This is a genomic window from Paenibacillus sonchi (assembly GCF_016772475.1).
Classification (GTDB): Bacteria; Bacillota; Bacilli; order Paenibacillales; family Paenibacillaceae; genus Paenibacillus_AQ; species Paenibacillus_AQ sonchi.
Genome location: NZ_CP068595.1, coordinates 4726760 through 4957445, shown reverse-complemented (window position 1 = coordinate 4957445; position 230686 = coordinate 4726760). Strand labels below are relative to the sequence as shown.

The following is a 230686-nucleotide window of genomic DNA, read 5'->3' as shown; positions in this document are numbered from 1 at the left end:
CCCTTGTCAATAAAAAATAACCGCAAAATGCACGTTGTAATCAAAAATTTCAAGCATTTGTAACAATATATTGTGTCAGTCAGCTTTTCAACTATACCACATATTGTGTGGAAGGTCTTTTTCGAAAATAGGAGCATCTCGCCGAAATATCGGCAAAAGATGGCACTTTTACTCCCTCTTGCTCGCTATTTTACAACATCCGGCCGAAAATAGCAGGTTATGAATTCTCTCTTTAAGAGCATACTACTGCTACGCGTTCGATATGAACCAAGCACCGGAGGAGGCTGCAACATGACGCAATTATTCCGCAATTCCCTGCCCGAAGAGGCGGGTACCCCGGCCCCCCTGCTTCCTGTTCCCCTGTCTTTTGAACGAAACTGGCTGAATGATTTAGAGTCAAGGCTGGACAAGGGCGGACCTTGGGGAGACTGGAGATTATCCAGACTGGCCGTCGAGGGCGAGAAGTCCGGGCTTGTCACCAGCTTTGATGAGCTGCAGTGCATGAAGCATCTGTCCGGGCTGTCCCCGCTCCCCCACCAGCTTGATACCGCCCATAAGGTACTGTTCCAAATGTCAGGACGCGCCATTCTCGCCGACGAGGTCGGGCTTGGCAAGACGATTGAAGCCGGGCTTGTGCTGAAGGAATATCTGGTGCGGGGACTTGTGGCCAGGGTGCTCATTCTTGTTCCCGCTTCACTGGTGCTGCAATGGGTGCGCGAGCTGAATACCAAATTCGGGATTTCCGCTGTAGCCCAGAAGAAATCCTACTCCTGGGGCAATGACATTGTGGTCGCCTCTATGGATACCGCCAAGCGGGACCCGCACAAGGAAATGCTGCTGAACAATGAATACGACATGCTGATTATCGATGAAGCCCATAAACTCAAAAACAAAAAATCCTCCAACTACCTGTTCGTTCAGCAGCTCCGCAAAAAATACTGCCTGCTGCTCACCGCGACTCCGGTTCAAAACGATCTCGGGGAGCTGTTCAATCTGATTACGCTGCTGAAGCCGGGCCAGCTTGGAAACCAGGGGGATTTTGCCAGTAATTTCGTAGTGGACAAGCGCCAGCCGAAGAATGAAGTTCAGCTCCGGGATGAACTCTCCAAAGTCATGATCCGCAACCGCCGCGGCGAAGGTCCGGTCACCTTCACGAAGCGCAAAGTGCGCAATATACCGCTCACGCTCTCACCGGAGGAAAAAGTATTATATGACGGTGTCACCGCTTTTGTCAAAGACCAATATCAGGAGGCTGGCGGCAATCTCAGCAGCATGCTCTCCCTGGTCACGCTTCAGCGGGAGGTGTGCAGCAGCCGGGACGCCGTATTCATCACTCTCGTCAATCTGATCAAAAAGCTTCCGGCCGAGTCTCCCAAACGCGACCGGATGATGGAGCTGCTTCAGACCATCCGCACGGTCAAAACCAACACGAAAGCGGAAAAGACCATGGAGCTGATCCGGGAAATGAACGAAAAGGTAATTGTGTTCACCGAATACCGGGCCACCCAGGAGTATCTCCTGCAGTATTTCCGCGATCACGGACTCCAGTGCGTCACCTACTCCGGCGGCATGAACCGGGGCAAAAAGGACTGGATGATGGATCTCTTCCGCGGCCGCGCCCAGGTGATGATTGCCACGGAAGCCGGGGGCGAGGGCATCAACCTGCAGTTCTGCCACCATATGATCAATTTCGATCTGCCCTGGAACCCGATGCGGGTCGAGCAGCGTATCGGCCGGGTGCACCGGCTGGGCCAGGAGAATGATGTGGTCATCTACAATCTATCCACCGAAGGCACCATTGAGGAACATATTCTCCATCTGCTGCATGAGAAGATCAACATGTTCGAGATGGTGATCGGCGGGCTGGACGTGATTCTGGAGCGCTTTGAGAAGAAGGAATCGCTGGAAAAAAGCCTCTATAAGATCATGCTCGAAGCCCGCAGTGACGAGGAGCTGCGCAGCGGCGTGGATCACATTGGCGATTCGCTGAGCGAGCTGACCCACGGGGTGCGGGACGAACAGGGGGCTGAAGCATGACACTCACCGCTCAGGAAATACGCAGGCAAGTGATGGATTACCTGGAGGCGACGGAATGCTCGATTATCGAAGCGTCGCCGCTGCATGTAACGGTGAAGCTCTCACCGCGCGCGGACCGGATGCTTACGGACCGGCCTTATTATTGGGGGTTTGTCGAGCGGACGGGCGTGGACCCGGAGACGCTGTCGTTCACCTTCGTCTTCGAGCCGGAGAAGTACGACAATCTGGCCGCTGCGGCGCAGGCGGCCCCTCCTTCCCGGCCGCTGCGCCCGGGGAATCCCGCAAGCGCTACGGGTCTTCCGGCCGGAGCCGGAGCGGCCGGGATGGAAGCCGCCGCAGACACCGGCGGCATCACTGCCGGCGGCCCGCCAATGGGGCCGCCCGGGGTTCCGGCTGATCCGCAGGACAGCATTCTCGCCCGTTTTTTCGGGGTCGTTCCGGCGCTGCCCCGGATCGGTCCCGGCATGATCAGGCGCGAGGACATCATCTACGGCAGCAAGCGGCTGCGGCAGATCTGGGCAGCCGCCAGAGATGAAGGCAAATGCCTGCAGCTCTTTGAGGACCCGGGAAGCAGACAACGGATGACCTTATTCTCGGCTGCCTATGAGCCATGGCTCGCTGTCTGCTACAAGGTGGAGATGAGCTGCGATCTGAAGCGCGAGGAGCTGCATTTCATCGGCGTCTCCCTCACCTCCGGGCGGATCATCCCGGACTTTGAAGCGAAACTGGCCTCCCGTGAGCTGACTCCGCGCCTGCCCGAGAATATTCATATTCAGCCCTTCGAGCTGACTGTTGCTGACGGGGCCGGCCGGCTCGAAGGCTATTTGACCTCCAAGCTGGCCCTCATGGACTACAATTGGGCCGAGGAGGCACGCGAACGGCTGCGGCTGGAGCTGGACATTGTGGACATATACTACCAGGAACTGCTCAAAGAACAGGATGAGGAAAAAAGGCTGGCCACCCTTGAACAATACAACCGCCGCCGCAAGGAAACGGCTTGGCAGTACGAACCGCAGATTGCAGTTTCTGCCGTAACCTATGGCCTCTTCCACCTGCGGAGCACATAAGATGCGACCCTGCTCGCTAAAAGCAGGCAAAAAAACAGCGGAATTCCCGCACGGCCGCGCGACAGCAAGCAACAGTCTTTTTGGAGCTTGTCCCCTACAATAGAAGCAGGATGAATCGTGTGAAAATTTTTATTTTTTAGGAAAGGTGAACGACAAATGAAGATAAAAGCAAGGCAGACGGACAGGTTCGGACGGGGTGTACGCCTCCTCCTCTGTCTGTGTCTGGGACTTACCCTGTACTCGGCGGGTTCCGCATTTCCTGCCGAGCTGTCCGCCACAGGTACCCGGGTAACCGTTACGCAGGCGGTCTCCCAACCCTCTTTGCCTTTACTTGAAATGAAATGGATGGCTTCACCGGAATCCGTGCAGGATTTCGCCCGTCTGACCATTAGCAAGCTGTCTGCCGATCCGCCCTTCACCTCCTGGAAAAATGCCGGCACCGAATATTATCCCTTGGGACCGGGAACCCACAGCTGGCTCGTCAATGTTATGGATGGAGAGCAGCGAATCGGCTATTTAATTATTACCGCTAAGGACCAAGGCGGTTATATGCTCAGTGAATACGGAGCCGGAAGCTACGGCCTCCCCTACAGCTTGCAGGATCTGCGCCAGTTTCTGGCGCAGCAGGAACTTATCCCGTCCAACTTATCCGGACAATTGGAACTTACGGCACTCTACGCTCCACTGCTGCCGTTATGGAAGTTAACGATAGACAACAAAACACTGTATATTAACGCCTCCGTACTGCAGGTTCTGCCATGGAGCATTAGCAAGGCAGAGGATATGCTTCATGTGAAATCTGCCGCTGCCGGCGCAATATCCAGCCTGGAACCCGGCCTCGCTCCCCTTCCCGCCTACCAGACGGGGGGGCAGGATGATCCCTATGCCGATTTGCTGTGGCTGACAGCCCCGCCGCTGACTCCCCTGAGCGGTGACCAATTCGCGCTTGCTCTCGCTTCCGGCGGCAGCCTTGCCTTTCAGTCCCCGGGCCGCAATGAGGCGTTTGGAGCTCCGTTTATGATTACCGGCTGCCAGAGCTGGGACTTATCCGCCCCCGGACCTGCCACGGCAAGCGGCAGGTCGGCCATTCTATACGCTGCTTCCGGTCCGGAAGGCAAGCGGTATCTCCCTCTGGCGGCGCTGCAGGACAGCGGTACCCTGCACACGCTGGCTTCGGAACGGAGCAGCACCACGCTCGGTTCTGCGCCAGGAGCGGTTTCACCCCGCAAATGATACTATTATTGCAATAGGCGCAAACCAAAAAGCCTTCGCATGCCGTCCGAACCGGCATGCGAAGGCTTTTGTTGTAATTTCCGCTATATGAGTTGAACTGAAAGAACTTGAAAGTTTGGGATAAGCAATGTGGCTCATAATGAACCAGAGCGAAGTGGAAAAAGTAAAACTAATTTGCTGAAATCCTGGCTTCAGCAGGTTTTAGTTGGATTTTGTACACCTAATTCGTGCATCTTCATCCCATATAGCCGCTTTCACCCGAATTAGTGGTACTTTTTCCCACTAAGAATGACTAGCCCAGTTTTTTAATTCAACCGATATGGCAGCTTACTACGTTCCGAGTTTCTCCATGTCTTTATTTTTATCTGGCGCAGCCGCCCGGGTCCTGTCCGATTTGCCGCCGCGGGTCCACTTGCTGCGCCATATAGACCAGCCAAGCGGAAGCATCCCGAACCATTTTTCCGCCCACGGCTGCTTTCCAGCCTTTCTGCGTTCCCGGCTGGCCCGCGGGTCTTCCATATAGACGACTACCTTCTCCGTAATAAACTTCACCAGATCATCTCCGCCGGAAGCCATCTTGGCACCTCCTGTTTCCTTTGATCGGGTATTCCCCTGTGTCAGCTATAAGCTTCATGTATCTAGTCTGCTCCAATCTGCCTTTCCCTAAACCATTGCCCTGTATTTCGTATAGGTTCGCCTGCGGCGGCGCACTCTAACATAGTATCCATCCCAAAAGATCAATATCCTGGACAAGGAGGTTATTCACTTGAAAACACAAACCCCAGCGGGCTCCCCGGCAGTGCAGACCCGGCGTTTGTGGCTGCTTCTGACAGCAGCAGGACTGCTGCTGTCGCTCATGTCAGGAACGGGAGCGGGGGCACAGGCGCTACCCGCAGCTTCCAGGACTTCCGGGGCTTCCGGGACGGAAGCAAGTCCGGAACGCCAGCAGATGCTGGGCCATGATCAACGGATCATTCTGATTGATGCAGGCCATGGAGGCATCGATGGAGGCACCTCGCACGGCTCCATTCTGGAAAAAGACATTACACTGGAGATTTCCCGCCGTCTGTTCCTGCTGCTGCGCAGCGATGGCTTTGATGCCATCCTGAACCGGACCGGCGACTATGCGCCCAGTGACGAGAACCGCTGGCTCCGCAGCTCCTCGCGGCATATGAAGGATCTGGCCCAGCGCAAAGAGCTGGCGGAGACACTGCCGGCGAACTTGGTGGTCAGTATTCATATCAATTGGGCGCCATCCCCGGCGAAACAGGGGCCTTTGGTTTTATACCGCCAAGAAGGACGCAGCTTCCTGCTGGCAAAGTCAATTCAGGACCAGTTGAACCAGCTCTATAGCGTAAAAACAGCACCCACGGCGGGCAAACCCTTTTATCTGCTCAACAAAATAACCGCCACAACGGTTATCGTTGAGGCGGGATTCATTAGCAGTCCGAGTGACCGGAGCAGGCTGTGCAGCCCGAAAGGCCAGGAGGAAATTGCCGAAGCCATTGCGGGCGGCATTGCTGCCTATCTTATGGAAGTGTAACCGCAGAATTCCATTTCCACTGGCCTTTGACCAGCTCGGAGATTCCGACAAATTCAACACTGTCCTTCAATACGGCAATGCCGCTGCGGATACCTGCGGCGGTTTCTTTTCCGTGGATGCCGACATGTCCGATGGTTATACAATAGTTTTGATTCAGCGCCTTTTCCTGCGCCAGCCGCATTTGCTTCGCGACGTGGGCTGAGGTATGAACATCGTCCAGAAAGATGTGATTCTCCACCGGAGGCAGTCCGATCTCCCGCGCCATTCTTCCTGTAACGGAGCGGTAATTGGTATGGCTGTCGACAAAAAACAATCCGCGTTCCTTGCAGACCGCCAGCACAATCCCCATGACCCGCTCATCCCCGGTCACCTTGGAGCCCATGTGATTGTTGATCCCAATGGCAAACGGAACATTATCCAGTGCAGCCTCGACCGATTTCCGGACCTCCACATCGCTCATCCGGGTCAGGACGGCTCCGGGACCCAGCCATTCCGGTTTGCCCTGGCGCGGCTCCATGGGCAGATGCACCAGCACATCAAGCCCCATCTCATGAGCCCTGGTGGCATCTTTCACCGAGGTCGGCAGGAATGGCATTACCGCTACGGTGAATTTGACCGGGAGCGCAAACATCTCGTCAGTCCCCTTCATGCCGTTGCCGAGATCATCGATGATGATGGCTACACGGCTCCGTCTTGCGCTGTCCTCCGCAGACTGCACCCTGGAGCTGCGGCCGCCGTTTGGCGCAGCGGGCTCAGCCAGCAGGACAGCTGCTGCTTTGTTCCCCCCGCTGTGATGGGCAGTCTGCGAAAGACCGGCCCCAAATGCGGGCGGAATTGCAGCGCAGAGGGCTAATATAAAAACTGCGGCAGGGTAAAAATCCATCTTGATGCGCTTAACCATACGTTTGCCCTTCTTCATAGGGAATGCCTCCTTCGAGTTCTACAACCCTTGCTCTCATTGTTTGGAACACGAAGGATAAATATGTACCGTCCGGCTGCGCAATTATTAACAATCGTCAGGAAGCCTGCTGTCCCTGCCGGTCTGCCGCAAGCATAGCATCCAGCACCTGCTGCGGCGAAACGGCAAACGGCATGTTCCCCATCGGGTTGTCCGCTGCGCAGCTCGCTTCAGCGGCAATCATCAGCCTATCTGTCTTTGCAGCGCTCAGGCCCAGTTCGCCCAGGGTTACGGGCAAGCCTGCCATCCGGCAAAAAGCAGTGGCCTCTGCGAGCTCTTCTGCCGGTGCCTGCTCCAGCATCAGCTGTGCCAATGTGGCGAATGCAACCTTCTCTCCATGCAGCATGTGGCGGCATTCCTCCAGCAGCGTAAGACCATTATGAATCGCATGGGCCGCGGCCAGTCCTCCGCTCTCAAAGCCAATGCCGCTGAGATAAATATTGGCCTCGACGATCCGCCCAACCGCTTCTGACCCGATCCCTTCCCGGCAATCCCGCAGTGCCTCCGCTCCATATGCAATCAGGGTGTCATGACAAGCCTTGGCCAGGGCTAAGGCGGCGATGGAGCTGCTGCCCCCGGCCTGGGTGGCCGCACCTGCGCTACGGCAGGCCCGGGCTTCATAGTAAGTAGACAGCGCATCCCCCATACCCGCAGCCAGCAGTCTGGGCGGCGCTTTGGCGATAATATCCACATCGGCAATCACCATATCCGGGTTGCGCCGCAAGGGGAGGTATAGGTCCAGTTGTCCATCCTCTGTGTACAGCACCGACAGTGCGCTGCATGGCGCATCCGTAGAAGCCACCGTTGGAACGAGAACCACAGGAAGACCCGCAAAGTGGCTGACGGCTTTGGCCGTATCCAAGGTTTTGCCGCCGCCAATCCCTACAATGACATTGCTGTTAACCGCTGCCTGCGCTGCGGAGACAATACGCTCCACCTGCTCAATCGAACATTCTCCCCTGAATTCCTCCTGAACGAGCGCAACGGAATACTGCTCAAAACTACGGGTAATCTCTTCTCCATACAGGGAGCGAACAAACGGATCAACTACAGCATAAACCCCTTTCGCTCCAAGCTGTGAGCAGTACAGTCCGAGCCTGGAAACCTCGCCGCTGCCCTGAATATATTTGAACGGAGCACCAATGATCTGCGTCATATGCAATTCCCCCTAAAAAGTTTGGCGTGCCTGCGCTTCCTGAGTATCTTCTTAATAGCACTGCTTCGGAAGCCTATGGTTGCCAATTCCTTTCATTTTAAGCAGGCTGCGCGAAATCGTGCAATGAAAAAAGCCCCACCCCTAAAGGCTAGAGCTTCCGAGTTTTATCTGATTGTCCGCCGCACCGGCATCTTTTTCTGGCCTCCGGTCAGCTCGCATTCCTGTGGTCCGAGGGTGTTCTGGTCAATTTTACTGTCGATCAGGTCTACAATCTGCTGCAGCGAGGCGATCTGATCCAGGATTTTCTGCTTATGATTCAGGATCATTTCATGCAGCTCGGGGTATTCGGACAGGTTCGAGTCCAGTGACAGATCCAGATATGGACGCATGTCGTCCAGCGACATTCCTGTTTTTTTGAGGCAGGTAATCAGCTTCATGGTCTCAATATCGTTGTCGCTGTAGATACGGTGGCTGTTTCCCTTGCGCTGCGCCCGGGGGAGCAATCCGATCTTCTCGTAATACCGGATGGTATCCTCCGTAATTCCAGTCAGCTCAGCGGTTTGTTTAATGGAATAGCCCTGCACTATATGCAGGCTGGTGCCCGCTCCAGCTTCACTCATAGGATCACCTCTTGCGGATTATTTTAGACGATGTACATTCATTGTATAACTTGGAGCTGACTCCAAGTCAACTTTATTTTTATGTCTGGCTTTTGCCGGGAAAAATCCGCTCCTTAGTATAACTTATAAAACTTATCTAAATATTTAATAACACGCCGGGCTGGGGGGGCGATGGGAAATGCCCTGAGGAAGTAAAACTTCATGCGGATGTGGTCGCCTTAGCCCATGATGATGAAGGATTAAGGAAATGTATTGAGCGTTTCGTTTTGTCAGCCTGATCGATTTGGGCATAAACTGGCTGTATTTTAAACAATCCAAAATTCTCCTCTTGACTTGGAGTCAGCTCCAAGTTATACACTGAGCGCAATCACGGCAGGCCAGAGTTGTTAATTTCGCCAGCCCAGACTCAATCCAAAAGGAGAAATGACAAATGACTATAGGACAACAACACCGCGGTACTGCGCTTATTACAGGAGCAAACAACGGAATTGGACTGGAATTGACCCGTAAAATGCTGGCAGAAGGCTGGCAGATTATCGCCTTGATCCGTTCCAGCTTTCCCGGTGACGATTCATTGGTCAGCGGGGCTGTCAAAAGCAAACAGCTGCGGATCTACAAAGCCGACCTCAGTGATTTCACCGCACTAAGACGCGCCTTGAATGAGATCAGGCTGCAGGAGCAGCAGGTCGATCTGCTGTTCAACAATGCGGGCGGCAGCTTTCCTGAGCTGCTCTACTCCAAACAGGGACGGGAATTGCATTTCGAACTGCAGACCGTAGTGCCGTATATCATCACCATGGAGCTTCAAGAGCTTCTCCAAAAGGGACAGCTGAAAACTGTCGTCAATACTTCCTCCAATGCCGCTATGACTGTGAGGCAGTTCGACCCGGAGACACTGGAGCATCCCACCAAGTTTAAAAAGCTGCTCGGCCCATATGCCGCCTCCAAGCTGGCCCTCTCCCTCTGGACCCGGGAGCTTGCGCCACAGCTGGCCGCAGCAGGAATTATGATCCGGAGCGCAGACCCGGGAGCCAATAACACGCTGCGCAGCGGCAAGGACTCGGGATTGCCATTCTGGCTGAAGCCGGTTATGAAGCTGTTCTTCCCGCATCCTAGCCATGGTGCCGGACTGCTGTACAATGCGGCCCTAGGCCGGCACAGCAAACTGCCCGGCGTCTTTCTGATCAAGGATCAGGTAACTGAGCTGAAGTTCGCAGAATACAGCTCCAGGGTCCTGTCCAAGGTGCAAGCCATATATGAACAGGAATTTGCCGCAGCCGGTAGGTTGGATTGAGCAAAAACCGGAGCTTTTGCCCCTGAAATAAACGATTTGAAGCATATACGAAGCTAATCTGCATTCAATTGTACTTTTTACAATAGAAACCCCCAAATCTAGCGGGAATATGGAATCCGTTGCACTCTGTACAGCAGAATCGTACGAAAATGGCGCTTTTGACTCAAAATCAAGAAATCTACTGCACGAAATACAATAGAATGAGGTTCAGCGCAGAATAATAAGCATTCTGTTGCATAAAGTGCAATCAGCAAATTCATCTTATCGACAATGAAGATTACGGAGTTCAAGTTAATAGGGTCCGGAGGTAACGGCATAATCGTATCTCCCCTTCGCCTGCTGATTCAAACTGCCCGGTTGAGTTAAATATATCCGATAAGCATATTATAGGATAAGCAGAGGAGGGCATTATGAAGAAAAGCGCCGCCGGAAGAGCATTTTCTTTTTTCAGACAGCTGTACCAAAAGATGAAACTGGATGATGTGCAGGGGATCAGCGCGCAGCTTACTTACTACTTGATCCTGTCCTTATTCCCTTTTCTGATTTTTATCATGACCCTGATTGGCTATGCCCATATTTCAGTAGAGGACAAAATTCGTGATTTGGAGCAGATCATGCCTGCAGAGGCTATCTCCATTATCGAGGAAATTCTGAAGGATGTGGCGGAGGGCCGCAGCCAGGCCTTGCTGTCCTTCGGGATGCTGGCTACGTTATGGGCGGCTTCCAAAGGAATCAATGCTATTATCAAAGGCCTTAACCGTGCCTATGATATCGAAGAGAGCCGGGTGTTCTGGAAAATACGTGCCATTGCCTTTCTGGCTACCCTGTTCATCGGATTGGTGGTGCTGCTCAGCATTCTGCTGCTGGTGCTCGGCACCTGGCTGAAAACACAGGTTTTTCTGCTCATCGATTTGCCCTACGGCTTCCAAAAAATATGGGACCTGCTGCAATATGCCGTCCCGTTGTTTGTCATGTTTCTGGTATTCACCCTGCTCTACTGGATTGCCCCCAGCCGCAGGCTCACGCTGAAAGAGGTTATGCCCGGCGCGATGTTTGCCACCCTCGGCTGGATCATAACCTCTATCCTGTTCTCCGTCTATGTCAACCAGTTCAGTAATTTCACCGAAACCTACGGCAGTCTCGGCGGGGTGATGATCCTGCTGATCTGGCTGTATATCAGCTCCATCATCATCCTGGCCGGCGGGGAGATCAATGCCATCCTGATGAAGCGTTCACTCAAGCGGTAATTCAGGAAAAGATTCCGCTGCTGCCGTTTCAGCTTCCGTATCCGGCAGATACGCGCCCTCCTCCCGCAAACGTCTGCGGAGCGCAGCGATGTCTACTGCGTGGACGTCAGGCGCTGGCTGTGCGGAGGCCATGGCAGCTGCGATTCCGGCAGCTTCACCCATGGCCAGACAGACCGGCATCACTCTGACACTGCCCTGCACCTCGCGTACACAAGAAATGGAGCGTCCGGCGACCAATACATTTTTCAGAGATCGGGGTGTCAGGCAGCGGTAAGGGATACCGTGCGATTCCCCCGGACCATAACGTTTAATGACTTCCGGTTTGCCTCCGGCCAGCTTTTCTTCCTTCTCCGTTCCATGAATATCTATGAAGTAGCTGTTGCGGCAGATTTCATCCGCAAAGCTGCGGCGGGCCACATAATCTTCAACACTAAGCACATAATCTCCGGTAATTCTCCGTGTCTCCCGCACACCCATCAAAGATCCCGTATTGGCTACATATGAGCTTCCAAAAGAAGCCGGTATAAATTCGGCTAGCGCGTCCCTGTAGGCTGCAGCCAGCTTGCGGCCCTGCATCAGGGCCTCCGATATGGACCCGGCATCCGTATTATCCACTTCCCATAAATGTCCGGCGTTGAACCCCACCGTTCTGGGGGCGATAATGTTGTTGCAGATATGCGCATCGGGAATCAGGGATAGCGGCCCGATTTGAGGATGTCATAGATCGGACTGGTTTTGTTGTTGCTGTGCAGCAGCGGACCATTGAGATAAGCATACTCATCCACATTGCCCAGGGTGAAGCAGTGTGTGGCAGGCATCAGCTCGCCGGTCTGCGTATCTCCCTTGAGATATTCCGCTCCCGCCCAAGCGGCAACATCCGCATCACCCGTACAATCAATATACACTTTGGCCTGGAGTGCCTGGAGTCCATTCTTGCTGGCGGTAATCAGCGCCGTCACCTTGCCGTTGTCATCTGTATCCACCGCCCCAAGCTGTGTCATGAACTGAACGACTGCTCCCGGCTCCCGGACCAGGTCGTCATAGATAACCTTCAGCTTCTCCGGGTCAATCGGTACCCAGTCCATAGCATCCTTGCGGACATGCGGCATCTGCGCCTTGAGGGACTCGAACACCTTCACAGCCAGCCCCCGGTAAATGATCTGCTCCAGATCAGAGAATGGGCACCACGCCGGGACAAGTCCCGAGGTCCCCATTCCGCCCAGGCTGCCTGTGGCTTCAACCAGCAGGGTTCTGGCCCCCTCCCGCGCCGCCGCGGCAGCGGCGGTGCATCCGGCCGGACCTCCCCCCACAACAATAACATCCCATGAATCCTGAAGCGGTATTTCGCTGTTCATTCTGTAACTGCCCATGCGCTTCCCTCCCGCTATTTCTTCACCGAAGCATACCATTCATTGACTTCCTTGCTGCTGGCTTCTCCGCCGGCGGCGTTGTATTTCTCGATGAACGCCGCCACGGCGTCGGTAGATTCCTCGCCCACAATCACTTTGACGGCAAAATCATTGATCATCTGATTCAGCGACGCGTTGTTCTTCGAATATTCCGGTAAGGACGGCGCCAGCGCCAGCGGATCGGAGATCCGGTATTCTGCCGGAACTTCGCTGTTCAGGAAGGTGAAGCCTGCGAACAAACGCGGGTCTTTCTGGACACGGGCCTGCCAGTAGACGGGATACAGCTTTTCATCGATCCCGGTCAAATAGTTGCTCGCGAGCCCGCGCTCATCCGTGAACAGGGGCAGAATCGGGCTGTATACACCGTCTTTGTAGGTGAAGTGCTTGCCCTCTTCGCCAATGGCGATCAGCTTGAAGGTATCTTTATCCAGCTTGGCGTTGATCCACTTTATCGCATCCTCCGGGTGCTTCGAGGATTTCGGAATAAACGTCAGCCGGTCGAAGCCGCCGCTCATCCCTAGGCCTGCCTGCCCGTCCTTGCCCTTCAGGGCGGGAACATATGCATATTTGGCATCCGGGAAGTTCTTGGTCAAGGCATCGGCAATGCCCGGGATGTCATACCACGGAAGCGGAATCACACCAACCCGGCCGCTGGTGAATTTTTCCTTCAGCGTTGCGTCCTTGTTCACGGCAAATTCCTTATCCAGCAATCCCTGTTTATACAAGTCTGCCGCATAGCTGAGATATTCCTTGAACCCCGGCTGCAGCGGAGCCGCGACCAGTTTACCGTCCACCTCGCTCCAGCCCGTGGCAATGCCGAAAGCTCCGGTTACATTAACCATCGTAGCCAGTGCACCGTCAATGGAAAGCGGAGCGCCTTTATCCCCGTTGCCGCCAGGGTCTTTTTCTTTAAAGGCTTTCAGGACTGCGGTCAATTCCTCCAGTGTTGCGGGCATCTTCAGGCCGAGCTTATCCAGCCAATCCGTACGGATCATCAGACTGCTGCCAACGAACTCGGAGGTCCGGTTCGGAATGGCGTAAATTTTGCCGTCCACCTTCATGGCCTCGAAGGATTCTGGAGAGATGGAAGCTTTGATATTCTCTCCATACTTATCAATCAGCGGCGTCAGATCGACGAGTGCGCCCATTTTGGCATAGTCGGTATAGGCGGCCTTTTCCCCTGTGATGGTAATGACATCGTATGGCTCGGCGGAGGAAATCAGCAGATTCAGCTTATCCATCGCCTTGTCGGCAGGCAGCATTTCGTATTTAACCTTATAGCCCGTTTGTTCCTCCACCACCTTAGCCAGCGTATACGTGTTATAATCATCCTTTGACCATATATTAAGCGTTTTCAGCTCCGGTTTGGAGCCGCCCTCTTTTTGCGCACCGGCTGTTTGCTCCGCAGTACCTCCTGCCGCCCCTTCCTTGTTCGTATTGCCGGATGAACCGCAGCCGGCCATCGATGCCGCAAGCCCCGCACACAGCACAAGTGACAACCATTTTCTGTTTATCATTATCATATGAATTAAACCTCCCCATAAGTTCTAAAATCCGCAGGTCAACCCTTCACCGAGCCAATCAGCACCCCTTTGATAAAATACTTCTGCATAAACGGATATACGAGCAGGATCGGCACCGTGGATGCAACGACTGTGGCTGCGCGGATGCCTTCAGGCGACATATTCATAAGATCATCTATGCTTTTATTCGTGAGATTCGCGTTGTTTGCGTCCATCACCACATCCTGCAGGTAGAGCTGCAGCGTCTTAAGCGCGGTGTCATTAATGTAAATCATCGGGCCGAAATAATCGTTCCAGTAGCCCACGGCATAGAACAGTGCAATAGTGGCGATCACGGGCATACTGAGCGGAAGAATGATCCGGAACAAAATGGTATAGGTCTTCGCCCCGTCGATCCGTGCCGATTCCTCCAGTGCTTCAGGCAGGCTTTCATAATAGCTTTTGATCACCAGCATGTTGAACACGCTGATCATTCCCGGCAGAATCAGCACCCAGAGATTGTCTACGAGGTGCAGCTGGCGCATCAGCAGATAATTGGGAATCAATCCCCCGCTGAACAGCATCGTGAAGATGAACAGCACCATACAGAAGGAAATGCCGGGAAGATTGCGTTTGGACAGCGGATAGGCTGTAAGCGCCGTCATCAGAATAGAAATTAGGGTCCCAACGGCGGTAACACCGACGGATATACAGAAGGCCCTGATGAACACGGATGAGGAAATGACTTGCATCAGGGTATCGAGCTGGAACCCTACGGGCAGAATGCCCACTTTGCCGGAGGTGATCGCCCACTCTTCGCTGACGGCTTTGGAGAAGACACTCGCCAAGGGCAGCAGCATGATCAGTCCCAGGGCAATCAGAAACGCATATACCCCGATATCCAGCAAAAGATCGCCTTTGGTCCGTTTTGTCATTGTTGTCCTGCTCCTTTCTTTTCTCACCAGATCCCGCGCTTCAGCAGTTTGCGGCTGATATAGTTGCCGGAGACAATGAGAATAAAACCTACGACCGAGTTGAATAATCCGACTGCCGTGCTGAAGCTATAGTCCATTTTGCCAAGGCCGATCCGGTATACAAAGGTTCCGATGACATCAGCCGTCTCGTAGACTACCGGATTGTACATGGTAAGAATCTGCTCGGTCCCGGCATCGAGAACGGAGCCCAGGCGAAGAATGAACATCAGCACCACAGTAGGCAGAATCCCCGGCAGCGAGATATACAGCATCCGGCGGATCCGGCCTGCCCCGTCAATGGAAGCGGCTTCATATTGCTCCTGGTCAATCCCGGCGATAGCGGCAATGAAGACAATGGCATTCCAGCCCACCTCCTTCCACCCGGCAGTGAAGACCACCAGACTGCGGAAATACTGGTTGCTGACAAAAAAACTGACCGGCTCACCGCCGAACCACTGGATGATGTTGTTGACGAGCCCCCCTGAGGTCGAGAGAATCGTCACGAACAATCCTGAAATAATAACCCAGGACAGAAAATGCGGAAGATAGATAATCGTCTGGATCGTTCGTTTGAAAAACATCAGCCGCACCTCGTTCAGTACCAGTGCGATGACTATCGGAACGGGAAACAGCAGCACGATCTTATACACGCTGATCAGCAGCGTATTCATGAATACCTGTCCGAACTCTTCGGACTGGACCAGCTTGTGAAACTGCTCCAGCCCCACCCATTCACTGCCTCTGATGCCGTCAAAAATATTAAAATCCTGAAAGGCGATCAGTACTCCATACAAAGGCGTATATTTGAACAGCAGCAAAAACAAAAGACCGGGTATCAGCAGCATATAATAGTCCCTGTTCCTCCAGGCGATTCTCCACTTGCTTGCGGACCTGCTTCTGGCTGCGGCTGCTCTGCTCTTCCGGTTCAACTCCGTGGCACCTGCGCCCAAGTCACTCACCCCCCATATGCTTGTGAGTTGATTATACCGGGGAACGGGAAACGGCTTGTAGAGGGTAATCTGATTATTTCTGGTCTCTGGCGACTGTAAATCCGAAAGCGCTTAACAGGCAGGAGTCAGATACGATGATCAAAGGTTTCGGAGGAATATTTTGGAGAACCAAAAATCTTGAAGCTATAAAAAAATGGTACAGTGAAGTGTTGCAGGTTGAAATAGAAGATTGGAATGGGACAGTTATTTTCCAACAGAACAACAAGAGATGTTAAATTTCCAAGTATATAATCTAGACAAGACGATTAAACATCTTGAACGTATCGGTGTACCCCTTGCAAAGAAAAAAGAGAGCAGTGAAATTGGACAGTTTATTTGGATTGAAGATCCTGAAGGCCGGCTGATCGAGCTTTGGGAAAACTAGCGGGATACTTTATTTTTTTATAACAGCTTTCACGCTAACCCTTACCACTGTGCCCGCGCCCGGTTCCGTTTCAATGGACAGGCCATAGCGGTTTCCGGCAAAATAACGGATTCTTTCATGCACATTGTATAATCCGAACGAACCGTCCATCCCATCCGCCTGTTGTCCGGCGGCAGGTTCAAGCAGCAGGCGGTTCGCCTGCTTCGGGTCCATCCCGATGCCGTCATCCGCCACAGTCAGCACAACATCGCCGTTCTCCAGACGCACCGAGATTTCAATCGTCCCCTGTTTGGATCTCGTCTTGCGTATGCCATGCAGCAATGCGTTTTCTACCAGCGGCTGCAGCGTCAGCTTGGGGATGATATAAGACTCCAGGCCAGGCTCAGCCTGGATAGAAAACGTGAAGGTAGAAGGAAAACGGTTCTGCTGAATCTCCAGGAACACCCGCGCCAGCTCCAGTTCATCCTCAATGCTGACATTATCGCGGCCTTTGTTCAGACTTAGCCGGAAATACTGGGCCAGCGCCTCGATCATTTCGCTGGTATCCTCGGCATTATGGGAAATCGCTGACCAATTAATCATATCCAGGGCGTTGTAGAGAAAATGGGGATTGATCTGGGCCTGCAGCGTCCTCAGCTGGGCTTCACGCTCCTGTATCTTTGCCTGATAGGATTCCTCCACCAGGTTGTTGACCTTATGTATCAGATGATCAACACTGCGTTCCAGCAGGCGGAAATCCCCGTCCGGCATCGACCGGCGCTCCTCCAGCCACCCGATCCCCTCCTTGCGGATCATGCGCAGGATCATCTGCACCCGGCGCTGTACGCCCTGGATCATGAACATCAGCAGCACAAACACCAGCACAAGGAACATGACCGTAATCCCCGCCAGGGTTGCAATACTGGTGAACTGGCCAAGCGCCGTGGCGCGGTGCGAGATTTCCGCTTCCGATACCTGTGCCACCAGCTTCCAGCCTGTCGTGCCAACAGTGGTGTATACCACATTTACGTTGTCGCGGCCAATGGTTCTTTTTACAACTCCTTCTTCAGAATGGCTGATGGCGCTAAGCACGTCTTCGGGAAGCTGGTTCATCTCTTGCTCGGAGCCTGCTTCTGCACCGGGTTCCTCACCGTCAGGTCCAGCTGTTCCATAGATCAGCCTGCCGCGCCCGTCAAGCAGATACGGTGCATACTTCTCCGAGAATTGCAGCTCCGACACAATCTCCTGCACCAGCGTTTCAGAAACATCCATCACCAAAACGCCGACAATCTCCTCATAGTCCCGGGGGTTGCGCAGCAGCCGGGCGGCAGAGAAAATCTTCTTTTCCCCATAATCGTTATAGATTTCCGGATATACTCCCGTCCAGACAATGCCCCCGCCAGCCTCCTTCACAGCTTCGTACCAAGGGTATTGGTCCATATCTGCCAGCGGATACAGGTTAATCCGGTCACCGCCGTACATCCGGGAAGCCTCAACAAAAAACCGCAGCCGGAAAATATCCTCATTCTCCTGGGCGGTTTCGGCAAGATTCCGCAGCTCCCTGATCTGGCCCAGCTGATCGGTAATCTTGTCCTTTTGCAGCAGATTGTCGTACAGGATCTGGTTCATGAAGACGGAGTTGCTGCTGTCGCGGATATGGTTCAGCTTATAGGTCAGGTTCATTCCCGCTTGCTTCAGGGTGAGCTGCATCGTGCGGGTCACTTCCTTCTCCAATACATCATTGGAGCGCTGATAAAAGGTGCCCAGCATAATCGACACAGGCAGCAGAATGAGCAGGGCATAGGCAAGCAGCCAATTTTTCGCAGAGAGAATCCCCTGACTGAGTCCAATCAGATAAGCCCAGGCTTTTTTCATAAGGCAAACACCCCGTTCTGCCCGGCTTGTTCCCGCAGGAGTTCAGGCGGCCTCATTTCAGCTGCTCCCTGTATGCGCTTGGTGTACATCCCGTTATTTTTTTGAACAGCTTGCTGAAGTGGCTGGGATCGGTATAACCCACCGCATAACAGACCTCATACAATTTATTCTGCGGATCTTTCAGCAGGTTTTTGGCCTGCTCTATCCGGACCTTGGTCAGATATTCAAATAAGGTTTCTCCGGTTTCCTGCTTGAACAGCAGTCTGACGTAGGTAGGGCTGAGATATACGCCTTCAGCGATGTCCGCTGCGCTTAAATTCTCGGAATATCTCTGCCCGATCAGCAAGCGTACCCGTTCAATAACCTCGCTGGCTTTTCCACTACGCTTCAAACGGGAGTAATCGCAAACCTCTTGCAGATATGCCGCAGTATACTGCAGCAAATCATGTATCGTTTCCTGGCGCATTACCTGCTTCCAGGCTTCCATCTCCTTCTGCTCCCAGTCCTCTGACATCCCGTTCAGCTCAAGCATAACCTGCCCGGATTGCAGGATCAGATGCAGGCTGACATTCTGGGCATAACGGGAGCCCTGCCCGCGGTTCTGCTCCAGCCGTGCAAAAATCTGCTCCAGCTCGCTCAAGGTTCGCTCCCGGTCTCCTGACCTTAATGCCGTGAGCACCCGTTCACTCCACTCCGCTTCATAGCGGTACCGCAGATGCTCAGCGGATTCCAGCTTGTCCATCGAAAGGATGCGGTTTTTGCCCAGATACCATTTCTGGTCTGCCGCACCTCTCGCCTGCTTATAGGACAACGGCAATTCCGGCAAGCTGCTGACGCCCTCGCCCACCCCGATGGTCACACTGAGCTTCAGCCATTGCCGCAGATTGTCACGGATGGATTCCGCCAGCAGGAGAAGCTCCTGCTCGGGAGACTGAACCTCCTCAGCCTCTTCCGCATCTCCGTCATCCAGCTGCCGGGTCAGCAGAATTCCCACATACTCTCCGGGCTGCTTCTCAAAGGTAATGCCCCGCATCTGCTTGTCGATTAACTCCTGTATAATATTCAGCACCGTGTAGGAAAGCAGCTGCTTATCCTGCTCGCTGCGGGTATCCAGTACCTGCGGCACATCATCAATCATAATGACGATGACGATGTAATCGCTTGCAGATAACAACGTCAAATCCAGAAACTCCAGCTTCTCCCGGATATGCGCCGGATTAATGCGGTCACTGATTACAGACAGGAGAAACCGTTCACGCAGCAGCGGCAGGCTCTGGGCCAGCTTGGCCTGCATCTCTTTCACACGGCTGCGTTCCCTTGCTTCCGCATCAAGCGCTCCCGTCACCTTGCCCATGACAGAGGCCAGCTCTTTGCGGCGGATGGGCTTCAGGAGGTAATCCACCGCGTGGATCTGCAGCGCAGACCGCAAATAATCGGCATCGTTATGCCCGCTGATGAACACGATTTTGGTGAAAGGCAGCACCGCACGCACTTCCGCCGCCATCCGGATGCCGTCCATCGCCGGCATCTGCACATCGGTCAGCACGATATCCGGCTTCAGCGCCTTGATCATCTCAAGTCCCGCATCTCCGTCATCCGCCGTGCCAATCAGCTCGATCCCCTGCCCCGCCCAGTCCACATAGCTCCGCAATCCGTTCAGCACCGAAGGCTCATCGTCAACAATGACCAGTGTTTTCATTGGAATGTCCCTTTCTGTAACTGTTATATTGGCGCTACAAAAATTTCTACAAACAAAGGCATTCTCCTTCCTCAAGTGTAAATTCTGATGTCAAAAAACGCCCGGTTTCCCAGGCGCTTTATCATTACTTCTATTTAGCTGTCAGATCATATGTGAAGCAGGCAGCAGCCTCCACCTGCTTAAAGCCCTCTGCGATATACAGTGCCTGGGCACGCTCATTTTCAGCATTTACACATAATACAGTTTGCGTGTATGACTGCTCCTTGGCGAACTGCAGTGCCGCTCTGAGCAGAATTCTTCCAAGCCCCTTCCCTTGATATTCCGGCAGTACAGCCAAAGGGCCAATGTTCATGATGGGTGAGCCTTCGTAGTCATCATCGGCTCCACGGACAATTCCGACCGCCCGGCTGTTATGGTAGAGGATTAATAAGCCGTTGGCAATGTAGTCATTGCCGGAGATCATCTTAGTTACCATCTCCGGGGTGGCCGGCGTTTCACTTCCTTTAAGTTTGGCAAAGCCGGCATTTCTCACCTCACACCAGACAGACTCATCGGCTCCAGGCCGTAAGGGCTTAATTTCGTACCCGCTGGGCAAGCTGAAATCGGGAATGCTCTCTTCATCTCTGACGAGTAAATAGGAGTAGCGCTCCACGACAAATCCGGCAGCCAGCATATTGTTCGTCTCTCTTGTATTCACCGTCGGCACAAATATATCCAGCCTATCCAGACCTGCCGTATGCGGTAGAATGGCTTGCAGCAGCTCCCGGTAAAGCGCCTGATCAGCTGTATCCGCCTGAAAAATCCGAAAACGGCCTTTCCGCCCTCTGCGGTTGTAATCGTTCAAAATCAGCGAAGCTGCTGCAACCAGCGTTCCCTCTGCATTTATCGCAACATATGTGGGGTTCTCTTCAGACAGCTCAAACTCAGCAAGGTCCTCTTCATATAAAAAGGATTCATCAACCTCCGCCCGGTATTTCCGGCAAAAATTCAAAAATTCGTCTCTTCTGTCCTGACTTAACGCTTCAATTTTCATTAGCTTGTCATCCTTCCAGCCTGTATTATTGCTTCTTCAAGATAGCAGAAGTGAATTCAACCGGAAAGGGAAAAAACAATTATGGACTATTCTATCCTTGATGCCATCGCCAAAAGCCCGCTAAGAGGCTCACTATACCATTTCACCAGAGCCGGGAATTATACTTTCTGATCCCGAGCGGGTACCTGCGGCTTGGAGCATTATCTGTGAGCCGCTGGTATTGCCTGCCTCTCAGCGGCCTTAACAATTTTTGAGATCACCGAATTTATCTGGACGCAAACTCCTCTTCCGTCAGCTCCATGTTGATCGCCATAGCGGCCTTACTGCCCTGGGCAGCAGCATAGATTAATTGCGAGGGCATCACATAGGAGGCATCTCCGGCAGCGTATACTCCGGGTACTGAGCTTTTCCCCATCTCATTCGTGGCAATTCCGCCCGTCTCTGTCACTTCATAACCCAGCTGTGCCTGAAAAGCCGCCTTCGGCTGCAGCCGCGGAGCAATAAATCCCCCGGTCCGCCCAAGCCGCGTTCCATCTGCAAATTCCACCTGCTGCAGCTTACCTTCACTGCCTATAAATACTGTGACAGGCTGCTCAATGATCCTAATATTTCTGGACGCAAGAAGCTCCCGCTGCTCTTTTGTCAGCACATCTGCCCCGCCTGTGGCAACAATCAAGTCTTTGCTCCAGTTATACAGAATTTTGGCCATATGAAACACTCCCGGCTGGTCAGACAGCACAATAAGCGGTTGATCCCGAAGCTCCCAGCCATCACAGTAGGGACAATTGAACAAACTTCTTCCATAATGCTCACTCAACCCGGGAATATCGGGAAAATCTCACGCAGCCCCGTGGCGATCAGCAGCTTGCGTGCCGTGAAGGATAGCCCGTCTTCCGTGACGATTGAAAATTCATTACCGGTTCGGCGAACATCAGTGACTTGGCTGGAATGGTGAGCAACCGACGGATACCGCAGCACCTCTTCATAAGCTATACGCCGGAATTCGGCCGGTGTGACACCATCTCTGGTAATAAAACCGTGAGAGGCATGAGTTACAGCGTTTCTGGGCCGGTTGTTATCGAGCAAAATCACCTTCCGCCTCGCTCTGCCGAGCACCAAAGCCGCATTTAATCCCGCCGGCCCTCCACCGATAATGGCACAGTCATATCTCATTCAGCTTCTCCTGTAACCAGGGTACGCAGAGTCCTGGCCGGAAGAATCCCCGTTTCCTTATATTTTAATGTGCTATTCTGAAAAATAAGTGTAGAGGGGATACTCATAATGCTATATTGGGCAGACGTAACCGGATTTTCATCCACATTGACTTTAATGACACTAACCTTCCCTTCTGCCTCATTTGCAAAAGCCTCCAAAATAGGAGCATACATTCTGCACGGCCCGCACCAGGAAGCCCAAAAGTTCACTACCGTTACTCCGTTTCCCTGAACCAGCTGATTGAAATTCTGATCTGTTGCATGTTGAATTGCCAATTCTATCGTCCTCCTATTATAACTTTTATAGACTCTTTATATCCTTTATTCATACAAAAAAACTTAAATAAAGGATTTAATATATCTATAATAGACTGGATAGTCCTGAAAGAGCATAACTGCGGCGGATTCGTTTTCACTATCTTCAGCACAGTTGTGCCAGATTGGGTGTTAGCCTAAAACTCAAAAATATGTAAAAAGCTCCTGAACCGTCACAAAGACAAATTCAAGAGCTCATTCATTGTTAAATTGATGCGGTCGAGAGGACTCGAACCTCCACGGTATTGCTACCACACGGACCTGAACCGTGCGCGTCTGCCAATTCCGCCACGACCGCATATCATTGGACTCGCTTTCGCGGCCACAAGATAGATCATACCACGCAGGATTCATTGAGTCAATATTTTTTCGCAATTATTTTTATTGGCATAAATTTCTGTATAAATATTGCTTTTATTTGCTTGTTAGGAGTATAATGAGAACAAAGGTTCGCATACTATAAATGAGGTGATTTATATGGCGACTACCAAGAGAAGTACACTAAATACACCATTGATCCCAGAAGATATAACCAAAGATGAAAAGTCACTTGTCCGAAGCTATTTGCTGCTGACGTTCATTCATAAAGTATTTGAACGCGATTGCCGGGTCATCGGCAAGAGCGGATTGTTCAAGACACCGCAGTTGTATATGGAGCTGGTGTCTGGTGCAACGAAGAAGACTTCTCTTATGCTGCAGGAGGTCACCCGTGAGCTCACCGCGCATAATCTGAAGATCACAACCGTCCGCCAGGACCAGCGTGGCGTAGAGGCCAAGTATTCCTGCCGCGGCTATGCCGGAGAGATGAATATTCCATGGCCCGGCTTCCGTAATGAAATGATGCTGCGGATGCGTGCCTATCTCGGTCTGAATCCTGAGCTTAATGTGCTTCCCAGGGAAGAAGCGGTGGAGCAGATGGCCTTATCGATTTAAGACCTGCCAGCAGCACTAACAGCCCCGTCCTATAATCGGACGGGGCTGTTAGTGCTGCTGTATATTATATACTCTCCGGCTCTTGTCGGGGTTCGGCGAAGGGCTGGTAGATATAGTTGCGGTCCAGCTTCACAACCCGCTTATTGGGCCGGCGGATCATCACTTGAGACTCGTCCCAAGCCAGCACAATCCCTTTTACATCATTGCTCTCCAATCCGTCGCGTACAACCCGTATCTTCTCACCGGAAATCCGGTACGCATCCAGCTGTTCATCACTGATCATAAGCCTGAAGTCACCTTTCCTTTCCAACACGTCCATTCCCTAATCCAGCCGTGAAAAAGACCCAAATGAGTACTCATCCGGGTCTAGTTGCTTGCAGATCAATCCTTATATCTTATGAAGTTCTATATCAGCGCTTCATTCTTCTCAAACCAGAAGTCAAGAACTTTAGCGGACATCACACGTTGCTCCAAATACTCCACCTGATGATCACTGAATTTCTGTCTCCAGTTGAAGGACAGCTCTTCACACAGACTCGTGATGGTCAGAAGCTCAGACCAAGCGACGTAACGTTTGTACCAGAAAAACTGAGGATGTTCGATCATATAGGGATACAGGTCGTCGAATTCCGTATGTTTGCAATCCAGCGCACGTTCGAAGTGATCCTTGGCCTCGGTTAGTTTATCAATAAAAAATTGCTCTGTCACCGGTTCTTTCCCCATCGTGACGCCTCCTCTCTCATGTCTAATGTTTATTATAAAGGAAAAGTTATAGAGTGGAAAGCAGATGTTTTAAAAATAGGCTAACTTCCTCTAATTGTCACCCTTTATTCGTCAAAGACAATTTTCCCGTCACTCAATGACATAATGCGGACAAGCGACTCCAGCCGGATCCCCTGTTCCCGAATGGTTCTGGCCCCTGCCTGGAAGCTTTTTTCTACAACTACACCGAGTCCGACCAGTTCGGCACCGGAACGGTGGATGATTTTGATCAGACCACGCGCAGCATCGCCGTTAGCAATGATATCATCGATAAACAGCACCTTGTCATCCGGGGAGATAAACTGCCGGGAGAGCATGATGTCTGTAACGATGCCTTTGGTGAACGAAGGAACTCTTTCACAGAGCGCATCCGGATCAGCGAGCAGCGTTTTTTTGCGGCGGGCAAAAACCAGCGGCACCTTCATTTCATAAGCGGTGGCAAATGCCACGGCAATACCCGAGGATTCCACGGTAACCACACGGGTAACTCCAGCATCAGCAAATCTCCCGGCAAACTCCCGTCCCATTTCCATCGTCAGCATAGGATCAACCTGGTGGTTGAGCAGAGCATCCAGCTTCAGCACCTGATCGGAAAGGACGACCCCTTCCTCCAAAATCCGTTGTTTCAATAATTCCATGTTATGAACCTCCATTACCCTTTATAATTCCAGACATTCCGCTGTAACCACTTCATATAAGTATTAGGCGGAAGTCATGTCCTTCTGCTCAACATCATAACCTGTACTATATGGACTGCACAAGGCTATCCTTTGGTATAGCTATTTTTATCTTGGCAGCACTTTTAAGGAGGGAGCCATGAAATCCCATGTCCGCACACTGCAAATCGCTTTCACCTATATTGGTACTATCGTAGGCGCCGGTTTTGCTACCGGCCAGGAAATCCTCCGTTTCTTCACACGTTATGGACACTGGGCGGTGCTGACCATCCTGTTTTCCACCGTCCTGTTTATCTGGCTCGGGACCAAAATGATGATCATCGCCCGGCGCGTTCAAGCAGAGTCTTATGAGGATTTCAACCGCCATCTTTTCGGTGAACGTGCCGGGAGAAGCATCAGCCTGTTCACCATGATTATCCTGATTGGCGTGAACAGCATTATGCTGGCCGGGGCCGGGGCTATTTTTGAGGAGCATCTCGGAATGCCCTATCAGGCAGGTCTGCTGTTGACCCTTCTGGGTTCCTACCTGCTGCTGAAGCGCGGAATTTCAGGTATCCTGCAGATCAACAGCCTGGTGGTGCCGCTAATGCTTACTCTGTCGCTAATTATTATTTTTAATACACTGGGCGTGCCTGGTGCGGAACGCTTTTTGTTCCTTCCGACGGATCACAGCTTCTTTGGCGCCTGGATGTCCCCCCTGCTCTATACCGCGTTCAATCTCGGAATGGCTCAAGCCGTACTGGTGCCGCTGGCCCGGCATACCAATGATGAACAAGCTCTGCTGCGGGGCGGCATTCTCGGAGGAATAGGCATCGGCTTCCTGCTGCTCGCGGCACATTTTGCCATGAGCTCGCAAATGCCGGGCACCCTTCAATATGAGATCCCGATGGGCACCATCGCCATCCGCCTTGGCCCCGCCGTACAGAGTATCTATCTGCTGCTGATTTTCATGGAGATCTTCAGCACTTTTGTAGCCGACATCTACGGTGTCAGTGTACAGCTTCAGCAGCGCCTGCCGGTCGCCCCCGTCCTTGTGACTCCACTCCTGATGCTGATCTGCTACGTGTTCAGCCAGTTTGGCTTCAGCTCACTGCTGTCTATATTTTATCCCATCTTCGGCGCGGTGTCGCTAGTATGGGTCATAATGCTGCTGCGTGCCCCGATGTCCCCGCCCCCGCGCCCGGCAGATCCCCCCGGCACGGACGGTAAGGGGATCACTATCGTCGCCGTTAAACCCGTAATCCGGATTACCCGGAAATAACGGCTGCTGCGGGATGTGAACGCGCACCGTACAGATACTGGGATATGATAGGGATCAAATCCGGGAACCGTATCGTCGGAATCAAAGGTATTTTTACCTTTGATTGCAGCGATTCCTGCGGGCGGGGACGACTCAAAGGTATTTTTACCTTTGATTGGGGCGATTCCCGCGGGCGGGGACGACTCAAAGGTATTTTTACCTTTGATTGCGACGATTCCTAGTGTCAAGAAGGTTGTGTATAGAGAATAAGTATCTTCCCGACACTTCGTTTACTGGTTAGGTGGAAAAAGTATCACTAATTTGTCTGAGCATCAAGCAACCCGGGCAGCTAAGTGGAAAAAGGTACACTAATTTAGCCCACTTCGCTCCAAATAAGGGAATATCACCGAATTAAGTTCCCTTTTTCCACTTAATCCTCACGATTGTTTATTTCTGAGGAAATTAAGCTCCTTTTTTCCACTTGGCCATCCGCAGTGCCGAAATCAAAGGTATTTTTACCTTTGATTCTGATGATTCCTGCGGGCGGGGACGATTCCTGCGGATGAGGGGCCAAGAGCATTTTTACCTTTCTTTCCATGTGACTCGAAATATGAGTTTTCTAAGGCGCTTTTTTATCGCACGATGGTGAGGTAAGCATGGCTAGACGGGAATAACCGACGCTGCGGGAATGATCCTGGCTGCCGCATCAACCACATGCCGGTGGCAGGTCATCATGATAATCTGCCGGGTTGCGGACAGCTCGCCGAGCAGGGCGAGTGCCGCATGCAGCCGCCGTTCATCGAAATTAACAAACAGGTCGTCGAACAGCAGCGGGAGATTCGCCTGCCGTGACATCGTCTCCGCAAGCGCCAGCCGGATAGCCAGGTACAGCTGCTCCGCCGTTCCCCGGCTGAGCAGGCCGCTGTCCAGCAGCCCCAGGTTTCTGTGCTCCGCTTTTAGCTCCTTGTTGCCGGGTGTCATTACTACCCGCCGGTACTCCCCTTCCGTCAGTTTGGCAAAATACTCGGAAGCCAGCAGCAGCACCTGCGGCTGCTTCTCCTGCTCATAGATACGGCGCGTTCTGCCCATAAGCTCAGCCGCCAATGCTGTTACTGCATATTGGCCTGCAATTACCCGCAGCGCCGCCCGCTGCTCCTCCAGCTGCTGGAGGACTGAATCCTCCATCCCGCGCTCCAGCAAATATTCACGCTCCTGCAGCAGCTTGCCCCGATGCTGCAGCATAGCATTGCGCTCATCCTCAATACTAACCGCAGTCTCCTCCGCAGCATTCCGTTCCTGTTCCAGAGTGTATGCGTCATGAGTCTCCAGCAGTGCCATCAGCTCCGCAGCAGCTTGATTCTCCCAGCCCCCGAACATGGCCAGCTCCCATTGGCGGATCGATTTCGTCAACTCGGCGCGCTGCTGCACAGCCGCTGACCGCCGCAGAAATTCCTCACCGTCAGCAGCCCCGCCTTCGTGCAGCAACTCACTGGAACGGCGTGAGAGTTCCTCCAATTCCCTGCTGCTCACTGCCAGCTCTTCCTGCAGTTCCAGCAGCCGGGCGTTCATTCCTTCCCGGCGCAGCAGTTCCACCTGTAGAAGATCCCACTCCCGCTTTCTCAATTCCAGCCAGCTGAGAAGAGATAAACCCGCAGCTTCAAATTGCTGTTGAAGCGGAGAAGCTGAGACAGCGGTAGTCTTAGAATCCCAAAATGGAGGTTCAAGACCGGCTGCCGCAGCGGCATTGGGCGCATCTGACCGGTCGGGAGCAGCAACACCGTCCGAGCTTCGAAAAGCTTGAACAGCTCCGGCAGAATGGTCCAATCCATTCACCGGATCATCTGTAGACAAGTTATGGTGGCCTGCTTCAGCCGGTGTATCCAAGTCCATTCCAGCCCATTCCATCTGCCCGGCTCCAACACCAGCTTCATTCATTAATGCTGATACTTCCCGCTCAAAGGAACAGCACGCGGATTTCAAAGCACTCAGACGCACAGCAAGCTTATGCTCCTGACGCAGCAGTTCATTGCCTTGCTCCACCAATGAGAAGATATCCGGGAGGCTCTCAGGCGAGAGGCCTTCAGGCAGCTTGCATTCATGCAGCCATTCCTCATAACGTTCCGCCAGCGCTGTGAAATCAGCCTCAGCCTGCTCCAGTTCTGCGGCAAGTGCATGCTCCTGTCCCGAAAGCGAGTCCAGCTCCACCCGGCAGGCCTCCCGTTCGGCAGCCAGCCTGTCCATGCGCTGCCGCCATGCGTTCCAGGCGTCCATGAGCCTGCGAAGCTCCTTCATCCCGGCCTCCAGCCCGCTGGCATCAGGGCTTGCGCCTCCCGCCGGCCGCTGCCGCTGCCCCGGCCGGCCAAGCCCGCTCTCCGGCTCCGCGCCGGAGAGCAGCAGCCCCGCAGCCGCCGCATCTCCGCTGCGGCGGCATCGCCCTCCCCGCCGTGCCCCGGCGGGGCCGCGTCCGCCCTGCGCTCCGCGCGCAGGGCGGCCCACAGGGCCAGGTCCGCTGCGGCCAGCAGGCCGAGCGCGGCCCAGGCGCTGACCGGCGGTGCGCCGGTCAGCCACAGCGCTGGCGGCAGCAGCAGCGTAAGCGCTGCGCCCGCCAGCAGCATGCGCCGGTAGCGCTGCGCCCGGCGCCCGGCACTGCCGGTGCCGCTGCCTGCGGCGCCGCGGCCGCGCAGCGGCTCACCGCCGAGCTGCGCTTCGCGCCAGCGCTCGGCAGCCAGCTGCAGCTCGTCCCAGAGCTGCAGCAGCTCGCGCGGGCTGCGCTTGGCTAAGCCCGCGAAATCGGCGGCACCGGCGGCGTGCTCGCGCGCCAGGGCCCGGTCTGCCGCCTGCAGCGAAGCGGCGGCAGCAGCCAGGCGGGAGCGCAGCGTCTGCCGCTCCGCTTCACGGGCTTCCATGCGGCGGTCATACGCGCTGAAGCCTGCCGCAAAACGCCGTGCAGCTTCACGGTCTGCCGCCGTAGCGGAGAAGCCCGCCAGCTCGGCCTTGCCCCAGCCTGCCCCGATTCCGCGCAGAATGCGTTCCAGATGCTCTTGCAGCGCATCAAGTTCAGCCGCAAGGCGCTCCGCTTCGGCTTTCTTGTCTTCATAGCTGCTGCGCCGGCGGTCCAGAGCTTCGAGCTGCGGTCCCTGAGCTTGAAGGCGTTCATCCGGCGGCTGCTTCGCCAGTTCAGCGGCAAGATCGCGGTGCTGCCTCTGCAGACGGAATACCACCCCTTCGACATTCTGCACTTCTGACTCCAGGGTCCGCCAGCGGGCGGCCCCATCCTCAGGAAAAGCAGCGATAACCGGAAGCTCAGCCAGCTCCAGCTTCGCTTCGCTCCATTTCAGCCACAGTTCACGGATCTCCTGGGCTTTGCGCAAGTGAACAAGCCTGCCGGCAGCGATCCGCCGGCGGTCTTCCAGCTGAGCCAACTGCAGCTCTACGGCTTCCAAAGCCGCAATATTCTGGTTATATCGCAACAGATAGGAGCGGCTTTCGGCCGCCTCCCGCTCCAGCTTCTCTATCGACTGCAGGATTTTGGCTGCTTCCTGCACCTTTCCGCGCGGCTTGTAGAGCTTCTCCGCATCCTGCTGCAGCCGCCGCTCGGCCCGCATAATCTCACCGCCGCCCCCCATACCGGCATGGAACAGATAGCTGCTCATTTCCTCGGACTGCAGCGCGCCAAGCTCCTGCAGCTCATCCAGCGACACAGCAAACAGCTGGCGGAACATACTGCGGGAAATGCCGCCAAGCAAACGCCGCTCCATCTCCGTTTGGCCTGCTTCCTCGGTTCTTCCATCGGGATGACTAACCGTAATGTGCAGCTTTTCACTTCTGCCCGGTGTCTCTCCGCCTGTCATATACCGGCGGATTCTCCACTGTCCGCCTTCGCTGTCACGCGCTGCAAGCATTCCGCCATGCTGCCCCCCTTGCGCAGGCTCATAGCGCTCCTGGGGATTCACTCTGCCCGGAATGCCGAAGAGCATAGCGCGTATGAACTGCAAGGTAGTGCTTTTACCGGCTTCATTGCGGCCATAGAGCAGGCTTACCCCGCTGTCCAGCTTCATTTCACGGTTATGCAGGCGGCCATAACCGCCAATCTGCAGTTCCTCTATTTTCATCCGGCATCCCCCCGTTCCTCCCGGATAGGCTTCACCGCCTGAGTCCGTGCCGTTTCATCTGTACCTTCCTGTGAGACAAGAGACACATCTGGCCGGTCTGGCAGTATTCCAGCATCTGTCTGGAGCTGTTCTTGACGTTTGTTGTCTTCCATTTGATTTCCGCCCCCGGCCAGCATGGCTCCGGTATGCTCATCCATCCCTGCAAGCAGGGTAATTCCAAGCTCGGCTGCATTTCTCAGCCAGCCCAGCTTCTCCTCCGGTGAGACAGAAGCAAGCATTCTGCGCAGCTCACGGCTCTCCATCAACGGCTTGAGCGCACTGTCCATCAGCTCCTCCAGCCCGGCAGAAGATTGTTCACTCCGCCCGGCCAGCCGCAGCATTTCACCAAGAAAGCTGTCCTCCTGAACGAGTCGCCCGCGGTCAACAGCCAGTCCTGTCTCCAGTGCGAAGCCTTCTGTCCAGACCAGACCTGCGTACGCTTTGCGTTCTGCGCGTATAGCCTCCCGCCGCTGCAATTCAGCGAGCAGATCCTCTGCCGCGCCCTTCTCAGCCAGCGCTTTGTGTACAGCGCCTCGTCCTGTCAGCCGGAAGCGGACCACCGACATCAGCTCCGGAAACGCGTCCCTGACCTCCTCCACAGCCTGTTCCACGGCTCCGGCCCACTGCGCTTCATCCGCCAGGCCGTCAATGGAGAGTTCACGGACATGCCAGCGGACAGCATCCAATTCATGAAACTTGAGGGTTGCCTGACCTGCTTCATTCACATCCACAACATAACAGCCTTTTGGACCGGTCTCTTTGACACTGCGACCCTGGATGTTCCCCGGGTATACAACCGGCGGCTGCTCATGCAGAATCCTGCGTTTATGTATATGCCCGAGCGCCCAGTAGTCGTAACCGCGCCCGATCAGATCTTTGCGGCTGCAGGGGGAATAAGTCTCATGCTGGGGATCTCCATCGACGTTCCCGTGCAAAAGAGCAATATGGTACAAATCGCTTCCCGGCCTGCGTTTAAACTGCAAGGCCGTGTTCTCTGTCACCTTGGCGGTAGGATAGGAAATCCCGCTGACTACAGCAACCTCCCGGCCATCACTGCGGCGCCGTGCAACAGCTTGTCCCGGTTCACTGCCGCCGAATACGGTCACATGCCCCGGAGGCTCAGTGCTGAGGCGGGGGCCGTCCAGCGGATCATGATTGCCATGAATCAGGAACACTGCTATGCCGTGTTTCCCCAGCTCCTGAAGCGCCTCCTGAAAGCGCAGCTGTCCCTGCAGTGAAGCGTCCGATATATCGTAGACATCCCCGCTGATGACCACAAAATCGGTTTTTTCCTGAACCGCTACGCTAACAAGCCGCCCGAGGGCGGCAAAGGTGGACTCTCTTAAATAGGAGCGTATAGCCTGCGGAAGCTGCGCCAGTCCGGCAAAACGGCTGTCCAGATGCAGATCTGCGGCATGCAGAAAACGAAAAGGAATCATCTCCTCACCCTTTCGTTCCCGGCTGATACTGCAGATAGGTTTTTTTGAGCTCATTGGCTACTCGTGTTAATGAATATAAGCTCTTTGCTTTATCCCAGGCCGAACGGGACAGCTCGTAGCGGTACCCGGGATCGCTGATCACTTTTTCCAGGGCATCCGCCAGGGCCACCTCATCATCCGGATCAACCAGCAGGCCGTTCACCCCGTCTTCAATCTGTTCCGGAATTCCGCCTACATTAGTGCCTACCAGCGCCAGACAGCTGAGCGCCGCCTCCGCAAACACCGACCCAAAGGCTTCCGCGCGGGACGGCAGCACAAAAATATCAAAGAACGGCATAAATTCTTCCGGATGCAGCGTATAGCCGTAAAATATAGTTTCATTATAAATGCCCAGGCTCTGCGCCAGCTGCTCCAGCTCTGCACGGGAAGGACCGTCACCGATAATATGCAGGACATATTCATGATTGCGTTTTTTCAGCTCGGCGCAGGCTTTGAACAAGGTGTCTATTCCCTTGGCCGGTACCAGACGTGTTACGGTTACCAGCTGCGGGATGTCGTTGTCATGCGGCACCGGCTTGAATCTTTTCTCATCAAAACCGTTCGGAATCACTCCGATCCTGTCAGGCCGGTCAATGTATGGGGCCAGGTAGTCGGCAAAAGAGCGTGACACCGTCATGAGCCGGTCGCTGACATGCTCCAGTTCGCGGTAAATCGAGACAAGAAATTGATGCTCCGGCCCGCCCTCAAGAATAACGCCGTTCAGAATCAACTCGCGTTCATAGCTGGAATGCAAAGTTTGAATCAGCGGGACCCCGGGATAGATTCTTTTCATCGCCAGTCCCGCAATCGGATGATGGGCATGGATCAGATCATAGTTTTTGCTCATACGCAGCTTGGTCCACCATATATAATCCTTGTAGGTCTGAATATATTTTTGCACCACAGGACTTTCGCCATAGAGGGTCCAGTCAAAGGTTTCAAAACTGACCTCTTCACGCCCCTTTCCGCGGATACGCTTGGGCAGCCAGAACAAATCCATATCCCAGCGGCTTGAACGGAAGCGTTCCTGCAGATACGGGATCATGGAAGATACACCACCGGGTTGCTCCGGCGGGAAGAATAGCGCTTGCAGCAAGTTCATAAGGCATTCCCCTTTACAATTGCCCCTTTACGATGAGACCCGGCAATTATGATATAGTTGTATATATGTACATTTACAGGTACGCTTAGTTCCCATACCTTGATTTTATCGGTATCCACCTGAAACAGCAACTAAGAAGAACCTGAAATCTATCTTTGATTTTTGACATAAGGAGAAATGATATATGAATGAAGAACGGCTCCCCGCCGCTTATACTGCCGGCATTAGAGAGATGCTGGGGCAGGAGGCGGACGCTTTTCTGGAGAGCTACACTGAGCGGCGGACCCAGGGTCTGCGGTTCAACACGCTCAAAAGCAACTCGCTTTCAGGCCGCGCAGCGGCTGAACACACAGCTGTCCGGTTTGACCTGACGCCAGTACCCTGGTGTCCTTCGGGATATTATTATGAGGAACCCGCCCGGCCGGGACGGCATGCTTATCATACCGCCGGATTATATTATATTCAGGAACCCTCCGCAATGTCCGCAGCCGAACTGCTGGCCCCCCGCCCCGGTGAGACGGTGCTTGATCTTGCGGCAGCTCCAGGCGGCAAAACTACCCATATCGCTGCTCTGATGCAGGGCCAGGGGCTGCTCGTTTCCAATGAGATTCATCCGGAACGGGCAAAAATTCTGGCGGAGAATGTTGAACGTCTTGGCATCTCCCACGCCGTTGTAACCAGCGCAGCTCCGGGAGAGCTGTCCCGCCGTTTTCCGGAGGTTTTTGACCGGATTATGCTGGATGCACCCTGTTCGGGCGAAGGAATGTTCCGCAAAGACCCCGCCGCCATCGGCGAATGGTCCCCGGAGCATGTAGAGATGTGTGCGGCAAGACAATGGGATATTCTCCAGGATGCCTATATTATGCTGAAACCGGGGGCAGCCTGGCCTACTCTACCTGTACTTTCAACCGCAAAGAAAATGAGGAGACGATATCACGGTTTCTGGACCATTACCCTGATATGGAGCGGATTGCTGAGAAGCGCTTATGGCCTCATCTGGAAAAAGGCGAAGGCCATTTCGTCGCGTTGCTCCGCAAGGCGGCCTCTGAAGAGGACGCACCAGGCCGCAATAAACGCGGCAGCGGTCGGGGCAAAACCAGCCACAAGCTGCCTTCCACCGCCCGCGATGCCTTCCAGCAATTTATGAGCTGGGCAGCGGACGAGCTGCCGGGATTTGCCGGACAGGGCGTGCCTCTGTTATTCGGAGAATCCCTGTACCTGCTCCCGGAAGCATTCAGCGCCGGCTTGCATACAGGCCTCTTGGAAGGGCTGAAGGTACCCGTGCGGGGCTGCACATTGCTCATCTGAAAAAAAACCGCATTGAACCGGCACACGCCCTGGCGATGGCTCTCCAGCCGGAACAAGCGGCACGCAGTTACAATCTGGCGGCTGACAGTCAGGACATTCAGGCTTGGCTGCGCGGTGAGAGCCTTCCCGTTCCCCCTGAACTGCACGGCTGGACCCTGGTAACTGTGGACGGACTGCCAGTCAGTTGGGGCAAAGCCAGCTCCGGGCAGCTAAAAAACCATCTGCCAAAAGGGCTGCGGATTCTCAAAGCCCAAACTGACGGGCAATAGGCAGCTGAACAGCCAAAGGGACCTCCCTGCGCAGATACGGTTACGGCTGATGCGGACAGGAGATCCCTTATTGGAGCGGATTAGATTATCTCTCCAGGCCACGCGGACTGAGATGCCGCTAATTGTCCAATTTCCGCTCATATTAGGCTGTAATGAACAAAATAAGGACTTCTGTGTCCGAAACAACCGGAAAAGGTCTGTTTTTCGTAAAATAACGTCTTCTCTGTCCGTTTCAAATATTCACACAAAAATCCGGCAGGAGCCATTCCCACCGGATTTATCCGCTTCATATCATATTTTAAGAGGCCTTGACTAGAAGAGTACCATGAAAGGATTATCCATCAAGACAAGCAGTACTTCACCAATGCGTCGCGCACGCCATGATCATTGTTGCTGCCCGTGACCGCATCCGCTGCCGCCTTGACCTCCAGGGGGGAGTTGTCCATGGCAATGCCAAGACCGGCGTAGGTCAGCATGGATATATCATTATAATAATTCCCAATGGCCAGAACCTCTTCTTGCGCAATCCCCAGCTGGGAAGCCAGATTCTTCAGCGCGTTGCCTTTGGAAGCTTCAGGATGCATGAAATCAACGAAAAATTCCCCGCTGCGCACAATATTATATTGCTGCGTCCAGGTGCTCCATTCGCGCTGGGCTTCGTCCAGAATATCCGCTTTAGTAAATACCGTAAATTTGACAACCGGTTCGCGGAAATCCTCCCAGGCCGGGAGCGATGCAGGCGTAATCCGGAAATGCTCATACATATACGTCGCTTCCTGGGTCAGGTTGGCCACATTGTCCACATACATGTCAAAAGCAGTATTCACATCATAATGAATATCACGCGCACGGCAATAATCAATATAAGGGTCCAGTCCGCGGGCGTCCAGCCCGTAGATATGCAGCACCTCGCGGTCCTCTACCCGAACTGTAGCCGCTCCATTGTGTCCCAGCACATATCCGGCCAGCCCCATCTCCTCCATGAAAGGAATCGAATTCTGCGGGCTGCGTCCTGTACACAAGACGATTAGCCCGCCCTGCCGGGTCACCTCAGCAATAGCCTCCCTGTTTTCCGGGCTTAGCTTGTGGTCGTCATTCAGGAGCGTCCCATCCACATCCAGTGCAATCAGTTTGTATTTCATACCCCACCATCCATCCTTGTCAGTCTTTAGCTGTATATTTTATGGTATCTAAAATCTGTTAACCGGAGCCGCTGCTTTAATTCAACCTGATATAAAAGTCCGGCTGTTGGTCCCCTTAAGCTTCAGCTTCCCCCCCGCCAAGCACCCTTAGCTCTTCGGCCGTCAGTTCCCGGCAGGCCCCGGGAGCCAGACGCTCATCCAGCTTCAGCGCGCCCATGGAGACTCTTTTCAGGAAGACTACTTTTTTGCCTACCGCCAAAAACATCCGCTTTACCTGATGGAATTTTCCTTCGGTAATGGTCAGTGAAATCTGCGACAGGGTCTTGCTTCCGCGTTCCCTGCCCAAGATGGTGAGCTGTGCAGGCAATGTCACATACCCATCCTCCAGCTCAACCCCGGCGGCAAAAGCGGCCACATCTGCAGCATCCACCTCGCCCTCAACCGTAGCCTCATACGTTTTCGGTACATGCTTGCGGGGCGAGAGCAGCTCATGGGCCAGCTGTCCGTCATTGGTCAGCAGCAGTAAACCCACCGTATCCTTATCCAGCCTTCCGACCGGAAACGGCCCGAACTGCGCGTATTCCGGCTTGAGCAGGTCCAACACCGTACGGTCCCGCTTGTCTTCTGTAGCAGACAGTACGCCCGGCGGCTTATTCATCATCAGGTAGATATATTCACGATAGACCACCGGCTCGCCGCTAACCTCGATTGTGTCGGCATAGGGATCAACGTGGAAGCCGCTGTCTTTGATTACGGTGCCGTTCACCCTAATCAGCCCTTGCTTGGCCTGTTTGCGGATATCGCTGCGCGAGCCTATCCCCATGTGGGACAGCACTTTATCGATCCGTTGTTTTTTGGAAGAATTTCCGGTTGCACTCATTCGCTATGTCCACCTCCAGCCTGCGGGATATTCATTCTTCAGCATGCCGTCCTGCCATTTGCCCCAGCCTGCGCTGTAACCGTCGATACAGACCAGCACATAACCCTTCGGAGAGCTGCCGGAACGTACCGATAAGCGTTCCGCAGGGATCGAGAGTGTCTCGCCCTTCAGATAGGAGACAGCTTCACCGCTGTTGCCCGGCAATGAAAGGCTGCGGATACTTTCTGCAGAATGCAGCGCGGTAGCGAGCGGATGTCCGGGAATGAACCGGCCGCTGCGGACATGCCCGGTATACCAGCCGGGACGAATTGTCTTCAACCCGTCCAGCGCAGCCTTCGGCAGCGGCGAGAGATACAGATGGTCACCAAACAGCACCGGATATCCGGCAGGCTGCCAGCCCAGCTGTTCTTCGGCGAATACGGAATATGCTGCTAATGCGGCCTCTTCTCCCAGTTCCTGAGACTGGCGTCCGGGAGCAGCGCCGCCGGATTTGCCGGCGGCGCGCTTTCCTTTGCCGCTGCGTCCGCCGTCCGCCCTCGCAGCCGCGGCCTTGGCGGAGGCTTGCGCCTTACCCTCTTTGTTCCGCGGGGATACCGGCAATGCCTTGTCCCTCTCGTTCTGCTTCAGACCAGCATCGGCCTCTTCCGGGGAGGCACTGCTTCCGTCATGGCGCAATACGGCCATAAAATGCCCCTCGCCCTTAACTATATGCGGCCACAGCCGGGCTGCTCCCGGCAGCCCGCCGAGGCCCGGCGCAAACGATCCGGTTCCGCCAACAGGAATAAGCGAAAACTCCGGATGGCTGACTAAAAACTCCCCGATGATGCCTTCATTCTCTTCTACGGCAAAGGTGCACGTGGAGTAGACGAGCGTTCCTCCCGGCTTCAGTGCTGCTGCCGCTGAAGCCAGAATTTCACGCTGCATGGCCGCATATTTCAGCGGCGTTTCCGGCTCCCACTGCTTGACCATATCTTCATCCTTGCGGAACATACCCTCTCCGGAGCAAGGCGCATCGATCAGGATGCGGTCAAAAAATCCGGGAAAAGCCGCAGCAATCCGCCCGGGACTTTCATTCAGCACAATGCCGTTGCGGACACCGTACAGCTCCAGATTTTTCGCCAGGGCCTTGGTCCGGTCCGGATGCAGGTCATTGCTGACCAGCAGCCCCTCGCCCTGGAGCTTGGCGGCAATCTGTGTGGATTTGCCGCCCGGAGCCGCACATAAGTCAAGCACCCGGTCGCCGGGCTGCACCCCAAGCAGTTCCACCGGAGCCATTGCGCTGGGCTCCTGAATATAGTACAGTCCGGCATGGTAATACGGATGTTTGCCGGGTCTTGCCCCGGCTTCCGTATAGAACCCGGACGGGCACCAAGGAATAGGTGCAAGTGTAAAAGGGGAGAGCACAAGCAGCTCCTCCACCGGAATTTTTAAGGTGTTGGCACGGATGCCCCCGTAAGGAGTCTCTTGGTACGACTCCGCAAATTGCTCATAGTCCGATCCCAGCATGTCCTCCATGCGCTGCATAAAAGTGCCGGGCAGCTCAACTGCCATGATGCCTTCCTCCAATAATCAAGGAACACCCCTGGGGGTGCTCCTGTGTTAGCCTTGCTATTCATTATGCCTTATTTGCGGCGGGATGAATCCGGCCGCTGCGGCCCCCGGCGCTGCGGGTGGATGGGAACGATGTCCCGGCCCGCAGCAGCCACTTCCTCGGCAAGCTCGGGGTCCAGCAGCTCAATCGTCAGATCATAATACCCGAACGGCCGCTCCGCGTAGGTTTCGAGCTTTCGCGCGTAATCGCCAGCCTCGCGGGCCAGCTTGGCAAGATTGATGCCAAGGGCATCCGCAGGATACCGCTGCAGCACCTCATGCGCCCGGCTCAGCATAATCAAGCCGCCGCGCACGTTGTTATTGCGGAAATGGTACAGTCCTACCGCTGTCTGCAGCAGCGCCTTATAGAGCGGGTCCTTGTCCCGGGCCAGCCACAGCTCTTCAAGCACCTCATGGCATTCAAAATAATCCCGGTCCCGGTTGAAATAGACCAGGTATGCCAGGTACAACCGTTCATAGGCCATCCGGCAGACTGTCCTTTTTGGCATTCGACAGCAGCCCGCGCACATGTTCCAGCAATTCCTTCATTGCGTCCATATCCTGCGCCTGCCAGATTTGATTGAAGCGCTCCTGGCTCTCAATCGCTTCATTGACCAGATGGTAGAAGTACAACTGGTGAATCGCCTTTAGCAGTTGCGTTGTCGTATTTGAATTATCCTCAAAGGTTTTCTGGGCCTCCAGGATTTCATCGCGGATGCTGGACATTTCGCTGTCCAGAATAGAGGCGGCTTCCGCAGCGGTCTTCAGACGCAGCCGCATTTCGTCGGGCAGGCTTTCCCTGTATTTGTAGTTCAGGGAATGCTCGATGGTGGCCCAGAAGTTCATGGCGAGCGTGCGGATCTGAATCTCGGCGAGCACGATCTTTTGCCCCAGGGCCGTCTGCACCGGATATTTAATAATCATATGGAAGCTGCGGTAGCCGCTTTCCTTATAGTTGGTAATGTAATCCTTCTCGTAGAGGACCTCCAGATCCTTGCGGGCACGGATATATTCCGCCACTCTGCGGATATCCTCGACGAACTGGCACATGATGCGAATGCCGGCAATATCCTCGATTCCCGTCTCCAGATCCTCCATTTTTACATTTAAGCGCTGGGCCTTCTCCAATATGCTTGACAGCCGCTTGACGCGTCCGGTCACGAACTCGATTGGTGTGTATTCTTCTCTTTTTTAAGCTCCGAGCGCATCGTTTTGAATTTAACCTTCAATTCCTCCACAGTTTGTTCATATGGAAGCAAAAATGTTCCCCAGTCCCTGACGTCCATCGCCTTCGTCCTCCTGTCCATTCATCCTTCAGTGATGATCAGCGCCCACCGCTTCTAGGATATGAGAGAATCCGTCCCGCCGCAGCAGCTTCCGTAATCCGGCATGCACTTTGCGGTTAACCTCTGGTCCTTCATAGATGAGAGCTGTATAGATTTCGACCAGACTCGCGCCTGCCCGGATCTTGTCATATGCGTCCTGGCCGGTAAAAATACCGCCTGAACCGATAATCGGCAGCTTGCCGCCCGTCTGGCGGTAGATTCTGCTGATGATTTCCGTCGAACGGTCGCGCAGCGGTTTGCCGCTGAGGCCGCCCGTCTCTCCTGCCTTGTCACTCCGCAGCCCTTCACGGCTGAGTGTGGTGTTGGTCGCGATCACACCATCCATTCCGGCCTCAGCGATCGTATGTACCATGTATTCCAGTTCACCGTCGCTGACGTCAGGCGCGATTTTGACCAGCAGGCTTTTGGCAGCGCCGCTCTGTTGATGCTGAAGCTCCATTTCCTCCTTGACCTGCGCCAGAAGGTTCGACAGCTCGCTGCCGTGCTGAAGACTGCGCAGATCCGGCGTATTCGGCGAGCTGATATTGACCACAAAAAAATCACCGTACGGATAAAGCGTACGGATACACTGGCGGTAATCCTCATGTGCAGATTCATTAGGCGTCGTTTTGTTGCGGCCGATGTTCACAGCCACCGGAATTCTGCGTTTCTTAATGGCCTTCAGCCGCTCCGCCATTGCTTCGGCGCCTTTATTATTGAAGCCCATCCGGTTGATCAGCGCTTCGTCCGGCAGCAGCCGGAACAACCGCGGGCTGTCATTGCCCGGCTGGCCCTTCGGCGTCACAGTGCCCACTTCCATAAATCCAAAGCCGATGGAAGAGAACCCGCCCACCGCTTCAGCGTTCTTATCGAGTCCTGCCGCAAGTCCCACCGGAGTCGGGAAATGCAGGCCGAACAGATCCACCGCAAGGTCGGCTGTTTCGGGAACGCCGTACATCAGCCGCATCGCCGCACTCCCGCCAGGCAACAGATCTGATTTGTTCAGTCCGCCTATGACGAGATGGTGCGCTTTCTCCGGATCCATTTTAAAGAAAATAGGTTTGCCTAAATGTCTATACAGCACCGTTCTCGCTCCTTCAAAGGGAATCCTCAAGTGATGTCAGATGAATCCCCGATTCTGTAGGTTTCTTCTTAATTTTAGCCGTTTCCGGGGAAAAGAAAAGTTTTTTACCGGGCGGTGCTTCCCGGTGAAACCCGGAGTATAGTATTTTTCTTGTAAACGCATTACAATGTAAGGGTAATCAACGATAAATAGAGAAAGAAGGATGGCCAATATGTCTACAAAGCGCAAACCCCCGACACTGCAGCAGAAGAAAGAAGAAGTCAACCGCAAAGCAATCCTATGGATCAGTGTCAGTCTGGTGCTTCTGATTCTTCTAATTATTGTGTTGTTTATTGTTGCCGGAAATTAATTGAGCCAATGGTAGACTTTGTTGGGGTTGGTCTGATCCAGCGGTGTGCCGGACGGGTAACGCTCATCGGGCAGCAGCAGTTCGTCAGGCAGAACCCCTTTACTAATTTGGACCTTCGTCCCCATCGGCACCATTGCGAACAGCTCCTCCACATCCTCGCGTTTCATCCGGATACAGCCCAGTGATTCATCCTTGCCGATGCTGTCCGGCTCATTCGTGCCATGTATGGCATAATTGGTGTCCGAGAGCTGCATGCCGCGGCTGCCGAACTCCCCGTTGTCATGCCCGTTCGGATGGACCACCTTGTCAGAGATCACAAACTCCCCTTCCGGCGTCTTCTCGCCCCCAAGGCCAACCGCATAGTTCCTTAGAATGATATTTCCGCTGGTGACTGCCAGGCGGTGATTTTGTTTATCCACAATAATGGCAAGCGGGCTGCTAAAAAAGGGCGGCTGCCCCTTGCTCCGGTTGGCCGTATCTTCCACATTTCCATTGCCTGCAGCTTTGCCCTCAGTTGTCACAGCCGGGGAAGGCTGCGGCGAAGCCTGGAGCGGCTGTAGTGCCGAAGCTGCGCGTAAAGCGGCGAACTCCTGCTTCATGAGCGGGGTCGTTTCCCCCATAATATTCCCCGGAAAAGGCCGGGTCAGCTCCTTCAGCGATTCAGGCGGCTTTCCCTTGCTGCTGTTGTAGGAACGTATAGCACTCCATAGAGCTGCCAGCTCTTCCTGCCTCTCCTGCCATATCTGCGCCTGCTTCTTCAGCCCGCCGGCTTCCGGAGGTTCGCAGGCGCAGGCAGCCGGATCGTAAGACTGGTAGACAACCTTCCCATTAGCGCTCTTCTCGATTACAGCCGCAAGCGGCAGGTTCTTCTTCCAGATCAGCCAGCGCCCTGACTTTTTCATGGCCAGCACAGCGGTTTTGGAAGGCGCCTCCCGGTTCTTCAGGGTTGCGGCCAATGCCTGGCCCGCTGAAGCTGCATCTTCACCAGCCGCCGTAAACGCCAAGACAGCCGGGACCGGAGATGCCTCTTCCTCAGCGGGTTTAGCTGCCACCGGCTCTTCTGGATCCCCGGCTGCAGCTTCCGGGACTGACACCCCGGCTTCGTCTAAATTCACGCCAGGGGCTACTGCCGACGGGATCAGCATCAGCAGCAGGAGGAGCAGCACCAGCAATCCCCGGCGCAGCCTCAGCCTGGATTCATGACGCTGCCGGTTTTCCCTGATCAGCCCTTCCTCATATTCCCGGAGCATTTCCGCCGGGACCTTGCTGTGCTCAAAAGCTTCATACACTTCGCCTGCCTGGTTGAAGCAGTAATTTGCCTTTCCATGCTGTCCGTTCTTATAATATTCCTTACCAAGCAAGTACCATGCCATCTTGTTATCGGGATGCATTTGAACATAGGCTTTGAGATGCTGCGAGTTTTTCATCGGGGCCTCCGCGGATTGTGGAATACTCAATCTTTATATTTTATATCGGCACACTCATTAAAAAAGACATCCCCAGCCGCATTTATCGCAGCAAAAGGAATGTCTTTATGGAAATATAAGGATTAGAAATAAGGTTTGCCTCATTCCTAATCCTTATATTTTTGCGCAGATACGAATAACCCGGGGGTTTAGCCTTCTTTGTTAAAAGGTGCGTCTGCAATCTTGATGGAGTCCGTAGGACATCCGTCGGCAGAGTCCTGCAGATCATCGAACAAGTCGTCGGGAATCGCGGTTACCCCGTGGTTGCCGTCGTTTTCGTAGATCACTTCCGCCAAACCTTCATCATCATAATCAAAAATATCAGGGGCCGTTGCGCCACAAGCACCGCATGCGATGCAGGTATCTTTTTCGACCCAAGTGTATTTAGCCATTTCTTCTCTGCCTCCCGTTGAACAATACAGACCTGTTGCAGCAGCCTGTTATTTTGTCATATTAATATAAATAGAAAACAATTTCAATGGATTTTCAGTTCGTTTCCAATTTTGACGCATATTGCGGACTGGCAATCAGCCTGCGGGATAGGACTTGAATCACTCCTCCGCCGGGTCCACTTTGTGAAGATTATCCTTTTGGAGGGAAGTCCCCCGCTCCTTGTGGTTGCGCAGGCGCGCCGAATGGCTGTCGCTCAGCATCCCGGCCGTAAGGACCGCGTTCTCGCCAAACTTATTGCGCAGCATGTCCATCGTTTTGTTAAGCGACTCTTTTTGGGCTGGCGTTCATAATTGAAGAGATCCAGTTGGATGGCGGAGTCCTCTTTGGCGGTCAGCCCCTGCAGCGTGACCCCCAGCAGCCGCACCGGTTTGTCACCCTTCCAGTGCCGGGCGAACTGGTCACAAGCCGTCTTGTAAATATCCTCGGCGCTCTCCGTAGGCGTCTCCAGCTGGCGCGAGCGTGTGATCGTCTTCATATCGGGCGTACGGATGGTGAGCTGTACCCCGGACGCCACCAACCCCTGCTTCCGCAGCCGCCGGGCCACCTGATCGCTCAGATTCAGCAGAACCGGCCTTGCTTCCGCCAATCCGACAACATCGCTCGGAAGCGTCGTGGTATGCCCGATAGACTTGCTCTGCTCCCTTTCGGGATTCACAACGCCATGATCTATGCCGTTCCCCGCCCGCTTCAGCCAGGAACCCATCACCCCAAAATGCTCCACGAGCATCCGTTCATCCGCTGCCGCCAGCTGTCCGATGCTGTAGATGCCGAGCTTCCTGAGCTTCTCCGCGGTTTTGCCTCCGATGCCGAACATCTCGTTGCAGGGCTTGTCCCACAGAATATCCGGAACGTCGCGCAACCTCAGGATCGAGATGCCGTTCGGCTTCTTCAGATCGGAAGCGATCTTCGCCAGCAGCTTATTGGGGGCGATGCCGATGGAGCAGGGCAGCCCAAGCTCCTCCATAATGCGCCGCTGAATACCTTCGGCAATTTCCAGCGGGGTCCCGAATTGGCGTGAACCAGTGATATCCAGATAACATTCATCTATCGAGACAGCTTCCAGCAGCGGAGTATAACTGTAGGCTATCTGCATAAAAGCATTAGAGTACTTGCGGTAGAGATGAAAATCCGGCTTGATCAACAGAAGCGAGGGACAAATGCGCAGTGCTTTCTGCACCTGCATCCCTGTTGAAATCCCGAGTCTGCGCGCTGCATAGGAGCAGGTAACAATAATTCCCTTGCGGAGCTCCACGCTGCCGGCAACGGCCGTTGCTTTTCCTTTATATTGATCCGGGTCTTCCGCCTCATGCACAGAACAATAAAAAGCATTCATATCCACATGCAGAATCACCCTGCCGCTTGCCGGATAATATTGATCCACATTCTGCACAATATCTACCTTCTTATCTTAGGGTTTCCATTGTTGGTTTCAGCATACCTCTTCTCCCGGCGCAAGGTCAACCAGGTGTGCATCTCCTCTAAAGTTCTTTGTTACATTCCCGCGTAAAAATGCTATAATATAAAAATTCAAAAACTTTTAGGAGGACTCTCATGTCTAAGTCCATTTCCATCTTCGATACGACGTTGCGTGACGGCACCCAAGGTGAAGGCATCAGTCTGTCGGCAGATGACAAGCTGAAGATTGCCAAGAAACTCGATGATCTGGGTGTGCATTATATTGAAGGTGGCATCCCGGGGAGCAACAACAAGGACATTGAGTTTTTCAAAAGAGTCAAGGAATTGCATCTGCATGCCAAAATCACCGCATTCGGCAGCACCCGGCGCAAGAATTCCACCACCGAGCATGACGAGAACCTGCAGCGGATGATTGATGCCGGTGTTCCGGCGGCCACTCTGGTCGGGAAGTCATGGGACTTCCATGTTCACACCGCACTGCAGACTACCCTTGAAGAGAACCTTGCGATGATCGGTGAGTCCATTGCCTATCTGAAGCGCAAAGGCCTTGAGGTCATCTTTGATGCAGAGCACTTTTTCGACGGTTATAAGAACAATCCCGAATATGCTGCTGCCGTCCTGGGAGCGGCCCGTGAAGCCGGCGCGGATTGGCTGGTCATGTGCGATACGAACGGCGGAACTCTTCCGAATGAAATTCAGGAGATTGTATCCGGCTTAGCTCTTCAGCTGCCTGGAGCCCCGCTCGGCATTCATACCCACAACGACTGCGAGCTCGCGGTCGCGAATACACTCAGTGCCATCAGCGCAGGTGCGCGGCAGGTACAGGGCACGATCAACGGCTACGGTGAACGCTGCGGAAATGCCAACCTGTGCTCCATTATCCCTACCCTGCAGCTCAAAATGGGGTATCACTGCATTCCCGGCGATTCTTTGCCTCAGCTAACCAATACCGCCCACTATATCAGCGAAGTGGCCAACGTGAACCTGCCGGTCAATCAGCCTTATGTAGGCAATGCCGCCTTTGCGCATAAAGGCGGCATCCACGTGTCGGCCATTTTGCGTGATTCCCGTACCTATGAGCATATCGCTCCCGAGCTTGTGGGCAACAAGCAGCGGGTGCTGGTCTCCGAGCTGGCGGGCCAGAGCAATGTCCTGTCCAAAGCACAGGATATGGGCTTAAGCCTCGACCCAAGCAGCGAGCAGGCCCGCAAGGTGATCGACAAAATCAAAAATCTGGAGCATCAGGGCTATCAGTTCGAAGGTGCGGATGCCTCTTTGGAACTGCTCCTGCGCGAAGCCACCGGCGAGATGAATGAGCTGTTCACCTTTGAATCGTTCAAGATGCTTGTGGAAAAGACCGCCGGCAGCCCCGTTGTCTCCGAAGCCTTTGTCAAACTGAAAGTCGGCGGAGATAATCTCTATACCGCTGCCGAAGGCAACGGGCCGGTCAATGCGCTGGATAATGCGCTCCGCAAAGCGCTGCTGACTTACTTCCCGCAATTGAAAGACATGCATCTCTCCGACTACAAGGTGCGGGTGCTTGACGAGAAGGATCAGACCGCCGCGAAGGTTCGCGTATTGATCGAATCCAAGGACTACAGCGACACCTGGAACACAGTCGGGGTATCCAGCAATGTGATTGAAGCAAGCTGGGAGGCACTGGTGGACAGTATGCGCTATGCCCTTCTCGGTCAGATTTCGCTGGAGAATGACACGGAAGTAAGCAGCGGGCCCAGAGGACTCGTGAATCACTAATTCAGAGGAAACAGTCTATATTCAAGACAAAGCCCCTCGCACCTGGGAAGATCCCGAGGGTGCAGAGGGGCTTTGCTGACTTGCCGCATCCCTGTTGATCAGGAACCGGTCAGGGCAATGATCTTCTTTTCAAGCTCTTCCGGGGACAGGAGCCCGAGAATTACCTCGGCGATGACGCCGTTTTTGTCCACTAGCACATTGGTGGGGAATACAGCGCCTTTATATTTGTCAAAAATCTCACCTTTAAGATCATACATAACGGGAAACGCCAGCATATACTTCCTGACAAACCGTTCCGCGTTAGGCTTGTAATCCTGGCTTGTTACGTTGATCCCATAAACGTCGAGCACATCTTTGTACTTCAAAGCCAGCGCATTCAGCGCAGGCGCCTCCTCTTGGCAGGGCTCACACCAGGAAGCCCAGAAATTCACCAGCACCGCTTTTTCTCTGGCCCCTTCAACGGAGTAGTTTTCTCCATTTACTCCCTGCAAGGTGAACGCGGGCGCCGGCTGGCCCTTACCTGCTCCGCTTTCAAGTTTGGAGCTTCCCTGCTGCTCCATGGCTGGGACCGCTTCCGGCTCTGACCGGGTTGTACGCTCTATCGCCAGAAAAGCCAGGAAAACAATGACCGCTATAACCGTTATATTACGTTTATTCACAGCTTTCATAGTGGTTTGTCCTTTGCAAGTGGGATGTTTTTCTCCTATTGTACCCCCAATTGCGGCAGTTTCAAACCAATACAAAAAGAGGATTTCGCCAAAGGACGAAACCCTATGAAGAGAGAGGGTGAACAAATGACAGCATTCCAGGGAAACCTCCAGCCGATTAAGCTGAACGCCTCCGTGCAGCAGGCGCTGGGGAAGCACATGCTGACCTGTTATCCGCATGAAGCATGCGGAGTCCTGCTGGGCGCTGCCGCAGCGGGCGGCATGCACATCGACAGGTATCTGCCGATGCGCAACGTAGCGCCTGACCCGCTGCACGCTTTTGTCCCTGACCCGCAGGAATGGGTTGCCGCTCTTTATCTAAAGCCTGCGCCAGTTGGAATATTCCATTCCCATCCGCATACAGCCCCTTGGCCTTCCAGCGCGGATATCCGGGGCTTGTCTTCGCTCGGCGCCGAATTCCAGGTCTATCTGATCGGTTCTCCAGGGCTCAGCAGCAGCGCCCCCGATTGAACGGTTTCCTGATCGGCCGTCAGCCTGACGCCACAGGCAAGCCGAGCTATAGACTGCTGCATTCAGCCCTTACGCTCTGCTGAGATAAGCGTACAGGTCACCCAGGGTATCCACCTGCTTTTTCTTGGAAATCTCCCGCAGATAATGCACCCATAACTGTGCCGTCATCCTGGCATCCTCCAGCGCATTGTGCCTGCCTTGAATCGGGATTCCATGTACGGCCAGCAGCTCATCAAGTGTGTAATTGCTCCGGTGCGGCTCGAGCCAGCGGGCCAGCATCATGGTATCGAGCACCCGGTGGGTGAGCTGAACCTTGGAGGTCTTCCACAGGGCGGCATTCAGAAAGGATTTATCATGATTGCTTCCATGCGCCACCAGTACCTGCTGTCCCACAAATGACATGAAATTATGCAGGCAGTCGATCAGCGAAGGTGCCGCCGACGTCATTTCTTCTGATATCCCCGTTAGCTTCGTAATGTCCTCCGGAATTGAGGTTTGACAGTTTACAAGGGTATAAAAGTATTCCTCTTCCTTAATTTCTTCTCCGACGACCTTGACAGCGCCAAAAGACAGAATCTCGTCGCCGTGCTGATGGGAAAAGCCCGTCGTTTCCAAATCAAAGATAACCGTCTCCAGCTCCGAGAGCGGAGTATGCAGTACTTCAGGGCGCCGCTTCTCGCGCATTAGCGACCGGATAAAGGCCATCTGCTGCGCCGTTTGCTGTGCCGTTTCCCCGCCCCGGATGGACGCGATGGCGGACGGCATTCCGCCCTGCCTCAGATTGTTCCAGAATCCCCCGCCTTTGTTCGGCTCCTTCATGACTGCCTCCTTTCCGCTGACCGGAGCTGACGCTGCAGGGCTTTGTGCAAACGCCTGACAAGCAGCAGACTATCCCGCAGCTCCGATAGAAGCTGCTTGTTCTTCAGGTCGCTTTCAGCAATATAGTCACTGCTGGACAATAAGCCGTCCTGAACGGCATAGGGTGTATTGACACGCATACGCAACGCCGTTAAAAAAGCACGCCTGATATCATCCAGATGCTCATACTTTCCGAGCTTAGCCAGCTGCTCCAGCCTCTTCAGCGTTGAGCTGTCCCGTACACCGTGCAGCAGCGCCAAATGTCTGACGATATTAACCAAAGGAATATAGACACCGTATTTAACGTCAAAGCCTCCCGCATAATCGCCAAAACGCTCCGTAAGCACCTGGCCGAGCAGATTAAGCGTGGCTTTGTGGCGGACCGTATTGCGGAGTACCGCTGTAGACAGCTTCTCATTATTTACGAAGCCCGCATGCAAAGCTTCCCTCCACTCCGCAGACAACGCTGTTTTTCCTGCAACATGGCGCATATCGGAGGCAATAATGAGATAGCGGATCGGTTCCCATTCCAACTGGCTCATCCAGCCTTCGAGCTGCCGCTTCCATTCGGGCAGCGTTTTGCGCCATAAGGGTTCAGAGCACATCACTTTACCGTCGCATTTCTCATAGCCTGCTTGTTCAAGCACATTGGACAGCATCACACCAAAGGCTTCAAAATAAACTTTTTTAACACCATCCGGTTCCCCTTCAACAATTAGGCCGTTATCCTGATCACTCCATAGGGTGGCTTCCTGTCTGCCGGCACTGCCGAACACAATAAAGGAATAGGCGCAGGGAGGCGGGCCGTAGCCCGCCTCTTTCATCTGCGCCTCACATATGCTGACCGCCGCCCCGGCAATCCGGTCATGCATCGCATTGACCCGGGACAGCCATTCCTCAACCGGAATAACGTTTAACTGCTCCAGCAGTACTGTTTGACAAGCGATACGCTTTGCCTTAAGCTCCTGCGGCGAACCGGCCGTTGCGATGGACAAATATCTATTATCTTCATTCCAATCTGCCCTCTCCATCGAAGCCACTCGGTCCGCCTCCCAACAAGTGAAGTTATTAGTGTTTAAGGGTCTTGGATTCCGATTCTGCAATCAGTTTCATTTGTTCCGGATAGCCGTAAGTCCCATGCTCACTGATGTCCAGACCCATCAATTCTTCTTCCTCTGTAACCCGGAGACCGATAACCAGCTTCATGACATAGAGGATGATGAAGGACATTACAGCTACGAATACGAAGGTACCTGCGACCCCGAGAATCTGAACACCCAATTGGTGGAATCCTCCGCCGTAGAACAATCCGGCATCTCCGACAAGTGCACCTTTAGAGATCAGATCAGGTGCTGCGAACAAACCTGTGGAAACCGCACCCCACATCCCTGCAATACCATGTACGGAGAAAGCATAAATCGGATCGTCAAGTCCTGCACGTTCCAGCCACTGCGAAGTCATGAATGTGAATGCGCCGGCGACAAAGCCAATCAGAATAGCAGCCCAAGGCTCTACATATGCGCAAGCCCCAGTGATGGCAACCAATGCAGCCAGCACGCCGTTCAGCATAGCCGGAATATCCGACTTGCCAAAGTACAGCCAGGAAGCGATGAGCGCAGCCAGACCGCCTGCTGCTGCAGCAATATTAGTTGTCAACGCCACATGGCCGAAGAATCCGCCCATAGGGGACAATGCGCTGCCGGGGTTGAATCCGAACCAGCCAAACCACAGAATGATTACCCCGAGAACAGTGAACACTTGGTTATGGCCTGGAATGATAACAGGTTTGCCTTCTTTATTGAATTTACCAAGACGGGGCTTAAGCAAGATAGTTGCAACAACCGCCGCCGTAGCACCTGTAAGATGGACAACGGTGGAACCTGCATAGTCCTGCATGCCCAGCTCTGCCAGCCAGCCGCCGCCCCATACCCAGTGAGCAACAACCGGATAAATCACGACCGAGAACAAAATACCGAATACGATATATACGCTTAGTTTAGCACGTTCTGCCATACCACCGGATACGATGGCCAGGGAAACTGCTGCAAATGCCATCTGGAAGAGGAATTTAACATTTAGAGTGACATCGGAGAATGCCAGGGAATCGAACGAAGCAGCTTGAGTATCTCCGCCGTACAGGAAGCCTGTAGTTCCGAAGAATCCATTGCCGTTGCCGAATCCGAGCCCGAAGCCGATAGCCCAGAAGCATAAGCTCGCGATTGCCAGCGTCAGTACAGTCTTACCTGCAACGTGGCCTGCGTTCTTCATCCGTACCGAACCGGCTTCAAGCATTGCAAATCCCGCTTGCATAAAGAATACCAGAATGAAGGCCAGGAACGTAAACGCCGTATCCAATCCGATTTGCAAATCCGGTGCTGTCGGGCCGTCAGCGGCAAATGCGCTAACCGGATAGACCATCAATGTGATCATAGCCAGAAACATCATTATCATCTTTTTTTCATTCTTTACCCCACTCCCCAGTGTTATATTTTCTAACAAAGCATGAAACTCTTAATGTCATTATAATCAGAAGTCAGGTAAATTGACAAGACTATTTTTTTGGATGTCTTAATTTATTTATGGAAGCTCATGTTTTCTGCGAAAATGGACATCCCCTTCATTTGCTACAATGTTAATAAGTGATTTCATAATATAAGTTAACATGATATGTAATATATTTCGCCGGCGCTTTTAAACCCTTCCAAGTGAATTGCATACGCTGAATATAAGGGCAGCCATACAGGCATCTTATGCTATTCCCATCATATACTTAAAGTAAGTATGACGTTTGACTGTACGGTTTGTGATTTGCTATCATTAAGTATGCTCTATTATTATAGAAAGAAAATATATCCTTCCGATCCAACGAATTCATTCAACGAGGTGAGAGACCATGGGGATATGACCCTTTACCGGATTGGCGAACTGGCCAAAGCCGCCCATACCAGCGAACGGACCATTGATTATTATACGAAGCTGGGATTGATTGCACCGGAATCAAGAAGTGTTAAAAATTACCGGTTGTACAGCCATGAAACCCTTGTCGCTTTGGAGCGTATTAATCAACTAAAGCAAGAGAAATATACATTGGATGAGATCAAATCCATGATGAGCAAGTGGAATGCAGCCACCTCCGAAAATGACGTTTCGGACAGATTAGCGGAGCTAGAGCTGCAAATGCAGCGGTTGGAGCGTGAGGTGAAGGCGCTTGAACCTGTCATCAGCGGTTTGAAGCCCGTTCAGGCCAGACGTGCACTGGCCGCGCTTCTTCCACAAGGAGTTGCCTGCATGGAAGCAATCAAGCTCCTGCTCACGCAAGGTCCGCCAATGTAATCAGCTTATTAACTATAGTGGAGGAATGACATATGATGCCATTGATGTACCTGTTGGTAATAATCGCTTTTCTATTTTCATTGTGGGCACAATTTCGGGTGAAGGGCAATTTCAATAAATGGGCCAAGGTAGCCAATACCAGCGGAATGACCGGCTATGATGCGGCGCGGCGGATGCTCGACGCCAACGGTCTGGGGGATGTGCCGATTGAGCCCGTCCGCGGCGCTCTTTCCGACCACTACGACCCTATTCACCGGGTCGTGCGTTTGTCAGAGCCGGTATATTACGAACGTTCCATCGCAGCCATCTCTGTAGCGTGCCATGAGGTTGGCCACGCGATCCAGCACAAAGTTCATTATCCGATGCTTACGCTGCGCCACCGGATGTTCCCGGTAGTCAATATCGCTTCGGGTGTCGCACCTTTTATGCTGCTGGCAGGTTTCCTATTCAGCTCTTTTAACCTGATCGGCCTCGGCATCATCTTCTTTTCAGCTGCCGTTGCCTTCCAGCTCGTAACGCTCCCCGTAGAATTCAACGCCAGCAACCGGGCGCGTCAGGTCATGGTTGAGCAAGGGTATATCCGCAACGAAGAAGAACGCGGTGTGGCGAAGGTGCTGAATGCGGCAGCCCTGACTTACGTAGCCGCAGCTCTGGTCTCCTTGCTTGAGCTGCTGCGTCTGATCACCATGTTCCTCGGAAACCGCGACTAAGCTGGATAACGGCACACTCGACACCACAATAACATGAACCAGATAACAAATACCCCGGAGGCTAGGAGCCTACCGGGGTATTGTTATTTCTGTCTCTGAAATAGGTCAGCAGAAAGGTCCGGAAGGACCGGGCCACCAAGGGCAGCTTGCCATCAGCCCGGTGGATGAGCCCGACCGTCCTGGTTACAGGGGGCTCTACGACCCGTACCTGCGCAGGCTGCATCGGATTGGTCTGATACAGAGCCATCTCCGGGAGCAGGCTCACCCCCATGCCCGCAGCGACCAAACCGCGTATGGTGTCCGTTTCTCCGCCTTCAAAGGCTATCTGGGGTTTGAAGCCCGCCTGGAGGCAGGCCTGCCACACGATCGGCCTTAGTGAATATCCCTGGCTGAACAGAACAAACTTCTCTTCCCGCAGCTGCTCCAGCCGGATGACCTTCTCCCCGGCCAGCGGATGATTCTGCGGAAGGATGGCAAACAGTTCCTCGGTCATCACAATATCCCCGGCCACATGCTCATCGTTCTCCGGAAAAGGGGAGACAAAGGCCAAGTCCACCTCTCCAGAAATTACATCCTTAATGAGGGAAGGGTATGACCCTTGCTTGAAGCGGAATTTCACATGCGGATAGTATTTCCGGAATTCCGCCACGATCGAAGGGATCAAATGCGTTCCCAGACTGTGGGGAAATCCGATACGGATCTCACCGCGTTCCGGGTCCAGAAATTCATGGACCTCCGCCACAGAACGCTCCAGTTCCTTGAGCACGGATTCCACCCTTTTGCAAAAGAGCTGCCCCACTGGTGTCAGCTGCAGGTTACGCCCCTTCTGCATGAACAAGTCGACACCAAGCTCCTGCTCCAGCTGATGAATCTGGCGGCTTACTGCGGATTGCGCGACATGCAATTCCTCCGCAGCTCTTGTTACATGCTCCTTCTGAGCAACCTTTAAAAAATATTGCAGCTGTCTGAGTTCCACTTGAGAACCTCTCCTATCGTCGGCTTCTTTTGAAAATACGAATAATCAGTCCATACAGGAAAAAACCGGCGGCCAGGCCGCTGAGATGCGCCATCCAATTGACGTATGGATTAGCAAAGGACATAATGCTCCCAATCACCAGTAGGCCGTAAAGTGTCTTACGCGAGTTCTCGTCCATCATTCCTCTCTGCAGGAGGGCAATATAGAGAAACGCGCCGTAGACGGCATAAATTGCACCTGACGCGCCTACAGAGACTGTAGCCACATCCTCAACCGAACGGCTGCTGAAGACCACGGACAGATAATTGGCAATGTAGCCGCCGGCCATGTAGAGCAGCGCATAACGCCACCAGCCCATCAGCCGCTCAAGCGGCGGAGCAAACACCAGAAGCGCAAAGCAGTTAAAAAATAAATGGGCAAATCCGTTATGCAAAAAGGTCGCCGTCACATAACGCCACATCTCGTCCATTTCCGGACCGGCATTCAGCGTAGCCCCGTATTTCAATAATGTTTCCAGATTGGTCGAGCCGCCGTTGGCGGTAAGCACAATGAACATCAGCACATTCAGCAGAATCAGGATACAAGTCACCGGATAATAGCGGATGTATCCTTTCCATTTCTCATACCTTATAAAGATCATAGCACCATCCCTTATGTATCATAATGTGTCCCCGTTGGACATTAAGCTTCTAAAAAGATTATAATTTATTGTGGCAGTAAGAATCCAATCATACCATTCAAGGAGGAAACAAGGATATGACGCAAGAAAGAACAGGTGCAGCCACTTTCAAGGGCAACCCCATTACTCTCGTAGGGCCAGAGCTGAAAGCCGGCGATACCGCGCCCGGTTTTGTGGTAAGCAAGAATCTTTTGGAAGACGCGTCCCTCAGCGATTATGCCGGTAAAATCAAGCTGATCAGCGTTGTGCCTTCTCTGGATACCGGTGTATGCGATGCGCAGACCCGCCGCTTCAATACAGAAGCTGCAGAACTTGGTGACGATGTGGTCATACTCACCATCAGTATGGACCTCCCTTTCGCCCAAGCCCGCTGGTGCGGCGCTGCCGGCATTGACCGGGTCATTACCCTGTCTGACCATAAAGACGCTTCTTTTGGACTGGCCTATGGGGTCCTGATCAAGGAATTCCGCCTCGATATGCGTTCCATCTTCGTTATCGACAAAAATGATACCGTTGCCTATGTAGAATATCTGGCTGAGATGGCTGAGCACCCGAACTATGAAGCTGCTGTAGCAGCTGTAAAAGAACTGCTGTAACACAGCAGTTAGACAAATATTTCAGCGAATACACTCGAATCTGTGTAAAAAAGCGGCAGAAGGTCATCCTTCTCCCGCTTTTTGTTTATTAGGCGATACCAAAGATTGTTCGAAGAACACCCGAAACCGCATACAATCCAAGAACAATAGAATGCTGTGTTCCTCAGTCCACTTTATATTTGCCGAGCTTCTTATCCAGTGACTGATATAAGCGTTGAATAACACGGTAATTGGCTCCCAGGTCTCCGAGCGATCCTCTGGATGCGGAATAGATATCAACCGCACAGCGAACCGGCGAAGTGTTCAACACGGACACGGTAATGTCCAGCGTCCGGCCGAAGCCTGTTCTTTTTTCCAAGGTGATTTCCCCTACGGACTCCACTTCATGCAGGACTTTGTAACCAGGAATCTTCTTCAGCGTCGAGGATACTTCATCCCACGCTTTGTCTCTGGAAAGATTGTAGTAACGCGTCTTTAATGCAGGGTCTTTTGCACGGTCGCTTGTACCGTCATGACTGCGAAATAAACCGACCAAGGTTCTTTTCAACGACAAAATACTTCCCCCTCTTCAAATCCCAAGTTCAATAGTCTAAGTGTAACATTCTTATCCCCGGAACAAAAGGGCATTGCTCACTTTCAATAATTGATACTATACACAAAAAGGCACCCCGTATCCGCAGCCAAGCGGGAAAACAGGGTACCTTGTCAATAACAGTAGAAAAACCCGCCTATGCCGTCCGGCTACAGTGTCTTCTGAACCTGCTAGAGCAGGTGGGTGACCGCAGAAGTCGTTTTTGAATTCCCCAGGTCGTATAGACAGGGCTGTTCAGCTGCGCTTCATGTAGATCTCCCAAGACATTATCATTGGTTCAAAACAACGAGCAACCGTAACGAACATCGCAGGAATTACACATATTATATTGCGTTTTGACGAAAAAGTAAACCTGTATGCGCTTTAATTAACACCGGAATCAAAATCCAATCTCTAATCACAGCTTCTGTCTCGCCATCTTAGATGCGCTTGAGATCTTTATCGCTCTCATCTTCTGACTGATCATCGTCATCATCGGCTTCTTTCTCCGCAGCCTCCAAGGCAGCCAGTTCTTCCTCTTGTTTCTTCTTCTCCACCTGCTCTTGAAGCTTGTTGTATGTGGCATAGAAATTAAAGAAGGCCAGCATCGAAACCAGTGTCGGAATACAGATCGCATAAAGCACCGGATACCGCAGACCTATATAGACGAGAACCGCTGCACCAATAAGTGTCGAGAACACTCGAATCGGCCGTGCGATGGTCAGCAGAATCGAATTGGTCACCACTTCCTTGAAGGTCATTTGATAATGAACCACAATCGAGAAGAAATTAAACATAGAGACGAACAAAATAATCATCAGCACCAGCATTAGAATGCCCACAATTTTAAAATTGGCCATCTGCGTCATATATACGGTTACATCCACGTACATAATGACAGTCAGCAGGGTATAGATACCGCCTCCAAGCATGCTCTTCAAATAGTTCTCTTTGTACCCCTGAAAAAAAGTGCGGAATGTGCTGACATCCGTATTGCCCATCACCCATTTGCGCACAACGGTAAACAACGCTGCCGTTGCCGGAAAAACAGTGAAAGGTGCCAAAATGCCAAGTACCCAGTTGAGTGTGATCTGTTCATTGGGTCCCCCTGCTCCCGAACCCAGCATGATCATTTTTGTCACTGCGATAAACAGAAACGGAATCGAACATAGCGCCCACAAAATATTGCTGAAGGCAATACGTGATATCCACTCCGTGATGCGGTATAAACCGCCCATTGCTCCCTTAAACTCCAATTCCCTTCCTCCTGTCTGTCTCGCGCATACTGCGTATCTTAACTATACCCTATTTGACCCGGACTTTTCCAGCGCCCAAGTTTACGATTCTGGGTCAATGTCTAAGCAGTCTTGGAGATGAGTCCATATATTAGAATCGTAACCACAAAATTACCATTTCTGAAGGAGGTTGACCTCATGTCTTCACCTTGTTGTAATCCGTTTACTTCGACAGGCACGATTCTTGTCCTCTTCATTCTGCTTGTCATCATCACTCGCACTTTCGTCTAAATCAAGCAAGCAAAAAGAAGACGAGGGCGCCTTGCGGCCGCTCGTCTTCTTGTGTCAGCTGTGCTGCTGATTAGATATCGTAATCATCGCGCTTAGCCGGACGTGTGCTTGTGCTGCTTGGACGTGTGTAGGGTTTGCGGTCCCCGCTGCGTCCAGCACCGCCATCACGGCCTGCACCGGAATCACGGTTGCCTTTGTAGCCGCCGCCATATCCGCCGCTGCCGCTGCCGTATCCACTGCTGTAACCGCCACGGCTGCCGCCGCTCGCATTATCACGGTTGCCACGGTATCCGCCGCCGCTTCCGGAACCTGTGCGGTTGCCGCCATATCCGCCGTTCGGCTTGCGTCCGCTGCGGATGTCATTCTTGCCGCCACGGCGTTTGACACGGATCGGATCTTCCGGTGTCAATTCAACCTGGGCATCCTTGGTGTCGCCGGTAAGCAGCTTCATAGCCGCTGTCAGCAGTTGAACTGAATCATATTGCTCCAGAAGCTGAATGGCGATGCCTTTGTATTCGTTCAGCTCGCCGCCGCCTTCAACCATTGCCAGCAAACGTTCAGCAGTAATGCGCTGCTTGCCTTCGATAGCCTCAGCCATTGTCGGCAGCGGTTTGCGGGTAATACGGTGACGCGTAACACGTTCAATCAGATGCAGGTGATCCATCTCGCGCGGGGTCACGAAAGACCAGGCAGTCCCTTCCTTGCCGGCACGGCCTGTACGGCCGATACGGTGTACATAGCTCTCAGGATCCTGCGGCAGGTCAAAGTTGATAACATGAGTTACACCGGAAACGTCGAGTCCGCGGGCTGCAACGTCTGTAGCAACAAGCACATCTATGCTGCCGTCACGGAATTTGCGCATTACGGCATCCCGCTGATTCTGGGACAAGTCGCCATGCAGCCCGTCTGCGGAATAACCGCGTTTTTGCAATCCTTCAGCCAGCTCGTCAACCCGGCGTTTGGTGCGGCCGAATACGATCGCCAAATCAGGGGATTCCATGTCAATCAGGCGGCTCAGAGCTTCGAACTTCTGGCGCTCAGGAACCTCAATATAAGCCTGGTCAATCAGAGGTGCGCTGATTTGTTTCGGGATTACGGAAACATGCTGCGGATTCTTCAGGAACTGCTGGGCAAGACGTTGAATGTTAGGAGGCATTGTAGCTGAGAACAGCATGGTCTGGCGTTCTTCCGGTACAAGCTTGAGAATCGTCTGGATGTCTTCCATGAAGCCCATATCCAGCATTTCGTCAGCTTCGTCCAGCACAATGGTCTGGACATCATCGAGGCGGATGGTTTTGCGGTTAATGTGGTCCAGAAGCCGTCCAGGTGTACCGATGATGATCTGCGGTCTCTTCTTCAGGCCGCGGATCTGGCGGCCGATATCCTGCCCGCCGTAAATGGCCAGGGAGCGGAGTCCTTTGAAGCGGGTCAATTTGCCGATTTCCTCAGCTACCTGAATCGCAAGCTCACGTGTCGGCGTCATGACAAGTGCAAGGATTTTCTCTTCTTCCCGGGCGATTTTGGAGATGAGGGGAATCCCGAAAGCAGCGGTTTTACCTGTACCGGTCTGCGCCTGGCCGATAAGATCCGATCCGGTCAACGCAATCGGAATCGCCTGCTCCTGAATGGGTGTTGCTTCCTCAAATCCAAGCTCTGTGATTGCTTGAAGCACTTTTGGCTCCAGGCCGAATTCTGCGAATGTTTTCAAATTATTCATGCTCCTTCTATACAGTGGACATTCCACATGCTTGTCTGTATTCTTAAGTAGCGGTAAACACATTTATAGGCTGTCCAATCATGCCGGATTCTCTGCATGGTTTAGCTCGCATTGGGACCAAAAGATGTCCTAAGATCAGGCCACTTGAATGCGCCTGAACAATTGTACATTGCATTCCTAATCAATGCAAAAATACCATTGTAACGTTCTACTCAAGAATATCCTATACATTATATCACAAACCCGATCAGGAATACCAGTGTATTCCTTTCTTTCATTACTTACATTACGTGTCAGAGGTGAATTGGCTTGTTAAAACTAAAACAAATCGGCAATTACCTTGCGGTTATCTTCGGTTCAGCGATGATTGCATGCGGCTTCAATCTGTTTTTGATCCCTCACAGGCTGCTGAGCGGAGGAGTCTCAGGGCTCGCCATGCTTGTTGGTTACTTTACTCCGTTTAACATTAGTTTGCTCTACCTGCTGTTCAATGTGCCTTTGCTGGTTGCTGGCTGGTTTCAGCTGGGCCGGAGATTTATCGTTATGAGCATTCTGTCGGTAGGTGCAACTACCTGGCTGATGGCCCTCATTCCAACAACAACCGTAGCTTCGGACATGCTGCTGGCCTCGGTTTTTGGCGGAGTGCTTGTGGGTGTGGGCGCCGGTGTCTCTTTCCGGGTTGGCGGCTCTTCCGGAGGATTTGATATCCTGGGGTCCATCATCACACGATACCGCGATTTTCCAATAGGCAACGTCCTTGTGGGAATGAATGCCCTCGTCATCCTTGCCGCAGCCTATTTTGACAACAACTGGAATTTAGCTCTGGCTTCTATGGTTTCCATTTACGTCTCCGGCAGAGTAGTGGATCTCATTCACATCAGCCATATCAAAGTTACCGTATATATTGTAACAACCCGGACGGATGAACTGCTGAAACAGCTGCTGGTGCTTCAGCGCGGCGTTACAAAAATTAAAACCGAAGGCGCTTATTCTCATATCGAACGGGACATGCTAATGACAGTAACGACACGTTATGAGCTTGCTGAGCTCAAGCGGATTATCAAGAACAGTGATCCCCAGGCTTTTGTGAACATTGTAGAGACGGTCGGGGTTATGGGCTCCTTCCGCAAAAGATAGGCTCCCGAAAAAATGCGCCTGCCTCAAAATTGTGATATATTAGAGTCACGCAGGACCTTACAAATTTCATGAAGATTGTGATTTACCCTCTTTTTTCCTGGCACTTCGTTTTCCGATGAACCTGAATTTCAATTCAGCACTATTCGAAAAAGGAAAGGGTGATTGTTGTGGAAATGGAAACGGTAAAACTGTCAGCAATCGTCATGAGATGGTATCCGGATATGATACCTTTTCTGAAGCAGGATGAATTGAATTCCGTAATTGTTCTGCGTGACGGTCTAAGTATTCTTGAACCGGAGGATGCTATGGATATTATCCATTACAGCATTTGCGAGCATCAGAATTCTGCGTATCTTCAATAAGCAAGCCGCTTGGAAATCAGTTTTGGATAGCTGCCGCTTTGGATTCGGCCACGTGCCGGACCCGGGCGGCATTTACTTTTTAAGTACAGCGTTTAGAATCGGTGCATCCCGTTTATAAACAACAAGAGCGGTTATTATACGACCAAAATTACGGGGATTGTTACAAGTCTGTTCTTTTTGGCCGCCGCCGTTCCTTTATACTTTAAGGGAATGTACATAAAGGGAGAGAATAAACAAATGAACATCACCTGGGCTCTACTGATGATGGCTCTGGGAGGCGTCGGCGTTCAGCATCCTGCACATGAAGCCGATGTGGCCGCAGCACTGCAGTCTGCCATGAATCCAACCATCACCGCACAGCACTCCGCAAATCCTGGCGCATCACAGAACACTGCGGGCGGCAATGCCGCAACACCTTCTCCAGGCGCATCGCCTGGGACAGAGGCTTCACCGGGCACGACTGCCGGAGCAGCAGACACTGCTATTCATACAGATCCCCAGCCGGATGCCCCCAAGATTAAGGGTGTTTACGTAACAGCTTACAGTGCCGGCGGTTCCCGGATGACGACTCTGCTGGACCTGCTCGACAAAACCGAGCTGAACTCAATGGTTATTGACATTAAGGACGATGCCGGATACATCACATATAAAACGGATAACCCCGAACTTCAGAAGCTGGGCCATCCGCAGCCGTTCATCGGGGACATCAACCAATTAATGGCCCGCTTGAAAAAACATGACGTATATCCGATTGCGCGGATTGTTGTGTTCAAAGATTCTGTGCTTGCCAAGAAAAAACCGGAGCTTTCCTTTGTAAATGCCAATGGCTCTGTCTGGACGAACAAAGGCGGGGACAGCTTCGTTAATCCTTATAACCAGGATGTCTGGAAATACAATGTGGACATTGCCAAAGAGGCTGTGAAGCTGGGCTTCAAAGAAATCCAGTTCGATTATGTGCGCTTCCCCGAAGGCTTCGAAAAACGTGCGGAAACGCTCAAATATACCAAAAGCGAGCGGCCGCGTGTCGAGATTATTTCCGATTTTGTCAAATACGCCAGATCAGAGCTCGGGCCGCTCGGTGTCCGCGTGTCGGTGGATATTTTCGGGTATGCCGCCTCGGTGCCTGCTGCTGAAGGAATCGGCCAGGACTTTGTAAAAATATCGAAGAACGTGGATGTCATCAGCCCTATGGTCTATCCAAGCCATTACTCCACCGGATGGTTTGATGTAAAAGATCCCGATAAGAACCCGTATGCCACCATCAAAGGCTCTATGGTTGATACTCATAAGAAGCTCGATCCCCTGGGCAGCTACAAGCCGATCATCCGGCCCTGGATTCAAGACTTCACCGCAAGCTGGCTTGGAAGCGGACATTATGTCAAATACGGCAAGCAGCAGGTCGAAGACCAAATCCGTGCCCTCAAAGAAAAGAACGTCGACGAATTCCTGCTCTGGAATGCCAACAACCGCTACACGGCTGGCGTGGATTACGGTAAGTAAGCAATTAAGCTTCCTGCAATCATCAGATTCCTATTTTAATATACGCAGCATTGAAGACCCCACTTTGTGGGGTCCTTTTACTGGAGAACTAACCCTGGATCTACAATAAGAATTAAGAACAATGAGGCTTAAATATAATGATACCTACTACTTCAATGAAACAAAAAGCAAGACAATTCCTGTATATTTTATTTCCCATCCTCATTACACAAATTGCCCTGTCAGCTATAACTTTCTTCGACACGAATATGTCCGGCAAATTCGGTACGGACGATCTGGCCGGAGTAGCCATTGGAACCAGCCTGTGGATTCCGATTCAAACCGGACTCAGCGGGATATTGATGGGGATCACCCCCTTAGTGTCACATTTGATGGGAAGTAGAAAGGAAAGCGACGTAGCATACCAGGTCACTCAAGGCATATGGCTGTCTCTGCTTGTGTCGCTGCTTGTTCTGGCAGCTGGAACTTTCGCGCTCTCACCGGTGCTTCATTTCATGAATCTGGAGCCGCAGGTTCACGATATCGCCTTTCGTTTCCTGTGTGCGATCTCAGTCGGGATCATTCCGCTCTTTGGCTATACGGTTATCCGCAGTTGTATTGACGCTCTCGGTCAAACACGGATTTCGATGTTCATTACACTGATAGCCCTGCCAGTCAATGTAGGGCTCAACTATCTGCTGATCTTTGGTAAATTCGGCTTCCCCCGCCTTGGCGGTGTTGGTGCGGGAGTGGCATCAGCGATTACGTATTGGGTGATCTTCGGCATCTCTCTGATGTTTGTCTACCGCTCCGAGCCTTTCCGGAGCCTCCGGCTGTTCCGCAGCTTTCACTTTATGTCTCTGCGCAGCTTCAAGGAACTGCTAAAAATCGGCGTACCGATCGGCTTCTCCATCTTCTTTGAAACGGCGGTTTTTTCAGCCGTGACACTTCTCATGAGCCGGTTCGATACAATAACCATTGCAGCCCATCAAGCGGCCATTAATTTCGCTTCTACCCTGTATATGATTCCGCTAAGCATTTGTATGAGCCTGACGATTCTGGTCGGCTTCGAGAACGGGGCCGGCCGGCTGAAGGATGCGCGGCAATATGGGATCATGGGCATTGGAACAGCGGCTGTCCTCTCACTCGCTACAGCTCTTGTACTGCTGTTCGCAGGCAGCCATGTTGCCGGCCTCTACTCCAATGAGCCTGAGGTCATTTCACTTATCCGGCACTTTCTGATCTACGCTATATTCTTTCAGATTTCCGATGCCATCGCCACCCCCACACAGGGCGTCCTGCGGGGCTACAAGGATGTAAATCCGGCATTCATCATCTGTTTTCTCGCCTACTGGATAATCGGCCTTCCCACCGGATATGTGCTGGCTACTTACACCAGTCTAGCGGCATATGGCTACTGGGTCGGCCTCATCACAGGTCTGGCCATCGGGGCTATTCTGCTGCTGTCCCGCCTGGTCAAAGTGCAGCGGCGATATGCGCACAACAAACCGGATACTGCCTAGAATACCGGCAGCTTAAGCCTCCAGAAGCCTCAGCAGGCATCCGCATGATCCCTGCTCCAGAGTGAAAGGAACTGCGCTCAGGTTGCGCCAAGAAAAACAAAAGGGCGTTCCAAAAGCCATTTCATGGCTTGGAACGCCCTTTTATTACATCGTTATTAGGTTAGCATGAGGTTCACTTAAGGTGTGATAGTGTAAGGCAACTGAAAGGTCCACAGGCTCGTGCCATTCTCCGCTGAATCGCTGCCTACACCAAAATCGTTGTCATTAATAATGGCGATGGTGTTGCCGTCCACCAAGGTCAGGCCTTCAATCTTTTCATAAGGAAACTGGAAGGCCACGGCATCCAGCACCGTCCGCTTGGAAGGAGGCATAATAGCCGCTGCCTTCAGATTGGAGATGCTCATCTCCTCCAGCGTCTTGCCGCCGGCTGAAGCCTGGTCATACTTGCCCAGAATATTGGTAGCGCCGGATAAATCAATCTGGAAAATCCGCTTCAGCTCGGCCTTATCTCCTGCGTTCTTATCCCGCTCATCAACAAGGAGTGTATGGTCATTGACGGCGTACAAATCGGAGATAACGATATCCGACTGCTTGAGGTCCTTGAACTGGGCGGCATCCTCTGTGATATAGACGTATTCTGCTGTTGGAGCAAGCGTGGCCAGGTCAATCTTGATAATGCGCAGCTGACGGGAGTTATCTGTACTCTTGTCAGGATTGCGCAACGGGCTTTGCATCGCCATGAACATCGTGCTGCCGTCAGGTGTAATGCCTACCGCTTCTGCACCGCGGTTCTGGCGGAGCTTGTTGTAAACCTCCGGCAGCACCTCGCGGGCAGGCACCAGCGGCGTGCTTATTTTGTTATTTCCCCAGCCCTTGGGTACGATGCGCTCAATCAGGGTGCCATCCCGCTTGACATGAACGATGGACGGGCCGTATTCGTCAGAAATCCAGAAGGTATCATCCTTGGGATTATACGCCAATCCTTCAATATCAAGACCGTAAGGATCATATTTGAGCTCCTTTTCGCCCTTAGCATCATACGGTGCCTCGTCCCGGCCCTTGATGTTTCCTACCCCCGTTATGTTGGCGGTACCGCTGACCGGATCAATGCCGTTCACCTTCAGCGGAATTTTGTCCAGAATCTTGATTTCTCCTGCGGAGGCCTCAATCTTGTAAATGGTAGGCGTATAGTCAGACAGCGGGAAGGTCCGCCGCGTAGCGTCATTTACTTTCAGCTCGCCGTTCGGTCCACGGTCTGCCGTAGAATAGAAGATATTGGCCGGGTCGCCGGGCAGATGGGTCAAGGAGGAGCCTACTCCCATCTTAATTCCCGGGGCCAAATCCGCTGCCTTCAGGTTATATTTACCGGTTAACTTGGGTTTGTCTGTAAAAGAAACGCTTGTGCGGAACTGATCCCAATCCACGTACTTGTCCATCAGATTAGCCATGTCGCGTACCGGCACAAACAGGCTTCCGTCCGCTGCTCTCATTTCTGCCGCCGGTGCTTCCAGAGCCTGTCCGTTATTGCTGTACTTGACCTTGCTTTTGCCTGCGGCTTGTTGCGGATCCGCTATGGCATTTCCGCTGCCGACAGCTAATGCAAGCACCGCTGTAGCCATGACGGCATATGATTTACTCCTCATCTGAATAACACCCCTTAATGTCATTTATTAGTGATTTTTTAAATATATCATCCCTTTGTTTTCTGTATATTTTCCCAATTCCATGATTAGGTTAAGGCTTTGTGAAGCTTGTGCCTCCGGGCACGCGCACAACAAAAAAATGACGTAAAACGGTTGCCCGCTTATACGTCATTTTTTTATGGTCAGGAGGCGCTAAAGACGCTCTTTCGTCGTCTAGCGGCTCTTCACGAGCAGCTCCACCGCGTCTTTTATGACTTGGTTCGGAGAATTCCCTTGTTCAAGTTCCTCCTGTATACAATGCTCCAGATTAGCTCCGATAACGGCCCCTGCCGTACGGTCTACTGCCGTTCTTATGGCGGTCAGCTGGATAACGATTTCCCGGCAGTCCTGCCCTTCCTCCAGCATGCTTAACACTCCCCGCACCTGTCCTTCAATGCGTTTTAGTCTGTTTTTGATCCCTTTATCGTACTCCATTGCTATCCACATCCTTTAGATGAACAGATTGACGCCTGAATCCTCAGCAGCACCCAAATAACTGGCTACACCGCCGAATTCAACGCCTGCTATTAGCTCCTCCTGCTTGATGCCCATGATATCCATGCTCATCGTGCAGGCCATCAGCTTCACTCCTGCATGGATTGCACCCTGCATCAGCTCTTCCAGAGAGTCCACATTTTTGCGTTTCATGGTGTGGCGGATGAATTTGGCCCCTAGACCGCCCATGTTCATTCTCGACAATGGCAGCTTTCGGGTTCCTTGCGGCATCATCAGACTAAACAGCTTATCCAGCGCCTTCTTTTCAACCCGGGGCCCCTGCTCACGCCGCAGCAGGTTCAATCCCCAGAAGGTAAAGAACATCGTTACCTGCTTGCCCATGGCAGCCGCACCCGAGGCGATAATGAAAGAGGCAATCGTCTTGTCCAGGTCACCGCTGAAGACAACCATTGTCGTCCCGTCCTTCACATTCCTCGCTTCTGACATTGGCAAGGTGAATGAGGCTTCCGCTGGTGATTGAATCCCTTTACGTACCAGAGCCTCAACCTTGCCACCTGAGACCTCTACAGACTCCAGCGTATTCTGCGTCTTGAGGCACCACTGCCGGATATCTGCAGCAAAACCGAAATCAGTTGCAGTAATTTCAACCTGCTGCCCGTCTTTCATGGACTGCACGGTCTCATATACCTTGAGTATAGGGCCAGGACACTGCAAACCGCAAGCATCCAGCACCAGCCGCTGTTCAGCAGGTTCTGGAGCCTTTTGAGCCGCCGCTGCCAGTAAAGAGATTCCCGCTTCAGCGGGCTGTCCCTCTTCATGTGAAGCAGTCCCTGTGCCTCTGTTCATCACAGCATAGGTTTTATATCCCCCGTCAACATTTTTCACGTGGTAACCGTGCTGTTTAAGCATTCTTGCCGCGATGTACCCTCTGAGGCCGACTTGGCAGGATACCGCAATCTCTTGGCCAACGGGGATTTCTGCCAGGCGGTTCCTCAATTCGGAAAGTGGAATATTGATGGACCCGGGAATAGATCCGGCGAGACGCTCTACCTCATCCCGTACATCGATAATGAGCCCGCCATTCCGGGAAAACTCATCCACCTCATGCCACTGAAGATTCTGCACCATACCTTCCATCACATTAGAAGCCGCATAGCCGGCCATATTTACAGGGTCTTTGGCAGAAGAATATGGAGGCGCGTAGGCCAGCTCGATATCCGCGAGTTCATCTGCCTTGAGCCTCCCGCGGATCGCGGTGGCAATGACATCAATCCGTTTGTCGGCACCTTCACTCCCCACTGCCTGTGCTCCGTAAATCTCTCCCGTGTGGGGGTTGAACAGCAATTTAATAGCAATGGGCGCTGCGCCAGGATAGTAGCCCGCATGTGAATTCGGGTGAATATGGATGGCCTCGTAAGGAACCCCGAGTGATTTCAGCGTTTTTTCGTTATTCCCGGTGAGGGCGGAAGTGAGGGCAAAGGTTTTGATGATAGCAGTGCCCAAAGCTCCATCATAGGAAATTGGCCGGCCATTGATATGATCAGCGGCAAGACGGCCCTGACGGTTGGCTCCCCAGGCGAGCGACACCATCGTTTCATAACCTTGAACCCGGTCTTTGACCTCAATGACGTCACCAACTGCATATATCGCAGGATCACTGGTCTGCAGCGAGGCATTCACTTTCACAGCCCCCCGGACCCCCAGTTCAAGTCCGCTGTTTCTGGCCAGCTCATTCTCCGGTGTTACTCCGACCGCCAGAATAATCATATCCGTAGCAACCCTTGCGCCGGAAGCAAGCTGAAGCAGCCTGCCTTCCTGCAAGACGGCCTCTACGCCTTCGTTTAGCCTGAACTCGACTCCGTGCAGCCGCATATGCTCTTCAACAGGTCCTGCCATTTCCGGGTCAAGCGGGTTCAATATTTGTGCCCCCCGGTCAATAACCGTCACTTTAACACCACGTTCCCTTAGATTCTCCGCCATCTCCAGTCCAATAAAACCCGCTCCAATCACCGTGGCATGCTTAGGATGCTGATGATCGACAAAAGCCTTGATTCTGTCTGTGTCCGGGATATTCCGCAGTGTGAACAGGTTATGGGCACCGGTGATACCCGGAATCTGCGGTACAATGGGCTTCGCCCCGGGAGAAAGGATCACAATATCATATGGAAACTGCAGGACCTCACCAGTGGCTGTACTCCGGGCAATCACATGCTTGCTGGCACGGTCAATAGACGTAACCTCCGTCAGAGTCCTTACATCAATATTAAACCGTTGCCGTATCCCCTCGGGCGTCTGCAGGAACAGCTTCTCTCTGGAGCCGATCGTTTCTCCAATATAATAAGGAAGGCCGCAATTGGCAAAAGAGACATGCTCCCCCCGCTCCAGCAGAATAATTTCATCTTGTTCATTTAATCTCCGCAGGCGTGCAGCCGCTGAAGCCCCACCCGCTACTCCGCCGACGATTATAATCTTCTTACCCATCTGTATCCCCCTTTTCAGTATACCCTATGGGGTATATAATATACCGGTAGGGGTATACAGTCAAGTCAAAAAAAGACCGCCTGATTAAGACGGTCCGGATGAAGTCTATTATGTTATTGGGAAAGACGGGATGCCAGCTCGTACAGCTCAGTATCGAAGTCTTTTTTGGTATTCACTACAAGATCAATATCGGTAAGTGTCAGCTCGCCTTTGATAATGCCGCAGGCTTTATCCGAATGGCCTTCAATCAGGGAACGGACAGCAAAGTCGCCGAGACGGCTGGCCAGGTTGCGGTCCCCAGGCGTCGGCGTACCACCGCGCTGAATATGTCCCAGCACAGTAACGCGTGCATCCAGAGAGGAATGACGGTCTTTTAATGCTTGAGCCACATCCTCGCCCTTGCCTACACCCTCAGCGACAATCACGATACTGTGGCGTTTGCCTCTGGCAAAGTTGTCGCGCATACGGTCGGCTACTTCATTCAGATCATAAGGCATTTCGGGTACCAGAATCGTTTCGGCGCCGGAAGCAAGACCCGCATGCAGCGCGATATCCCCGCAGTGGCGGCCCATAACTTCAACGATGGATGAACGCTCATGCGAGGACATCGTATCACGAAGCTTATTGATGGCATCAACTACAACACCTACCGCAGTATCAAAGCCAATGGTATAGTCTGTGAACGAAATGTCATTATCGATGGTACCCGGCAAAGCCATGGTGTTAATGCCCAGCTTGCTGAGCTTGTTGGCTCCTTTGTAAGAACCGTCACCGCCGCAAACCACCAGACCGTCGATACCCATCTCGTTCAGAATATCCGCACCCTTTTGCTGGCCTTCAGGGGTCAGAAATTCAAGACAGCGGGCAGATTGCAGAATTGTGCCTCCGCGCTGGATAATATCACCTACACTGCGCAGATCCATTGGAAAAATGTCGCGGTTGAGCAGCCCCTGGTAACCGCGCTGGATTCCGAACACTTCAATGCCGAAGTAGATTGCACTGCGCACCACTGCGCGGACTGCCGCATTCATGCCCTGCGAATCTCCTCCACTGGTTAATACTGCGATTTTTTTTACGTTTGCCATCCTGTTTGTTCCTCCTTAAAATTGTGCGGAGCCCGTTCTTTATCAGATCATGCCCCACAGCCTTTAATACATACGCCTGCGAATCCAGCGGCTGTTCACGAAGAAGAACAATCTTGTCAGTGGACTTCTTCTCATTAGACGTCTGGATACAGAGCGAACCTCCCGCTGTTCGCTGACTTTCGGATCGGATAAATATAGTGCCAGCAAGCCCTCGATGACCATGCGATGCATTGAGGTCTCGGGCAGATTCCGGACATCCCTGCGGGCCCACTCCACAATGGAGGCGATCCGATTCAGCATGGTATCGCTATTGTCATAATAATTGCAGAAATTGAGATCACCGCCGGCCCGGTCTTCATCCTGATCAATCAGGTAGTCCAGCATAATGTGCAATCCGCATAAATGCGGAAAGTATGCCGCCCGGATGGAAGCCGCTGCCGATGTGCTCAGCTTCGGATCGCAAGAGGCCAGAAAAAGCATAAAAACGCCGAGGGTAGAGCCCGTTGCTGCCGCAAACTCATTCCACTGCAGATGCGGGGCAACCTTGCCCTCCACTTCCCACCATTCCTTCAGGGCAGCCTCCCTGAGTTCTGGGCGGATGTGTTTGTAAACCTGCAAATCCGTATAGAGTACGGCCAGACCGCGAACCTCTTCAACCGCCGCGGCATAGCCGGGCAACAGCGCAGTCATCTCCTGGCATTTGCGGACAAGCCTGTGCAAATATCCGCCATCGTTCTGCTCACTGCGGAGCGCGTAATAATTAACAGGCTCAGCCTTGGGATTGATAGCGTCCAGCATGGATTGATGCAGCAGTCTGAAATCGGCAGGATCAAGAGAAGTGCTGCGGTCACATAGGTTGTCCAGGTAATCACTGATCGTTTGATAAGCAACAATAAGCGGAATCAGTATATGCCGCATCGACAAATTGCCGGCGGCATATATTCCGCCGCCCTGGCAGTGAAACTCTTTGGTCTCAATGCTGGCAAGCGCTTGCTTCCGCAGCTCGGGATCGGGAATCCCTTCCGCATCCTGGCGCCAGAAATGGAGACATTCCCGCACTTCCGGCAGCACGTACTTGTAGACCCTGCTCATCAGCCCAATCGGGCCGCGAGGGCTAAGGTAACGGCCTTGCTCAAATTCATTCAATGACAGTGCCTCCACATTGTTGTCTCCTTATCCAAATCATCATTATTATAATATGCAGAGCGTATTTGTACAAACAACAAAATCACTTTCGCAAAACCTTGAAAGATTCAGAAACAATAAATTCCCGGACATCTGGAGCATGCTTTATGCTATACTAGAACGCGTTAATCACTAAAGTATATGGATACTAAGCCGTATTTCATATTCAGAGGAGTGCAGGCATCATGTCACCAGGACGGAGCAGCGGCCAGTACAGCGATCAAAACTGGCTGCGATCCTTTATGTTCACGCTTTTCGGCACCAGTGTGCTTGTCGTCTCTTATTTTCCTTTATTCTATACCCATCTCGGCTTCACCAGCCCGCAGATCGGAATCCTGTATTCCATCGGACCCCTGATCTCCATTTTGTCCAACCTGTTCTGGAGCATGGTCAGCGACCGGCTGGGCACCATCAAAAAAATCATGGCCATTCTTCTGGCCGGCCAGCTGGTTACTGCACTTATACTGGCAAGAGCCACAGATTTTGGGGTGGTTATGCTTATTTTGTCCCTTTTCTATTTCTTCTATTACCCGCTTTTCCCGCTTGCAGATACGATGGCGATCAAAATTGCCCAGCGCCACGGGCGCAACTTCATTACCATCCGGGTTTTTGGCTCGCTTGGCTACTCCTTTTTCGCGCTGACGATCGGATATGTGCTGAGAGCGTTGGGACCGGCCTCCAGCATAGCCGTCTGTATTGTAATCGTAATCATTGCGCTTCTAATTACCGTTGGCCTGAAAGATGTCAGGCGGACCGGAGAGAATATGCAGCATGCTGCCGTTCCTGCAGCCGAGCCGGCCAAGGCGGGAGGACTGAAACAGATTTTGCTGCAAAAAGAAGTACTATGGTTTTTCGGCAGTGTTTTCGTGCTTGCCATTGGCTACAGAATGAATGAAGCGTTCCTTACACTCAGCCTGAAAGCCATGAATGCAGGCGATGAGATCGTTGGCTGGTCGCTGCTGGCCTCAGCCTTGAGCGAGATTCCGGTCTTTTTCGCCCTGAGCAGATACGGTGACAGATTCAAGGAGCTGCCTCTGCTCGCTTTTGCCAGTCTGATGTTCGCCGCACGTTTCCTGTTCATGGCGCTGGCGGATGAGCCTGTTGCTGTTGTTGCGATCCAGGCCATGCACAGCGTCTCATTCGGCATATACTACGTGACGGCCGTCCGGTACATTACACGGATTATCCCGGATCATCTCCGTGCCACCGGTATGGCGATCTTTACTGTCGTCTGGTCCAGTGCAGCCGGTCTGCTCAGCGGCACCTTTGGCGGACTTATCTATGAAGATGCCGGACGGACGGTTTTCTATGTGGTGGCCATGAGCTTCTCGCTGCTGGCCTTTGTTGGTTTTTTCGCCAAACACCTGGCGGATACGGGATTCGGTTTCGGACGTTATTTGCGCAGAAAAGATTATTAGGGTCTTGCTCTCTGCAAGCGATAGCTGGAGAATTTCCCCGAAAAATAAAAAAGAACTTGATCAAAATGATCTGTCCTTTATTATGAACTCATCTACTGACCCAACGAATCCTGCGGCAACCCTTTAAGTGGAAAAAGGTTAACTAATTTGCCGGAATACCCATCCTCGGGCAGATCTAAGTGGAAAAAGGGACACTAATTCAGCTCATTTCACCATTATTCAGGAAAAGTGGGCCAATTAGGGTTACTTTTTCCACTTAAATCTTAGGATTTTTTAATTTCCGGAAAAATAAGTTCCCTTTTTCCAACTAGCACCTGTGAAGAAACCGGTAAGTAATTACTAGTTGGAATTAGGATATTTAGACCGACTCCCCCCTCAGAACTCGGCCTTCGCAGCCACAGCAACGGCATTTCTGCTGTTGCTCGTTACACATTCGTCAAAAGTATTTATTCTACAACTTCAAGCATAATTTTATCCACTTGCGGAGGTTTCCTATACAAATAAAGCTTCGCTTTCCCCAAAACATATAAAATTCTTATCTTTCAAGTGGAAACGTGCGGACAGGAAAGCCGTTATTGAAACAGGCTCCATCGAATGATATAACGGCCCCTGAGTCCGTATCCGCTGAAAAAACAAAATTTTAGGCAAAATAAGGGCTCCTCTGTCCGCTTCAGTCTGCGGATGGAACCCAACCCTACTGCATCGCTTATATCCTCTGAGGCTTTCAAGATATCCGCGTTTTTGACAATGTATAATTTCCTATTCAACAAAAAAACACAGTTCCCGTAAGAACTGTGTGCTTTGAATTTCTGGTTACCACTCTTGCAAGTGCTGCCATTACAAAACTATATGTTGTGACTGACAGACATGCTGTCCAGCCGTTTCTTATAATTTAACTACGTTAGCTGCTTGGGGACCGCGGTTACCATCAGTAATATCGAATTCTACCGCTTGGCCTTCATCCAAAGTCTTGAATCCTTCACCTTGGATTGCTGAGAAGTGAACGAATACATCTTCGCCGCCTTCTACTTGAAGAAAACCATAGCCTTTTTCTGCGTTAAACCATTTTACTGTACCTTTCAAATGAACAACCTCCTAAAAATACCGCCATATATGACGTATGTTTACATTATACCCCAACTCTGCCTGCAAAGCAATCCACCATTTCCCTTATCCGGTGATAATATTTGCTTTTCACTTCCCCCGTGCGTTATCATTGAGCCAAAAGTCAAAAATCGCCAGGGTGGTAATGAAAATGATCAAAAAACATGAAATATACAAAACAGACAAATGGAATATGATGACGGTAGAGGTTCAGGGGCGCTATATTGTCCTCCGGGAGATTTCCGACCAATGGGGAGAAGAAACGCATACCTTTATGAGCCGCCCGGCCATGATGCAATGGGTCAACAACCGCTTTAACAAGGAATCGTACAAGGATAATGAAGAAGAGTACAAGAATATCATGGCAGCCTTTAAAGAGGTCTAGCCGCAGATGGATAACGAGAATTTAGTCATCTATATTATTGTTGTCCTGTGCCTGGGAGCCGTTCTGGTCATGGGCAGGGAAAAGGTGCCGCCGCGCCTCAAACGCGGCATGGCCCTGACTGCGGTAATTCTGATTGCCTTGGCTTTTGTCTTCATTATTTATAGCCTGGTGGCATAACTTTTGCGGCTGGTTCTAAAAGGCGTGTATTAAATTCTGACATTGAAGTATGGATGTACGCCATAGGATAAATAATCAGGATTTGGCAGGGCATACTAAGCCAACCTTAAAGTGCTAAGGAGGCTTCTGTTATGTCTTTTACTGTCAAGTCCCTCCCGTTACTGCTTGCCTTAAGCCTGCTGCCGGGTGATTTATCTTCATTCGCCGCACCGCAGAAGGATATGACTACTACATCCCATCATCCGAGGAGGATTGCAATGAAACAATTATTGAAGAGAAGTGAAGTGCCCGCCGAAAACCGCTGGAAGCTTGAAGATATGTTCGCTTCGCAGGAGCAATGGGATGCGGAATACAAGGAAGCCAAGAAGCTTATCAACAGCGCCTCCGGATTTCAGGGGAAGCTGGACTCACCGGATGCACTCAAAAAGTGCTTCGAGCTGGACGACAAGCTGTCCCTGCTGACCGAGCGCCTGTATGTCTACGCGCATATGCGCCAGGATGAAGATACGGCTGCCCCAACCTATCAGGCCCTCTCCCAAAAAGCAAAGAAGCTTGGAGTGGAAGCCGGAGAGGCTACTTCTTTTATCACACCGGAGATTCTGGCCTTGCCTGATGAGAAGCTGGACCAGTTCATAGCCGACGCTTCCCTCTCGGATTACACCTTCACTTTGAAAGAAATGAAGCGTGAGAAAGCGCATATCCTGACCAAAGCGGAGGAAGCACTGCTTGCACAGGTTGGCACGCTGGCACAGGCACCGCAAACCGTGTTCAGCATGCTCAACAATGCCGACCTGAAGTTCCCGAAGATCAAGAACGAGGAAGGCAAGGAAGTAGACCTGACGCACGGAAGCTACATTCAATTCCTGGAAAGCCCTGACCGTGAGGTGCGCAAAAATGCGTTTAAAGCGGTCTATGAAACATATGGCAAGCAAAAGAACACAATAGCAGCAACACTCAGCGCGAACGTAAACAAAAATGTTTTCTACTCGCGTGTGCGCAAGTATCCTTCCGTGCTGGAAATGTCCCTCTACGGAGATAATATTCCGAAAGAGGTCTACACCAACCTGATTGATACCATTCACGAGAGCCTGCCGCTGATGCACCGCTACATGAAGCTGCGCCAGAAGCTGCTTGGCGTTGATGAGTTACATATGTATGACCTGTTCGCACCGCTGGTGGACGAATACAAGCTGGATATCACTTTTGAAGAAGCCAAGAAGATTACCAAAGAAGGCCTGAAGCCTCTCGGCGGGGATTACCTGAGTGTGCTGCAGGAAGGCTATGATAAAGGCTGGATTGATGTCTACGAAAATGAGAACAAACGAACCGGCGCATACAGCTGGGGAGCCTACGGCACACACCCTTATGTGCTGCTGAACCATAACGATAACCTGAACAGCATGTTCACGCTGGCGCATGAAATGGGCCATGCCCTGCATTCCTACTATTCGGACAACGCGCTGAAATACAGGGATGCGCAGTATACCATTTTCCTTGCGGAAGTGGCATCAACGACCAACGAGGCGCTGCTGATGGATTATCTGCTCAAGAAATCCACAGATCCAAAAGAAAAAATGTACCTGCTCACTTATTATGCCGACCAGTTCCGCACTACTGTTTTCCGGCAAACGATGTTTGCTGAATTCGAGAAGATCATTCACCAGCGCGCCGAAGAAGGCGAATCGCTGACGCCTCAGGACCTGTCGGCCATCTACTATGACCTGAATGTCAAGTACTACGGCAAGGATATGGTGGTTGACAAGGATATCGAGATGGAATGGGCGCGGATTCCGCATTTCTACAACAGCTTCTATGTATACAAATATGCTACCGGCTTCTCGGCGGCAACCAGCTTCGCCAAGCAGATTCTGGAGGACGGCAAACCGGCGGTCGACAAGTACCTCGGCTTCCTGAAGAGCGGCGGCAGTGATTATTCGATCAACATTCTCTCCAAGGCAGGCGTCGACATGTCCTCTCCTGCACCGATCCGCGAAGCGATGAGCGTCTTCGAAAGTGTGATTGAGCAGATGGAACAGTTGACCAAATAAGCCGTAAAGCTTAGTATTACAGTAATCCCTTGCCCTTTGCGGGCAGGGGATTTATCTTGTCACCCATGCTCAAAGGAGGAAGTTTCATGAGATTGCAATGGTCGCTGATCTTAGGTCTGATCTTCGCCCTGCTGACCGCTGTGTTCGCCGTCATCAATGTTGACCCGGTTGAGGTTAATTTCTATTTGGATGTGGTCAGCATTCCGCTGATCCTGGTCATTCTGGGCTGTGCACTGATCGGCGGGGTTATTGTCGGTTCCTATGGCATTTTCCGCCAATATAAGCTGCAGAAGCAAATTAAAGGCCTTACAGCAGAGCTGAACAAGCTCCGTGATGCGGGAAATTCCCTGGACGCAGTGTCTGCGACTCAGGATAGCTTGTCTGCAAACAGCACAACCCAGCTCTAAGCTGACCTGCACGAAAATCAAAAAGAAATGTACATCCATAGTTTCATAGAAAAGCTATATAAATGACCTCACCTAAAATCACATGTGCAACTTATATCGCTTATAAAGAACAGGAGGACTATAATCTTGCTTACCATCCAACCTAACGAGGCGTATATCTTATCGGTTCTAAAAAAACTGCTGGACACCCCCAGCCCCAGCGGCTTCACGGCACAGGTCATGAAGCTTGTGGCTGAGGAAGCGGCCGCACTGGGCGTCCCCTTGAGCTGGAACGAAAAAGGCGGAGCTATTCTGACTGTGCCCGGACTTGATCCTACACGCACCATCGGCATCAGCGCCCATGTGGACACACTTGGAGCCATGGTGCGCTCCATTAAACCCAACGGCACGCTGCGCCTGACCTCTGTCGGCGGCTTCACCATGAACAGCATCGAAAATGAATATTGCGTCATCCATACCCGTACCGGATTAACCTATACCGGGACGATTCTGAGCAGTCATCCCTCGGTTCATGTCTACGCGGATGCGCGTGATTTCAAACGTTCGGAGGAAAATATGGAGATCCGCATCGACGAGGTGGTGTCTACCAAAGACGATGTGTTGAAACTCGGCATTGCCGTCGGCGACTTCATCTCCTTCGATGCCCGGGCGGTGATCACGCCGAGCGGCTATATCAAATCGCGCCATCTGGACGACAAAGCCAGTGTGGCGGCACTGCTGGGTCTGCTGGAGAGCATGAAGCGCGAAGGCTGGAAACCGCTGCACAATCTGTCCCTGCTCATCTCCAATTATGAAGAGGTCGGTCACGGCGCCGCCTGGATTCCCGGCGGGATCAGCGAGATGATCGCCGTCGACATGGGCGCCATGGGTGATGACCTGAGCTGCAAGGAGACCGACGTCTCCATCTGCGCCAAGGATTCCTCCGGGCCGTATGACTATGCCATGACCGGCAAGCTAATCGAGCTGGCGAACGGGCTGGCAATTCCGTTTGCGGTCGACATTTACCCGCAATACGGCTCCGATGCTTCCGCCGCCCTGCGGGGCGGGAACAATATCCGCGCCGCGCTGATCGGGCCGGGCGTGCACGCCTCCCACTCCATGGAGCGCACCCACAAGCAGGCTGTGCTGAACACGGCCAAGCTGCTCGCGGCTTATGTGGGCGCGAATTGAGAGCGCCCGTACCGGCCTGCGCCGGGCATGGCAGCGCAAGCCGCGGCTGATCGCCGCCGTGCTGCTGGCGGCGGCTGTTACGGTGGCCGTGATGCTGTGGACGAGGCCGCAGCCACAGCCGAGGGAGGCCTTCCACGGCCTCCCTCACGTATACAGCTACCTGCAGGCGGACAGCTCCGCCCAGGTGCAGCTGCATATGATGTCAGCCCAGCCTGCTGACATCAAACTGCGCAGCGCAGGTTCAGCGCTGCGCCCGATTGCCGCCTACGGGATTAACGGCGGCTTCTTTTACGGCAGCGACCTGCTGTCGGTGGCGGTCATGAATGGCCGCCCGGTGAACGGAGTTCAAGGGGCGTATGGGTCGGGCTGGTTCAACGCGAAATATCCGCGTGGAACACTGGTCTGGGACGGGGCCAGCGGGGCGCTGTCGGTTCAGGTCGTCTCCTCGGGAGATGAGCTGGACGTCACGGACCGCGGGCATTACTGGGCGCAGGGCGGCATCAGCATGAACCTGCAGCATGAAGAGCTGTGGCAGGCGGCCGCGGCCGCAGAGCATCTTCCCTATGCTGACGAGCAGCGGATGCGCTCGGGGCTGGTGTACAATGCGGACGGGAAGCTGTGGCTGATCGTCACGCCAACGCGCTGTACGGCAGAGGAATTCCGTACAGCCATTCTGGAGGCCGTCCCCGGCGGGGGGCGGGAAGGGATTTTTCTCGACGGCGACGGCTCCTCGCAGATGAACGCCGCAGAAGCCCTGCTGACAGGCGACTCGCGCCCTGTCGTGCAGATGATTGCCTTGGCAGGAGCGAAGCAGCCCTAGAATTAGTATTATATAACCGGGTACGGATTCAGTGAGCTCCGCTGAATCCGTACTCTTTTTAAATCAGGCGGAGTCTGCGGCAAAAGTCATCTGACGTTCAGCGGGCATGTCTGATACCGGGGGTCCGTATTTTTTTTATCCCTGTTCAGAATACGGAGTGCTGTTCCCGACTTGGCAATCAGGTAGCGGACGTTCTCCGTTTCCACTTCTTCTATCTCATCCGCAGACAGGACGGCCGTCAGCCGGATGCGCGCAGCCGTTCGCTCCGTAACTCTGATTCGCAGGGGAATAAAGGAAACGAGGCCGGTATCGCCTACAATAACGTACAGCCTGTTGTTCCGCGAAACGGTCTGCAGATTGCAGAACATCCGGTTGCTCATATCCACCCCCCAATACCGCCGGAAATAAGCGATCACCTTGGCTTTTGTGCTGAATCTCAGCGGCAGCTGCTTATACTCTACCCCGCCCACAGTAATCACCCTGTTTATATCCGCAGAATCATACACATTGAACCAGGCCGTCTCCGCAGTGGCGATGAAGGCTTTTAATTCCCTGTCCGTCTGGGCTATTTTCACCATAATATCTCCTCCTCGCAATATAGTATTACAAGCTGGAGAAAGTGCTTGTGTACTGGTCCACGGGGAAGGGACTATTGTCTTCCTGCAAACAGAGCATTCGAACTGGCACCTGTAAGCGGAAACGGCTGCACCGTCCTGAAGAGGACGGTACAGCCGTTACGGAAAAAATAAATTGTTGATTTATTCCCATACCTGCTCCAGCTTATCCGAATAGTACAGGATAGCTTTACGGTAACTGCCGATCCCTTCGTCGGACGAAGTCTCCGCGAGCAGGGTCAGCAGCAGCTTCATTGCCTCACTATGCTCGCCCAGGTTGTGCAGGGTCATGGCCAGAAAAGCTTGAAATTCCTTCTGTCGCGGGAATTCCCGCACCCCCTGCTCAAGCACTTCCTTGGACCGGGCATATTCGCCCAGCGTTCTGAAGGTGCTGCCAAGTCCCAGGAGTGCGCCCATCCGCTGTTCTGGGGGCAGGCCAAGCGACAGGCTCCGCTCGTAGAAGGGGACCGCTTCCCGTTCCAGGCCAAGCACGTCATGGGTCCAGGCCAGCTGATACAGCAGTCCGGCATTCTCTTCATCCCCGCTCAGCAGGGCAAGGAGCAGCTCTCTTGCCTCTTCAGCCTTCCCGGCGTTGCGAAGGGCCACCGCTGTTTCAATCGAATGTGCCATACTCATCTGCCTCCTCGCTGCGTCTGGCATGATGCGGGTACACCGCCGGGAACCGCAGTTATACATGCAAGCCTTGACTGAATAACCGCAGTTATACATGCAAACGTGCTACGCTTTTCCGGCGATCTTCTCCGCAAGCTCGTTCAGATATGTCCAGCGTTCCATCAGCCGTTCCAGCTCGGCTTCACCCTGCCGCTGCTTCTCTACCAGCTCCTGAAGTTTCCCGGAGTCTGCAAAGGCTGCTTCCATCTGCAAGCTGATGTCCGCCAGATGCTGCTCTGCCTGCTCGATCGCCTCGTCGATCCCCTCATATTCACGCTGTTCCTTGAAGGTGAACTTCAGCTTTTCTCTCGCAGGCGGCGCGGCTGGCACTGTCTGCCCCTGTTCCGGTGCGGAGCTGTTTTTTCCCGTTCCCGCTTCTTTGAGGGTATCGCCACCGCGTGCCGGGATATTGTTCGCCATCCATTCCTCATACTCACTATAGTTTCCGACATGCAGCCGGATGCTGCCATTCTCAAAGGCGATCAGCTTATCAACCGTGCGGTCCAGGAAAAACCGGTCATGGGATACCGTGAACACCACACCGGGGAACTCGTCCAGATAATCTTCCAGTACGGCAAGGGTCCCGATGTCCAGATCATTGGTTGGCTCGTCCAGCAGCAGCACATTGGGAGCGCCCATCAAGACGCGCAGCAGATAAAGACGTCTCTTTTCTCCGCCGGAGAGCTTGGCGATCGGCGTCCATTGCATGGCCGGCGGGAACAAAAACCGCTCCAGCATCTGTCCGGCTGTAATGACGCTGCCGTCCGCTGTGCGGATGATTTCCGCCTCTTCCTTCACGTACTCTATAACCCGCAAGCTGTCGTCCATATCCTGATGCTCCTGGGTGAAATAACCCAGCTTGACGGTAGCCCCCAGCTCCACCTCTCCGCGGTCCGGCTGAAGCTTCCCGGCAATCAGATTCAGCAGGGTCGATTTGCCGCTGCCGTTCGGCCCCACAATCCCTACCCGGTCCTGCGGCACCGCAATATAGGTCAAATCCTTAATCAGCGTGCGTCCATCGAGCGATTTGGTCAGGTCCTTCATTTCGATGATTTTGCGGCCGAGGCGTGTCGAAGCCACGGAAATATCCAGCGCTCCCGCCGATGCGGGACCCTGGCTGTCCTTCAGCTTCTCGAAACGGTCGATTCTGGCCTTCTGCTTCGTGGAACGGGCCTTGGCTCCACGGCGGATCCAGGCCAGCTCGGTGCGCAGCAGATTTTTGCGTTTCTGCTCCTCCGACGCTTCACGCTCCTCACGCTCAGCCTTCAGCTCCAGGAACCGCGAGTAGTTGGCTTCATAACGGTACAATTGCCCGCCATCCAGCTCCAGCATGACGCTGGCTACCCGTTCCAGGAAGTAGCGGTCATGGGTTACCATCAGCAGCGCCCCGCGCCGCTTCTGCAGGTATTGCTCCAGCCAGGCCACGGAGTCCGTATCGATATGGTTCGTCGGCTCGTCCAGGATCAGCAGCTCAGAAGGTGTAATCAGCGCCGCCGCCAGAGCCACACGCTTGCGCTGTCCGCCGGACAGCGACTCCATCCGTGCATCAAACTGCGTAATGCCCAGCTTCGTCAGGACGGTTTTGGCTTCACTTTCCAGCTGCCATGTCCCGGCCGCATCAATAGCTTGTCCAATCTGCACCAGCCGGCGCTCAAGGGCGGAGTCGCCCGGACGGCTCTCCAGAAGAGCCAGTGTCTCCATATACTCCCGCATGGCAGCCAGCTCCGGCTCATCTCCAGCGAAAACCTGCTGCAGTACGGTGTTGTCCGGCTCATACGGCGGATTTTGTGCCAGATACTGCACCCGCACCGCATTTCCGATGGCAATTTGTCCGTCATCCGGTGTATCCAGGCCGGCAATAATCTTCAAAAAGGTGGATTTCCCCGTACCATTCACACCGATAACGCCAATCTTGTCCCTGTCATCCATACCAAACGACGCATCCCGGAATAGTGTTTTTTCCCCATAGCTCTTGGAAAGATGTTCCACGGTCATAATATTCATGCTCTGTCCTCGCTTGCCTTATATTTGTAACCGGCCCTGTGTTCCTTATTGCTCTGCCGGCCAATCTCCAAGTGATCCGTTCATGTTGCTGACGGCCCCTCCGATGAAGAGGCTGGCGGCAAACTTCGCCCGTTTGTGCGCCTCCTCCTCCGTGAAGAAGGGGTCAAACAGAATATCCATTTTTAGCCGGTCCAGCATGCCAATGTATGACTGGGCCATCAGCTCCGGCTCGGACGCCCCGCCTTCCAGCAGCACCATCACTACAGCTTTCACATATTCTTCCATGAAAAGCGCCATGTAGGCGACCAGCTCAGGGTTGTTGTTCGGCGCCCGAAAAAAGCTTGGTATGCTGCTTACGCTCATAATAATAAAACAGATGATGCCCGGCAATAACCGACAGCTTCCCGGTCAGGCTGCTGCATGCCTGGAGCTTGGCTTCCAGCTGCTGAAGGAATCCTTCACAGTCCCGCCGGGTGACGGCCATGAACAACTCCTCTTTATTTTTGAAATACAAATACACCGTGCCTTTGGCAATGCCTGCACGTTCCGCTACTTCCGAAATCTTCGTTTCGTAGAAGCCGCCTGAACCGAAGAGCTCGTAAGCGGCATCCAGAATGGCTGTATGTTTATGAATGGATGCGCTGCTCACCGGCTCACCTCCTTCAATATTGCGGGTATACGGTTGCCCTGCATCACAGCCCGCCAATCAGCAGGGCGGCGAGCCCGCCCAGTATAGAGCTGGCGGCATTCACAGCATCGTTGTTCATCCAGCGCCAGCCCCGGGCATATACCGTGGGCTGGCCGCAATGCCGCGAGGCCTCCACCTCGCGGCCGCATACGGTGCAGCGGTTCATGCGCTGCACCGTAGCCCCCAGCACCGAGTCGGCAAAGGCGCCGACGAGGCCCCGACAAGTCCTGCCAGCGTAAGCAGCAGGACGGAATGCTCCGGCATGCCGGAGGCTGCGCGCAGCAGCCAGGAGGCAAGGCCGATCAGGGCGCCGCCTGCTGCGGCGGCCAGGGTGCCCGGCAGCGAGACGCCGCCGGACGTGCCGGGCGGGAGAATCCGTCCCGTCAGCACAGAGCGGGGCGGCTTTTTGGCGAGGGTGCCAATCTCTGTCGCCCAGGTGTCGGAGGTCACGGTAGCCATGACGCCGATGAACAAATATCCCCAAAGCTCCAAGGGATAGATGGCGTTCAGGAGCACCAGCACCATGCCCAGCCCGCCATTGGCGAACACCTGCCCGGCATCCCGGCGGCCTGTTTTGTCATAGGCGGCTTCCAGCTCCGCCTTATTCTCATGATGAAGCTTCGAGAGCAGGCTGGACGAGATGAAGAACAGCAGCAAAATGCCGAACCAGAAGGCATTTCCTGCTCCGAAATAAATGGTTCCCATCGCAATCGCCGCCAGCATCCCGGAGAAGCTTAGGGACTGCTTGTAATAAGCGGCTCCTGCTACCAGCAAGGCCCCGCCGAAGCCGATCCCCCATTGCAGCACATCAAGTCCTGTCGGCATGTGTTAACCGATCAGGCAGGTGCCCAGCAGAGTCTCGCCCCAGAACAGCTCGAACGAATCGCCGGAAGCTACCGGCCCTACGCCTGCCGGAGTACCGGTAAAGATAAGATCATCCTTGCCCAGCCCATAACGGGCGGCAATGAACTCCACGATTTTTTGCAGCGAAAAAATCATGTTCTTGACGTTACCGCGCTGCACCTCCACACCATTTTTGCGTACAGTGTAATCGGTCGCTTCCAGTTCTTCGGTCTCCGGAAACGCAATGTAGGGAGTCAGCGGGGCAGCGTTCTTGAAGCCTTTGGCGGGCGTCCAGGGCAGCCCTTTCTTTTGCAGATCGTTATGGATGTCGCGCAAGGTGAAATCCAGGCCGAGGGCCATTACATCCACCAGCTCCTGCACACTCATGCCGGGGACATAATCCCGGGCAATCCTTAGCACAATCTCACCTTCGTAGTGAATCAGACCGGCATCCTTGGGAAGCTGAATGATCGCCTTGTCGAGGGGGACCGCCGCATGGGAAGGCTTCAGAAAGATCAGAGGCTCCACCGGCACCTTGTTGCCCAGCTCCTCTGCATGCTGCTTATAGTTTCGTCCAACACAGTAGATATTGTTAACATCAGCGCCCATTCATTCTTCAGCTCTCTTTCCCGTCAATTGTATGCTTAAAGCTAGGCCTCCAGAAACGTGTCGCCCCAGATGTCGGGGCGGTTCGTGCAGATCATGATCTCCGAATGCATGGCGGCCAGACGGCGCATTTCCTTCGCCTTGTTTACCGTCCAGGCCATTACCCGTATGCCCCGCTCAGCAAGCAGCTTCGCCAGACCGGGATTCAACCGGTCAAAGCTGATCGATAAAAAGGAGCAGTCCAGCTCCTTCAGCTTCCGCGCGGGATCACCGGATCTGGAGTCGTAGATCAACCCCGTTCGGAAGCGGGGGTCCAGCTCCTTGATCCGCTGCAGCGCGCCGGCATCGAATGAGGTCAGAACCACCTCGTCGCGCATGCCGTGTGCATTCACGAGATCAATGACCGCCTGCTCCAGCCCCGGATACATATCACCGCTGGTCTTAAGCTCAATGTTCAGCCGCAGCCGGCCGGAGGCCAGCTCCAGCACTTCCTTCAGCGACGGCACGCGTTCCCCGCGAAAAGCACGCCCTTTCCAGCTCCCCGCATCCAAACGCCGGACATGCTCGTAATCCATATTTTTGACCTTGCCATGCCCGTTGGTGGTGCGGTCCAGTGAAAAATCATGAATCACTACCGGTACGCCGTCCTTCGTGAGCTGAACATCAATTTCCATCCAGCGCACAAACGGCAGCGCTATCGCCATCCGTACGGCAGCAAGCGTGTTCTCCGGAGCTTTTCCGGAGAAGCCGCGATGGGCCACACACATATTTTTCATCGTAAGCACCTCCGGCGGAAGTATGGTCTATATCGTTATAGTCTATATTGGCACCTTACTTGACAACCTGAACTACACTTCCGTCACTGCCGATCTTTACCAGACCGGAGGACAGAGACTCTACTTTGTGCAGCAGCAGCTGGCCGTCCACCTCATTCATGGGCACCGGCTGAGCCAGCTCTGCATTCATCGGCTTAAGCTTCATGGAACACTGCCCCTCTACGCTGCATTCCGCTTGAAACACGGCGGTATCCCAGGTGGCCCGGGTTTGGGAACGGGTAAAAATAAAGTTGCCGGTGCTGTAGGCAATCCATTTGCCCTTGTAAGGCTCGATCCCTTGCAGCACATGCGGATGCCCGCCGATAACCAGATCCGCGCCCGCATCAATAAAGCTGTGCCCAAGGGACTGCTGGACGGAATCGTATTGTTCCATCCGCTCTTTGCCCCAGTGCACGACCACAACGACCAGGTCGGCCTTCTTTTTGGCGGCGGTGACAGCCTTCAGCGCTTCCGCACTGTCATACACCGAAGCCACCCCCGGCTTGCCCGCCTCCGCCTTCCACTCCATCACAGGCATCACACGTGTAAATCCGAGCAGCGCGATGCGGATGCCGTTGCGCTCAAAATACTTGGCGCTGTACGCCTCTGCTGCATCCGCTCCGCCCCCCACATAGGGAATGCCGCGCTTGTTCAAGTGCTCCAGCGTGTCCAGCAGGCCTTCCTCTCCCTGATCCAGGGTATGGTTGTTGGCCAGATTGACGGCATCCACACCGGTAGCCTTCATGGAGTCGAGTGCTTTGGGCTCTCCTTTGAATACAAACTGCTTGTTTGCGGCACCTACCCCTCCGGTAGTAATGGGGGTCTCCAAGTTGAGAACAGTCAAATCATCCTTCTTGAATATGCCGTCCAGAGCGGCGTAGGAGTAGTCATAGCCTTTTTGCTTCAGGAGCTGTCCCGCCTTGCCTGAAAAAATGACATCTCCGGCAAAGTTCAGCTTTACTGTTGTCCCGGCATTCTCCGGCAGGCCGGAGATTAAGCCGCTGTCAGCAGCCTGTGGGGTTCCTGTGTCCCCTGGATCGTCCGTCTTTTCCGGGACGGCGCTTTCTTCCGGCGCGAGGGTGTGATCAGGTTCGGTAGGAACCGGTGTTATCTCCGCAGCCGGCGAAGGCGAATTGGAAGGCTCTGGTTCAGGCGTCGCTTCCGGTGCCAGCGATGGCGTTAAGGTTGGCGGAACGGATGCAGCAGCCTCTCCCGGATCAGGTGAAGGCGAGCTGGCCACTTCCGCGGCAGGCGGAGGCTGGCCGTCTTTCCCATCCCCTCCCATAAAAGAATAGGTAAGCAGTGCAGTAATCATTAAAAGCAGGCTTACGTTAATCCATGCCCAGGCCGTTCTGCGCCGGCGTTTTCTGCTTTGCCTGTTATTTTTTCTGGTACGTGAACGCGGCGGATACATAGCTGCAAGCAATCTCCTTTGCCCTAAAATTGTTTCTATTATAGCATAAGTCACTCGCTCTCCTCCAAAAAGAGAGACAGGTAAAAGATACGCTAATTATAATAAAAAACGGTGAAGCGGCTTTGTCCGCGCTTCACCGTTCCGGTTATTTCAGCACCGCAGCCGGTTCGGGCTGCTGCACGAGCCTCCCTGCGGCGCTCTCGGCCGTCAGCTTGGCCTGCTTGATGCAGTCCGGCATGCCAATCCCGTCATAGCCGGCGCCAAAGGCATAGACTCCCGGCAGCTTCTGTGCAAGCCCGCTGCGCAGTGCAGCTATCCTTGCCGGATGCCCCACCGGATATTGCGGCATGGAGTGCTTCAGCCGGGTAATTTCCGTGAACATCGGCTTGGCCGTGATTCCCATAATCTCCTTGAGATCCTTAAGCACCAATTCCGTCAGTGCCGCATCCGGCAGCTCTACGTTCTGTTCGTCGCCCGAACGTCCGACATAGCAGCGCAGCAGCACGCGGTCGTCGGGACTGGTATGCAGCCATTTGGTCGAGGTCCAGGTGCAGGCGGTAATATTGCGCCCCTCCTTGCGCGGGACCAGAAATCCGGACCCGTCATACTCGGTGTGGATGTCCTTCTTCGCAAATGCCATGACTACATTCGCCACCGATACATAGTTAACATTGTCCAGTGCCGACACATCCACATGGGGCCGGAGCAGGTCTGCCGCGGCAAAGTTCTGCACCGTGACATATACATCATCCGCCGGCACTAATTCTCCATTGTCCAGCTCAACTTCATAACGGGGGAAGGCTCCGTTCCTGTAACCTGTGAAGACGGGCCGGCAGCAGCCTCCACACCCCGTACATGAATGGCAGCCACTCCCGTTCCCGTCCGCTGCTCGACATCATGCAATTCATGAATTAAGGCATGGACCAGGCTCTGCAGGCCTTTGCGGAAGGTCAGAAAGGCGCTTTTTTTGGTGCCGGTATGCGTTTCAGCCGGCTTCCTCCCCATCATCATCCCGCGAATGAGACTTCCATGCTTCCTTTCTACATCTCCAAACTGCGGAAAGGTCGCCTGAAGGCTGATCTTGCGCATGTCCCCGGCATAAATCCCGGCTAAAAGCGGCTCCGTCATATTCTCCAGCACTTCTGTCCCCAGACGCCGTTCGATCAGCGCACCCAGCGATTCATCCTCTGTACTCCGCCGGGGTGGAATGATGAAATCCATCATCGCCCGCATTTTGCCGCCAAAGGTAACAAGGCCGCTCTTCAGAAACGGCTTCAGCTCTGTGGGAATGCCCAGCACAAGGCCTGCCGGCATGGGATGCAGCTTGCCGCGCTGCAGTATGTACGTTTTTTTGGCATTCGGATTGGTGGTTACCAGCTCATGATCGATTTCCAGCTCCTTCGCCAGCTCGCTCATCACTGTCTTGCGGGCCAGAAAGGAGTCCGGTCCCTTCTCAATAACAAAACCCTCGCGGTGCAGCGTTTCTATCTTGCCGCCGAGGCTCTTGTCCTTCTCCACGAGAATGATATCCGGCTGAATTCCGGCTTCCCGGTAATATTTGCGGACATAAAAAGCGGCGCTGAGGCCGCTGAGGCCTCCGCCGATAATAACTACTTTTCGTGTTGTGCCGGTCATGACTGGCTCACCTTGAACTGCCCGGCCGCCGTCCGCACCACATCGCTGAGCACAGACATATAAGCCGGATCACTGTTGAGCGAATCAATCCGCATCAGCCGCATATCCAGTTCAGAGGCCAGCGCCTGTGCTTCAATATCCAGGTCATACAGCACCTCCAGATGGTCGGACACGAAGCCGACCGGGGCTGCCAGCACATATTTCACCTGCGCCTCGCTAAGCTCATGAATGGTCTCCAGAATATCCGGTCCCAGCCATGGCTCGGATGTGCGGCCCGCGCTCTGCCAGGTGAACTGCCAGTTGCGGACTCCCGCCTGCTTGGCGACGGCTTCAGAGGTGGCCAGCAGCTGGTCACGGTACGGGTCACCCATGGACAAAATACGCTCAGGCAGACTATGCGCGCTGAATAGCACCCGGACATCCTCACGCACCGCACCGGCTTCCTCGAACAGATCCAGCTTGGCCGATACTCTGCGGCTCAGGACTTCAATCAGCTCCGGATGGAGGTGATAGCTCTCCACAAAGGCCATTTCGATTCCGCTGGCTTCCGCCTTTTCCTTGGCGCGTTTGATATAGGTGCCGACACTCATTACGGAATAATGCGGGGCGAGCACAATGCCCACACCATGCGTAATGCCGTCCTTCGCCATCGCTTCCACACCATCCTCGATAAAAGGACTGGCGTGCTTAAGCCCCTGATAGCAGACAAATTCCACTTCTTCTCCGGCGTGACCGTTGTTCAGCGCGGCCTGCAGCGCCTCAACCTGGCGGTTAGTATTCTCCCGCAGCGGAAACACTCCGCCAACGATGGCTTCATATCGGTCCTTCAATTCCTTCAGCTGTTCTGGAGAAGGCGCATGGCCCCGGCGGATATGCGTGTAATAAGCCTCCACCCCTTCCAGGCTTTCAGGCGTGCCGTACGACATAACGAGTACACCAATTTTAGTGGTCACGGATTCCATCCCTTTCTGCGGATAATGAACATCTTACAGATCTGTTTATAATGATAGACGCGGTTTCGCGGTTTGCTTCAGAGCCTCACGGGAATAGTCATGGACATATTCCGTCAGCTCCTTTAGCGTGTCCAGAGAAGCCTCGGGAAATAATCCGTGCCCCAAATTAAAAATGTAGCCCGGCTCGCGGATGCCTTCATCGATCAGAGCCTTGGCCCGTTCCTTGAGCAGATCCGGCGGAGCCGTCAGCAGATAAGGGTCCAAATTGCCCTGGACCGCAAAACGGCCGCCGATGCGGCGTCTGCCTTCAGTAAGGCTAACGCGCCAGTCCAGACCGATAACATCCGCCTGGAGATGGGCCAGGCTTGGCAGCAGCTCACCTGAGCTGACGCCCGGAAAATAGATTTTCGGCACATTAAGATCCGCAAGTCCGGCAAAAATACGGGAGATGGTCGGCAGCACGTACAGCTCAAAATCACGTGGAGCGAGCGCACCCACCCAGCTGTCGAACAGCTGGAACGCCTTGCCTCCGCTGGCGACATGGGCGCGCAAATAGGCGATGACCATATCGCCGAGCTTATCCATAAGCATGAACCAGACCTGCGGCTGGCTGTACATCATTTCCTTGGTGCGGTGGTAGCTCTTGGAGGGTCTGCCTTCGATCAGATAGCTGGCAATGGTGAAGGGCGCTCCAGCAAAGGTAATCAGGAGGCACATCAAGCTCTTTGTCCAGAATGGCTATAGTCTTCAGGATATGGCTGAGATCGCCTTCCACATCGATGGGCTTCAGCCTTTCCACATCCGCTGCACTGCGGATCGGGTTCTCGATAACGGGACCGATGTTCTTCACAATGTCGAATTTCACCCCGAGGGAAGCAACCGGATTCATAATATCGGAATACAGAATGGCCGCATCCACACCCAGCTTGCGGACAGGCATCATTGTAACCTCTGCCGCAAGCTCGGGCTGTTCACAGATCTCCAGAAGCGAGTAGTTTTCCTTGATTTTACGGTATTCGGGATCATACCGGCCGGCCTGCCGCATGTACCATACGGGAATGTGGTCCGTGTCTTGCTTCCTGCAGGCGCGGATAAAAGTGTCATTGTAGGTCATGATAAGATCTCCATTAGTTTTGATAGAATGTGTGTATACGCTTATCCTTTATTATGCTCTTTTTAAAAGTCCGGAACAACCGCCGGACCACTGAGGGAATGACAATCCCATGACATTACTATGACAAGTGTTGCATCAGACCTCTCAAAATCTATGATATACTGATAAAATGTCTATTTTCGTGAACCCTTGACTTTGGAATCCCTTGAAAGGAAGTGAAAGCACTTTGAAGAATTGGGAGACGTGGAAAGTCAACCTCATTGTGCTTTGGTTCGGCCAATTTCTGGTTAACGCCGGAATGACCATGATCACCCCGTTCCTGAGCTTGTATCTGGCTAAAGACCTGGGGGTACAAGGCGATGCGATCGGGTTATGGGCCGGACTTATTTTTGCCGCAAACTTTATGACCTCATTCCTGTTCCAGCCGCTGTGGGGCAAGCTCGCCGACAAATACGGACGCAAAATCATGCTGCTGCGCTCCAGCTTCGGCATGGCACTGGTCATTGTGCTGATGGGCTTCGCACAGACGCCTTGGCAGCTCCTGCTGCTCCGCCTGCTCAACGGAACCATTTCCGGTTTCAATCCGGCCTCCATCGCACTGGTCTCGGGCAATACACCGAAAGCCCGCATGGGCTTTGCCATGGGGCTGATGCAGTCCGGCTCGGTCGCCGGGACCATCCTTGGCCCGCTGATCGGCGGGGCCTTGGCCGACTGGATCGGGTACCGCCCGATCTTTTATATCGTCGGCGCCTTGCTCTTCGCCGCCTCACTGCTCGCCTTATTTCTCGTCAAGGAGAAATTCGACCGGGCCGAAGCTGCACAGGTGCCGCAGATTTCCGTGCTTGAGGGCTTCAAGGAGCTGGCCAAGGTGCCGCAGCTGCCTGCGCTGTTCGGCGTAACGTTCCTCCTGCAGTTTGCCATGATCGCCCCGATGACACTGCTTCCGCTCTACGTGGAGAAGCTGCACGGCTCCGCCGTGGACATCGCGTTCTGGGCAGGAGTCGTCAGCGCCGTAACCGGCGTCTCCAACATGTTGGCCTCGCCTGTGCTCGGCAAGCTGAGCGACAAGGTCGGCGCCCACCGGATTCTCACCTACGCCCTGATCGGCGCTGCGCTGTTCATCATTCCGCAGGCCTTTGTGACAAGTGTCTGGCAGCTGATCATTGTCCGCTTTCTGATGGGAGTCTTCATGGGCGGCCTGCTGCCAAGCGTCAACGCCCTCATCCGCTCATATACGCCTGACGGCAAGGAGAGCCGGGCGTTCGGCTTCAACAGCAGCATGCTGGCTCTCGGGAACATGCTGGGAGCAGTTATCGGGGGCTTTTTATCCGGCTTTATCGGCATTGAAGGCCTGTTCCTCATCTCCGGCGGCTTCCTGCTGATCAATACGGTGTGGGTGCGGCTGAAGCTGTACAAAGGAGCCGCTCCACGGCTGTTCAGATAATGGAATCAGCGGCGCGCTGCTTACTTTACAACCGCCAGCGCCAAGCCGTCGTATGCGGGGAGCAGAGTGCTGGTCAGCCGCTCATCACTGGCAATCATCTCATTGAAGCGGCGCATCGCCTGTACGGCCGGTCCATTCTTCTCTGCATTCAAGGTCCTTCCGCGCAGAAAAATATTATCTCCGGCGATCAACGCACCCGGTGCTGCAAGCTTAATGGCATATTCCAGATAATTCGGATAGTTTTCCTTATCGGCATCAATAAAAAAGAAATCAAAGGTCCGGCCCTCCGCTTCCAGCAGCTTCAGGCTGTCCAGCGCCGGGCCGAGCTTGTATTCCACAGCTTCACCGAATCCGGCCTCTTCCAGATGCCGTCCGGCAAGCTCCGCGTATTCGGCTTTCAGTTCAAGCGAGGTCAGCCGCCCTGCCTTGCTGAGTCCGCGGCAGAGGCAGATGCCGCTGTACCCGCCAAGCGCGCCAATCTCCAAAATCCGCGTGGAACGGGACACCGCCACCAGCATTGTCAGCAGCCGCCCATATCCGGGTGCAATGGACACCTCGGGCATGCCGCTGTCTTTAATGGCCTGCTTCACCTTGAGCAGCAGCGCGTCCTCTGTATATAATTGTTCACTGTATTCTTCCTGATTGGGCATATGTATTCTCCTTTGTGGTTAGTACTGATGCTAAAAGATCATGAGCGCCGAATATGGCGGGGCGGCATTGTGCTGCGTCCCTCATTCCCCTATACTTGATAGGCAAGCCGGATGGGGACTTCCTTTCGGAATTACCGCTTCATTTATTGTAACGGCTATATGTATTCATCTACAAGCTAAACGGAGTTGAGCGAATTTGGGTAAATTAACATTGATCGCCACCGCCCCCATGGGGCTGGAGGCCGTCGTAGCACGTGAATTGAACGAACTGGGTTATGAGACTGCGGTCGAAAACGGCCGGGTATTGTTCAGTGGGGATTACATTGACATCTGCCGCTGCAATTTATGGCTGCGGACCTCTGACCGGGTATTGGTCAAAATGGGCCAGTTCCCGGCCCGGACCTTCGATGAGCTGTTCGAAGGCGTCAAAGCCATCGAGTGGCAGGACTGGATTCCCGAAAACGGAGAGTTTCCCGTGGAAGGAAGGTCGCATAAATCCCAGCTTACCAGCGTACCTGCCTGCCAGGGCATTGTCAAGAAAGCCATTGTCGAAAAGCTGAAGCTTTCGTACCGTACCGAATGGTTTCCGGAGAACGGCCCGCGGTATGTGGTGGAAGTAATTCTTCTGAATGATACCGCTTTGATAACGCTGGACACCACCGGTCCTGCGCTGCACAAACGCGGCTACCGCCGCCAGGCGACGGAAGCGCCGCTTAAGGAAACGATGGCGGCCGCACTGATCCAGCTCAGCCGCTGGAACGGCCACCGTCCGCTGTACGATCCGTGCTGCGGCTCCGGCACGCTGCTGATCGAGGCGGCCATGATCGCCTGGAACATTGCGCCGGGCCTGCGGCGCTCGTTCCCGTCCGAGCATTGGCCGGAAATCCCGCAGCGCCTCTGGGAAGAAGCCCGCGAGGAAGCCTTCGACGCTGTGCGCGACGACTACCCGCTGCAGCTCACCGGTACGGACATCGATCCGGCCGCGATTGAAATCGCCGAAGCGAACGCCAAAAGTGCCGGACTCGCCGGGGAGATTACCTTTCAGGCCATCGCTGCTGCCAAAGCCAGGCCTCAAGGCGAGTATGGCTGCATTATTACAAATCCTCCTTATGGAGAGCGCATCAGCAACGACAAGGAAGTGGAGAAGCTTACCCGCCAGTTCGGAGAAATGATGCTGTATCTGCCGACATGGTCTTTTTTCGCCATCAGCCCGTATAAGGAATTCGAGCAGTACTACGGACGCAAAGCGGACAAGCGGCGCAAGCTCTACAATGGACGGATTGAATGCCAATATTATCAATACCTCGGCCCCCTGCCGCCGCGCAAGCCGCAATAGACCGGCATTCGGGCAGGATAAGCAGCTCTGCACAAAAAAAACGGACAGCTCCTGATCAGGAGCATGTCCGTTTTTTCATTCATGAATCTTATGGAATCAATTGAAAGTGCGGAAGCCGGCTAATTCTCCAAAGTGATATTACCTGAAGCTGAATGCACACTCAGTGTGGAAGTCTCCGCACTCTCTGCACCCACCTTCCCCTTCAGACTCTGGCCGCCACCGTCCTTCTGTATCTCTGCCGACGCCTGGACCTCCGAGTGAATGGTGCCCGATTGTGTGGCTGCATCGATCTCTCCCGCAAAGCCGGTGACGGTGATGTTGCCTGAGTCGGCGTCCAGCAGGATTGTCTGCGCCTGGCCGTCCTCAAAGGTAATATTCCCGGAGGCTGTAGCCAGACGGATGGACTCGTAGCTTTGTTCCGGCAGCTCCAGATACAGGGTCTTATTCTTCAGATGGATGAAGCCGGACGCCGGTTCAGCACTGACAGTAAGCACACCCGCCTTCAGCACCGCCGGCAGCTCACCTTCCGTCTTCATACGGAGCTTCACATCCGAATCTTTGGAACGGCTCACCTGAATGGATTGTCCGTCCGTTTTCACCTCAATCTGCTGCACCTTTGATCCCTCAAACGAAGCTGTTTTCTCTACGGCCTTGTCCCCGCAGCCCGCAAGTATAAGCATAACGAACGCTGCCGGGATGAGGATAAGCCATGTACGGCGGATATATTTTGTCATATGGATCTCCTTCTTATTGATAAATTTCCAGTCTGCCAGAGCCGGACGGCTGCGCCTGCTGTGAATAAAAGCACAGAGAACATAAGATAAAACATAGGGTTCCTATCGGACACCCCAAAAAGTCGAGTGAGGGAACATGATTGAGCGGTCCCATATACCACCAGAGCAGATAAATGACTTCGAACAGCTTTTTTGACCCGCCCAGTGTGCCGAGTGCAAGCGCCAAGGTCGGAATGAACAGGAGGCCTGTTCCCCATGCCAACAGGGCCGGCATCTGGTCCTCCGCGATGAAGCGGATGATTGCCCCCGCAGAAAACAGCAAGGTGATGAATACGCCGGAGAGCCATTCCGTCCACCACTTCGCCAGCGGCGAGCTGCACGACAAGGTCAGTCCGGTCGTGAAATAATGCTGATCCCGCGTGCCCATCTGCGACCATAAAGCGAGAGGCCATATCATGATAAAGGGCAGCAGGCTGTTCACAGAGTTTGCCGTAACCAGCAGTGGCGCGGCAATAAGCATTATGGCGGGCAGTGTCCACCAGAGGGACATGCCCTTCAGCATCAGCTTCAGCTCGGCTTTAACCCGCCCGGGCAACCTTGCTCCCTTGACCCTCACTGCCGGAGACAGCTGTAGTGAACCGCTATGCTCCATAGCTGCAAGCGGCAGAGCAGGTGCTTTTTCCCTGCCCGGAGCAAGCGGATGCGCCTTGGCGGAGCCTTCCAGGTGTTCAAAACGGCGGAACAGCAGAGCCGACAGAACAATCCCTCCTACACCTACAGCTATCCAGACGAGCCGGACGGGGACAAGCGAAGAATCCCATGCTGCGCCCTGCCACACAAATGTGGGGATCTGGCCCTGTGTCGGATAATATCCAAAGCTTCCGCCCCCCTCAAGGCTGGAGAGAGCAGGATAATGCTCCGCTGCACTGTGGGCCATTGTATTCAGGATGCCGCTCACGCCGAACAGATCCCACCAATCGCTTGGTGCCGCTATGGACACCACTCCGGCGGCGATCCACAGGCAGAAGAACAGCACATTCCCCAAAACCCCCTTCAAACCGGGAAATACATCAAACAGTACAGTTAGGGAAGCGAGCAGAAACAGGGATGGAAAAGTTACAAAGAAAAAGGGAGCCATGTAATCCGTTAACCGGAGCTGGGAGCTTTCTCCCCGCAGCAGCTGCATGGCCATAAAGGCCGCCAGCAAAACAGCTCCAATCACCAGCAGGACCACAAAATTCGCCGCTGCCTTAGCGGTGATATACCTGATTTTCCGGACAGGGGCTGAGGCGATCAACGGCCCAAGCTTCAGGCGTGCATCTCCGGATATTTGGCTTCGGAGCATGAAAAAACCGAACAGCCAGAGCAGCATTGTGGTCAGCATCGCCGCAAGTCCGCCCAGCCACGCCGAGTTATAGATGCCTCTGACCCCGCCGATATAAAAGATTTCATATCCGGCAGCGGCATCCGGTACGCAGGCATAACCGGCGAATACGCTGATCCCTATGACGAACAGGAAGGAATAGCTGCGCATCTGACTGACCAAATTGCTTTTGATTAAATAAAAGCAGGCAGAAAGGCTGCGCATCATGGCTGGACTCCTAACGAGGACACTGTATACAGGTACGCATCCTCCAGTGAAGCGGGCAGCAGAGTGGCATTTGCACTGGGACGCAGGTCGGAAACGATCCGGGTGTGGATGCCGTCGCTGCGCTGAATAGCGCTGCTGACCGTGTATTTAGCCTGCATTTCCGGCAGTGAGGCGGCAGGCAGGATGCAGTTCCAGACCTTCTGCTCCACAGTCTGGATCAGGTTCTCCGGTGCCGCATACTTGACCAGCCGGCCCTTCGCCATCAGCGCGATGGTGGGGATGGATTCAATATCGGTCACGATATGTGTTGATAAAATAATGATTCTGTCCCCGGACAAGCTGGATAATAAATTGCGGAAACCGATTCTTTCTCCGGGGTCCAGCCCGACCGTGGGTTCGTCGACAATAAGCAGCGACGGATCATTAAGCAGGGATTGGGCAATGCCCACCCGCTGTCTCATGCCGCCCGAGAATCCGCCGAGCAGCCGCTTCCGGTCATTCGAGAGATTTAAAATTTCCAGCAGCTCATTGATCCGGGTCCGCGCGGACCGGGCGGACATTCCTTTCATCGCCGCTATATATTCCAGGAATTCAAGCGGAGTCAGATTCGGATACACACCGAAGTCCTGCGGCAAATACCCCAGCTCCTTCCGCAAAACCTGCGGTTGCCCGGCAATATCCACGCCATTCCATGTAATCCTTCCTTGCGTTGGCTTCTCTATAGTCGCGAGCATCCGCATCAGCGTGGATTTCCCGGCACCATTGGGGCCGAGCAGACCGGTCACCCCTGGTTTGAGCTTCAAGGTGATGCCGCTGAGGGCATGCTTTGCACCATAGCTTTTCGATACCTGTTCAATTTGCAATTCCATGTCTATTCCTCCGTCACAACCAATTGCCGAACCATTCCCTGGCGGCGTAACGTTAGAATAGTCCCCGAAAGTAAAATCAAAGCAAACTCACGGTTAAAAGGAAACAGGAGGCAAGAAAAATTGCAAAATGAATGCTAAACTTAGAGGGAATTTATGCACTCAGGGAGGAAACACCGTTGCTGAACGACCATACGAACGCCGAGAAAATTTTGCTGGTTGACGATGAGAAGGGAATTTTGACTTTGCTGGAGATTACGTTGAAGAAAGAGCGCTACCACAATATCTCCAGCTGTACGACCGGGGAACAAGCGTTATTTTTCGTAAAAAATCATACCTATGACCTGATCCTGCTGGATGTGATGCTTGGGGATGCCAACGGCTTTGAGCTGTGCCGTGAGATCCGCAAGCATACGGATACGCCTATATTTTTTATTACGTCATGCGCAAGCGATTTCGATAAATTGACCGGGCTCGGGATTGGCGGGGACGATTATATCACGAAGCCTTTTAATCCGCTTGAGGTCATTGCCCGGATCAAAGCCTTGTTCAGAAGGCAGAGCCTCACCCAAGCCTCGACTAACGGAAATCCGGAAGGTGCAGGGAACAAAGAATATAATTATGGGCGTTTTATTCTAAGGCCTGCGGATGCCTCATTGATCGTGAATGGGGAGAGTGTGGAATGTACGGCCAAGGAATTGGAGCTGCTGAGCTTCTTTTGCCGGAATCCGAACCGGATCTATACAACTTCGCAAATCTATGAACTGGTGTGGGGCAGCCCGGGGTATGGCGACGAGAAAACGGTCACCATCCATATTTCAAAAATCAGAAAAAAGCTGGACGACAATCCGAAAGCGCCTGAGCTGATCATTAACCTGAGAGGGATCGGTTATAAATTTGTGCCGCCGGTCAAGGAAGCCTGATGAAGACGGGACTAAGGTTCAGTATCCATTTTGTCATCGGATTAATCGCCTGGATGCTGGGACTCGGCATCACCATGATGATTAGCGCGGAGGTGCTGTTTCCGCTGCTGGGCCTTCTGGAAGGGCAGGAGCATTATGATCTGTACATTCTGGCGGTATTCGGGCTTAATATTACGGCCTGCAGCGTGCTGTTCGGCTGGTATTTCGGGAGTCCGTTAAGATTCATGATGTCGTGGATTGCTTCCTTGTCGGGCAGGACTTTCGAACCTCCGCCTGCGCTTCAGGGCATCTTCAAGCGGAACGGGAAGCTCAAATTCAGATACCGGCTGTACGGCGAATTGATCGTGAACATCGAGTCGCTGTCCGCTGGCCTGAAGCAGGCCGAACTGGAACGCCGCAAGCTGGAAGAGAACAAAAAGGATTGGGTGGCCGGCATCTCGCATGACCTCAAAACACCCCTAACGTACGTCACGGGATATTCAGCTCTGCTGCTGAACGAGGAGTACAGCTGGAATGCGGATGAACAGCGGACGTTCCTGCAAGAAATTCATGCCAAAGGACTGCATATTGAGGAATTGATCAGCGACATTAACCTCTCTTTTCAGATGAATGAGGATCATGCTTCCCTGCCCATGCAGCTTGGCACGGTGGAGCTGATCGGATTCCTGCAGCGGCTGACGGCCGATGTCGGCAACGATCCGAGAGCGGTGTCCCACCTGTTGAGCCTGGAAGCGGAGACCGAGCCGCTGGAGCTTGTTGCCGATGAGAAGCTGCTCTACCGGGCGCTGCAAAATGTGCTGATGAATGCGGTGCTTCACACTCCGGCAGGAACCGCCATTCATGTGACTGTGCGGCGGGAGGGGGATGAAAGTGCGAATATCACGGTTTCGGACAATGGTACCGGAATGGACGAAGATACGCTGAACAATCTGTTCCAAAAATATTACCGCGGAGCAAAAAACGGCTCCCCGAACCTCGGGACAGGACTCGGCATGGCGATTGTAAAAAGCCTGATCCTCGCGCACGGCGGCTTCCTGACCGTAGAAAGCGAAGTATCCAAAGGAACCGCCTTTCATATCTCTTTGCCTGTCCGGCAGCACAAGTAGAAACGGCTACGCCGTCCTTATTAGGACGGCACCCGTTTCAGCGAGAAATAGAAGGATAATTTATAGCGTGAAACATATAAATTCTTATATTTGAAAAGTCTCCCTGAGCGTGAGCATTCAGGGAGACTTTGTGAAAAAGCCAAGAAAATATACGTAATGGACTAGAACAATAACTTGTCCGGATCCGAGCCAATCCGCTCACCGGCATCCAGGCTGCTGATGGCAGACAGTTCTTCCGCCGACAGCTCGAAATCGAAGATTTCGCTGTTTTCCTTAATTCTTGAGGCGGTTACAGATTTCGGGATGATCACAATCCCGTTCTGCAGCCCCCAACGTAAAATCACCTGGGAAACCGTCTTGCCGTGTTTGCCTGCAATCCCCTGCAGCAGCTCGTTGTCCTGCAGTCTGCCCTTCATCAGCGGTGCCCAGGCTTCGATCTGAATCTGGCGGCTGGCGCAGTAGTCATGCAGCTCTTTCTGGATAAAACGCGGATGCAGCTCCACCTGATTCACGGCAGGCACAGTTTCGCTGTCCTTCCGCAATTCCTCCAGATGGTGAATCTGAAAATTGCTGACACCAATAGCACGTACGCGTCCTTCAGCATAGAGCCGTTCCAGTGCGCGCCAGGTAGCTTTATATTTATCCGTACCCGGCCAGTGGATGAGATAGAGGTCAATAACGTCCAGGCCCAGCTTCTTGCTGCTGGTTTCGAAGGCCCTCAGCGTCTCATCGTAGCCCTGATCCGAGTTCCATACCTTTGTTGTCACGAACAGGCTGTCCCGCGGTATGCCGCTGGCGGCAATCGAGCGTCCCACCTCTTCCTCGTTGCCATATACCGCTGCGGTATCAATACTCCGGTAACCCAGCTCCAGCGCAGTTGCTACAGCACGCGCTACCTCTTCTCCCTCGGCCTTGTAGGTTCCCAGTCCAAACCGGGGCATGGCTATTCCGTTATTCAGAATCGTTACATCAGCAATATGCTTCATTGTGCTCCATTCCCTCCTATGTATCTTCTGATGTTGAGAACTTTTCTATTATACCATGGGCCTCCGCGCATACCCAACTTCCAGGCGCACCCGGATACTGCAAAAAACCCCCGCTAGACTCAGCGGAGGTTATACCAGACATTATGCCTATTCCTTAGCAACCGGCCGTTTGACAAACGCTTCGGCCTTAGCCAGCACCTCGTCTTCCGTCGGGCCGCTGACATAACGGCCATTGATATAGACAAACGGCCGTTTGCCGCAAGGCCCGCAATAGGAGATGCAGCCGGTCTTGATCTCGGCGTCAGGCGCCATCTTGCGCAGCTTGGGGAGGATACTTTTCATCTTGATATGATTGCACTCGTCGCAAATGCGTATATCGTTAGCCATGGAGCAACCCTTCTTTATGTCCGTAAAATTCGGGCGAACACTTAGTGATCGCCGTGATTTCCTTTAGACGGATTAGTAATGACAAAACCTTCTTCCGGGAAATACAAATAGTCAATTTTCACACCATCCAGCAGCGGCTGGTTAGGATCAAGAATGACATCAATCTCTTTATCAGTGGATACAACGATGTCATTTTCTTTGGGCGTGTCCAGGTCAAGGCCGTAATGGGCATGATCGCCGTGGGCATGCGTAATGGCTACGCGCAGCTTCAGCTCGCTGTTGCCTTCAAGTTCCATCGTTTTCTTTATCACTTTAGCCGCATTGCGGGTAATTTTGACGTTCATCCTTATCCATCTCCCAGGCATCTATAGTTTAAATACTCAATAATTTATTTTAAGGAAATCAGGCTGTAAAAGCAACTATTATGCCGAAATACATCAGGGAGCAACCCGTAAAATTCGCTAAACATTCATCTTCCGGTCCGCAAGGCCGGGTATTTGCGCTCCATCCGCGAGACGAACCAGCCCGTCAGCAGCATCGTCACTCCAATATCGTCAATCGGCAGAAACGGCATGAAATCGGGGAGCACCCAGTATAAAATCACCGGAATGGTGAACAGGAGCTTGTCCGCCATGGCTACTTGCGGCGAGACGACAAACTGCCAGGAATTGCGGAAAATACGGGACCATTGCTTCAGCGACAGCAGTTTTTTCAGTTTCATAACGGTCCTCCTAAAAGTTTTGTGGAGCCACAAAAAAAGGATCCAGCCGCGAAGCGCATCTAGGAATGACTGCGGCCGTACCCTTTGCTGTTATATTACGCAATTTTGCAGAAATTGTTTCATTTTTATTTGAAATTTGAAAGGATCGCGGCCAAAATAAGACCGGTTTCCAGCGCCATATCCTCAAAATCAGCCAGCGGCAGCGGATTCTTGCCAACTCCCAGCTCCACAGTGAAGCCGGGCTTGCGGAAGCGCTGGATGAACCAGTCCTTGTATCCCGCATCGCTGCCGGTCAGCTCAACCGCCCGGTAGCCGCTCGCCGCCGCTAGCTGAGCTGCAAGTGCACGGCTCTCCGGCGGCTCATACCCCCGGTAGTTCCAGTAAATCTCTCCTCCCTGGCTGTGCAGCGATACAGCGGCATCGCCGGGGACCCTCTCTGCCAGCTGCGCCAGGGCAGCGGCTTCCGGCTCGCTTAGCGCAGCCGTCCCGCTGTAATCACGCGGCCCGGGTCCAGGCACTCCCCGCCGCGCCTGCTCCTCTTCCCAATGGGCAGGGAACTGGTCCCCCAGGTCCACCCCGCGGATGTTGGCCTTCCAGTGCCGGAAGCTGCGCCGTCCACCGTTCCATGCCATCAGCTCATCATAGTACGGGTCGCCGGGCAGTGTTCCTTCCTGCACCAGCTCCACCCCATCGGGATTGGCCAAGGGTACAGCCCATACCGTCCAGTTGCTATACCATTTATTGGGGTTGTGGCCGTTCCAGCCCTTCCCCTCAGCATATGCTGCCGCATACTGCTCCACAAAAGACAGGAGGCAGGGCGAGGTCAGCCATTCATTCGCATGCAGCGCAGCATTGACATGAAGCTGGTGCGGCCCGCTGCCGATCCGCAGCAGATGCAGCGGCTTGCCCAGGACGCTTGAGCCAATGGTTTCATGCTGAAGGAAAGGATACTGGTCCAGCAGCCTGACAATATCCGCCTCCACCTCGGCAGGACCATATTCTCCGCGCAAATGCACCACTTCGTGCGGTGCCGCCGGAGGAATAACCAGCACCTTGCCGGGCGTACACCCGTATGCCGAGCCAACGCCCGGATTCAGCTTTTCAAGCTCATTCACATCCACTCCGAACAAGGCGGCAATGCTCCAGGCATCGTCACCCGGCTGTACAGCATAACGTTTGCGCGGAGCGGAAGGCAGAAACAGAATCTGCCCCGGAACTAAATACGGCTGCCTCCCTGCCCACGGGTTTCCCTGTATCACATGCTCCGGTGTGAGTCCATGCCTCGCGGCTATCCGGCTTACCGTATCTCCCCTGCGGGCAATATATTGCTGCATATGCCTCATCCTCTCAGCCCTCTAGTTGGCGTCATCCAATGCCGTCAGCCGGAGCGTTCACGGGAGACATTCGGACACAGCCCTCTTTTCCATTGTATGCAGACCGTGCTGTCCACCATGAAAAAATTGATTAGGTCCATAACAAAGACCGGAACATTGCTGTCCCGGCCTCAAGTTTTGGTTCTAAAACTGCCCCTGAATCAGGGGTTTGTCCCTATTCAATTCACCGCTGCCGCGCTTACAGCGAAGAGACCTGCCACACAACGGGCGTGCGCTTAATCTGCTCCCCAAGCCAGTCACGGGCGATCCGCTGGAACATCTCGGCATCTCCGCTGCAGAAAAACTGGTGGATCGGGCTTTCGTCTCCGCTGGCCAGTTTGCCTTTGTCATAGAGAATCGTGCTGATTTCTCTGGCTGTCTCATCTGCTGAGCTGATGAGCTTCACCCCTGGCCCCATTACCTTGCCGATGGGCTCTACCAGGAACGGATAATGGGTACAGCCCAGGATCAGGGTGTCGATCGGCTCATACTTGATGCCATTCAGCGATTCCGCCACTGCGATATGGCTCTCCTCCGAGCGGAACATCCCTTGTTCCACAAAAGGAACAAGCGCGGGGCAGGCCTGGCTGACGACCTGGACGAATGGGGACAGCTGCTTCAGCGCAGCGGTGTAGGCACCGCTTTTGATGGTGCCGATGGTGCCGATGACGCCGACCTGACCGGTTTTGGTCGCACTTATGGCTGCACGTGCGCCCGGATGAATGACGCCGATGACGGGAATGGATACTTTGGCTGAGATATAGTCAAGTGCGGCCGCAGTTGCTGTGTTGCAGGCGATAACAATCATTTTGGGATTAAATTGAATTAAATAGTCCACAATCTGTTCGGTGAACATTTTCACTTCTTCTGTCGAACGGGGTCCGTACGGGGCCCTTGCGGTGTCACCGAAATAAATGATTTTCTCCCGTGGGAGCTGTCTCATCACTTCCTTGACAACCGTGAGTCCCCCCACACCTGAATCTAGTATTGCGATAGCTTGCTGCACGAACACACCGCTTCCTTTTACTTGTTTTGTGTAGCTTATGTAAGGCCAAAACAAAATGTACCTGGGCTTCAGCCCCAATTGCAGATGATACTCCAAAACCCTGGACAGTTCAAGAGCCGCCTTCCGCCAGAATGCGAAAAGCGGCTCTAGGCCGAAAATAATTCACCTTACCTCTCCGCCAAAGAGAAACGGGCTCGTCGTGCTCTGCTCTAGGCGGATTCACTTTATTTCCGCCAGCTTAAGCGATTCCACTGCCGTCTTTGCCGTTTGCCGTGTCATCTTCTGCAACAGTGTCAGCACCTGTTGCAGCACCGCTCCGGGCTGCCGCTTCATCCGGCGCTGCTTCAGCAGCTTCTTCAACGGCGGTTTCATTGGCTTCAGCGGTTTCAGTCGCTTCAATGGCTTCATCGGTAACGCCTCCGGCAGCAATTCCGCTCACCACAACCGCCTTTTCTTCATCAGTCCCGGTGTATTGTCTGCTCCATTCCTTGACCTCAATGACGACAGACTCAACCGCGTCTTTGGCTTTGCTGTACAGCTCTGTGCCTTTGTCGCTTGCCGCTCCGGCAATCTCCTGCACTTTGTGGGCCGCTTCTGCGGTCCCTTCCGCAATGTCTTTGCGCAGCTCCTTGCCGGCTTTAGGGGCGAACAGCAGAGCCGTTACCGAACCCACCACACTGCCGGCCAGAATACCCCACAGCAAGCTTTTAGTGTCTTTTTTCATGTCTCATCTCTCCCTTGGATTCTCATTGAGCCTCTGCCCGGCCATCCGGGCGATCGCCTAGTTCTGCTATATCATAAGCAAAGAGAGTTTGTCCTGTGACTGCTATACGCTCAATTCCGGAGATTTGTCTTTCTTGCGGGGAATAATGGCGTACCGGCAGCTCTGTCCGCCTTCAGCCATACATTCCGTGCGTGTAACCTTCGCCCCCAGCAGCTCCTCGAACAGCGCTTGTTCACACTGGCAGGCCTTGCGGTATTGGGTTGCAACCTGGCGGATCGGACAGTTGTACTCCTGCATTACATAAGAGCCGTCCTCTTCCTGGTTCCACTCGGCCATATAGCCGCCCGCATTCTGGATGGAGGACAGCTCGGCCACACGCTCCTCCAGATTCCGGTTCTCCATCATGGGTCCATATTGGGCCAGCATACGCTTCCTGCGGCCTTCAAACAGAACATTAACCGCCTCCTGTCCGCTGCCGTGGTCCAGCTCGCGCAGCAGCTCCAGCGCCAGATTATGATAGCTTTTGGGAAAATGGTCTTCCGCCCGCTCTGTCAGTGAATACACATGAAGCGGACGCCCCATAGCCTGGCGGACGACTTTGGTTTTGGCCAGCGCTTCCTGTTCCAGCTGAAGCACGTGGCGCCGGACCCCCATTTCCGTGATCCCCAGCTCCTCTGCGAGCGCACCGATCGTCAGCGGCCCTTTCATCTTCAGGAGCGTCATAATCATCCGCCTTGTTGATCCGCTTTCCTGCCCCTTCTTCATCCTCAAGGACCTCCTTCCTTTCACGGCAGACGCTTGTGTTCACTCCTGTATCTGTCCTTTATATTCAATAAATCCCGGCTGCAGCCTAAAGCTACACTGAAGCTTGCGTGCCCAGCTCCTGATCCAGATAGCTCTGCACTGCAGCTGCGAATTGCTCCAGTGCTTCCGGCAGCTTCGCTGTAAGCGGGTGAAGCGATGTCCGGTCCCAGGCGTAGTAGTCCTGAACGAGAGGCTTGCGGAGTGCCACAAGCTGGATCAGCAAACCGTACAGGCTGCTGCCTTCAAAAACCTTTTCCTCATGGATGATAGAAATGATGTCCTCATAGCTTCCGGCATCACGCATAATGAATCCGTCAATCAGAGAGCTGCCCACATCGGTAACGACCTCAATCGCCAAATGCAGGCATCTTTCCTGAACCAGTCCCGTGAATGTACCGCCATCCCACGAGGCCGCAGCGGCCCGGAGCCCTTTATTAATATCTGGAATCTGTCCCAGTATAATTTCGATCTGTTTCCGGTTGACATAGTACACAGTAGACCCTCCAAGTAAGGTAATATGGGGCAAGAGCAGTGACCGGAGTCCGGATTATTTTCCCCGTTTGCCACGGCGTTTCAGCCAGAACAGCATGATGATGCATGCGGCCAGAAATACGACTAAATAGGTTAACGCTTCCATCGGGTACTCAAGCTCTCGCATAACGTCCCACCTTCCGGTTGTTGATGGCGGTTAGCAGCCGCACTCTGCGTGTATCTCTAGATTTCGTAATCTACAGCATATGAAACCTCTTTGACCTCATTGATGTGCGCGATAACTTTTTTATGCTCCGGGTGCACCTGATAGGCCTGTAAATCATCCAGCGAAGCGACCACCGTCACCAGCGCAATATCAAAAGAACGCTCCGAGCGAATGATATCAGCCCCCACCTCGATGGAGAGCAGCTGCGGAATTTTGCCTTCCATGTTCCGGAGCACCGTTACGGTTTCCTGTACTTTTTCCGGAGTCCGGTCCTTTAATTTGAAGAATACAATGTGCTTAATCATCTATATCGCTCCCAGCGTCCTGAATTATAAAATAGATTACTAAAAATATATCATACCAGCATCACTTCTGAAAGAAACTTAAGCGCCGGCGGACCGCCAAGCATTTCATCTGGACGAAAGCATAACCGAAATGTTAAAGTCATATCAAGCCAAACCAGAACATTTACTAAATTATCAATTCAGTATATCGGAGGAATTATGCCTAATAACCAGCAAGAACCACATAAAATTCAGGCCTGGTCTCTGATCAACCGCAAATATCTTGGACAAGGCGTACGGGTCAAAAGATTCCGCCGGCCGAAGCGCAGCCAGATCCGCAACCGTGTGCTGCTAGCCGTCCTGATGGCCAAAGACATCAAGCTGTCACGGCTGGCCGAAGAACTCTCCGTCTCTTCACGCAGCGTCAGCGCGTGGGTATATGAAGGCCGGATTCCTTCCAGAACCAATCTGGACAAGGTCTGCCGCACCCTGGGGTACCCGTCCCATATCTTGTTCAATGAGGCTCTCCTGCGGCAAAGTCCGATTGTGTGCCAGCCTACACCTTCAAGATTCATGAAAAGAGCAAATGCCCGCTCCCCGCACAGCAATGTGATTCTTACAGGACTGTGCATGGTCTATGATTTCTCTGTCACGGATGTCAGCATCTGGATCGGGGTCCATCCCGGAACCTTCCGCAAATGGCTGCATCAATGCCACCTCCCAACGCTGGCGCTGCAGGAAAAGGCTGAGAATTTCTTCCATATCCCGCGCCATATTCTGTTCGCTGATTGTGAACTGCACTAGCCATGAAGCCGCAAGCTACATACAGCTACTTCATTTAACTGCTTGTCATAACTACGCCAGGCCCTTCTTCCTTTTGGAGAGGGTTTTTTGGCCGTTCAGCATCCTCACCTTTGTTTTTTCCTGCCGGCCTATTTGTATTTTGTAAAAAAGGCCATACTAAACATTGAACCTAAAAACAATACAGGAGGTACGAGGGTGGAACTGAACGGAATATTAACTTCCGGCTTGACGGATACATGGGAGGCAGCAGAAGGAGTGGCCGGTCTTCGGACTTTGTTTGTCAACGTCGCCTTTGTAGGGCATTCGGCAACGGGCTATATTCTGGTCGATACCGGGCTTGGCAATTTCGCGGGGAGCATTTTGCAGACCAGCCGGGAATGGTTTGGCAGACCGCCGGCGGCCATTGTGCTGACTCACGGCCATTTTGACCATGTCGGCAACCTGAAGGAGCTTATGGAGGAATGGCCGGAAGTTCCGGTATATGCACATCCTCTGGAGCTGCCTTATCTCACAGGCTTGCAGGACTATCCTCCGGCAGACCCCGCTGTAGGCGGGGGCCTCATGGCCACCGTGTCACCGCTGTACCCGCACAGGGGCCTCCATCTCGGGGAAGGTGTCCATCCCCTTCCGGAGGATGGCAGTGTCCCTGGAGCGAAGGGATGGACCTGGGTGCACACCCCGGGGCACAGCCCGGGCCACATCTCTCTTTTCCGCCCTGCGGACAAGGTCCTTATCTCCGGGGATGCCGTGATTACCGTCAAGCAGGAGTCGGCTTTTGCAGTCATTACACAGCATAAGGAACTGCACGGACCTCCGGCCTATTTCACAACTGACTGGGTAGAAGCAGAAAAGTCCGTACGCAAGCTTGCTTTACTGGACCCTCAGATGGTGATTCCCGGACACGGGCTGCCTATGGCCGCTCCAGAGCTGTCGGCGCAATTTGCCCATTTATGCAAAACGTTTAAGGAGCTGTCTGTCCCTTCCCAGGGAAAGTTCGTATAAGTCTTACTCTTTTCTCTTGCGGGCGAAGATCTCCCGGAGCAGATACTCATGTGTCCCGCCTCCGGGACTCTGCAATGATTCCTGAAACGTTCCAGTCTCCACTACCTCTGCCGCAGAAAAATGCTCCCGCAGGTCAGCATCGCTGAAAAAGTGGGCGTACTTCCCTTTTTGTATTCATATGTACCCGGCTCCAGCATCCTCCCATGGCCGTTGTTGGAATCCTCATCGGAGAAACTGGTGAAATACAGCAGGCCCCCAGGGCGGAGCTGCGCAAGACATGCCGCAATGAGCTGACGGCGTTCTCCGGCAAGAAATAAATGCAGTACATCATAGCAATAGACTGCATCTACAAGGATGTCCAATTGAGGCCCCAGTGCCGATCCTTCAATAAACCGGGTTTGGCTGTCCCACCCGGCGGCAAGCTCCAGCGCTTCCCCGCTCAATTCGACGCCATAGGTATCCAAATCGGAGGAGAACACCTTGGTGTTCCGTCCATAACCCGCACCGGGAACGAGGACAGATTTCACTCCCTGCTCAAGGAACCACGCTTTTGCCCGCAAGGCTGACGGACTGGGCTGATCTCCCCAGATCATGCCTTCGCGGGCAAATCTTGTGCTCCAATACTGTGACATTTAATCGGCTCCTTTCTATACCCTGCTTTTCACTCTGTACCAATATTGATATATCTCTTTGAAGCCCAGCTTGTCATATAGGGCGGAAGCCCCGCTGTTCGCCAGCACCACCTGAAGAAAGGAATGTGCCGCTCCCCGGTTTCTGGCCCAGTGCAGCAGGCTGAGCAGTATTTCCTCCGCCATCCCCTGCCGCCGGAACGCCGCCGCAGTGCATATATCGTATAGACCTATGTACCCATGCTGAAGGACACCGAGTCCGCACGCAGCAGGAATTCCATCCTTCAGCAGAAGAGCGTACCCTTGCTTCAACATGGACGAAGCCAGCATTCTCCGCAGAGTGTCCTGATCCGCAACGGACAGCCCTGACAACCCGGCGAATGCTTCCAGCCACGCTCCGGCCAGTTCTTCCTGGATTAGAACCTCGTAGCGACCGGCCGGAGCCGGCAGCTCCTGCAGATCCAGCGTCCTGACGGAGGAGGGCTCTACTTTCTCATAGCCCTGCCCGGCTAATCGCCCGTCGAGGTCTGCGGGCTGGGTAAAGGGCGTGATTTTGAACACGGAACTCAGCCCGGCAGCGGCATAATACTGCTCAGCAAGACGGATTTTCTCCTGGACCTCAAGTTCGCCCTGCTGTCCCGTTGACCGATACAGCGGATTAACCGAATTTGCCCGTTTGGTATAACCTGACGAGGAGCGGAGTATCCAGCCCTCCAGCAGCACACTTTGCTCTGCAGGCCAGGTGTTCAGCGCGATTTCTTCTATACCTTTATGCAAGGTTCGCCTTCCCTCCCTGTCATTTTTTATTGCGCATAGCATTCAGCAGCTTAACGCCATCCTCGCTCCCGGATGTGTAATGATCGTACTCAGGGGACTCCTTGCCATAAATGGCGATTTTACCCTCAGAGTTATAGTGAATTCCCCAACCGTACTTTTTAGGCAGCATGGAGGCGCGCAGGCAGGGGTGGCTTTTGGAGAACAGTGCTGTCCAGATTTCCTTCCTGCGTTCCGCTCTCTCCTGTTCAGAAATCCCCTTATGGCGCACATGCACCTCATACAGCAGCTCTTCATGGGTATAGGCATACGGCGCCCCTGAGAGCAGCTCATGCTGAATGACATGGACCGGCGGATGCGGCCGGGCGGACACAGGAACAACACCAGTCTCGGCCGGACAATCGACAGCGACGCGGATGAACGTATCGGTATAGCTCATGTTCTGGTCTCCTTCATAGTTGGTCAAGATTGGTCATCATGGGTTACACTTGTCTACTATCATAATTCACCCCGCTTCATCAGGCAAAGCCTTAAATGTCCGGTATAATGATAAATTCTGGCGTAATATACATCAAAACGGCTGTCCCTCCGCTTAAGCAGAGAAACAGCCGTGCTATGTGAAGCCGGTATGCAGCCGGACCGTTTACCAGCTTGATTTGGTGATACCGGGAATCTGCCCTTTGAGTGCAAGCTCGCGGAACACGATCCGTGAGACATGAAACTTGCTTAAGTAGCCGCGTGGTCTGCCGGAAACGGCGCACCGGTTCTTTTGGCGGGTGGGCGATGAATCGCGCGGCAGCGTTTGGAGGGCCATATAGTCCCCCTTTGCCTTCAGCTCTCTGCGTTTGTCAGCGAATTTCGCCACCAGCTCCTGCCTCTTCAGTTCCTTGACGATCTTTGATTTTTTAGCCATGCTGCTGCTCCTTTCGTATATTGGGTAGGTTCCTATCGCTCTTTATTCATTCAAAGCAGTCTTCAGCGCTTCAAGGTTCTGGCGCATAATGCCAAGGTAATCAAGATTGCTGCTGCGGTCCGCTTCGGTTAAGCCTTCGATTGGATTCAGCACCGCTGACTTGGCCCCGATTTCCCCGGCAATGGTATCCGCGACATTGGACGACACCAGGGTTTCGAAAAAGATCGTCTTCACCTTATGCGCCTTCGCGAACTCCACAATTTTGGCCATTTGAGCGGCGGAAGGCTCCTGCTCCGGCGACAGTCCGGCGATAGGCACTTGAGTCAGGCCGTACTCTTTGGCCAGATAGCCGAATGCGGCATGCTGGGTAATAAAATCTTTACGCTTCGTATCTTTCAGACCAGCCTTGAAATCCTGGTCAAGCTGCTCCAGCTTGGCGATATAGGCATCGCTGTTAGTCTGGAAAGCAGCGGCATTCTCAGGAGAGGCAGCAGCCAAAGCGGCTTCGATCGTCCGAACCTCCTTGATGGCAAGCGAGGGGGCAAGCCAGACATGCGGATCCAGGCCGCCGTGGTCATGGTCGTGGTTGTGGCTATGGCCGTGATCATGATCTTCTTCGGCTGTCCCGTCTGCCTCGTGATTATGCTCCGCTTCTTCGGCATGCTCGCCTGCCTCGTGATCATGACCCGCTTCATCGGCATGATGCTCTTCTTCCTCTTCCACGCCTTCCATAATATCCAGCCCCTTACTGGCCTCTACGGCCACCAGTTGGGTCCCCTTGGCACTGTCGATCACCTGCTGCGCCCAGCCCTCCATACCTGCACCGTTATAGACGAGCACATCGGCGGCGGAAATCTCCGCCATATCCTGTGCCGTAGGCTCCCAGTCATGCGGCTCGATTCCGGCCGGAATCAGCGTTTCCACATCGGCCAGGTCGCCGACAATATTTTTGGTGAATTCGTACATAGGGTAAAAGCTGACCTTGATATTCAGCTTGTCTGTCTTGACTGCAGGCTCAGCGGCGGACGGCTCTGCGGTTGCGGATGAAGCCGGGGCAGCTTCTTCCGCATTGCTTGCGGTGTTTTTATTGCCGCAGCCGGAGGCTATCAGCATGGCGGCAAGGGAAAGGACGGCAAGGTGACGGATTTTAATATTCAGCATAGTTCGGTTCAAGCTCCTTTTTCTTATATGGATTTTCGGACGCTGCGGCGTTTTTGGAAAGCCAGCAGCTTCTGTACAGCAATAGCGCATAGCAGAAAACACAATAAAATGAGGGCTATCGTGCCTCCGGGAGGCGTGTTGATATAGTAGGATGCGGTCAGGCCGCTGAAAACACCCGCGAGGCCAACACCGATTGAAATCAGAATAGCTGCACTAAAGCCGGATGCAACCCTAAGGGCAATGGATGCCGGCAGGACCATCAGCGCCGACACCAGCAGAACGCCGACAACAGGCATCGCAGCCGCAACCGTCATACCCGTCAGCACCGCAAACGAAAAGGACAACAAGCCTGTACGGACACCGCCGATAGAGGCGGTCTCTTCGTCAAAGGTCAGGCTGTACAGCGGGCGGCGCAGAATGATGAAATATGACAGTCCAACGGCGGCCACTATGGCAATCAGCCCCAGCTGGGTATCGCTGACAGCGACGATGGAGCCGAACAGATAGGAGCTGAAGCTGCGGCTCAGATTCTGCTTCAGGCTCATCAGCACCACGGCCAGCGCCAGGCCGGAGGTCATAATGATCGCCACCGGCAGCTCGCTGTATGTACGGTAAGAACGGCGGAGCTGCTCGATGACCAGACCGCCCGCTACGGCCACCGCAAATCCGCTGAGTGCCGGACTCAGCTGCAGCACCGAGCCGAGCGCTACTCCGGCCAGCGACACGTGAGAGAGCGTATCGGCCATCAGCACCTGCCTGCGCAGCATCAGATACACGCCTAGCAGCGGACCGATGATGCCAATCAGGCCCCCGGCCCAAAATGCGCGCTGCATGAATTCGTAACCAAGCATTTCCAGCCCTCCTGCTCTTCTCGTTCCAGGCTGATCACCGTGTCCAGATAGGGACGGGTCTCTTCCAGACCGTGTGTGACCATGATGACGGTCCGCCCGTGATTGCTGACATAATGCCGCATCAGCTTGTAAAATCCGCTCCGGCTCCCGATATCCATGCCCGTTGCCGGCTCATCCAGCACCAGCACCTGCGGCTGCTGCGCCAGTGCCCGGGCGATGCAGATCCGCTGCTTCTGCCCGCCGGACAGCTCACCGATCCTGCGGTTGCGGTATTCCCACATGTCCACCTGCCGCAAGCTCCGCTCCACAAGCTCCTCCTGCTCCTTCGTGAAACGTCCAAACCACCCCAGCCGCGGGTAGCAGCCGGACCGGACCAGCTCGATCACCTTGCTCGGAAATCCGGCGTTAAAGGATGCCACCTGCTGCGGCACATAACCAATTGCCAGCTTTCCTCCCTCCGTAATCTCCTTGTTCAGCGTGACGGTTCCGCTCCAAGGCCGGAGCAGGCCAAGCAGAAGCTTGAGCAGGGTCGTTTTGGCTGCCCCGTTAGGGCCGGTGATCCCGATAAACTGCCCGGCTTCAATCTCAAGTGAGAGGTTGTCAATGACCGGCTCACTTCCATAACCGAACACCACATCCTTCATGGACGATAAAATCATGGCGTATCGCCCTCCTTTCATAATTTGGTGTAAGGCCGGGACAAAGCTGCTGGCGTGGGATTTAGGGTTTGGGCGTTGGTTGTCCGTAACATCACCCAGAAAGCAGAATTATGCAAAATAAGGTATCTGGTGTCCGTAATGACCTGTTTACTAACAATATTTCTGCTTTCTTATATCTGTTTTCATCTTCAGCATTTTATTCGTAAACATTACGCATTAACTCTAATGATATTATCGTAATCATTACGATTTGTAAACACAAAACCAATAATTAATTGTAATTATTATTATTAAAAACAGAGATCGCCTTAAAACAACCCATGCACTGAACGAACCTGTGTGCTCATTAAAATTAGGATTGAATGACACACAGAATGTTGAATAACAAACTGGATGCCTCCAGTTTCACAAACTAAGGAGGGACCACCATTGTAACCTGCATACTTCTTCTACCCGGACTATTAACTCATTCCACCCTTTTCCCGCATTCATCCAAATCTTCAACAGCACATTATTGTCCGTCCCCAGCACGTGAACGCGGCTAGTCTGACCCCGCACACGGCGCATACGTATCATCAAATATCCGGGTGACCCGCAAGTTCTGATAACAATAGAGGGCTGTGCAGCCAAAAAAGCCGGGATCACGAGACTCCTGATCCCGGCCCGAACCAAATCGGCCCTGCTCCGCCTTGCAATCAACCCCCAGATCCCGGAGTTAACTCGCGCTAGTCTCAAGCTTCTTACTCTGGAGAAGTCGTCAAAAACTCATCCGCCGGCCAAGGGAGCGGGTTGTTGAAGCGGCTCCAATCCTGCTGCATCTCTTCTTCATTCAGCAGGCATCTGTCCAGCCGGGCTTCAATGCCGGCCCGGTTCATGCCGACGCCGATGAATACGACCTCATTCATGCGGTCGCCCCAAGTCTCGTCCCATCTGGCCTTCATATCCGGCTCTGTGGCGAGCACCTCAAGCTGCTGTTCTTCAGGCAGCGTTGCCAGCCAGTAGCCGGCAGGGCCGAACTGGATGGACGGCCCCGCCTGGCTGAGGCTGGCGGCAAGGTCACCCTTCGCTGCCAGCCAGACCAGACCCTTGGCCCGCACCACCTCCTCCGGCCAATTGCTGAAGAAGAAGCTTAGCCGCTGCGGATGAAAGGGCACTCTCCGGCGGTAGACGAAAGAGCTGATGCCGTATTCTTCGGTCTCCGGTGTATGTTCCTCCTTGTTCAGCTCGGCAATCCAGCCGGAGGACATGCTTGTTCGTTCAAAATCGAACCGCCCTGTATTCAGGACCTCCTTGGGATCAACGATCCCCTTGACGGTCCGGATGATTTTGGCAGAGGGCTGCAGCTTGCGCAATACGGCTTCAAGCTTGTTCAGCTCCTGCTCTTCCACCAGGTCGCATTTATTCAACAGCAGCACATCGCAGGTTTCAATCTGATCAATCAGCAGGTCAACGATATCCCGGGAATCTCCTTCACCAGCAGTGGTACCACGGTCAACCAGACTGTCGCCGGAACCGAAGTCATGCCAGAAACGGTTGGCATCGACTACTGTAACCATGGTGTCGAGCCGGGCCAACGCGGTAAGATCGATATCCAGCTCAGGATTGGCATAGGTAAACGTCTGGGCGACCGGTACCGGCTCGCTGATGCCGGAGGACTCGATCAGAATATAATCGAACCGCCCTTCTGCCGCCAGCGTATGCACTTCACGCAGCAGGTCATCGCGCAGGGTGCAGCAGATGCAGCCGTTCGACATTTCAACCAGCTTCTCCTCTGTCCGGGAAAGCGTATTGCCGGATTTCACCAGCCCCGCATCCACATTCACTTCGCTCATGTCATTGACAATCACGGCCACCTTCAAGCCGTCGCGGTTGTGCAGAATGTGATTGAGCAGTGTGGTTTTGCCGGAGCCCAGATATCCGCTGAGCACAGTAACAGGAATGGGTTTCATAGGTTCTCCTTCACTTCAGTTCTTATAGTTGGCATTGTAATTTCCGCCGGATCAACGGGTCTCACGGTGCAGCGTAACCCGTTTCAGGCGGGGACTGTATTTTTTCATCTCGAGGCGTCCCGGCTGGTTTTTCTTATTCTTGGTGGTGGTGTAATTGCGGTCGCCGGTTTCTGTACAGGCAAGGGTCACGATAACTCTCAAAAAGATCAGCTCCTCATTGTTTAATCGTAATTATTACGATTTACACATTCTACATGTTTTATCCGCCAAGTGTCAACCATAGACGCGTAAAATTACAACTCTCTTAAATTTGTGGTCTTTCCGGGAGAGCAAGTACGTATAGATAGATTATGAAAATATGATTCTTGCAATTGCAGGAACAAAAGCGGGAGGGAGAACTATGAAGATACCGGTAATCATCCTTGGAGGTTTTCTGGGGAGCGGGAAAACAACACTGCTGCTGTCGCTGCTCAAGGAGAGCAAGGCCAGGGGGCTTACTCCCGGCATTGTGATGAATGAACTCGGCAAAAAGGATGTGGATGGCTACATTCTGGAGGAACATGCCGGTGCAAATGTGGAAAAGCTGCTGGACGGCTGCGTCTGCTGCAGCCGCAAGGATGAGCTGCCAAGGACTCTGGAGCTGCTGCTCGCCCGGCGGCCGGATGTCATCTATATTGAGCTTACCGGGGTTGCCGACCCCGAGGAAATCGCCAAATCCCTTCTGGAGCCTGCGCTGAGCGGGCGGCTCGTGCTGCACTATTCCATTACCGTGCTGGATGCGGAAAACGCGCTGGAATACGGCAGCCGCTTCTCCGCCGACAAGCAGCTCGTGCGGACACTGCGCCGGCAGCTCTCCAGCGCCGATCTGATCATCGTTAACAAAAGCGATCTGGTCGAGCCGGAAACCTTATGGCGCATTGAAAAAATGGCCAGTCGCCATAATACGGACGCCGAGATTGTATTCACACATTACAGTAAAATCAACCTCGACCCGCTGCTGGCGGGAATTTCACCCCAAGAGCAGCGCACTCCGGCTGCGCAGCGCGGCAGCCGGGAACTAAACGGTATGGCGCTTAAGCGAATCAACAGTGCGGCCGGCGGACACGGAGCAACCGCGGTGCAGGAGCCGGAATCCGCGCAGCAGACCTCTTATTCGCAGGTGGCGGCTGTAACGCTGACGTTTCCGCCGGGAGCGGCAGACGGAATACGGCAGGAGCTGCTGGAGGGCTTTTTCAGGGAGTGGGGGGACAGCCTGGTAAGGGCCAAGGGGCATGTCCGGCTTGCGGGGCGGGACGGGGTCCAGCTGGTGCAATATGCCGGAAACCGCTGCAACTGGGAGTTTTCACGGTATCCCGGCCAGCCGTATGTAGTGTTCATCGGACTGAATCTGGATGAGAAGCAGCTGACCGACCGCTGGTCCGCTTTGTTCTATCAACCTTGACTCTCTTTTCACCGCTCAAAACACTGCCGCTGCTGATCCCTGCCGCTTTTCTGATTACCGCCTGCACCCTCTGGCTTCCCGGCCACCCGCAGGTGCTGAACAATGCCTTCACCGAGGCCTTTAAAACCGGCTTCATCGGCATCCTGCTGGAAGCTTTGCCGTTTGTGCTTCTAGGCGCATTGCTCTCTTCGCTGCTTCGCGTTTTCGTGCCGGATGAGATGATCTCCCGCTGGATTCCGCGGCAGCCGCTTCCGGCCATCCTGTTCGGCTGTATGCTCGGCATCCTCTTCCCCGTATGTGAATGCGGGATGATTCCGCTGGTCCGCCGCCTGATGCATAAAGGCATGCCGCTGTATGTGGCTATCGTCTTCATACTCTCCGGTCCGATTCTGAATCCGGTCGTGTACGGGGCCACACTGACGGCCTTCCGCGCCCATCCAGAGCTGGCGTATGCCCGGATGGGACTTGCTTTTATTGCAGCTGCAGCTATCGGGTTTATCGTCTATGCCACCGTCCGCAAAACACCGCTCCGGCTATCCATCGCCCGGGAAAGCGGGGAACCCCATGAACAAAGTACGCGCGGGGGCAAGCTGGCGGCCGTTTTTGTGCATACATCGGACGAGTTTTTTGAAATGGGCAAATACCTGATTATCGGTTGTCTGCTTACCTCAGGCATCCAGACCTTTATGGACCAAGGCAGTCTCGCCGCCATTGGCGGGAAACCGCTCGGCTCCTACCTGTTCATGATGGGACTTTCCTATGTGCTCTCGCTGTGCTCCACCTCGGATGCTTTTGTGGCCTCTACCTTTCTGCATACTTTTCCCAGCGGCTCCCTGCTCGCCTTCATGGTGCTCGGACCGATGCTTGATTTCAAAAACTCGCTGATGCTGCTCTCGCTCTTCAAGACCAGATTTGCGCTTTACTTGTTTTTCATGATCTTCTCTACCGTGTTTACCGGTTCCGTTCTAGCCTCACTATGGCTATAAAACGGTCATGACGTTCAGGAGGTTCCCCGTATGAATGATTCCCGGAGCATCCGGATTCACTATGGATTCAGGGCGCTGCTCCTGCTGCTCTTCGCGCTCTATATCGGGCACCTGGTCCAGCAGGATGCGCTGCATTATTATGTCGCCCCCAAGCTGGCCCGCTGGGTTCGCCTCTGCCCGGTTCCGCTCTCGCTGATGGCGCTGAGTCTGGGAATTCAGGCTTTATTCGGCAAAAGCGCACGGCTCTGCGACTGCGAGCACCGCCTGCCGCGTTCCGGGCTGAACAGCGTTATGCTGTACGGCCTGTTTCTTTTCCCGCTGCTGCTCGGCTTCCTGCTCCCTGACCGTTCACTCGGCAGTGCGGCAGCCGCCAAAAAAGGCATGTCCCTATCCTACATTGCCGATGAAGCCGCTGAACATGTGAAATTCAACGCCGCCAGCCCCTACCTTGAGGAATTCGCCGAGCTGGCCGGGAAGCTGTATGCCCAGCCCGTCATCGAAGTGTATCCGGAGATTTTCTCCGAAACCTTGGGAGCCATCGACCTGTACAAACAGCAATTCGAGGGCAGAACCATTACGGTAACCGGCTTCCTGTACCGGGAGAGCGGAAAAAGCATTAAGCCTGTATATGCGGTTAGCCGCTTTCTGGTCCAGTGCTGCACAGCGGACGCGACTCCGTTGGGCATCCTCCTGGACCCCCGAACGCAAATAAGCCTGCCCGCCGACACCTGGATTGAGGTGCGGGGCAAGCTTCAGCTGTCGTCTTATATGGGCAAACAAGTGATGGAAATTGCACCAGAAAGCATTAATCCTGTGCCACAGCCTTCCACCCCATACGTTTATACGAATGCCGACTCAGTGGCCGCCTGGGCTGAAATCCAGCAATCCGGGATCAAGGCTGAATAACCGCATCCAGCTCATTATCGTCATTGATAGACCGGTGCGGATTAATGACTTCCACCATCAGCCGCGCCGGAATACAGAGGATCTGCTGCTTAGGTCTGGAGATAAAGCCCATGTCGAGGGCAATCGGGAGCGGGGCATCCGAATAGGTCATACGAATTCCGTAGTCATATACTTTTAGGATGTTATGGCCGAATTTTGTCTGGATATCGATCGTTTGCTCTTCCTTGGTCAAGGATACCGTCTTGTACTCCTTGCCGTCCACTGTAATAACTGCTTGCAATTCACCTTGTGCATAATGTTCATTATGGTCCTTGTAAGCCTTGATTCCGTAAAGGGAACCTGCCACCAGCAGCACCACAAGAATAAGAATCATATCACCGCGTTTCATATTCCGATATTCCGCTGCCTTCCTACTGGCTGAATTGTATTCGTAACAATTACGATTAATTCAACTATAGCCAGACCGCAGAAGTTTGTCAACGCCTGCGCATCCGCTTCAAAATGAGCCGTAACGCCAGTGTGACCGCCGTGTAAATCAAGAGCACCACAATTAGTGTAAATACCCGCTCTCTCGCAGAGCCGTCAGCGAACAGCACCGGACCGAGACCGAAAAATGTTATCAGCATATACAGCACAGCAAACAGCGTATACAACAGCCCTCTCATTCATAAGACCCCTCTCAATTATTGAACGAAATGGTATTACACGTAGGAGGAATTCGAAATGACAAAGTTTGAGCAGCAATATGCTGAAGACCTTAATTGCCCCAAAACAGCCTGAATTAGGCCAATTTACAAGAAATAGCGGCTCTCCTGTCCGGGAGTCTTGTCAAACGCACCAAAACCTGCAAATAACGGCTCTACAGTCCGCATCAGTAGTAGTGCTGGTCCCCTCAGAGACTTCTGCTCTTCGCAGCATCTATGATTGCCGCCAATTATCATCCCCCGTCTGTTTCTTATCTGAGGATATGGGCCGACCACTCTCTTAGCACCCGGTCCACCTCAGCCGGTGAAATCGGCTTGGAGATGAAGTCCTGCATGCCTGCTCTGAGACACAGCTCCTTGTCCTCCTTGCGCGCAAAAGCCGTTGCTGCAACAATAACAGGCGACAGCCCCATCTCGTGGCGTATTATACTTGTCGCTTCGATCCCGTCCATCTGCGGCATTTGGATATCCATGAACACCAGATCATATGGATGCGAGCGCACCATTTCTACGGCCATTTCCCCGTTTAAGGCCACATCAGCATAGTAGCCGCGCTTTTTGAGATACGCCTGAAGCAATTGGAGATTCACCGGATGATCTTCGGCAACCAGAATGGACAGCGGGCCGTATTCGCCTTCGGAAGACGTTCTGTCCGGCGCCTCTTTTCCATTTCCGTTCTCCATGCCGGCAATAGGGATTTGCTGATAGGCAGGTTCCGACAAAGGCAGAAAAACATGGATGGTGAAGAAAAACTCTGCCCCTTCCCCTTCATTGCTTTCCACACCAATCATCCCGCCCAGCAGTTCAACCAGCTTTTTGCTGATCGCCAGCCCCAGGCCCGTGCCGCCATACTTGCGGTTAATTGAAGGATGCAGCTGGGAAAAGGACTGAAACAGCAATCCCTGGCTTCCCTGGGGAATGCCGATTCCGGTATCTTTTACCGTAAATCTTATAACCAAATCTCCGGTCTCGGCGATCGATTGCAGCCCCGCTGTAACGTGAATTTCACCTTCCTCGGTGAATTTCACCGCATTGCCGATGAGATTCACCAGAATCTGCCGCAGGCGGATCTCATCCGTCACCACAAGCAGCGGCAGATCAGGGTCCAGCTTGCTATCCAGAAGCAGACCTTTCTCCAGCGCTTTCGGATAAAACAGCTCCATGACATTCCGGATCACCTGGGACAGGTCCACCGTCTGCAGCTCCAGCGTCATCATGCCGGCTTCAATCTTGCTGAAGTCCAGCACCTCGTTCAGAATATGCAGCAGGGACTCACTGCTTTTGTTGATGATTTCCGTGTAGTATTGCTGTTCTTCATCAAGCTCGGTTCCGGCCAAAAGATCCGCCATGCCCATAATCCCGTTCATCGGCGTGCGCAGCTCATGGCTCATAATTGCCAGGAATTCAGACTTGGCCCGGTCCGCCTGCTCCGCAGACTCTTTTGCCCGCACAATGGCCTTCTCTTCGGTAATGTCCCGGAAGACGACAACCGCCCCCTTCCGCTCACCATTATCAAATAATGGAGACATCCGGTATTTAACCAGAAAGCTGGAGCCGTCCTGTCTCCAGAATACGCCTTCCTTGTCCTCGGAAGAGAGCCGGCCCGACAAGGAATCCGGCTGCGCCCACCGCCCGCCGGCATACGGCTCGGCATCCAGCCATCTTTGTTCCACGGTATGCAGCTTAATATTCCCGGCCAGTTCACCCGGCTCATATCCCAGCATCGTCGATGCAGCCGGATTAATAAACATCGTTTCCCCCTGCAGATTCATGCCAAAGATGCCTTCTGAGACTGAATTCAGAATCAGGGCATGCTCATAACTGAGTTTCTCTATCTGCTGGAGATGACGTTTGTGTTCCGTAATGTTGCTGGTAATACTGAATACACCGACGACTTGGCTGTTCACCATAATCGGCACATAGATCACGCTGACTTCAACGGAATAGCCTTCCCGGTGGATCAGCCTGCTTTCAAAGATCTGGGGAGTCCCTTCGCAGCCAGCTCAAAACGCTGCTCAGCCATTCCCATTTCATCCGGATCAATAATCTCAGTGTGGCTGGCATGCAGCAGGCTATCATACGAATAACCCGTTAATTGCTGCAGGCTGGCATTCAGCGATTGGATATGCCCGTTCAAATCCATAGCGCTGATCGCCGAAGGATTATATTCGAACAGGGATTTATAGAGGTTCTCGCTCTCCAGCTGCTTCAACTCATACTGCTTGCGCTCAGAGATATTGCGGGTGACACAGACCATTTCCGCCGCTCCTCCCGGCCCTGAGCTGATATGACGGAGCGTCGTTTCTGTCCAGAGGTAAGAGCCATCCTTGCACAAAAACCGGAACATAATCGGCTCCAGCTTTTTGCCCTCCATGGTTTCCTGCAAATACGCACGTACTTTATCCATATCCTCCGGATGAACATACTGCATGCCGCTTGAGCCTTCCATTTCTTCCGGGGTATAGCCGAGCATCGGCAGGCAGACCGGAGATGCATACAAGTAAGTAGCTTCGTTGTCTGTCGCATTCCGGGAGATAAAATCCAGGGAATTCTCCGAGATCAGCCGGTAATTCCGCTCGCTCTCGCGCAGCTGCTCCTCCATCCGGTAACGTTCGGTGATATCCTGCACTATGCCGTTGATTTGCAGGGTTTTTCCCGCTTTATCCAGCACTACTTCCCAATGGGTATAGATGAACTTGCGCTCACCTTTGTCATTTTCAATTCTGAATACCGATTGGCCGTTGACCCCGGACTCTAAGGTCTTGCTCAGTTCGGCCCGAAGCGGAGCCATATCCTCGGGAACCACGCGGGCCAGCAGCTGCACATAATCGATCTGGCTGTGGGTGGCCGTACCGCTGTCCTGGCACAAATCAAAAATGGAGCGCAGCTGCTTCGAGACGGTCATTCGCTCATTCAGGGAATCCCATTCCCATGAACCGATGTTCCCCAATTCCTGCGCAGTTGCAAGTAAATTCTCATATTTCTTGCGTTCCGTAATGTCGCGGGCAATGGTCAGAACCTTCTCCACGCCGCCCTTGCTGTTACGCATAACCTGAAACGAATTTTCGAGCCAGAGATAATGTCCGTCTCTATGCCGGGCCCGCTGGGTAAAGACATCACTGTCGGAATACATCTTCCCGCGCTGTTCCATTTCTATCGCATCTTCTTCATGGTAGAAATCAGGCCTTTTCCTGCCGATTATCTCATCAATGGAGTAACCCAGCAGCTTCTCAACAGACGGAGACACATACCGCACCGTTCCGTCTGCATCGGCAAAGGAGATCATATCCGGCGTATTTTGCGTAATCAGATTATAGAGCAGCCGGTCCTCTTCTATCTTGTTCTCGGCTAGCTTGCGGCTGGTAATTTCCGTCATCTCGGCAATCAGATGAACAGGGGCGCCGGTAGCTTCATCGAATGTTAAAAAAATATGTAGTGCAATCCAGATGATACTGCCGTCCTTGCGTACAAATCGTTTCTCTTTATCTACAGCCGCTCCGGGGCTTTGCAGCAAATATTTCATAATAAGCTCATGATCGGCAGCAGGCTCATCCTCCGGCAATGCGATATCCAGATAACGGAGCTTTATCATTTCCTCTTCCGTATAGCCGAACATGCTGCAAAGAGCAGGATTCGCCATGATCATGGTACCGTCTTTTGTGGAGACTACTGCGAACCCTATAGAGGACCGCAAATACAGATGCTTAAAGAGTGTCTCGGTCAAGTGATAGAGCCTCCTCTGTGAAAGTGGGGACTGAAACTAATCATAGTATACCTTTTTTTCGGAAAAGTTGCTTCTGATGTGAAGGGGCGGGGGGTGATTACGAATGGAATTTCTGGGGAAAATGTAAAAAGGGAGCAGACTGTTCAGTCATACTCCCCCGCTATTTTCAGGCCTCGGCACTTAATCCAGTCTCCGGCGCGGAAGCAGACAGGCGCAGATCAGGGCCAGGACCAGGGATAGTCCGGCAAGCAGCCATTTGTCGTTATCCCACTCGTGCTCCAGCAGGCCAAACAGATAGAAATGCCCGGTCATCCGGCCTTTAGTCATGAAGTCGAGCAGATACCAGGCGAAGCCTGCTATGTACCCGGCCGATACGTTGCCAATCAGCAGCGCAGCTGTCATCCCCGCAGTTCCGATTGCCACTGCAGTAAAAGTCACCCCGCCGGTCATTGGCCATAAGTTAAAGTCAGCACCACTCCAATTCAGCCAGGCGAAAAAAGCTGCGTTCACCAAAAAGACATAAAATGTAGTCAGCAGCCACCGGAAAAGGAAAATCGGGGGATGACGCACCTGCTTGGCGTAGAGTGGCTCACCAATTCCCCGTTCTCCAGCAGAGCAAGATGAGGGTAAACAATCAGGCCCAGGAAGCTGATCAGCCTTTCTCCAAGCCGGGCAACCTCGTTCTGGCCCATCAGACCGGCATCCATGAAAAAAGGGATCACTGCGAGGAGGACTACCGACAGGCACCAGGAGTAGTGGACGGTCAGTTTGAGGTTATACCAGATCAAAGGAGTACTCATTTGCCTTCTCATCAGGCAGCCTCCGTTGCGGTTTTGATTTTCTTTTTGGACCGTTTCCTGCTAAGGGCTCCCGCTGAATCCAACCGGCTGCGGTGCCTCTCCCAGAGCCAGGCGGCACCTGCTGCCAGCGCTACAGCGAGTACAAGATAAAAGCTGCGGTTCAACGCAATTTCATCCGCCCAATCCTTGTATAGAACATAATCGTCTGGTGAATTGAAGCGGATCAGCAGCCGGTACAACCCGTAAGACCCCATAAGCGGCAGCACAGAAATAAACCACCAGATGACTTGCAGCGCAATAGGCACAATCCCCAGGCGGAACAACATGGAGCCAAACATGCCGAAGGCAACGGAAGCCCATATCGTCGGCAGAAGCCACCAGGCCGTATAGCCTAGAAAGATTGCAGCCGCCTCTCCAGCCTGTCCGTCCAATCCTAATATATCTACTGTTTTCCAGCCGCCAACGACAGACAGAACGAGGAAGACAAGGGAAAGCATCACACCCAGTGCGATAAACTTCGAGAAGACATAAGCCCAGGGGGAAACCCGGCGGCTGTAGATTAGCTCGCTCATTCGGCTGGAACGGTCGCGCAGCAGCAGAAAGGCCGACAGAAATACCGGGAAGATACCTGCGGGCAGCGACAGATAATCACAGAAGTACCTTGCCGCCCCGGGCAGAAGTTCTCCCGCCTCCACCTTGTCACGATAAAGATCAAGCGTCACTTTCTGCGCTTTTACAGCCTCATCATAGGACTCAATAGGAAATCCGAAATTTCCAACTCCCCGCTTGTACATGGTGCTGCCGCCCAACTGGGTATTCAATTCATCGGAAATCTTGTATACATCATCGAGGGTATATTTGTCCGGGTCCTGCAGGATCACATCCAATTTAGCTATGGCTTCGGAAAGGGCCCCCTTCTCTTCCCCGTCAAGTTTGTTTTCCACTAAAAAGCCGATTTTGTACTTGGTTGTTGTCCCGCTATCAAGATCCCAGCCTATCTCCGTCCGCATCCGTTTTGCCAGTTCAAAGGCATTCCCCGGCTGCTTCCAGCCGTACATCGGATGTTCTGCGGTTCCCATATTTTGCGGTGTGCCGGCGGCAGGAGGTCCAAGCTCTCCCCAGGTTTCGCTGGTGGCATAAGAAGTGAAATAAAAAAAACAGGCTACGATGATAAATATATAAAAAACGAGGCTGCGCAGGGTCATGCGCATTTCTTTGCCTATAAGTGATATCATACGAAGGCTTCCTCCCTGCGCATCATGTACAGGTAAGCATCCTCAATCGACGGCACGGCCTGCTGCGCTCCCGGATAAGGCTGCTCATCAGACAATACGCGGACGCGCATGCCGGCCCCTTCCGGCACGGCAGACAGCACCGGGAACCGTTCGCTGTCCCGGCTCCACTCGGCACGGTCAAGCTCCGCCGTCCAGACGCGTCCGGCAGCGGCGGCCGTCAAGTCACCGATTCTGCCGTGATAGCGCAGGCTCCCTTTATGCAGCACCGTCATCTGCTCGCAGGTCGATTCCACATCCTCAACAACATGCGTGGACAACAGGACGATTCTGCCCTCGGCGAATTTGCTGAGCAGCCGCCGGAACCGTATCCGCTCCTCCGGATCAAGCCCGGCCGTCGGCTCATCGACAATCAGCAGCTTTGGCTCATGAATCATCGCCTGGGCAACGCCAAGCCGGCGCTTCATCCCGCCGGACAGCGCCTTTACCTTGGTACGGCGCTGTTCAGTCAGATTGACAAGCTCCAGCAAATGGTCTATTCTCCGCTTGCGCTCGGCACGGCCTTTCACACCGGACAAAAGGGCAAGATAATCCATCGCCTCCAGCACCGACATCCCCGGATAAAAAGCAAATTCCTGCGGCAGATATCCGACAATCCGTCTAATCTGAGACTTGTCCGTCAGAGAGATGCCGCCGATCTCCACTTGGCCGGAGGTCGGCTCAAGCAAGGTTGCAAGAAGACGCATCAGCGTGGTTTTTCCTGCTCCGTTCGGACCCAGCAGTCCATGTATCCCTTCACCTACCCGGAAGCTGACGTTATTCAATGCCTGCTTGCCTCCGTAGGTTTTCGTCAAATGATCAATGATTAATTCCATTCCATTCTCTCCTTCACTTATTCCTGTCTTTCCCTTAATCCTCAATTTCTGTACTCCGGGACAGCTCCATGGATTCAACCGCTATGCCTGCGGCGATTAAAAGGAGTGACAGACACAGGCGCAGTCCTTGTTCGATCCCGCCGTGCCGGATGATTAGAGCCATAACAACTGTACTGACGATAACACACGCAAACTTCACCATCTTCTGTCTGGCCAGTATTTTGCGGTTGCGGAGCACCTTTGCAGCTTCACGCTTGTCATATTCAAGCAGACGGGCTTTCCGGTACACTTCATCGAGAAATGCCTGCTCCTGTTCGCTGGATTTCACAATCCCACTCCTCTCCTTCATAAATCTGCCTGAGTTTCTTACGGGCACGGTGCAGCAGAACTCTAAAGCTCACCGTACTTCGCTGCATAATAGAGGACGCTTCCTCATAAGACATCTGAGCAATATCGACAAGATAAACGGCCAGCCGGTAATCCGGCTTCAGCATCCGCATGCGGCGGTGCCATTCCCGGTCCTCCTCGCGCACGATGGCCAGCCGCGCGGGATCATCCAAAGCGTAAGGCGATATGTATCTTCCGCTCATTTGTCCATCATCCGGGTGATCTTCCGGAGACATCCGCCCGGATTCGTTCCGGCCCCCTGCTTCGCCCGGCAGGGTCCGCTTGCTTTTGCGCCAAGCGTCAATGCACTTATGCCGGAGGAGCGTATACAGATAGGTCTTAAACGATGCGCGAAAATCGTACTTTTCCGGGTAGACAAGCAGATGAGCGAAGCAATCCTGAGCCAGGTCTTCAGCCAGATGATAATCCCCGGTCAAATGGTGCGCAAAATGCACGGCAGGCTGACGGTATTTCCGGACCAGCCATTCAAATGCCTCCCGCTCTCCCTGCCTGAAACGGAGCAGCATTGCCGCTTCCTCATCCGGCGGGCCCTTGTCTTTGCTGTTAGGTCTGGAGCTACTGCTGTCCGTTCCCTCGTTCCTGTCCGTCACAGACTCCCTCCTCTCCCCATGTCATACTCTCCTTATTCGTTGAACGCCCCAAAAAAGTTACAGTATAGTGCCATCAGACTACAACTCCATTTTCCTCATTGCCAAAACTAGAGTAAAGAGCTGGATTTAAACCAGCCCCTCCTCATCAAACCGTACGTGAGGTTTTCCCTCATACGGCTTTCCGATGTTTGTCATTCATGGGCATGCAGATCACAATAGCGTTTTCAGTCCATACATGTTGGCAATATACTTAACCTCAGATAATGAACTCATCCATCTTCTACGTTGTCTCTTCTTCGCATACCACCGGGTTAATCTCTGCAAAATATACCAATCCAGCTTAGCTAACCTCTTTTGGCTATAGTTCGTGTAGTAGTAATTTCTCCATCCTTGAATTTTTGGATTGAGCCATTCCACCTGTTCCGCGAACGATCTTGAGCGCATGCTCGGCGGTGCTAATCTGTTTTTGACCACGCCTCGGATCCGTTCCTCTGCCTTCTTCGTTAGCCACTGTTGCGTGGTATAATATACCTTCCCTTGAGAAGTTTCTGCTTTCGTTTTTCGGTGGTGCATTCCTAAAAAGTCGAACCCTTCGTCTCCTGTCCACAAGCCTACAATTCGGGTTTTCGTCGGGTGTAGGGTGAGTTCCAGACGTTCCATGATTCTGCGTATGAGTTCATACGCATGTTCGGCGTCCTTTTTGGTTTTGCAGACCACTACAAAGTCGTCTGCATACCTTGTCAGCTCTCCCAATCCACTTCCGTGTTTCTCCCACAATCGGTCAAAGTAGTGCAGGTAGATATTCGCCAGCAGCGGTGAAATGACGCCACCTTGCGGAGTGCCTAAATCAGATCGCTTTACGTTTCCTTCTTCCATGACTCCCGCCTGTAGCCACTTCCGTATTAATTTCAGGATCCGCCTGTCATTGATACGCATCTGTATCAATTTCATGAGCTTCTCTTGATTAATATTGTCGAAGTAACCTTGGATATCGACGTCGACTACCCAATTCCCTTTGCGGTTGCAGGCTTTCCGAATTCGTTCCAACGCTCCTTTCGCACTTCGTTTCGGACGAAATCCGTAAGAGACTTCTTCGAAGTCTGCTTCGAAGATGGGTTCAATTACCAGCTTAGTTGCCATCTGTATGACTCGGTCGCGAACAGTGGGTATGCCCAGCGGTCTTAGCTTCCCGTCTTTCTTTGGGATAAAGTGCCGCCGTACGGGCTGGGGATAGTAGTTGCCTTCTTTCAATTCTCTCTCGCAAGCCTTGAGGAAGCTTGTTTCTCCTTGTTCCTCAATATCTGCGAGCGTCACGGCATCTACTCCTGCAGCCCCCTTATTCGCCTTCACCCGTTTCCAGGCTTCGCACAGCACGTCCCAGCGGTGGATTTTGTCGTACAGGGCATGGAATTTACGCTTGCTGTTCTCCTTGGCCGCATGACCTAGCTTTTCTTGGAGTTCTTGAACTTTTTCCTTTGGTGTCGTTAGCCCTTTGGCATTCACTCACTCGTACCTCCTCCAAAAGCATAAACAAAGCAGGGCTCCTTCCCTCCCTAAGGTTATGTTGTCCTTAGGTTCTTCGGTACTATGAGCCCCTCGGACTCCCTTCCCACAGACGGTTCACTTCGTCTTCTGGACTTATAGAGCGTCTCTTTACGGGTTCCTACAAAAAAAATTCTCCCGTGTGGGGGAGGGTCTCCCCAGTTCACTGCACTATCTTTCAATCCATGCCGTTCCCATTACGCCGGAGAGTTCTTCACTGCTGTTCCAAGTTCTGCACAGTTTCCTTGGCCTTCGTCCATAGTTGCGGGACTCGGCTCCCTCTGTTCCCCTTCGCAGGGCCTTTTTGACGACGCGGCAGGATTCACTTGATGTTGCGGCCTGGATTGTTGCTCGCCCAGTCTCTGACTGATACTTTTGTCGATGCGCTTTTACACACAGATTTCGCCATATGCAAGCATCCTAGCTACAAAGGTGGCTTGGTCCCTCCCTTGGTTGGACTTTCACCAACTAGATAATGCGTACTTCTGGGCACGCAAACCAAAAAAGGCCTTGATTCCACAAGGCCCTTTCCGGGTTATTCGTGTCCTGCCGCCGGTTCTCCGGTCCCGGATTTCTTGCAGACCACAAGTTCAAATACGGTCAGTCCGTTCCGGTTATCCAGCTTCAGCTTCCCTCTATGCAGCTCCAGGATTTGCTTGGAGATTGCCAGCCCCAGCCCGGTGCCCCCATCTCCCGGCCGGGCCGCATCCCGCGCACAAAAGGATCAAAAATCACTTCCTTCAATTCATCGGATATTCCGCCCCCGTTATCCTGAACTCTAATCCTCACATCCTCAGCCAATTCCTCCAGAGCGATCAGAACTACCGTCCCCCCGCTGTTATGCTGTACTGCGTTGGACAGCAGATTGGCTATGGCTCTGCGCATAAGTCCCGGGTCATAATCCGCCATAACCTCACCCGAAGGTATATACAGTTCCATAACCATTCCTTTGTCCTCCATGGCATCGTAATAATCGGCGGCAATTTCTCTCAGCAATTCTGCCAAATCTCCCCGCTCAACCGATATAGGATGGTCCGGACGCTCCAGCTTGGACAGTCTGAACAGATCATCGATCAGGGCAGTGACCACGGTAGCTTTGTTATAGATGAGCTGCAGGTACCGTTCCTTCTTCTCCTCACTATCCACGAGCCCCAGCTGCAGTGCCTTGGCATAGCCTTGGATCGTCGTAACCGGTGTTTTTAGATCGTGGGACAGATCAGCGAGCATCCGCTGTTTGCTATCCTGCAGTCTGCGGTTCTCCCGCTCGGCCTGTTCCAGCGACTCTGCCATCTCATTAAAACGGTGCTGAATCACCGAGAACTCATAGTCCGCTGTAATAGAGAGACGTTCTTTATACTCTCCTTTGCCCATTCTCTCTATAGCCTCCGCAATATGCTCCAGCGGCCTGGTAATGCGTTTGACCATCAACTGGCTGAATATATAAATACTCATGCCAAACAGCCCCAGCACCAGCAGCAAAGTGGGCAGTCTAAGTTCTATAGTTTGAGTATCGATATCGAGAGCGATCATCAGAAAAACCACAACAACCAGCCCGAGCGTAAGGGCAAAATAAATATAGGATCGGATCAACTTGGAGAAAAGCTTCGTTTTTTTCAGCGGAAATCATCCTTTTTGGCAAACTTATACCCCAGTCCCCGGATCGTCCGGATATACACAGGCTGCTTCGGGGTTTCCTCCACCTTGTCCCGCAATCTGGAGATATGCACCATAATGGTATTGGCATCCTCATAATAATGCTCTGACCAGACCTGCTCGAACAATTGCTTTTTGGTAAAAATGCGCCCAGGCGCATTCATCAGCGTGGACAGCAGCTTATATTCGATTGCGGTTAATGAAATCTCCCGCCCGGCCTTATACAACACGCAGTCTGTATGGTCAAGCATCAGCTCCCCGATACTGGTATGACCCAGGGTATCCTGGACGGGTTCTGCCGGTTCATTGAAATCATAAGTACGCCTTAGCATGGCATGGATCCGGGCCACAACCTCCAGCGGATTAAACGGTTTGGAAATGAAATCGTCTGCGCCCAGGCGCAGGCCCAGAATTTTATCACTGTCCTGATTTTTGGCAGACAGCAGAATTACCGGCAGCTTGTACTCCGCGCGGAGCAGCTGCAGCAATTGAACACCGTTAAGCTCAGGCATCATAATATCAAGCACGGCCAGATCAATGGATTCCTGCTGAATGCATGTCCATGCCTGAGCACCATTATAAGCTTCTAAGATACGCAGTCCTTCCTTCTCCAGAAAAAGTTTCAAAAGCTCTATAATTTCCCGGTTGTCGTCGACGAGCAGTACCGTTCGCTGCACATCCAAGCCTCCTCATTCGTTCCCGCTTTCATGTCCATTAGTCTATCATATTCCGGGCTTATTTTAAGCGATTTAAGGTTATTGTAAGATTGGCGACATAGCTGTGAAAGAATTCTCCCTTATGCTAATCACAGAAGATTTACACAGCACTAGTTTTGGAGGTTCTGATGATGAAGTTGAAATCTGTATTTATCGTTTCTGTTATTTTCTGGATGGGAATCTTCGGAATCGTCCCTGCTGCTCAAGCAGCCGGCACGGATGATGCCATTACGCAGGAACGGCTTGAGGAAACCCTGACTCCACTTCTTAATAAAATTATGGAGGCGGATCACATTCCGGGCACGGCTGTTGTCGTAACAGAGGGGGACCGCATTGTATTCAGCAAGGGATACGGCTATGCCGATGTCGGGAAACAGCTTCCTGTCGATCCCGGACATACCGTAATGCGGGTCGGATCGCTTACCAAGTCCATGACTGCAACAGCGGTCATGCAATTGCAGGAGCAAGGGAAGGTAGCGATGGACCAGGATATTAACACTTATTTGCCAGACTTCAAGGTTCCCCTATTCCACGGCCATCCCATTACCCTGCACCATCTGCTGACGCATACGGCCGGGTTGGATGAAGGTGTCTACAACCTGTCGGCGCAGTCAGCGGACAAGGCTTTGTCAGCAGAGACTTTTCTGCGGCAGTATCTGGACACACAGCCCCCCGTTCGCGAGCCGGGGACAGAATATGCTTACAGCAATCCCGGAGCGGGCCTTGCCAGCTTCCTCGTTGAACAAGTAACGGGAAGCACGCTTGAGGCTTACATGCAGCACAATCTGTTCGGGCCCCTGCAAATGCCGAGTGCCAGCCTGGCTCATCAGGAAAGCGACCCGGACATGGCTAAATCCTATCAATATCGGGAGGGAAGCTTTCAGGAAATCCCCTACTCTTACCCAAATCTGCCGGGGGCAGGCGCCCTCAGTGTGATACCTGATGAATTGGCTCACTACATGATCGCTTTGTTGAATGAAGGCAGCTATCAGAGACAGCATATCCTTAAACAAACTACCGTAGAAGAAATGCAGGCCCGGCAGTTTACAGAGCATCCGGGTGTGGAAGGTGTAGGTTATGGCTTGTTCCGGAATCGTACGGACAACGGGATTCTCACCCTGTCCCACACAGGAGACATCGACGGCTTCGCTGCCAAGATGCAGCTGATTCCTGAGCATAAGCTTGGCATATTAGTTGTGAGCAATGCAGAGTCACCCGGAAAACCGCTGCGCGATCAAGTGACAGATGCTATTGTGCGCCTCCTGCCTGAACCACTGATTCAGGACCCGGCAGTAGCTCCCCCCTCCTCTCCCGACTTGGAGCAATATGCGCGTACCTATACCATGGGTCTGGGACCGCAGCATGGCTGGGGCAAATGGTTCAGATGGCTGGGCGGAAAAAACTTTGCTGTGCAAAATGCAGGGGAAACGCTGCGGATTACAGGGGTCTTTCCGGAGGGAACGGGATCGAAGGAGTCCAAAACCTATATTCCTGTCCGGGAAGGATTATTCCGGGACAAAGAGAGCGGGGAGTTCATCTCGTTCCACCAGCAAGAGGGCGTCTGGAAGCTAACCTTTATCCAAGGAGTTACTATAGAGGAAAAACCTCCGTTTTTACAGCAGCCTTCTACTCTTCTGGCCATCTATGCCGGTATTGGATTGGCGTGGCCCGTTATGGTACTCATAGAGGTGATTCGAAGCTTGCTGAGATTTATCCGGCGCAAAAAGCAGCAAAAGCTCGGACATGCGGCATTGATTGCCGTCATTTTCTCCATCTACCTGATCGGCCAACTCCTGTATGGCAACTCGCAGGTTCTCTTCGGCTATCCGGCATGGTACACCTGGGGATTCTCATCTCTGCCTCTGGTCGCTGCCGCTGCGGCAATCCACCTGGGCATTAAGACAGTAAGGCAGCAGCAGAATACAGATGAAATGCGGATGGTCCGGTACGGACGCTACCTGCTGGTAGTTATGAGCTTGGGCTATACTTTCTTCTTGTTCTATTGGAATATGCTCTCTGTTCACTTCTCTTGAACATTCTGAGCTAAAAGGGCCGCTTCACGATTCTTCCGCTAGGGATGCGTACAGGAAATCTGCTATTCGAGCAGATCAGGCGATTCTCCAGACCAATCGGACACAGCTTCCGTTAATTGACTTCATTCCCCTCACTTTAGGAACAAATGGGCAAAATAACGGAACAGGTCCGTCCGAATCAGCCGGAAAAGAATCCTACGGCAACTCTTTAGTGGAAAAAGGTTAACTAATTTCTCCATAGCATCCTGTCCACGGCAGATGAAGTGGAAAAAGGGACACTAATTCAGCTCATTTCGCCATTGTTCCAGAAAAGTGGCCCAATTAAGTTTACTTTTTCCACTTCAATCTCAGGATTTCTTAATTTCCGGAAAAATAAGTTCCCTTTTTCCAACTAGCACCTGCGAAGAAGCCGGTAAGCAAGTGTTAGTTGGAATTCAGGATATCTAGACCAACGAATCCTAAACAACAAAAAAACCGTTCCCCTGGTTAATGGATGGTACTCCATTTCACCAAAGGAACGGTTTTTTTGTGTGATGCGGTCAAGAGGACTCGAACCTCCACGATATTGCTACCACTGGCACCTGAAGCCAGCGCGTCTGCCAATTCCGCCATGACCGCATATTATGTACTTTGGCGTTTTGATCGCCGTAAGTAAGACTATACTCTCTTTTCGAAGAAAAGGCAAGAGATTTTAATTGCAGCATAGACAAAAAATAAATTCCTTTAAAGAAAACAAAGTGAATTGTGTATTTCACCTTACATTAATATAAACATATCTTGATTAAATTAATTATATAAGGTAATTTGTAATAAATACACAATAATGAAAGGCGGGACTCCTATGGATGCCATTGATTACAAAATCCTCAGGGCAGTAATGGACAATGGAAGGATCACCTGGGCTGAGCTGGCCGGACTGCTCGGCCTCTCCTCACCGGCGGCGGCGGACAGGGTGCGGAAGCTGGAGGAACAAGGAATGATTAAAGGATACACTGCGCTGATCGATGCCGAATCCGCCGGATACGGGCTGGGAGCACTGATTGCGGTCTCGCTGGAGCGTCCGGCGCACCGGCAGGCTTTTTTGGAGCTGGTGCAGAAGCTGCCGGAGATTCAGGAATGCCATCATACAGCCGGGGATGACGATTATGTGCTGAAGGTGCGCTGCCGGGGGACCCGTGATCTCGACCGGATCATCAGCGGGGAGCTGAAAAGCCTGCCCGGCATTGTCCGCACCCGTACTACCATTATCTTAGGAACGGTCAAAGAAACTCCGAATGTCCCGCTGCCCCCTTCGGAACATGCTCCATGATCTTCTGGGCTCCCCTTCTCAGCGGCATCGGCTTTGGCTTCGTCGTAGCCGCTCCTGTTGGTCCCATGTCTCTGCTCTGCATGAACCGGACCCTGCAGCAGGGTTTCCGTGCAGGCTTAGCCACCGGCTTCGGCATTGCTCTGGCCGATGCCGTATATGCTCTCGTTACCGTTTCTGCCTTCAAAGCTGTGAATGATTTCACTTCCGCCTATGCCCTGCCGCTCCGGCTGTCCGGCAGCCTGCTGCTTGGGCTTTTGGGTGCAAAAAGCCTGCTGCGGGGCGAGTCCACTCCCAAGCCCGACTCCCCCGCAGCAGCGGCACCCCCTACTGTTTGTTGTCATCTTTTCTGCTGACCTTGGCGAATCCGGCCACCCTTCTGAGCTTTGCGGCGCTTTCGGTTTCACTTGGGACTACAGCCGGGAGCTCCTGGTTTCTGCCTGCGGGGATCGCGGCCGGCTCTGGCTGCTGGTGGCTGCTGTTCGTCTCCATACTCAAATGGATCAGCGGCAAACTTCCTGCGTCCTTCACCCGCTGGCTGAACCTCTCTTCAGCGGCTATCCTGATCCTGTTCAGCTTGTACGGCATCCTCACTGCACTTAACGGGATGGATGGTCCGAGATGAAACCGGAACACAGAACATTTCCAGCCAGCCGCATCAACACAAACAACACTGTCTCTGGGCTTATGCCCAAGCTTATAGAGGTGGGCATAGCTGTTGCCCCGCCAATCCGCAGGTTATAGGCTGAGGCAATTACTTTTATATGTATTATATATTTCACTTATAAGTGCACACCATGATACAACAGTAGTAATTCCTGCTTCACCCGAAAGGAGCATACTAATGAACCAGCAGTGGAATACCGGGACCTATGATAAGGATATGGCTTTTGTTTCCCGTTTTGGAGAGCCGCTGATTGAACTGCTTCAGCCTCAGCCCGGTGAAAGGGTTATCGATTGGGGCTGCGGCACCGGAGATTTGGCTGCGGCAATTGCCGGGTATGGTGCCTCTGTCACCGGAATCGATGCATCGCCGGAGATGATCGCAACCGCCCGCAGCAAATATCCGCAGCTGGAATTCGTCCTCGCCGATGGCCAGGCCTACCGCTCGGAGCCTGCTGCGGACGCCATATTCAGCAATGCCGCACTCCATTGGCTGCTGGATGCAGAGGGAGCAGTATCCAGCATGGCCGCCAGCCTGCGTCCCGGAGGCCGCCTCATCGCCGAATTCGGCGGGCAGGGCAACATCGCCTCTGTTGCAGCCGGGCTGCCGCGGGCCTTCGAGGCTATCGGGTGCAGCGGCAGGCTGGAGCTGCCCTGGTATTTCCCCAGCATCGGAGAATACGCTGCCTTGCTGGAGCAGAACGGCTTCACCGTCGGGCTGGCCCTGTGCTTCGACCGCCCTACTCCGCTTCAAGGCGGAGCGCAAGGTTTGGTGCGCTGGCTGAATACCTTCGCAGATGGAATTCTGAGCGTATTGTCCCCTGATCAGCGTACTGAAGTTCTCACTGATCTCGAACAGGAGCTGAAGCCGCAATTATTTCAGGGTGATCAATGGGTCATGGACTACAGGCGAATCCGTGTGGCCGCCAGGAAAAATTTCTGATTCACGTTTTCAGGCGGAGGCGGCTCTGCCGGCCTTATTTGGGGTCGCCTACAAACCGGCTGCTGCCCGCGCCAAGCCCTGCCACGAGCAGCAAGACGCTCGCCACAGCCAGTAAGGCCAGCGGCACGTTCCAGCTATGATTCACGTCATGCAGCAGCCCAAACAGTGCCGGCCCCATTGCCGCCAGCAGATACCCGACAGATTGGGCCATGCCCGACAGCTCGCTGGCCTCCTGTGTGCTGCGGGTCCTCAGGTTGAAAAACATCATCGCAAGTCCGAAGGCAAACCCCCCGGCGATTCCGATCCCAATAGCCCAAACAGCCATCCAGGCAGTGCTGCCCAGCCAGACACCGAGAATACCAATCATAAAAAGAATGAATGTTATGACCACCAGACTGCGCTGGTTTTTCATCCGGCCCGCCCAGAGCGGCACAAAAAAGGTAAACGGCAGCTGGGCCAGCTGCATGAGGGACAGAATCCAGCCTGCATGGCTGGAGGACATCCCCCGCTCACTCAAAATCACGGAAAACCAGGCGATCAGCACGTAATACAGCAGCGATTGCAGACCCATGAACAGGGTAACCTGCCACGCGAGCGGGGATCGCCAGATCCGGATGGAGGATTGTTTGTGATCTGCAGTACTTCCCTTAGTCATATTCCGCATCTGCGGAATCCAGAATATTGTTGCTAACGAGGCTACGGCAAACCACAGCGCCAATGTACCCCGCCAGCCGAATCCGGCATGCTGCGCCAGTGGAACGCTGATGCCTGAGGCGGCAGCTGCACAGATATTCATGGAAACGGTATACACACCGGTCATCAGTCCGATACGCTCCGGAAACTTCCCCTTGATCAATCCCGGCAGCAGCACATTGCACACCGCGATGGACAACCCGATCATCGCGGTGCCTGCGAACAGCATAACCGTACCCGAACCCGAACGGATCAGAATGCCCATGGACAAGGCCAGCAGAGCCAGCATCAGAACATTGGCGGTGCCAAACCGGCGGGCAAGCTGCGGCGCAAAAGGCGACAACAGAGCAAATGCCAGCAGCGGCAATGTCGTAATCGCTCCCGCCAGCGTGTTGGACAACCCCAAATCATCGCGGATCATGCCCAGCAAAGGCCCAACGGATGTAAAGGGGGCACGGAGAGCTGCTGCAACAAAAATAATGCCCACCACCAGCAGGAAGCGGTTTGCTCCGGTGTCCTGCCGGGTCTTGTCCAATTCTAGCGTAGCAGCGGTTTGTTGTTTGGATTTCATGATTTCCTCCCGGTTGCAGCACATTTTCCGAACAAAATCACAGGCTTGTCCGAGGGAATGCGCTATTCTATGTAATAATCACATTGTTACATTATATTCTTTTACCGCTGACCATGCATAGGTTTTTGGCATATCGGCCGCTGCATGCAGTAAAAAAAAGCCAGTTCTTGGAACTGGCTTAAGAAACCTATTAAGAAGAATTGCAATTATACCCAGAGAGATTTAGTAATGATTACGAGCAGGATGAACAGAACCAGAATGGCACCTGTAGACGTAAAAGCGCCGTACCCTCCAACATTTTCGCCCATGATTACTCCTCCTTCTTCCTGGAATACATTTAATTTATGTAGAAAGGGTTGATTAGGATTGGGTAACCCGGTAAAAAACGCCGGCACTGTTCATTATAATTATCTTTTCCGTTGACAAATCACTCCAGCCTCTTTAGTATCCTTAACATGAGGTCCTTACTGAGAATGACTCTCAATAGAGAGTTATAATATACAGAAATGAGTGAGCAAGAGATGCTGCGTCGTTTTTTTTCCTATTACCGTCCGTACAAAAAATTGTTTGTTCTCGACTTCACCTGTGCGGTGGGAGCCGGCCTGCTGGAACTGGCCTTTCCGGTGGCCGTTAATAAATTCATTGATGACCTGCTGCCGGGGCAGAACTGGCCGCTGATTCTGATCGCCTGCATAGCGCTGATGGCCATTTACGCCTTGAATACCGCGATGCAATATATCGTCACCTACTGGGGCCATATGCTGGGGATCAACATCGAAACAGATATGCGCAAAAAGATGTTCGATCACATCCAGAAGTTATCCTTCCGTTTTTTTGACAACAACAAAACCGGGCATCTGATCGGCCGGATCACAAATGACCTGAACGATATCGGCGAGGTGGCGCATCATGGGCCGGAGGATGTGTTCATCGCTGTAATGACACTTGTAGGCGCATTTGTCCTGATGGCTGATATAAATCTCAAACTGGCGGTTATCACCTTTATTGTAGTTCCGCTCATGGCCTGGATCATCATCCATTTCGGCCGCAACATGACCAGCACCTATCATCAGCTCTTCGGCAACGTGGGCAGCTTCAATGCCCGGATCGAGGATAATGTCGGAGGCATCCGTGTGGTTCAGTCTTTTGCCAATGAAGAACATGAGAAGCGGCTTTTTGCCGCCGACAACCAGATGTTCCGCTCAACCAAGCTGATGGCATACAAGCTGATGGCCAAAAGCTCGTCGGTCAGCTATATGATGACCCGTCTGATTACGATCGTTGTGATGATCTGCGGTGCCTGGTTCTTCATTCAGGGAGAGCTGGAGATCGGTGAATTCGTGGCTTTTATTCTGCTGTCCAATATCTTTTTCCGCCCGATTGACAAAATCAACGCCGTGATCGAGAGCTATCCGAAGGGCATTGCCGGGTTCAAACGCTACCTTGAGGTCATCGATACAGAGCCTGACATCGCTGACAAGCCCGGCGCTGTGGATGCCGGTCCGCTGCGCGGGGATATCGTTTTTGACCAGGTCAGCTTTGGTTATGATCCGGGCCGGCCGGTGCTGGATGGCATCAGCCTGAGGGTGAGCGCCGGGGAGACCATTGCTTTTGTAGGTCCTTCAGGGGCCGGAAAAACGACCATTTGCAGCCTGCTGCCCCGCTTCTATGAGGTCACCGGCGGCTCTATCTCCATTGATGGAACCGACATCCGCGACATGAAGCTGAACGCGCTGCGGAAGCAAATCGGGATTGTGCAGCAGGATGTCTTCCTCTTCTCCGGCACCATCCGCGAGAACATTGCCTACGGCAAGCTGGATGCCGGACTGCCGGAAATCTGGGAGGCGGCCAGACGCGCCCATCTGGAGGAGCTGATTAACGGCCTCCCGGCCGGAATGGATACCGTGATCGGGGAACGCGGCGTGAAGCTCTCCGGCGGGCAAAAGCAGCGGCTGGCCATCGCCCGGATGTTCCTGAAGAATCCGCCGATTCTGATTCTGGATGAAGCGACCTCGGCACTGGACACCGAGACCGAAGCGGCAATCCAGCAATCGCTGGCGGATCTGTCGGTAGGACGGACGACACTTGTTATCGCCCACCGTCTCACCACGATCAAAAATGCCGACCGGATCATCGTCGTCAATGAAGACGGCATCTCCGAGGAGGGCCGTCACGAGGAGCTGGTCAACGCCGGAGGTACTTACAGCCGCCTGTATCAGGCGCAGTATCATGCGTAAATGGCTTGCAGCTCTGCGTAAAGTAGAATAGTGGAATAAACAAGCTGAAGCAGTACTCTCCTTTCACAGAACGGTACCGCTTCAGCGAGAAATACAAGGATAATGTATTGCGTGAAGCCAATAAATTATATTTGCTCCCCGGAAGACCAGCGGCTGATGCGGACAGGAAATCCGATCAGCTGTATAAGACTTAATTCACCTGAAGCCCCGGATGATCCCATCTTCGCGAGACCACATACAGCCCGTAGCCAAGCACATTTGTTAACAGGAAAAGCAGCACCCAAGCCACATTGCCGCGGCGCTCATAATAGGCGTTCATACTTGCCCATACAGCAAAGAGCAGAACATATCCCCCAAGCAGGAACAAACCCAGGCTGTAAAAGAATGTGTAGTTAAAATAAGTCATTGCCACATGAACGACAAAACGATACTGTGTAAGATCAAGATCAAAATCTGCAGCGTTATATCCTACTTCGCTGAACGCATTGGTTTTGACCAAAAATCCGTCTTGCTTAGGTGCGGGAGCATCCTCAGAGTCATTCACAAATCTTAGCATTCCTTCGGCAAGCGGGTTCCCGGCATACATGAACAGGTTCACTCTATGATCCACGCCTCTAAAATCCACGCTCCCGTAAGTCGGCTCAACGCTCACCCCTTTGACGCCCCAGGTACGGTCCACCCAGTTCTGCAATTTCTGCTGCAGAGGCTCAGACAATGACGCAGTTCCACGGACATTGGCTTCCTCCCGCACCATAGCATAGGCCTCCTTAGGATACTTGGACACAGCCCGTTCATTCCACACTCCGATGATCAGCCCGAGTACAACGGCACTTAGTAAAAGCAGGGATAAGGCGCCTTTAAGGACAATGCCTGCAAAAGTTCTTTTAATGTTGTAGATGCGCACCAGTTCTTTCTTCACTTCACCCAGTTCTCCAAACCGCGCAAGCGCTTCGGTTACGGCCTCCTCCTCCGGCAAGCCCTGATCCATCTGTTCAAGTACAGATGAGGTAAGATTGGCAGTCATTTCCTCGCGGAAATCATTCACCTGTTCGCTTGGCTCCTTCATATGCCGGCACAGATTCTCTACATATGCTGCAATGCGCCCGGCAGATTTACCGTTCAGCTTATAATCAGTCATGATCTATTCCCTCCCCATTAATGAATCCATAAAATTCCGGAAGATCGTCCAGCCTTGCCTGCTTCCGCGCAGCCGTTCTTCACCCGCAGCAAGCAGACGATAATATTTTCTTCTGCCGCCGCCGCTCGCTTCGTGTTCCCCGCCCCAAAAAGCTTCCACTACTCCCTGCTTCTCCAGCCGCTTCAGCGCCATATACAAGGTAGCCTCTTTGAGGTCAAAAGCTCCGCCGCTGATGTCGCGGACTTTTTTGGCAATCTCATAACCGTACATCGGCTTCTCTTTTACAATGCTGATCAAAATAATATCGATGTAGCCCTTGAGCAGCTCTTTTTCAAATTCCAATCTCATTCCTCCCCAATTACCTCGCGTTATTAAGTACATCGTAATATAATATTCCACGTAACGCAAGGTTGGATGCCAAGTGGAAAGGATACCGTCCTTTCTAAGAACGGTATCCTTTTAGCTTAGAAATATAAGGCACATTTATTGCGTGAACCATATAAATTCTTGAATTTTTAAAAATAAGCCGGAGATCTGTGATCCCCGGCCTCTGTGACCCGTGTGTTCTCCTTACACCCGGCTCCGTCTGCGGTATTCTGAGGGGCTGACGCCCATGGCTTTGGAGAAGACTCGGCTCAGGTAAAAACCGTTCTCATAGCCGCAGCGCTCGGCAATCTGTGCGAGGGTGAGCGTGCTTTCGGCCAGCAGGCTGCGCGCTTTTTTGAGCCGGACTGCTCTCAGATAATCGGAAGGCGTCACCTGAAAAGCCTCGCGGAACCTTCTGGTAAGCTGCACCGGACTTAATGCCAGCCGGCGGGCCAGCTCCTGAAGGCTGACCGCCTCCCCGGCCTGTTCTTCCAGCAGACCTGCTGCTTCCGCCATTAAAGCATCCTCAGTGAATGTCCGCTCCTTCAGCCGGCTCTGTCTGCGCTCCCATTGAAACAGCTGCCAAAGATCCAGAAGAAGATGATTCTTCCAGTGCCCGGAAGGCAAGTCATTCTCCTCGCCCGCCTGACGCAAACAAGCATAGGTCGAAGTGAGCCGCTTGGTATCGTTGATGAACGATCTGCCGGCAGGCGGAAGAAGCTCTGCCGCCTCTTCTCTGCTGGCGCTGAACTGCAAATAGTGAAAGGTCAGCGGAGTGATGGCCGCCCGGCGGAAGGGAACCCCCGGCGGACACAGCACCACATCGGCAAAGCCCGCTTCTCCCGAATCGGCTCCAATTTCATAACGGAATATGCCTTCTTCCACGGCAAAAGCCACCCAAGTATCGTAGAGATCTTCTGCCAGGTCGAAAGCTCTTTTCTGCCGCCAGTAAATATGGTTCAAAAGCTCCATGAATCATCCATCCCCAGTGAAATAAAGTATATGATAGATGATAATATAGTGCATTTAAAAAGTAAATTGCAGCGTCTAAGATGAAATTATAGATATGAATTAATCATTCAGGTTCATCTAAATGAGGTTACGGGAGTGAATAGCTATGAAGCAGGAGCTAGTGGACAATGACATTACGGTAATCGGCGGCGGACTGGCCGGGGTGTGTGCAACCATTGCTGCAGCCAGACTGGGACAAAAGGTGGCGCTGGTGCAGAACCGCCCCGTCCTCGGGGGCAACTCCAGCAGCGAGGTGCGCGTCTGGGTCTGCGGGGCAACCGCGCATGGAACGAACCGTTATGCCCGGGAAACAGGCATTATGGGCGAGCTGTTCCTGGAGAACCAGTACCGCAACCCGGAGGGCAATCCTTATCTTTGGGATCTGGTGGTTCTGGAGGCTGTAAAAGCCGAGGCGAATATTACCCTGTATTTGAATACAGATGTCCATGAGGTGCAGGCCGAAGGCCCGGAGGATGACCGGACAATCACCGCCGTAGTCGGCTGGATGATGGGCTCGGAGCGGCGGATCACGTTCAAAAGCAGTGTATATCTGGACTGTACAGGCGATGGACTGATCGGTTTCCTGGCCGGAGCCAAATTCTCTCTGGGGCGGGAAGCCCGCAGTGAATACAACGAAGAGTGGGCTCCGGAGGCGGCTGACGGCATCACACTAGGCAGCACCATTCTGTTTTATACCAAAGATGCGGGGGTACCGGTGAACTTTGTCCCGCCTTCTTTTGCCAAGGATATTTCGGAAACGACGATTCCGCTCCGCCGGGTGATCCGAAGCGGCGACTCCGGCTGCCACTACTGGTGGATTGAATGGGGCGGCGAGCATGACACGGTGCATGACAACGAGATGATCCGCGACGAGCTGTGGTCGGTCATTTACGGCATTTGGGACTATATCAAAAACTCCGGCAAATTCAGCGCCGGGAACATGACGCTGGAATGGGTCGGCTCGCTGCCCGGCAAACGCGAATACCGGCGGTTCATCGGCGACTACGTGCTGAACCAGAATGACATCATCGCCCAGCGCGAGTTCGCGGACGCGGTGGCTTTTGGCGGCTGGTCGATCGATCTCCATCCCCCGCAGGGGATGTACGCCGAAGCCAGCGGCTCGAAGCATATGCATGCAGACGGGGTGTATCACATCCCCTTCCGCTCCCTGTATTCCGCCAATGTGCGGAATATGCTGATGGCCGGGCGCGATATCAGCGCCTCCCATGTCGCCTTCGGCACGACGCGGGTGATGGCGACCTGCGCCGTCATCGGCGAAGCCGCCGGCACCGGGGCGGCGCTGAGCCGCCGCCTGGGCGCCGCGCCGCGCGAGCTGCACGCGCGGCACCTTGCGGAGCTGCGGCAGACGCTGCTGCGGCAGGACGCTTCAGTCATCGGCCTGCGCAGCACCGATGAAGCGGATCTTGCACGCCGGGCGCGGGTCAGCGCCTCCAGCGTGCAGTCCGCACTTGAACTGGCGCAGCCGGGCGAAGCCTACCGGCTGCGGCAGGATGTGGCCGTGCTGTTCCCGGCGGACCCGGGAATCAGCGGCTTTGAGCTGCTGCTGGACGCGGAGCAGGCAGCGGAAGTGACGGCCGAGCTGTGGGACACCGGCCGCGGGGAGAACTACGTGCCGCATACTTTGCAGGCACGGGCAACCGCACATGCCGAAGCCGGGGAGCGGCAGTGGGTGGCCTTTAATCTGCAGTGGCAGCCGGAGCAGCCGCAGAACGCCTTTGTAATCATCAAGGCGAACCCTGCGGTCAGCCTTCATCATTCGCTGGAGCCGCACAGCGGGGTGCTGGTCTTCTTCAAGGATGAACAGCCGCAGGTTTCCAAAGATCTGGAGGACCACTCCACGGATCAGCTTGTCGTCCTCTGGAAGATGAACGGCCAGGCGCGCCGGCCCTTCTGCTTCCGGCTGGGTTCGCCAACCGCGGCGTTCGCGGCGGACAAAGCAGTGAACGGCTACCACCGCCCGTACGGCGGACCGCAGCAGTGGATGTCGGAGCCGATGAAGGACGGCAAACCGGAGTGGCTGCAGCTGGATTGGGATTCTGAGCAGACGTTTGGCGAGATTCATCTAACCTTCAACGATGATGTCAATGAGGACCTGGTGAATCTGCATCATCACCGCACATCTTTTGCCATCATCCCGGAACTGGTCCGCGATTACCGGGTGGAAGCCCTCGGCGCAGGCGGAGTCTGGACGGAAATTGCTGCCGGAGCCGGCAACCGCAAGCGCAAGGCCGTTCACCAGCTGCCGGAGCCTGTGCAGGCGCGGAGCCTCCGGGTTATCATTGAATCCACGAACGGAAGCCGCCATGCGGAGCTGATCGAGATTAGGGCCTATGGGGACGCTCATCAGTAACAGCTTTAGCTGCCGTTTGCTAACGTGGAAAAAGTATCACTAATTTGTTCAAATTCCGTATTGGGGCAGCTTAAGTGGACCAATTCTACTTTCATAAGTGTCACTAATTTGCTCGAATCCCCTTGTATTGGACAGCTTAAGTGGAAAAAGTACCACTAATTTGCTCGAACCCACTGTATTGGGCAGCATTAAGTGGAATAAGTATCACTAATCAGGCTCACTTTAGTCCCGACAGGGGAATCTAGCCAAATTAAGTTTACTTTTTCCACCTAAATATCCACGATTGCTTATTGCGGGGGCATTAAGTTTACTTTTTCCACTTAGCTCTTTGCGGATGGAGCCGTAATAAGATGCTGTAAGCATGAACGGCTTTATTCGTCCTATTTAAGTAGTCTACACTTCCAAGGCAGCGATACAGAGTTCGCTTTCAAGTAACGTTTCAGCAAGAAAGAGCAGGATAATGAATAGTTAGAAACTTATAATTTTGAAACAAAGCCGCTGCATCGCCTCTTAGGCCTTGCAGCGGCTTTGTTTCAGCTTGCCAAATATTACTTTATCACCTTGCCTGCTTCCGCTTCATCCCGGCCACTGTGCCGCCCTACTTCTTCGCAATATGCACCTTCAGCAGCTTGCCCTTCACGGTGGTGTCCTTCATCGCCTGCAGCACCTGCGCGCCTTTGCCGTTCAGGATATCGACATAAGTAACATTATCCTGGATCGTGATGATCCCGATGTCGTCAGCGGTGATCCCTTCCAGCTTCGCAATGGTGCCGACGAAATCGACGGCTCTCAGCTTCTTTTTCTTGCCCCCGTTAAAATACAGCTTCACGATGTCTTCATTCATGACCTCAGTCTTGCCCTTCTTGCGGACCTGCTGCTTGCCCAGCTTTGCTTCAAACGCAGGCTTGGCATCGGCCACAGCATCCTCCGAAGGAGCATCCATCACCGGGAGGCTGAATCCGATATAGCGCTCAATTTCCCCGACCCATTTGTGTTCGTCCGGTGTGGCGAAGGTGATGGCTTTGCCGCTTTTGCCTGCGCGTGCGGTGCGTCCGGTACGGTGCACGTAGCTCTCTTTTTCCATCGGAATATCGTAGTTGATCACATGGGTGATGTTCTCAATATCAATCCCGCGCGCGGCTACATCGGTGGCGATCAGATAGCGGAACCGGCCTCTTTTAAAAGCGTTCATGACCTCAAACCGCTCGTCCTGCATCATCCCGCCGTGGATTTTATCCACCGGATACTCCAGGTCCGCCATACCGCGGAACAGCTCGTTCACCTGCTCCTGCGTCCGGCAAAAAACAATACAGCTGTCCGGATTCTCCACTGTCAGCACGTCAAGCAGCAGCCCAAACTTCGCAGCTTGTCTGACTTCAATCAGGGCATGCTCAATTGCCGCCGTCGTAATGCCGCTGGCTTCGATCTCAATGTCCACCGGTCCGCTCATATACTTCAGGCACAGCTTCTTCACGGCATCCGGCAGCGTCGCGGAGAACAGCATCGTCATGCGCTCACGGGGCAGCTTCTCGATAATCTGTTCAATCTGCTCGATGAACCCCATGCTCAGCATCTCATCCGCCTCATCAATCACCAAATATCTGATCCGGCTGAGCGGCAGCGTGCCGCGTTCGATATGGTCGAACACACGTCCCGGTGTGCCTACGACGATATGCGTTTTTTGGGTAAGCTCGGTTTTTTGCGGGGCAAACGGCTGCTTGCCGAATAACGCAACCGCCTTAATCCGCTTAAAGCGCCCGATGTTCGTAATGTCTTCCTTAACCTGTGCAGCCAGCTCGCGGGTTGGTGTCAGCACCAACGCCTGCGGCTTGTTCTCCGCCCAGTCCGCCAGTTCACAGAGCGGGATGCCGAACGATGCGGTTTTGCCGCTGCCGGTCTGTGACTTGACGATGAGATCCTGGCCCTTCAGGGCCGCAGGAATGACCTTGCTCTGCACCTCGGTAGGCTCCAGATAATTCAGCACATCCAGCGCGCGGATAATCACTTCATTTAACCCGTAATCTCTAAATACACTCATGTAGTTATCTACCTCTTCTATGCCGATTGTTCCGGTTCAAGCGGGATTCCCCTGCTTCCGGCTTCCTTGATTCCATTCCTTATAAAACTGCTCCAAAAAGCTCTCCATGAACGCGTGCCGCTCCTCCGCCAGCTTGCGCCCATAGGGAGTATTCATCAAGTCCTTCAACTTCAGCAGCTTCTCGTAAAAATGATTGACCGCCGTTCCCTTGGAATAGTCGCGGTACTCCTTCTGCAAGGATTCGTCACGCGGCGCAATTTCCGGATCATAGACCGGACGTCCCTTGGCCCCCGAAAAAACCATCACCCGCGTAATCCCGATCGCCCCCAGCGCATCCAGCCGGTCCGCGTCCTGCACCACTTGACCTTCAAGAGTAGTCATAGGCTTGCCGCCTCCGCCGCTAAAAGACATCGTTTCAATGATCTGCAGAATATGCCGGATCTGCCCTTCATCACCCAGATGCCCGGCCAGCCAGCTATGTACTTTTTGCAGCCCAGCTTCTTTGGAGGGATTCAGCTTCTCGTCGGCCACATCATGCAGCAGTGCGGCTAAGGTGCAGACAAACACATCCGCCTGTTCCATCTCTGCGATCAGACCCGCCATATTGCGCACACGGTCCGTATGGAACCAGTCATGGCCGGTGGTGTCCTGGCCCAATTGCTCTTGGGCGAATTGTTCGGCAGCGGCAATGATTTGTGTATCGTTCATAGTACAATACTCCCTTTGTTTATGGATCGAATCTGCGGTCCTGGCCTTGCATGACTCCGCCCGATCCGCTATAATGTGCTGTAATCCAGCCTTGAAAGGATCTGATGCTCATGAACAGCATAACTATCATACTGAATCGGCAGCATCACCACAAGCAGCGTTAGCACTCCTGACATTTTCCAGGGAGGGCTGACGCATTTTGCGTTTGGCCTCCCTGCCGCATATTTGCGCGCGGGACCAAGAGGTCCGGCGCGTTTTTTATTTGTACAGAGCCAAGCAGAAACGGCTGCGCCGTCCTTAAAAGGACGGTATCCGTTTCAGCGAGAAATATAAGGATAAAGTATTGTGTGAAACTTATACTTTCTTATATTTTAAAAAAAGGAAACGGGGTTAATGATTATGCAGAACGTCAAAGGAACCTATGATTATTTCGGCCGGGAGCAGGCCATCCGCCAGAAGGTCCGCTCTACGCTGAGCGAACTGTTTGAACTCTATGACTTTGAATCCATGGATACCACCCTGCTGAATGAGCTGGAGCTGCTGACCTCCAAATATGCGGGAGGCGATGAGATTTTGCGCGAGATGTATCAGCTCACCGATCAGGGCGGCCGCCAGCTCGGACTGCGCTACGATCTGACGATTCCTTTTGCCAAAGTGATCGCCCTGAATCCGGGCATTGAATTTCCTTACAAGCGCTATGAGATCGGCAAGGTATTCCGCGATGGTCCGGTCAAAAAAGGCCGGCTGCGCGAATTTCTGCAATGCGACGCCGATGTGGTGGGGATTGCCGGGCCGCAGGGAGAAGCCGAGCTGATGCAGCTTGCGGCGGAAGCCTTCCGCAGACTGGAGATTCCCGTCACCCTGAAATGGAACAACCGGAGGTTTCTCGGGGAAATTCTGACGGCGGTTGGCGTGCCTGCGGAGGAGCATCTCTCAGTGATGCTGACGCTCGACAAGCTGGCCAAAATCGGCAGCCGCGGCGTGCTCGCGGAGCTTGAAGGGAAAGGCGTGGCTCCGGCTGCTGTAAGTGCGCTCGCGGAGCTGCTGGACATGGATGCTCCATCTTTTGAAGCGCTGGCGGAGAACTATGGACTGGGCGGGCAACCGGGTGCTCTGGAGGTGCTGGCACTGCAGCGGCTGATCGCGGCGGTTGGACTCGCGGAGACCTGCGTATTCGATCCTTTTCTGTCACGGGGACTTTCATTCTACACGGGGACGGTATACGAGATCTTCGATGCTTCCAGTGCCTACACTTCCAGCCTTGGCGGCGGAGGCAGATATGACTCGATCATCGGAAAGCTGGTGGGGCGCGAGGACATCGGATATCCCACGGTGGGCATTTCCTTCGGCATGGAGTCGATTATGGCTCTGCTTGGCGAACGGGCTGTCCGTGTGGAAACATCAGGGGTGCTGGTCATACCTGTCGGGGAGTGTTTGCCGCAGGCCCTGACAGCAGCCGCTGCAATCCGTGCTGCCGGCATCCGTACTGCTGTGGATACGGGGAAACGCAAGCTGAAGAAAACGCTGGCCGCAGCGAACACGAAAGGTATCCGCTACGTCATTCTAGTCGGGGAGAGCGAAGCAGCCGAAGGCAAGCTCCGGCTCAAGGATATGTCGCAGCAAAGCGAGGAACTGCTTACGGTGGAAGCAGCCGTTGCTATCATTAAATCCGTCGAATGAGATAAGGTTCTTGTAAAACCGGGAATGGGATAAAGTTTTTGTCATTTGGTTTTGACAGGAACTTTACCCCATAAACTAATAAGCCCCGAAATTAATCCAGGCCATGTCTTAATTTGAATATCAAGTTAGCTCGCTTCATTCGTTTTCACGATTGAGGCTAGTTGTTACAATTCATCTAACGCCTCGTTGATTAAATCTCTTGCATCGTTGACTCTATTACGTGCGTCAAAGAGCGCAGCACGGCTGGCGTTGATAATTTGCCGTGCATCATTCAATTGTTGAAGCGCATTCTCAAGTTGTGTTCTTTGTCTTGCCTTATACGGCGGCTTTGCAGTTGCTCTCTTTTTGACCGGTGCTGCTTTTCTTACGCCAACTTTTTTCATCATCATACACCCTTTCTTATTAGCCTGCATTTTTATTAAATGCCGTTTATAATGAAAGAGTTTGGGTGATTAACCCTGATGGGTCAGTTTGATTTTTGATTAGGCACCAGTACAGCAGAAAACTAAAATGAATGGATTTATATTCTTTCTGATATGCTAAACAAGCCGCACCGGGATAAACATCCGATGCGGCCTTCGCAGCCGTCTATTTCTTGCCATAGACGATTTTTTTGATGCTGTCGCAGGAGAGGCAGAATTGTTCTGCCAGATGCCCAATGCCGAGCCCTGCCCTATACTGCTTACGGATCTCATTATTCCTGTGGGTCAGATATGCTCTGCCGCCGGAGTTCTCACCCCATTTGGCCTTTATCCCTTCCGGCTTTGGCACGTAGAGCATCCCGCCGTGTATATATTTCTGGACTTCCTTAAGCAAATCTTCCGGCAATACTATATCCGCGTTAACATATTTCATCGCAGCTCCGCTCCTTAAAATTAATGAACTTTTTAAGGTGGCAAAGTCTACAGGATGAACAACGTTACTCTTGCATGCTATTATAGCGGTGTTATGCTTCCCGCCCTATGCAAACAACCGCCATTGTTGTTCAACCATAGACTCTGCATAGAGCGGAACCCTAATCTTCTTATACTCATCCTCATCCTCCCTTCTATATCCGGTGGGTATGAAACATACCTTTCCTTATTGTACCATTGATCGGGAGATGCAAACACTCCCCATCAGCAGCCTCTGGCCGCACGCCCCTGTGAAAACCGTTCCCGGTATGCTTTGGGGCTTTGGCCGCTGTATTTTTTGAAAGCGGAGCAGAAGCCGCCGAAGCCGGAATATCCGGCAAGCCTGGCGATATCACCCACCTTAAGCCCGTTATCCTGCAGCAGCTGCTCAGCTTTGGTCATCCGCAGCTTGGTAATATAGTCGCTGAAGGCTATGCCGACATGCTGCTTGAACTGTCTTGGCAAATCGGCCTCATTCAAGTAAAACATTTCTGCCAGGGAGGATAGCTCCAGCCTGCAGCAGAAATTCTCCCCGGCATATTTCCGGACGGCCTCAATAAGGTGCCAGCCGTCTGAGAAGCGGACCTTCTTCACTTCTTCCATCACAAGCAGCGCCAGTTCATCCAGTAACCTCCGTACCTCTTCGCACGAGTGGGCATTCACAACGGGCATCCGGGAGTTCCAGATGTACCTCTGCAATGAGGAACTGCCCAGCTCAAACTTTTTGGCAATGGAGGCAAGCAGCAGTACCAGCCTGAGGGCCAGAAAAGTAATAACAGGGATATCTCTTTCGTTATTCATCAGGCTGTCCAGCTGCTGGCGGAAGCCGTGCATGTCCGGATTTTCGATTAACTGCTTCAGCTTTCGCTCAACCTCCGGAGTAAAGGCCGGAGACAATTCCAGATCACGGTAACGCACATCTCCTTCCTTACCGCTGCCGCTCCGGGCCCAGGGCAACATGCAGGAGGCATAGCTGTTCTTCAGCCGTTTCAGTCCCTTCACTTCTCCGCCAATCCCGCTCACACATTCCATCTTCAGTTCACTGGCAACGCTGTGATTCAGTTGCTCCATGAACCGCCGGGTCTTCCGGGCATGCTCCGCTCCCGGTTTCAGGATCACAAGAAAATACATTATTGCCGAATCTGCAGTGCTGCCAAACGGATAAATTCCTTTATAATCAGAGGACGTTTCCCGGCAGAGCTTCTGAAAAGCCAGATTCAGCAGGTTCCGGCGTTCCCGGCGGTCTGCCAAGGTCTCTGATGGCATTCTCGCCTCTGCTGCTGCACACTGCAGCCTCAGATCATCTGCCGCCAGCGGGGCCAGCCCTAGCTGCTGCAAACGTTCCCTAATCACCGTGAGATTAGGCCACTCGTCCCGAACCATTTGCAGCAAAAAGCTCTCCTGCAGCAGCTGTACTTGGTCATTATTACGCAAATCCCCGTGATCCGGGACACGTTGATTCTGCGCCTTCGACCCGAATTCCCGGCCCGGATTGCCCGGCAGCTCATGCAGCTCTTCATATGCCGCCGGCCTTAGCAAATAATCCCTCATTTTGACCCTCACCTCTTGGTAACATTATGGACCAAAAATCCGGGTCGTAATGCCGCTGCCAGATTGCCAGATTGCCAGATTGCCAAAAAAAGGACCCCGCCGGCAACCGGCGGGGCCAAATGCTATATTAAAGGGGGGTATGGATTTAATATACCCCTGCAAGCTTAAATCCTAATGAAAACCGGCTAAAGATTGCATTAACTTCATTATATTTTGAATTGTTCCACCAGTTGCTGCATTTCTTTGGCGCTTTGTGTATTCTCATCAGCCATTTTTGCTTCGTGGAAGGTTTTTTCTACGATATCCGCAGTTTTCACAGCAATGTCCTGCACCCCGACCGCACCTTCATTGACGGTAGCTGCTACCTCGTTGACGGCAATAGCAATGCTGGACACTGTCTCGCTCAGATGGTCCGCAGCTTCCTCGAACTGGCTCATCAGCCCATTAATCGCTGTGGCGTCACTGTTGTACTGCTCGCTGACCTCCGCTAGACGCTCATAATCTCCCAGCACATTCTGATCAATAAAGTCCAGGATTGCCTCGGAATTCCCCTTCATCTGTTCCACGGAAGAGTAGACATTTTTGACAACGTCCTGAATGCCCGCTGCCGTTTCGGACGATTTTTCGGCCAGCTTGCGGATTTCTCCCGCCACCACGGCAAATCCCCGGCCCGCTTCTCCGGCGCGCGCCGCCTCAATCGCCGCATTCAGCGCCAGCAGGTTGGTCTGGCTTGTGATGGAGAGAATCGTATCGGCGAGAACGTTGATTTCATGAATGGAGTCTGACTGCTCAATCGCTTTTTGCATTTCCACTTTTACCGAATGATAGATTTCCCGGGTATTGCCGATGGACTCGGTGGCATCATGCTGCAGTGCCAGAGCCCGTTCGGTGATCTGTACGGACACACCTGCACCTTCCTTAACACGTCCGGAGATCACCCGGACATTATTCTCAACCTCATGAATTGCCGCTGTCATCTCCTGGGTAGAGGCCGCTGTCTCCTCCATACCTGCCGACAGCTGCTCTGTAGTCGCCGAGTTGTCATGGGCATTCTCCCGCACATCAATGGACAGCTTTTCCAGCGTCTCCGCATTGTCCAGCACCTTGGTGGAGATCGTAACCAGACTGCCGGCCATTTCCCGCAGCACAGCCCGTGTATGGAACATCGCTTTGGCGATCGTACCGGTCTCATCTTTATTTTTGGTCAGGTACTCATATTGTGTATCATATTTGAGATCCAGTTCTGCCGTACGGTTAATCAGCTCTGTCAGCTTAATGATCGGCGAAGAAATCCGTGTAGCCACAGAGATGCCAACCAGTAAGGTCAGCAGCAGGCTCCCGAGTCCCAGCAGAATAATAAAATTCGTCATGTTGTCGACCGGCTTCATCACCTCATCGATATCACCGGTGAGCACCAGTGTCCATTTCGTTTCCGGCAAAACGGTGAACGCTGCTTTTTTCTCCGCGCCGTTGAAGGTATATTCTACATTCCCGTCAGCTACTGTCACACCAGCCTTCACCCGTTCCACAACTGCTTTGATCTGTGCGTTCTCCAGCGGTGATCCGATCTTGGCTTCATCGGGATGGTACAGAATATTGCCTGTCTCATCCACAAGATAGGCATAGGAAGAAGGTGCATTCGCCACCTTGGCATCGGCCAAATATTTGATAATGCTGTTCGCGTTGACAGCTGAACCCACGAAACCGATCATTTTGCCGCCGCTCATCACCGGGTGTATAAAAGCGAGGACATACGCGCCTGTAGATTTGGACTTCAGCGTTTCACTGATGACCGGCCCGGCGGTTTTGAGCACATCTTTCGTATAATTTCTTTCGCTGAAATCCGCTCCTATGAGCTTGGTATCGCTATCCGCAATCCCTATTCCTTTCATATCGGCTACAAATATATGCTCCAGATTGCCCGCGTCCTTCACCATCTGCTGAAACTTGGCATTCACCTCAGCCCGAAGCGGGTCCCCGCTGGCGAGACCTCCGCTTGCATCCTTCAGCAGCAGCTCGGCTATTTCCGATTCACCCGCAACAAGCTCCATGCTGCGCTTTTCTTTGTCTATCATCGCTTCGATGGTCTGCGCTTTGTTCGTATTGACCTGGGCCATGGAGGTTTCGGTCAGATTGAGAATGGTCCGTGTGGATTTGCTGTACGTAAAAGCCCCCATTAATACTGTAGAAATCAGTGTAACGACGATCATCAATACTGATAGCTTCATCCGAATCTTCATCTTGTTCTACATCCTTTCGTCCTGATTTCCTAGGTAATTCTGTTCACATCTTTAAGCAGTAACATTTATTACATTAATTATCGGATTCAAGCCTTGAATAGTGAATATTACATAGAGAAAATTAGGATATATTATCGTATTTTGTCGAAACCTAGGTCTATAGTTTTAAGTTTTTAGTAGGATAAGCTAACCCAAAACAGGTTCCTTGCATAGAATATCTCCCGGCACAGGTGCTTGTTTCATTTCTAAGCTATGGTCAACATTGACTGCGAGAAGCCAAGAAAAAAACGGCTGTGTCACCCCCCACGGGACAGTACAGCCGCCTTGGATCTAGCGTTACCTGGAGAACAACTCCTCATAAATCCTACTGCAACTCTTTAAGTGGAAAAAGGTTAACTCATTTGCTAGAGTATCCTGTCCTCGACAGGTGAAGTGGAAAAAGGTACACTAATTCAGTTCATTTCGCCATCTATTGGACAAGAAATATGGCCCAATTAGCTTTACCTTTTCCCACTAGCGCCTGACGAAGAAGCCGGTAAACAAGTACTGGCTGGAATGAGGATATCTAGACCGGCTAATCAACTTTATAGTTTCCAGATAAGGGGGAAGTCGGCCTCCGGCGCTCTAACAACGGTTTCCTATGCAATCGCTTAGCCCAAAAGAACAAAATCATCCTGGTGTGTGAATAACAACACTAGGCTTACGGCCGCAGGGATTCCCCACCACTCCAAAATCAACGGGGGCATGCTGAAGACGGACGTTGTATGATAGGCAGGCTTAGCGTCCTTTGACTTGCTTAGAGCTCATATTGTTATACTGCATGCACAACGCTCGCCCCGAAGTCAGTTAAGACATGCATTGGGGGCCTTAATATGGTGTGGGATTCTGCGGACACGATGAGCTTCCTTCACGATCGATCCGCAGCCGTTGCGGACAGGAAAGCCGTTATTAAAAGAAGATTCGTCTGTTCCGCAGGACAACGGACCGAGATGCCCTTATTTGTCCCTTTCCCCTTTATTCCAGGCTCCATCGAACGAACTAACGACTCCTGAGTCCGTAACCGCTGAAAAAGCAAGATTTTTGGCAAAATAAGGGCTCCTCTGTCCGCTTCAGTCCGCGGATGGGCTGATGGAGCCCAATCCTTCTGCATCGCTTATATCCTCGGAGACTTCCAAGATATCCACACTTTTTTTCACTATATAATTTGCTATACAATCGCTTACCCGTATAAATATCTTAAAAACAAGACCGCAGCACCCGGCTGCGGTCTTGTTTAAAATATAATTTATACGCTTCACGCCATAAATGTCCCTTCTATTTCCCGCTGATTGCGAGGGATTATACTTCCTGCGGGAACAGGGCATCCAGTGCCGGGCAAGGAAGCTTGTCAAGGAAATCGGAAAGCGGTGCAGGCATATTGCTGTAAAGATCTTTTAACGAGGTGCCTTTATAGATATTGCCGATAATGACCGGGTGGCACAGCTCGGAGATCAGAATATCCCCATTGCCGTGCAGGTGAAGCTGCTTCTTGCCTTCAATGCAGTGCGGGAAATATACCCCTGGCTGCTCCTGAAAGCCCAGTTGCTCCATAAAACGGTCCATGCAGGTGAAATAGAGGGTCGTATCCTCTTTTTTGCGGGCAATCAGCTCGTTTACGGCATTCTTCAATTGTTCACGGGCCGCAATCGCCTTCCAGCCGGTATGGCCCATAATAATGCTGTTCTGGATTTCGTGGGTTCTAACCCCCATCGCATAGACATGGTCGCTGATCTCCTGCATCTTATCCTGTGTCTCACTGAACAGCAGCGTTTCCAGGACCACATCCACACTGGTTTTGGCGAACATCGTGATGTTCTCTCTGATTTTGTCATAGATGCTGGTATGGATATTATAATAACGTGAAAACGCCTCGGCGGTTGTAAAGTTGAAGGAAATATGGATCGTGGTCAGCCCGGCCTTCTCCAGCTGTTCAATCCGCTCTGCGTTCAGAAGGCTGCCATTGGAATTCAACTGGGTCTGAATGCCCCGGGAGGCGCAGTAGCTGACAATTTCCACACAATCTTCGAATTTGAGGGTGACTTCTCCTCCAGAGAGACGAACCCGCTTAAGATTCGGCAGCTCCTCCAGGATACGGACCACTTCTCTGCCTTTGATGCTCTGTCCGTCATTTCTGTTATATGCGCAGCAGTAATCGCAGCGGAAATTGCAGTTCGAGGTTACCCCGACCTCCAGCCCCTCCAGCTCATAAGTCAGCGGTTTATCCAGCTCCAGTGATTTATATTTCATGCTCATGCTCTGTATTCCTCCTGAAAGTAAGATGTCTCCCGCTAAGGTCAACCCTACAAATTATACAGGTTCGCCGCATAAGTTAATGTGACATTTGTTGTTATATAAAGAACCGGAACATCAGCAGGGGCAGTCTGTCACGTCATCTTCTTCAGCAAATTAAACGGGTTATGCCAGCATGATCTTTAGATTTTCTATTTCTCTATGATAAAAATCAACTGTCTCGCCTTCAGACCTCCATATTTTTGATATAAATGACCGGGATGGATTTGGTTCAATTGTTCCAGAACTGCTTTTGCTTCTATACATCTGCCGTCTGCAATCAGGTAGTTCAAAAGCCAAACATAAGCCTGCCAGTACTCAGGGTGATTCAGCACTCTCATTGCGACTAGTCAATTGAATTATAACTTTTTGTTGAAAATATCCTCAATGACCACTTGGTTACACAAATTCGCTTATCAGTTACATTAGCAGCCTATACGAATGAGGGGATAAACAAAAGGCTGCCGGTAACGGCAGCCTTTGGGCCCGCTTAAAGCTATATTTATAAGGACCCGCTTACTTAACCCGGCAAGTTCTACCATTCTACCGATTCGCCCATTTCACTCCACACCGGTTGTCCGATCAGACCGAGGCGCCAGATGGCGATGCCCTTGAGACCATAACGTTTAGCCAGGCCGATCTTGGCATTGACCGAGGTTTCATTCTCGCTGTATACCGAAATGCCCAGGATCAGCTTGTCCTTGCTGACCTGCTGGAGGGCCAGACGGATGGATTCATCCACCTTGTTCATCGGCTCCGGTCCGGTTTCACCCTCATAAGCGTAAGCCATAATCACCAGGTCGTCGGCAATCGTGGCCAGCGTCTTATAATCATAACCTTTATAGGAGCTGTTGAGCGGATGCAGAATGACTGTAAGCTTGAGGTTCGCGGCCTTGGCTTTGGCGGACAGATTCTTGACAAAAGTGTTGTACTGGCTCTGCACAACCGCCTTATCCCCGGTCATGCCAAGCCCCTCCAGGTCAAGGGCAATCCCCCGGAATCCTTTCTGTGTTGCCGTATCTACGATACCGGCAATCGTCTGCTGCTGAAGCTGCAGATTCTCCACATTCTTGGTCAGCTCCAATTCCTTGTCCCCTGAGTATACCATCAGATAAGGAGCGGTCCCCCCGGCTGCGGCATTCTGGACGATTGATTCCGGTGTGACATCACCGGCGGCCTGCGGCCATCTGAACTCTGTCCCCGAGGTCGTGTATTGGCCGCTGCGGTCAATCCGGCTCCAGCCAAAGGCAACAGCGTCAAAATCCGGGATCAGGGAAACCTCACTATATGCACCCTGCGCGTAGAACCCAAGGGTATATAAATCTTTCTTCGGTGAGGTGATGGACACCGTCTTTGTGGCCTGATTCCAGGATACGCCTGCACCGAACTGCTGCCCAAAAAAACTGAGCGGAATCATCGTGGTGCCGCGGATGTTTTGCGGAGCCACGGCCAGCTTCACGGCCGAGCTGTTCACCGATGCACTTTTGCTGCCCAGGGTCAGTATTACTTTTTGGGTGCCTGAAGCCTCTTTATGGGTTGCTGTAATTTGCTTAGCCGCCTGATTCCATTCCACCTTAACACCCAGTGCCTCGGAGATCGCCCGGAAAGGCACCATCGTAGTCCCGCTCATCACCGCCGGTTCTACCGGAAAAGGAAGCGGATATCCATCGAGTACGATACTGACACCGCCTGCAGCAGCCTTAACACCTTCTGCCGGAAGTGACGTAAAACCTGCTGCTGTAACTGCTGCGCACAATACTATTTTGGCCAACCATTTCATTGCCGGATTCCCCATTCTAAGTAGGATATGAATTCGAATCTCTCAACCGCTTGCGCTCCTACCATTCTACCAAACCAGGTATTTTTAGCAAATTAATAGATTGTAACTATTGCCTTTCTGATTGATTACAAAAAGCCGCCGCTCCCCGTGAACATACCCGGTTCAACGGAGAAGCGGCGGCCTATGAAAAGAACGTTAGCCTTCTTATTTTACATAAGGTGCAGCAGCCCGGGTGAAACGCTCCAGCGCTTCGGTCAGAATCGAACGCGGACAAGCGAGATTAATCCGCAGATGGCCCTGGCCTTCCGTACCAAAAATGGAGCCTTCGTTAAACGCCACTTTGGCCTCGCGGTACATCAGCTTTTTCAGGCCCTCGGGATCTAGTCCGAGTTCGCGGCAATTCACCCACAGCAGGTAAGTAGCCTCCGGCCTCATTGGCTTCACTTGCGGCAGATGCTCTGCAAGGTAGCTTATGGCATACTCCGCATTGCTGCTGATATGCTGAATGAGCTGGTCCAGCCATTCCCCGCCTTCATTGTATGCCGCTTCCACCGCCTCCGGTGCAAAAAAGCGGACATGTGCAGGCTAAGCGCCTTCAGCTTGTATTCAAATTTCCGTCTCAATTCAGGATTGGAGGTGACGATATACGAGGTCTGCAGGCCGGGCAGATTAAATGTCTTCGTTGCGGCGAGTGTGGTCAGCGTAATATCCGACAGCTCCTTCGATAAAGAAGCGAATGGAATATGCTTATGGCCCGGCAACGCCAGATCGCAATGAATTTCATCTGAAATGACCGTCACGCCGTACCGCAGGCACAGTTCTCCAAGGCGCAGCAGCTCCGCCCGTTCCCACACTCTGCCCCCCGGGTTATGCGGACTGCACAGCAGCAGCAGCCTGGCGCCGCCTCTCATCAGCTCCTCGAGCTGTTCATAATCCATGACATAATGGCCGTCTTCGAGTTTCAGCGGATTGATGGCCACCTTCCGGTCATTCATCCGGATCACATCATAAAAAGGATAATACACCGGCGACTGCAGAATCACCTGATCGCCCGGGTTGCTGAACAGCTCTACCGACAGGCTAAGCGAGGTAACGATGCCGGGGGAATCTGTAATCCATTCCTTTTGAATCTCCCAGTCATGGCGTCTGCGGTACCAGCCGGCAATCGCTGATTTGTAGGAATCACTTGTCACGCTATAGCCGTATATCCCCTCCTGCACGCGGCGCAGAATCGCTTCCTTCACGGCAGGCGGGCTTTCAAAGTCCATATCGGCTACCCAGAGCGGAAGAATATCCTTGTCTCCGAACAGCTTCTCGGACTGGTCCCATTTGTATGAGCGGGTATTGCGGCGGTCAATGATCCGGTTAAAATCATACTTCAACTAGAATCCCCATCCTTTCTGCTTGTTCATTTATTGTACCATGGGGAGAACCTTCCGGCACCTGCTTCAGACTCATAGAACTTCAGATTGCTGTAACCTCAGCTTCCCTGAGTTCCAACCGGTGTCCGCCCAATGGCCGCGCCTACCTGCTTGAGAATCTCCGTCATCGAAGCCGGATCATTCACATCATAATCGTCGATGTTCAGGCGCAGCACCGGGCAGGCGTTGAATTCACTAATCCACTGCGAATAACGGCCGTGCATGTGTTCCCAGTAGGAGACATCGGTCTGGATTTCCATTTCGCGTCCGCGTTCATTGATGCGGGTCAGGATCGAAGGCAGGCTGCCTTCGATATAGATCAGCACATCGGGGTGCGGGAAATACGGCGTCATCACCATGGCTTCATACAGGCTGGTATAGGTGTCATAGTCGGTTTTCGACATGGTGCCCTGATCGGCATGCATTTTGGCAAAAATACCGGTGTCCTCATAGATCGAACGGTCCTGCACAAACCCGCCGCCCAGCTCAAACATCTTTTTCTGCTCCTTGAAGCGTTCGGCCAGAAAATAAATCTGCAGATGAAAACTCCACCGCTCAAAATCATGATAAAACTTCTCCAGGTACGGGTTATGATCCACCTGCTCCAGCGAAGTCTGGAAGTTCAGCTGTTCCGCCAGGGCGGCAGTCAGCGTCGATTTACCGACACCCACCGTACCGGCTACGGTGATAATGGCATTATCCGGAATGTTGTATGCGTTCATTTCATTAACTCCTTTAGCTGTGAGGCGACTCTGGTGAAGTCTTCCTTGTTCTCTACAAAATCAACCTGATTCCCATCGATGGTGACGATGACCGTGGACGGTTCGGTAAGAGCAAGTGAAGCCATAGCTGCATCATAATCCTCGATTAACTGCTGCAAATAGGCGGGGGCGATGTCCTCCTCGAATTGGCGTCCGCGCTTCGCGATACGTGCCAGCAGGGTGTCCAGATCTGCACGAATGTAGAGAATAATATCCGGCTTCGGCAGATCATCGGTCAGCACGTGATAGATCTCCCGGTATTTTTCCCGCTTCGTTCCCTTCAGTGTACGCTCGCCAAAGATCAGATTCTTATAAATATGATAATCCGATATCACCGGTTTACCTTTATTTATGTACTGGTTCACGGTATCTTCAAGCTGCTTGTAGCGGTTGCACAGAAAAAACATCTCAAGCTGAAAGCTCCAGTCGTCCATATTCTGATAGAACTTGTCCAGGAACGGATTCTCCTCAACAATTTCTTTAATGACCGGCAGCTGCAATTCTCCGGCCAGCATGGTTGCCAATGTGGTTTTACCGGCCCCGATCGGGCCTTCCACGGCAATAAAAGGTGCATGTTTCATTAACGCTGATTTCCTCCTCAAATATGGACATTGCCGGTGAAGCTCACTAAAATTTAATCTAAAAACAGACTAAACTATTGTATCACAGGAGAGCTGTGTATGAGTGTTTTAATTGTGGAGGAACCTTTCGGGGTTTAGAAGCGTCTACATGTAATATAATGGGTAATCCGTTATTGCAGATTATAACAATCATCGAAATGAGAGGGAACACTTATGAAAAAATGGACACTCTTCTGCATTACTCTTCTGGGGGTAAGCCTCGTTTCCAGCACAGCTGCCTCCGCTGCTACGGACATAACATCCGCCTCCAGCATTAAGTCCTTCGGAGCGGACTGGCTGACCAAAACGGACGGCAGCTTCTGGATCTGGGATTACAACCAATCCGTCCCAACACAGATTCCCGGGCTGACCGGGGCCACCGATTCTTATCCGGGAGGACTGGTGGTAATGGGGGATCAGACAATTAAGCAATGGAGTAACGATTATTATACTCCGGTGATAACGGTCAAGTCGGTCAGCGGAATAAACTCCATCCAGGATGTCCTCGCCTGGAATGGCACCCTTGTAGCGGATGCCGCCGGGGCGGTGTATACGAAAGTCAGAGCAGACGATTCACAGTCTCAAAGTGAAGTAACCTACACCCCGGTGGCAGGTATAGACAATGTGGCGGACATTGAAATATATACGGAGGAATATTCGGATTCAATGAGGTACCGGCATTTGTTTCTGAAAAAAGACGGAACTGTCTGGAGAGACAACGGAGAGCTGCAGGAGTTCGAGCCTATTCAGAACCTGCATGATATTGTGCAAATAGCGGAGAACTATGCCTTGCAAAAAGACGGGACCGTCTGGACTTGGCCTGCAGCCTTTGCAGAAAAAAATCCTCCGGCAAGCGCTTCGGCTGCCTCCAAATTTACCGCGTTAACCAATATCCAAACCCTTAAACACGAGCAGAGGTCCACGCTCGCCATCGACAAGCAGTCCCGCCTGTGGTTCTGGGGCGGTACGGTAACCGGTTATTCGGACGGCTGGACGTATGCGGATCACCCCGATCCCGTTCTTATAACCAGCATCCGGAACGTCAAGGATGCTTTTGTTGTCGAGCATTCGCTAATCGTCCAGACGCTTGACAACAAGGTCTATTCCACATCCGTTGCCCGGGATGCCATGCCGGCAAATCCAAACTTTGTGCTGCTCGCCTCGGATATTAGTAAGATCAAGAACGGCGGAAGGCATATGATTATGCAGAAGAAAGATGGCAGCCTATGGGGCTGGGGCGTGAACAAAAATTCGGAGCTTGGATATGGGGATTATGAATTCATGCATGATACTCCTGTCCCTGTGCAGAAACCGGTCGCCGTATCCCTGAATGGGGAGAATGTGACCCTTACCGCCGGAGTGATTACCCGGAACGGCCAAAATTTCGTCCCGCTCCGCTCGCTGTTCGACAAGCTTGGGGCCGAAATCGGCTTTGATGGCACAAGCAAGCTGGCGACCGTCACGCGCACCAACCCCAGCCTTCCGGCACTTAAAATCAGTGTCAACGCCAAGAGCGGCCAGACCACATTAAATGGTCAAGCTGTGACGCTCGCGAACAAGCCTTTTACCGTAAATGGAGTCCTGTACCTGCCGCTGCGCTTCATCAGCGAGAAGCTGGGGGCAACGGTGGAATGGTTGCCGAAGGAAGAGCGGATTGCAATTACGCTGAAATAGCGGAAATAAAAGATCCACAAGTTAACATGCTCCTCTTATGTAGCGGTATATAATACCGCTTTATAAGGGGAGCATTTTTGCGTACAACTGTTCAAATGCTTGATTGCGTAACAAATCCGTAATGATTAAATTCGATGGTCAATGGCTCAGGCCGATTCCATGTTTTGCACCCTAGTCCAACTTGGACAATTTGTCCAATTTCAGAAGCCTTGAATGCCACACTTTTACGCGACTGGGCGGAATGCAGTTCAAACAGGTAACCATTCTTCTCCATTCGAATGCTTAATGTAAGAGGCTGGGCATAGAGCTCGGAAATAAACAACTCCTGAAATTCACCTGTTTTCCCAAGGACTACCGATTCATTGTTCATGATTCCCCAAAAGTATAAATCCCCGGGGGCTGTTCTGAAGATTAGTCCTGCGTGAAAAAAAACCTCGCTGCTCAAAGATGAGCATTCGATATCCGCCGAGAACCAAAAATCTTTAGCCAGCTTCTCTGTTTGCTGATGCACTGCCTTTGGAGATTCATCTGTGATCCAGCAGTTATACAGCTTATCTCCTTTAAAATTAAAGATTACCTTTTCGTTGGCTTGCGAAATAATTTGATCAGCATTGTTTTCGAACGCCAGCAGCGTCTCCTTTTGCTCATCATACCTTTGCAATTCCTCCCGCAAATCTGAAATGATCCGCATCAGCGATTCTCTCAGTACACCGTCCGCTTGGATAAATGATTCGGCTTTGTCCTCAATATCAAAATGTTTTCCCCGCGTTTGGCTGACGACATAATTATTGATGAGTAAATATCCCTGGGCTAACATTACAGCTTTGTGTTCATTGAGCTCTTTAACGGTTGCTTCAGCAACGCAGCTTTCGAGCATAACCCGTATAATTTCCGAGTATAGAACATCCTTGTTCTTAATAATTTCGAATAACGGCAAACTGAGCGAATTGATCGAAGGGGCCTCCCCACCGATACCGTTCTTCATCATTTCAAGCTCTTTATATGGCTGTGTTGCCAGCTGCGTAGACATAAAATCAATATAGTCCAATAAAAGTTCAATTCGCCCCGGTGGCGGATTATCTGATTTGATGATGGAGAAGACACAAGGATGACCGTACGTTTCGATGAAAGAAGCATTCAGCAGGTCCATAATTTCAAAGGGGATTACAAACTCCTCGTAGTTATGTTCGTCGTTTTTCTTCTGACATCCGTCAATTACCATGAACAACTTCTTATGAACGTCGTATCCTTTGATAAGAAAATTATGCATCCAATCTGAGGTTTTATAATGATTGGAATAATATAATTCCTTTAAATTCCCAAAAACAAAAACAGGATTTCTCCGGTCGATTTCCGCTTTCACCGCAGAAACCAAATCCTCTATCCCGTTTAAAAAATGCAACTGTAACCCGCAGGCAGCCAGCGCCTGACCCATGTAAAATTGAAATGACTCCCCTTCGGCCTTTAGATGATGGTTGTAGGCTCTAAAGAGCTTCAGGCCGATATAGAAGAGAGCTCCGTACTGCGGCCGGATTCCTTCTACTGCGAGACCTATGGGATTCTCCAGACAATTGACATAATCCAGCGTATAGGAGCTATATAGGGGACGAATATGACCGAGAACATTTCTTTCCTGCTTATCGGCACCATTTCTTGTTAACATCGCATTCCGCCCTTTATTGTCTTAATTCGGCAGCGAATTGTTCTTTTAATGTATTAACCACTCGTTCATATACCGGATAGATATCATCATCCGTAAGCGTCCGGTCCGGATGACGGAACACAAGCGAGAAGGCAATGCTCTTCTGGCCTGTCTGGGCCAGACTGCCGCTGGAATAGACATCAAAAATAGACACCTCTTCCAACCATTCTCCTGCGGATGATTTGATGCCGGCAATCATTGCAGCGGCGAAAACATGGGCATGCACCACTACCGCGATATCCCTTTGGACCGAAGGATACTTCGGTGCCGATTGAGCGGATATTCCAAAATCGGTTAGTCGATAGATAGGCTTGAGAGAAAGCTCCAGCACAAAGGTTTCCTTAAGGTCATATTGTTTCTGGACATCCGGATGCAACTGTGCCGCATAACCAACGTAAATTGGATTACCGTCGTTATCCTTTAAGTAAATGCTTGCTGTCCGCCCGGGATGAAGACCTTGGATTTTGGCCCCTTCAAAGGAATAGTTTTCAATCCCCAGATAGTTCAGCATCTTCTCGACAGTTCCCTTTATGTCATAGTAAGATACTGGTTGGGCTGGGCAATTCCAGTGGGAGTGATTCCGTTTCCCCGTGAGCAGCATCCCCAGGCAGGGGAACTCCTGCGGCAGCTGCGTTAAAACGGGCTCATTACTGCAATAGATATTACCAATTTCGAATATAGAAACGTTCTCTGTACCATATTTCAAGTTGAACGACGCTGTCTCCAGAAGGTGAGGCAATAGACTCATCCGCAGCATGGAGCGGTCTTCTGTCATGGGATTGTTCAAGAAGACGGCTTGTGGATACAGCGGGTTTACAGGGATCATATTGAAATGCTTAGGGTGAGTCAAAGAATATGTGATCGTCTCGTTAAACCCGTTTTGAATTAAAATATGTCTGATGCTGCGCCGGATCCGCTGTTCATTCGTTAATTTTCCTGGTGTTGTAACGCCCTGTACCAGAGACACAGGAATATGCTCATAGCCGTACAATCTGGCGATTTCCTCGATGATATCGACCTCCTGGCTAATATCCCCCGTCGTTTAGGAACGGAGATGAGATAGACAGAATTCTCCGGAATCTCAAATGGAAAATGGAGATATTTCAGAATTGCTTCAATTTGTTCTCCGGATATTTCAGTACCCAGATAGCGATTGATCTTTTCTTGGCTCACTTTGATGGTCTTGTGTTCAATAGGTGCATACTGCCAATGTGAGACACCGGACAGTTTAGCCCCAGGTGAAGCAGCGACGATCAGCTCCGAGACCCGCAACAGCGCAGGGAGAATCATCTCCAAATTAATTTCTTTTTCAAAGCGAACAGTCTTTTCATTGCGCAACCCAAGCTTCCTGGAGGTCTTACGAGTGACACTTCCTGAGAAGTGGGCGGATTCTATCAATATTCTATGGGTACCCGGTGATATTTCATAGTCGGCAGCATTGGCAATACCGGCAATGGAAGCAGGCTTCCGTCCATCTGAAATAAGCAGGGCCGTGGAATCGACTGTCCTTTTCAGACCATCTGCAGTCATGATGTTTTCTTCATCGGCAAACCGGATCTGTATCTGGGCACCGGAAAATTGATCCGCATCATATATATTAATAGGTTGACCGCATTCAAGCATAATATAATTGGCAAAATCACACACATTATTGACCGGTGCAACTCCCAAAGCGGACAAGCGGTGCTGAATCCATAGCGGTGAAGGCCCTATCTGAACATTCTCTATTAATGCAAGTGCATAACACTTACATTCCTGCTCTGCCTCGTTATTAACCGAGAATGAATTCAGAGGTGAATAATTATAGGAGGACACGTTGTAACGGTTCAGACTGTTGCTATCCATATATCTTCCCAGCACTGCCCCCATTTCATATGCCGTGCCGATGATACTGAGGCAATCTGAACGGTTGGGTGTAAGATCCAGGTCGAGAATGTTATCCTTCGTCTCTTGAAGCGATGACTCCTGTCCGTAAAGTTCATCAGTTGACAGCACACTGTCTACTTCAATTCCATGGGCGGTTAATTGTTCTGCCAGTTCTTCGCCTGTATATCCTTTCAAATCTATATATTCGGATAACCAAGTAGTGGATACTTTCATCTTTATTCCCCTTTAACTATAATGATATGCCGGAAATAAACGACGGGTTATATATGATTAAATTGTGTCAATAACCGTAAATCATTGGTGTAGAAGTTGCGGATATCATTCACACCATATTTAAGCATCGCTATCCGCTCCACACCGACCCCAAATGCAAACCCGCTGTATTGGGTTGAATCGTATCCTGACATTTCCAATACATTCGGATGAACCATACCTGAGCCAAGCACTTCGATCCACCCGCTGTTTTTGCAAATTCTGCACCCTGCCTGACCGCAGAACATACAGGATATATCCACTTCCGCACTGGGCTCCGTGAACGGAAAATAGCTGGGCCGCAACCGGATTTGCGTTTGAGTCCCAAACATCTTCTGCACAAATTGAAGCAGGGTTCCCTTCAGGTCGCTCATTCTGATATGGCGGTCAATCACCAACCCCTCAATCTGTGTGAACAGATGGGAATGGGTGACATCATCGTCGCGGCGGTATACTTTCCCCGGGCAAATAATTTTGACCGGAACTTGACCTTTCATTCGCTCCATAGTTCTTATCTGCACCGGGGAAGTATGGGATCGCAGCAAAATCTCTTCCGTAATATAGAATGTATCCTGCATATCCCGAGCCGGATGATCCTTGGGAAGATTCAGAGCTTCAAAGTTATAGTAATCCCTTTCTACTTCGGGGCCTTCCTCGACGGAATAGCCCATGCCAATAAAAATATCCTCTAGCTCCTGAGTAACCTTGCTGAGCGGATGAACCGAGCCTATAGGAGCCGGATTTCCCGGCAGCGTAACGTCAATGGTTTCCTTAGACAATTGTTCTTTTAGTATTCCCTGCTCAATTTCTTTCGATTTCCCGTTCAGCTGATCTTTTATAGATTCTCTTACCGAATTAACCATCATGCCGATTATGGGTCTGTCTTCCGAACTGAGGGTGTTCATGTTTTTGGAAATCTCGGTAATGAGTCCTTTCTTGCCGAAATATTTCACCCGCAACTCATTCAGTTCGGCAAGACTCTTCGCCTGTAGTATAGCTTTCTTTGCCTCAAGAGACAGCTCGTCTAGCTTGGTTTTCATTATTATTCCCCTCCATAATAGCGCAAATAATTAGATTTCATTCAAACTTCGGCGGAGTTAAATAACTCCTGATAAAGAAGATTTCGCTGTGTTAGTTCTTCAAGACTTCCCGAGGCTGCTATCCGCCCCTTCTCCAGTATGACAATCCGATCTACAAAGGACAGGGAAGCAGGGGAATGCGTCACAAAAATACACGTTGTTTCTGTTGGCAAGCTTTCCAGTAAGCGTTGAATTTTCATCGCATTCCGGCGATCCAAAGAAGATGTAGCTTCATCCAAAATAAGCAACGGGGCATTCTTTAACATTGCCCTTGCAATGGCAATCCGCTGTTTTTGTCCGCCGGATAGTGTAGCTCCCCCCTCTTTTACGGGAGTGCTGTACCCCTGCTCAAGCTGGGAAATAAACTCATCCGCATTGGCTGCCTCAGCAGCGCGTTTGATATGGTCATCATCAAAGGAAATTGCTCCGAAGGATATATTCTCGCTAATTGTTCCCGTAAACAGGTAATTATGCTGCGGAACATAGGAATAAAAGTCCTTTACTTCAGAAGTTCCGTCAACCTGCTTATCAAAAATCGTTATTAGTCCGCTGTCATGCCGGTAAAGACCGGTTATCAATTTCAGCAGGGAGCTCTTCCCTGAACCGCTTGCCCCCACGATGGCTACCTTCTCACCTCGGCGGATTTCAAGATCAAAAGACTCAAACAGCGGCTCTTCGACGCTTTTGTCCGGCTTAAACGATACATTGCGCAATAGGACGGCAATGTCTTCTGCGGGAGGCAATAATGGATTTGTGACTTCTATCTTCTCCGATTGCGAATTTTGTCCGAAGGCGGCAAGATCCAGTGCCCGATATGCAGATCCGTAGCTGTTATTCAGTGTTCTCCAGCGATCTGCGATAATTACAAACGGCCACAAAACCTGACTCATCAGCAACGTGAAGGTAAGCACAAGGCCAACCGTCATTTCTCCGTTTATTGCGGAAAGACAGATCAGAAATACACCTATGATCCAGACTGATTCCCTCATAATATTCAGCAGTTGCTGCATAAACACATTGGTGAGTATGCTTTTCCTGTATAACAGATAAGTATCCCTTCTATACTTTGCATATTTCTCCCCGAAATAGCTTTGCAGCCCGTAAGCCTTCACGACAGAAATTCCTTGCGCCATTTCTTTAATTAAATTCTTGATATCAGACTCCTTGTTATATATTTCTGAAGATATTTTCCGGAGCTTGGGATTAAATATACTGCTGCAAAAAAAGATAAGGACGCCCGTAATGGCCACTGTAACGGCCAGCGGAAAATTGATAAAGCACAAATAGGTCAAAGCAACAGCAAACTGCAGTGCGTTCTCAAAAATCCCGAAGAGCCCGTCTTTCAAATGTCTGCTGCAGTCTTGGACATCATAGGAGGCGCGGGATATCAAATCCCCGGAATGCCGTCCCTTGAGCTCTTCATAAGGCAACTTGTTTAGCATGGAGAAGGTGTCAAACTGAAAATTTCTTGTCAGCAAAGAAAAAGAATATTCTCTGAAGAAATAGCCCACAAAGGTAAGAATCATCGCAAGCAAGAAGCAGATGGAAAACACAATCAGATAGAAGGATAATCGCTTGAAATCCCCTTGATTCAGAACATCCAAAAAGGACTGCTGAACCTTGGCTATGCCGATATTAAAAGCGACATCAACCATCAATAAAATCAGGCCAAACAGAAGCAGATTTTTGCCGTTCTTCACATAAGTGAATACTCTCAAGAAGATGGAGGCTCCTTTATGCTTCATGCGATATCATGCTCCTCTGCATATCCGTTTAGCAAGTTGTAGTATTTGCCCTTCCGGGCAATCAACTGCTCATAAGTTCCCTGTTCCACAATCTGTCCATGGTCCAGATACAAGTATTGGTCCACCTGCTCCAACCGCAACGGCTTATGGCTGACAATAATTAGCGTCTTATCCTTAATCATGTTCTTAAATTCCCGAAAGATAGCCGCCTCATTCTCTCCATCCAGCGCAGAGGTAGGTTCATCCATTACAAAAATGGAGGCCTGCTTCAGCAGTGCCCGGGCAATGGAGATCCGCTGGCACTCTCCGCCGGAGAGTGTCAGCCCGCCTTCACCGATCAAGGTACCATAGCCTTCAGGCGTACTCATGATCATATCGTGCATGTTTACTTTTTGGGCTGCATCCATAACCTCTGTCAAGGTAGCATCAAGCTTACCCAAAGCAATGTTCTCAAAGAAGGTCCCGGAGAACACATACATTTCCTGGCTGATATACGAAATATCACTTCGCCATTGCAAAACACCACGCTCTGCCTGCAGTGCGGAACCAATCCTGATCTCTCCTGACGCTGGTTGCAGAAACCCGAGGAGTAACTGAAGTATTGTACTTTTTCCGCTTCCGCTTGGGCCAACGATTGCCGTAACAGTGCCTGCTTTCACCGTAAAAGAAATGGCGTCGAGCGCAACTCTACCGGGCGAATAAGCAAAGCTTACATTGGAGAACTGTACCATCGCCGGTTCACTGCTGCTCCGGGACATTTCATTACCATTATGTATACCGCGTTCTTCCTCCATTTCAAGAATCTCCAATGCACGGGACAATTGGCTTAACGAATTCTGAACTCTGGGCCACATCACCATAGCATTGGATATCGGATTAAGCATTCTCCAGAATACGAGAATAAAGGCTACAACGCTGCTGACACCAATGATCTCCTGCTTGACGAGAACACCGCCGTAGCCAATGATGAAGATCATGCCGCCGATACGGATAAAAAAGTTCACCTGATTCGTTAGCGACTCGAACCAGATCCCCTTTTTGGTCCACTTCATGAATTCCGCATATTTGCTGTGGAAGATTGAATCGGTCCGCTCCCCCAGAGAGGTGGTACGGACCACCTCGGCGCCGTCAATACACTCCTGCGTGAATGCATTCAGCGCCGATTCGGCATCGAGCTTACGCCCGTAAATGACATTTAATTTTCGGGACAAGTATTTTAGAGCGAAGGGAAGAAGCAGCGCGACAACAAGGCAGCTTACGGTAAACAGGATATTAATAGCGCTCAAATACACCAGATTTAGAACAATGACTGCAAATACCCGGAACCCGTCCATCAGATTATTGTTCAGTGCAATTTGGCCGTTGCGTGCATTGTCGCTTACCCTCTTCACCAGATCTCCGGAGTGGTAATTTCTATGGGAGGCAATATTCATATGAAGTAATTTTTGAACCATTAAAGATTCCAGATGCACCGAAGATCTGTAATTTACAAATTCCGTGAGCAGGGAAGCACAGGACCCTAGAATTACAGTTCCGGCTATAACCCCTCCAGCCAGCAATAAAGACTCCCGCAGAGCCCCCATATTACTGTCGGTGGCGGCCGAAATCATGCGTCTGAACGCTTCAGTTCCCGCCACATCAATGCCAGCGGCCAAAATAATACAAATGATTAAAAATACATACTGTGGCCACAATTTTCTGTTGATTTGCAACAGGGAGGTGAGTACTCTCCAGGAAGACCCCGGCTTATTTTCGCTCTGCTTCAAGAACCTTTCCCCCTCCTACCCGGAGTGTTTCTGCCGTTAAATTGATTAGGTCCAGCCTTTTTTTCTCTGTAAGGCGTTGTACTTCAACGGAGTCTTTCTCGCTGCAGCTGATTACAATGTGGCCGTCCTCAATTCGGGACCATTGTCCGGATTGAAGGACCGGTACATCCGACAGATACGTATAGTTCATCTCATCATCATCCGTTATTACATAGGAGACCTCAAAGTTCTGTTCTCTTAGGAGATGGACCAGAGTATAAGAAATTTCATTCACGTGATACACAATCAATTTCCGGCCCGGCTGGAGCTGAGCAAAAATATTTTCGATCAGATCTCGATATTTTCGGTAGATCCGTCCAACAAATATCTTTTTGATCTGCACATCGTATTCCAGCATAATTTCATAAAGCCGGTGCTGAGACATCTCATCATTCAAATAAAAGCTGTCGTACTGACTTCTCAGTTTGACCCATTCCTGAAAGGGCCTGTTATAGAACTTCTCGGTATGCGTATATCCATAATAAAGCATACGGCTCCACTCAACAGGCTCCTGAATGATCCCCCTTGTCTTGCCCTCCTCCCACAACTCCGTACCGGGCATCGGAGACAAGATGTTCGCAGCCACTTCATTCAGCTTTCCTTCACGCATATTCCTGACAACAAAATCATAGGTCATCCGCAGATCTTCTTCAGTCTCCCCAGGAGAACCGACAATGATTGAGGCACTGATGGGAATGCCGTTCCGGTAAAGTAAATCAAGCGCATGCTGTATCTGAGGCACGGTTAAAGTGCCTTTCTTGAGGTAATTCAGAATACGGGGGCTCGCAGACTCCATACCGAAATAAATGAAATTGGCATTCAGCGCCTTAAGCAGCTGGCACATTTCATCATCCACCTGATCTGCGCGGATAGAGATGTTGATCAGCAACTTCCCCAGAATATTGCGTTCTTCCATCAGACTGATAATGTTACGCAGTCGTTTTCGGTCAGCGGTAAACAAATCATCCACGAAAGTGATTTCCTGAGTGTCCGGGAAGTCTCTTAAGATGGCGCAAATCTCGTCAACTACATATTCTGCGCCGAATCTTCTAAACCGGCTCCAGAAATTGGTGGAAGAGCAGAATACACATTTAAAAGGGCACCCCCGTGAGGAAAACAGGTTTTGTTTCTTTTGCCACCACGGCTTCATTAAAGAGGTTCGGTCGGGAAAAGGGATTGTTTCCATTTTCTTGATCGGCTCACGCAAGGGATTGATCTGCACGTTTCCTTTATTGCGGTATACAATTCCCTTGACATCACTTAAGTACTCGGGCTGCAAGGAACCGTTCCTGGCTCTAATATCCAGAATCTCTCTGAAGGTTTCTTCGCCTTCAAATCTTACGCCAACAGCAATTTCCTCCGGAAGCGTTTCCGGCATTAAGGAAATATGATATCCCCCCAGAACAATGTCCCGCACCCGTTTCCGTATCTCCTGTAACTGCTCCTTTAAAAGTTCAAAATCTTGTGACATGCAGGATATAGCCACAACATCCACATCATCCGTCAACTCGTGAAGCCGCTCGATTATCGTAACATTGTGATGTTGTTCACAATATTGTTCGGCATAAGATTTAAGATAACGAATTCCAAGAGGCATATACGTAGACTTGTCATTCTCATTGGTATAATGCCAGAGCGCTACATTCATTTGGACAAGCCCCTTTCCATTGGCTCATCCTGTTCCTCCTGGCGAAAATAGATAATATACCTGTTGTGTGAGCGGGAAAGCTCACTAACAAGCGGAGCATACTCCTGTTTGTAAAGAGAGAAGATTTGATTTTGATCGATCAGTTCGCCGTTGTAATGCGATTTGAAGATGTACGGATTATCCGGGTCAGAATCGATGATATTGAATTTTTCCGGTGCACTGTACATATCGCAGTTACGTTCCAAGCGGTACAAACCGGCGAAAACCCCCTTTAAATTGGGTGAATTTTCCTTAAGTTTATCAATATCATACCATATCTCTTCTTCCCTTTGTGAAGGAAATCCACAAATCATCCATATTATATTCTTAATGCCAAATTTATTAAACATGCTTAAATTCTTGGATATATTTTTCTCGGAAATGCCTTTACGAATCATTTTTATAAGCCGCAAATTAAACGTTTCAACGCCAAACAAAACCAGCCGGCAACCTAAAGCTCTGGCCCTCTGTACAAGATCATCCGTATATTCCCCGCTGATCCGAGAGTAATACATCCAATCCAACGAGTTCAATTCACGTGCTTCCATCTCCGCTACAATTTCCTTCAGTTTCTCCGGTTTAATTGCTTCATCGACAAATTGTATATGTTGGTTGTTATATTTTTTCTTCAAAGCAGCTAAATTTTCTACAACCGTCTCAGCAGTTTTGCTTCTAAAATTATACCGGTAATTGGCATCATGGTCGCAAAATGTACAGTGGCCCCAAAAACAACCGCGTGAGCTCTGATAGGGAAGCATAATTTCAGGCATCAAGTATAATTCAAAATCCAAATCATTGAAGTCAGGTTCCGGCAGCTGTTGAAAATTTTCAAATTTAGCCGCATTATGAACAACCTGTCCCGAAGGGTCCATAAAGCAAAGATTAGGAATGTCCGCTAATTCGCCTTGCCCCTTGGAGGTGTACTGAATAATTAACTCCAAGGCGGTTTCTCCTTCTCCGTTTACTATATAATCACATAAATCGAAGATCTTTCTCTGTTTGTCAGGGCGCACCGTCTTCACAAGCACAGGGATGTAGCTGCCGCCAAATATAATCTTTACCTCTGGGTGTATCCTTTTAATCATTCTGGCGTAAATGCAGGAAACAATGAACTGATCGAAGCTGGTACTGGAAAATCCAATCAGCCGAAGCCCTTGCTGAATCAACGTCATGCACTCGTTGCCCATCAAGGTGTCCGTCAACAGCCCGCTGCTAACCTCCTCCATAATACTGTCCAGCTCAAACTCCGCCAATTTATCCCAATAGTTCTTTTTGTACAGCTGATTAAAATAAATATAATGAAAGATGCCATCCAAAAAATTAATTTCATCCAATGTAAATTGATAGAAATTTTTCTTGAGAAATTGTCCGCTTAATTGTCCCGGCTGTATAAAAGCACTCTTTCTGGTAAACTCTTTTGCATCGTTTGCTTTGAACACATTTTTATATGCAGTGTCCAGACCGTCATATACATCATCATTTTGCAGTTCTTTAAGAATGGCGAACCCCTGCTTATCGATCATCCGGTTGAAATGAACAATATTTAAATCAAGCTGCCGTACAGCGAATCCTTTGGAACGCAGAAATCCGCTCAAACTCGGCAAAGCCAGAAAGGGAGAGTAAAAATCCCAATACGGAGGAGATATTAAGAGTAAATCCAAGTCCATTATGAAACCTCCTTACTTTTCGACTTATGCGGTTATCCCTGCGACATTCGTCGTTTATTTCCTCCAAGCGGTCAAATAATACTCGTACATCCTGCATTGATGCTTCGCTATTTGATCTTTAAGGAACGTATTCAGATAATCGATATCGCACCGTTCTTTGTTCTTCCAATAATACGAACTCACGGTTTTGACAATCCGGTTCTTAGAATTCAGCTGCGCATAGGTTTTAGCCATATGGGCGTGCCGGTGCGGGAAGACATGATCCGAAACATTTATTGTCTTTTCTTCGCGGAAGCCTACGTCATTAAGCAATTCTTTATAATCCCTTTCCGTCAGAAAGTCCTCCGGCGTCTCTTTGAAGTACTCTCCGATCTTCAGCATAAACTCCTGATCCTCACCCCGAAATTCATGGAACGGCCTTGCCAACGTGGTGTAAGCCAAAACCAGTCTGCCGCCAGGTTTGATTCCATTGTATAAATGCTGTAGAAATTTCTCCTTGTTACGGATATGGGTCAAGATTTCAATGCCGTATATCTTATCAAAGAGTTGTCCCCTGAGGCCTTCCTCTTCCAGGTTGACTTCGTTCAAATGGGCTCGCTGCACAACGCGATGTTCTTCCAGCAGGCTTCGGCACGCTTCAAGCTGCAGCGGATCAATATTGAAACCGGTCACGGATTTGACGGAAAATGTACTTAAAAGCCTGGTCATAGCTCCGCCGATACCGCAGCCCACATCTGCGATATCTTCATTTACTTCCGGTTTAAGCAATTCGAAAATATGGTCAACCATCTGGATTTGCTTCTGTCTGGAGCTTGTCTTTTCAAGGGAGTACCGTTCATATCCAAGATTCATAAATCCTTTGGTGCTCCCGGCTTTAACAATGTTGCTTTGACGGCTGTCACTATAAGTTGCGATCATATTGCCTTTATGCTGATCCATTCCGATCCCCCTGTCATTAAGGCTTAGAAAAATTCTCCGTTGAGCCTTTTCTCGCGCGCCCACTCATTCTCCATCAATACATGAATCGCACCGGCACTGCATTCTGCACGTAAATCGAGAGCTTGTTGTAATTGATCCATAGGAAAAATATGCGTCCGAAGGCGCGGTGTCGGCAGAATCCCGTCCGCTACCAACTCCATCGCGTCACGCCACAGTTTGCGGTGCTCGAATACACCTGAAATATTCATACTTTCTTTAACCACAGAAAGTCCCTTTCTGTGCAGTTTAAAGTAGTCAAATCCGTCGCAGGGGCCAATTCCGCCAAAGTTAACGATCTTCCCTCTTATTCTGGTCCAGTCGATAGCTTTCTCCACATCATTGCCGTCCCGCGTGGCAATAATGGCAATATCAACGCCTTCAGGTACAATTTCTTTGATCCGCTCCGTCATATTTTCGGTAGAAGTATTAATGAAATAAGTTGCACCGAATTCTTTGGCAATCCGCAGCTTTTCTTCATATAGATCGGCAACGATCAGTTTTTTACAACCGAAGAACCGGACCAGACGGGTCATGATCAGTCCGGTCAAACCTTGTCCATAGATCAGAACATCGCTCGATTCCGTAATTCCCGTTTTCATGGCAGTCATCGCTATACTCGGCAAAACTTCAACTATACTGCTGTCAACCAAAGAAAGGTCAGGGTGCAGCTTTAACACATTCATCGGCTCAGTGACTACATATTCGGAGAAACAGCCCCAGACACCTATACAGGTAACACGGTCACCAACCCTTAACCCAGTGACCATGCTTCCTATCTTGTCTATAACTCCCGAAGGCTCATGACCAAGCAGTACTGGGCCTTCCGTATACATTTCCGGCGATCGTTTACCAAGATAGATGGAAATATCCGAGGCGCATACACCGGTATAAGCTATTTTGATGCGGACTTCATACGGGGACGGCTCCGGAATTTCAGCATCCACCGGTATCATATTTTTGGGTCCTTCTAAAATGTACGAAATCATGTTTATTACCTCCGGGGTTTTTATAATGTGGTTTGTTCTGTGATCCGTTGCTCTACCAAATGAACTAAATCTTCCAATTTCAAAAAGTGTTCCATCGACATATCCTGGTCTTCAAATTCAAAATCCAGCGTTGTCTCTAAGTTCACTATCAGCTGGATTAACTGAATGGAATCGAATCCTAGACTGTTCATCAGATCCGTATCAGGAGCCGCTGAATCAGGTAAATCCATTTCGGGTTTAATCTCCTTGATTAACTTCCAAACTTCTTGCTGGACGGATCTCATCGCCATTGCCCCCACTTCCCTTTCGGTTGATTTTACCGGTTAAGCCCCGCTCCAGCTTATCCACAAAATAAAAGGCCGCCGGCACTTTGCGATGATCCAGTCTTAGCCGGCAATGACGGACTAAATCTGCAGTGGACAATATTCGTCCAGAGCAAGCTTCTATATAGGCGGCTATTCTGCTGCCTCCCAAGTGATCGCTTTCTTCCTTAACCAAAGCCAGATGAACATCATCGTGCTCCAATAAGACCTCTTCGATCTCGGTTGGATATATATTAAGCCCGGCCTTGATAATCATGTCATCTTTACGCCCGCAAAGAAACAAATAACCGTCGTTGTCCAACCAGCCAATATCCCCGGTGAGCAGCCAGCCTGCGCGGAATGGCGCTGCGGTTGTTTCGGACAAGTAACCTTTCATCAATGTTGGACCCGCTATAGCAACCTCACCGATTTCGCCGGCTTCGGCGGATGTTCCATCCGGCCTCTGAATATCCACTTGCACTCCTGCGATAGGCTTGCCAGACGAGCCAGTGAGAAGACCCAGCTCTCTTGTCTTGATATATGTGACCCGCGAGGCCGCTTCCGATATTCCATAACCATAAATAATCTCTGCCTGGGGAATTTCAGATATCAATGCCTGGATCAGAGATTGACCGGCCGGAGCGCCGTAAAAGTGAATAATCCGTAATTTCGTCTCCCTGAACCGGGGCAATAGCCCCGCTTTCCTTATCAGTTCAAGCAATGTAGGAACCGTAAAAAAAACAGTGACTCCATAATTCCTGATTCCTCTGATCAGCCGGGAAAGAACCAGCACTTCAGGTTCAATTACAATAGAAGCTCCAACCGATAACGCGGCAAACAATTCGGAATTCATACCGGATGAGTGAGCCAAAGGTTTGGTCAAGAGAACTTTGTCGGCTGACTGTAATTCCAGATAAGTGTGTACACTGGTGGCGCAATGCTTAACATTGTCCTCTGTGAGCAGCACACCCTTGGGAGTGCCTGTTGAGCCTGAGGTGAACAATATTTCACATACATCCTCATCCATCAATCTTGGCGCCAAGCTGCCGGCCGGAGAAGCTATCTCCTCCATGACCAGTTGCCCGCTTCCTTCGCAGAAGTCGATACAAAGTACCGCATGCCCTTTGTTTCTGAGAAGCGTAAGCACTTCTTTATCGATGCAACTCCGGTCAAATATAACGGCGAAGGGCTGCGTTTCGTGAATGATGAACTCGAATGAACGCGCCGGCGTGTTGTGATAGAGGGGAACAACAACTCCATCGCAAGCAAGTGTTCCAAGAATTGCACTAAGCATTGCCGGGGAGTTCCGCATCATCATAACTACATTCATATACCGGGTAATTCCCAGCTCATGCAGTCGTTGTGACACCCGTGTTGAATTGTCGCAGAGCCAAGTATAATCGCCCCTCCAGCTACCCCACTGGAGCAAGCTGTCTTTGAACGAATTCAGGTCCGGAAACAGCCTGTTCATTCTACTCATTGGCATTCCCCATCTCTAACATCTGCAAATGAATACATTCGGCTTCTCTCGCTGCTTCCGTACAATTTCACTCTCGCTTAAAATATTGTGCTGAAAGGCAACGTCTCGCTCCATACACAGACAGGCTGCGGAAGCAAATAATTCCATGAACACTTCTACCTCATCAAAATAATTCGTATAGACATTGAAATGGTCCAAATTGGATTGAATGACTTGTATATATTCCAGCCCGGGAATCTGCCGCTCTCTAAGCACTCTTCTAACCATCTGATGGAAAAACACATTTCCGTACAATTTTTCTTTGCAGCCTTTGATCAAATTGATCTCCCTGCCTTCAAGGACCGTAAATGTGGGGTTCGGATTGCCGCAACCGCAAGTTTCTTCATTAAAGTATCCGTAATCACCCGACAGATAGCGTGTAAAGGGTAGCAACCGGTTCGAAAGCGCAGTCAGCAGTAGCCGTCCCGTAACATGGGGCTTGGTGATAGGATTGTTGTCATCATCAACCAGTTCAACATGCACATTCTCATTAATATGTAAATTGCCGCAGGCACAGCTCAATCCGATTGTCCATGTTTCGATTGTTCCATACTGATTGACGACCTGAACGTTGAAATATTCCTCAATTATCTTTTTCGTCTCCGGCCGAAGATACTCTCCGTTGCACTCAATCACTTTTAATTTGGGGAGATCAAGCTGGATATTATTTTTTTGCAAGGAAGCAACGTGATGCTGAATGGTACTGGGTGGAGTATGCAGCCAGCGGGCGTTTGCATCCTTGACTTTGCCGTAAATTTTCAATAAATTCTCAGGATCATAATTGTAAATATCCAATTTGTCAGCATCTTTGCCGATATGATTGAATTGAAAAAGATTTCCGGGGCTAACCTTCCGGTCCAGCCGCCGTCTCTGCTTCCAGATCCCTAAGGAGAGTACGGCCCGTTCCGGCTTGGTCTTAGCACACCGAAACGGAACACCGCTGGTTCCAGTAGTTTCTTCAACGATAATATCTTCAGAAAAGTACAGCTCATTGTCTGTACGGTCTTTTTGTATGGCGGGATTCCGCACAAACTCAACCAGGCGATCTTTTACTTCGGCAAATTCATTACTGAAGAATTCGCCGTATTGTTTGCGGATCATGTCCTTTGTCATTATTGGAAGTTCCGCAATGGAAGTAGCTTGGTGGTTTCTCTCCATATAAAAGGGCACATGCATTTTTAAATAGTTAAGATGAGACAACAGCCGTTCCATTGTTGCTCCCCCCTTTAAGAAAGCTGTCGGCTACTTGTTTGCAATAGCCGCACTCAGTACAGTTGAACTTGCACTTGGAGCGGCGGTTCCAATAATCTTGGGGATATTTCCTGTCCACATCAATCTCGGCCATGAACTCCGGATTATACCTGAAGCGTGTACCGCCTTGACCAATGGTATAGATAATATCTCCCAGGCTGACTTCCTCTCCATTCAAGTAGAACTCCATAATTTTTGCGATTTGATCTGTGGGAAGCCATCTGGAAGATATTTTGAAGATATCCATCTGGCCAAACCAATGATGGATATCGTTCGGCAGAATACCTTGCCCTGTAAAATAGCGCCACCAGTTATGCTTTTGATAAGAAGCGCACAGAAACCGTTCGACGTGCAAATATGAGTTGTGGGCCTTCATTTGGCTGTGCAGATCCGAATCCAGGCAATCCCTGGTGCAGAACTCATTGAGGATTATCTTATATTTGATACCGGGGAATTCCCTCTTTAATTTTTGAAACAGCGGCAGCTGGTAAACCGAATTCCTGCCCAGATTGATGCAATAAATCGAATCTTCCCCGTATTTATCTACCAGAAATGCGACTTTTTCGAACGTGTCAATGTTCAATCTGACAGATAAATGGAGTTTGATATGAGGAAGTTCTTTCATAATAATCTCGGCCAGCAGCAAGTTTGAGACGGAAAGCATCTCAATTCCTACGTCTAATTTTTGCGGAATATCCAGCAATTTCTTGATTTTATCCGGCTTTAAATGATCTCCCATACAGAAGAAGTTGTATAGCATGTTTAAGCCAATGTGGGGATACGCAGCTTTAATCTCAGTCAATTGTTCTCTGTAAGCTTCCAGTTCCAGTTCCTTGTAATGCTCCTTACCGTTGCCTAGCTTTAAAGCAAGCGGGGTGAGAAGAATATTTCGGTGATATACTCGTGGTACTTAGCTGCTATTTCAGGAATAAACTTCTCATCCTGATTCCAACCCAGGCTAATTCTGTTGTAAAGCTCATGTGTATATACAGCCATCATCTTTTGATCCTTTCTAGTGGTTTCTGAGAAAATTGCATATTTTTTGCGAGACTGCTTCAATTTCGGATTCTTTCCCCAATGAAATCCGCCAGAACGGCTTATGGGTCTGCCCGCTGCTGCAATACATATATTTGGGACTATGATTCTGCACGAAATTAAGGTTTGGAAAAAATTTGCTTCCAGAGGTAACTCTGACCCCGGTCATCTTCTCTAACGAATACGTCCATTCATCTAACGCTTTATCTGAAGTGATGGACATCCCCCCAGATCAATGCACCGGTACAAATGATTATCGGAGGGAAACAGCCTGGCGGCTGAGCTGTTCAAAGATTCAAAGCTGCTCGCAAAGAGATGATGCCGCATCCTTAAAGAGGATTGAATCGCTTCGATCAGTTCTTGATGATTCTTCAGCAAATAACCGATAAACAAATACTTCAGTGCACTGGGCAGCAGCGAATGGGCGCTCTTAACAGCTCTCAGTGCACTGCAAATTTGTTGATTGCTACTGAAGGCCATCCCTAGCCTGAGCCCCGGCAGACCAAAAATTTTGGAAAAACTGTCGCAGTAAATGGTCCGTTCAGGATCAAATTGGCTTAATGCCTGTTGAATATCGCCTTTGTCCGTAAATCCCGCGTAGACCATATCCACAATAATTGCGCAATCGTGCAACCGCGCCGCATGGTTGATTCTTTCCGCATGATCAGCGGTAAGGATGTAGCCAAGCGGATTTTGCGGAATATTAACCAGAATGGCCCCTATCGTTTCATCAATGCAATCTACGACCCCTTGGGCAAATTCATCCCCAGAAAAAGCCTGGAACAGTTTCACGCCGCACTTCTGATTAAGGATAGATGCAGCATAAGGATACGAGGGAATGGCTGCAAGAACAAATTGCTTGTTGCGGTAGCCGGAGCCAAGCGGCGATACCGTGCAAGAGATGACATTGGATATGGCATCCTGCGCACCGTCAAAAAATGTGATATGCCTTTCGTCAAGTTCAGACAAACCGGTTAACGCTCCTGCATGCTTGGCGGTTATTAATACCGTTTCAAGAGTTCCTTCAGCCCCCCCATATCTGGTCAGTTTGTTCTGCAAATCATGCTCTGTAAGAAACCGCTTATACAGACCATATTGATTTTCGGAATAATGGACATTTGCAATTTCACCCAGGCTCATATCATGGACAGGCGTACGCTTGTCCGCAACCAGATAATCGTTATAAAAATGCTCGATGTTCAACGACTCGAGACTGTTCTCGATTACAGTGTCAAGAATTGACAAGGCGTGTCTCCTTCCCTATGGCTAAATATGCTCGAACCATTGCGGCTGACGAGTGCGGTTGGAACCGGGATAATAATAATTGACAAGCATTTTGTTTAAATGATATATGCTTTGGCGTGAATAACGGTAATAGATGCGTTCAAACAAATCCTGATCATTATGTCTTCGATACAAATAGCGGTTGCCTTGGTAGGCTTGAATCTCCTTACGCCTCGGGTGGAAAGTATTCCAGTAGCCGCCGATCTCCCGGAATACAGAAGCCCTATGCATCATTTCATTGGTATCGATATAGACGGCAGCACCGAATTCGCTTTCGATCAGCTCCTCACAGCTGAAGCATGCACAATCATTCCCGCAATAGACTAGTTTTCGCTGATCCGATGCCATAACACGCTGGAGTACTTGAGGCGGATAGAAATTAAGACTGTTGCAATGGACCAGCTGTATCTCCGGGTTCATCTCCAGCACCTTCGACATATCCCCGATAAACGACGGCCACCATTCATTATCCGAATCCAGATAGGCAACATATTCACCTTGGGCGAGTTTCAGACCATCGTTACGCGGCTCCCATTCCTGCGGGGCAAGCCTGCTGTTCATTTCATTCCGCACAGTACGTATACGTTTATCCAGCTTTTCATATTTGCTGATTATTTCAGGCGTGCCGTCAGTCGAGCAATCATCGACAATGATCAGTTCAAATTTTGCATAGTCTTGGTTCAGTACACTTTCAATGGCGCAGCTGAGAACTTCCTCACGGTTATAGACGGGCATAATCACGCTAACTTTTGGCTTATTCCACATTAAGTTCACGCAGGATTTCATCTCCAAGATCAATAATGGTTTTTAAGCAGCCCAGGATATTCTCTTCCGTAGAGTTTGGATTTCCAAACATCAAGCGAAGCGGATAGAATTGCACGCTCTTGTTGCTACTGATTACGGACTCATCATCAATACTGGGAAAAGTGTGAACCATATACGTTCCATGTTCAGTCATGCGTTTATGAATCTTTTGGTTAACCTGGTTAAAAAGCACATGATCATGCCTGTATCCCGGCGTTTTATACATAAGCATGACGGAGTTATGCTGTGGTTCAGGATTAAGTACTACCAACTGTTCGAATTGTCCGGTCATGTCAACGGTTCTTAATGCAAGCTCATGCCTCCGGTCAATCTCCAGCCCAACATTCTCCAGCCCCCAATGCCTCAGCATGAAATACAGTTTCAGGGATATAAATCCCTTGCTTCCGATCCCGGGAGTAAATTTCCCCAAAGAATCATCTTCATTGCTGATAATTGTGGACCCCTTCGGCAATAAATATAAATCCTTTGGATTTCTTAAAAAGAAAGCACTTAAATTATAAGGCAACAAAAACACTTTATGCGGATCAAGCGCTATGCTGTCGCATTGCTCAATTCCGTTCAACAACGTTCTCCTCAGTTTGGGACTAAACAAACATTGCCCGCCCTGGCAAGCATCCACATGCAGCCATATGTCATGCTTACGGGCAAGTTCGGCAATCTCCGCCAATTGGTCAAACCCCATGGCCCGGCTTTCACCGGCGATGGCATAGATGGCCATGATATCTGTCCCGTCCGCCTCCGCTTCCACAATCTTGCATTCCAAATCAGAGATATTCATGCGGAAATGCTCCGTTTCCACATGAATGGTCGCTTCCCGGTCAAGCCCATTTTCCACCAGTTGGATATCGGACAGATCCTTATTGCCCAGCCCGAGGATGTCCAGGCTTCTGCGCAACGAATAATGGGCAAAAGGCACCGCCGCTATTACCTTTGTTCTTCTGGGATTAAATATTTTTCCTTGTGCCCTCAACTTCTCCTTAAGTTTCTCTCGTGCAGCCAGCAAGCAGGACATGTTGGAACCATAACCTCCAAAAGTAAAGGCACCGCCAGTATTGACGGCAAGCAGTTTCGGATTGGGCAGCACTTGGTAACCAATAATCTCCCGCAGCAAAGTAAGAAGTTTAATCTCCAACAATGTCGCTGCAGGTGAATATTCATAATTGACGGTATTCTGCTGTAAAAAAACCTTGCCGATTTCCCCAGTAATCCGGCTATTGAATTGCCGCTATCAGGCTGGGCGAGGAAATTCGCGGAACTGAAATTAAGCGAATACTTGCCAAGCGTCTCAAAGTCATTCAGAAGCTCTACAAGCTCAATGCCTTCTTGCTTGACTGTAAAACGATCAAGAATACCGTTCAGTTCACCCGGCTCAACAAAGTTGATTACGGGTTCTCTCAGCTTGAATTCTACCCCTTTTTTCATCAACTGCATGAACATGTTCATAAAAATCTCTTTATTGCCTGAGCTAAGAACCAGATCATCGGTTGTTGGCCGAAATCCGCTGCTTACTGCCATCCTACTCACTCCTTAAGCCTATACAATGGCCTAGATTCCAATACTCACCCATTACATATGCAATGCCTTTGGCATTCTGAAGCGATACGGCATCGTTCAAATTATCACAATCCCTGTCAACAACGATCTTCTCATCAAAATATGTCTGCAGAACCTCAGCGACAAAAATGCTGTGCGTTCCGCCAATCTCATAAGTCTCTTTCACAGCGCATTCCATGTTGATTATACTGTCGCTTAACAGAGGAGCCTTGATGTGTTTACCGTAAAACACATTGCATCCGGTCTCGCACAGCTTGTCCTCGGTGTAACCGCTTGTCCTGACACAATAATCTGTAAATTCCGTTTGATTCTCATAAGGGATATTAACTGCAAATTCTCCGCTTTGTTTAATATATTCCCATGATAAATATTTCGGCCTTAGCGCAAGCGCTATCATAGGGGGATCCAGGTTCACCGGCATCAGCCAGGCACAGGTGTCAACGGTTTCTTTCCCCTCGTATGCGGTAGAGATAATTACAGTAGGCATCGGAAATAATACGGCATGCGGTTCCCAAATCAGTTTGTCTCCCAAACCCATTCCTCCCAAGCAGGCATTAGGTGAATTGTGATATTTTTCACCTATTTGCTGATGATATAATCACCAATCACAAGAATATCTATGTTAGTAGATTTATAACAGTTCAGAGCATCGGCAGGGGTTTCAACAATCGGTTCGCCGTTGACGTTGAACGAAGTATTGAGAATCAATGGGATTCCGGTTAACTGGGCATATTCTTTAATCAATCTGTAGTAAATGCCGTTTTCTTCCTCCGTCACAGTCTGGACCCGGGCGGTACCATCTACATGCACTATTCCGGGCACAACATCAGCTTTATCCTTCTTGACATCAGTGACCATGAGCATAAAGGGACTTTTGAAATCCATTTCAAAAAAATCAGGAGCATATTCTTCCATGACACTCGGGGCGAATGGCCGGAAGCTCTGCCTGAATTTCACCCTCGCGTTCAGGGAATCCCGCATTTCAATACTTGTAGCCTGACATAGAATGCTGCGGTGTCCCAGCGCCCTCGGCCCGAATTCGCTTCCTTCCTGAAACCAGGCGATAATCTGATCTTCGCTCAGGTACCCTGCGACCTCTTTGCAGATATCCTCGGATTTGCGGAATTGCAGTCCGGAGTTCTCAATGGCCTGCACAATCTCCTCATTGGAATATGTCTTCCCCAGATAATCATTGAGAAAAACAAATTCCTTGGGCGAACCGCCCAGTTCCCGGTACCCTTTAAGCGCACAGCCGATGCTGATCCCGCTGTCGCCGGCAGCCGGTGGGATAAAAACGGATTTGAACGGCGTATGGTCAAGAATTTTTTTGTTGGTTACGCTATTCAATGCAATGCCTCCAGCCAAGCACAGGTGATCAAGTCCCGTCTCTTTGTGGATACGATTGCACATGTGAATAAGCGAATCCTCAAGTTCTGTTTGCACCTGATATGCCAAACTGGCAAATTCCTCAAATCTGTCGTTCCACTGATCCATGGATAGATGCGGCTTATCCAGTTTCTTCAGCCACTGATCATTGAACGCGTACCCTTCTTCCGTAAATGAAACAGCGCCCAACGGATAATCGGCTTTGCCGAAAGGAGCAAGCCCCATGGTCTCCCCCGCTTTGTGACCATCTCCGAATATGTATTCCGAGACCTCATGATACATGATGCCGAACCCTTTTATTAAGCTGTCATACGGTTGTGTGTCCCGTGCGAAACGTTTGCTTATTGGCGTAATTATTCCGCCCTTGGCTGTGTATACGGATTCCCTCTCCCACCCTCCTGTTGCACGGTACCCGGAAGATAATAGAAATTCCCGATCTTCTCCCTGAAAAAAATTCATCACAGAGTGATCTTCATTGCCCATAGAATCAATAACCAATATCGCAGCTTCATCGAAAGGAGATAAATAGTAGGAAGAGTAGGCATGTGCTAAATGATGCGAAATAGGAAGGACAGGATGCTGTGTCATATTAATGATTCGCTCGCTGTAATTATGACTGCCTTTGTAGTGTTGAAGAGTTTCATAGTAGGCAGGATCGCTGAGGTATGTAAAAATGCTGTTCTGGACAATTAAATCGACATCGTCAATGGAAATTCCCGCATAGTCAAGACAATATTGAACGCTTTCATTATCAAAGTCGCCTTTGGAGCATCCATGCCGTTTAATGCGGGTTAGTCTTTCTTTGCTGATCGCAACCAAAATCCGGTTATCCTTGATTAAGCACGCGGAAGAATCATGATCTGATAAACATAAACCTAATATGTACTTGCTCATAAACGCCCTCCTTGTAATTAAGTAAACGTTCTAAAGCCTTTTTCAAGAATACTTCATTGAGCATTACATCTCTTTTAAATTTTTGTTTTTGAATAAATTTATTATATTTTTGCTATTTTTATACTTTATTCGATAATATAGACCATTCTAGTCCACAACTAATATAGTGTCAATTACATATTTTTGTATAACTTCAATTCAATTCATTAATATTTTATATGGATCATTGAGGGGATCTCACCGCATTAAGCCAAGGTAATTCATTCAGCGAAACAGCACAAAAAGACATTCTGATAACCACTTGACATGGTACATCAGAATGTCCTGTTGAATAATCGTTATAATCGTTTAAGACAACCGGCCGCTGAAATCGCTGTATTCAAACTCCCGGATCACTTTAAGGCCCTCTTCATCGTTATACGAAGCGATGGCCGGCAGGTTCACGCCGTTGAACATATGGTTCTTGACCATGGAATAATGTGCCATGTCGAGGAACACCAGCTTGTCGCCGTACTTGAGCGGCTCCTTGAAGGAATAATCCCCGATGATATCGCCTGCCAGGCAGGTCATGCCGCCGAGTCTGTACGTATACGGATATTCCCCCGGCTCACCTGCGCCTATAATACCCGGACGGTATGGCATCGCCAGCACATCCGGCATATGGCATTCTGCCGAAGTATCCAGGATGGCGATATCCATTCCATTGTGCATGGTGTCCAGCACGGTTGCTACCAGATACCCGGTGTTCAGCGCAACCGCCTCACCAGGCTCAAGGTAGATCTGCACATTATAGGTTTCTTTCATATGGAGAATGCATCGGATCAGCGTCTCCAGGTCATAATCCGGACGGGTAATATGATGTCCCCCGCCGAAGTTAAGCCATTTCATGCCATGCAGATATTGTCCGAACTTCTCCTCAACCACCTTGAGCGTACGCTCCAGTGTGTCGGAGTTCTGCTCGCACATGGTATGGAAATGCAGGCCGTCAATGCCGTCTAGCTCTTCCGGCCGGAAATTCGGCAGCGTTACACCCATGCGGGAGTAGTTGTAGCAAGGATCGTACAGCGGCACTTCAATCTCGGAGTACTCCGGATTGACGCGGATGCCGCAGCTGATCGCTTTGGGCGCACTCTGAACCCGGTTCTTGAACCGGGCCCACTGGTCGAATGAATTGAACACAATATGATCCGTATAGCTGAGCAGTTCATCGAACTCGCGGTCCATGTAAGCAGGTGCATAGACATGCACCTCTTTGCCCATCTCTTCATACCCGAGTCTGGCTTCGAACAAGGAGCTGGAGGTCACTCCGTGCAGGTATTTGCCGACCAGCGGATACAGCGCGTGCATCGAAAATCCTTTTTGCGCCAGAAGAATCTTGGCCCCGGTCTTCTCCTGCACATAGTTCAAGGTTTCCAGGTTCTTCTTCAGCAGCCGTTCGTCAACCAGATAGGCAGGCGACGGAAGCGTGCTGATGTCAATATTTATATCCTTCATTGCCTTACGCCTAATCCAGCAGCGTTGGCGAGAAATCTTCTTGCCAAGGCAGACCGTGTTTGTTCAGAGCTTCCATGAATGGGTCCGGATCGAATTCCTCCACGTTATATACGCCCGGTTTCTTCCAGATGCCTTTTATAATGAGCATGGCTCCGATCATTGCAGGTACGCCGGTGGTGTAGGAAATGGCCTGGGAGCCAACCTCTCTGTAGCATTCCTCATGATCGCAGACATTGTACACGTAATAAGTTTTTGGCTGGCCGTCTTTGGTGCCCTGGATAATGCAGCCAATGTTGGTTTTGCCTTTGGTTCTTGGTCCGAGAGAAGCCGGGTCAGGCAGAATTGCCTTCAGGAACTGCAAAGGAATAATCTCTTTGCCTTCATACACAATCGGCTCAATGGAGGTCATGCCTACATTTTCAAGCACCTTCAAGTGAGTCAGGTAGTTCTGCGAGAAGGTCATCCAGAAGCGGATTTTCTTCACGCCCGGGATGTTAACAGCCAGGGATTCCAGCTCTTCATGGTACAGCAGGTAAATATCCTTCGGACCGATCTCCGGGAGATCGTAGACTTTCTTTTCGGACAGCGGCGGCGTTTCGATCCATTCGCCGTTCTCGAAGTAACGTCCGTTGGCGGTGATTTCACGAATATTGATTTCAGGATTGAAATTGGTGGCAAACGGATAACCGTGGTCGCCCGCATTGGCGTCAACAATGTCAATGGTGTGGATTTCGTCAAAATAGTGCTTTTGCGCATACGCTGTGAACACGCCGGTTACACCCGGGTCAAAGCCGCTGCCGAGCAGCGCGGTAATTCCGGCCTTTTCGAATCTTTCTTTATATGCCCACTGCCAGGAATATTCGAATTTCGCTGTATCCTGCGGTTCGTAGTTGGCGGTATCGACATAGTGCACTCCCGTTGCCAGGCAGGCATCCATAATGGTCAGGTCCTGATATGGGAGAGCGACATTAATCACGACATCCGGCTGGAAGCTCTTGATCAGTTCGATTACCTCATCCGTGTTATCTGCATCAAGCTGCGCCGTAGAAATCTTCGTCTGGCCTCCGGCCAATTTATCTTTCAGAGCCTCACATTTCGCGAGGGTTCTGCTCGCTATGCAGATCTCTTCAAATACATCCGGGTTCTGGCAGCATTTATGAACAACAACGCTTGCTACACCGCCAGCGCCAATAATTAACGCTTTTCCCAAAATTGATTACCTCCTAAAAGTGTTGTCAGCGTTGCTTCATAAGAATAGCTTCGTACAAAACTTGCTTAGGAAGCATTTGGCTATTCCATTTGAAAAATCAACAAGGCTGATTATACAGAATGCACAGCAATAAATCAATAAAAACCGACAAAAATTGATACCGAGACTGTAAAATCTTCTGTTTTTCCTGTTAATACTCCCGAACGCATGGAAATACACTGAAATGCTCCATTTTCCTGCGGATTGTTCTTCAAATCCCAGTGTGTGTCAAAGCACGATAAAAAATGGAACTTCACGGACCAGGACAACTAGACTATTGTATCACAGCAGCTGTCTAGTTCATAATACATTTTCCTCATCCCGTACCTGACCCGTCTGATCTTGCCTGCCTATCCTGTCTGTTGCACGGCGCAATATATTCTTTTACCCGTTTTCCTTCCTATATTAACTGTCATGCTGCCGCCGGCCGCTGCATCACCAGAATCTTCCGGTCATTGTTACTATTATATGTAGTCCTGTTAATCCAATACCCGTCATCATAACGGTGAACATCCCAAGCCAATGCGCAAAACAAATAATTACCCGCTGCCGCCGGAATATGATGAGCTTGGTAATGTAATAGAAGGCACTTTTTCTTTTGGCCAAACCAAACAGCCGCGCCGTCCTTCACTGGACAACGCAGCCGTTGTGGATTTAAGTATATTGTTGCCTTGGGGACTTCACGTGGTCCCTCCGGCAATGCCAAGTGGAAAAAGGTTAACTAATCGGGATTGCCCAATTAATTTTCCTTTTTCCACTTAAATCCCGCAATTGCTGCCATTACGCCTCCGCTCCAAACAGCCATTTCAAGGCCGCGGGCAGCTGACGGCTGAAAAACACACTGTCATGGGTTCCCTGCCGGTCCCTATCGAAGCGCAGCTCCTCTTCACCTAACCCTTGTTCCAGCAGCAGCCTATGCGCCTCGAGAGTCTTTGGCACCATTTGCTTCTGCACGTTGGTTTTGTACAATCCCTCCAGCTCCCCGACGTACATGTAGAGTTTCCGCCCTGAACGGGGCGCCGGATTCGTCCGCATATACTCCAGCAGCCCTTCGTACCAGAACGAAGCGGAGAGCAGCCCGATCCGGCCGAAAGTATCCGGGTACAGATAATAAGCGAACATAGAGATTAAGCCTCCGAGAGAGCAGCCGATCAGCCCGGTATCGCTGCTTCCCGGCAAGGTGGCATACTGCCTGTCGATATAAGGCTTGATGACCTCCACCAGTTCCTTCAGATAACCGCCCCCGCCTCCGCCAAAATCAGGCGAACCCGGCATGACCGCCGGAGACGGCCACGGGGTATATTCATGATTGCGGTCAGGGGAAACAATTCCGACAAAGATCAGCTCCGGCAGCTCTCCGGCGATAAACAGATGCTCCAGATAATTGGCCGTGTGCTTCATGACGCTTCCTTCATCCTGCAGATATACGACCGGGTATCTCCGGCCTTCTTCGCCATAGGTGAGCGGCAAATAAATCAGCAGTCCGCGGCCCTGAACCACTTCCCGCCTAAATGTTCCTTCCATACATGAAGTGTCCTTTCCCAAAGCGTATTCGCGCGTTACTGCCGCCGCATCGCAGCCTATTGTTTCCGTGTCTTGAACAGCAGGAACAGAAAGTACGGCACGCCAATTATTGAAACCACAATCCCCACCGGGAGCTGGGCGGGAGCAAATATTGTTTTACCGATAAAATCACATAAAACAACCATCAGCATCCCGATCATTCCGCACAGCGGGACGATGTACCGGTAGCTGTTGCCGACCAGACGTCGGGCAATATGAGGGGCGATCAGGCCTACAAATCCGATGCTTCCCGACACCGATACACAGGCGCTGACCAGACCGACACAGCAGAGCAGCAGAACCTGCCGTTCTCTGCCAGACGCTACGCCCACTCCCTTGACACTCACTTCATGCAGCTGAAGCAGATCCAGAACCGCTGCGCGTCTCCAGATTACCGGAATAAGAACCACGAGCCATGGCAAAGCCGACAGGATTTGTCTCCAATTAGCGTTGTAGACACTTCCGGCCAGCCAGACGGCGGCCATCTCAAAATTCTGCGGGTCCATCTTCAGCGAGACGTACAGCGTAATCGCACCGAACCCGGAGGCCAGAGCGATCCCCACCAGAATCAGCTGCTGCGGATCAAATTCTCCAGCCCGCCTCGCAAAGAGGAAGAGCAGAACGATAGCGGCCAGTCCGCCGAGGAAGCCGAACACGGGCATGGTCAGCACCGACAGCCAGTCCGGAGCCTTCATTGTGCCTGCGGTGAAGAACATGAACACTACGACAAAAGTGCCCGCAGCAGCGTGAATGCCGAGAATCCCCGGATCAGCCAGCGGATTGCGGGTGATGCCCTGCAGCACCGCCCCCGCAACCCCCAGACCAAATCCGACCAGCGCACCCAATACAATGCGGGGCAGCCGGAAATCAAAGATCACCAGATCGTGATCCGCGTTCGGATGAATCCGCAGCAGTGTACGGACGACATTGGCGGCCGAAATATCAAACATGCCGTTCGTCAGACTGACATACATGCCGCATAATGTCAGGGCACCCATCAGCAAAAACAACATCCAAAAGATCCTGCTCTTCGGCGCCGGCGGTAACCTGCGCTTATTCACGTGAACCGCCCCCTCTTGTCTTGATTAAATACAGGAAGAAGGGCACGCCAAACAGTGCGGTTACGACCCCGATCGGCGTCTCGAACGGAAAGTTCATGAACCGGCTGATCAAGTCGCACAGAGCCAGGAATAATGCACCGAGCACGGCGGAAAAAGGAATGATTTTGCGGTAATCCTGTCCTGCCAGATAGCGGGTGATATGCGGAATAATCAAGCCGATAAAAGCGATTTTACCGGCTATTGCTACTGAGATACCCGTTAAAATGACCACACTGAGCATGGTCAGGCCTTTAACAGCATTCACTTTCAGTCCCAGACCTGATGCCGTTTCATCTCCAAGCGCAAGCATGGCCACGGGGCGGGCCATCAGCAGCGCGAGCACCAGCCCTACAGCAGCAAACGGGAGTGCCAGCTTTATTAAAACCGGGTCCATCGCATGCAGGCGGGCATTGTACCAGAAGCTGATATTCTGCGACACCTGGAAATAGGTGGCAAGTGCTTGGGAAACCCCGCCGAGAAACGTGCCAATGATCGTACCCAGCACAGCCAATGTAAGAGGCGAAGCCCCGCCGGGAAGCAGTTTGGCCGTGCCGAAGACGAGAACCGCCCCCAGCGCCGAACCGGCCAGGGAATACAGGATCAGGGACAGGGAGGAAACCCCGGGCAGAAACACCATGCATAACGTAACGGCAAATACCGATCCGTCGCTGATGCCCATAATCGAAGGAGACGCCAGATAATTCCGGGTCATTCCCTGCATAAGCGCCCCTGACACAGCCAGAAAAGCTCCGATCAGCAGCGCGCCCACTGCCCGGGGAATCCGCGAGGTTCGTATGATCAGGTGATCGATATTCTCCGGGTCCGGGTGAAACAGCGCATTCCAAACCGTCTCATAGCTAATGGATTTGGTGCCATACAGCAGTGACAACAGGCTGATCAATAGAATAAGCAGAGCTCCCGCCATCAGCAGGGAGGAGGTCTTGGCTCCGGCAGTCCATTTCATGTCATCTCACTCTTTTACGCATACTTGGATTATTTGTTAAGCTGTTCTGCGGCAGCCTTCAGGAATTGCACACGGCTCCACGCCGGTCCGCCTTCAGCCAATGGATCAATCACATTCACGAAGGTTTTATCATTTTTCATCGCATTGATTTTTTGAATAATCGGGTTATTCTGCAGATCCTTCAGCGCTGTAGCGGCCTCCGCATTTTCATCCGCAGCGAACTGCAGGAACAGAATATCCGGATTTATTGCCGCCAGCTGCTCCACCGAAATGGCTTCCTGCGCTTTAGCCGCCTCCACTTCTGACGGAACGCTCAGACCCAGGCCTTCATATAGAATAGGGTTAATAAATACATTAGCCGGGTAGATAAACATTTGTCCCGCACGGATACGCAGAGCTACTACCTTCTGGTTCTTCAGCTTGTCTCCGAGCTGTGCCTTGGCACTGTCCAGATCCGCTTTGTATTTAGCAATTTCTGCTTGAGCCTGGTCCTGTTTGCCTGTCAGCTCGCCCATCAGAATCAGATTCGCTTCCCAGTTGCCGGAAATATGCGAAACCTGAATAAGCGGAGCGATTTTCTTCAGCTGCTCTACCACTTCAGACTTGAATTTCGTCGTACCGAGAATCACATCCGGCTTCAGCTTGAGAATGGTTTCGAAGTTCGGTTCGGTTTTCTCCCAATCGATTCGGCCTGGTCCGTAATCGCGGCGAACCGCTCCGGGAAAGCCCCGCCGAATGTAATGGCACCCACCGGATGCACATCCAGCACCAGTGCGTCTTCCATCGCTTCCATGGCTCCTGTGATTACAATCCTTTCAGTTTTTGCGGGTACTGTATATTGTTCGCCCAAGTATTCAATCGTTCGCGTTGCGCTTTCCGCCTCGGCCGGAGATGATGAGGGCTCCTGCGCTGCTCCGGCTGTTGCCGACGGTGCCGCATTTGCCGCTGCCCCGCTTGTCGCCGCACTGTCTGCCGTCTGATTATTGTTGCCCTTTCCTCCACACGCCGTTAGCGCCAATACAAACAAGACTACAAGCCCTGCTATCCAAAATGATCTTTTCATCTTTTGTTGATCCCCTTCCGCTAATCTAATTGATAATGATTATCATTTTCGAGTATAACGAAGGGCCTGCCTTTTCACCATGGACAAAATACCGAACAACTATGGACGATTCACCGGGAACAGCTGAAGCATATGCCGCAGCATCCGCAGCTGGGCATAAGCAGAGTTCTCACGCCAGGGATCTGAATTCAGCAGATGCACGCGATGCCTTTGCACGGCGGGCAGCTTCAGCCACTGCGGATCATTCTGCAGCCTGCTCCACTCGCCCAGGGTATCGCTCTCCCGGCGGATCAGCATCAGCAGATGATCTGCCGGCACATACGCAAGCTCTGCCGGAGTAATCTGCACATCATAGAGTTCTGTTTCACTCTCATAAGCCGTGCGCAGCTCCAGCTCACGGTAGAGCATCCCCCTCATTCCGCGGTTGCAGTGCAGATACAGCCTGCTGCCCAGCATCCGGATCACAACAACCGATTCACCGCCCAGCTGTCTCTGCAGCTGATCCTTGGCGGTGCGCACCTCCCAGTCATACGTTGCCAGCCATTGCTCCGCCTGCCAGCTCTCGCCCAGATACTGGGCCAGATGCAGCAGTTGTGCGCGCCAATCCTCCATTTCTGCAGGCAGATAATAGACTGGAGCAATGCGTTCCAGTTCAGCTCTTTCCTCCGTGTGCAGTTCACCGGCTGCCAGGATCAGATCGGCAGAGCTTTGCCGCAGCAGCGCCAGATTGGCCTGCCAATCGCGGTTGCTGCGGTACGCGCTGATATGCACCGGAATATCTGCACGGTAGTTCCGGTAGTAGTACTCCGTCCACTTCGGGTGCAGCGCCGCCGCATAAGGGACAATATTCAGCGGCAGCAGCTGTCCAAGCAGCGCCGGTGTATAGGCTGCGAGCTTTCGGCGGCGGCTCTTCATATATACTGCCGGCGGAACGCCTATCATCTTCTTGAATTTGCGGCTGAAATAGAATTCATCCGCATAGCCCACCTGATGGGCGATATCACGCAGCCGGGCACCGCTGTGGGCCATCATTCGCTTGGCCTGCTGCAGCCGCAGCTCTGCAGCGTATTCCAATGCGCTTTTGCCATATTTCTTCTTGTACAGGTCATTGAAGTATTTAGGGCTGAATTCTGCTGTCTGGGCAAGCTGCTCCACCGTCAGCGGTTCGGTGTAATGCGCTTCTATGTATTGCTTGGCCTGCTCCAGCACGGAACGGGCATCCCTGGAACGCTGGCCGCTGTTATTTTGAAGCTGATACAGCAGCTCCTGAAAATCGATTTGTGTGCGGAAGCTTAGATTGCGGCCACAGGCCTGATCCTTGCCGGATACCTCACTCCCAATGGAAAGAACATGCTTCATATCATTCAGCACAAGATTTTCCTGCTCCGGGAACAGCCGAGCGTCCCTCACGGGTAAGATGCCGGTGTCTTCCGCCCCGCCGTGTTCAAATACATCGAAATAAAAAACAAACATCTCCACACCCCGGGCCGGCCTGGCGGTCCCGAAGGTCTGTTCAGGCAGGCACAGCACAGCTGAAGCAGCCGTCATTTCAAACTGTTTTTGATCGACCAGTAGTTCTGCTGCACCGCCAGCCACCACGATCAGCGCATAGGAGAAGAGCAATTGCTGCGGGAGCTGCACTTCCCCGTTGTCTTTTACCGTCTGAACCGACAAAAGCCTGAAGGAGAGCCTGTCCCAGCCCCGAAGCTGCCTGTGGCCTGCGGCCTGTGTTGCCGTTTTTTTCATCGCTGACCATCCCCCGTGTTGAGCTTTGTATAATATATCAATTATATTGATAACCATTCTCAATAACAATGCCTGGAAAAAGTATTTTTACCGGGGCAGACAAAAAAGGCCATTCCTTCCGTTCCAGGACAACGGGGAATAGCCTTGTAAAATCACTTGAATGATAAAACCTTAAAATTGCAGAATAGTCTCTTTGCCGTCTGTACCGCCGCTCATGGTGCAATTGCCCAGAACCAGCCAGCAGTTAACATCGTCCACTCCTTGTACTATGCCCTCAATAAGATAGTGCGGGTACAGATAGCTGTGATCCACCCGGGAACGGACCGGCTCATACGCTGTCACCGCATAACCTCCGTCAGATAAGGCAATATGAATGCCATGGATCGAAAAAACATAATGACACCAGCCACCCGCCTGCCTTCAGGATACCTCTGCCTGGTCCGGTTCCATTCCTCCTGGTAAGGTGCCATGGCCTTGGTCCAAACCGCCTCAAATTCCGCGGATTCGATCGGGATATCTCCCTCCATCCACTCAACGGACTGGTCCGTTAAGTAAAAATCAGGGCTGCCGGACACACGGCAGGTCCCTTCTTGCCGGGCAACAATCTGCCGGTAAGCAGTCTGCTGCCCGTCAATTTCGAAATACCAAATCTCATCATCAATAACAGATTTTAAATATTGAATGTTTTCCCTCTCCTTGCTATTGTCCAAATCCGACCCGCGGACGCTCGCGCTCTTTCGTCTCCACAGCCACAGCGCGGATCGAGGTAATGGGAATATACAGCACCTGATATTCGGTACGATATTTGACAAACCGCTCGTCGATTTCCTCCAGAACACCGCCTCTTATACTTGAACCATCCAGAAAATTCATACTGACCTCTTGGCCTTTTAAAGCTTCCAGCATTTAGAATCCGCTCCTCTGCTTACAGTTTGGTAATGACCTTGTCAATAATGCCGTATTCCACCGCCTCCTGGGCCGACATAAAATAATCCCGGTCCATATCCTTCGCCACCTTCTCCGCCGGCTGTCCCGTGCGTTCTGCGCTGATCTGTACCACCTTTTCCCTAATCTGCAGGATACGGCGTGCGCTGATGGCAATGTCGCTGGCCTGGCCCTGAGCTCCGCCATGCGGCTGATGGATCATAATCTCGCTGTTCGGCAGTGCGTACCGTTTGCCGGTTGCTCCGGCCAGCAGCAGAAGGGAAGCAAAGGAAGCCGCAAAGCCGGTGCAAATTGTACTGACCTGCGGTTTGATTACCTGCATCGTATCATAAATGCCGAAGCCTGCGGTAGTCGAACCTCCCGGGCTGTTGATATACATCTGGATATCCTTATCCGGCTCGTCTGCCGCCAGGAACAGCAGTTGGGCGATGATGCTGTTTGCGAGCTGGTCGTCGATGGCCGCACCTACGAACACAATCCGGTCCTTCAGCAGCCGGGAATAAATATCGTAGGAACGCTCCCCCTTGTTTGTTTGTTCAATGACATAAGGTATTACGCTCATGTTCATGCCTCCTTGAGTAGCTTTGGTTGATACCCTGTAAACGGATGGGGCCCTGCAAAGGATACGGCAGAGATCCCGGCAAAATAACTGTGAAGACAGCGTATCTTTTACATTGTGCAGATCGTTTATATAATAGAGGCAACAGAAAACCCAGGATGAGCAAAAAGGAGATGATCGCAGGTGTCGATCCTTGAACCATACAGCACCGCCATATTAATGGATGAACAAAGTTTCCCGCCGCTCCGCGAGGCTCTGTTCAGGTATTGCCTGTCGCTGACCCGCTCCCGTGTTGAAGCCGAGGACTTAGCCCAGGACACCTGGACCAAAACGCTTGCTTATAAAAAATTCGCAGACAGCCCGAATCCCGAAGCGCTGCTGCTGCGGATCGCCAAAAACACCTGGATTGATGCCATGCGGCGTAAAACCTCGCTTGGACGTATGCTGGAACACACGCAAGCTGTGGCGGCGCTCACTCAAGGCCAGATGTCCGGTCAAGCACCGGAGAGCGGACGGTCTGAGATCGAGCTGGCTTTTCAGGCGCTGATCCGGCATTTATCCCCGCTGCAAAGAACGGTTTTCGTAATGCGCGATGTGCTTGATTACCCGGCAGGTGAAACGGCAGAAATGCTTGGAACCACCGAAGGGGCCGTCAAGGCGGCGCTGCACCGGGCGCGTCAGGCGCTCGGGGCGGTCCGCAAAGAACTCGCGGAGGATGATGGCCCTGCGCAGCCGCAGGACCTGGATTTCCGGATTTTGCTCCAGGCGCTGGCGGAATCCTATGAAAAAGGCCAGCTTCCCGTCATGCTGGAGCTGCTCCGCCGGGAGACAGCGGCGGAGATGACGATGGCGGTCAGCAGCGGCACTGTGCAGATGCTGGGTTTTGGCGGGGAAGCTCCGGCACCAGCATGACGGCTGGCGGGATGTCCGGCCTGCGGATGGCAGCATAATATGCGGAAATATGACGGCGCTGCGCTTGGCGGCTTACATGCCGCGCTGTAGCGGAGCTTATATCAGATAACAATGGTCATTTTTGATATGACTGCACTTTCTGCAATAGATTCCTTCAGTGCTCTGCGCCGAATCGCATTCTGCTGCAGAAAGTGCAATAGAATAGTGCGTTCAGTCCTGAATTCAGAATAAGTTTTGAATATATGGATCATTTATAGCGTGACTCTGTTTAAGAAGGAGTGTATAACATGAGGAATATACTTGTACTCGGGGGAACCCGTTTTTTTGGCAAACGGTTGGTGGAACGCCTGCTCCAGGATGCAGACACCCAGGTCACGATTCTTACAAGAGGAATCACAAAGGACGGCTTTGGCGGCCGTGTGAACCGGCTGAACGTGGACCGCACGGATGCCAAGGCACTTGCCGAGGCTGTGGGAGATACCGTGTGGGATGTGGTCTATGACAACATCTGTTATTCTCCCGATGAGGCGGCTGCGGCCAGCCGCATATTTGCGGAGACTGCCAAACGTTACGTCCTGACCTCCAGCCTGTCGGTGTATGACCCCGGACCCGAAATTCTCCGCGAAGCGGATTTTGATCCGCTGTCCTATCCGCTGCGGCTTGGCGCAAAGGAAGATTTCAACTACCAGGAAGGCAAAAGACTGGCGGAAACGGTACTCTTGACGCAAGCCGCTTTTCCGGCCGCTGCGGTCCGGTTTCCGATTGTGCTCGGTACGGATGATTATACGAAGCGGCTGCATTTTCATATTGAGCATGTGCTGAAAGGAAAAGCAATCGGCATCCCGAATCCGGGGGCGCTTATTTCGTTCATCCGTTCCGATGAGGCAGCGGATTTCCTGTACGGGCTGGGCTTCTCCCAGCTTGCGGGGCCTGTGAATGCCTGCTCGGACGGGACGCTTGCAATCGGGGAGGTCCTTAACATCATCGGGCAGAAGACAGGACGGGAGGCGGTGGTTCTAAGCGAAACAGCTGCCCAGGATATGTCGCCGTTTGGAATCGAAGAATCCTGGTACATGGATACAGCAAAAGCCCGCGGGGCGGGCTTCCGGTTTCTGAAGCTGGCGGAGTGGTTCCCGGAGCTGGTCAGGGAACTGGCAACGGAGCTGGCTGCTTCACTCCGCGATCGCGAGTAGCGGACCTGTCTCCTCACTCTCAGCTCTGGTTTCTTCCATAATAAGCAGTTGGCCGGCCGGGGCACCCGCTCCGGTCTCTTCTGCGATTTGGAACACATTAATTTCCCGGAACAGCTGCTGCGAAATTTCGTTGATCTCCACAGCCTGCCGGGCAATATCACTGATCGCCTGATCCTGCTGGGTGCTGGAAGCGTTGACCTCTTCCACGCCCGCTGCCGTCTGCTCGGCTACAGCCGCTACAGAATGCACAGATTCGGCCAGCCGGGAATTGATGTGCCGGGTCTGCTCCACCTTCTGGTGAATTTGCCCGATCTGGCGGCTGATCCCGGTAATTGATTCGTCAATGGCCTCGAAGGAAGCAAGCGTCTCCACCACCTGGTGATCCTGCGCCTCCAGGTTTTTTTTGGTCCCCAGCATATATTTCTGGAAACCCGCCATGCTGTCCTGCAGCTCACTGATGATCTTGCTGATATGTATAGAGGAATCGTTCGTCTGCACAGACAAATGCCGGACCTCGTCCGCGATGACGGCAAAGCCTTTACCCGAAGCTCCTGCCCGTGCTGCTTCAATGGCGGCGTTCAGGGAAAGAATATTCGTCTGCTTGGAAATTTCCGTAATGGAATTAGTGATACGCGAAATATCGCCGGACTGCCGGACGAGCGTTTCCAGCGCCTCATATACCTTCGTGATGGAATCCCGGGAATGCCGGGAAATCTCCCGGAGCGCGGTAACCGTATCTGAGCCTTTGCGCGTATTCCGATTAGCCGTTTCACTCGTTGAGAGCATCATATCCGTATAATCGGTAATCTCCTGAACCCCGCGTTCCAGTTCCTGCAGCAGCACCGTACTCTGTTCTGACTGCACCGCCTGCTGCTCCGCCCCTGCGGAAATCTCCTGGATGGTGCGAAGAATATCCTGATTGGTATGGGCGGTAATGGTGGAGGATTGCTGAAATGAGTGCGAATAATCCGCCAGGGAAGAGGCCGCGCTTAAGGTCTGCCGCAGCATGTCGCGCACCCGGCGCACCATATGATCGAAATGGTGGCTCAGCCGGCCAAGCTCATCGTTATAGGGGGAGTTGATCTGCTGCCGCAAATCTCCTTCGGCAATCTCCCGCAGGGCTGCCTGCAGCTTACCGACCGGCGACACAAAAGAACGGATCAGCAGCCAGCCGAGCAGCAGCATGAACAGGAATACTCCCCCTGCCGCATAGATAACAACTGAAACGGTATGGTCCAGCAAAAGAAAAGAATAACTCTGCGCCCGCTCGGCATTATCCGCCGCTGCCGCATACAGCTTGCCGTTCGTCTCCAGCATAGACTGGCTCAGTGCCAATGCCTTCGTATGTAATTCATCTGTCCGTTCCAGTACCGTCAATGGATCGAGGCTGTCGTCTCCCAGGGTCTGAACCAGTTGATCCATGATCCCGCTGTATTCTCCAGTCTGGGTCCGCAGCAGTTCAAGGATTGTGAGTGCAGGGGTTGCGGCCTCAAAATGTATTTTGGCCATTTCCCGGGCAAGCTCCTGCTGCTTGTCCACAAGCGGGGCTGCCAGCTCCGGATCATTGGCTTCGGCAAGCGCCGTTTCAGCACGGTTCAGTTCCTGCAGCAGCTTAGTAACCGTTGAGACAGTGATCCTGTTTTCCATCTCCGTTTTTTGCTTTTCCATAGAAAGCTCCACTTGTCCGATCTTATTTCCTTGGTACACAGCCACGCCCAGAAAAATAAGCGCAATGACCAGAAAGCTTAAAATCAGCTTCCATTTCATAGAAAAGTGCAGCGGGTTTCCCTTCAAGCGAATCATCCCTTCATATCAAGCTTCAACATACAATAGGTATATTTTACTAACACACTCATTGTAGAAGCTGGATATTAAATGCTCTCTTCACTTTTGTATGCGGACCGTAAAGAATCTGTTGCGAAAATGTTAACACGATAGAGGCCGCCCGGCTATCTAACCGCAATCCGGTTCAGGAAACGGCTCATGAGCAGCGGTAGCGAAATGAGAATCGGAGGATCGTCCAGTCTTGGGGGATGCAGAGTCACCTGCTGATACGGCACCAGAGAACCCGGCCCTACATGGATCGGAATCTTCGACCGGGTACGCAATGTGGCATGCGAAAGCAGGAAATCCAGCGTCCGCGTGCCCCAGGAAATAGAGGTGGCAAGCAGGTAATAAGTCCCGGGCGCAACATGATCGAAGTGAAAATGCCCCAGGGAGGGGAGAAGGGTGCTGTACAGAGGCAGTCCCTCGGGTATCGGTTTGGCGAAGAGGCCAATTAGAGTAACCCCGTCAAAAGGAACCTCAGCGGAAATCGTCCCGTGTACGGAAGAAGGCAGCCTGCTGATTGGATAAGCAGACCGCCAGTCCTGCAGCTTCCTCAGCGAGCTCATCTGATCTCCGGCAAATTGGACTGAATTGCGGAACTCTGCCGGAGACATCCCGACCCTGGCGGCAAAACGGGACGTGAAGGTCCCGAGGCTCTGCTGCCCGATCTCCAGCGAAATATCGCGGACGGTAAGTCCTGTGCGCAGCAGCAGGTCCTTCGCCCGCTGCAGGCGGTGGGAGGAAACATAATACAGCGGGGAAAGTCCGGTCCGTTCTTTGAAGATGCGGGCAAAATGATAAGGACTGTAACCGGCGTAGCGGGCCAGGCGCTCCAGCGGAAGATGATCATACATATGCTGGTGAATATAGGCGATAACGCCGTCAATCTCTGCAAACCGTTCTGTCACTGTAAGGTCCACCCTTCGTCGGGGATTGATCTTAAGAACGTAAGTTCGCATAAATAATATCACAAATTCTAAATAATTGGAACCAGAAAATTGAAACCGCTACAGTGCAGCCTACTAGAGTAAAGAGCTGGATTTAAACCAGCCCCTCCTCATCAAACCGTACGTGAGGTTTTCCCTCATACGGCTTTCCGATGTTTGTCATTCATGGGCATGCAGATCACAATAGCGTTTTCAGTCCATACATGTTGGCAATATACTTAACCTCAGATAATGAACTCATCCATCTTCTACGTTGTCTCTTCTTCGCATACCACCGGGTTAATCTCTGCAAAATATACCAATCCAGCTTAGCTAACCTCTTTTGGCTATAGTTCGTGTAGTAGTAATTTCTCCATCCTTGAATTTTTGGATTGAGCCATTCCACCTGTTCCGCGAACGATCTTGAGCGCATGCTCGGCGGTGCTAATCTGTTTTTGACCACGCCTCGGATCCGTTCCTCTGCCTTCTTCGTTAGCCACTGTTGCGTGGTATAATATACCTTCCCTTGAGAAGTTTCTGCTTTCGTTTTTCGGTGGTGCATTCCTAAAAAGTCGAACCCTTCGTCTCCTGTCCACAAGCCTACAATTCGGGTTTTCGTCGGGTGTAGGGTGAGTTCCAGACGTTCCATGATTCTGCGTATGAGTTCATACGCATGTTCGGCGTCCTTTTTGGTTTTGCAGACCACTACAAAGTCGTCTGCATACCTTGTCAGCTCTCCCAATCCACTTCCGTGTTTCTCCCACAATCGGTCAAAGTAGTGCAGGTAGATATTCGCCAGCAGCGGTGAAATGACGCCACCTTGCGGAGTGCCTAAATCAGATCGCTTTACGTTTCCTTCTTCCATGACTCCCGCCTGTAGCCACTTCCGTATTAATTTCAGGATCCGCCTGTCATTGATACGCATCTGTATCAATTTCATGAGCTTCTCTTGATTAATATTGTCGAAGTAACCTTGGATATCGACGTCGACTACCCAATTCCCTTTGCGGTTGCAGGCTTTCCGAATTCGTTCCAACGCTCCTTTCGCACTTCGTTTCGGACGAAATCCGTAAGAGACTTCTTCGAAGTCTGCTTCGAAGATGGGTTCAATTACCAGCTTAGTTGCCATCTGTATGACTCGGTCGCGAACAGTGGGTATGCCCAGCGGTCTTAGCTTCCCGTCTTTCTTTGGGATAAAGTGCCGCCGTACGGGCTGGGGATAGTAGTTGCCTTCTTTCAATTCTCTCTCGCAAGCCTTGAGGAAGCTTGTTTCTCCTTGTTCCTCAATATCTGCGAGCGTCACGGCATCTACTCCTGCAGCCCCCTTATTCGCCTTCACCCGTTTCCAGGCTTCGCACAGCACGTCCCAGCGGTGGATTTTGTCGTACAGGGCATGGAATTTACGCTTGCTGTTCTCCTTGGCCGCATGACCTAGCTTTTCTTGGAGTTCTTGAACTTTTTCCTTTGGTGTCGTTAGCCCTTTGGCATTCACTCACTCGTACCTCCTCCAAAAGCATAAACAAAGCAGGGCTCCTTCCCTCCCTAAGGTTATGTTGTCCTTAGGTTCTTCGGTACTATGAGCCCCTCGGACTCCCTTCCCACAGACGGTTCACTTCGTCTTCTGGACTTATAGAGCGTCTCTTTACGGGTTCCTACAAAAAAAAATTCTCCCGTGTGGGGGAGGGTCTCCCCAGTTCACTGCACTATCTTTCAATCCATGCCGTTCCCATTACGCCGGAGAGTTCTTCACTGCTGTTCCAAGTTCTGCACAGTTTCCTTGGCCTTCGTCCATAGTTGCGGGACTCGGCTCCCTCTGTTCCCCTTCGCAGGGCCTTTTTGACGACGCGGCAGGATTCACTTGATGTTGCGGCCTGGATTGTTGCTCGCCCAGTCTCTGACTGATACTTTTGTCGATGCGCTTTTACACACAGATTTCGCCATATGCAAGCATCCTAGCTACAAAGGTGGCTTGGTCCCTCCCTTGGTTGGACTTTCACCAACTAGATAATGCGTACTTCTGGGCACGCCTAGAGTAAAGGGCTGGATTTAAACCAGCCCCTCCTCATCAAACCGTACGTGAGGTTTTCCCTCATACGGCTTTCCGATGTTTGTCATTCATGGGCATGCAGATCACAATAGCGTTTTCAGTCCATACATGTTGGCAATATACTTAACCTCAGATAATGAACTCATCCATCTTCTACGTTGTCTCTTCTTCGCATACCACCGGGTTAATCTCTGCAAAATATACCAATCCAGCTTAGTTAACCTCTTTTGGCTATAGTTCGTGTAGTAGTAATTTCTCCATCCTTGAATTTTTGGATTGAGCCATTCCACCTGTTCCGCGAACGATCTTGAGCGCATGCTCGGCGGTGCTAATCTGTTTTTGACCACGCCTCGGATCCGTTCCTCTGCCTTCTTCGTTAGCCACTGTTGCGTGGTATAATATACCTTCCCTTGAGAAGTTTCTGCTTTCGTTTTTCGGTGGTGCATTCCTAAAAAGTCGAACCCTTCGTCTCCTGTCCACAAGCCTACAATTCGGGTTTTCGTCGGGTGTAGGGTGAGTTCCAGACGTTCCATGATTCTGCGTATGAGTTCATACGCATGTTCGGCGTCCTTTTTGGTTTTGCAGACCACTACAAAGTCGTCTGCATACCTTGTCAGCTCTCCCAATCCACTTCCGTGTTTCTCCCACAATCGGTCAAAGTAGTGCAGGTAGATATTCGCCAGCAGCGGTGAAATGACGCCACCTTGCGGAGTGCCTAAATCAGATCGCTTTACGTTTCCTTCTTCCATGACTCCCGCCTGTAGCCACTTCCGTATTAATTTCAGGATCCGCCTGTCATTGATACGCATCTGTATCAATTTCATGAGCTTCTCTTGATTAATATTGTCGAAGTAACCTTGGATATCGACGTCGACTACCCAATTCCCTTTGCGGTTGCAGGCTTTCCGAATTCGTTCCAACGCTCCTTTCGCACTTCGTTTCGGACGAAATCCGTAAGAGACTTCTTCGAAGTCTGCTTCGAAGATGGGTTCAATTACCAGCTTAGTTGCCATCTGTATGACTCGGTCGCGAACAGTGGGTATGCCCAGCGGTCTTAGCTTCCCGTCTTTCTTTGGGATAAAGTGCCGCCGTACGGGCTGGGGATAGTAGTTGCCTTCTTTCAATTCTCTCTCGCAAGCCTTGAGGAAGCTTGTTTCTCCTTGTTCCTCAATATCTGCGAGCGTCACGGCATCTACTCCTGCAGCCCCCTTATTCGCCTTCACCCGTTTCCAGGCTTCGCACAGCACGTCCCAGCGGTGGATTTTGTCGTACAGGGCATGGAATTTACGCTTGCTGTTCTCCTTGGCCGCATGACCTAGCTTTTCTTGGAGTTCTTGAACTTTTTCCTTTGGTGTCGTTAGCCCTTTGGCATTCACTCACTCGTACCTCCTCCAAAAGCATAAACAAAGCAGGGCTCCTTCCCTCCCTAAGGTTATGTTGTCCTTAGGTTCTTCGGTACTATGAGCCCCTCGGACTCCCTTCCCACAGACGGTTCACTTCGTCTTCTGGACTTATAGAGCGTCTCTTTACGGGTTCCTACAAAAAAAAATTCTCCCGTGTGGGGGAGGGTCTCCCCAGTTCACTGCACTATCTTTCAATCCATGCCGTTCCCATTACGCCGGAGGGTTCTTCACTGCTGTTCCAAGTTCTGCACAGTTTCCTTGGCCTTCGTCCATAGTTGCGGGACTCGGCTCCCTCTGTTCCCCTTCGCAGGGCCTTTTTGACGACGCGGCAGGATTCACTTGATGTTGCGGCCTGGATTGTTGCTCGCCCAGTCTCTGACTGATACTTTTGTCGATGCGCTTTTACACACAGATTTCGCCATATGCAAGCATCCTAGCTACAAAGGTGGCTTGGTCCCTCCCTTGGTTGGACTTTCACCAACTAGATAATGCGTACTTCTGGGCACGCCATCCAAAAAAAACACCGCTGACCGGAATCAGCGGTGTGCTTAATATGTCCAGCGCAGAAGCCGGCTCATTCCCTTAGAGCTGGCCCAAAATTTGAATCCCCTTCACGATTTGTTCATCTGAAGGCGTAGAGAAATTCAGTCTTATTGCGTTGCAGGGCTCATCCGGATCAACAAGGAACGCTGTTCCCGGAACGACAGCAACCCCGTGTGCCGCCGCCTTTTTACAATAATCCAGCATCGTTATACTCTCAGGCAGTTCGCACCATAGAAACAATCCCCCATCGGGCCGGGTAAATGCCATTGAACCCTCTGTATATTGCTTAATGCTGTCCGTCATCAGCGTGCATTTTCGGAGATAGACCTCCCGGATCCGCCGGACGTGGCCTGCGTAATCGTATTCCTTCATGAACTTGTACGCCAGAATTTGCGGAAGCATTGCCGTATGCACATCCTCCCCCTGCTTGGCAACCACCATTTTCTGAATGATTTCATCCGGGGCGAGAACAAACCCCACGCGCAGGCCGGCGGACAAAATTTTGGAGAACGATCCCACATAGATCACCAAGCCTTCATCATCCAGCGATTTGATCGTCGGTACATCTTCCCCGCCAAAGCGCAGCTCTCCGTAAGGATTGTCTTCAAGAATGACAACACCATACTTTTTAGCCAGCGTATAAACCGCTTTCCGTTTCTCCAGGCTTGTTGTGATTCCCGTCGGATTCTGGAAGCTTGGAATCAAATACAGCAGCTTTACATTGGGCTCTGTCTTAAGGGCATGCTCCAGCCTGTCAAGACTGATTCCGTCCGGTTCCATCGGAACGCCAACCAGCCTTGCGCCGGAAGAGCGGAATGAATTGAGCGAGCCAATAAAGCTGGGACTCTCACAAATAATCGTGTCGCCTTCGTTGCAGAATACTTTGCAAGCCAGCTCTATCCCCTGTTGGGCACCGGATACGATGAACAGGCCGTCTGCATCTTTTCCCGTATTGAATCCTGATCTTAAATGATCAGTCAGCGCCTGACGGAGGGGGAATATCCCTCTGTTATCCCGTACTGGAGCGCCGTCACCGGGTCTTGTTCCAGAATGTCTCTCGTAAACGACCGGATAGCTTCGATCGGAAAGGTCTCCGGGGCCGGATTGCCTGCAGAAAACGGGATCACATCCTGGCCCGATGTCGCTTTCAAAATTTCTCTGATAATGGACGGCTGCAGCGCCGCGATACGGTTGGAAAAAGAATAATTCATGTATGTACCTCCTCTGGAGCTTGAATAAACTTTTGGTATCAGTATAACTTACTTGGCATACCAATCCTACCTGAAAGTCAATTCAACCCCAAGAATGAGGACAGAAATCCTTGAATGGCTCATTTTCCGCAAGGACGGACCCGCTACAGGTCTCAGCTGCTTACCCTTTCGTCCATGACAGCTGGATGACCCGCTTGCTCACGTTCCTGAAACTCCCTCCGGTAGAACCACCCGATCAAGACAGCAATTGTCGTCATAGCCGCAGCCAGCAGATACACTTGTACCATTCCAAAGCGGTCTGCATACCATCCCAAGAACAACAATGATAAGCCAAAGGCAAGGTTCGTGAGCACATCAATGCCTGCCATCACTTTTGGGAGCTGAACAGCCGGAGCGCTTGTCTGCAGCAGGGTACGGCGAATAATTCCAGCCATTTGCACCGGTAAACCTGAGACAGCAAAAAGAACAAGCGCAGCAGCCGGGATCGTATTGAGAGCAAATACTACTGTAATCAGCACATACACAAACAATGCTCCAAGCATGTACAAAAAGCTGTTCTTTTGCAGCCGTTTAACCAAGCCGACAACAAGCACCCCGCCTAGAATCGTACCGGAAAAGAACGAGGCATTCATGAACCCCCACCAGCTTGCGTCCTTATGCAGCACCTGAGTCACATACGCGAGAATAAATACACCAAGCCAGGAGGTTCCTCCAACGGTGTCTATGCTGTCCACGATCATCAGAGAACGAATGCGGCGGTTATGCCAGATAATCCTCCACCCTTCCCCAAGTTCTTTCCAATACCCTCCTTTGGATTCGGCTGCTGCCGGACGGGCAGCGGATGCTGGAGCTTCGGAGCCTGATTTCTGATGATCCAGCGGATCACGAATGAATGAGGTGACAGTTGCAGCCACCAAATAGCAGCAGGATGCGATCAGAAGCGTATTCAATGTACCGAGCCAGGCTACAATAATCCCGCTGAGCGCCCAGCCTGCACATTTAACGACTTGATCACTGACTGCCGTCAAGCCATTGGCGCGCATGAGCCCCTCACCGGCGGCTAAGCGGGGAATCAGCGCATTCCGCGCCGGATTGGTCCAGCCATCCAGAAACGACATGCCAAACACCAGCATAAAAATAAAAAGAAACGACCTTTGCTCAGGCACGGCCCGTAAATAAAGCAGCAGCAGCGTAAAAATGACAAACTGCCCAAGCTGGGAGAACAGCAAAATCCGCGTGAGCCTGAACCGGCCGAGAATGATAGGTGCGACCAGCCCGCTAACCACTTGGGCAGACAAACGGAACAACGGAATTAAAGTGGTCTGCATTAGAGAGTTGCTGGAGCTGAACACCAATACCGTTATACTCAAAATGTAGATAATATCTGCGATATTAGAGATCGTCTGAGACCCCCACAAATAATAAAAAGACCGCTTAATCAAAAAATCTCTCCTCTCTTTTCCATCGTGATTTTGGCATTCCCTAACCAAACTTGCCTTTTAATGTTCTAACTGCCGTATATGTAAGTTTAATACATTCTGCATAAACCCTTAAATTCCCTTCTTTTGTTTATAAAGGAAATTCAATTGCCAACGACATTACCGAAGCAGCACCTGCGAAGGCTCTCCTCTGAAGGAAAAGCCAAAAACAAAGAGCAGCGACTCTCCAGTAAAGGGAGAAGCACTGCTCTTAAGAATCCGATAGGATATGAAGTACCAAGCGTATGAATTAATTTCGCTCTTCTTACGGGTTTACAGCTTTGTAGGCAGCCTCGTATTCGGAAATGATTTTGCTGCCGCCGGATTTCTTCCATTGATCAATTTCGCCTTTGAATTCATCCAGACCGATTTTACCGAGAATGTATTTATAGGTTGCGTCAGTGATAATCTTCTGGAGTTCGGAGCCTTGTGCAGTATTGGTTTCGGATTCAAGCGAATAGGCCGGGTTCAGTACCCCGTATTCCGCATTCTCCTGGATCAGCCGTTCGGCCTCCACTTTCAGCGGATCGGCATCATGGATCTTGTATCCGGTTTCATTCGGACGGGAAGCCGCAAACGGCTGTACCTCCTGCTGCCACAGATCGGTATCCTTGATGGTTACCGCGAGGTCTGCATCTGCTGTATAATGCACGCCTTCGATACCATATGTCATCAGAGCATACACTTCATCGCTCATCAGGTCGTTGACAAATTTCAGGAGCCGCTTCAGTTCGGCCTCATCCTTAACCTCCGATTTCGGGAAGGACAGCAGGCCGCCGATGCCATTGCTCGATGACCAGATGGCCCGGTCTTCAGGTTTGCCGGTGGAAGTGATGTCATTGACCATCACCAGCTCCATGCCGTCCTGGATGCCTTTGGCCAGGTTCAGCAGGTTTTTGCTGTCAAACAGTGCGCCTACATAAATGCCGGCTTTTCCTTGCGCGAAATTCTGCTGCTGATCGTTTTTAGCCGTCACGGCAAAGTCCTGGTTAATGTAGCCGCCGTCATACAGGGCTTTCATATAGTCCATCGTCTGGATGTAGCCCTCCGTTGCGAATTCGGGCGTCATTACACCGGCATTATCCACCGCCCAGTTGTTCGGGGTTCCGAAATAGGAGCCGAGCGTTTTGAATGCCCCGTACACCAGGTCGCTGCGGTCCATGAATCCGGTGGTATCCTTTTTGCCGTTGCCGTCCGGGTCTTGTTCGGTAAACGCTTTCGCAACTTCCTTCAGCTCGGCGGTTGTTTTGGGAACGGCAAGCCCCAGCTTATCCAGCCAGTCCTTGCGGATAATGACTCCGTTTCTGGCTTTGGACTTCTGGAACGGCACGCCGTACAGCTTGCCTTCAATGGAGGCTGAGCTGCGGGTATCCCGGGAAATCGCTGCCAGGTTCGGGAATTCGTCGAGATACGGGCTTACCTCCCAGAACATGCCGGATTTCAATGCATTGCGGACCGAAGAGTTATCGAGAATCGTCAGCGTTACGATATCTGCTAGGGAATCGGAGGCCAGTGAGGTGTTGATCCGCTCTTCCTTGGAAGCATCGGGAATCCAGGAAAACTCGATGTCCGCGTTGGTGAATTCTTCAATTTTGTTCAGAACGGTATCGGTTGGCGGTGAAGCGGTATGCAGAACGTTGAGCCAGGAGATCTTCGTTTTGGCCTGCGTTCCCCCATTTGCTCCAGCGCCGGCTGCCGCTTTGTCTGCTCCGTCCTTGCTGTTGTTGGCGTTTCCGCCGCAAGCCGTAAGCAGCAGCCCGCTGCACAGCATTAGAGCAGCCAGTTTCTTGTAATTGCGATTCATGATCATTACCCCTTTGACTACGAATTGGCATTGCTGTATCTTCCACCCCGCCATTGGCGTGGGTACGAATTCAAAAGTGCGGCTCTGCTTAATAGACACCGTCTTCCCCGATTTTCTTCGCCAGTTTGTTCGACAGCATAACAAGGATCAGCCCCACAACCCCTTTGAACAGGCCAACCGTCGTACTGAAGCTGAGCTGGCCGTTCTTGAGACCGGCGGTATAGATATAGGTATCAAAGATTTCCCCGACCTCCCGGTTCAGGGAGTTGATCAGCAGATACATATGCTCGAAGCCCAGATCCAGGGTATGTCCGATTTTGAGAATCAGCAGAGTAATGATAACCGGACGGATCGCCGGCAGGGTAACATGCCAGGTCGTGCGCAGCCGTGCCGCTCCATCCATTTCCGCAGCCTCGTACAGCTGTGTATCTACGACGGTAATAGCCGCGAGATAAATAATCGTGGACCAGCCCAGCTCTTTCCAGATAATCTGGCCGATATAAACGGTGCGCAGCCATTCGGGAGAGGTCAGGAAGCTGATTTTGTGTCCGCCCATGGCGGCAATGATCTCATTCAATACCCCGCCGTCCACGTTCATGAATACATAAGTAATGGAAACGATGATGACCCATGAGAGAAAGTGCGGAATGTAGATGATCGTCTGGACCACATTTTTGAACATCTTATGCCTGACCTCATTAAGCATCAGCGCCAGAATGATCGGCAGCGGAAAAAAAATCACGATATTCAGCGCAAACAGAATCAGCGTATTCTTCAGCAGCATAAAAAAGGTGGGCTCTGTAAACAGCCTTATGAAATGCTTGAGTCCGGCCCAGGGACTGCCTGTAATCCCGAGGAAAGGCTGGTAATCCTGAAAAGCGATGATTAGCCCGCCCATAGGCAGGTACTTAAAAATAACAAAATACAAAAATCCGGGAAGTATCATCAAATACAATAACTTGTTTCTTTTTAGACTCAGCAGGCTATGTTTCGTCCGCTTTTTCCTTTCCGGCGTCACTTTCATCTTCATCGTGGTGACCTTTGCTTCTTCCACCCTACCGTCCTCCTTGAGCGCATTTCTGTAACGCTTCCCAGATTACGGCCCTTTGCCTGTTACGTAAATAATCATTAGTTACTCTAGGCTACGAAGCCGCGCCGTTATGCCGTTTTCCGTAAGCTCACCCCATGCAGGGATACCGATCGCACATAAGGATTATGCCGGATTCCGCCTGCTTCTTCCGCCCTGGACAAAGCCATAGCTAATGATTATATACGGAATGCAGGCCCCCTGATACAGTGTCTTTGAAACGATAACAAGGAGGATAACCGCATGGCACAATCTTCATTAAAAAAAGAAACTATGGGCAGCAAACTGTTCACCATAGTCAACACCACCCTGCTGGCATTCATTGCCCTCATCTGTCTTTTACCTTTTGTCAACGTGTTTGCCAGTTCCTTTGCCTCAACCCGGGAAGTTGTGGAGAAAAAATTCATTCTGTTCCCGACCACCTTCTCCCTGGATGCCTACCGTTATATCCTGTCTACCCCCACAATCTTCAGGGGCCTTGGCATATCCATCGGCGTCACTCTTGCCGGAACTGCAGTAAGCATGATTCTGACTGCCCTGATGGCCTACGGACTGTCCCGAAAGTATCTGGCAGGCCGCGATATCATTAATTTTATCGTCGTGTTCTCCATGCTGTTCAGCGGGGGGATGATACCTACATTTCTAGTGGTCAAAGCCTTCGGGCTGATCGACTCCTACTGGTCTCTGATCTTCCCGGTCGCCATCAACGCCTTCAACCTGATCATCATGCGCAATTTCTTTCAGGCACTTCCAGAGGGATTGGAGGAATCGGCCAAAATTGACGGGTCCAACGACTTTGGCGTTTTTCTCAAAATTATGCTGCCGCTGGCACTGCCATCCATCGCTACTTTGTCCCTGTTCTACGGCGTAGCTTACTGGAACACTTACATGACTGCTATCCTGTACATCACCGATTCCGCGAAATGGCCGATTCAAGTCCTGCTGCGCCAGATCGTCATCGTCTCCAGCGGGATGCAGGCCGAAGGCACGTCGGTCGATGTCATCCCGCCGGCCCAGACGATCAAGATGGCCGTTATTGTTGTAGCTACTGTGCCGATGCTGATCGCTTATCCGTTTGTGCAAAAGCATTTCACCAAAGGCGCCCTCCTGGGAGCAGTCAAAGGCTGAACAACCGGCAGCCCGCATTCTTCAGCAGTGGCACAAAAACAGCCAGCTTCCGTAAATGGCAGCTGGCTGTTTTTTAATTTTCATGATTGGCGGGCTAATCCCGCTTCATTTGTCCTGTCTCAAGGCACGGTAAGCACCCGGTGTGACATGCTCCTTCTTGCGGAAGGAGCGGATGAAATTCTGCGGGTTATGGTATTGGAGGCGCTCTGCAATTTCCTTAATCGTCATCTCGGTCTCCACCAGCCATTTCTTGGCCATTTGCAGCCGATAGCCCATTACATATTCACTGAAGGTCATGCCGAATTCCTTCTTGAAGATGCTGCTTAAGTAGTTCGGACTGTAATGCAGGCGCTCACCGATCAGCTCCAGCGACAGATCCTGATCATATTCGGTGCGTACAATGTTCGCAATCTGCTCGGACAGGCTGCGGAACTGGCGGGTGGTCTTCTCCTTCATAGCGGCAACCATCGGCTGAATGACTTCCTTCACCAGGATTCGCTCAATTTCCTCCGGGTTGCGGATATCCAGCAGGCGGTGATACAGGGCGTAATTATCCTCAGTCAACAATACCTCCACGCCGATCAGCTGCTCCAGTTGGATCAGATTGTTCACGAAGCGGATCAGCATCACCTCGAAATTAAGCGGGTTCTTGCTATGCTTCATCATTTCACCCAGCAGCGGATAGAGCGTTCGCGACACCTGCTCTTCATGCCCAAGCCGGATGGCATCGAACAGCTGCGACTCCAGCTCCGCCGGATAATGCAGCAGCACCGGACCCGAGATTACCCTGGAAATATCCTCATAGAAAATAATAGATTCCTTGCCCAGATTCAGCCGGTGATGCAGCGCCTGCTTACTCATCTCACAGGCCTCTTTGCTGAAGGTAAGATCAGCGTAAAAATCGCTGATCCCAACGCTGACCGACAGCTTCAGGATATCCCTGACTGTGGTGACGATCCGCTTCGCATCCTCAAGCACCTGCTTGCGGCTTCCGGGTCCGCTGCCACCCTCAAAGATCAGAATCGTGGCCTGCGTCCGGTCATTCAACAGAATCGGGATCATCCGCCGTGAATCCGGAATCAGCTCTTCCACCAGCCTGTTCACGGCAACGAGCAGCAGATCCTTGTCGCTGGCCTGCCGTTCCCCGTAATTGTCGAGCTGAATCAGCAGCGTTGCATACACCGTGCCTTGGGCAAGGGAATACCCGAAACGGGACATATTATGATCCAGCTCCTCCGCCGTAATCCGGCTGTGGAACAGATTGAGAATGAATTGGGTTTCCAGCTGCGGCAGCTCCGATTCCAGCAAATCCTCCAGGCTTTCCTTCTCCAGAAGGATGTTGTCGATGGAGCTGATAATCCAGTCGATCTCATTCTTCAGCACCGGCTGGGTGCTGCCCGAGAGCCGCCGCTGGATTTTCTGGATCGGCTTGTTGAAATAAACAGCGATTACATAGGCCACGATCACAATCAGGAGCGTAATGACCAGGACCATCATAAACAAGCCGAAGCGTGTGGTCTTGAGGGCATCCGCTATCTCCTGCTCGTCGAGCAGCGTAACATAGATCCAGTTATTATAGGAAGATTTGGCGTAGATCGCCGTAACTTCCTGATGCTTCACCTTCTCCAGCACCACACTTCCCGTCTGGCTCAAGCTGCCGGCGGTCTCTGTAATGCGGTTCAGCTGGGCCCCGTTCAAGCTGGGGGCGGATTCGGATTCATAGAGCAGATCCCCCTGCCGGTTCAGCAGGTATACGGGTGTGTTCTCTTCGGTCTGCAGGGTGTGCTGCAGCGACTGCAGCGAAATATCCGATAGAGCGATGGCCTGCTTCTTCTGTGAGAAGACGGGCAGCGTATTGACAAAACGGATGCCGGTATCCGTCTTAATCCAGAACAGGGACTTGCTCTGGTTGCCGATGTAGCTTGCGGACAGCTTCTTTTTGCCATCCTCCGTTAAATAAGACAACCGGCCATCGGAAATCTGCCAGTCCTTCACCAGACTGATCAGCGAATATTCAACGCCGTCCATTCCCATGGAGGCAATATAGTTAAGTTGGGAATTAATATCGCGATAGGCCTCAAAGTCCCGCTCCGTGATCGGATTTTTGATGACCTCACGGAAGGAATTGGTGGTGCTGTAAGTATTGAAAGCATATTCAATCGTTTTGATTTTTTGCTCCAGCGTGTTTTTGATCTGGGTGATCAGACTTTTTTTGCTGTCCGCGACCCTGTCAATGACCGAATGGATGGTCGTTAAGTAAATATAACTGCCAAAGCTGATGACCAGACCGATGCCGAGAGTCAGAATGGGAATAAATATCTTGTAGAACATTCTGCCTTTTTTCATAGGTAGACTCCTTCAATTATGTAATCATTTTCAATTATAGCGTTTTCATAATTTGAAATTCAAGGATATTTAACGTGTGCATTCACTATATTCCTGAATGCCAGCTGCCATCCGGCTAAGCTGTAAGCCGCACAATTTTATCGAATTCTTACGCAAGCCATCCAAAAAAGCAGGCCTCCCGTCTCAGGAGGCCTGCTGTCTTTTGACATCGTATTCTCTATGTTTACGCGTTCTCTGCCGTGTCTTCTTCCATATACATGGTTTCCCACAGATGCCCGTCGATGTCCTGGAAGCTCCAGCTGTACATGAATCCGTGGTCGACCGGATCATTATATTTCTTGCCGCCTGCGGCCAGCGCCTTGTGCACCAGCTCGTCCACCTCTGCTCTGCTGGAAGCGGAGAAGGCCATAATGACCTCAGTGTGGCTGGAGGTGTCGGCGATTTCCTTGGAGACAAACGTCTTAAAGAACTCTTTGGTCAGCAGCATGGCAAACGTGTTGTCGTTGATGATCAAACATGTGGCGTTCTCATCGGTATACTGCAGATTGAATTCGAAACCAAGTGCGGTAAAAAAGTTAATCGAAGCCTGCAGATCATTTACCGGCAAATTGACAAAAAGCTGGCCTGCTTTGAATCCCATTCTCTGATCACCTCTGCATTAATTTGAGTGTTTACCGCTCGATTATAGCATGAAACAGCAGCAGGAGTTTCTTCCCGATTGCTGTACTTCTTGAAATTGACTAGGGTGAGGAGTAACCTAAAGGTGAAGCACCACGGGCAGCGCCGGTTTTCCTTCCTGCTTCATCAAGAGAATTACAATCCGCTTGAGCATTATCTAATCTCTTTTAACATGAAGCCTGTATGCTGAGGGTAACAACGATCAAGAGGGGTGAAATGAATGCCGAACATTTGGATGCATCTGGAGTATGGGCAGCAGCTGGCGGACGAATTCAGCCGCGATTTCCCTTTTCTGGCGGAGAGGAAAAACCGTCCTGAGCTGTACCACCTGGGCTGCCAGGGACCGGATTTCCTGCTGTACCACAGCTTTCTGCCCTGGAAAAAGGATACCCGGGCCATCCGCCTCGGTGACCTTATGCACACGGAAAACTGCGGACCTGTACTGGTTGATTTCTGGCAGCGGGCTTTGGCCCTTCCCTCGGGTGAGCTGAAGGAGGCGCAGCAATATTTTCTGGGCTTCCTTACCCACCATCTGCTGGACCGCAACCTTCATCCCTATATCAATTGGAAAGCGGGCTACAAGCACCGCAATCACCAGCGTTTTGAGATTGTCCTTGACACTTTGTTCATGAAGCGGCGGAAACAGCTGGATACCTGGCGGCATGCGGCCTGGAAAAAAATCAATGTGGGCTCCCGCCTGCCCTTCCCGATCCACATGATTCTCCGCGAAACAGCGTCAGACTGGTATCCCGAGTCCCGGCGCCTCCCTTCTGAAATCTGGCATGAGGCATACCTCGACATGATTTTGGCGCATAAATGGTTATACGATCCCAAGGGGTGGAAGAAATCGCTGCTCCGGGGCAAGGCCCGCCGCTTGTTTTCACAGCAGCTGTCCCCTGCCGAAGAGAAGCTCGATTACCTCAACGAAAAACACGGCGAGTGGCGGCATTCGGCGCTCTATTCCGAGGTGCGGACGGAAAGTGTCTGGGACCTGTGGGAGGAGGCGCTTGCGGAAGGCCGGACAGTGCTGCGCGCTCTGGCTTCGTGGCTGAACAGCACGGTCCCGGCCGAAGCTGCCCGCGCGCTGGAGCATTTCAAGCAGGTGCTGGGCGACCGTTCCTACGATACAGGCAAAGAGTGCAGCAGCAAGCTTAAGAATCTGTATGCCGAGCCGATCTGGGAGGCAGGTATTATCTCGTAAAGACGTAAGTGTATGGCGTAAACCATCCATATAGGACATACGCTGGACAGATCTCCGCAGGGAGGTCTGTTTTTTGCTGCAGCCGCAAAACACCTGCCGCTTCCGCAGTGGCAGGTGTCAAGAAGACCTCTCTGTGCAAAGCTTATTTATCTCCGGGCAGCACCTGAGTCCGTGGATAGCCATTCAGCGGTTATACCTCTGCTGCCGCATGTGCCGGAATACGCGGCGGAGCTGGCGGGACCGGCGGATCTCCGTCCTGCAGCGCGTCCTGCTTCCCCTTCTCCACATCGAGCTTCAGCACAATCATAATCCCCAGTCCGAAGAACAGCAGCAGGGAGAGAATGCCAAGTCTTGGATTCCCGGTGAGCTGCCCCACCAGCCCAAAGACAAACGGGCCAAAGATCGAAGAAAATTTGCTGGTAATGTTCACAAAGCCAAAAAACTCACCGGTGCGCTTCAGCGGCATCAAATCACTAAGCAGGGAACGGGAAATCGACTGGCTTCCCCCCTGAACCAGGCCCACCATAACCGCCAGGATATAAAAATGCACAGCCCGGGTCATGCCGAAGCCGAGGATTACAATCAGCACATAGATGAAAAGCGAGACCAGAAGCATCCGTTTGGCACCTAGCCTCTCTGCGGTTTTGCCGAGCATGATTGTGCTTGGAAAACCGACAAACTGCGTGATCAAGAGCGCCAGAATCAGGTCGCTTGAGCCGATCCCCAGCGTCGTTCCATAAATCGTAGCCATTAGAATAATCGTGTTAATCCCGTCATTGTAGAACCAGAAAGCAGCGATCAGCCGGACCAGTTGCGGATAACGCTTGATGTCACGGGTTGAACCGCCGATTCTCCGGGCGGCTGCCCGGACGTATCCGCCAGCACTTAAGCCGGCGGTCTGCCGGGGAAGATTAGGCACACGGCGGATGACCGGAATGGAGAAAATCAGCCACCACAATCCGACAGTTACAAAGGAGAGCCGTGTTCCTGCTAGCGTATCCTTCATGCCCAGCAGCTGCGGCTGTTGAATCATCAGCAGATTGACCGCCAGCAGCACCCCGCCGCCCACATAACCAAGAGCATAACCTTTAGCGGAGACATTGTCTCTTTTCCCGGAGGGCACCAGGTCTGGCAGCATCGAGTCATAAAAGGTCAGACTGCCGGCAAATCCAAGCGTAGAGAGTACCAGCAGCGCGGAAGCGAGCAGCCAGTCCCCCTCTCCGACCAGGGCGAAGCCCATCGTTGAGACGATGCCGAGCAGTGCAAATGCCGTCAGAAAGCTGGTTTTCCGGCCCGACAGGTCGGAAATGGAGCCGAGCAGCGGAGACACCAGCGCGACCAGAGCCATCCCGATGGCGTGAGTATACGCGAGATACGATGCTGCCGTATTTTCACTTAGGCCGCTGGCCGCCACCGAACTGTAGAAGATTGGCAGTACCGCTGCCAATACCGTTGTCGCATAGGCTGAATTTGCCCAATCATACATGAGCCAAGCGCGTACCGCAGATTTGTTCATGTTGGTCATTTCCCTCTCGTGTAATCAGATTTCCAGGCCAAGTGAGCTCGGATTCACTTGGACAGATTATACACGGGAAACGTTATGGAGGTTCTAAGCAAATGTTTGCGGAATATTAACCGCTGACACTTATCCCTTTATCGGCCTGCCGCCTTCATGCTCCACCGCCACACAGGCTCCGCCCTCCGGCGTGTTGCTCAGGCGGATCGAACCGCCCAGCTTGGCAGCCAGCTGTTTTGCAATGTACAGGCCAAGCCCGGAATGACCGTCCCTGCTGGCTCTGGCGTCATCTCCCCGGTAGAATTTCTGAACAGCCTTCTCCAGATCCCTGCGGCTGAAGCCGGGGCCGGTATCACAGATTTCGTACAAGACACGGCTGCCGCGCAGGGTAACGGACACCGAAATCGAACCTCCGCTTGGTGTATATTCCAGGCTGTTCATCACCACATTGTCGAGAATACGCTCCAGCAGCTCTGCATCCGTGTAAAGGCAGATCCCTGCCGCGTCTTCCATCCGCAAAATGATGTCAATCCCTTTTTGGCCCGCCTCCAGCCCGTAAGCCTTGATTTTCCGTTCCAGAAACGGCGCCAGCTCAAAAGTCTCCGCATGGAGTACGGTATCCGTCCGCTCCATATCCGAGGTATACTGCATCTGCCGCACCAGTTCGCTGCTTTTGCCCGCATTCTCGTGAATCACGCCAAGATAGCGCTGCAGCCTTTCATCGTCCGTCCCTCCTGAATCCATCAGCGCTTCGGTGTAGCTGCGGATGATGGAGAGCGGAGCCTTCAGATCATGCGCCAGCGCTTCGACCATTTCCACCCGTTCCTGCTCCATCCGCCATTGTGCCGAAAGCGAGCTCTCCAGCTCTGTCTTCATTTCGTCAAAAGCGCTGCTCAGCTGGCCCAGCTCATTGTCCGAATGATAGCCGATTTCGAAGTCAAGGTCCTTCTCTTTAATCTTGCGGGCAGCCTCCATCAGCAGGCGCAGCGGCTTGTTGATGTTGTTCGACAACACCCGCGAGAAGAGCAGGGCGAACAGGATGATATAAAGGAAAGGCGACACCAGTGCGCCAATAAAAATCACCGTCAGCCACCAGTTGCCGGATTCATTCACATAGGTAGGCTTCAGGGCATAGGACAGCAGCACCGCCCCTTTGACAGCACCTTCCCCATCGATGATCGGCACCGTGCGCACATATCTTCCCTGAACACTGGTGGTCGTATTCAGACGCTTGTACAGCTCCGTGCGGCCGGAAACATTCACCTTCTCCAATGAGCCATATATTTTGTCCCCATTCCTGTCCACCACCTGGTAGGTGATGCCCTCACCCGGTATCGCCGCTTCCAGCGCCGTTCTGGCTGAAGAGGCAAGCAGTGCCGTCTGCTGCTGCAGAATATAGCTTTCGATGGCAGGCAGGCGTTTCTCATAATGATTGGCGGGATAGACCAGCTTGTTCTCCACCCGCATAAAGAGCAGCACGGCAAATGCATAGGTAATTACCGTCGCCACTACGCTGGCCAGGATAATATAGGTAAAAGCCAGCTGAAACTGGGTTTTAAGCGGTCTTTTGTTCATACGGCAGCTCCTTGCTTACGGATTTGTCCATTTGTAGCCGATTCCCCATACAGTAGAGATATAATCGCCGGATGGATCGGCAGCGGCCAGCTTGGCGCGGATTTTCTTGACATGCTCCACCACGGTGGAGGCATCCCCTTCGGCATCATACCCCCACACCTTTTCATAAATATGCTCGCGCGAAAACACCTGCCCGCCATGCAGCGCCAGCAGCTCGGTGATCTCGTATTCCCGCCGGGTCAGCGCGACCGGCTCTCCTGCCACGCTGACCAGCCGTTCCTTAAGGCTTAGCTCCAGCTTGCCGAACCGCAGCCGGCTCTGCTGCTGGGGTTTCTGCCGCGACCGCTCCTCCCGCCGCAGATTGGCCTCAATCCGGGCCAGCAGCTCCCGGAGGCCAAACGGCTTGATCACATAATCATCGCCGCCCAGAGTCAGCCCCCGGACCCGGTCCGCTTCCGACTGCCTGGCGCTCAGAAAAATTATCGGGCAGCTTACCCGATCGCGGATGCTGCGGCAGACCTCAAAGCCGTTCATCCCCGGCATCATAATGTCGAGGATTACCAAATCGGGCTCCCTGTCCGCCAGCCTGACCCCTTCGTTGCCGTCGTAAGCGGCCAGCACCTCATGCCCCTTGGCCTGCAGCTCATCGGTGAGCAGCAGAACCAAGGCCACCTCATCATCGATGATCAGAATTCTGCTCACCTTATTCCTCCTGTCTTTTGTTACTCATAGCTTTTGCGGCCTTCCCATCTGCAAAACCATAGTATACTACAAACGGCCGCCAGCATGAATACTGCACAAGCCGGAACGAGTCCCGGAACAGCTGATCCCGTAAAAAACCGGATAACGTAAAACCCTCCGGCAGCGTAAGCCCGGGCATAGCCAAGGCTGGAAGTCCAGCCAGCCGCGCCGGCCAGGACCATGGCACACAAGGCCAGATGGCGTCGCCTATGGAAGTAGTGCCGATGATGGCGGCAACCAGCAGTCCCGCCCCTCCTGCTCCAACGGAAGCGCCCAGCCCGTAGGCGAGCGCCAGGAACAAATGCAGCACGCACAGGGCCAGACTGCCCGCCAGTGCAAGTAAGCCGCTGAGCATAAATATCCCGATGCCAGGCTGTTCGATATGCAGCAGGTAGCGCATCCCGGATAACAACACCAGCATAGAGCCGAACAGAAATACCGTCACCAGCATAACCAGCTGCAGCAGCTTGCTTAGATAGATCAGCGTTCTGGGGGCGCTCTGCCCCAGCAGGCCGTTGAAATGCCCGGCGTTCTCTTCCTGGGCCGCGAGCAGTCCGGCCAGCAACCCTATGCCGACAGGCAGAATAATGCTGGCCGATTGAAAAAAGGCCTGATGTATCTCATAGGGCAGCTCCGCCGTACGCGCAGGGCGGGCGAAATACCACAGCAGAAGCGCAGGATAGCCCAGAATGGCGGCCCCCGTCAGCCAGCGGACCGGCGTCCGCTTTGTTTTGAGCCAGTCAGAAGATAGTAACCGCAGCAGCATCGCTATTTCACCTCTTTCCGGGCAAACCACACTCCCGTGAGCCAGGAGCTGGCCGCAAAAAACAGCAGGGATACGGCAATTCCCTCCGGAATCACCGAGGGTTCGAGCAGCGGGCTGCCGGATTCCAGCGGGACCCCGTTCGGATGCACACCGGCTACCGGACACATCAGCCGCAGGGCCCAGCTCCATGGAACATAGAGCCAGTTCGGCCCGGGTGCGGCAATTACACCGGCGAACATACCGGCAATACCCAGCCCGACAGATGCCGCCATGCCCTTCCACGCCGCTGCCAGCAGCTGGAGCGGAATGAGGCTTAACGATACCAGCCAAGTGAGCAGGCTGGCAACCACAACCTTTTCAACAGGAAGGGTTGCATCCGTAATCAGCAGGCCGGCAATCAGAGCAGCAGCAATAGTTCCCAGGGAGGACAGCAGCATATAGTAGGCCAGCACTATGATTTTGCCGAACCATAATGCTCCGGGACGGACATTGTGCAGCCGGAGGCCGCGGTAATTTCCGGCCTTGCGTTCCCTAACCTCAGCCAGAGCACAGAGCAGCGCCGTGCCGAGCGGCACAAATATAAACGGCCACCAGTTAAACACCATACCGAGAAACAGGTCACCCGGCAGGCTCTGTCCTTTGGGAAGATACAGCAGTGCAACGAGCGCGAACAGAACAAAAAACAGCGGGGCCGCCCAGACCAGCTTTACCGAAAAGCTGCGTCTGTATTTTAAATGCTCAGACTGGAAGATATTAAGCATGGTGCACCCCCGCCTGTTCCCGGTTCCGGGCAACGACCTGCATGAACAGGGTCTCCAGATCCTCGCCTTTGTGTATTATGCTCTCATGGCCCAGCCGCCCGCCGCTGATAATGCCGATATAGTCGGCAATCTGCTCCACCTCGGACAAAATGTGGCTGGAGAGAATGACCGTGATGCCCTGCGCCGGAAAGGAGCGGATCAGTTCCCGCAGCTCCTGAATGCCGAGCGGGTCCAGCCCGTTCGTCGGCTCATCCAGAATCAGCAGCTCCGGGCGGTTCAGCAGAGCAATCGCGATGCCCAGTCTCTGTTTCATGCCGAGGGAAAATTGGGAGGCCTTTTTGGAGCCGGTCTCCTGTAAATCCACGGTGTGCAGCACCTCATCGATTCTTTGCGCAGACTGCCCCAGCAGCTTGGTATGCACCGTCAGGTTCTCCCGGGCCGTAAGATTCCCGTACAGCGCCGGAGATTCAATCAATGCGCCGATCCGCTCCAGCTGCTTTCTTTCCCAGGGCTTGCCGCCAAGCAGAATCTCTCCCCGCTCGGGCGCAGAAGGCCTGTAATCATTTTCAGTGTCGTCGTTTTGCCTGCCCCATTGGGCCCAAGCAGCCCGTATACCGTGCCTGCCGGGATCTTCAGTGAAACGTCCTCCACGGCCTGCTGCCGCTTGAACCGCTTGTTTAAGTGCTTCGTCTCCAAAATGTATTGCATCTAATCCCATCCTCTCTTGCTTGTCTGGACACAGCTTATCAAGAGAAAATAAAGATTTTATAATGTTTTGGAATTACTTTTTGTCCACCGTGTTTTGTTTAACCTCCGGTTAACGCCCTTGAAATATTCGCCTGATAAGATTAGGGCAAGTAACATACAGGGAGGGATTCCATGCGCCTGGCTTTATTCACGGACACGTTTCTTCCGCAAACCAACGGCGTTGCCCGCACGCTTGGCCAGTTAACCAGTCACCTGAACCGCCGGGGGATTGAGCATCTACTGTTCACGCCCAAGTCCGCCCCCGAGGACAGCTACCCCGATCCGGTCCGTCCTGTTGCAAGTATCCCTTTTTTTCTCTATCCGGAGTGCAGGCTGGCTCTCCCGAGCATGTCCTCCATTCAGAGCCAGCTGAACACTTTTCAACCCGATCTGCTGCATATGGCTACCCCGTTCAACATCGGCCTGTGCGGCCTCCGTTATGCACACAGGCAAGGCCTGCCCCATGTAGCCTCCTACCATACCCATTTTGACCGTTACCTTGAATATTACCGCATGCGCCGGATTGTTCCGCTCTACTGGAGGTACATGAAATGGTTCCACCGCTCCTGCGGTGCCACCTTTGCCCCGTCGCGGGAAACGGCAGAGATTCTGCGGGAGCAGGGCTTCGAACGGCTGCGCCTCTGGTCCAGAGGCATTGACTGCCGGCAGTATTCCCCGGATAAACGCCAAGCTGCCAGCGTACGGGAGCGCTATGGAATTGCCGACCCGCTGGTACTGTTATATGTAGGCCGGATTGCCCCGGAAAAAGATATCGCCACCCTGCTGCACGCTCTGCAGCTGCTGCCGGAATCCGTTGCCGCCGGAGTCCACCTGCTGGTGGTTGGCGACGGACCGCTGCTGCCCGAGCTGCGTGCCCAGGCACCGCATAATGTCACCTTCACCGGCGCCAAGCACGGGAAGAGCTGGCGGAGCTGTACGCCTCCGCCGATCTGTTCGTCTTCCCGTCCAGCACGGAAACCTTCGGCAATGTGGTGCTGGAGGCTATGGCCTCAGGGCTGCCTGTCGTTGCCGCCGGTGCAGGCGGGAGCAAGGAACTGGTCATGCCCGGGGTTACAGGGGTGCTGTTTCAGCCGCATGATCCGGGCTCACTCGCGGAGGAAATATGCCGCCTGGCCAGCAATTCCATGCTGCGGACGGCTATGGGGAATGAGGGACGGAGACAGGCGCTTGGCCGCTCCTGGGAACAGATTTTTGACGGGCTGATCCGGGATTATGAAGAAATAATTGACAGCAGACGCATCAAGGCCAGCGCGCAGATATTTACCGCCTGAGGACAGACGGATAAGGTACATCTTCGCTTAAGACAGCGGGGAAGATCTGGGATGGCAGGCATTGTGACCGTTGCCCGCTTCGTTCCATCCCAAGAAGGACGCCCATGGCGGGCGCCCTTCTTTGATGCAGGTATTAGAGGCCCATACGATCCTGCGGGGCCAATTGGCCTTGCTCCAGCAAGTCATACTTGGACAGCTTCATATTCACTATGGCAAAAGCCCGGTCCAGCTCCTGCTGCTGGCGCTCCAGATCCTGCTTGTATTCACGGAGAATGGCCGCACGCTGCGGAATGGTCGAATCCCCTTGAAGCGTCAGGTCCACCATCTGCTTCAAGGCGGCCACCGGCAGTCCGGTTGCCCGAAAACAGTTCATCAGCGAGATGGATTCCAGGTCCTTTTCCTCGAATATCCGGTTCCCGTACTCGTCCCGCTGAAGGAACGGGAGCAGCCCTTCCTTTTCATAATAACGGATGGTATGCGCAGGCAGGCCCAACTTCTCCGAAGCCTCTTTGATGGAGATTCCCAAGGAGTTCACTCCCCTCTGATCACAACCGTGATCCGGTTTTTTCCTAGTATACGGCTAAAAGTACATTTGAAGTCAAGACCCTCCCGCTCCGGTTTCACAACCCAATCTATCTGCCGCCAGGACCGTCCGGGTATCCGCAGCAGCTCAAATTGTGAATTTCACTCCGGTCAGCTGCTCGCTGAGCACCCACAGGCGCTCTGCTGCATCACGGTCGATAGCCCAAGGCCAGACTCCCGAGCCCTGCATACTGTCGGCCGGAACCGCTTCGGCAATATCGGCATCCTCACAGTAGACGCCTCCGAGTCCCGCAAGCTGTTCACTGACCGCACACCAGACACTGGTTGCCGCTCCTTGCTCCGTGTTTTTCATGAAGTCGGAGTTTGCGTTGCCTGCAGGCTCCCCCTTCTCGCCTTCTTGCGCCGGCTGAACCTTGACGGGTTTAACACCAACTTCTTCCGTCTTCAGAAAACGGCCGATTCCCGAGGAAGGGATTAGGCCCGGATGAACGGCAAAGGCACGGACTCCATACGCTTTGGCTTTCTCGTCCAGGGCAACCGCGAACAGCACATTGGCGCTTTTGGACTGGGCATAGGACTTCCATTTGTCATATTCCCGCCGCTCAAAATTCGGGTCGCTGAGATCAACGCCGCCCAGACGGTGCGCCCGGGATGAAACCGAGATGACCCGGGCCTGATCCGCTTGCTGCAAAGCAGGCCAGAGGCGGGCCGTCAGCTGAAAATGCCCCAGATGGTTGGTGGCGAACTGCGACTCATAGCCGCGTGCATCACGTGCCAGCGGCGCAGCCATGATGCCTGCACTGTTAATAAGGAAATGAAGCGGCCGCCCAGAAGCAATGAACCGCCGGGCAAAGCTGTCGATCGAGGCGGGGTCCATCAGATCAAGAGTTTCCAGCTCCAGGCGGGGGATGCCGGTGACGGCAGCCTTGGCCTTTGCCGGAGTCCGTGCCGGAACGATTACAGTGGCTCCCGCTTCGGCAAGCACACGCGAGGTTTCCAGTCCAATCCCGGAATATCCGCCCGTTACAATCGCTACCTTGCCGGTCAGATCCAGGCCGCCGATCACCTCAGCGGCTGTCGTCCGGGCATCGAACCCGCTTGCGAGCGGCGCTTGAACCGTTAGATAAGATTTGGTTTGTGATTCCATATGATGATCCCTCCATTCTATTCTCCGGGATCATTATATGCCTTAAAGTTCACTTTAAGGCAAGCGTTTCCCCTCTCCACTTCCCCGCAAGGAATAGTTGGAAAAAGGATAACCAATCTGAACGATCCACCCCCGTTTAGGTGAATTCGTTTAAAATAAGTCTACATTTTCCCACTAATCCCTCTGCAGCAAGCTTTTTGATCCCCTTAAGTGAACTAATTCCACTTGACTCCCTGCCCCTGAAAATCTTCCGCTGCTGGGCATTTCACCCGTCTTCAAGGCCAAATGGGACATGCCCATGCGCCCATGCCGATAATGGCATTCACCGGCTCGGTTCACTCTTCCATTCGAAACCATATTTCCGCATGAAGAACAATCTCTCGCCTGGCCATCACCGTCATTTCAGCGGTACTTTTTCAATATGAATGCAGCTTGGGTGTGCATTCTCAGCCGCAGATCCTCTGGTTCAAGCACCGTAATCAGTTGACTGTACTCCAGCAGCTTTCCGAACCAGCCCTGCTCCTCTTCCGGGACCGCAAAGGACATCAGGATTTCACCTTCGCGCTCCTCTAGCAGCCCGGCTTGCGGAAACGCCTCCTGGAGCAGCACCCTGTGCTCTGCCATACAGGCCAGACGGACTTTTATTTGCGGCCGGAGGTCGCTATGCTCTGACAGGAGCAGCTCCGCATCCTTATGCGTCAGAGTAAATGTCTGGGACATCAGGTGAACGGACCGCATCCGGGAGAGCCGGAACAGCCGGTAATCCTGCTTGTCGCAGCAATATGCGAACAGATACCAGGCGTACCATTTATAGGTCAGGAGCAGCGGCTCCACCCCCCTGTCCGTTACGCCGCTGCGGGTATTCGTATACTGAAATCCAAGCCGTTTTTTCTCTCTTATGGCCTTTTCCACAAGAGCTATATTCCCGCCCGTCCCCTCTCCTTCACGCAGCACGCCCAGGTTCAGCTGGAGCATTGGCCCAAGTGCCGCTTTATCGGGAGCGAGGGAAGTCATAATCTCAACGGTGCTCTGTGCCCGCAGGCTGTCATACCCGGTTAGCAGGCCTTTCAGCGCAGCAAGAATATATGTATAATCTTCGGATTGGAGGAGCTGTCTGTTCATTTTATAGCTGTCTATAATGTAGTAGCCGCCATTCAGCCCCTGCTGCGAGCCTACAGGAATTCCGGCAAGACTGATGGACGCCATATCCCGCTGGATGGTGCGCGGCGACACTTCGAACTTCTCAGCCAGCACCCGGGCACTAACCGTTTCACGGTTAAGTAGATAGACCACGATCCCCAGCAGACGGTCAATTTTCATCCGCTATACCTTCTGCCTCTGCGAATCTGCCTGGCTGCTGTCCAGCCATTCACTATCTAGGATGCCATAGGCATAGGTGTCATGCCAGAGCGGATGTCCTTCATGGTCGTGTTTAAAATATCCGGTCTGAAGCAAATGCCCTTCCCGGCGCAGCTGCAGACGCTCCAGCAGACGCCAGGAGGGAGTGTTGCGGGGATCACAGTGTGCGGTCACTCTTCGGGCCTGCTGATCACAGAAAGCGTATTCCAGTAACCTTTGACAAGCCTCCGCCGCATAACCCTTGTTATGGAATGCACTGTTGAAGACATAGCCAAGCTCCCAAGTCCGGAATGTCATCGGCTCCTGCTGCTGAAAATACAGATTTCCGATCATTTTCCCGGACTCCTTCAGGCATACCGCCCAAAAGGCAGGGTCAGCAGACCGCCGAAGTGCCTCCGCTTGGCTCGCTTGCTCATCAAAAACCCCATAAGGCTCGTACCTCACCACCTCTTCCCGGGAAAGATATTCATGCAGATCCTCCCAGTCCTCCGGCTGGAAGCCTCTTATCGTTAACCGCTGTGTTTCCAGAACTTCCATAGGTTTATCTCCTCATCTCTTACTTCACGGTGTTAGATTCACCCACAATATAGCAAAGGTAATGCGGAATTTTCCATAACATTTCTTATGAGCGCCCGTTTTCGCCGAATAGCGTTTTCTCAGTCCACTATGCTTATTGTGTGTAACAGGAACATAATCACCCTGGCGGGTGAATAACAACACGGAGCTTACGGCCGCAGGGATTCCCCACCACTCCAAAATCAACGGGGGGGCATACTGAAGACGGACCGTTGTACTCCTTCACGCTCTATCGCAGCCCTTGCGGACAGGATGAGCTCCCTTCACGCTCGATCCGCAACCGTTGCGGACAGGAAAGCCGTTATTGAAGGAAGATTCGTCTATTCCGCAGGACAGCGGACTGAGATGCCTTTATTTGTCCCTTTCCCCTTTATTCCACGCTCCATCGAACAATATAACGGCTCCTGAGTCCGTATCCGCTGAAAAAACAAGACTTTTGGCAAAATAAGGGCTCCTCAGTCCGCTCCCCCTTCAGCCCGCGGACGGAGCCCCATTCTCCTGCATCGTTTATATCCTCTGACGCCTCCAAGATCTCCGCATTTTTTGACATGGCATAATTTTCTAAACAATAAAACAACCACGGCCCGCGTCCTGAACGGTGAAGTGCACCCCTTAGAATAGACATTGGAATAAACCCCTGGTTTATCCGATGAATTCTAGGGGGTGCATTTTTTATGCCAGCGATTAAAGGAAAGAAGTCTAAAACGTATTCTTATGAAACAAAGCTGGAGGCAATACGTCTTCATATGGTCGAAGGTTGGACCTATCGTAAAATTATGGAGAAGTTCGAAATTACAGACAGGCATCGGTTGAAAACATGGATGAGGAAATACCGGGAACTGGGAGAGTTCGGACTTGTGGACCAGCGAGGACGGCGAGAACAATATGTCGATCAAGAAAGACAGGTCAAATGGCTCAAACAGGAGAACGAAATGCTAAAAAAGTGCTTGGAAATCTGGATGCAGGAGATGAAACAGAGCGGTATGTAACGATTGAGAGAGCCTCAAGTGAATATCCGGTTCGTCATTTGTGCAAAGTGTTTGGGGTCTCCAGAAGCGGATATTACGCCTTTCTAAAGCGCAAAGCATTCGATCGGGACCGAGAAGATAGAGAACTTGTGAAGAAGGTTTACGAGCACTACAACGGAGTTTACGGATACCGACAGATCCAGTTATTCTTGTTGCAGGATCATGGAGTCTGGATGAATCATAAGAAGGTGCTACGGCTCATGCAGGTACTTGGAATCCGGTCACGAATAAGGCGAAAACATCGCTGTAATTACGCATCTTCGGACGGAGGGCGAGTCGCTAAAAACTTACTGAAGCGAGATTTCAAGGCGGATGCTCCTAACCAAAAATGGGTTACCGATGTGACTCAATACCGGGTGGGAGAATCGTGGCTCTATCTTTCTGCGGTGAAAGATTTGTTTAACAATGAAATTGTAGCCTACCACATGAGTCAGAAAAATGACAATCCACTGGTTCTACAGACCTTTGAGAAAGCCTTTAACAAGACAAAAGACGTGACCGGACTGATCGTTCACAGCGACCAGGGATTCCAATACACATCTCATGCATACCATGACATGCTGCCAAAGGTTGGCGCCCGAATCAGCATGTCCCGCCGAGGAAATTGTTATGACAATGCCTCCATGGAGAGCTTCTTCTCGCATCTCAAAACGGAAGGGCTCTACCCTTATGATATCCGAAATCTGGACGAGGCACAAAGACGAATTGAAGCCTATATTCAATTTTACAACCAGTATCGACCGCAACGAAGACTAAATAAGCTGCCTCCGGTGGAGTACCGGAAGCAGCTTACAGCCTAGGGTCTTTTTTCAGTGTCTACAAAATAGGGGCTTGACCACGCCTGCCGTGGTTCCCTTATCTACTTCCCCATACCGCCGCGCACTTCTCACGGTATTTCAGATCTTCTTCACGTTCAATCCGCCCAGCACAGCTCCCTGTACAAAAAAGCGCTCAATCTTCCGCTCCACCTCCGCATCCGGGACCAGCGGCGGTGCCTGATGCGGCTTCACACGTGCATCAATAATCACATTATCACAGAACCAGTGCTTGTTCTCTACGCCGCTGTTCACCCCATAGATATCATGCGAAGGATTGCTGCGCGTGAAGGTCGCCCAGAGGAAGTTGCTCAATGTTTCACTCATGAACGTGCTGTCATCGCATAAAATAATCATTGGACAGGTATCCAGAGCCCCCTGCTCTTGAATCGCGGCGCTCAGCTTGTCCGTTTCCTTCCGTGCTTCGGCATAATCCGTGAACTTCGGTCCCTGCAGGGCCACGATCCCCGGCATAATCATTTTGGCCTGTCCGAACTCTTGCAGATTCTCCAGATTCTCCAGATTCTCCAGTATCACCGGCACCTCCGTACACAAGGTCCGCTTCTGTTCTCCCACCGCTGCAAATACCACTTTACTGCCGCTGTTAATCCCTGTGCCGGAATAATCCAGTGTGTCTATTGTAGTATTGGTCTGAAAATGAATGTCCCGGTGCAGATTAATCCGCTCCAGAATATAGGCCAGGAAGTCCTCGATGTTGTGCGTGCTGACCGGCCGCTCTTCTTCGGCAGTAATGAACAGATACTTGGCTAGACTAAGCTGGCCGGTACCCAGTATCCGGTTCGCGATGGTCAGCAGCTCCGCCGGCTGCTTCAGTTGCTGGTAAGGGGTATAGCGCTCACTGCCAATAGCGAACAGTAGAGGATGCACGCCTGCGGCATCTACAGCATGCACCTCTTTAACTCCCGGTACCTCCTGCTTCACCGCACCGCCCGTCAATTCATGAATCAGTTCCCCGAAAGAGGTATCCTCCTGCGGCGGGCGTCCGACGACAGTGAACGGGAAGATCGCCCCTTGCTTGGCATAAACCTTATGCACTTTCATCACAGGGAACGGATGGGTCAGGCTGTAGTAGCCCAGATGGTCGCCAAAAGGCCCCTCCGGCCGCGTCTCGCCGGGATGAATCTCGCCAGTGATTACAAAATCGGCGTCACGGCTGACACAAAAGCCGTCCACATAGCTGTACCGGAAGTGGCGGCCCGCCAGCAGCCCGGCAAAGGTCATCTCGCTTAGCCCTTCAGGCAAAGGCATAACTGCCGACAAGGTATGCGCGGGAGGTCCTCCGATGAAGCAGCTGACCTTGAGCGGCTGTCCTCTTTTCGTAGCCTTGGTCTGATGAATGCCAATGCCCCGGTGAATCTGATAATGCACACCGACTTCCTTATTGATCTCATACTCATTGCCGCTTAGCTGGATACGGTACATGCCCAGATTGGAATTCATGATCCCCGGCTTGTCGGGGTCCTCGGAATAGACCTGCGGCAGAGTGACAAAAGCGCCGCCATCGCCGGGCCAATGCTTAATCTGCGGCAGATCCGAGATCTGAATCTCCTCGAAGCCGGCCGGTACACCGTTTCCTTTCTTCAGCGGGAGCGCTTTTCTGGCAGCCAACCCTGTCCCGATGTATTTGAAGGGCTGCTTGAGCGCCTTCATGGGATCACTGCGTAAAGCGATCACATCCTGGGACGATTCCCAGGTATCGCGGAAGATAAATTTGCTTCGTTCTATAGTCCCGAACAGGTTTGACACTGCGCGGTACCGCGAGCCTTTGACCTTCTCAAAAAGCAGGGCTGGACCGCCTGCCTCATAGACCTTCAGATGAATCGCGGCCATCTCCAGATTAGGATCGACTTCCTCCTGTATGCGGACCAAATGTCCATGTTTCTCCAAATCAACAATACATTCTTCCATACTGCGGTATCTCATGGGTCTTACTCCAATCTCCAGAAGAAATGTGAACTCTCCTTATTATCAGTGAGGGAACGCGCAAGGTCAACGCTAGGCCGAGTGCCGATTTGAATAAAGGTAAAAATACCTTTGTTTCAGCCGGATGGCGCCGATGGGCGAAGCATGTTTGTCCAACCGAAGAATCAAACGTGGACCGGTAATTTCTGCTTTGTTCATGCTTTTGGCGGTTAATGCAATCACTAAAAGGAGGCTGTCTCATAGCAGAACATCCTGCAATGAGACAGCCCCCTGACTATAAATTTTACAATTGCGGTTCATCAGCCCAGCGTTTTCAAAGGCCACACTCCGGTAAATTCAACCTCATCATAAGTGAAAAAAGCATTCAAGATGGCTTCGCGGTCATCCGTGAACAGCTGGTCGGCCACCCCGGCTACAAGCTTCGGCACGGCATTTTTCATGCCGGAGATGGCCGAAGCCGACAGGCCGCAGCTGGCCAGCGCTGAATAGTTGAAAACGAACAGCCCGTGAACAAGCGCCTGGCCTGCTTCATCCCGGCTCTGGAGCGCAAAGCCCGGACTGAGATACGGATGCGCATCCAGCAGCGGGTTCGCCAGCTCCGGCGGCGCCTCGTAGCGGTCGCTCCAGCGGGCGATATGGCTGTCTACCAGCCGCAGCTCCGGACGCAGCCCCGGGTCGCTGAGCAGTCCGGTGCTGACCACCAGAAAGTCAAAGGAGCATTCCCCTTTCGGCGTTGTCACCACCGCCTTGTCGCCGATCGCTTCCACCTTCAGCCACGGTGAACCGAGGTGAAGCTGGAAGCCCGGCCAAGCCGCCGCACGGGCGAAGGTATCGTTGGTCGGCGGCTGATTGGTTTTGAAGAAATGCGAAATTACAGCGTACTTATCAGAATCAGGCAGGGTATGAAAGCGTTCAATCATCCCCGATACCTCCATCTGGCGGATGGGGTTGATATTCGGAAGCTGCTCGCGGCGGACAAACACATGGGCCTCCGCCGCCCCCTCCGTGAGCAGAAAATTCGCATTGTCGAAGGCCGAGGCTCCGCCGCCGAGAACCGCAATTCGTTTCCCGCGCAGGGAATTGCAATCTATCGCTTCGGAGGTATGGGCGTATAGAGCTTTCGGCAGATGGTCAGCCACCATCGGTGGCACATGCCATTCGCCTCCGCCCTGGATGCCCGTGGCCAGCACAACCTTGCGCGCCAGCAATTGCCCGGCCGGTGCCCCTGCACCTGCGATATGCAGGCGGTGAATCCCCTTTTCGCACGGCTCTATCAGCTTAAGCTGAACCTCATTGATTACGGGCAAGCCCAGGACCCCGCGGTACCAGCGCAGATAGTTCATCCACTCGCCGCGCGGGATCTTGTCTATGGCTTCCCAGCCCTCAGCCCCGTTCTGCGCCTCCCACCAGGAACGGAAGGTCAATGAAGGAATTCCGAGATCCACAGAAGTTAAATGTTTGGGTGTCCGCAGGGTGGCCATCCGCGCATAAGTCTCCCAGGGTCCCTCGGCTCCTTCGCTGTTCTCGTCAATGACCAGAATGTTGGATATCCGTTCACGCAACAACCCGAAAGCCGCCCCCAGGCCGCTTTGTCCGCCGCCGACAATCACAACATCATATACATGGCCTTCAGGGTGGCTCAGCGGCCTTACCCAGTCTGCGCCTCCATAAGCAAGATAGGAAAGATCGGTGATTACACGTTCATTTAAGGCTTCCAGGCTCATCATTCCTCAGACCTTTCGGATAGATCTTTAGGCCATATTATAGCGTGTAAACCCCGTCTATTGAACTGTTATGTCAGGTTTATTGTCATTATATCCAAAATTCCTCCACCGGATTGTATCCGATCACTAACATTTGAGGCCTGACCCGACTATTATATTGACAAAAGATAAAATCCGGCTATACAAAAGGTTTCTGTGTTAGGTTCCCTCCACTGCTGGACTGTTTCAATGCCCCGCACGTTCAGAGCGCCGGGTTCTTGATCTGCTGAAGAACTGGATTGTCTACCCTTTCACTCAGACCCTCATAATTGGTGGATATGCTTATGTCAGCCCACTTCTCCATTTCTTCCGCACGGGCTTCCGAGGCTGCACGGGCCAGTGCTACTGCTTCGGGACCTAGCAAAAGACGCAGCGGGGCTCCTCCAGCCAGGCCAGGCCTGCGATGATCCCGGCGGCACGGACCGGATCGCCGTTCTCTTTTCCGTTTACGGATATACGGTATCTATTCATCGCCCCCACGGTCTGCTCATAGTCCTCTCC

Annotated in this window: 207 protein-coding genes, 2 tRNA genes, 1 other RNA gene and 12 pseudogenes (1 of these 222 only partly in view); 55 read left to right on the top strand and 167 right to left on the bottom strand. The window is 52.2% G+C overall.

Going from position 1 to position 230686, the window contains the following annotated elements:
- The first annotated feature begins 291 nt into the window (after positions 1-291).
- The 3 genes from JI735_RS21985 (at position 292) to JI735_RS21975 (ending at position 4337) form a co-directional block, all read left to right on the top strand.
- Positions 292-2037, top strand: coding sequence for a DEAD/DEAH box helicase (locus tag JI735_RS21985; protein ID WP_051052331.1), 1746 nt, complete (start codon positions 292-294; stop codon positions 2035-2037).
- Positions 2034-3104: a YqhG family protein gene (locus tag JI735_RS21980; RefSeq protein WP_202676436.1), complete on the top strand. Its 1071-nt coding sequence runs from the start codon at positions 2034-2036 to the stop codon at positions 3102-3104. Before JI735_RS21985 ends, JI735_RS21980 begins: the two co-directional genes overlap by 4 nt.
- Positions 3105-3260: 156 nt before the next feature.
- A complete protein-coding gene (locus tag JI735_RS21975; RefSeq protein ID WP_202676435.1) occupies positions 3261-4337 on the top strand; it encodes a hypothetical protein in 1077 nt (358 codons plus the stop codon).
- A gap of 330 nt (positions 4338-4667) precedes the next feature.
- Here JI735_RS21975 and JI735_RS21970 read toward each other — a convergent pair whose 3' ends face one another.
- Positions 4668-4913, bottom strand: a complete 246-nt coding sequence (locus JI735_RS21970; protein WP_039839606.1) for a YqzE family protein — start codon at positions 4911-4913, stop codon at positions 4668-4670.
- A 190-nt stretch (positions 4914-5103) separates the two neighbouring features.
- On the opposite strand from JI735_RS21970, the gene JI735_RS21965 reads away from it, so the two are divergent.
- Positions 5104-5880 carry an N-acetylmuramoyl-L-alanine amidase gene (locus JI735_RS21965; RefSeq protein WP_233182760.1) on the top strand — a complete coding sequence of 259 codons (777 nt, stop codon included), beginning with the start codon at positions 5104-5106 and terminating at the stop codon, positions 5878-5880.
- Here the strand turns inward: JI735_RS21965 and JI735_RS21960 are convergent.
- From JI735_RS21960 to JI735_RS21950, 3 genes are all read right to left on the bottom strand, one after another.
- Positions 5867-6799: a divergent polysaccharide deacetylase family protein gene (locus JI735_RS21960; protein ID WP_039839609.1), complete on the bottom strand. Its 933-nt coding sequence runs from the start codon at positions 6797-6799 to the stop codon at positions 5867-5869. The two genes, JI735_RS21965 and JI735_RS21960, sit on opposite strands and share 14 nt — an antisense overlap.
- A 97-nt stretch (positions 6800-6896) precedes the next feature.
- Complete coding sequence (locus tag JI735_RS21955; RefSeq protein ID WP_202676434.1) at positions 6897-7994, bottom strand: glycerol dehydrogenase; 1098 nt, start codon at positions 7992-7994, stop codon at positions 6897-6899.
- A 164-nt stretch (positions 7995-8158) separates the two neighbouring features.
- On the bottom strand, positions 8159-8614 hold the full coding sequence (locus tag JI735_RS21950) for a MerR family transcriptional regulator (protein ID WP_051052335.1): 456 nt from the start codon (positions 8612-8614) through the stop codon (positions 8159-8161).
- Between the two features lie 430 nt (positions 8615-9044).
- Between JI735_RS21950 and JI735_RS21945 the strand changes: the two genes are divergently transcribed.
- Together JI735_RS21945 and JI735_RS21940 are read left to right on the top strand one after the other, a co-directional pair.
- A complete protein-coding gene (locus JI735_RS21945) occupies positions 9045-9908 on the top strand; it encodes an SDR family NAD(P)-dependent oxidoreductase (RefSeq protein WP_039839627.1) in 864 nt (287 codons plus the stop codon).
- Between the two features lie 410 nt (positions 9909-10318).
- Entirely contained in the window at positions 10319-11155 is an 837-nt protein-coding gene (locus JI735_RS21940) for a YihY/virulence factor BrkB family protein (RefSeq protein ID WP_039839632.1), read from the top strand.
- Here the strand turns inward: JI735_RS21940 and JI735_RS21935 are convergent.
- Genes JI735_RS21935 through JI735_RS21915 form a run of 5 tightly spaced genes read right to left on the bottom strand, consistent with a single transcriptional unit; the run spans position 11141 to position 15885 of the window.
- The gene (locus JI735_RS21935; RefSeq protein WP_202676433.1) at positions 11141-11800 is read right to left on the bottom strand and encodes an FAD-dependent oxidoreductase; all 660 of its coding nucleotides are present in this window, start codon (positions 11798-11800) and stop codon (positions 11141-11143) included. The two genes, JI735_RS21940 and JI735_RS21935, sit on opposite strands and share 15 nt — an antisense overlap.
- A gap of 44 nt (positions 11801-11844) precedes the next feature.
- Entirely contained in the window at positions 11845-12525 is a 681-nt protein-coding gene (locus JI735_RS21930; RefSeq protein WP_202676432.1) for an FAD-dependent oxidoreductase, read from the bottom strand.
- 14 nt (positions 12526-12539) lie between these two features.
- The gene (locus JI735_RS21925) at positions 12540-14087 is read right to left on the bottom strand and encodes an extracellular solute-binding protein (RefSeq protein WP_051052339.1); all 1548 of its coding nucleotides are present in this window, start codon (positions 14085-14087) and stop codon (positions 12540-12542) included.
- 38 nt (positions 14088-14125) lie between these two features.
- Positions 14126-15001: a carbohydrate ABC transporter permease gene (locus JI735_RS21920; protein WP_039839641.1), complete on the bottom strand. Its 876-nt coding sequence runs from the start codon at positions 14999-15001 to the stop codon at positions 14126-14128.
- Positions 15002-15024: 23 nt separating this feature from the next.
- Entirely contained in the window at positions 15025-15885 is an 861-nt protein-coding gene (locus tag JI735_RS21915; RefSeq protein ID WP_083886960.1) for an ABC transporter permease, read from the bottom strand.
- 239 nt (positions 15886-16124) lie between these two features.
- On the opposite strand from JI735_RS21915, the pseudogene JI735_RS21910 reads away from it, so the two are divergent.
- Positions 16125-16414: pseudogene (locus JI735_RS21910) on the top strand (VOC family protein).
- 9 nt (positions 16415-16423) lie between these two features.
- Here JI735_RS21910 and JI735_RS21905 read toward each other — a convergent pair.
- From JI735_RS21905 to JI735_RS21880, 6 genes and pseudogenes are all read right to left on the bottom strand, one after another.
- Positions 16424-18268, bottom strand: a complete 1845-nt coding sequence (locus tag JI735_RS21905) for a cache domain-containing sensor histidine kinase (protein WP_039839646.1) — start codon at positions 18266-18268, stop codon at positions 16424-16426.
- Positions 18269-18320: 52 nt separating this feature from the next.
- A complete protein-coding gene (locus tag JI735_RS21900) occupies positions 18321-19967 on the bottom strand; it encodes a response regulator transcription factor (RefSeq protein WP_039839648.1) in 1647 nt (548 codons plus the stop codon).
- Positions 19968-20097: 130 nt separating this feature from the next.
- Positions 20098-21000, bottom strand: a complete 903-nt coding sequence (locus JI735_RS21895; RefSeq protein ID WP_051052341.1) for a GNAT family N-acetyltransferase — start codon at positions 20998-21000, stop codon at positions 20098-20100.
- A 265-nt stretch (positions 21001-21265) separates the two neighbouring features.
- A pseudogene (locus tag JI735_RS21890) lies at positions 21266-22173 on the bottom strand (NAD(P)/FAD-dependent oxidoreductase).
- Positions 22170-22490: a thioredoxin gene (gene trxA / locus JI735_RS21885; protein WP_039839653.1), complete on the bottom strand. Its 321-nt coding sequence runs from the start codon at positions 22488-22490 to the stop codon at positions 22170-22172. Before trxA ends, JI735_RS21890 begins: the two are co-directional and overlap by 4 nt.
- A gap of 253 nt (positions 22491-22743) precedes the next feature.
- A tRNA-Leu gene (locus JI735_RS21880) sits at positions 22744-22827 on the bottom strand.
- Between the two features lie 179 nt (positions 22828-23006).
- Here JI735_RS21880 and JI735_RS21875 point away from each other — a divergent pair.
- A complete protein-coding gene (locus JI735_RS21875) occupies positions 23007-23462 on the top strand; it encodes a YhjD family protein (protein ID WP_046502698.1) in 456 nt (151 codons plus the stop codon).
- A 64-nt stretch (positions 23463-23526) separates the two neighbouring features.
- Here JI735_RS21875 and JI735_RS21870 read toward each other — a convergent pair whose 3' ends face one another.
- The 3 genes from JI735_RS21870 to JI735_RS21860 form a co-directional block, all read right to left on the bottom strand.
- Positions 23527-23745: a hypothetical protein gene (locus JI735_RS21870; protein ID WP_039839655.1), complete on the bottom strand. Its 219-nt coding sequence runs from the start codon at positions 23743-23745 to the stop codon at positions 23527-23529.
- Positions 23746-23867: 122 nt separating this feature from the next.
- Positions 23868-24185: a hypothetical protein gene (locus tag JI735_RS21865; RefSeq protein ID WP_020433779.1), complete on the bottom strand. Its 318-nt coding sequence runs from the start codon at positions 24183-24185 to the stop codon at positions 23868-23870.
- Positions 24186-24289: 104 nt separating this feature from the next.
- Entirely contained in the window at positions 24290-24862 is a 573-nt protein-coding gene (locus tag JI735_RS21860) for a xanthine phosphoribosyltransferase (protein WP_039839656.1), read from the bottom strand.
- A 178-nt stretch (positions 24863-25040) separates the two neighbouring features.
- Between JI735_RS21860 and JI735_RS21855 the strand changes: the two genes are divergently transcribed.
- Positions 25041-26162 (top strand): YkvI family membrane protein, encoded by a 1122-nt coding sequence (locus JI735_RS21855; protein ID WP_039839659.1) that lies wholly within the window; start codon positions 25041-25043, stop codon positions 26160-26162.
- Positions 26163-28429: 2267 nt separating this feature from the next.
- Here JI735_RS21855 and JI735_RS21850 read toward each other — a convergent pair.
- The 3 genes from JI735_RS21850 to JI735_RS21840 are packed head-to-tail and all read right to left on the bottom strand — an operon-like array spanning position 28430 to position 32872.
- Positions 28430-30253, bottom strand: coding sequence for an AAA family ATPase (locus tag JI735_RS21850; protein WP_202676431.1), 1824 nt, complete (start codon positions 30251-30253; stop codon positions 28430-28432).
- On the bottom strand, positions 30250-31731 hold the full coding sequence (locus tag JI735_RS21845; RefSeq protein ID WP_083886789.1) for a metallophosphoesterase family protein: 1482 nt from the start codon (positions 31729-31731) through the stop codon (positions 30250-30252). The genes JI735_RS21850 and JI735_RS21845 overlap by 4 nt, the downstream gene beginning before the upstream one ends.
- Before the next feature lie 4 nt (positions 31732-31735).
- Complete coding sequence (locus tag JI735_RS21840) at positions 31736-32872, bottom strand: glycosyltransferase family 4 protein (protein WP_039836516.1); 1137 nt, start codon at positions 32870-32872, stop codon at positions 31736-31738.
- A 184-nt stretch (positions 32873-33056) separates the two neighbouring features.
- Between JI735_RS21840 and JI735_RS21835 the strand changes: the two are divergent.
- Positions 33057-34449 (top strand): annotated as a pseudogene (locus JI735_RS21835) (RsmF rRNA methyltransferase first C-terminal domain-containing protein).
- Positions 34450-34790: 341 nt separating this feature from the next.
- Here the strand turns inward: JI735_RS21835 and JI735_RS21830 are convergent.
- The 6 genes and pseudogenes from JI735_RS21830 to JI735_RS21805 form a co-directional block, all read right to left on the bottom strand.
- Complete coding sequence (locus tag JI735_RS21830; protein WP_039836513.1) at positions 34791-35591, bottom strand: Cof-type HAD-IIB family hydrolase; 801 nt, start codon at positions 35589-35591, stop codon at positions 34791-34793.
- 115 nt (positions 35592-35706) lie between these two features.
- Entirely contained in the window at positions 35707-36471 is a 765-nt protein-coding gene (locus tag JI735_RS21825) for a pseudouridine synthase (RefSeq protein ID WP_202676430.1), read from the bottom strand.
- A 3-nt stretch (positions 36472-36474) separates the two neighbouring features.
- The gene (locus tag JI735_RS21820; RefSeq protein WP_202676429.1) at positions 36475-38022 is read right to left on the bottom strand and encodes an RsmB/NOP family class I SAM-dependent RNA methyltransferase; all 1548 of its coding nucleotides are present in this window, start codon (positions 38020-38022) and stop codon (positions 36475-36477) included.
- Positions 38023-38093: 71 nt separating this feature from the next.
- A complete protein-coding gene (locus tag JI735_RS21815) occupies positions 38094-38570 on the bottom strand; it encodes a DUF309 domain-containing protein (RefSeq protein WP_411829940.1) in 477 nt (158 codons plus the stop codon).
- Positions 38536-39347: pseudogene (locus tag JI735_RS21810) on the bottom strand (GTP pyrophosphokinase). Before JI735_RS21810 ends, JI735_RS21815 begins: the two are co-directional and overlap by 35 nt.
- A gap of 28 nt (positions 39348-39375) precedes the next feature.
- Positions 39376-40470 carry a quinone-dependent dihydroorotate dehydrogenase gene (locus JI735_RS21805; protein ID WP_039836505.1) on the bottom strand — a complete coding sequence of 365 codons (1095 nt, stop codon included), beginning with the start codon at positions 40468-40470 and terminating at the stop codon, positions 39376-39378.
- A 211-nt stretch (positions 40471-40681) separates the two neighbouring features.
- Here JI735_RS21805 and JI735_RS21800 point away from each other — a divergent pair, with 211 nt between their 5' ends.
- Complete coding sequence (locus JI735_RS21800; RefSeq protein ID WP_167330823.1) at positions 40682-40819, top strand: hypothetical protein; 138 nt, start codon at positions 40682-40684, stop codon at positions 40817-40819.
- On the opposite strand, the gene JI735_RS21795 is transcribed toward JI735_RS21800, so the two are convergent.
- The 3 genes and pseudogenes from JI735_RS21795 to JI735_RS21785 all read right to left on the bottom strand — a co-directional run bounded on the left by JI735_RS21795 (position 40816) and on the right by JI735_RS21785 (position 44071).
- On the bottom strand, positions 40816-42246 hold the full coding sequence (locus tag JI735_RS21795) for a L,D-transpeptidase (RefSeq protein WP_202676428.1): 1431 nt from the start codon (positions 42244-42246) through the stop codon (positions 40816-40818). The genes JI735_RS21800 and JI735_RS21795 overlap by 4 nt on opposite strands.
- A gap of 188 nt (positions 42247-42434) precedes the next feature.
- The gene (locus tag JI735_RS21790) at positions 42435-42677 is read right to left on the bottom strand and encodes a ferredoxin (protein WP_025705212.1); all 243 of its coding nucleotides are present in this window, start codon (positions 42675-42677) and stop codon (positions 42435-42437) included.
- 159 nt (positions 42678-42836) lie between these two features.
- Positions 42837-44071, bottom strand: a pseudogene (locus JI735_RS21785) (DNA polymerase IV).
- 218 nt (positions 44072-44289) lie between these two features.
- On the opposite strand from JI735_RS21785, the gene cimA reads away from it, so the two are divergent.
- Positions 44290-45909 (top strand): citramalate synthase, encoded by a 1620-nt coding sequence (cimA, locus tag JI735_RS21780; RefSeq protein ID WP_039836500.1) that lies wholly within the window; start codon positions 44290-44292, stop codon positions 45907-45909.
- A 98-nt stretch (positions 45910-46007) separates the two neighbouring features.
- Here cimA and JI735_RS21775 read toward each other — a convergent pair whose 3' ends face one another.
- Positions 46008-46577, bottom strand: coding sequence for a TlpA family protein disulfide reductase (locus tag JI735_RS21775; protein ID WP_039836499.1), 570 nt, complete (start codon positions 46575-46577; stop codon positions 46008-46010).
- 105 nt (positions 46578-46682) lie between these two features.
- On the opposite strand from JI735_RS21775, the gene JI735_RS21770 reads away from it, so the two are divergent.
- Entirely contained in the window at positions 46683-47087 is a 405-nt protein-coding gene (locus JI735_RS21770; protein WP_202676427.1) for a M67 family metallopeptidase, read from the top strand.
- A 69-nt stretch (positions 47088-47156) separates the two neighbouring features.
- On the opposite strand, the gene JI735_RS21765 is transcribed toward JI735_RS21770, so the two are convergent.
- From JI735_RS21765 to JI735_RS21755, 3 genes are read right to left on the bottom strand one after another with little or no spacing between them, the layout of a single operon-like run.
- Positions 47157-47906 carry an exonuclease domain-containing protein gene (locus JI735_RS21765; RefSeq protein WP_039836498.1) on the bottom strand — a complete coding sequence of 250 codons (750 nt, stop codon included), beginning with the start codon at positions 47904-47906 and terminating at the stop codon, positions 47157-47159.
- Positions 47903-48976 carry a DUF294 nucleotidyltransferase-like domain-containing protein gene (locus JI735_RS21760; RefSeq protein ID WP_051051945.1) on the bottom strand — a complete coding sequence of 358 codons (1074 nt, stop codon included), beginning with the start codon at positions 48974-48976 and terminating at the stop codon, positions 47903-47905. Before JI735_RS21760 ends, JI735_RS21765 begins: the two co-directional genes overlap by 4 nt.
- Before the next feature lie 37 nt (positions 48977-49013).
- Complete coding sequence (locus JI735_RS21755; RefSeq protein ID WP_233475998.1) at positions 49014-50375, bottom strand: ammonium transporter; 1362 nt, start codon at positions 50373-50375, stop codon at positions 49014-49016.
- Positions 50376-50846: 471 nt separating this feature from the next.
- Here JI735_RS21755 and JI735_RS21750 point away from each other — a divergent pair, with 471 nt between their 5' ends.
- Together JI735_RS21750 and JI735_RS21745 are read left to right on the top strand one after the other, a co-directional pair.
- Positions 50847-51278 (top strand): MerR family transcriptional regulator, encoded by a 432-nt coding sequence (locus JI735_RS21750; protein ID WP_039836494.1) that lies wholly within the window; start codon positions 50847-50849, stop codon positions 51276-51278.
- 32 nt (positions 51279-51310) lie between these two features.
- Complete coding sequence (locus tag JI735_RS21745) at positions 51311-51988, top strand: zinc metallopeptidase (RefSeq protein ID WP_020428939.1); 678 nt, start codon at positions 51311-51313, stop codon at positions 51986-51988.
- A 61-nt stretch (positions 51989-52049) separates the two neighbouring features.
- On the opposite strand, the gene JI735_RS21740 is transcribed toward JI735_RS21745, so the two are convergent.
- The gene (locus tag JI735_RS21740) at positions 52050-52964 is read right to left on the bottom strand and encodes a glutamate biosynthesis transcriptional regulator GltC (RefSeq protein WP_020428941.1); all 915 of its coding nucleotides are present in this window, start codon (positions 52962-52964) and stop codon (positions 52050-52052) included.
- 13 nt (positions 52965-52977) lie between these two features.
- A complete protein-coding gene (locus JI735_RS21735) occupies positions 52978-53604 on the bottom strand; it encodes a rhomboid family intramembrane serine protease (protein WP_039836492.1) in 627 nt (208 codons plus the stop codon).
- A 116-nt stretch (positions 53605-53720) separates the two neighbouring features.
- On the opposite strand from JI735_RS21735, the gene tpx reads away from it, so the two are divergent.
- Positions 53721-54239: a thiol peroxidase gene (gene tpx, locus JI735_RS21730; RefSeq protein ID WP_020428945.1), complete on the top strand. Its 519-nt coding sequence runs from the start codon at positions 53721-53723 to the stop codon at positions 54237-54239.
- Positions 54240-54402: 163 nt separating this feature from the next.
- Here the strand turns inward: tpx and JI735_RS21725 are convergent, their stop codons facing one another.
- The 3 genes from JI735_RS21725 to JI735_RS21715 all read right to left on the bottom strand — a co-directional run bounded on the left by JI735_RS21725 (position 54403) and on the right by JI735_RS21715 (position 56066).
- Positions 54403-54792 carry a DUF1499 domain-containing protein gene (locus JI735_RS21725; protein ID WP_020428947.1) on the bottom strand — a complete coding sequence of 130 codons (390 nt, stop codon included), beginning with the start codon at positions 54790-54792 and terminating at the stop codon, positions 54403-54405.
- Positions 54793-54956: 164 nt separating this feature from the next.
- A non-coding RNA gene (gene ssrS / locus JI735_RS21720) (6S RNA) lies at positions 54957-55148 on the bottom strand.
- A 102-nt stretch (positions 55149-55250) separates the two neighbouring features.
- Positions 55251-56066: a YesL family protein gene (locus JI735_RS21715; RefSeq protein ID WP_039836491.1), complete on the bottom strand. Its 816-nt coding sequence runs from the start codon at positions 56064-56066 to the stop codon at positions 55251-55253.
- Positions 56067-56243: 177 nt separating this feature from the next.
- Here JI735_RS21715 and JI735_RS36145 point away from each other — a divergent pair, with 177 nt between their 5' ends.
- Positions 56244-56336, top strand: coding sequence for a YjcZ family sporulation protein (locus JI735_RS36145; protein ID WP_233182729.1), 93 nt, complete (start codon positions 56244-56246; stop codon positions 56334-56336).
- A gap of 70 nt (positions 56337-56406) precedes the next feature.
- Here JI735_RS36145 and JI735_RS21710 read toward each other — a convergent pair whose 3' ends face one another.
- Positions 56407-58044 carry a degradosome RNA helicase CshA gene (locus tag JI735_RS21710; RefSeq protein ID WP_202676425.1) on the bottom strand — a complete coding sequence of 546 codons (1638 nt, stop codon included), beginning with the start codon at positions 58042-58044 and terminating at the stop codon, positions 56407-56409.
- A gap of 318 nt (positions 58045-58362) precedes the next feature.
- Here JI735_RS21710 and JI735_RS21705 point away from each other — a divergent pair, with 318 nt between their 5' ends.
- The 4 genes from JI735_RS21705 (at position 58363) to JI735_RS21690 (ending at position 62554) form a co-directional block, all read left to right on the top strand.
- Entirely contained in the window at positions 58363-59190 is an 828-nt protein-coding gene (locus JI735_RS21705) for a YitT family protein (protein ID WP_039836488.1), read from the top strand.
- Between the two features lie 173 nt (positions 59191-59363).
- Entirely contained in the window at positions 59364-59552 is a 189-nt protein-coding gene (locus tag JI735_RS21700) for a hypothetical protein (RefSeq protein ID WP_174469026.1), read from the top strand.
- A 237-nt stretch (positions 59553-59789) separates the two neighbouring features.
- The gene (locus JI735_RS21695) at positions 59790-61052 is read left to right on the top strand and encodes a putative glycoside hydrolase (RefSeq protein ID WP_039836487.1); all 1263 of its coding nucleotides are present in this window, start codon (positions 59790-59792) and stop codon (positions 61050-61052) included.
- A 137-nt stretch (positions 61053-61189) separates the two neighbouring features.
- Positions 61190-62554 (top strand): MATE family efflux transporter, encoded by a 1365-nt coding sequence (locus tag JI735_RS21690; protein WP_039836486.1) that lies wholly within the window; start codon positions 61190-61192, stop codon positions 62552-62554.
- Between the two features lie 176 nt (positions 62555-62730).
- On the opposite strand, the gene JI735_RS21685 is transcribed toward JI735_RS21690, so the two are convergent.
- The 5 genes from JI735_RS21685 to JI735_RS21665 form a co-directional block, all read right to left on the bottom strand.
- A complete protein-coding gene (locus JI735_RS21685) occupies positions 62731-64197 on the bottom strand; it encodes an esterase-like activity of phytase family protein (RefSeq protein WP_039836485.1) in 1467 nt (488 codons plus the stop codon).
- A 213-nt stretch (positions 64198-64410) separates the two neighbouring features.
- Complete coding sequence (locus JI735_RS21680) at positions 64411-64671, bottom strand: metal-sensitive transcriptional regulator (protein WP_042266591.1); 261 nt, start codon at positions 64669-64671, stop codon at positions 64411-64413.
- 15 nt (positions 64672-64686) lie between these two features.
- Positions 64687-67173 carry a CoA-disulfide reductase gene (locus JI735_RS21675; RefSeq protein WP_202676424.1) on the bottom strand — a complete coding sequence of 829 codons (2487 nt, stop codon included), beginning with the start codon at positions 67171-67173 and terminating at the stop codon, positions 64687-64689.
- Between the two features lie 113 nt (positions 67174-67286).
- A complete protein-coding gene (pfkA, locus tag JI735_RS21670) occupies positions 67287-68258 on the bottom strand; it encodes a 6-phosphofructokinase (protein ID WP_020428967.1) in 972 nt (323 codons plus the stop codon).
- Between the two features lie 63 nt (positions 68259-68321).
- The gene (locus JI735_RS21665) at positions 68322-69404 is read right to left on the bottom strand and encodes a tetraprenyl-beta-curcumene synthase family protein (RefSeq protein WP_039836477.1); all 1083 of its coding nucleotides are present in this window, start codon (positions 69402-69404) and stop codon (positions 68322-68324) included.
- A 224-nt stretch (positions 69405-69628) separates the two neighbouring features.
- Between JI735_RS21665 and JI735_RS21660 the strand changes: the two genes are divergently transcribed.
- Positions 69629-70861 carry an MFS transporter gene (locus JI735_RS21660; protein WP_039836473.1) on the top strand — a complete coding sequence of 411 codons (1233 nt, stop codon included), beginning with the start codon at positions 69629-69631 and terminating at the stop codon, positions 70859-70861.
- An 885-nt stretch (positions 70862-71746) separates the two neighbouring features.
- On the opposite strand, the gene JI735_RS21655 is transcribed toward JI735_RS21660, so the two are convergent.
- Positions 71747-71944, bottom strand: a complete 198-nt coding sequence (locus JI735_RS21655; protein WP_039836470.1) for a cold shock domain-containing protein — start codon at positions 71942-71944, stop codon at positions 71747-71749.
- 172 nt (positions 71945-72116) lie between these two features.
- Here JI735_RS21655 and JI735_RS21650 point away from each other — a divergent pair, with 172 nt between their 5' ends.
- The 6 genes from JI735_RS21650 to JI735_RS21625 all read left to right on the top strand — a co-directional run bounded on the left by JI735_RS21650 (position 72117) and on the right by JI735_RS21625 (position 76972).
- Positions 72117-72350: a hypothetical protein gene (locus tag JI735_RS21650; RefSeq protein ID WP_020430876.1), complete on the top strand. Its 234-nt coding sequence runs from the start codon at positions 72117-72119 to the stop codon at positions 72348-72350.
- Between the two features lie 6 nt (positions 72351-72356).
- Positions 72357-72527, top strand: a complete 171-nt coding sequence (locus tag JI735_RS21645; protein ID WP_020430875.1) for a hypothetical protein — start codon at positions 72357-72359, stop codon at positions 72525-72527.
- 257 nt (positions 72528-72784) lie between these two features.
- The gene (gene pepF, locus JI735_RS21640) at positions 72785-74575 is read left to right on the top strand and encodes an oligoendopeptidase F (RefSeq protein ID WP_039836471.1); all 1791 of its coding nucleotides are present in this window, start codon (positions 72785-72787) and stop codon (positions 74573-74575) included.
- Between the two features lie 86 nt (positions 74576-74661).
- On the top strand, positions 74662-74982 hold the full coding sequence (locus tag JI735_RS21635; RefSeq protein ID WP_039836469.1) for a LapA family protein: 321 nt from the start codon (positions 74662-74664) through the stop codon (positions 74980-74982).
- 126 nt (positions 74983-75108) lie between these two features.
- A complete protein-coding gene (locus tag JI735_RS21630) occupies positions 75109-76152 on the top strand; it encodes a M42 family metallopeptidase (protein WP_039836468.1) in 1044 nt (347 codons plus the stop codon).
- Positions 76136-76972 (top strand): phosphodiester glycosidase family protein, encoded by an 837-nt coding sequence (locus JI735_RS21625; RefSeq protein ID WP_202676423.1) that lies wholly within the window; start codon positions 76136-76138, stop codon positions 76970-76972. Before JI735_RS21630 ends, JI735_RS21625 begins: the two co-directional genes overlap by 17 nt.
- 86 nt (positions 76973-77058) lie before the next feature.
- Here JI735_RS21625 and JI735_RS21620 read toward each other — a convergent pair whose 3' ends face one another.
- The 12 genes and pseudogenes from JI735_RS21620 to hemE all read right to left on the bottom strand — a co-directional run bounded on the left by JI735_RS21620 (position 77059) and on the right by hemE (position 88330).
- A complete protein-coding gene (locus JI735_RS21620) occupies positions 77059-77550 on the bottom strand; it encodes a DL-endopeptidase inhibitor IseA family protein (protein WP_039836466.1) in 492 nt (163 codons plus the stop codon).
- Between the two features lie 180 nt (positions 77551-77730).
- Positions 77731-78216 (bottom strand): tetratricopeptide repeat protein, encoded by a 486-nt coding sequence (locus JI735_RS21615; protein ID WP_039836464.1) that lies wholly within the window; start codon positions 78214-78216, stop codon positions 77731-77733.
- Between the two features lie 108 nt (positions 78217-78324).
- Positions 78325-80262, bottom strand: coding sequence for an ABC-F family ATP-binding cassette domain-containing protein (locus JI735_RS21610; protein ID WP_039836463.1), 1938 nt, complete (start codon positions 80260-80262; stop codon positions 78325-78327).
- Positions 80263-80307: 45 nt separating this feature from the next.
- The gene (locus JI735_RS37425; protein ID WP_325175527.1) at positions 80308-80559 is read right to left on the bottom strand and encodes a hypothetical protein; all 252 of its coding nucleotides are present in this window, start codon (positions 80557-80559) and stop codon (positions 80308-80310) included.
- 13 nt (positions 80560-80572) lie between these two features.
- Positions 80573-80911 carry a TetR/AcrR family transcriptional regulator gene (locus tag JI735_RS37420; protein ID WP_325175526.1) on the bottom strand — a complete coding sequence of 113 codons (339 nt, stop codon included), beginning with the start codon at positions 80909-80911 and terminating at the stop codon, positions 80573-80575.
- A 43-nt stretch (positions 80912-80954) separates the two neighbouring features.
- Positions 80955-81754, bottom strand: a pseudogene (locus JI735_RS21600) (DUF92 domain-containing protein).
- A gap of 24 nt (positions 81755-81778) precedes the next feature.
- Positions 81779-82402 carry a fumarylacetoacetate hydrolase family protein gene (locus tag JI735_RS21595; RefSeq protein ID WP_039836461.1) on the bottom strand — a complete coding sequence of 208 codons (624 nt, stop codon included), beginning with the start codon at positions 82400-82402 and terminating at the stop codon, positions 81779-81781.
- Between the two features lie 41 nt (positions 82403-82443).
- Positions 82444-83175 (bottom strand): glycerophosphodiester phosphodiesterase, encoded by a 732-nt coding sequence (locus JI735_RS21590; RefSeq protein WP_202676422.1) that lies wholly within the window; start codon positions 83173-83175, stop codon positions 82444-82446.
- A gap of 55 nt (positions 83176-83230) precedes the next feature.
- Complete coding sequence (locus tag JI735_RS21585; protein ID WP_233475997.1) at positions 83231-84529, bottom strand: CapA family protein; 1299 nt, start codon at positions 84527-84529, stop codon at positions 83231-83233.
- A 244-nt stretch (positions 84530-84773) separates the two neighbouring features.
- A pseudogene (gene hemG / locus JI735_RS37415) lies at positions 84774-86263 on the bottom strand (protoporphyrinogen oxidase).
- A complete protein-coding gene (gene hemH / locus JI735_RS21575) occupies positions 86260-87216 on the bottom strand; it encodes a ferrochelatase (protein WP_083886783.1) in 957 nt (318 codons plus the stop codon). Before hemH ends, hemG begins: the two are co-directional and overlap by 4 nt.
- Positions 87217-87261: 45 nt before the next feature.
- Positions 87262-88330 (bottom strand): annotated as a pseudogene (hemE, locus tag JI735_RS21570) (uroporphyrinogen decarboxylase).
- A gap of 226 nt (positions 88331-88556) precedes the next feature.
- Between hemE and JI735_RS21565 the strand changes: the two are divergent.
- Positions 88557-89774, top strand: a complete 1218-nt coding sequence (locus JI735_RS21565) for an MFS transporter (RefSeq protein ID WP_039836455.1) — start codon at positions 88557-88559, stop codon at positions 89772-89774.
- A gap of 20 nt (positions 89775-89794) precedes the next feature.
- Here the strand turns inward: JI735_RS21565 and JI735_RS21560 are convergent, their stop codons facing one another.
- Positions 89795-90424 (bottom strand): O-methyltransferase, encoded by a 630-nt coding sequence (locus JI735_RS21560; RefSeq protein ID WP_202676420.1) that lies wholly within the window; start codon positions 90422-90424, stop codon positions 89795-89797.
- 196 nt (positions 90425-90620) lie between these two features.
- Here JI735_RS21560 and JI735_RS21555 point away from each other — a divergent pair, with 196 nt between their 5' ends.
- Entirely contained in the window at positions 90621-91760 is a 1140-nt protein-coding gene (locus JI735_RS21555) for a THUMP domain-containing class I SAM-dependent RNA methyltransferase (protein ID WP_202676419.1), read from the top strand.
- A 119-nt stretch (positions 91761-91879) separates the two neighbouring features.
- Here JI735_RS21555 and JI735_RS21550 read toward each other — a convergent pair whose 3' ends face one another.
- From JI735_RS21550 to JI735_RS21540, 3 genes are read right to left on the bottom strand one after another with little or no spacing between them, the layout of a single operon-like run.
- Complete coding sequence (locus JI735_RS21550; protein WP_039836449.1) at positions 91880-92494, bottom strand: DUF4097 family beta strand repeat-containing protein; 615 nt, start codon at positions 92492-92494, stop codon at positions 91880-91882.
- Between the two features lie 13 nt (positions 92495-92507).
- The gene (locus JI735_RS21545) at positions 92508-94085 is read right to left on the bottom strand and encodes a hypothetical protein (RefSeq protein ID WP_202676418.1); all 1578 of its coding nucleotides are present in this window, start codon (positions 94083-94085) and stop codon (positions 92508-92510) included.
- Entirely contained in the window at positions 94082-94954 is an 873-nt protein-coding gene (locus JI735_RS21540) for an ABC transporter ATP-binding protein (protein WP_039836448.1), read from the bottom strand. Before JI735_RS21540 ends, JI735_RS21545 begins: the two co-directional genes overlap by 4 nt.
- Positions 94955-95130: 176 nt before the next feature.
- Between JI735_RS21540 and JI735_RS21535 the strand changes: the two genes are divergently transcribed.
- On the top strand, positions 95131-95874 hold the full coding sequence (locus tag JI735_RS21535; protein ID WP_233475996.1) for a response regulator transcription factor: 744 nt from the start codon (positions 95131-95133) through the stop codon (positions 95872-95874).
- Complete coding sequence (locus JI735_RS21530) at positions 95874-96980, top strand: sensor histidine kinase (RefSeq protein WP_202676416.1); 1107 nt, start codon at positions 95874-95876, stop codon at positions 96978-96980. Before JI735_RS21535 ends, JI735_RS21530 begins: the two co-directional genes overlap by 1 nt.
- A gap of 161 nt (positions 96981-97141) precedes the next feature.
- Here JI735_RS21530 and JI735_RS21525 read toward each other — a convergent pair whose 3' ends face one another.
- The 10 genes from JI735_RS21525 to JI735_RS21480 form a co-directional block, all read right to left on the bottom strand.
- Positions 97142-97966 carry an aldo/keto reductase gene (locus JI735_RS21525; protein WP_039836446.1) on the bottom strand — a complete coding sequence of 275 codons (825 nt, stop codon included), beginning with the start codon at positions 97964-97966 and terminating at the stop codon, positions 97142-97144.
- Between the two features lie 147 nt (positions 97967-98113).
- Complete coding sequence (locus JI735_RS21520; RefSeq protein WP_020426769.1) at positions 98114-98353, bottom strand: YuzB family protein; 240 nt, start codon at positions 98351-98353, stop codon at positions 98114-98116.
- A 41-nt stretch (positions 98354-98394) separates the two neighbouring features.
- Entirely contained in the window at positions 98395-98697 is a 303-nt protein-coding gene (locus JI735_RS21515; RefSeq protein WP_020426768.1) for a HesB/IscA family protein, read from the bottom strand.
- Positions 98698-98822: 125 nt separating this feature from the next.
- Positions 98823-99074: a hypothetical protein gene (locus tag JI735_RS21510; RefSeq protein ID WP_039836445.1), complete on the bottom strand. Its 252-nt coding sequence runs from the start codon at positions 99072-99074 to the stop codon at positions 98823-98825.
- Between the two features lie 125 nt (positions 99075-99199).
- Positions 99200-100408, bottom strand: coding sequence for a M14 family metallopeptidase (locus JI735_RS21505; protein WP_202676415.1), 1209 nt, complete (start codon positions 100406-100408; stop codon positions 99200-99202).
- A gap of 238 nt (positions 100409-100646) precedes the next feature.
- Positions 100647-101453, bottom strand: a complete 807-nt coding sequence (gene racE, locus JI735_RS21500) for a glutamate racemase (RefSeq protein WP_020428150.1) — start codon at positions 101451-101453, stop codon at positions 100647-100649.
- Positions 101454-101691: 238 nt separating this feature from the next.
- On the bottom strand, positions 101692-102177 hold the full coding sequence (locus JI735_RS21495; RefSeq protein ID WP_051051936.1) for a YtxH domain-containing protein: 486 nt from the start codon (positions 102175-102177) through the stop codon (positions 101692-101694).
- 102 nt (positions 102178-102279) lie between these two features.
- The gene (locus JI735_RS21490; RefSeq protein WP_039836440.1) at positions 102280-102942 is read right to left on the bottom strand and encodes a helix-turn-helix transcriptional regulator; all 663 of its coding nucleotides are present in this window, start codon (positions 102940-102942) and stop codon (positions 102280-102282) included.
- 91 nt (positions 102943-103033) lie between these two features.
- Positions 103034-103474, bottom strand: a complete 441-nt coding sequence (locus tag JI735_RS21485) for a DUF86 domain-containing protein (RefSeq protein WP_020428153.1) — start codon at positions 103472-103474, stop codon at positions 103034-103036.
- A 221-nt stretch (positions 103475-103695) separates the two neighbouring features.
- On the bottom strand, positions 103696-103983 hold the full coding sequence (locus tag JI735_RS21480; protein WP_039836439.1) for a Dabb family protein: 288 nt from the start codon (positions 103981-103983) through the stop codon (positions 103696-103698).
- A 198-nt stretch (positions 103984-104181) separates the two neighbouring features.
- Between JI735_RS21480 and JI735_RS21475 the strand changes: the two genes are divergently transcribed.
- Both JI735_RS21475 and JI735_RS21470 read left to right on the top strand, forming a co-directional pair.
- Entirely contained in the window at positions 104182-104766 is a 585-nt protein-coding gene (locus JI735_RS21475) for a helix-turn-helix domain-containing protein (RefSeq protein WP_020428156.1), read from the top strand.
- Between the two features lie 195 nt (positions 104767-104961).
- Positions 104962-105768 carry an MBL fold metallo-hydrolase gene (locus JI735_RS21470; protein WP_051051934.1) on the top strand — a complete coding sequence of 269 codons (807 nt, stop codon included), beginning with the start codon at positions 104962-104964 and terminating at the stop codon, positions 105766-105768.
- Between the two features lie 101 nt (positions 105769-105869).
- Here the strand turns inward: JI735_RS21470 and JI735_RS21465 are convergent, their stop codons facing one another.
- The 9 genes from JI735_RS21465 to rpmG all read right to left on the bottom strand — a co-directional run bounded on the left by JI735_RS21465 (position 105870) and on the right by rpmG (position 112905).
- Positions 105870-106400, bottom strand: a complete 531-nt coding sequence (locus JI735_RS21465) for a class I SAM-dependent methyltransferase (protein ID WP_202676414.1) — start codon at positions 106398-106400, stop codon at positions 105870-105872.
- A 15-nt stretch (positions 106401-106415) separates the two neighbouring features.
- Positions 106416-107174, bottom strand: a complete 759-nt coding sequence (locus JI735_RS21460; protein WP_039836437.1) for a GNAT family N-acetyltransferase — start codon at positions 107172-107174, stop codon at positions 106416-106418.
- 19 nt (positions 107175-107193) lie between these two features.
- Positions 107194-107610 (bottom strand): DUF6157 family protein, encoded by a 417-nt coding sequence (locus JI735_RS21455; RefSeq protein WP_039836436.1) that lies wholly within the window; start codon positions 107608-107610, stop codon positions 107194-107196.
- A gap of 204 nt (positions 107611-107814) precedes the next feature.
- The gene (gene rpsN, locus JI735_RS21450; RefSeq protein WP_039836435.1) at positions 107815-108084 is read right to left on the bottom strand and encodes a 30S ribosomal protein S14; all 270 of its coding nucleotides are present in this window, start codon (positions 108082-108084) and stop codon (positions 107815-107817) included.
- Positions 108085-108126: 42 nt separating this feature from the next.
- On the bottom strand, positions 108127-109245 hold the full coding sequence (locus JI735_RS21445; protein WP_202676413.1) for a metal ABC transporter substrate-binding protein: 1119 nt from the start codon (positions 109243-109245) through the stop codon (positions 108127-108129).
- 23 nt (positions 109246-109268) lie between these two features.
- Positions 109269-110102 (bottom strand): metal ABC transporter permease, encoded by an 834-nt coding sequence (locus JI735_RS21440; protein ID WP_202677676.1) that lies wholly within the window; start codon positions 110100-110102, stop codon positions 109269-109271.
- Positions 110048-110755, bottom strand: coding sequence for a metal ABC transporter ATP-binding protein (locus JI735_RS21435; RefSeq protein ID WP_202676412.1), 708 nt, complete (start codon positions 110753-110755; stop codon positions 110048-110050). Before JI735_RS21435 ends, JI735_RS21440 begins: the two co-directional genes overlap by 55 nt.
- Before the next feature lie 740 nt (positions 110756-111495).
- Positions 111496-112704 carry a GTP-binding protein gene (locus JI735_RS21430; protein WP_202676411.1) on the bottom strand — a complete coding sequence of 403 codons (1209 nt, stop codon included), beginning with the start codon at positions 112702-112704 and terminating at the stop codon, positions 111496-111498.
- A gap of 51 nt (positions 112705-112755) precedes the next feature.
- Positions 112756-112905 carry a 50S ribosomal protein L33 gene (rpmG, locus tag JI735_RS21425; RefSeq protein ID WP_020428168.1) on the bottom strand — a complete coding sequence of 50 codons (150 nt, stop codon included), beginning with the start codon at positions 112903-112905 and terminating at the stop codon, positions 112756-112758.
- A gap of 199 nt (positions 112906-113104) precedes the next feature.
- Here rpmG and JI735_RS21420 point away from each other — a divergent pair, with 199 nt between their 5' ends.
- The 3 genes from JI735_RS21420 to JI735_RS21410 are packed head-to-tail and all read left to right on the top strand — an operon-like array spanning position 113105 to position 116037.
- Complete coding sequence (locus tag JI735_RS21420) at positions 113105-114145, top strand: CobW family GTP-binding protein (RefSeq protein WP_060860916.1); 1041 nt, start codon at positions 113105-113107, stop codon at positions 114143-114145.
- Positions 114142-115131 (top strand): permease, encoded by a 990-nt coding sequence (locus JI735_RS21415; RefSeq protein WP_202676410.1) that lies wholly within the window; start codon positions 114142-114144, stop codon positions 115129-115131. The genes JI735_RS21420 and JI735_RS21415 overlap by 4 nt, the downstream gene beginning before the upstream one ends.
- A 30-nt stretch (positions 115132-115161) precedes the next feature.
- Positions 115162-116037 carry a TIGR03943 family putative permease subunit gene (locus tag JI735_RS21410; protein WP_039836410.1) on the top strand — a complete coding sequence of 292 codons (876 nt, stop codon included), beginning with the start codon at positions 115162-115164 and terminating at the stop codon, positions 116035-116037.
- On the opposite strand, the gene JI735_RS21405 is transcribed toward JI735_RS21410, so the two are convergent.
- From JI735_RS21405 to JI735_RS21350, 14 genes are all read right to left on the bottom strand, one after another.
- Positions 116024-116425, bottom strand: a complete 402-nt coding sequence (locus JI735_RS21405) for a NusG domain II-containing protein (RefSeq protein WP_039836409.1) — start codon at positions 116423-116425, stop codon at positions 116024-116026. The genes JI735_RS21410 and JI735_RS21405 overlap by 14 nt on opposite strands.
- Positions 116426-116513: 88 nt before the next feature.
- A complete protein-coding gene (locus JI735_RS21400; RefSeq protein ID WP_039836408.1) occupies positions 116514-116702 on the bottom strand; it encodes a DUF6954 family protein in 189 nt (62 codons plus the stop codon).
- A gap of 290 nt (positions 116703-116992) precedes the next feature.
- Complete coding sequence (locus JI735_RS36140) at positions 116993-118669, bottom strand: PAS domain-containing hybrid sensor histidine kinase/response regulator (RefSeq protein WP_233475995.1); 1677 nt, start codon at positions 118667-118669, stop codon at positions 116993-116995.
- A 32-nt stretch (positions 118670-118701) separates the two neighbouring features.
- Entirely contained in the window at positions 118702-120465 is a 1764-nt protein-coding gene (locus JI735_RS36135) for a PAS domain S-box protein (protein WP_233475994.1), read from the bottom strand.
- Positions 120466-120645: 180 nt separating this feature from the next.
- On the bottom strand, positions 120646-120975 hold the full coding sequence (locus JI735_RS21390) for a hypothetical protein (protein WP_202676409.1): 330 nt from the start codon (positions 120973-120975) through the stop codon (positions 120646-120648).
- Positions 120976-120995: 20 nt separating this feature from the next.
- The gene (locus JI735_RS21385) at positions 120996-121277 is read right to left on the bottom strand and encodes a hypothetical protein (RefSeq protein WP_233475993.1); all 282 of its coding nucleotides are present in this window, start codon (positions 121275-121277) and stop codon (positions 120996-120998) included.
- On the bottom strand, positions 121277-122500 hold the full coding sequence (locus JI735_RS21380) for an ABC transporter permease (RefSeq protein WP_039836405.1): 1224 nt from the start codon (positions 122498-122500) through the stop codon (positions 121277-121279). The genes JI735_RS21385 and JI735_RS21380 overlap by 1 nt, the downstream gene beginning before the upstream one ends.
- Entirely contained in the window at positions 122497-123372 is an 876-nt protein-coding gene (locus JI735_RS21375) for an ABC transporter ATP-binding protein (protein WP_202676407.1), read from the bottom strand. Before JI735_RS21375 ends, JI735_RS21380 begins: the two co-directional genes overlap by 4 nt.
- Before the next feature lie 34 nt (positions 123373-123406).
- On the bottom strand, positions 123407-123700 hold the full coding sequence (locus JI735_RS21370) for a hypothetical protein (protein ID WP_039836401.1): 294 nt from the start codon (positions 123698-123700) through the stop codon (positions 123407-123409).
- Complete coding sequence (locus JI735_RS21365) at positions 123663-124370, bottom strand: RNA polymerase sigma factor (RefSeq protein WP_039836400.1); 708 nt, start codon at positions 124368-124370, stop codon at positions 123663-123665. Before JI735_RS21365 ends, JI735_RS21370 begins: the two co-directional genes overlap by 38 nt.
- A 210-nt stretch (positions 124371-124580) precedes the next feature.
- Entirely contained in the window at positions 124581-125873 is a 1293-nt protein-coding gene (gene ltrA / locus JI735_RS21360; RefSeq protein WP_202676388.1) for a group II intron reverse transcriptase/maturase, read from the bottom strand.
- A gap of 574 nt (positions 125874-126447) precedes the next feature.
- Positions 126448-126564: a hypothetical protein gene (locus JI735_RS37950; protein WP_411830134.1), complete on the bottom strand. Its 117-nt coding sequence runs from the start codon at positions 126562-126564 to the stop codon at positions 126448-126450.
- Positions 126537-127502 carry a HAMP domain-containing sensor histidine kinase gene (locus JI735_RS21355; RefSeq protein ID WP_202676406.1) on the bottom strand — a complete coding sequence of 322 codons (966 nt, stop codon included), beginning with the start codon at positions 127500-127502 and terminating at the stop codon, positions 126537-126539. Before JI735_RS21355 ends, JI735_RS37950 begins: the two co-directional genes overlap by 28 nt.
- Positions 127503-127525: 23 nt before the next feature.
- A complete protein-coding gene (locus JI735_RS21350) occupies positions 127526-128242 on the bottom strand; it encodes a response regulator transcription factor (RefSeq protein ID WP_039836044.1) in 717 nt (238 codons plus the stop codon).
- 170 nt (positions 128243-128412) lie between these two features.
- Between JI735_RS21350 and JI735_RS21345 the strand changes: the two genes are divergently transcribed.
- Positions 128413-130314, top strand: a complete 1902-nt coding sequence (locus JI735_RS21345) for a serine hydrolase domain-containing protein (RefSeq protein WP_039836043.1) — start codon at positions 128413-128415, stop codon at positions 130312-130314.
- Positions 130315-130848: 534 nt separating this feature from the next.
- On the opposite strand, the gene JI735_RS21340 is transcribed toward JI735_RS21345, so the two are convergent.
- Positions 130849-130932: transfer RNA gene (locus JI735_RS21340), tRNA-Leu, on the bottom strand.
- A gap of 223 nt (positions 130933-131155) precedes the next feature.
- Between JI735_RS21340 and JI735_RS21335 the strand changes: the two genes are divergently transcribed.
- From JI735_RS21335 to JI735_RS21320, 4 genes are all read left to right on the top strand, one after another.
- On the top strand, positions 131156-131623 hold the full coding sequence (locus tag JI735_RS21335) for an Lrp/AsnC family transcriptional regulator (protein ID WP_039836042.1): 468 nt from the start codon (positions 131156-131158) through the stop codon (positions 131621-131623).
- Positions 131620-131976: a LysE family translocator gene (locus JI735_RS21330; RefSeq protein WP_202676405.1), complete on the top strand. Its 357-nt coding sequence runs from the start codon at positions 131620-131622 to the stop codon at positions 131974-131976. The genes JI735_RS21335 and JI735_RS21330 overlap by 4 nt, the downstream gene beginning before the upstream one ends.
- Positions 131955-132245, top strand: coding sequence for a hypothetical protein (locus JI735_RS21325; protein WP_233475992.1), 291 nt, complete (start codon positions 131955-131957; stop codon positions 132243-132245). The genes JI735_RS21330 and JI735_RS21325 overlap by 22 nt, the downstream gene beginning before the upstream one ends.
- A 219-nt stretch (positions 132246-132464) precedes the next feature.
- Positions 132465-133226, top strand: a complete 762-nt coding sequence (locus tag JI735_RS21320) for a class I SAM-dependent methyltransferase (RefSeq protein ID WP_202676403.1) — start codon at positions 132465-132467, stop codon at positions 133224-133226.
- Positions 133227-133260: 34 nt separating this feature from the next.
- On the opposite strand, the gene JI735_RS21315 is transcribed toward JI735_RS21320, so the two are convergent.
- Both JI735_RS21315 and JI735_RS21310 read right to left on the bottom strand, forming a co-directional pair.
- Entirely contained in the window at positions 133261-134490 is a 1230-nt protein-coding gene (locus JI735_RS21315; protein WP_202676402.1) for a CynX/NimT family MFS transporter, read from the bottom strand.
- 206 nt (positions 134491-134696) lie between these two features.
- Positions 134697-134798 carry a sporulation protein YjcZ gene (locus JI735_RS21310; RefSeq protein WP_202676401.1) on the bottom strand — a complete coding sequence of 34 codons (102 nt, stop codon included), beginning with the start codon at positions 134796-134798 and terminating at the stop codon, positions 134697-134699.
- Between the two features lie 213 nt (positions 134799-135011).
- Here JI735_RS21310 and JI735_RS21305 point away from each other — a divergent pair, with 213 nt between their 5' ends.
- Positions 135012-136727 carry an ABC transporter ATP-binding protein gene (locus tag JI735_RS21305; protein WP_039836039.1) on the top strand — a complete coding sequence of 572 codons (1716 nt, stop codon included), beginning with the start codon at positions 135012-135014 and terminating at the stop codon, positions 136725-136727.
- Between the two features lie 190 nt (positions 136728-136917).
- Here JI735_RS21305 and JI735_RS21300 read toward each other — a convergent pair whose 3' ends face one another.
- From JI735_RS21300 to JI735_RS21290, 3 genes are all read right to left on the bottom strand, one after another.
- On the bottom strand, positions 136918-137865 hold the full coding sequence (locus JI735_RS21300; RefSeq protein WP_039836038.1) for a permease prefix domain 1-containing protein: 948 nt from the start codon (positions 137863-137865) through the stop codon (positions 136918-136920).
- 3 nt (positions 137866-137868) lie between these two features.
- Entirely contained in the window at positions 137869-138207 is a 339-nt protein-coding gene (locus JI735_RS21295; RefSeq protein ID WP_039836037.1) for a PadR family transcriptional regulator, read from the bottom strand.
- A gap of 228 nt (positions 138208-138435) precedes the next feature.
- Positions 138436-139203 (bottom strand): helix-turn-helix domain-containing protein, encoded by a 768-nt coding sequence (locus JI735_RS21290; protein ID WP_039836036.1) that lies wholly within the window; start codon positions 139201-139203, stop codon positions 138436-138438.
- Between the two features lie 145 nt (positions 139204-139348).
- Here JI735_RS21290 and JI735_RS21285 point away from each other — a divergent pair, with 145 nt between their 5' ends.
- Positions 139349-141613 carry an FAD-dependent oxidoreductase gene (locus tag JI735_RS21285; protein WP_202676400.1) on the top strand — a complete coding sequence of 755 codons (2265 nt, stop codon included), beginning with the start codon at positions 139349-139351 and terminating at the stop codon, positions 141611-141613.
- Positions 141614-142211: 598 nt separating this feature from the next.
- Here the strand turns inward: JI735_RS21285 and JI735_RS21280 are convergent.
- Together JI735_RS21280 and JI735_RS21275 are read right to left on the bottom strand one after the other, a co-directional pair.
- Positions 142212-143651 carry a DEAD/DEAH box helicase gene (locus tag JI735_RS21280; RefSeq protein ID WP_039835824.1) on the bottom strand — a complete coding sequence of 480 codons (1440 nt, stop codon included), beginning with the start codon at positions 143649-143651 and terminating at the stop codon, positions 142212-142214.
- Positions 143652-143687: 36 nt separating this feature from the next.
- Positions 143688-144359 carry an HD domain-containing protein gene (locus JI735_RS21275; RefSeq protein ID WP_046502528.1) on the bottom strand — a complete coding sequence of 224 codons (672 nt, stop codon included), beginning with the start codon at positions 144357-144359 and terminating at the stop codon, positions 143688-143690.
- 393 nt (positions 144360-144752) lie between these two features.
- On the opposite strand from JI735_RS21275, the gene JI735_RS21270 reads away from it, so the two are divergent.
- A complete protein-coding gene (locus JI735_RS21270; RefSeq protein ID WP_325175525.1) occupies positions 144753-146039 on the top strand; it encodes a histidine--tRNA ligase in 1287 nt (428 codons plus the stop codon).
- A 164-nt stretch (positions 146040-146203) separates the two neighbouring features.
- On the opposite strand, the gene JI735_RS21265 is transcribed toward JI735_RS21270, so the two are convergent.
- From JI735_RS21265 to JI735_RS21225, 9 genes and pseudogenes are all read right to left on the bottom strand, one after another.
- On the bottom strand, positions 146204-146428 hold the full coding sequence (locus tag JI735_RS21265; RefSeq protein ID WP_157771397.1) for a hypothetical protein: 225 nt from the start codon (positions 146426-146428) through the stop codon (positions 146204-146206).
- A gap of 199 nt (positions 146429-146627) precedes the next feature.
- Positions 146628-146894 (bottom strand): CD3324 family protein, encoded by a 267-nt coding sequence (locus tag JI735_RS21260; protein WP_039835819.1) that lies wholly within the window; start codon positions 146892-146894, stop codon positions 146628-146630.
- Between the two features lie 263 nt (positions 146895-147157).
- The gene (locus tag JI735_RS21255; RefSeq protein ID WP_039835818.1) at positions 147158-148483 is read right to left on the bottom strand and encodes a helix-turn-helix transcriptional regulator; all 1326 of its coding nucleotides are present in this window, start codon (positions 148481-148483) and stop codon (positions 147158-147160) included.
- Positions 148484-148689: 206 nt separating this feature from the next.
- Positions 148690-150723 (bottom strand): methyl-accepting chemotaxis protein, encoded by a 2034-nt coding sequence (locus JI735_RS21250; protein WP_039835817.1) that lies wholly within the window; start codon positions 150721-150723, stop codon positions 148690-148692.
- Positions 150724-152061: 1338 nt separating this feature from the next.
- On the bottom strand, positions 152062-153015 hold the full coding sequence (locus JI735_RS21245) for a radical SAM protein (RefSeq protein WP_039835814.1): 954 nt from the start codon (positions 153013-153015) through the stop codon (positions 152062-152064).
- 571 nt (positions 153016-153586) lie between these two features.
- Entirely contained in the window at positions 153587-154831 is a 1245-nt protein-coding gene (locus tag JI735_RS21240; protein WP_039835813.1) for a stalk domain-containing protein, read from the bottom strand.
- A gap of 204 nt (positions 154832-155035) precedes the next feature.
- Positions 155036-156213: pseudogene (locus JI735_RS21235) on the bottom strand (MalY/PatB family protein).
- Positions 156214-156311: 98 nt separating this feature from the next.
- Entirely contained in the window at positions 156312-156974 is a 663-nt protein-coding gene (locus JI735_RS21230) for a deoxynucleoside kinase (RefSeq protein ID WP_039835811.1), read from the bottom strand.
- Complete coding sequence (locus tag JI735_RS21225) at positions 156971-157594, bottom strand: deoxynucleoside kinase (RefSeq protein ID WP_020433601.1); 624 nt, start codon at positions 157592-157594, stop codon at positions 156971-156973. Before JI735_RS21225 ends, JI735_RS21230 begins: the two co-directional genes overlap by 4 nt.
- A gap of 213 nt (positions 157595-157807) precedes the next feature.
- Here JI735_RS21225 and JI735_RS21220 point away from each other — a divergent pair, with 213 nt between their 5' ends.
- On the top strand, positions 157808-159307 hold the full coding sequence (locus JI735_RS21220; protein WP_039835810.1) for a stalk domain-containing protein: 1500 nt from the start codon (positions 157808-157810) through the stop codon (positions 159305-159307).
- A gap of 91 nt (positions 159308-159398) precedes the next feature.
- On the opposite strand, the gene JI735_RS21215 is transcribed toward JI735_RS21220, so the two are convergent.
- The 21 genes from JI735_RS21215 to JI735_RS21115 form a co-directional block, all read right to left on the bottom strand.
- Complete coding sequence (locus tag JI735_RS21215; protein WP_039835809.1) at positions 159399-160970, bottom strand: hypothetical protein; 1572 nt, start codon at positions 160968-160970, stop codon at positions 159399-159401.
- Between the two features lie 13 nt (positions 160971-160983).
- Entirely contained in the window at positions 160984-161976 is a 993-nt protein-coding gene (locus JI735_RS21210) for a phenylalanine--tRNA ligase subunit beta-related protein (protein ID WP_202676399.1), read from the bottom strand.
- On the bottom strand, positions 161937-163109 hold the full coding sequence (locus tag JI735_RS21205; protein WP_202676398.1) for a phenylalanine--tRNA ligase beta subunit-related protein: 1173 nt from the start codon (positions 163107-163109) through the stop codon (positions 161937-161939). The genes JI735_RS21210 and JI735_RS21205 overlap by 40 nt, the downstream gene beginning before the upstream one ends.
- Positions 163110-163156: 47 nt before the next feature.
- On the bottom strand, positions 163157-164188 hold the full coding sequence (pheS, locus tag JI735_RS21200; protein WP_039835808.1) for a phenylalanine--tRNA ligase subunit alpha: 1032 nt from the start codon (positions 164186-164188) through the stop codon (positions 163157-163159).
- 41 nt (positions 164189-164229) lie between these two features.
- Positions 164230-165972 carry an ABC transporter ATP-binding protein gene (locus JI735_RS21195; protein ID WP_039835807.1) on the bottom strand — a complete coding sequence of 581 codons (1743 nt, stop codon included), beginning with the start codon at positions 165970-165972 and terminating at the stop codon, positions 164230-164232.
- Positions 165969-167738, bottom strand: coding sequence for an ABC transporter ATP-binding protein (locus JI735_RS21190; protein ID WP_202676397.1), 1770 nt, complete (start codon positions 167736-167738; stop codon positions 165969-165971). Before JI735_RS21190 ends, JI735_RS21195 begins: the two co-directional genes overlap by 4 nt.
- Positions 167719-169425: a B12-binding domain-containing radical SAM protein gene (locus JI735_RS21185; protein WP_039835796.1), complete on the bottom strand. Its 1707-nt coding sequence runs from the start codon at positions 169423-169425 to the stop codon at positions 167719-167721. The genes JI735_RS21190 and JI735_RS21185 overlap by 20 nt, the downstream gene beginning before the upstream one ends.
- A complete protein-coding gene (locus JI735_RS21180) occupies positions 169422-171131 on the bottom strand; it encodes a B12-binding domain-containing radical SAM protein (RefSeq protein ID WP_039835795.1) in 1710 nt (569 codons plus the stop codon). The genes JI735_RS21185 and JI735_RS21180 overlap by 4 nt, the downstream gene beginning before the upstream one ends.
- 54 nt (positions 171132-171185) lie before the next feature.
- Complete coding sequence (locus JI735_RS21175) at positions 171186-172070, bottom strand: SAM-dependent methyltransferase (protein WP_039835794.1); 885 nt, start codon at positions 172068-172070, stop codon at positions 171186-171188.
- 23 nt (positions 172071-172093) lie between these two features.
- Positions 172094-173095: a zinc-dependent alcohol dehydrogenase gene (locus JI735_RS21170; RefSeq protein ID WP_051051848.1), complete on the bottom strand. Its 1002-nt coding sequence runs from the start codon at positions 173093-173095 to the stop codon at positions 172094-172096.
- A gap of 20 nt (positions 173096-173115) precedes the next feature.
- Positions 173116-173325 carry an acyl carrier protein gene (locus JI735_RS21165; protein ID WP_039835793.1) on the bottom strand — a complete coding sequence of 70 codons (210 nt, stop codon included), beginning with the start codon at positions 173323-173325 and terminating at the stop codon, positions 173116-173118.
- 7 nt (positions 173326-173332) lie between these two features.
- Positions 173333-174877: a class I adenylate-forming enzyme family protein gene (locus tag JI735_RS21160; protein WP_167330813.1), complete on the bottom strand. Its 1545-nt coding sequence runs from the start codon at positions 174875-174877 to the stop codon at positions 173333-173335.
- A 15-nt stretch (positions 174878-174892) separates the two neighbouring features.
- Complete coding sequence (locus JI735_RS21155) at positions 174893-176029, bottom strand: phenylacetate--CoA ligase family protein (RefSeq protein WP_157771396.1); 1137 nt, start codon at positions 176027-176029, stop codon at positions 174893-174895.
- A gap of 73 nt (positions 176030-176102) precedes the next feature.
- Positions 176103-176969 carry a hypothetical protein gene (locus JI735_RS21150; protein WP_202676396.1) on the bottom strand — a complete coding sequence of 289 codons (867 nt, stop codon included), beginning with the start codon at positions 176967-176969 and terminating at the stop codon, positions 176103-176105.
- Positions 176970-177397: 428 nt separating this feature from the next.
- On the bottom strand, positions 177398-178447 hold the full coding sequence (locus JI735_RS21145; RefSeq protein WP_202676395.1) for a pyridoxal phosphate-dependent aminotransferase: 1050 nt from the start codon (positions 178445-178447) through the stop codon (positions 177398-177400).
- 21 nt (positions 178448-178468) lie between these two features.
- Complete coding sequence (locus tag JI735_RS21140) at positions 178469-179251, bottom strand: glycosyltransferase family 2 protein (RefSeq protein ID WP_051051844.1); 783 nt, start codon at positions 179249-179251, stop codon at positions 178469-178471.
- Positions 179241-180443 carry a pyridoxal phosphate-dependent decarboxylase family protein gene (locus tag JI735_RS21135; protein WP_233476508.1) on the bottom strand — a complete coding sequence of 401 codons (1203 nt, stop codon included), beginning with the start codon at positions 180441-180443 and terminating at the stop codon, positions 179241-179243. Before JI735_RS21135 ends, JI735_RS21140 begins: the two co-directional genes overlap by 11 nt.
- Before the next feature lie 384 nt (positions 180444-180827).
- Complete coding sequence (locus JI735_RS21130; RefSeq protein WP_051051842.1) at positions 180828-181397, bottom strand: flavin reductase family protein; 570 nt, start codon at positions 181395-181397, stop codon at positions 180828-180830.
- A 47-nt stretch (positions 181398-181444) separates the two neighbouring features.
- Entirely contained in the window at positions 181445-183145 is a 1701-nt protein-coding gene (locus JI735_RS21125) for a carbamoyltransferase family protein (RefSeq protein WP_039835799.1), read from the bottom strand.
- A 348-nt stretch (positions 183146-183493) separates the two neighbouring features.
- Positions 183494-184630 (bottom strand): carboxynorspermidine decarboxylase, encoded by a 1137-nt coding sequence (nspC, locus tag JI735_RS21120; protein ID WP_039835798.1) that lies wholly within the window; start codon positions 184628-184630, stop codon positions 183494-183496.
- A 19-nt stretch (positions 184631-184649) separates the two neighbouring features.
- The gene (locus JI735_RS21115) at positions 184650-185849 is read right to left on the bottom strand and encodes a saccharopine dehydrogenase family protein (RefSeq protein WP_039835788.1); all 1200 of its coding nucleotides are present in this window, start codon (positions 185847-185849) and stop codon (positions 184650-184652) included.
- A gap of 561 nt (positions 185850-186410) precedes the next feature.
- Here JI735_RS21115 and JI735_RS21110 point away from each other — a divergent pair.
- Positions 186411-186650, top strand: coding sequence for a hypothetical protein (locus JI735_RS21110; RefSeq protein ID WP_157771393.1), 240 nt, complete (start codon positions 186411-186413; stop codon positions 186648-186650).
- A gap of 18 nt (positions 186651-186668) precedes the next feature.
- On the opposite strand, the gene JI735_RS21105 is transcribed toward JI735_RS21110, so the two are convergent.
- The 9 genes and pseudogenes from JI735_RS21105 to clpP all read right to left on the bottom strand — a co-directional run bounded on the left by JI735_RS21105 (position 186669) and on the right by clpP (position 193837).
- Positions 186669-187412 (bottom strand): alpha/beta hydrolase, encoded by a 744-nt coding sequence (locus JI735_RS21105; RefSeq protein WP_039835787.1) that lies wholly within the window; start codon positions 187410-187412, stop codon positions 186669-186671.
- A 56-nt stretch (positions 187413-187468) separates the two neighbouring features.
- Positions 187469-188464: a FecCD family ABC transporter permease gene (locus JI735_RS21100; protein ID WP_233476507.1), complete on the bottom strand. Its 996-nt coding sequence runs from the start codon at positions 188462-188464 to the stop codon at positions 187469-187471.
- A 40-nt stretch (positions 188465-188504) separates the two neighbouring features.
- A complete protein-coding gene (locus JI735_RS21095; RefSeq protein WP_039835781.1) occupies positions 188505-189515 on the bottom strand; it encodes a FecCD family ABC transporter permease in 1011 nt (336 codons plus the stop codon).
- Between the two features lie 29 nt (positions 189516-189544).
- Positions 189545-190578 (bottom strand): annotated as a pseudogene (locus JI735_RS21090) (ABC transporter substrate-binding protein).
- 99 nt (positions 190579-190677) lie between these two features.
- Positions 190678-192324 carry a helix-turn-helix domain-containing protein gene (locus tag JI735_RS21085; RefSeq protein WP_202676393.1) on the bottom strand — a complete coding sequence of 549 codons (1647 nt, stop codon included), beginning with the start codon at positions 192322-192324 and terminating at the stop codon, positions 190678-190680.
- 171 nt (positions 192325-192495) lie between these two features.
- A complete protein-coding gene (locus JI735_RS21080) occupies positions 192496-192666 on the bottom strand; it encodes a hypothetical protein (RefSeq protein ID WP_202676392.1) in 171 nt (56 codons plus the stop codon).
- A complete protein-coding gene (locus JI735_RS21075; protein ID WP_202676391.1) occupies positions 192663-193034 on the bottom strand; it encodes a hypothetical protein in 372 nt (123 codons plus the stop codon). Before JI735_RS21075 ends, JI735_RS21080 begins: the two co-directional genes overlap by 4 nt.
- Entirely contained in the window at positions 193024-193230 is a 207-nt protein-coding gene (locus tag JI735_RS21070) for a hypothetical protein (protein WP_039835774.1), read from the bottom strand. The genes JI735_RS21075 and JI735_RS21070 overlap by 11 nt, the downstream gene beginning before the upstream one ends.
- Positions 193231-193249: 19 nt before the next feature.
- Complete coding sequence (gene clpP / locus JI735_RS21065; protein WP_267918957.1) at positions 193250-193837, bottom strand: ATP-dependent Clp endopeptidase proteolytic subunit ClpP; 588 nt, start codon at positions 193835-193837, stop codon at positions 193250-193252.
- Between the two features lie 174 nt (positions 193838-194011).
- On the opposite strand from clpP, the gene JI735_RS21060 reads away from it, so the two are divergent.
- A complete protein-coding gene (locus JI735_RS21060) occupies positions 194012-194740 on the top strand; it encodes an RNA polymerase sigma factor (protein ID WP_202676390.1) in 729 nt (242 codons plus the stop codon).
- Between the two features lie 287 nt (positions 194741-195027).
- Positions 195028-195933, top strand: a complete 906-nt coding sequence (locus JI735_RS21055; protein WP_039835772.1) for an NAD-dependent epimerase/dehydratase family protein — start codon at positions 195028-195030, stop codon at positions 195931-195933.
- Here JI735_RS21055 and JI735_RS21050 read toward each other — a convergent pair.
- The 9 genes from JI735_RS21050 to JI735_RS21015 all read right to left on the bottom strand — a co-directional run bounded on the left by JI735_RS21050 (position 195913) and on the right by JI735_RS21015 (position 208202).
- Complete coding sequence (locus JI735_RS21050; RefSeq protein ID WP_202676389.1) at positions 195913-197700, bottom strand: methyl-accepting chemotaxis protein; 1788 nt, start codon at positions 197698-197700, stop codon at positions 195913-195915. The two genes, JI735_RS21055 and JI735_RS21050, sit on opposite strands and share 21 nt — an antisense overlap.
- Positions 197701-197882: 182 nt before the next feature.
- Positions 197883-198614 (bottom strand): helix-turn-helix transcriptional regulator, encoded by a 732-nt coding sequence (locus tag JI735_RS21045; protein WP_051051834.1) that lies wholly within the window; start codon positions 198612-198614, stop codon positions 197883-197885.
- 271 nt (positions 198615-198885) lie between these two features.
- Positions 198886-200178: a group II intron reverse transcriptase/maturase gene (ltrA, locus tag JI735_RS21040; protein ID WP_202676388.1), complete on the bottom strand. Its 1293-nt coding sequence runs from the start codon at positions 200176-200178 to the stop codon at positions 198886-198888.
- Between the two features lie 638 nt (positions 200179-200816).
- Positions 200817-202109 carry a group II intron reverse transcriptase/maturase gene (gene ltrA, locus JI735_RS21035; protein ID WP_202676244.1) on the bottom strand — a complete coding sequence of 431 codons (1293 nt, stop codon included), beginning with the start codon at positions 202107-202109 and terminating at the stop codon, positions 200817-200819.
- A gap of 609 nt (positions 202110-202718) precedes the next feature.
- Entirely contained in the window at positions 202719-203660 is a 942-nt protein-coding gene (locus JI735_RS21030) for an aminotransferase-like domain-containing protein (protein WP_233476506.1), read from the bottom strand.
- Entirely contained in the window at positions 203657-203890 is a 234-nt protein-coding gene (locus tag JI735_RS36130; protein WP_233476550.1) for a hypothetical protein, read from the bottom strand. Before JI735_RS36130 ends, JI735_RS21030 begins: the two co-directional genes overlap by 4 nt.
- Positions 203891-204042: 152 nt before the next feature.
- Positions 204043-205332, bottom strand: coding sequence for an MFS transporter (locus JI735_RS21025; RefSeq protein WP_039835011.1), 1290 nt, complete (start codon positions 205330-205332; stop codon positions 204043-204045).
- Positions 205333-205633: 301 nt separating this feature from the next.
- Positions 205634-207172, bottom strand: a complete 1539-nt coding sequence (locus JI735_RS21020) for an extracellular solute-binding protein (RefSeq protein ID WP_039835012.1) — start codon at positions 207170-207172, stop codon at positions 205634-205636.
- An 88-nt stretch (positions 207173-207260) separates the two neighbouring features.
- Positions 207261-208202 (bottom strand): ABC transporter permease, encoded by a 942-nt coding sequence (locus tag JI735_RS21015; protein WP_039835017.1) that lies wholly within the window; start codon positions 208200-208202, stop codon positions 207261-207263.
- Between the two features lie 300 nt (positions 208203-208502).
- Here JI735_RS21015 and JI735_RS21010 point away from each other — a divergent pair, with 300 nt between their 5' ends.
- On the top strand, positions 208503-209387 hold the full coding sequence (locus JI735_RS21010) for a carbohydrate ABC transporter permease (protein WP_039835013.1): 885 nt from the start codon (positions 208503-208505) through the stop codon (positions 209385-209387).
- Between the two features lie 105 nt (positions 209388-209492).
- Here the strand turns inward: JI735_RS21010 and JI735_RS21005 are convergent, their stop codons facing one another.
- Positions 209493-211733 (bottom strand): AraC family transcriptional regulator, encoded by a 2241-nt coding sequence (locus JI735_RS21005; protein WP_039835014.1) that lies wholly within the window; start codon positions 211731-211733, stop codon positions 209493-209495.
- Positions 211734-211956: 223 nt separating this feature from the next.
- Positions 211957-212373, bottom strand: a complete 417-nt coding sequence (locus tag JI735_RS21000) for a VOC family protein (RefSeq protein ID WP_039835015.1) — start codon at positions 212371-212373, stop codon at positions 211957-211959.
- A 258-nt stretch (positions 212374-212631) separates the two neighbouring features.
- Between JI735_RS21000 and JI735_RS20995 the strand changes: the two genes are divergently transcribed.
- A complete protein-coding gene (locus JI735_RS20995) occupies positions 212632-213612 on the top strand; it encodes a zinc dependent phospholipase C family protein (protein WP_039835016.1) in 981 nt (326 codons plus the stop codon).
- Positions 213613-213802: 190 nt separating this feature from the next.
- Here the strand turns inward: JI735_RS20995 and JI735_RS20990 are convergent, their stop codons facing one another.
- The 6 genes and pseudogenes from JI735_RS20990 to JI735_RS20965 all read right to left on the bottom strand — a co-directional run bounded on the left by JI735_RS20990 (position 213803) and on the right by JI735_RS20965 (position 219679).
- Positions 213803-215128, bottom strand: a complete 1326-nt coding sequence (locus JI735_RS20990; protein WP_039835018.1) for an MFS transporter — start codon at positions 215126-215128, stop codon at positions 213803-213805.
- A 129-nt stretch (positions 215129-215257) separates the two neighbouring features.
- Complete coding sequence (locus JI735_RS20985; RefSeq protein ID WP_039835019.1) at positions 215258-216703, bottom strand: sensor histidine kinase; 1446 nt, start codon at positions 216701-216703, stop codon at positions 215258-215260.
- A gap of 15 nt (positions 216704-216718) precedes the next feature.
- Positions 216719-217405, bottom strand: a complete 687-nt coding sequence (locus JI735_RS20980; protein ID WP_039835020.1) for a response regulator transcription factor — start codon at positions 217403-217405, stop codon at positions 216719-216721.
- Between the two features lies 1 nt (position 217406).
- Positions 217407-218210 (bottom strand): lantibiotic immunity ABC transporter MutG family permease subunit, encoded by an 804-nt coding sequence (locus JI735_RS20975; protein ID WP_202676387.1) that lies wholly within the window; start codon positions 218208-218210, stop codon positions 217407-217409.
- Between the two features lie 2 nt (positions 218211-218212).
- On the bottom strand, positions 218213-218971 hold the full coding sequence (locus JI735_RS20970) for a lantibiotic immunity ABC transporter MutE/EpiE family permease subunit (protein ID WP_039835022.1): 759 nt from the start codon (positions 218969-218971) through the stop codon (positions 218213-218215).
- Positions 218964-219679 (bottom strand): annotated as a pseudogene (locus tag JI735_RS20965) (lantibiotic protection ABC transporter ATP-binding protein). Before JI735_RS20965 ends, JI735_RS20970 begins: the two are co-directional and overlap by 8 nt.
- A gap of 171 nt (positions 219680-219850) precedes the next feature.
- Here JI735_RS20965 and JI735_RS20960 point away from each other — a divergent pair.
- Both JI735_RS20960 and JI735_RS37010 read left to right on the top strand, forming a co-directional pair.
- A pseudogene (locus JI735_RS20960) lies at positions 219851-220567 on the top strand (glycosyltransferase); the annotation flags it as partial.
- Between the two features lie 74 nt (positions 220568-220641).
- Positions 220642-221010 (top strand): glycosyltransferase, encoded by a 369-nt coding sequence (locus tag JI735_RS37010; RefSeq protein WP_325175632.1) that lies wholly within the window; start codon positions 220642-220644, stop codon positions 221008-221010.
- A 133-nt stretch (positions 221011-221143) separates the two neighbouring features.
- Here JI735_RS37010 and JI735_RS20955 read toward each other — a convergent pair whose 3' ends face one another.
- From JI735_RS20955 to JI735_RS20940, 4 genes are all read right to left on the bottom strand, one after another.
- A complete protein-coding gene (locus JI735_RS20955; RefSeq protein WP_039835025.1) occupies positions 221144-221536 on the bottom strand; it encodes a MerR family transcriptional regulator in 393 nt (130 codons plus the stop codon).
- A gap of 144 nt (positions 221537-221680) precedes the next feature.
- Positions 221681-222700, bottom strand: a complete 1020-nt coding sequence (locus JI735_RS20950; RefSeq protein WP_039835026.1) for an SDR family NAD(P)-dependent oxidoreductase — start codon at positions 222698-222700, stop codon at positions 221681-221683.
- 402 nt (positions 222701-223102) lie between these two features.
- Positions 223103-224020 (bottom strand): helix-turn-helix transcriptional regulator, encoded by a 918-nt coding sequence (locus tag JI735_RS20945; protein ID WP_051051726.1) that lies wholly within the window; start codon positions 224018-224020, stop codon positions 223103-223105.
- 3 nt (positions 224021-224023) lie between these two features.
- Entirely contained in the window at positions 224024-224596 is a 573-nt protein-coding gene (locus JI735_RS20940) for a GNAT family N-acetyltransferase (protein WP_039835027.1), read from the bottom strand.
- 713 nt (positions 224597-225309) lie between these two features.
- Between JI735_RS20940 and JI735_RS20935 the strand changes: the two genes are divergently transcribed.
- A complete protein-coding gene (locus JI735_RS20935; RefSeq protein ID WP_039832618.1) occupies positions 225310-225624 on the top strand; it encodes a helix-turn-helix domain-containing protein in 315 nt (104 codons plus the stop codon).
- Entirely contained in the window at positions 225546-226463 is a 918-nt protein-coding gene (locus JI735_RS20930) for an IS3 family transposase (RefSeq protein WP_233181315.1), read from the top strand. The genes JI735_RS20935 and JI735_RS20930 overlap by 79 nt, the downstream gene beginning before the upstream one ends.
- A gap of 96 nt (positions 226464-226559) precedes the next feature.
- Here JI735_RS20930 and JI735_RS20925 read toward each other — a convergent pair whose 3' ends face one another.
- The 4 genes from JI735_RS20925 to JI735_RS20910 form a co-directional block, all read right to left on the bottom strand.
- On the bottom strand, positions 226560-228422 hold the full coding sequence (locus tag JI735_RS20925; protein ID WP_202676386.1) for a UbiD family decarboxylase: 1863 nt from the start codon (positions 228420-228422) through the stop codon (positions 226560-226562).
- A 299-nt stretch (positions 228423-228721) separates the two neighbouring features.
- On the bottom strand, positions 228722-230146 hold the full coding sequence (locus JI735_RS20920; protein WP_202677672.1) for an FAD/NAD(P)-binding protein: 1425 nt from the start codon (positions 230144-230146) through the stop codon (positions 228722-228724).
- A gap of 241 nt (positions 230147-230387) precedes the next feature.
- The gene (locus JI735_RS20915; protein WP_202676385.1) at positions 230388-230549 is read right to left on the bottom strand and encodes a hypothetical protein; all 162 of its coding nucleotides are present in this window, start codon (positions 230547-230549) and stop codon (positions 230388-230390) included.
- On the bottom strand, positions 230543-230686 hold the 3' end of the coding sequence (locus JI735_RS20910; RefSeq protein WP_202676384.1) for an SDR family NAD(P)-dependent oxidoreductase. Its footprint extends 588 nt past the window's final position; 144 of the gene's 732 nt are visible here — the last part of the coding sequence; its start codon lies beyond the right edge, outside the window — the gene reads right to left on this strand; its stop codon occupies positions 230543-230545. The genes JI735_RS20915 and JI735_RS20910 overlap by 7 nt, the downstream gene beginning before the upstream one ends.

Coding starts and splice junctions, on each gene's coding strand:
- JI735_RS21250 (WP_039835817.1), bottom strand. CDS start 150,723: ATGAAGATTCGGATGAAGCTATCAGTATTGATGATCGTCGTTACACTG.
- JI735_RS21455 (WP_039836436.1), bottom strand. CDS start 107,610: ATGAGCTATACCGATACGTTCATCCGCGTCGCTGTCGATTGTCCGGCC.
- JI735_RS21825 (WP_202676430.1), bottom strand. CDS start 36,471: ATGAGTGCAACCGGAAATTCTTCCAAAAAACAACGGATCGATAAAGTG.
- JI735_RS21445 (WP_202676413.1), bottom strand. CDS start 109,245: ATGCTGAATATTAAAATCCGTCACCTTGCCGTCCTTTCCCTTGCCGCC.
- JI735_RS21905 (WP_039839646.1), bottom strand. CDS start 18,268: ATGAAAAAAGCCTGGGCTTATCTGATTGGACTCAGTCAGGGGATTCTC.
- JI735_RS21405 (WP_039836409.1), bottom strand. CDS start 116,425: ATGAAACGCGGTGATATGATTCTTATTCTTGTGGTGCTGCTGGTGGCA.
- JI735_RS21000 (WP_039835015.1), bottom strand. CDS start 212,373: ATGGGATTCAAAGCAGGCCAGCTTTTTGTCAATTTGCCGGTAAATGAT.
- JI735_RS21175 (WP_039835794.1), bottom strand. CDS start 172,070: ATGGATCAGCATAAAGGCAATATGATCGCAACTTATAGTGACAGCCGT.
- JI735_RS21320 (WP_202676403.1), top strand. CDS start 132,465: ATGAACCAGCAGTGGAATACCGGGACCTATGATAAGGATATGGCTTTT.
- cimA (WP_039836500.1), top strand. CDS start 44,290: ATGTCTAAGTCCATTTCCATCTTCGATACGACGTTGCGTGACGGCACC.
- JI735_RS21140 (WP_051051844.1), bottom strand. CDS start 179,251: ATGTGGAATAAGCCAAAAGTTAGCGTGATTATGCCCGTCTATAACCGT.
- JI735_RS21410 (WP_039836410.1), top strand. CDS start 115,162: ATGAATGATTCCCGGAGCATCCGGATTCACTATGGATTCAGGGCGCTG.
- JI735_RS21940 (WP_039839632.1), top strand. CDS start 10,319: ATGAAGAAAAGCGCCGCCGGAAGAGCATTTTCTTTTTTCAGACAGCTG.
- JI735_RS21690 (WP_039836486.1), top strand. CDS start 61,190: ATGATACCTACTACTTCAATGAAACAAAAAGCAAGACAATTCCTGTAT.
- JI735_RS21635 (WP_039836469.1), top strand. CDS start 74,662: ATGAGATTGCAATGGTCGCTGATCTTAGGTCTGATCTTCGCCCTGCTG.
- JI735_RS21280 (WP_039835824.1), bottom strand. CDS start 143,651: ATGAGTGTATTTAGAGATTACGGGTTAAATGAAGTGATTATCCGCGCG.
- JI735_RS21900 (WP_039839648.1), bottom strand. CDS start 19,967: ATGAAAACACTGGTCATTGTTGACGATGAGCCTTCGGTGCTGAACGGA.
- JI735_RS21620 (WP_039836466.1), bottom strand. CDS start 77,550: ATGGTGAAAATAGCCCAGACGGACAGGGAATTAAAAGCCTTCATCGCC.
- JI735_RS21745 (WP_020428939.1), top strand. CDS start 51,311: ATGATGCCATTGATGTACCTGTTGGTAATAATCGCTTTTCTATTTTCA.
- JI735_RS21490 (WP_039836440.1), bottom strand. CDS start 102,942: ATGAAGAAGGGGCAGGAAAGCGGATCAACAAGGCGGATGATTATGACG.
- JI735_RS21180 (WP_039835795.1), bottom strand. CDS start 171,131: ATGGACTTGGATTTACTCTTAATATCTCCTCCGTATTGGGATTTTTAC.
- JI735_RS21515 (WP_020426768.1), bottom strand. CDS start 98,697: ATGAACGTCAAAATTACCCGCAATGCGGCTAAAGTGATAAAGAAAACG.
- JI735_RS21260 (WP_039835819.1), bottom strand. CDS start 146,894: ATGAAATATGTTAACGCGGATATAGTATTGCCGGAAGATTTGCTTAAG.
- JI735_RS21480 (WP_039836439.1), bottom strand. CDS start 103,983: ATGATTAAGCACATTGTATTCTTCAAATTAAAGGACCGGACTCCGGAA.
- clpP (WP_267918957.1), bottom strand. CDS start 193,837: ATGAACATGAGCGTAATACCTTATGTCATTGAACAAACAAACAAGGGG.
- JI735_RS36145 (WP_233182729.1), top strand. CDS start 56,244: ATGTCTTCACCTTGTTGTAATCCGTTTACTTCGACAGGCACGATTCTT.
- JI735_RS21205 (WP_202676398.1), bottom strand. CDS start 163,109: ATGAAAGTATCCACTACTTGGTTATCCGAATATATAGATTTGAAAGGA.
- JI735_RS21685 (WP_039836485.1), bottom strand. CDS start 64,197: ATGAGGAGTAAATCATATGCCGTCATGGCTACAGCGGTGCTTGCATTA.
- JI735_RS21975 (WP_202676435.1), top strand. CDS start 3,261: ATGAAGATAAAAGCAAGGCAGACGGACAGGTTCGGACGGGGTGTACGC.
- JI735_RS21930 (WP_202676432.1), bottom strand. CDS start 12,525: ATGGGCAGTTACAGAATGAACAGCGAAATACCGCTTCAGGATTCATGG.
- pheS (WP_039835808.1), bottom strand. CDS start 164,188: ATGAAAACCAAGCTAGACGAGCTGTCTCTTGAGGCAAAGAAAGCTATA.
- JI735_RS21275 (WP_046502528.1), bottom strand. CDS start 144,359: ATGAACGATACACAAATCATTGCCGCTGCCGAACAATTCGCCCAAGAG.
- JI735_RS21840 (WP_039836516.1), bottom strand. CDS start 32,872: ATGAACTTGCTGCAAGCGCTATTCTTCCCGCCGGAGCAACCCGGTGGT.
- JI735_RS21520 (WP_020426769.1), bottom strand. CDS start 98,353: ATGGCTAACGATATACGCATTTGCGACGAGTGCAATCATATCAAGATG.
- JI735_RS21255 (WP_039835818.1), bottom strand. CDS start 148,483: ATGAGGGATTATTTGCTAAGGCCGGCGGCATATGAAGAGCTGCATGAG.
- JI735_RS21920 (WP_039839641.1), bottom strand. CDS start 15,001: ATGACAAAACGGACCAAAGGCGATCTTTTGCTGGATATCGGGGTATAT.
- JI735_RS21385 (WP_233475993.1), bottom strand. CDS start 121,277: ATGAGAAGGCAAATGAGTACTCCTTTGATCTGGTATAACCTCAAACTG.
- JI735_RS21510 (WP_039836445.1), bottom strand. CDS start 99,074: ATGAAACTGAAAAAACTGCTGTCGCTGAAGCAATGGTCCCGTATTTTC.
- JI735_RS21645 (WP_020430875.1), top strand. CDS start 72,357: ATGGATAACGAGAATTTAGTCATCTATATTATTGTTGTCCTGTGCCTG.
- JI735_RS21105 (WP_039835787.1), bottom strand. CDS start 187,412: ATGGAAGGAACATTTAGGCGGGAAGTGGTTCAGGGCCGCGGACTGCTG.
- JI735_RS21475 (WP_020428156.1), top strand. CDS start 104,182: ATGCCTAATAACCAGCAAGAACCACATAAAATTCAGGCCTGGTCTCTG.
- JI735_RS21045 (WP_051051834.1), bottom strand. CDS start 198,614: ATGTATGATCATCTTCCGCTGGAGCGCCTGGCCCGCTACGCCGGTTAC.
- JI735_RS21795 (WP_202676428.1), bottom strand. CDS start 42,246: ATGAAAAACTCGCAGCATCTCAAAGCCTATGTTCAAATGCATCCCGAT.
- JI735_RS20950 (WP_039835026.1), bottom strand. CDS start 222,700: ATGGAATCACAAACCAAATCTTATCTAACGGTTCAAGCGCCGCTCGCA.
- JI735_RS21845 (WP_083886789.1), bottom strand. CDS start 31,731: ATGATTCCTTTTCGTTTTCTGCATGCCGCAGATCTGCATCTGGACAGC.
- JI735_RS21695 (WP_039836487.1), top strand. CDS start 59,790: ATGAACATCACCTGGGCTCTACTGATGATGGCTCTGGGAGGCGTCGGC.
- JI735_RS20940 (WP_039835027.1), bottom strand. CDS start 224,596: ATGGAAGTTCTGGAAACACAGCGGTTAACGATAAGAGGCTTCCAGCCG.
- JI735_RS21945 (WP_039839627.1), top strand. CDS start 9,045: ATGACTATAGGACAACAACACCGCGGTACTGCGCTTATTACAGGAGCA.
- JI735_RS21980 (WP_202676436.1), top strand. CDS start 2,034: ATGACACTCACCGCTCAGGAAATACGCAGGCAAGTGATGGATTACCTG.
- JI735_RS21345 (WP_039836043.1), top strand. CDS start 128,413: ATGAAGTTGAAATCTGTATTTATCGTTTCTGTTATTTTCTGGATGGGA.
- JI735_RS21775 (WP_039836499.1), bottom strand. CDS start 46,577: ATGAAAGCTGTGAATAAACGTAATATAACGGTTATAGCGGTCATTGTT.
- JI735_RS21305 (WP_039836039.1), top strand. CDS start 135,012: ATGCTGCGTCGTTTTTTTTCCTATTACCGTCCGTACAAAAAATTGTTT.
- JI735_RS21195 (WP_039835807.1), bottom strand. CDS start 165,972: ATGAAGCATAAAGGAGCCTCCATCTTCTTGAGAGTATTCACTTATGTG.
- JI735_RS21865 (WP_020433779.1), bottom strand. CDS start 24,185: ATGGGGAAAGAACCGGTGACAGAGCAATTTTTTATTGATAAACTAACC.
- JI735_RS21400 (WP_039836408.1), bottom strand. CDS start 116,702: ATGAGAGGGCTGTTGTATACGCTGTTTGCTGTGCTGTATATGCTGATA.
- JI735_RS21895 (WP_051052341.1), bottom strand. CDS start 21,000: ATGAAAATTGAAGCGTTAAGTCAGGACAGAAGAGACGAATTTTTGAAT.
- JI735_RS21755 (WP_233475998.1), bottom strand. CDS start 50,375: ATGATCACATTGATGGTCTATCCGGTTAGCGCATTTGCCGCTGACGGC.
- JI735_RS21155 (WP_157771396.1), bottom strand. CDS start 176,029: ATGACAAAGGACATGATCCGCAAACAATACGGCGAATTCTTCAGTAAT.
- JI735_RS21185 (WP_039835796.1), bottom strand. CDS start 169,425: ATGAATGTAGCGCTCTGGCATTATACCAATGAGAATGACAAGTCTACG.
- JI735_RS21095 (WP_039835781.1), bottom strand. CDS start 189,515: ATGAAATGGACTGCCGGAGCCAAGACCTCCTCCCTGCTGATGGCGGGA.
- JI735_RS21925 (WP_051052339.1), bottom strand. CDS start 14,087: ATGATAATGATAAACAGAAAATGGTTGTCACTTGTGCTGTGTGCGGGG.
- JI735_RS20920 (WP_202677672.1), bottom strand. CDS start 230,146: ATGAGCCTGGAAGCCTTAAATGAACGTGTAATCACCGATCTTTCCTAT.
- JI735_RS21770 (WP_202676427.1), top strand. CDS start 46,683: ATGAAGAGAGAGGGTGAACAAATGACAGCATTCCAGGGAAACCTCCAG.
- JI735_RS21005 (WP_039835014.1), bottom strand. CDS start 211,733: ATGAAAAAAGGCAGAATGTTCTACAAGATATTTATTCCCATTCTGACT.
- JI735_RS21860 (WP_039839656.1), bottom strand. CDS start 24,862: ATGGAATTATTGAAACAACGGATTTTGGAGGAAGGGGTCGTCCTTTCC.
- JI735_RS21245 (WP_039835814.1), bottom strand. CDS start 153,015: ATGAGCATGAAATATAAATCACTGGAGCTGGATAAACCGCTGACTTAT.
- JI735_RS20985 (WP_039835019.1), bottom strand. CDS start 216,703: ATGAACAAAAGACCGCTTAAAACCCAGTTTCAGCTGGCTTTTACCTAT.
- JI735_RS21290 (WP_039836036.1), bottom strand. CDS start 139,203: ATGGAGCTTTTGAACCATATTTACTGGCGGCAGAAAAGAGCTTTCGAC.
- JI735_RS21010 (WP_039835013.1), top strand. CDS start 208,503: ATGGCACAATCTTCATTAAAAAAAGAAACTATGGGCAGCAAACTGTTC.
- JI735_RS21230 (WP_039835811.1), bottom strand. CDS start 156,974: ATGAACGCATACAACATTCCGGATAATGCCATTATCACCGTAGCCGGT.
- JI735_RS21850 (WP_202676431.1), bottom strand. CDS start 30,253: ATGAAAATAGAGGAACTGCAGATTGGCGGTTATGGCCGCCTGCATAAC.
- JI735_RS21300 (WP_039836038.1), bottom strand. CDS start 137,865: ATGACTGATTATAAGCTGAACGGTAAATCTGCCGGGCGCATTGCAGCA.
- JI735_RS20935 (WP_039832618.1), top strand. CDS start 225,310: ATGCCAGCGATTAAAGGAAAGAAGTCTAAAACGTATTCTTATGAAACA.
- JI735_RS21435 (WP_202676412.1), bottom strand. CDS start 110,755: ATGATTTTATCGTCCATGAAGGATGTGGTGTTCGGTTATGGAAGTGAG.
- JI735_RS21590 (WP_202676422.1), bottom strand. CDS start 83,175: ATGAAAAATATGTGTGTGGCCCATCGCGGCTTCTCCGGAAAAGCTCCG.
- JI735_RS21560 (WP_202676420.1), bottom strand. CDS start 90,424: ATGCCCAATCAGGAAGAATACAGTGAACAATTATATACAGAGGACGCG.
- JI735_RS21170 (WP_051051848.1), bottom strand. CDS start 173,095: ATGATTTCGTACATTTTAGAAGGACCCAAAAATATGATACCGGTGGAT.
- JI735_RS21855 (WP_039839659.1), top strand. CDS start 25,041: ATGAAATCCCATGTCCGCACACTGCAAATCGCTTTCACCTATATTGGT.
- pepF (WP_039836471.1), top strand. CDS start 72,785: ATGAAACAATTATTGAAGAGAAGTGAAGTGCCCGCCGAAAACCGCTGG.
- JI735_RS20945 (WP_051051726.1), bottom strand. CDS start 224,020: ATGAAAATTGACCGTCTGCTGGGGATCGTGGTCTATCTACTTAACCGT.
- JI735_RS20970 (WP_039835022.1), bottom strand. CDS start 218,971: ATGCTTAATATCTTCCAGTCTGAGCATTTAAAATACAGACGCAGCTTT.
- JI735_RS21550 (WP_039836449.1), bottom strand. CDS start 92,494: ATGACAAAATATATCCGCCGTACATGGCTTATCCTCATCCCGGCAGCG.
- JI735_RS21815 (WP_411829940.1), bottom strand. CDS start 38,570: ATGCCAAAAAGGACAGTCTGCCGGATGGCCTATGAACGGTTGTACCTG.
- JI735_RS21070 (WP_039835774.1), bottom strand. CDS start 193,230: ATGCTGGAAGCTTTAAAAGGCCAAGAGGTCAGTATGAATTTTCTGGAT.
- JI735_RS21215 (WP_039835809.1), bottom strand. CDS start 160,970: ATGTTAACAAGAAATGGTGCCGATAAGCAGGAAAGAAATGTTCTCGGT.
- JI735_RS21270 (WP_325175525.1), top strand. CDS start 144,753: ATGATTATGCAGAACGTCAAAGGAACCTATGATTATTTCGGCCGGGAG.
- JI735_RS21700 (WP_174469026.1), top strand. CDS start 59,364: ATGGAAACGGTAAAACTGTCAGCAATCGTCATGAGATGGTATCCGGAT.
- JI735_RS21915 (WP_083886960.1), bottom strand. CDS start 15,885: ATGCTGCTGATACCCGGTCTTTTGTTTTTGCTGCTGTTCAAATATACG.
- JI735_RS21735 (WP_039836492.1), bottom strand. CDS start 53,604: ATGATCTTTATAAGGTATGAGAAATGGAAAGGATACATCCGCTATTAT.
- JI735_RS21525 (WP_039836446.1), bottom strand. CDS start 97,966: ATGAAGCATATTGCTGATGTAACGATTCTGAATAACGGAATAGCCATG.
- JI735_RS21955 (WP_202676434.1), bottom strand. CDS start 7,994: ATGACGCAGATCATTGGTGCTCCGTTCAAATATATTCAGGGCAGCGGC.
- JI735_RS21285 (WP_202676400.1), top strand. CDS start 139,349: ATGAAGCAGGAGCTAGTGGACAATGACATTACGGTAATCGGCGGCGGA.
- JI735_RS20995 (WP_039835016.1), top strand. CDS start 212,632: ATGCCGAACATTTGGATGCATCTGGAGTATGGGCAGCAGCTGGCGGAC.
- JI735_RS21160 (WP_167330813.1), bottom strand. CDS start 174,877: ATGAGTAGAATGAACAGGCTGTTTCCGGACCTGAATTCGTTCAAAGAC.
- JI735_RS21660 (WP_039836473.1), top strand. CDS start 69,629: ATGTCACCAGGACGGAGCAGCGGCCAGTACAGCGATCAAAACTGGCTG.
- JI735_RS21330 (WP_202676405.1), top strand. CDS start 131,620: ATGATCTTCTGGGCTCCCCTTCTCAGCGGCATCGGCTTTGGCTTCGTC.
- JI735_RS21625 (WP_202676423.1), top strand. CDS start 76,136: ATGTGGGCGCGAATTGAGAGCGCCCGTACCGGCCTGCGCCGGGCATGG.
- JI735_RS21050 (WP_202676389.1), bottom strand. CDS start 197,700: ATGAAATGGAAGCTGATTTTAAGCTTTCTGGTCATTGCGCTTATTTTT.
- JI735_RS21760 (WP_051051945.1), bottom strand. CDS start 48,976: ATGGAGAGGGCAGATTGGAATGAAGATAATAGATATTTGTCCATCGCA.
- JI735_RS21420 (WP_060860916.1), top strand. CDS start 113,105: ATGAAGATACCGGTAATCATCCTTGGAGGTTTTCTGGGGAGCGGGAAA.
- JI735_RS20930 (WP_233181315.1), top strand. CDS start 225,546: ATGGCTCAAACAGGAGAACGAAATGCTAAAAAAGTGCTTGGAAATCTG.
- JI735_RS21055 (WP_039835772.1), top strand. CDS start 195,028: ATGAGGAATATACTTGTACTCGGGGGAACCCGTTTTTTTGGCAAACGG.
- JI735_RS21675 (WP_202676424.1), bottom strand. CDS start 67,173: ATGGGTAAGAAGATTATAATCGTCGGCGGAGTAGCGGGTGGGGCTTCA.
- JI735_RS21100 (WP_233476507.1), bottom strand. CDS start 188,464: ATGTTGTTTTTGCTGATGGGTGCCCTGACATTATGCGGCATGTATGTC.
- JI735_RS21110 (WP_157771393.1), top strand. CDS start 186,411: ATGCGCAAAACAAATAATTACCCGCTGCCGCCGGAATATGATGAGCTT.
- tpx (WP_020428945.1), top strand. CDS start 53,721: ATGACGCAAGAAAGAACAGGTGCAGCCACTTTCAAGGGCAACCCCATT.
- JI735_RS20925 (WP_202676386.1), bottom strand. CDS start 228,422: ATGAGATACCGCAGTATGGAAGAATGTATTGTTGATTTGGAGAAACAT.
- JI735_RS21015 (WP_039835017.1), bottom strand. CDS start 208,202: ATGAAGATGAAAGTGACGCCGGAAAGGAAAAAGCGGACGAAACATAGC.
- JI735_RS21315 (WP_202676402.1), bottom strand. CDS start 134,490: ATGAAATCCAAACAACAAACCGCTGCTACGCTAGAATTGGACAAGACC.
- JI735_RS21495 (WP_051051936.1), bottom strand. CDS start 102,177: ATGAAAAAAGACACTAAAAGCTTGCTGTGGGGTATTCTGGCCGGCAGT.
- JI735_RS21545 (WP_202676418.1), bottom strand. CDS start 94,085: ATGATGCGCAGCCTTTCTGCCTGCTTTTATTTAATCAAAAGCAATTTG.
- JI735_RS21530 (WP_202676416.1), top strand. CDS start 95,874: ATGAAGACGGGACTAAGGTTCAGTATCCATTTTGTCATCGGATTAATC.
- JI735_RS21875 (WP_046502698.1), top strand. CDS start 23,007: ATGGCGACTACCAAGAGAAGTACACTAAATACACCATTGATCCCAGAA.
- JI735_RS21020 (WP_039835012.1), bottom strand. CDS start 207,172: ATGAATCGCAATTACAAGAAACTGGCTGCTCTAATGCTGTGCAGCGGG.
- JI735_RS21970 (WP_039839606.1), bottom strand. CDS start 4,913: ATGGCTTCCGGCGGAGATGATCTGGTGAAGTTTATTACGGAGAAGGTA.
- JI735_RS21335 (WP_039836042.1), top strand. CDS start 131,156: ATGGATGCCATTGATTACAAAATCCTCAGGGCAGTAATGGACAATGGA.
- JI735_RS20975 (WP_202676387.1), bottom strand. CDS start 218,210: ATGCTGCTGCGGTTACTATCTTCTGACTGGCTCAAAACAAAGCGGACG.
- JI735_RS21650 (WP_020430876.1), top strand. CDS start 72,117: ATGATCAAAAAACATGAAATATACAAAACAGACAAATGGAATATGATG.
- JI735_RS21950 (WP_051052335.1), bottom strand. CDS start 8,614: ATGAGTGAAGCTGGAGCGGGCACCAGCCTGCATATAGTGCAGGGCTAT.
- JI735_RS21225 (WP_020433601.1), bottom strand. CDS start 157,594: ATGAAACATGCACCTTTTATTGCCGTGGAAGGCCCGATCGGGGCCGGT.
- JI735_RS21505 (WP_202676415.1), bottom strand. CDS start 100,408: ATGCAGCAATATATTGCCCGCAGGGGAGATACGGTAAGCCGGATAGCC.
- JI735_RS21985 (WP_051052331.1), top strand. CDS start 292: ATGACGCAATTATTCCGCAATTCCCTGCCCGAAGAGGCGGGTACCCCG.
- JI735_RS21240 (WP_039835813.1), bottom strand. CDS start 154,831: ATGAAATGGTTGGCCAAAATAGTATTGTGCGCAGCAGTTACAGCAGCA.
- JI735_RS20990 (WP_039835018.1), bottom strand. CDS start 215,128: ATGAACAAATCTGCGGTACGCGCTTGGCTCATGTATGATTGGGCAAAT.
- JI735_RS21465 (WP_202676414.1), bottom strand. CDS start 106,400: ATGTCACAGTATTGGAGCACAAGATTTGCCCGCGAAGGCATGATCTGG.
- JI735_RS21265 (WP_157771397.1), bottom strand. CDS start 146,428: ATGATGATGAAAAAAGTTGGCGTAAGAAAAGCAGCACCGGTCAAAAAG.
- JI735_RS21220 (WP_039835810.1), top strand. CDS start 157,808: ATGAAAAAATGGACACTCTTCTGCATTACTCTTCTGGGGGTAAGCCTC.
- JI735_RS21790 (WP_025705212.1), bottom strand. CDS start 42,677: ATGGCTAAATACACTTGGGTCGAAAAAGATACCTGCATCGCATGCGGT.
- JI735_RS21375 (WP_202676407.1), bottom strand. CDS start 123,372: ATGGAATTAATCATTGATCATTTGACGAAAACCTACGGAGGCAAGCAG.
- pfkA (WP_020428967.1), bottom strand. CDS start 68,258: ATGGCAAACGTAAAAAAAATCGCAGTATTAACCAGTGGAGGAGATTCG.
- JI735_RS21800 (WP_167330823.1), top strand. CDS start 40,682: ATGTCTACAAAGCGCAAACCCCCGACACTGCAGCAGAAGAAAGAAGAA.
- JI735_RS21165 (WP_039835793.1), bottom strand. CDS start 173,325: ATGGATTTACCTGATTCAGCGGCTCCTGATACGGATCTGATGAACAGT.
- JI735_RS21680 (WP_042266591.1), bottom strand. CDS start 64,671: ATGGAGTACGATAAAGGGATCAAAAACAGACTAAAACGCATTGAAGGA.
- JI735_RS21540 (WP_039836448.1), bottom strand. CDS start 94,954: ATGGAATTGCAAATTGAACAGGTATCGAAAAGCTATGGTGCAAAGCAT.
- JI735_RS21380 (WP_039836405.1), bottom strand. CDS start 122,500: ATGATATCACTTATAGGCAAAGAAATGCGCATGACCCTGCGCAGCCTC.
- JI735_RS21310 (WP_202676401.1), bottom strand. CDS start 134,798: ATGGGCGAAAATGTTGGAGGGTACGGCGCTTTTACGTCTACAGGTGCC.
- JI735_RS36130 (WP_233476550.1), bottom strand. CDS start 203,890: ATGAATTATTCTTTTTCCAACCGTATCGCGGCGCTGCAGCCGTCCATT.
- JI735_RS21430 (WP_202676411.1), bottom strand. CDS start 112,704: ATGAAACCCATTCCTGTTACTGTGCTCAGCGGATATCTGGGCTCCGGC.
- JI735_RS21085 (WP_202676393.1), bottom strand. CDS start 192,324: ATGAAAAAAACGGCAACACAGGCCGCAGGCCACAGGCAGCTTCGGGGC.
- JI735_RS21750 (WP_039836494.1), top strand. CDS start 50,847: ATGACCCTTTACCGGATTGGCGAACTGGCCAAAGCCGCCCATACCAGC.
- JI735_RS21960 (WP_039839609.1), bottom strand. CDS start 6,799: ATGAAGAAGGGCAAACGTATGGTTAAGCGCATCAAGATGGATTTTTAC.
- JI735_RS21870 (WP_039839655.1), bottom strand. CDS start 23,745: ATGATCAGTGATGAACAGCTGGATGCGTACCGGATTTCCGGTGAGAAG.
- JI735_RS21610 (WP_039836463.1), bottom strand. CDS start 80,262: ATGAATATTATGACCGTGGAACATCTTTCCAAGAGCTATGGGGAAAAA.
- JI735_RS21765 (WP_039836498.1), bottom strand. CDS start 47,906: ATGAAGGAGCCGAACAAAGGCGGGGGATTCTGGAACAATCTGAGGCAG.
- JI735_RS21595 (WP_039836461.1), bottom strand. CDS start 82,402: ATGGGCGCTGATGTTAACAATATCTACTGTGTTGGACGAAACTATAAG.
- JI735_RS21820 (WP_202676429.1), bottom strand. CDS start 38,022: ATGGCAGTTGAGCTGCCCGGCACTTTTATGCAGCGCATGGAGGACATG.
- rpsN (WP_039836435.1), bottom strand. CDS start 108,084: ATGGCTAAAAAATCAAAGATCGTCAAGGAACTGAAGAGGCAGGAGCTG.
- JI735_RS37425 (WP_325175527.1), bottom strand. CDS start 80,559: ATGGCGCTTTTCATGGAAGAATATGTGAAAGCTGTAGTGATGGTGCTG.
- JI735_RS21830 (WP_039836513.1), bottom strand. CDS start 35,591: ATGAAATACAAACTGATTGCACTGGATGTGGATGGGACGCTCCTGAAT.
- JI735_RS21585 (WP_233475997.1), bottom strand. CDS start 84,529: ATGATTACTGCACTGCTTACCTATTCTTTTATGGGAGGGGATGGGAAA.
- JI735_RS21615 (WP_039836464.1), bottom strand. CDS start 78,216: ATGGCACATTCGATTGAAACAGCGGTGGCCCTTCGCAACGCCGGGAAG.
- JI735_RS21125 (WP_039835799.1), bottom strand. CDS start 183,145: ATGAGCAAGTACATATTAGGTTTATGTTTATCAGATCATGATTCTTCC.